Annotated in this window: 224 protein-coding genes and 1 riboswitch (1 of these 225 only partly in view); of the genes, 118 read left to right on the top strand and 106 right to left on the bottom strand. The window is 65.2% G+C overall.

Translation table 11 applies throughout. From position 1 onward, the window contains the following. From OEW28_RS01125 to rpsO, 5 genes are all read left to right on the top strand, one after another. Nucleotides 1-791 carry the 3' portion of a homocysteine S-methyltransferase family protein gene (locus tag OEW28_RS01125; protein WP_263732894.1) on the top strand. It extends 106 nt beyond the left edge of the window, so only the last 791 of its 897 coding nucleotides appear in the window; its start codon lies off the left edge, out of view; the stop codon is at nucleotides 789-791. A gap of 44 nt (nucleotides 792-835) precedes the next feature. Further along, a complete protein-coding gene (locus tag OEW28_RS01120; RefSeq protein ID WP_263732893.1) occupies nucleotides 836-1,492 on the top strand; it encodes a pseudouridine synthase in 657 nt (218 codons plus the stop codon). After that, nucleotides 1,489-1,992 carry a DUF1643 domain-containing protein gene (locus OEW28_RS01115; RefSeq protein WP_263732892.1) on the top strand — a complete coding sequence of 168 codons (504 nt, stop codon included), beginning with the start codon at nucleotides 1,489-1,491 and terminating at the stop codon, nucleotides 1,990-1,992. Before OEW28_RS01120 ends, OEW28_RS01115 begins: the two co-directional genes overlap by 4 nt. A 131-nt stretch (nucleotides 1,993-2,123) precedes the next feature. Continuing rightward, nucleotides 2,124-3,080 carry a calcium-binding protein gene (locus tag OEW28_RS01110; protein ID WP_263732891.1) on the top strand — a complete coding sequence of 319 codons (957 nt, stop codon included), beginning with the start codon at nucleotides 2,124-2,126 and terminating at the stop codon, nucleotides 3,078-3,080. Between the two features lie 126 nt (nucleotides 3,081-3,206). Further along, nucleotides 3,207-3,476, top strand: coding sequence for a 30S ribosomal protein S15 (gene rpsO / locus OEW28_RS01105; protein WP_263732890.1), 270 nt, complete (start codon nucleotides 3,207-3,209; stop codon nucleotides 3,474-3,476). Nucleotides 3,477-3,580: 104 nt separating this feature from the next. Here rpsO and OEW28_RS01100 read toward each other — a convergent pair whose 3' ends face one another. Next, complete coding sequence (locus OEW28_RS01100) at nucleotides 3,581-4,051, bottom strand: nucleoside deaminase (protein ID WP_263732889.1); 471 nt, start codon at nucleotides 4,049-4,051, stop codon at nucleotides 3,581-3,583. 340 nt (nucleotides 4,052-4,391) lie between these two features. Between OEW28_RS01100 and pnp the strand changes: the two genes are divergently transcribed. The 3 genes from pnp (at nucleotide 4,392) to OEW28_RS01085 (ending at nucleotide 8,092) form a co-directional block, all read left to right on the top strand. Beyond that, entirely contained in the window at nucleotides 4,392-6,542 is a 2,151-nt protein-coding gene (gene pnp, locus OEW28_RS01095; protein ID WP_263732888.1) for a polyribonucleotide nucleotidyltransferase, read from the top strand. A gap of 75 nt (nucleotides 6,543-6,617) precedes the next feature. Further along, entirely contained in the window at nucleotides 6,618-7,394 is a 777-nt protein-coding gene (locus OEW28_RS01090) for a glycosyltransferase family 25 protein (RefSeq protein ID WP_263732887.1), read from the top strand. Continuing rightward, nucleotides 7,391-8,092 carry a hypothetical protein gene (locus OEW28_RS01085; protein ID WP_263732886.1) on the top strand — a complete coding sequence of 234 codons (702 nt, stop codon included), beginning with the start codon at nucleotides 7,391-7,393 and terminating at the stop codon, nucleotides 8,090-8,092. Before OEW28_RS01090 ends, OEW28_RS01085 begins: the two co-directional genes overlap by 4 nt. Before the next feature lie 37 nt (nucleotides 8,093-8,129). Here the strand turns inward: OEW28_RS01085 and OEW28_RS01080 are convergent, their stop codons facing one another. Continuing rightward, entirely contained in the window at nucleotides 8,130-9,479 is a 1,350-nt protein-coding gene (locus OEW28_RS01080; RefSeq protein ID WP_263732884.1) for a TldD/PmbA family protein, read from the bottom strand. 104 nt (nucleotides 9,480-9,583) lie between these two features. After that, the gene (locus tag OEW28_RS01075) at nucleotides 9,584-11,068 is read right to left on the bottom strand and encodes a DUF2125 domain-containing protein (RefSeq protein WP_263732883.1); all 1,485 of its coding nucleotides are present in this window, start codon (nucleotides 11,066-11,068) and stop codon (nucleotides 9,584-9,586) included. 138 nt (nucleotides 11,069-11,206) lie between these two features. On the opposite strand from OEW28_RS01075, the gene OEW28_RS01070 reads away from it, so the two are divergent. Beyond that, nucleotides 11,207-11,821 (top strand): enoyl-CoA hydratase/isomerase family protein, encoded by a 615-nt coding sequence (locus OEW28_RS01070; RefSeq protein WP_263732882.1) that lies wholly within the window; start codon nucleotides 11,207-11,209, stop codon nucleotides 11,819-11,821. An 8-nt stretch (nucleotides 11,822-11,829) separates the two neighbouring features. Here the strand turns inward: OEW28_RS01070 and OEW28_RS01065 are convergent, their stop codons facing one another. Then, nucleotides 11,830-12,132, bottom strand: coding sequence for an HNH endonuclease (locus OEW28_RS01065; protein ID WP_263732881.1), 303 nt, complete (start codon nucleotides 12,130-12,132; stop codon nucleotides 11,830-11,832). Between the two features lie 92 nt (nucleotides 12,133-12,224). Between OEW28_RS01065 and OEW28_RS01060 the strand changes: the two genes are divergently transcribed. Further along, on the top strand, nucleotides 12,225-13,385 hold the full coding sequence (locus tag OEW28_RS01060) for an FAD-dependent monooxygenase (RefSeq protein WP_263734337.1): 1,161 nt from the start codon (nucleotides 12,225-12,227) through the stop codon (nucleotides 13,383-13,385). Here the strand turns inward: OEW28_RS01060 and OEW28_RS01055 are convergent. After that, the gene (locus OEW28_RS01055) at nucleotides 13,382-13,831 is read right to left on the bottom strand and encodes a GAF domain-containing protein (protein ID WP_263732880.1); all 450 of its coding nucleotides are present in this window, start codon (nucleotides 13,829-13,831) and stop codon (nucleotides 13,382-13,384) included. The two genes, OEW28_RS01060 and OEW28_RS01055, sit on opposite strands and share 4 nt — an antisense overlap. Nucleotides 13,832-13,936: 105 nt before the next feature. Here OEW28_RS01055 and OEW28_RS01050 point away from each other — a divergent pair, with 105 nt between their 5' ends. Then, nucleotides 13,937-15,400, top strand: a complete 1,464-nt coding sequence (locus tag OEW28_RS01050; RefSeq protein ID WP_263732879.1) for an amidase — start codon at nucleotides 13,937-13,939, stop codon at nucleotides 15,398-15,400. Nucleotide 15,401: 1 nt separating this feature from the next. Here the strand turns inward: OEW28_RS01050 and OEW28_RS01045 are convergent, their stop codons facing one another. The 5 genes from OEW28_RS01045 to OEW28_RS01025 form a co-directional block, all read right to left on the bottom strand. Next, a complete protein-coding gene (locus OEW28_RS01045) occupies nucleotides 15,402-15,989 on the bottom strand; it encodes a glutathione S-transferase family protein (protein ID WP_263732878.1) in 588 nt (195 codons plus the stop codon). An 88-nt stretch (nucleotides 15,990-16,077) separates the two neighbouring features. Next, entirely contained in the window at nucleotides 16,078-17,103 is a 1,026-nt protein-coding gene (locus OEW28_RS01040; protein WP_263732877.1) for a DNA polymerase III subunit delta, read from the bottom strand. Next, nucleotides 17,100-17,597, bottom strand: coding sequence for an LPS assembly lipoprotein LptE (lptE, locus tag OEW28_RS01035; protein WP_263732876.1), 498 nt, complete (start codon nucleotides 17,595-17,597; stop codon nucleotides 17,100-17,102). Before lptE ends, OEW28_RS01040 begins: the two co-directional genes overlap by 4 nt. Continuing rightward, entirely contained in the window at nucleotides 17,584-20,139 is a 2,556-nt protein-coding gene (leuS, locus tag OEW28_RS01030; protein WP_263732875.1) for a leucine--tRNA ligase, read from the bottom strand. Before leuS ends, lptE begins: the two co-directional genes overlap by 14 nt. A 100-nt stretch (nucleotides 20,140-20,239) precedes the next feature. After that, entirely contained in the window at nucleotides 20,240-20,785 is a 546-nt protein-coding gene (locus OEW28_RS01025; protein WP_263732874.1) for a DUF3576 domain-containing protein, read from the bottom strand. A 255-nt stretch (nucleotides 20,786-21,040) separates the two neighbouring features. On the opposite strand from OEW28_RS01025, the gene OEW28_RS01020 reads away from it, so the two are divergent. The 3 genes from OEW28_RS01020 (at nucleotide 21,041) to OEW28_RS01010 (ending at nucleotide 24,895) form a co-directional block, all read left to right on the top strand. After that, the gene (locus OEW28_RS01020; RefSeq protein ID WP_263732873.1) at nucleotides 21,041-21,949 is read left to right on the top strand and encodes a porin; all 909 of its coding nucleotides are present in this window, start codon (nucleotides 21,041-21,043) and stop codon (nucleotides 21,947-21,949) included. Between the two features lie 140 nt (nucleotides 21,950-22,089). Next, nucleotides 22,090-24,255, top strand: a complete 2,166-nt coding sequence (locus OEW28_RS01015; RefSeq protein ID WP_263732872.1) for a tetratricopeptide repeat-containing sulfotransferase family protein — start codon at nucleotides 22,090-22,092, stop codon at nucleotides 24,253-24,255. Next, nucleotides 24,242-24,895 (top strand): YggS family pyridoxal phosphate-dependent enzyme, encoded by a 654-nt coding sequence (locus OEW28_RS01010; RefSeq protein WP_263732871.1) that lies wholly within the window; start codon nucleotides 24,242-24,244, stop codon nucleotides 24,893-24,895. The genes OEW28_RS01015 and OEW28_RS01010 overlap by 14 nt, the downstream gene beginning before the upstream one ends. Here the strand turns inward: OEW28_RS01010 and OEW28_RS01005 are convergent. Both OEW28_RS01005 and ribA read right to left on the bottom strand, forming a co-directional pair. Beyond that, entirely contained in the window at nucleotides 24,886-25,401 is a 516-nt protein-coding gene (locus tag OEW28_RS01005) for a L,D-transpeptidase family protein (RefSeq protein ID WP_263732870.1), read from the bottom strand. The two genes, OEW28_RS01010 and OEW28_RS01005, sit on opposite strands and share 10 nt — an antisense overlap. Then, the gene (gene ribA / locus OEW28_RS01000) at nucleotides 25,398-26,486 is read right to left on the bottom strand and encodes a GTP cyclohydrolase II (protein WP_263732869.1); all 1,089 of its coding nucleotides are present in this window, start codon (nucleotides 26,484-26,486) and stop codon (nucleotides 25,398-25,400) included. Before ribA ends, OEW28_RS01005 begins: the two co-directional genes overlap by 4 nt. A gap of 154 nt (nucleotides 26,487-26,640) precedes the next feature. Between ribA and OEW28_RS00995 the strand changes: the two genes are divergently transcribed. Continuing rightward, nucleotides 26,641-27,327 carry a response regulator transcription factor gene (locus tag OEW28_RS00995; RefSeq protein ID WP_263732868.1) on the top strand — a complete coding sequence of 229 codons (687 nt, stop codon included), beginning with the start codon at nucleotides 26,641-26,643 and terminating at the stop codon, nucleotides 27,325-27,327. Nucleotides 27,328-27,429: 102 nt separating this feature from the next. On the opposite strand, the gene OEW28_RS00990 is transcribed toward OEW28_RS00995, so the two are convergent. After that, entirely contained in the window at nucleotides 27,430-27,969 is a 540-nt protein-coding gene (locus OEW28_RS00990; protein ID WP_263732867.1) for a hypothetical protein, read from the bottom strand. 133 nt (nucleotides 27,970-28,102) lie between these two features. On the opposite strand from OEW28_RS00990, the gene OEW28_RS00985 reads away from it, so the two are divergent. Beyond that, nucleotides 28,103-28,891: an exodeoxyribonuclease III gene (locus OEW28_RS00985; protein ID WP_263732866.1), complete on the top strand. Its 789-nt coding sequence runs from the start codon at nucleotides 28,103-28,105 to the stop codon at nucleotides 28,889-28,891. A 60-nt stretch (nucleotides 28,892-28,951) separates the two neighbouring features. On the opposite strand, the gene OEW28_RS00980 is transcribed toward OEW28_RS00985, so the two are convergent. Beyond that, nucleotides 28,952-30,229 (bottom strand): 4-aminobutyrate--2-oxoglutarate transaminase, encoded by a 1,278-nt coding sequence (locus tag OEW28_RS00980; RefSeq protein ID WP_263732865.1) that lies wholly within the window; start codon nucleotides 30,227-30,229, stop codon nucleotides 28,952-28,954. A 133-nt stretch (nucleotides 30,230-30,362) separates the two neighbouring features. Here OEW28_RS00980 and OEW28_RS00975 point away from each other — a divergent pair, with 133 nt between their 5' ends. The 4 genes from OEW28_RS00975 to OEW28_RS00960 all read left to right on the top strand — a co-directional run bounded on the left by OEW28_RS00975 (nucleotide 30,363) and on the right by OEW28_RS00960 (nucleotide 32,366). Continuing rightward, nucleotides 30,363-30,932: a cupin domain-containing protein gene (locus OEW28_RS00975; protein WP_263732864.1), complete on the top strand. Its 570-nt coding sequence runs from the start codon at nucleotides 30,363-30,365 to the stop codon at nucleotides 30,930-30,932. Between the two features lie 84 nt (nucleotides 30,933-31,016). Beyond that, complete coding sequence (gene pgsA, locus OEW28_RS00970; protein WP_263732863.1) at nucleotides 31,017-31,682, top strand: CDP-diacylglycerol--glycerol-3-phosphate 3-phosphatidyltransferase; 666 nt, start codon at nucleotides 31,017-31,019, stop codon at nucleotides 31,680-31,682. Beyond that, a complete protein-coding gene (gene moaD / locus OEW28_RS00965; RefSeq protein ID WP_263732862.1) occupies nucleotides 31,679-31,927 on the top strand; it encodes a molybdopterin converting factor subunit 1 in 249 nt (82 codons plus the stop codon). The genes pgsA and moaD overlap by 4 nt, the downstream gene beginning before the upstream one ends. A gap of 1 nt (nucleotide 31,928) precedes the next feature. Next, entirely contained in the window at nucleotides 31,929-32,366 is a 438-nt protein-coding gene (locus OEW28_RS00960) for a molybdenum cofactor biosynthesis protein MoaE (protein ID WP_263732861.1), read from the top strand. Between the two features lie 9 nt (nucleotides 32,367-32,375). On the opposite strand, the gene OEW28_RS00955 is transcribed toward OEW28_RS00960, so the two are convergent. From OEW28_RS00955 to ubiA, 3 genes are all read right to left on the bottom strand, one after another. Further along, complete coding sequence (locus OEW28_RS00955) at nucleotides 32,376-32,705, bottom strand: hypothetical protein (RefSeq protein WP_263732860.1); 330 nt, start codon at nucleotides 32,703-32,705, stop codon at nucleotides 32,376-32,378. A gap of 19 nt (nucleotides 32,706-32,724) precedes the next feature. Beyond that, the gene (locus OEW28_RS00950; RefSeq protein ID WP_263732859.1) at nucleotides 32,725-34,647 is read right to left on the bottom strand and encodes an OmpA family protein; all 1,923 of its coding nucleotides are present in this window, start codon (nucleotides 34,645-34,647) and stop codon (nucleotides 32,725-32,727) included. A gap of 64 nt (nucleotides 34,648-34,711) precedes the next feature. Beyond that, complete coding sequence (ubiA, locus tag OEW28_RS00945) at nucleotides 34,712-35,680, bottom strand: 4-hydroxybenzoate octaprenyltransferase (RefSeq protein ID WP_263732858.1); 969 nt, start codon at nucleotides 35,678-35,680, stop codon at nucleotides 34,712-34,714. Nucleotides 35,681-35,692: 12 nt separating this feature from the next. Here ubiA and OEW28_RS00940 point away from each other — a divergent pair, with 12 nt between their 5' ends. From OEW28_RS00940 to OEW28_RS00925, 4 genes are read left to right on the top strand one after another with little or no spacing between them, the layout of a single operon-like run. Continuing rightward, nucleotides 35,693-36,433, top strand: a complete 741-nt coding sequence (locus OEW28_RS00940; protein ID WP_263732857.1) for a 16S rRNA (uracil(1498)-N(3))-methyltransferase — start codon at nucleotides 35,693-35,695, stop codon at nucleotides 36,431-36,433. Nucleotides 36,434-36,447: 14 nt separating this feature from the next. Beyond that, entirely contained in the window at nucleotides 36,448-37,227 is a 780-nt protein-coding gene (locus OEW28_RS00935; RefSeq protein WP_263732856.1) for a hypothetical protein, read from the top strand. Further along, a complete protein-coding gene (locus OEW28_RS00930; protein ID WP_263732855.1) occupies nucleotides 37,224-37,736 on the top strand; it encodes a hypothetical protein in 513 nt (170 codons plus the stop codon). Before OEW28_RS00935 ends, OEW28_RS00930 begins: the two co-directional genes overlap by 4 nt. Before the next feature lie 57 nt (nucleotides 37,737-37,793). Further along, nucleotides 37,794-39,164 carry a glutamate--cysteine ligase gene (locus tag OEW28_RS00925; protein ID WP_263732854.1) on the top strand — a complete coding sequence of 457 codons (1,371 nt, stop codon included), beginning with the start codon at nucleotides 37,794-37,796 and terminating at the stop codon, nucleotides 39,162-39,164. Here the strand turns inward: OEW28_RS00925 and OEW28_RS00920 are convergent. The 4 genes from OEW28_RS00920 to OEW28_RS00905 form a co-directional block, all read right to left on the bottom strand. Then, nucleotides 39,158-39,565 (bottom strand): DUF805 domain-containing protein, encoded by a 408-nt coding sequence (locus tag OEW28_RS00920; RefSeq protein ID WP_263732853.1) that lies wholly within the window; start codon nucleotides 39,563-39,565, stop codon nucleotides 39,158-39,160. The two genes, OEW28_RS00925 and OEW28_RS00920, sit on opposite strands and share 7 nt — an antisense overlap. A 141-nt stretch (nucleotides 39,566-39,706) precedes the next feature. Continuing rightward, complete coding sequence (gene plsY / locus OEW28_RS00915) at nucleotides 39,707-40,312, bottom strand: glycerol-3-phosphate 1-O-acyltransferase PlsY (protein ID WP_263732852.1); 606 nt, start codon at nucleotides 40,310-40,312, stop codon at nucleotides 39,707-39,709. A 1-nt stretch (nucleotide 40,313) separates the two neighbouring features. After that, complete coding sequence (gene pyrC / locus OEW28_RS00910) at nucleotides 40,314-41,588, bottom strand: dihydroorotase (RefSeq protein ID WP_263732851.1); 1,275 nt, start codon at nucleotides 41,586-41,588, stop codon at nucleotides 40,314-40,316. Further along, a complete protein-coding gene (locus tag OEW28_RS00905) occupies nucleotides 41,585-42,547 on the bottom strand; it encodes an aspartate carbamoyltransferase catalytic subunit (protein WP_263732850.1) in 963 nt (320 codons plus the stop codon). Before OEW28_RS00905 ends, pyrC begins: the two co-directional genes overlap by 4 nt. Nucleotides 42,548-42,652: 105 nt before the next feature. Between OEW28_RS00905 and OEW28_RS00900 the strand changes: the two genes are divergently transcribed. The 4 genes from OEW28_RS00900 to OEW28_RS00885 all read left to right on the top strand — a co-directional run bounded on the left by OEW28_RS00900 (nucleotide 42,653) and on the right by OEW28_RS00885 (nucleotide 48,855). Then, nucleotides 42,653-43,447, top strand: coding sequence for a uracil-DNA glycosylase (locus OEW28_RS00900; protein ID WP_263732849.1), 795 nt, complete (start codon nucleotides 42,653-42,655; stop codon nucleotides 43,445-43,447). After that, a complete protein-coding gene (gene moaB, locus OEW28_RS00895; RefSeq protein WP_263732848.1) occupies nucleotides 43,444-43,986 on the top strand; it encodes a molybdenum cofactor biosynthesis protein B in 543 nt (180 codons plus the stop codon). Before OEW28_RS00900 ends, moaB begins: the two co-directional genes overlap by 4 nt. Nucleotides 43,987-44,081: 95 nt before the next feature. Then, nucleotides 44,082-45,518, top strand: coding sequence for an efflux RND transporter periplasmic adaptor subunit (locus OEW28_RS00890; RefSeq protein ID WP_263732847.1), 1,437 nt, complete (start codon nucleotides 44,082-44,084; stop codon nucleotides 45,516-45,518). A 1-nt stretch (nucleotide 45,519) separates the two neighbouring features. After that, nucleotides 45,520-48,855, top strand: coding sequence for an efflux RND transporter permease subunit (locus OEW28_RS00885; RefSeq protein ID WP_263732846.1), 3,336 nt, complete (start codon nucleotides 45,520-45,522; stop codon nucleotides 48,853-48,855). On the opposite strand, the gene OEW28_RS00880 is transcribed toward OEW28_RS00885, so the two are convergent. Beyond that, nucleotides 48,852-49,676 carry a protein-disulfide reductase DsbD domain-containing protein gene (locus OEW28_RS00880; protein WP_263732845.1) on the bottom strand — a complete coding sequence of 275 codons (825 nt, stop codon included), beginning with the start codon at nucleotides 49,674-49,676 and terminating at the stop codon, nucleotides 48,852-48,854. The two genes, OEW28_RS00885 and OEW28_RS00880, sit on opposite strands and share 4 nt — an antisense overlap. Nucleotides 49,677-49,782: 106 nt before the next feature. Between OEW28_RS00880 and OEW28_RS00875 the strand changes: the two genes are divergently transcribed. Then, complete coding sequence (locus OEW28_RS00875) at nucleotides 49,783-50,337, top strand: YqgE/AlgH family protein (protein WP_263732844.1); 555 nt, start codon at nucleotides 49,783-49,785, stop codon at nucleotides 50,335-50,337. On the opposite strand, the gene OEW28_RS00870 is transcribed toward OEW28_RS00875, so the two are convergent. Beyond that, nucleotides 50,328-50,735, bottom strand: coding sequence for an ACT domain-containing protein (locus OEW28_RS00870; RefSeq protein WP_263732843.1), 408 nt, complete (start codon nucleotides 50,733-50,735; stop codon nucleotides 50,328-50,330). The genes OEW28_RS00875 and OEW28_RS00870 overlap by 10 nt on opposite strands. Beyond that, complete coding sequence (locus OEW28_RS00865) at nucleotides 50,732-51,679, bottom strand: L-threonylcarbamoyladenylate synthase (protein ID WP_263732842.1); 948 nt, start codon at nucleotides 51,677-51,679, stop codon at nucleotides 50,732-50,734. Before OEW28_RS00865 ends, OEW28_RS00870 begins: the two co-directional genes overlap by 4 nt. A 128-nt stretch (nucleotides 51,680-51,807) precedes the next feature. Between OEW28_RS00865 and OEW28_RS00860 the strand changes: the two genes are divergently transcribed. From OEW28_RS00860 to OEW28_RS00840, 5 genes are all read left to right on the top strand, one after another. Beyond that, the gene (locus OEW28_RS00860; protein ID WP_263732841.1) at nucleotides 51,808-53,493 is read left to right on the top strand and encodes an acyl-CoA dehydrogenase; all 1,686 of its coding nucleotides are present in this window, start codon (nucleotides 51,808-51,810) and stop codon (nucleotides 53,491-53,493) included. Then, entirely contained in the window at nucleotides 53,490-54,539 is a 1,050-nt protein-coding gene (locus OEW28_RS00855; RefSeq protein ID WP_263732840.1) for an MBL fold metallo-hydrolase, read from the top strand. The genes OEW28_RS00860 and OEW28_RS00855 overlap by 4 nt, the downstream gene beginning before the upstream one ends. After that, the gene (locus tag OEW28_RS00850) at nucleotides 54,536-54,997 is read left to right on the top strand and encodes a DUF6173 family protein (RefSeq protein ID WP_263734336.1); all 462 of its coding nucleotides are present in this window, start codon (nucleotides 54,536-54,538) and stop codon (nucleotides 54,995-54,997) included. Before OEW28_RS00855 ends, OEW28_RS00850 begins: the two co-directional genes overlap by 4 nt. Nucleotides 54,998-55,080: 83 nt before the next feature. After that, on the top strand, nucleotides 55,081-55,215 hold the full coding sequence (locus OEW28_RS00845; RefSeq protein WP_263732839.1) for an aa3-type cytochrome c oxidase subunit IV: 135 nt from the start codon (nucleotides 55,081-55,083) through the stop codon (nucleotides 55,213-55,215). 18 nt (nucleotides 55,216-55,233) lie between these two features. Further along, on the top strand, nucleotides 55,234-55,854 hold the full coding sequence (locus OEW28_RS00840; RefSeq protein WP_263732838.1) for a hypothetical protein: 621 nt from the start codon (nucleotides 55,234-55,236) through the stop codon (nucleotides 55,852-55,854). 30 nt (nucleotides 55,855-55,884) lie between these two features. On the opposite strand, the gene OEW28_RS00835 is transcribed toward OEW28_RS00840, so the two are convergent. Further along, nucleotides 55,885-56,904 carry a hypothetical protein gene (locus OEW28_RS00835; RefSeq protein ID WP_263732837.1) on the bottom strand — a complete coding sequence of 340 codons (1,020 nt, stop codon included), beginning with the start codon at nucleotides 56,902-56,904 and terminating at the stop codon, nucleotides 55,885-55,887. Nucleotides 56,905-56,924: 20 nt separating this feature from the next. Beyond that, nucleotides 56,925-57,395 carry a transcription elongation factor GreA gene (gene greA / locus OEW28_RS00830; protein ID WP_263732836.1) on the bottom strand — a complete coding sequence of 157 codons (471 nt, stop codon included), beginning with the start codon at nucleotides 57,393-57,395 and terminating at the stop codon, nucleotides 56,925-56,927. Between the two features lie 139 nt (nucleotides 57,396-57,534). Between greA and OEW28_RS00825 the strand changes: the two genes are divergently transcribed. The 4 genes from OEW28_RS00825 (at nucleotide 57,535) to OEW28_RS00810 (ending at nucleotide 62,930) form a co-directional block, all read left to right on the top strand. Further along, a complete protein-coding gene (locus OEW28_RS00825) occupies nucleotides 57,535-58,515 on the top strand; it encodes a phosphatase PAP2 family protein (protein WP_263732835.1) in 981 nt (326 codons plus the stop codon). A gap of 124 nt (nucleotides 58,516-58,639) precedes the next feature. Then, nucleotides 58,640-60,289, top strand: a complete 1,650-nt coding sequence (locus OEW28_RS00820; RefSeq protein ID WP_263732834.1) for an electron transfer flavoprotein-ubiquinone oxidoreductase — start codon at nucleotides 58,640-58,642, stop codon at nucleotides 60,287-60,289. 114 nt (nucleotides 60,290-60,403) lie between these two features. Beyond that, complete coding sequence (locus OEW28_RS00815) at nucleotides 60,404-62,107, top strand: tetratricopeptide repeat protein (RefSeq protein WP_263732833.1); 1,704 nt, start codon at nucleotides 60,404-60,406, stop codon at nucleotides 62,105-62,107. Next, a complete protein-coding gene (locus OEW28_RS00810) occupies nucleotides 62,097-62,930 on the top strand; it encodes a 4-(cytidine 5'-diphospho)-2-C-methyl-D-erythritol kinase (protein ID WP_263732832.1) in 834 nt (277 codons plus the stop codon). Before OEW28_RS00815 ends, OEW28_RS00810 begins: the two co-directional genes overlap by 11 nt. Here the strand turns inward: OEW28_RS00810 and OEW28_RS00805 are convergent. Then, nucleotides 62,923-63,924: a polyprenyl synthetase family protein gene (locus OEW28_RS00805; RefSeq protein WP_263732831.1), complete on the bottom strand. Its 1,002-nt coding sequence runs from the start codon at nucleotides 63,922-63,924 to the stop codon at nucleotides 62,923-62,925. The genes OEW28_RS00810 and OEW28_RS00805 overlap by 8 nt on opposite strands. A gap of 54 nt (nucleotides 63,925-63,978) precedes the next feature. On the opposite strand from OEW28_RS00805, the gene OEW28_RS00800 reads away from it, so the two are divergent. The 3 genes from OEW28_RS00800 (at nucleotide 63,979) to OEW28_RS00790 (ending at nucleotide 65,239) form a co-directional block, all read left to right on the top strand. Then, nucleotides 63,979-64,194 carry a putative signal transducing protein gene (locus OEW28_RS00800; protein ID WP_263732830.1) on the top strand — a complete coding sequence of 72 codons (216 nt, stop codon included), beginning with the start codon at nucleotides 63,979-63,981 and terminating at the stop codon, nucleotides 64,192-64,194. Next, on the top strand, nucleotides 64,194-64,943 hold the full coding sequence (locus tag OEW28_RS00795) for a tRNA1(Val) (adenine(37)-N6)-methyltransferase (RefSeq protein ID WP_263732829.1): 750 nt from the start codon (nucleotides 64,194-64,196) through the stop codon (nucleotides 64,941-64,943). The genes OEW28_RS00800 and OEW28_RS00795 overlap by 1 nt, the downstream gene beginning before the upstream one ends. Before the next feature lie 128 nt (nucleotides 64,944-65,071). After that, complete coding sequence (locus OEW28_RS00790; RefSeq protein ID WP_263734335.1) at nucleotides 65,072-65,239, top strand: YdcH family protein; 168 nt, start codon at nucleotides 65,072-65,074, stop codon at nucleotides 65,237-65,239. On the opposite strand, the gene yddG is transcribed toward OEW28_RS00790, so the two are convergent. The 4 genes from yddG to OEW28_RS00770 all read right to left on the bottom strand — a co-directional run bounded on the left by yddG (nucleotide 65,230) and on the right by OEW28_RS00770 (nucleotide 69,163). Next, entirely contained in the window at nucleotides 65,230-66,111 is an 882-nt protein-coding gene (gene yddG, locus OEW28_RS00785) for an aromatic amino acid exporter YddG (protein WP_263732828.1), read from the bottom strand. The genes OEW28_RS00790 and yddG overlap by 10 nt on opposite strands. A gap of 64 nt (nucleotides 66,112-66,175) precedes the next feature. Then, nucleotides 66,176-66,901: a beta-ketoacyl-ACP reductase gene (phbB, locus tag OEW28_RS00780; RefSeq protein WP_263732827.1), complete on the bottom strand. Its 726-nt coding sequence runs from the start codon at nucleotides 66,899-66,901 to the stop codon at nucleotides 66,176-66,178. Between the two features lie 117 nt (nucleotides 66,902-67,018). Next, nucleotides 67,019-68,194 carry an acetyl-CoA C-acetyltransferase gene (locus OEW28_RS00775; protein ID WP_263732826.1) on the bottom strand — a complete coding sequence of 392 codons (1,176 nt, stop codon included), beginning with the start codon at nucleotides 68,192-68,194 and terminating at the stop codon, nucleotides 67,019-67,021. Nucleotides 68,195-68,323: 129 nt separating this feature from the next. After that, nucleotides 68,324-69,163, bottom strand: coding sequence for an EAL domain-containing protein (locus OEW28_RS00770; protein ID WP_263732825.1), 840 nt, complete (start codon nucleotides 69,161-69,163; stop codon nucleotides 68,324-68,326). An 81-nt stretch (nucleotides 69,164-69,244) separates the two neighbouring features. Between OEW28_RS00770 and OEW28_RS00765 the strand changes: the two genes are divergently transcribed. Continuing rightward, entirely contained in the window at nucleotides 69,245-69,808 is a 564-nt protein-coding gene (locus OEW28_RS00765; protein ID WP_263732824.1) for a DNA-3-methyladenine glycosylase I, read from the top strand. Between the two features lie 3 nt (nucleotides 69,809-69,811). Here OEW28_RS00765 and OEW28_RS00760 read toward each other — a convergent pair whose 3' ends face one another. Beyond that, nucleotides 69,812-70,381 carry a TlpA disulfide reductase family protein gene (locus tag OEW28_RS00760; protein ID WP_263734334.1) on the bottom strand — a complete coding sequence of 190 codons (570 nt, stop codon included), beginning with the start codon at nucleotides 70,379-70,381 and terminating at the stop codon, nucleotides 69,812-69,814. Nucleotides 70,382-70,406: 25 nt separating this feature from the next. On the opposite strand from OEW28_RS00760, the gene argH reads away from it, so the two are divergent. Together argH and OEW28_RS00750 are read left to right on the top strand one after the other, a co-directional pair. After that, entirely contained in the window at nucleotides 70,407-71,804 is a 1,398-nt protein-coding gene (gene argH / locus OEW28_RS00755; RefSeq protein WP_263732823.1) for an argininosuccinate lyase, read from the top strand. Then, on the top strand, nucleotides 71,801-71,932 hold the full coding sequence (locus OEW28_RS00750) for a hypothetical protein (RefSeq protein WP_263732822.1): 132 nt from the start codon (nucleotides 71,801-71,803) through the stop codon (nucleotides 71,930-71,932). The genes argH and OEW28_RS00750 overlap by 4 nt, the downstream gene beginning before the upstream one ends. Before the next feature lie 20 nt (nucleotides 71,933-71,952). On the opposite strand, the gene OEW28_RS00745 is transcribed toward OEW28_RS00750, so the two are convergent. The 4 genes from OEW28_RS00745 to OEW28_RS00730 are packed head-to-tail and all read right to left on the bottom strand — an operon-like array spanning nucleotide 71,953 to nucleotide 75,588. Beyond that, entirely contained in the window at nucleotides 71,953-73,089 is a 1,137-nt protein-coding gene (locus OEW28_RS00745; RefSeq protein ID WP_263732821.1) for an ABC transporter permease, read from the bottom strand. Further along, entirely contained in the window at nucleotides 73,086-74,012 is a 927-nt protein-coding gene (locus tag OEW28_RS00740; protein ID WP_263732820.1) for an ABC transporter ATP-binding protein, read from the bottom strand. The genes OEW28_RS00745 and OEW28_RS00740 overlap by 4 nt, the downstream gene beginning before the upstream one ends. Continuing rightward, nucleotides 74,009-74,956 carry an HlyD family secretion protein gene (locus OEW28_RS00735; protein WP_263732819.1) on the bottom strand — a complete coding sequence of 316 codons (948 nt, stop codon included), beginning with the start codon at nucleotides 74,954-74,956 and terminating at the stop codon, nucleotides 74,009-74,011. Before OEW28_RS00735 ends, OEW28_RS00740 begins: the two co-directional genes overlap by 4 nt. Then, nucleotides 74,953-75,588, bottom strand: coding sequence for a CerR family C-terminal domain-containing protein (locus tag OEW28_RS00730; protein WP_263732818.1), 636 nt, complete (start codon nucleotides 75,586-75,588; stop codon nucleotides 74,953-74,955). The genes OEW28_RS00735 and OEW28_RS00730 overlap by 4 nt, the downstream gene beginning before the upstream one ends. A gap of 123 nt (nucleotides 75,589-75,711) precedes the next feature. Between OEW28_RS00730 and lysA the strand changes: the two genes are divergently transcribed. Both lysA and OEW28_RS00720 read left to right on the top strand, forming a co-directional pair. Beyond that, nucleotides 75,712-76,977 (top strand): diaminopimelate decarboxylase, encoded by a 1,266-nt coding sequence (lysA, locus tag OEW28_RS00725; protein WP_263732817.1) that lies wholly within the window; start codon nucleotides 75,712-75,714, stop codon nucleotides 76,975-76,977. Between the two features lie 37 nt (nucleotides 76,978-77,014). Further along, on the top strand, nucleotides 77,015-79,609 hold the full coding sequence (locus OEW28_RS00720) for a TIGR02302 family protein (protein ID WP_263732816.1): 2,595 nt from the start codon (nucleotides 77,015-77,017) through the stop codon (nucleotides 79,607-79,609). 18 nt (nucleotides 79,610-79,627) lie between these two features. Here OEW28_RS00720 and OEW28_RS00715 read toward each other — a convergent pair whose 3' ends face one another. Then, entirely contained in the window at nucleotides 79,628-80,566 is a 939-nt protein-coding gene (locus OEW28_RS00715; protein WP_263732815.1) for a zinc-ribbon domain-containing protein, read from the bottom strand. A gap of 140 nt (nucleotides 80,567-80,706) precedes the next feature. Between OEW28_RS00715 and OEW28_RS00710 the strand changes: the two genes are divergently transcribed. The 3 genes from OEW28_RS00710 to OEW28_RS00700 are packed head-to-tail and all read left to right on the top strand — an operon-like array spanning nucleotide 80,707 to nucleotide 83,052. Continuing rightward, nucleotides 80,707-81,405: a cell division ATP-binding protein FtsE gene (locus OEW28_RS00710; RefSeq protein WP_263732814.1), complete on the top strand. Its 699-nt coding sequence runs from the start codon at nucleotides 80,707-80,709 to the stop codon at nucleotides 81,403-81,405. Then, nucleotides 81,402-82,304: a cell division protein FtsX gene (locus tag OEW28_RS00705; RefSeq protein ID WP_263732813.1), complete on the top strand. Its 903-nt coding sequence runs from the start codon at nucleotides 81,402-81,404 to the stop codon at nucleotides 82,302-82,304. The genes OEW28_RS00710 and OEW28_RS00705 overlap by 4 nt, the downstream gene beginning before the upstream one ends. A 10-nt stretch (nucleotides 82,305-82,314) precedes the next feature. Then, nucleotides 82,315-83,052 carry a lysophospholipid acyltransferase family protein gene (locus OEW28_RS00700; RefSeq protein ID WP_263732812.1) on the top strand — a complete coding sequence of 246 codons (738 nt, stop codon included), beginning with the start codon at nucleotides 82,315-82,317 and terminating at the stop codon, nucleotides 83,050-83,052. Nucleotides 83,053-83,069: 17 nt separating this feature from the next. On the opposite strand, the gene OEW28_RS00695 is transcribed toward OEW28_RS00700, so the two are convergent. The 4 genes from OEW28_RS00695 to OEW28_RS00680 all read right to left on the bottom strand — a co-directional run bounded on the left by OEW28_RS00695 (nucleotide 83,070) and on the right by OEW28_RS00680 (nucleotide 88,147). Continuing rightward, nucleotides 83,070-84,029: an acetyl-CoA carboxylase carboxyltransferase subunit alpha gene (locus OEW28_RS00695; RefSeq protein WP_263732811.1), complete on the bottom strand. Its 960-nt coding sequence runs from the start codon at nucleotides 84,027-84,029 to the stop codon at nucleotides 83,070-83,072. A gap of 74 nt (nucleotides 84,030-84,103) precedes the next feature. Then, nucleotides 84,104-85,060 carry an L-malyl-CoA/beta-methylmalyl-CoA lyase gene (locus tag OEW28_RS00690; protein WP_263732810.1) on the bottom strand — a complete coding sequence of 319 codons (957 nt, stop codon included), beginning with the start codon at nucleotides 85,058-85,060 and terminating at the stop codon, nucleotides 84,104-84,106. 133 nt (nucleotides 85,061-85,193) lie between these two features. Then, complete coding sequence (locus OEW28_RS00685) at nucleotides 85,194-86,693, bottom strand: phosphomannomutase/phosphoglucomutase (RefSeq protein WP_263732809.1); 1,500 nt, start codon at nucleotides 86,691-86,693, stop codon at nucleotides 85,194-85,196. A gap of 23 nt (nucleotides 86,694-86,716) precedes the next feature. After that, nucleotides 86,717-88,147, bottom strand: coding sequence for a mannose-1-phosphate guanylyltransferase/mannose-6-phosphate isomerase (locus OEW28_RS00680; RefSeq protein ID WP_263732808.1), 1,431 nt, complete (start codon nucleotides 88,145-88,147; stop codon nucleotides 86,717-86,719). A gap of 244 nt (nucleotides 88,148-88,391) precedes the next feature. On the opposite strand from OEW28_RS00680, the gene OEW28_RS00675 reads away from it, so the two are divergent. Beyond that, nucleotides 88,392-89,255, top strand: a complete 864-nt coding sequence (locus tag OEW28_RS00675; RefSeq protein WP_263732807.1) for a D-amino-acid transaminase — start codon at nucleotides 88,392-88,394, stop codon at nucleotides 89,253-89,255. 33 nt (nucleotides 89,256-89,288) lie between these two features. Here the strand turns inward: OEW28_RS00675 and OEW28_RS00670 are convergent, their stop codons facing one another. From OEW28_RS00670 to OEW28_RS00660, 3 genes are all read right to left on the bottom strand, one after another. Further along, nucleotides 89,289-89,609, bottom strand: a complete 321-nt coding sequence (locus OEW28_RS00670; RefSeq protein WP_263732806.1) for a hypothetical protein — start codon at nucleotides 89,607-89,609, stop codon at nucleotides 89,289-89,291. A gap of 76 nt (nucleotides 89,610-89,685) precedes the next feature. Continuing rightward, nucleotides 89,686-90,003, bottom strand: coding sequence for a DUF1244 domain-containing protein (locus OEW28_RS00665; protein WP_263732805.1), 318 nt, complete (start codon nucleotides 90,001-90,003; stop codon nucleotides 89,686-89,688). Between the two features lie 9 nt (nucleotides 90,004-90,012). Continuing rightward, the gene (locus OEW28_RS00660) at nucleotides 90,013-90,753 is read right to left on the bottom strand and encodes an N-formylglutamate amidohydrolase (RefSeq protein WP_263732804.1); all 741 of its coding nucleotides are present in this window, start codon (nucleotides 90,751-90,753) and stop codon (nucleotides 90,013-90,015) included. 123 nt (nucleotides 90,754-90,876) lie between these two features. Here OEW28_RS00660 and pyk point away from each other — a divergent pair, with 123 nt between their 5' ends. Continuing rightward, nucleotides 90,877-92,325 carry a pyruvate kinase gene (gene pyk / locus OEW28_RS00655; protein ID WP_263732803.1) on the top strand — a complete coding sequence of 483 codons (1,449 nt, stop codon included), beginning with the start codon at nucleotides 90,877-90,879 and terminating at the stop codon, nucleotides 92,323-92,325. A 70-nt stretch (nucleotides 92,326-92,395) separates the two neighbouring features. Here the strand turns inward: pyk and OEW28_RS00650 are convergent, their stop codons facing one another. Further along, entirely contained in the window at nucleotides 92,396-92,632 is a 237-nt protein-coding gene (locus OEW28_RS00650) for a hypothetical protein (protein ID WP_263732802.1), read from the bottom strand. Between the two features lie 301 nt (nucleotides 92,633-92,933). Between OEW28_RS00650 and rpmI the strand changes: the two genes are divergently transcribed. From rpmI to OEW28_RS00605, 9 genes are all read left to right on the top strand, one after another. After that, complete coding sequence (gene rpmI, locus OEW28_RS00645) at nucleotides 92,934-93,134, top strand: 50S ribosomal protein L35 (protein WP_263732801.1); 201 nt, start codon at nucleotides 92,934-92,936, stop codon at nucleotides 93,132-93,134. 14 nt (nucleotides 93,135-93,148) lie between these two features. Further along, nucleotides 93,149-93,511 (top strand): 50S ribosomal protein L20, encoded by a 363-nt coding sequence (gene rplT / locus OEW28_RS00640; protein WP_263732800.1) that lies wholly within the window; start codon nucleotides 93,149-93,151, stop codon nucleotides 93,509-93,511. 284 nt (nucleotides 93,512-93,795) lie between these two features. Next, entirely contained in the window at nucleotides 93,796-94,869 is a 1,074-nt protein-coding gene (pheS, locus tag OEW28_RS00635; RefSeq protein ID WP_263732799.1) for a phenylalanine--tRNA ligase subunit alpha, read from the top strand. Further along, on the top strand, nucleotides 94,866-95,306 hold the full coding sequence (locus tag OEW28_RS00630; RefSeq protein WP_263732798.1) for an SMI1/KNR4 family protein: 441 nt from the start codon (nucleotides 94,866-94,868) through the stop codon (nucleotides 95,304-95,306). Before pheS ends, OEW28_RS00630 begins: the two co-directional genes overlap by 4 nt. Nucleotides 95,307-95,411: 105 nt before the next feature. Beyond that, nucleotides 95,412-96,173 carry a type 1 glutamine amidotransferase gene (locus OEW28_RS00625; RefSeq protein ID WP_263732797.1) on the top strand — a complete coding sequence of 254 codons (762 nt, stop codon included), beginning with the start codon at nucleotides 95,412-95,414 and terminating at the stop codon, nucleotides 96,171-96,173. After that, entirely contained in the window at nucleotides 96,170-98,578 is a 2,409-nt protein-coding gene (gene pheT, locus OEW28_RS00620) for a phenylalanine--tRNA ligase subunit beta (protein WP_263732796.1), read from the top strand. Before OEW28_RS00625 ends, pheT begins: the two co-directional genes overlap by 4 nt. A 124-nt stretch (nucleotides 98,579-98,702) precedes the next feature. Beyond that, the gene (locus OEW28_RS00615) at nucleotides 98,703-99,353 is read left to right on the top strand and encodes a phosphoribosyltransferase (protein WP_263732795.1); all 651 of its coding nucleotides are present in this window, start codon (nucleotides 98,703-98,705) and stop codon (nucleotides 99,351-99,353) included. 120 nt (nucleotides 99,354-99,473) lie between these two features. After that, on the top strand, nucleotides 99,474-99,899 hold the full coding sequence (mscL, locus tag OEW28_RS00610) for a large conductance mechanosensitive channel protein MscL (RefSeq protein ID WP_263732794.1): 426 nt from the start codon (nucleotides 99,474-99,476) through the stop codon (nucleotides 99,897-99,899). Nucleotides 99,900-99,909: 10 nt separating this feature from the next. Next, nucleotides 99,910-100,491 (top strand): sulfotransferase family protein, encoded by a 582-nt coding sequence (locus OEW28_RS00605; RefSeq protein ID WP_263732793.1) that lies wholly within the window; start codon nucleotides 99,910-99,912, stop codon nucleotides 100,489-100,491. Between the two features lie 69 nt (nucleotides 100,492-100,560). On the opposite strand, the gene ald is transcribed toward OEW28_RS00605, so the two are convergent. Next, nucleotides 100,561-101,679, bottom strand: a complete 1,119-nt coding sequence (gene ald / locus OEW28_RS00600; protein ID WP_263732792.1) for an alanine dehydrogenase — start codon at nucleotides 101,677-101,679, stop codon at nucleotides 100,561-100,563. 136 nt (nucleotides 101,680-101,815) lie between these two features. Here ald and OEW28_RS00595 point away from each other — a divergent pair, with 136 nt between their 5' ends. After that, on the top strand, nucleotides 101,816-102,274 hold the full coding sequence (locus tag OEW28_RS00595) for an Lrp/AsnC family transcriptional regulator (RefSeq protein WP_263732791.1): 459 nt from the start codon (nucleotides 101,816-101,818) through the stop codon (nucleotides 102,272-102,274). A 21-nt stretch (nucleotides 102,275-102,295) separates the two neighbouring features. Here the strand turns inward: OEW28_RS00595 and OEW28_RS00590 are convergent, their stop codons facing one another. Further along, the gene (locus tag OEW28_RS00590) at nucleotides 102,296-102,742 is read right to left on the bottom strand and encodes a lytic transglycosylase domain-containing protein (protein ID WP_263732790.1); all 447 of its coding nucleotides are present in this window, start codon (nucleotides 102,740-102,742) and stop codon (nucleotides 102,296-102,298) included. A gap of 186 nt (nucleotides 102,743-102,928) precedes the next feature. Continuing rightward, nucleotides 102,929-103,135 carry a 30S ribosomal protein S21 gene (gene rpsU, locus OEW28_RS00585; RefSeq protein ID WP_011748553.1) on the bottom strand — a complete coding sequence of 69 codons (207 nt, stop codon included), beginning with the start codon at nucleotides 103,133-103,135 and terminating at the stop codon, nucleotides 102,929-102,931. A gap of 107 nt (nucleotides 103,136-103,242) precedes the next feature. Here rpsU and OEW28_RS00580 point away from each other — a divergent pair, with 107 nt between their 5' ends. The 4 genes from OEW28_RS00580 to OEW28_RS00565 all read left to right on the top strand — a co-directional run bounded on the left by OEW28_RS00580 (nucleotide 103,243) and on the right by OEW28_RS00565 (nucleotide 107,029). After that, a complete protein-coding gene (locus OEW28_RS00580) occupies nucleotides 103,243-103,929 on the top strand; it encodes a COQ9 family protein (protein ID WP_263732789.1) in 687 nt (228 codons plus the stop codon). A gap of 17 nt (nucleotides 103,930-103,946) precedes the next feature. After that, the gene (locus OEW28_RS00575; RefSeq protein ID WP_263734333.1) at nucleotides 103,947-104,930 is read left to right on the top strand and encodes an NAD(P)H-quinone oxidoreductase; all 984 of its coding nucleotides are present in this window, start codon (nucleotides 103,947-103,949) and stop codon (nucleotides 104,928-104,930) included. A 137-nt stretch (nucleotides 104,931-105,067) separates the two neighbouring features. Next, nucleotides 105,068-106,195, top strand: coding sequence for an S-(hydroxymethyl)glutathione dehydrogenase/class III alcohol dehydrogenase (locus tag OEW28_RS00570; RefSeq protein WP_263732788.1), 1,128 nt, complete (start codon nucleotides 105,068-105,070; stop codon nucleotides 106,193-106,195). A gap of 60 nt (nucleotides 106,196-106,255) precedes the next feature. Further along, nucleotides 106,256-107,029 (top strand): potassium channel family protein, encoded by a 774-nt coding sequence (locus OEW28_RS00565; protein WP_263732787.1) that lies wholly within the window; start codon nucleotides 106,256-106,258, stop codon nucleotides 107,027-107,029. A gap of 21 nt (nucleotides 107,030-107,050) precedes the next feature. On the opposite strand, the gene OEW28_RS00560 is transcribed toward OEW28_RS00565, so the two are convergent. Beyond that, the gene (locus OEW28_RS00560; RefSeq protein ID WP_263732786.1) at nucleotides 107,051-107,506 is read right to left on the bottom strand and encodes a hypothetical protein; all 456 of its coding nucleotides are present in this window, start codon (nucleotides 107,504-107,506) and stop codon (nucleotides 107,051-107,053) included. Nucleotides 107,507-107,659: 153 nt separating this feature from the next. Between OEW28_RS00560 and OEW28_RS00555 the strand changes: the two genes are divergently transcribed. From OEW28_RS00555 to OEW28_RS00525, 7 genes are all read left to right on the top strand, one after another. Next, complete coding sequence (locus tag OEW28_RS00555; RefSeq protein WP_263732785.1) at nucleotides 107,660-108,274, top strand: FMN-binding negative transcriptional regulator; 615 nt, start codon at nucleotides 107,660-107,662, stop codon at nucleotides 108,272-108,274. A gap of 64 nt (nucleotides 108,275-108,338) precedes the next feature. Beyond that, nucleotides 108,339-109,136 carry an NYN domain-containing protein gene (locus tag OEW28_RS00550; protein WP_263732784.1) on the top strand — a complete coding sequence of 266 codons (798 nt, stop codon included), beginning with the start codon at nucleotides 108,339-108,341 and terminating at the stop codon, nucleotides 109,134-109,136. A gap of 116 nt (nucleotides 109,137-109,252) precedes the next feature. Then, nucleotides 109,253-109,864: a glutathione S-transferase gene (locus OEW28_RS00545; RefSeq protein WP_263732783.1), complete on the top strand. Its 612-nt coding sequence runs from the start codon at nucleotides 109,253-109,255 to the stop codon at nucleotides 109,862-109,864. Then, entirely contained in the window at nucleotides 109,861-110,499 is a 639-nt protein-coding gene (locus OEW28_RS00540; protein WP_263732782.1) for a LysE family translocator, read from the top strand. The genes OEW28_RS00545 and OEW28_RS00540 overlap by 4 nt, the downstream gene beginning before the upstream one ends. Nucleotides 110,500-110,729: 230 nt before the next feature. After that, complete coding sequence (petA, locus tag OEW28_RS00535; RefSeq protein WP_263732781.1) at nucleotides 110,730-111,293, top strand: ubiquinol-cytochrome c reductase iron-sulfur subunit; 564 nt, start codon at nucleotides 110,730-110,732, stop codon at nucleotides 111,291-111,293. Nucleotides 111,294-111,304: 11 nt separating this feature from the next. Beyond that, the gene (gene petB / locus OEW28_RS00530; RefSeq protein WP_263732780.1) at nucleotides 111,305-112,621 is read left to right on the top strand and encodes a cytochrome b; all 1,317 of its coding nucleotides are present in this window, start codon (nucleotides 111,305-111,307) and stop codon (nucleotides 112,619-112,621) included. Between the two features lie 19 nt (nucleotides 112,622-112,640). Beyond that, nucleotides 112,641-113,432 (top strand): cytochrome c1, encoded by a 792-nt coding sequence (locus OEW28_RS00525; RefSeq protein ID WP_263732779.1) that lies wholly within the window; start codon nucleotides 112,641-112,643, stop codon nucleotides 113,430-113,432. A gap of 53 nt (nucleotides 113,433-113,485) precedes the next feature. On the opposite strand, the gene thiQ is transcribed toward OEW28_RS00525, so the two are convergent. The 3 genes from thiQ to thiB are packed head-to-tail and all read right to left on the bottom strand — an operon-like array spanning nucleotide 113,486 to nucleotide 116,713. After that, a complete protein-coding gene (gene thiQ / locus OEW28_RS00520) occupies nucleotides 113,486-114,184 on the bottom strand; it encodes a thiamine ABC transporter ATP-binding protein (protein ID WP_263732778.1) in 699 nt (232 codons plus the stop codon). Further along, nucleotides 114,171-115,742, bottom strand: a complete 1,572-nt coding sequence (locus tag OEW28_RS00515; RefSeq protein ID WP_412174766.1) for a thiamine/thiamine pyrophosphate ABC transporter permease ThiP — start codon at nucleotides 115,740-115,742, stop codon at nucleotides 114,171-114,173. The genes thiQ and OEW28_RS00515 overlap by 14 nt, the downstream gene beginning before the upstream one ends. After that, nucleotides 115,718-116,713 carry a thiamine ABC transporter substrate binding subunit gene (gene thiB, locus OEW28_RS00510; protein WP_412174765.1) on the bottom strand — a complete coding sequence of 332 codons (996 nt, stop codon included), beginning with the start codon at nucleotides 116,711-116,713 and terminating at the stop codon, nucleotides 115,718-115,720. Before thiB ends, OEW28_RS00515 begins: the two co-directional genes overlap by 25 nt. Before the next feature lie 35 nt (nucleotides 116,714-116,748). After that, nucleotides 116,749-116,851, bottom strand: a riboswitch (TPP riboswitch). A 165-nt stretch (nucleotides 116,852-117,016) separates the two neighbouring features. Between thiB and aroC the strand changes: the two genes are divergently transcribed. Continuing rightward, on the top strand, nucleotides 117,017-118,126 hold the full coding sequence (gene aroC / locus OEW28_RS00505) for a chorismate synthase (protein ID WP_263732776.1): 1,110 nt from the start codon (nucleotides 117,017-117,019) through the stop codon (nucleotides 118,124-118,126). A 10-nt stretch (nucleotides 118,127-118,136) separates the two neighbouring features. Here aroC and OEW28_RS00500 read toward each other — a convergent pair whose 3' ends face one another. From OEW28_RS00500 to OEW28_RS00485, 4 genes are all read right to left on the bottom strand, one after another. Continuing rightward, nucleotides 118,137-119,030: a DMT family transporter gene (locus OEW28_RS00500; protein ID WP_263732775.1), complete on the bottom strand. Its 894-nt coding sequence runs from the start codon at nucleotides 119,028-119,030 to the stop codon at nucleotides 118,137-118,139. 166 nt (nucleotides 119,031-119,196) lie between these two features. Next, entirely contained in the window at nucleotides 119,197-119,484 is a 288-nt protein-coding gene (locus OEW28_RS00495) for an HU family DNA-binding protein (RefSeq protein WP_263732774.1), read from the bottom strand. 129 nt (nucleotides 119,485-119,613) lie between these two features. Beyond that, nucleotides 119,614-121,089, bottom strand: a complete 1,476-nt coding sequence (locus OEW28_RS00490) for an AMP nucleosidase (protein ID WP_263732773.1) — start codon at nucleotides 121,087-121,089, stop codon at nucleotides 119,614-119,616. Beyond that, nucleotides 121,086-122,891, bottom strand: a complete 1,806-nt coding sequence (locus OEW28_RS00485; RefSeq protein WP_263732772.1) for an adenine deaminase — start codon at nucleotides 122,889-122,891, stop codon at nucleotides 121,086-121,088. Before OEW28_RS00485 ends, OEW28_RS00490 begins: the two co-directional genes overlap by 4 nt. A 136-nt stretch (nucleotides 122,892-123,027) precedes the next feature. On the opposite strand from OEW28_RS00485, the gene OEW28_RS00480 reads away from it, so the two are divergent. Together OEW28_RS00480 and OEW28_RS00475 are read left to right on the top strand one after the other, a co-directional pair. Then, entirely contained in the window at nucleotides 123,028-123,318 is a 291-nt protein-coding gene (locus OEW28_RS00480; protein WP_263732771.1) for an Rdx family protein, read from the top strand. Continuing rightward, nucleotides 123,315-124,145: an SDH family Clp fold serine proteinase gene (locus tag OEW28_RS00475; protein WP_263732770.1), complete on the top strand. Its 831-nt coding sequence runs from the start codon at nucleotides 123,315-123,317 to the stop codon at nucleotides 124,143-124,145. The genes OEW28_RS00480 and OEW28_RS00475 overlap by 4 nt, the downstream gene beginning before the upstream one ends. 6 nt (nucleotides 124,146-124,151) lie before the next feature. Here OEW28_RS00475 and OEW28_RS00470 read toward each other — a convergent pair whose 3' ends face one another. The 5 genes from OEW28_RS00470 to fliF all read right to left on the bottom strand — a co-directional run bounded on the left by OEW28_RS00470 (nucleotide 124,152) and on the right by fliF (nucleotide 128,974). Beyond that, nucleotides 124,152-125,609, bottom strand: coding sequence for a sialate O-acetylesterase (locus OEW28_RS00470; RefSeq protein WP_263732769.1), 1,458 nt, complete (start codon nucleotides 125,607-125,609; stop codon nucleotides 124,152-124,154). A 175-nt stretch (nucleotides 125,610-125,784) separates the two neighbouring features. Next, nucleotides 125,785-126,507, bottom strand: a complete 723-nt coding sequence (fliP, locus tag OEW28_RS00465) for a flagellar type III secretion system pore protein FliP (protein ID WP_263732768.1) — start codon at nucleotides 126,505-126,507, stop codon at nucleotides 125,785-125,787. 1 nt (nucleotide 126,508) lies between these two features. Continuing rightward, nucleotides 126,509-126,781, bottom strand: coding sequence for a FliM/FliN family flagellar motor switch protein (locus OEW28_RS00460; RefSeq protein ID WP_263732767.1), 273 nt, complete (start codon nucleotides 126,779-126,781; stop codon nucleotides 126,509-126,511). Then, nucleotides 126,774-127,370, bottom strand: a complete 597-nt coding sequence (locus tag OEW28_RS00455) for a FliH/SctL family protein (RefSeq protein ID WP_263732766.1) — start codon at nucleotides 127,368-127,370, stop codon at nucleotides 126,774-126,776. The genes OEW28_RS00460 and OEW28_RS00455 overlap by 8 nt, the downstream gene beginning before the upstream one ends. Further along, nucleotides 127,367-128,974, bottom strand: a complete 1,608-nt coding sequence (gene fliF / locus OEW28_RS00450; protein ID WP_263732765.1) for a flagellar basal-body MS-ring/collar protein FliF — start codon at nucleotides 128,972-128,974, stop codon at nucleotides 127,367-127,369. Before fliF ends, OEW28_RS00455 begins: the two co-directional genes overlap by 4 nt. 115 nt (nucleotides 128,975-129,089) lie before the next feature. Here fliF and OEW28_RS00445 point away from each other — a divergent pair, with 115 nt between their 5' ends. The 10 genes from OEW28_RS00445 to OEW28_RS00400 all read left to right on the top strand — a co-directional run bounded on the left by OEW28_RS00445 (nucleotide 129,090) and on the right by OEW28_RS00400 (nucleotide 138,809). Then, nucleotides 129,090-129,575, top strand: coding sequence for a flagellar basal body-associated FliL family protein (locus tag OEW28_RS00445; RefSeq protein WP_263732764.1), 486 nt, complete (start codon nucleotides 129,090-129,092; stop codon nucleotides 129,573-129,575). Nucleotides 129,576-129,582: 7 nt separating this feature from the next. Next, complete coding sequence (locus OEW28_RS00440; RefSeq protein WP_263732763.1) at nucleotides 129,583-129,945, top strand: hypothetical protein; 363 nt, start codon at nucleotides 129,583-129,585, stop codon at nucleotides 129,943-129,945. Next, nucleotides 129,942-130,520 carry a MotE family protein gene (locus OEW28_RS00435; protein WP_263732762.1) on the top strand — a complete coding sequence of 193 codons (579 nt, stop codon included), beginning with the start codon at nucleotides 129,942-129,944 and terminating at the stop codon, nucleotides 130,518-130,520. Before OEW28_RS00440 ends, OEW28_RS00435 begins: the two co-directional genes overlap by 4 nt. An 85-nt stretch (nucleotides 130,521-130,605) precedes the next feature. Further along, nucleotides 130,606-131,475, top strand: a complete 870-nt coding sequence (motA, locus tag OEW28_RS00430) for a flagellar motor stator protein MotA (RefSeq protein ID WP_263732761.1) — start codon at nucleotides 130,606-130,608, stop codon at nucleotides 131,473-131,475. After that, on the top strand, nucleotides 131,472-133,766 hold the full coding sequence (locus OEW28_RS00425) for a hypothetical protein (RefSeq protein ID WP_263732760.1): 2,295 nt from the start codon (nucleotides 131,472-131,474) through the stop codon (nucleotides 133,764-133,766). Before motA ends, OEW28_RS00425 begins: the two co-directional genes overlap by 4 nt. 169 nt (nucleotides 133,767-133,935) lie before the next feature. After that, entirely contained in the window at nucleotides 133,936-134,574 is a 639-nt protein-coding gene (locus OEW28_RS00420; RefSeq protein ID WP_263732759.1) for a transglycosylase SLT domain-containing protein, read from the top strand. Between the two features lie 11 nt (nucleotides 134,575-134,585). Then, entirely contained in the window at nucleotides 134,586-136,661 is a 2,076-nt protein-coding gene (locus tag OEW28_RS00415) for a flagellar biosynthesis protein FlhA (RefSeq protein ID WP_412174786.1), read from the top strand. Continuing rightward, nucleotides 136,658-137,434: a flagellar biosynthetic protein FliR gene (locus OEW28_RS00410; RefSeq protein ID WP_263732757.1), complete on the top strand. Its 777-nt coding sequence runs from the start codon at nucleotides 136,658-136,660 to the stop codon at nucleotides 137,432-137,434. The genes OEW28_RS00415 and OEW28_RS00410 overlap by 4 nt, the downstream gene beginning before the upstream one ends. After that, nucleotides 137,431-138,477: an EscU/YscU/HrcU family type III secretion system export apparatus switch protein gene (locus OEW28_RS00405; protein WP_263732756.1), complete on the top strand. Its 1,047-nt coding sequence runs from the start codon at nucleotides 137,431-137,433 to the stop codon at nucleotides 138,475-138,477. The genes OEW28_RS00410 and OEW28_RS00405 overlap by 4 nt, the downstream gene beginning before the upstream one ends. Continuing rightward, the gene (locus tag OEW28_RS00400) at nucleotides 138,474-138,809 is read left to right on the top strand and encodes a hypothetical protein (protein ID WP_263732755.1); all 336 of its coding nucleotides are present in this window, start codon (nucleotides 138,474-138,476) and stop codon (nucleotides 138,807-138,809) included. The genes OEW28_RS00405 and OEW28_RS00400 overlap by 4 nt, the downstream gene beginning before the upstream one ends. 86 nt (nucleotides 138,810-138,895) lie before the next feature. Here OEW28_RS00400 and OEW28_RS00395 read toward each other — a convergent pair whose 3' ends face one another. The 12 genes from OEW28_RS00395 to OEW28_RS00340 all read right to left on the bottom strand — a co-directional run bounded on the left by OEW28_RS00395 (nucleotide 138,896) and on the right by OEW28_RS00340 (nucleotide 157,128). After that, complete coding sequence (locus OEW28_RS00395; RefSeq protein WP_263732754.1) at nucleotides 138,896-139,510, bottom strand: nucleoside/nucleotide kinase family protein; 615 nt, start codon at nucleotides 139,508-139,510, stop codon at nucleotides 138,896-138,898. 345 nt (nucleotides 139,511-139,855) lie between these two features. Next, nucleotides 139,856-142,015 carry an esterase-like activity of phytase family protein gene (locus tag OEW28_RS00390; protein WP_263732753.1) on the bottom strand — a complete coding sequence of 720 codons (2,160 nt, stop codon included), beginning with the start codon at nucleotides 142,013-142,015 and terminating at the stop codon, nucleotides 139,856-139,858. Nucleotides 142,016-142,175: 160 nt separating this feature from the next. Continuing rightward, entirely contained in the window at nucleotides 142,176-142,478 is a 303-nt protein-coding gene (locus OEW28_RS00385) for a hypothetical protein (protein ID WP_263732752.1), read from the bottom strand. Nucleotides 142,479-142,676: 198 nt separating this feature from the next. Continuing rightward, entirely contained in the window at nucleotides 142,677-143,879 is a 1,203-nt protein-coding gene (pcaF, locus tag OEW28_RS00380) for a 3-oxoadipyl-CoA thiolase (RefSeq protein ID WP_263732751.1), read from the bottom strand. A gap of 21 nt (nucleotides 143,880-143,900) precedes the next feature. After that, nucleotides 143,901-145,808 (bottom strand): 3-hydroxyacyl-CoA dehydrogenase NAD-binding domain-containing protein, encoded by a 1,908-nt coding sequence (locus OEW28_RS00375; protein WP_263732750.1) that lies wholly within the window; start codon nucleotides 145,806-145,808, stop codon nucleotides 143,901-143,903. Between the two features lie 78 nt (nucleotides 145,809-145,886). Next, nucleotides 145,887-146,492 (bottom strand): TetR/AcrR family transcriptional regulator, encoded by a 606-nt coding sequence (locus tag OEW28_RS00370; RefSeq protein ID WP_263732749.1) that lies wholly within the window; start codon nucleotides 146,490-146,492, stop codon nucleotides 145,887-145,889. A gap of 152 nt (nucleotides 146,493-146,644) precedes the next feature. Beyond that, nucleotides 146,645-148,663, bottom strand: a complete 2,019-nt coding sequence (locus OEW28_RS00365) for a CocE/NonD family hydrolase (RefSeq protein ID WP_263732748.1) — start codon at nucleotides 148,661-148,663, stop codon at nucleotides 146,645-146,647. 10 nt (nucleotides 148,664-148,673) lie between these two features. Then, nucleotides 148,674-150,188, bottom strand: a complete 1,515-nt coding sequence (locus tag OEW28_RS00360) for a trimethylamine methyltransferase family protein (RefSeq protein WP_263732747.1) — start codon at nucleotides 150,186-150,188, stop codon at nucleotides 148,674-148,676. Nucleotides 150,189-150,405: 217 nt separating this feature from the next. Then, nucleotides 150,406-151,491, bottom strand: coding sequence for a PQQ-dependent sugar dehydrogenase (locus OEW28_RS00355; RefSeq protein ID WP_263732746.1), 1,086 nt, complete (start codon nucleotides 151,489-151,491; stop codon nucleotides 150,406-150,408). A 158-nt stretch (nucleotides 151,492-151,649) separates the two neighbouring features. Next, nucleotides 151,650-154,472 (bottom strand): DNA translocase FtsK, encoded by a 2,823-nt coding sequence (locus OEW28_RS00350; RefSeq protein ID WP_263732745.1) that lies wholly within the window; start codon nucleotides 154,470-154,472, stop codon nucleotides 151,650-151,652. 12 nt (nucleotides 154,473-154,484) lie between these two features. After that, the gene (locus tag OEW28_RS00345; protein WP_263732744.1) at nucleotides 154,485-155,663 is read right to left on the bottom strand and encodes an aminotransferase class I/II-fold pyridoxal phosphate-dependent enzyme; all 1,179 of its coding nucleotides are present in this window, start codon (nucleotides 155,661-155,663) and stop codon (nucleotides 154,485-154,487) included. Between the two features lie 136 nt (nucleotides 155,664-155,799). Further along, nucleotides 155,800-157,128, bottom strand: a complete 1,329-nt coding sequence (locus OEW28_RS00340; protein ID WP_263732743.1) for an amidase — start codon at nucleotides 157,126-157,128, stop codon at nucleotides 155,800-155,802. A gap of 48 nt (nucleotides 157,129-157,176) precedes the next feature. Here OEW28_RS00340 and OEW28_RS00335 point away from each other — a divergent pair, with 48 nt between their 5' ends. After that, nucleotides 157,177-158,439, top strand: coding sequence for an FAD-dependent monooxygenase (locus OEW28_RS00335; RefSeq protein WP_412174764.1), 1,263 nt, complete (start codon nucleotides 157,177-157,179; stop codon nucleotides 158,437-158,439). 98 nt (nucleotides 158,440-158,537) lie between these two features. Next, complete coding sequence (locus OEW28_RS00330; protein WP_263732741.1) at nucleotides 158,538-159,305, top strand: TIGR01458 family HAD-type hydrolase; 768 nt, start codon at nucleotides 158,538-158,540, stop codon at nucleotides 159,303-159,305. Nucleotides 159,306-159,341: 36 nt separating this feature from the next. Here OEW28_RS00330 and OEW28_RS00325 read toward each other — a convergent pair whose 3' ends face one another. The 6 genes from OEW28_RS00325 to dapE form a co-directional block, all read right to left on the bottom strand. Continuing rightward, on the bottom strand, nucleotides 159,342-159,524 hold the full coding sequence (locus tag OEW28_RS00325) for a Trm112 family protein (protein ID WP_263732740.1): 183 nt from the start codon (nucleotides 159,522-159,524) through the stop codon (nucleotides 159,342-159,344). Then, entirely contained in the window at nucleotides 159,521-160,159 is a 639-nt protein-coding gene (locus OEW28_RS00320) for an LON peptidase substrate-binding domain-containing protein (protein ID WP_263732739.1), read from the bottom strand. The genes OEW28_RS00325 and OEW28_RS00320 overlap by 4 nt, the downstream gene beginning before the upstream one ends. Before the next feature lie 26 nt (nucleotides 160,160-160,185). After that, nucleotides 160,186-161,091 carry a thioredoxin gene (trxA, locus tag OEW28_RS00315; protein WP_263732738.1) on the bottom strand — a complete coding sequence of 302 codons (906 nt, stop codon included), beginning with the start codon at nucleotides 161,089-161,091 and terminating at the stop codon, nucleotides 160,186-160,188. Between the two features lie 69 nt (nucleotides 161,092-161,160). Further along, on the bottom strand, nucleotides 161,161-162,414 hold the full coding sequence (locus OEW28_RS00310; RefSeq protein ID WP_263732737.1) for a lytic murein transglycosylase: 1,254 nt from the start codon (nucleotides 162,412-162,414) through the stop codon (nucleotides 161,161-161,163). Nucleotides 162,415-162,505: 91 nt separating this feature from the next. After that, nucleotides 162,506-164,761, bottom strand: coding sequence for a ribonuclease R (gene rnr, locus OEW28_RS00305; RefSeq protein ID WP_263732736.1), 2,256 nt, complete (start codon nucleotides 164,759-164,761; stop codon nucleotides 162,506-162,508). A gap of 63 nt (nucleotides 164,762-164,824) precedes the next feature. Next, entirely contained in the window at nucleotides 164,825-165,985 is a 1,161-nt protein-coding gene (gene dapE, locus OEW28_RS00300) for a succinyl-diaminopimelate desuccinylase (protein ID WP_263732735.1), read from the bottom strand. A 235-nt stretch (nucleotides 165,986-166,220) separates the two neighbouring features. Between dapE and OEW28_RS00295 the strand changes: the two genes are divergently transcribed. Further along, on the top strand, nucleotides 166,221-167,291 hold the full coding sequence (locus OEW28_RS00295) for a Hint domain-containing protein (RefSeq protein WP_263732734.1): 1,071 nt from the start codon (nucleotides 166,221-166,223) through the stop codon (nucleotides 167,289-167,291). Here the strand turns inward: OEW28_RS00295 and OEW28_RS00290 are convergent. From OEW28_RS00290 to OEW28_RS00245, 10 genes are all read right to left on the bottom strand, one after another. Then, nucleotides 167,288-167,629 (bottom strand): hypothetical protein, encoded by a 342-nt coding sequence (locus tag OEW28_RS00290; RefSeq protein WP_263732733.1) that lies wholly within the window; start codon nucleotides 167,627-167,629, stop codon nucleotides 167,288-167,290. The genes OEW28_RS00295 and OEW28_RS00290 overlap by 4 nt on opposite strands. Nucleotides 167,630-167,761: 132 nt before the next feature. Further along, a complete protein-coding gene (locus OEW28_RS00285; RefSeq protein ID WP_263732732.1) occupies nucleotides 167,762-168,274 on the bottom strand; it encodes a flagellar basal body-associated FliL family protein in 513 nt (170 codons plus the stop codon). 8 nt (nucleotides 168,275-168,282) lie between these two features. Beyond that, nucleotides 168,283-168,993, bottom strand: coding sequence for a flagellar basal body L-ring protein FlgH (flgH, locus tag OEW28_RS00280; RefSeq protein WP_263732731.1), 711 nt, complete (start codon nucleotides 168,991-168,993; stop codon nucleotides 168,283-168,285). A 9-nt stretch (nucleotides 168,994-169,002) separates the two neighbouring features. After that, on the bottom strand, nucleotides 169,003-169,419 hold the full coding sequence (gene flgA, locus OEW28_RS00275; RefSeq protein WP_263732730.1) for a flagellar basal body P-ring formation chaperone FlgA: 417 nt from the start codon (nucleotides 169,417-169,419) through the stop codon (nucleotides 169,003-169,005). Next, the gene (flgG, locus tag OEW28_RS00270; RefSeq protein ID WP_263732729.1) at nucleotides 169,419-170,204 is read right to left on the bottom strand and encodes a flagellar basal-body rod protein FlgG; all 786 of its coding nucleotides are present in this window, start codon (nucleotides 170,202-170,204) and stop codon (nucleotides 169,419-169,421) included. Before flgG ends, flgA begins: the two co-directional genes overlap by 1 nt. A 10-nt stretch (nucleotides 170,205-170,214) precedes the next feature. Then, nucleotides 170,215-170,931: a flagellar hook-basal body complex protein gene (locus OEW28_RS00265; RefSeq protein WP_263732728.1), complete on the bottom strand. Its 717-nt coding sequence runs from the start codon at nucleotides 170,929-170,931 to the stop codon at nucleotides 170,215-170,217. 1 nt (nucleotide 170,932) lies between these two features. After that, a complete protein-coding gene (locus OEW28_RS00260; protein WP_263732727.1) occupies nucleotides 170,933-171,199 on the bottom strand; it encodes a flagellar biosynthetic protein FliQ in 267 nt (88 codons plus the stop codon). Nucleotide 171,200: 1 nt separating this feature from the next. Next, the gene (gene fliE, locus OEW28_RS00255; protein WP_263732726.1) at nucleotides 171,201-171,494 is read right to left on the bottom strand and encodes a flagellar hook-basal body complex protein FliE; all 294 of its coding nucleotides are present in this window, start codon (nucleotides 171,492-171,494) and stop codon (nucleotides 171,201-171,203) included. Nucleotides 171,495-171,502: 8 nt separating this feature from the next. Continuing rightward, on the bottom strand, nucleotides 171,503-171,889 hold the full coding sequence (gene flgC, locus OEW28_RS00250) for a flagellar basal body rod protein FlgC (RefSeq protein ID WP_263732725.1): 387 nt from the start codon (nucleotides 171,887-171,889) through the stop codon (nucleotides 171,503-171,505). Nucleotides 171,890-171,899: 10 nt separating this feature from the next. Further along, the gene (locus OEW28_RS00245; RefSeq protein WP_263732724.1) at nucleotides 171,900-172,289 is read right to left on the bottom strand and encodes a FlgB family protein; all 390 of its coding nucleotides are present in this window, start codon (nucleotides 172,287-172,289) and stop codon (nucleotides 171,900-171,902) included. Between the two features lie 118 nt (nucleotides 172,290-172,407). Here OEW28_RS00245 and OEW28_RS00240 point away from each other — a divergent pair, with 118 nt between their 5' ends. Further along, nucleotides 172,408-173,715: a FliI/YscN family ATPase gene (locus OEW28_RS00240; protein WP_263732723.1), complete on the top strand. Its 1,308-nt coding sequence runs from the start codon at nucleotides 172,408-172,410 to the stop codon at nucleotides 173,713-173,715. 61 nt (nucleotides 173,716-173,776) lie between these two features. Here the strand turns inward: OEW28_RS00240 and OEW28_RS00235 are convergent, their stop codons facing one another. From OEW28_RS00235 to OEW28_RS00205, 6 genes are all read right to left on the bottom strand, one after another. Next, on the bottom strand, nucleotides 173,777-174,382 hold the full coding sequence (locus tag OEW28_RS00235) for a DUF1217 domain-containing protein (protein ID WP_263732722.1): 606 nt from the start codon (nucleotides 174,380-174,382) through the stop codon (nucleotides 173,777-173,779). Between the two features lie 206 nt (nucleotides 174,383-174,588). Beyond that, entirely contained in the window at nucleotides 174,589-174,993 is a 405-nt protein-coding gene (gene flbT, locus OEW28_RS00230; protein WP_263732721.1) for a flagellar biosynthesis repressor FlbT, read from the bottom strand. Continuing rightward, on the bottom strand, nucleotides 174,990-175,349 hold the full coding sequence (flaF, locus tag OEW28_RS00225) for a flagellar biosynthesis regulator FlaF (RefSeq protein WP_263732720.1): 360 nt from the start codon (nucleotides 175,347-175,349) through the stop codon (nucleotides 174,990-174,992). Before flaF ends, flbT begins: the two co-directional genes overlap by 4 nt. A gap of 69 nt (nucleotides 175,350-175,418) precedes the next feature. Further along, nucleotides 175,419-176,633, bottom strand: a complete 1,215-nt coding sequence (locus tag OEW28_RS18845; protein ID WP_318527478.1) for a flagellin — start codon at nucleotides 176,631-176,633, stop codon at nucleotides 175,419-175,421. 195 nt (nucleotides 176,634-176,828) lie between these two features. Next, nucleotides 176,829-177,182, bottom strand: a complete 354-nt coding sequence (locus OEW28_RS00210; RefSeq protein WP_263732719.1) for a hypothetical protein — start codon at nucleotides 177,180-177,182, stop codon at nucleotides 176,829-176,831. Continuing rightward, nucleotides 177,172-177,447 (bottom strand): rod-binding protein, encoded by a 276-nt coding sequence (locus OEW28_RS00205; RefSeq protein WP_263732718.1) that lies wholly within the window; start codon nucleotides 177,445-177,447, stop codon nucleotides 177,172-177,174. Before OEW28_RS00205 ends, OEW28_RS00210 begins: the two co-directional genes overlap by 11 nt. A 128-nt stretch (nucleotides 177,448-177,575) precedes the next feature. Here OEW28_RS00205 and fliK point away from each other — a divergent pair, with 128 nt between their 5' ends. Together fliK and OEW28_RS00195 are read left to right on the top strand one after the other, a co-directional pair. Then, nucleotides 177,576-179,051 carry a flagellar hook-length control protein FliK gene (gene fliK / locus OEW28_RS00200; protein ID WP_263732717.1) on the top strand — a complete coding sequence of 492 codons (1,476 nt, stop codon included), beginning with the start codon at nucleotides 177,576-177,578 and terminating at the stop codon, nucleotides 179,049-179,051. A 10-nt stretch (nucleotides 179,052-179,061) separates the two neighbouring features. Next, nucleotides 179,062-179,724, top strand: coding sequence for a flagellar hook capping FlgD N-terminal domain-containing protein (locus OEW28_RS00195; RefSeq protein ID WP_263732716.1), 663 nt, complete (start codon nucleotides 179,062-179,064; stop codon nucleotides 179,722-179,724). 3 nt (nucleotides 179,725-179,727) lie between these two features. Here OEW28_RS00195 and ubiB read toward each other — a convergent pair whose 3' ends face one another. After that, complete coding sequence (ubiB, locus tag OEW28_RS00190) at nucleotides 179,728-181,257, bottom strand: 2-polyprenylphenol 6-hydroxylase (RefSeq protein WP_263732715.1); 1,530 nt, start codon at nucleotides 181,255-181,257, stop codon at nucleotides 179,728-179,730. Between the two features lies 1 nt (nucleotide 181,258). Beyond that, on the bottom strand, nucleotides 181,259-182,011 hold the full coding sequence (ubiE, locus tag OEW28_RS00185; RefSeq protein WP_263732714.1) for a bifunctional demethylmenaquinone methyltransferase/2-methoxy-6-polyprenyl-1,4-benzoquinol methylase UbiE: 753 nt from the start codon (nucleotides 182,009-182,011) through the stop codon (nucleotides 181,259-181,261). Nucleotides 182,012-182,095: 84 nt separating this feature from the next. On the opposite strand from ubiE, the gene mutM reads away from it, so the two are divergent. The 14 genes from mutM to OEW28_RS00115 all read left to right on the top strand — a co-directional run bounded on the left by mutM (nucleotide 182,096) and on the right by OEW28_RS00115 (nucleotide 198,142). Continuing rightward, nucleotides 182,096-182,947, top strand: coding sequence for a bifunctional DNA-formamidopyrimidine glycosylase/DNA-(apurinic or apyrimidinic site) lyase (gene mutM, locus OEW28_RS00180; protein WP_263732713.1), 852 nt, complete (start codon nucleotides 182,096-182,098; stop codon nucleotides 182,945-182,947). Between the two features lie 56 nt (nucleotides 182,948-183,003). Continuing rightward, entirely contained in the window at nucleotides 183,004-183,780 is a 777-nt protein-coding gene (locus OEW28_RS00175) for an enoyl-CoA hydratase (RefSeq protein ID WP_263732712.1), read from the top strand. Nucleotides 183,781-183,940: 160 nt separating this feature from the next. Next, a complete protein-coding gene (gene rpsT / locus OEW28_RS00170) occupies nucleotides 183,941-184,207 on the top strand; it encodes a 30S ribosomal protein S20 (RefSeq protein WP_263732711.1) in 267 nt (88 codons plus the stop codon). A 551-nt stretch (nucleotides 184,208-184,758) separates the two neighbouring features. Continuing rightward, a complete protein-coding gene (gene dnaA, locus OEW28_RS00165; protein WP_263732710.1) occupies nucleotides 184,759-186,129 on the top strand; it encodes a chromosomal replication initiator protein DnaA in 1,371 nt (456 codons plus the stop codon). Nucleotides 186,130-186,242: 113 nt separating this feature from the next. Continuing rightward, nucleotides 186,243-187,361 carry a DNA polymerase III subunit beta gene (gene dnaN, locus OEW28_RS00160; protein WP_263732709.1) on the top strand — a complete coding sequence of 373 codons (1,119 nt, stop codon included), beginning with the start codon at nucleotides 186,243-186,245 and terminating at the stop codon, nucleotides 187,359-187,361. 34 nt (nucleotides 187,362-187,395) lie between these two features. Continuing rightward, a complete protein-coding gene (gene recF / locus OEW28_RS00155) occupies nucleotides 187,396-188,511 on the top strand; it encodes a DNA replication/repair protein RecF (protein ID WP_263732708.1) in 1,116 nt (371 codons plus the stop codon). Continuing rightward, nucleotides 188,508-188,942, top strand: coding sequence for a VOC family protein (locus OEW28_RS00150; RefSeq protein WP_263732707.1), 435 nt, complete (start codon nucleotides 188,508-188,510; stop codon nucleotides 188,940-188,942). The genes recF and OEW28_RS00150 overlap by 4 nt, the downstream gene beginning before the upstream one ends. A gap of 98 nt (nucleotides 188,943-189,040) precedes the next feature. After that, nucleotides 189,041-189,664 carry a LysE family translocator gene (locus tag OEW28_RS00145; protein WP_263732706.1) on the top strand — a complete coding sequence of 208 codons (624 nt, stop codon included), beginning with the start codon at nucleotides 189,041-189,043 and terminating at the stop codon, nucleotides 189,662-189,664. A 79-nt stretch (nucleotides 189,665-189,743) separates the two neighbouring features. Next, nucleotides 189,744-192,182 (top strand): DNA topoisomerase (ATP-hydrolyzing) subunit B, encoded by a 2,439-nt coding sequence (gene gyrB / locus OEW28_RS00140; protein ID WP_263732705.1) that lies wholly within the window; start codon nucleotides 189,744-189,746, stop codon nucleotides 192,180-192,182. 50 nt (nucleotides 192,183-192,232) lie between these two features. Beyond that, complete coding sequence (locus OEW28_RS00135) at nucleotides 192,233-192,868, top strand: MORN repeat-containing protein (RefSeq protein WP_263732704.1); 636 nt, start codon at nucleotides 192,233-192,235, stop codon at nucleotides 192,866-192,868. Nucleotides 192,869-193,295: 427 nt separating this feature from the next. Continuing rightward, nucleotides 193,296-194,396 carry an ABC transporter ATP-binding protein gene (locus tag OEW28_RS00130; protein ID WP_263732703.1) on the top strand — a complete coding sequence of 367 codons (1,101 nt, stop codon included), beginning with the start codon at nucleotides 193,296-193,298 and terminating at the stop codon, nucleotides 194,394-194,396. Between the two features lie 71 nt (nucleotides 194,397-194,467). Then, nucleotides 194,468-195,562, top strand: coding sequence for an extracellular solute-binding protein (locus OEW28_RS00125; protein WP_263732702.1), 1,095 nt, complete (start codon nucleotides 194,468-194,470; stop codon nucleotides 195,560-195,562). A gap of 85 nt (nucleotides 195,563-195,647) precedes the next feature. Next, nucleotides 195,648-196,919 carry an ABC transporter permease gene (locus OEW28_RS00120; RefSeq protein ID WP_263732701.1) on the top strand — a complete coding sequence of 424 codons (1,272 nt, stop codon included), beginning with the start codon at nucleotides 195,648-195,650 and terminating at the stop codon, nucleotides 196,917-196,919. A 5-nt stretch (nucleotides 196,920-196,924) separates the two neighbouring features. After that, nucleotides 196,925-198,142 carry an ABC transporter permease gene (locus OEW28_RS00115; RefSeq protein ID WP_263732700.1) on the top strand — a complete coding sequence of 406 codons (1,218 nt, stop codon included), beginning with the start codon at nucleotides 196,925-196,927 and terminating at the stop codon, nucleotides 198,140-198,142. 46 nt (nucleotides 198,143-198,188) lie between these two features. Here the strand turns inward: OEW28_RS00115 and OEW28_RS00110 are convergent, their stop codons facing one another. The 6 genes from OEW28_RS00110 to OEW28_RS00085 form a co-directional block, all read right to left on the bottom strand. After that, nucleotides 198,189-199,046 carry an urea carboxylase-associated family protein gene (locus tag OEW28_RS00110; protein ID WP_263732699.1) on the bottom strand — a complete coding sequence of 286 codons (858 nt, stop codon included), beginning with the start codon at nucleotides 199,044-199,046 and terminating at the stop codon, nucleotides 198,189-198,191. A 97-nt stretch (nucleotides 199,047-199,143) separates the two neighbouring features. Continuing rightward, the gene (locus OEW28_RS00105) at nucleotides 199,144-200,241 is read right to left on the bottom strand and encodes a flagellar basal body P-ring protein FlgI (RefSeq protein ID WP_263732698.1); all 1,098 of its coding nucleotides are present in this window, start codon (nucleotides 200,239-200,241) and stop codon (nucleotides 199,144-199,146) included. Further along, nucleotides 200,238-201,254 carry a flagellin gene (locus tag OEW28_RS00100; RefSeq protein ID WP_263732697.1) on the bottom strand — a complete coding sequence of 339 codons (1,017 nt, stop codon included), beginning with the start codon at nucleotides 201,252-201,254 and terminating at the stop codon, nucleotides 200,238-200,240. Before OEW28_RS00100 ends, OEW28_RS00105 begins: the two co-directional genes overlap by 4 nt. A gap of 2 nt (nucleotides 201,255-201,256) precedes the next feature. Next, nucleotides 201,257-202,711, bottom strand: a complete 1,455-nt coding sequence (gene flgK / locus OEW28_RS00095; protein ID WP_263732696.1) for a flagellar hook-associated protein FlgK — start codon at nucleotides 202,709-202,711, stop codon at nucleotides 201,257-201,259. Between the two features lie 5 nt (nucleotides 202,712-202,716). Then, complete coding sequence (locus OEW28_RS00090; protein ID WP_263732695.1) at nucleotides 202,717-204,024, bottom strand: flagellar hook protein FlgE; 1,308 nt, start codon at nucleotides 204,022-204,024, stop codon at nucleotides 202,717-202,719. A gap of 89 nt (nucleotides 204,025-204,113) precedes the next feature. Further along, on the bottom strand, nucleotides 204,114-204,959 hold the full coding sequence (locus tag OEW28_RS00085) for a flagellar motor protein MotB (protein ID WP_263732694.1): 846 nt from the start codon (nucleotides 204,957-204,959) through the stop codon (nucleotides 204,114-204,116). A gap of 126 nt (nucleotides 204,960-205,085) precedes the next feature. Between OEW28_RS00085 and OEW28_RS00080 the strand changes: the two genes are divergently transcribed. From OEW28_RS00080 to OEW28_RS00040, 9 genes are all read left to right on the top strand, one after another. Then, a complete protein-coding gene (locus OEW28_RS00080) occupies nucleotides 205,086-205,835 on the top strand; it encodes a 5-oxoprolinase subunit B family protein (protein ID WP_263732693.1) in 750 nt (249 codons plus the stop codon). Beyond that, on the top strand, nucleotides 205,832-206,839 hold the full coding sequence (locus OEW28_RS00075) for a 5-oxoprolinase subunit C family protein (RefSeq protein WP_263732692.1): 1,008 nt from the start codon (nucleotides 205,832-205,834) through the stop codon (nucleotides 206,837-206,839). Before OEW28_RS00080 ends, OEW28_RS00075 begins: the two co-directional genes overlap by 4 nt. Before the next feature lie 12 nt (nucleotides 206,840-206,851). Beyond that, a complete protein-coding gene (locus tag OEW28_RS00070; RefSeq protein WP_263732691.1) occupies nucleotides 206,852-207,622 on the top strand; it encodes a LamB/YcsF family protein in 771 nt (256 codons plus the stop codon). Between the two features lie 150 nt (nucleotides 207,623-207,772). Continuing rightward, complete coding sequence (locus OEW28_RS00065) at nucleotides 207,773-208,636, top strand: FAD binding domain-containing protein (protein WP_263732690.1); 864 nt, start codon at nucleotides 207,773-207,775, stop codon at nucleotides 208,634-208,636. After that, on the top strand, nucleotides 208,633-209,109 hold the full coding sequence (locus OEW28_RS00060) for a (2Fe-2S)-binding protein (RefSeq protein WP_263732689.1): 477 nt from the start codon (nucleotides 208,633-208,635) through the stop codon (nucleotides 209,107-209,109). Before OEW28_RS00065 ends, OEW28_RS00060 begins: the two co-directional genes overlap by 4 nt. A gap of 1 nt (nucleotide 209,110) precedes the next feature. Beyond that, nucleotides 209,111-211,354, top strand: coding sequence for a xanthine dehydrogenase family protein molybdopterin-binding subunit (locus OEW28_RS00055; protein WP_263732688.1), 2,244 nt, complete (start codon nucleotides 209,111-209,113; stop codon nucleotides 211,352-211,354). Nucleotides 211,355-211,357: 3 nt separating this feature from the next. Beyond that, on the top strand, nucleotides 211,358-211,603 hold the full coding sequence (locus tag OEW28_RS00050) for a MoaD/ThiS family protein (RefSeq protein WP_263732687.1): 246 nt from the start codon (nucleotides 211,358-211,360) through the stop codon (nucleotides 211,601-211,603). A 79-nt stretch (nucleotides 211,604-211,682) separates the two neighbouring features. Then, the gene (gene rlmN / locus OEW28_RS00045; protein ID WP_263732686.1) at nucleotides 211,683-212,879 is read left to right on the top strand and encodes a dual-specificity RNA methyltransferase RlmN; all 1,197 of its coding nucleotides are present in this window, start codon (nucleotides 211,683-211,685) and stop codon (nucleotides 212,877-212,879) included. A 107-nt stretch (nucleotides 212,880-212,986) separates the two neighbouring features. After that, the gene (locus OEW28_RS00040; RefSeq protein WP_263732685.1) at nucleotides 212,987-214,201 is read left to right on the top strand and encodes a winged helix-turn-helix domain-containing protein; all 1,215 of its coding nucleotides are present in this window, start codon (nucleotides 212,987-212,989) and stop codon (nucleotides 214,199-214,201) included. 16 nt (nucleotides 214,202-214,217) lie between these two features. On the opposite strand, the gene OEW28_RS00035 is transcribed toward OEW28_RS00040, so the two are convergent. Next, nucleotides 214,218-215,021, bottom strand: a complete 804-nt coding sequence (locus OEW28_RS00035) for an LOG family protein (RefSeq protein ID WP_263732684.1) — start codon at nucleotides 215,019-215,021, stop codon at nucleotides 214,218-214,220. A gap of 75 nt (nucleotides 215,022-215,096) precedes the next feature. Here OEW28_RS00035 and OEW28_RS00030 point away from each other — a divergent pair, with 75 nt between their 5' ends. From OEW28_RS00030 to OEW28_RS00015, 4 genes are all read left to right on the top strand, one after another. Further along, on the top strand, nucleotides 215,097-216,017 hold the full coding sequence (locus tag OEW28_RS00030; protein ID WP_263732683.1) for a threonine/serine dehydratase: 921 nt from the start codon (nucleotides 215,097-215,099) through the stop codon (nucleotides 216,015-216,017). Nucleotides 216,018-216,092: 75 nt separating this feature from the next. After that, a complete protein-coding gene (dapD, locus tag OEW28_RS00025) occupies nucleotides 216,093-216,920 on the top strand; it encodes a 2,3,4,5-tetrahydropyridine-2,6-dicarboxylate N-succinyltransferase (protein WP_263732682.1) in 828 nt (275 codons plus the stop codon). A 192-nt stretch (nucleotides 216,921-217,112) separates the two neighbouring features. Next, nucleotides 217,113-217,748, top strand: a complete 636-nt coding sequence (locus OEW28_RS00020) for a sulfotransferase family protein (RefSeq protein ID WP_263732681.1) — start codon at nucleotides 217,113-217,115, stop codon at nucleotides 217,746-217,748. A gap of 180 nt (nucleotides 217,749-217,928) precedes the next feature. Next, complete coding sequence (locus tag OEW28_RS00015; RefSeq protein WP_263732680.1) at nucleotides 217,929-218,789, top strand: asparaginase; 861 nt, start codon at nucleotides 217,929-217,931, stop codon at nucleotides 218,787-218,789. Between the two features lie 13 nt (nucleotides 218,790-218,802). Here the strand turns inward: OEW28_RS00015 and OEW28_RS00010 are convergent, their stop codons facing one another. Together OEW28_RS00010 and OEW28_RS00005 are read right to left on the bottom strand one after the other, a co-directional pair. Then, a complete protein-coding gene (locus OEW28_RS00010) occupies nucleotides 218,803-220,134 on the bottom strand; it encodes an aspartate aminotransferase family protein (protein WP_263734330.1) in 1,332 nt (443 codons plus the stop codon). Nucleotides 220,135-220,288: 154 nt separating this feature from the next. Further along, on the bottom strand, nucleotides 220,289-221,094 hold an 806-nt coding region (locus OEW28_RS00005; protein ID WP_263732679.1), incomplete at its 5' end, for an electron transfer flavoprotein subunit alpha/FixB family protein.

The following is a 221,094-nucleotide window of genomic DNA, read 5'->3' as shown; positions in this document are numbered from 1 at the left end:
CCGGCCTGGTGCGGCAGGTGCATGAGGATTACTTCCGCGCCGGCGCATCCGTTGCCACCACGAACACCTATGCGATCCATCGCGACCGCCTGGTGAAGGCCGGGATCGAGGACCGCTTTGCCGCGCTTCACACCCAGGCGCTGGCCGAGGCCGCAGCTGCCCGCGCAGCGCACGGATCCGGCCGAATCGCGGCGTCGCTTGGGCCGCTTGTCGCCTCTTACCGGCCCGACACGCATCCTCCGCATGCCGAAGCGGTCGCGAAGTACGACGAGATCGCCATGCTTCTTGCGCCTGCGGTGGACATTCTTCTGGCCGAAACCGTGGCGTCGCTGGACCATGCGCGGGCAATCCTTGAAGGGGCCGCAGGACATGGCCGCCCGGTCTGGCTGTCGGTGACGGTGGATGACGAGGATGGCAGCCGCTTGCGGTCGGGCGAGCAACTGGCCGAGCTTGGCCCATTTCTGAAGGCCGGCGGCGCGGCTGCCGTGCTTGCCAACTGCTCCGCGCCAGAGGCGATGGCGGCCGCGCTAGAGGTTCTTGGGACCTTCGGCCTGCCCTTCGGCGCCTATGCCAACGGGTTCCAGCAGATTACCAAGGAATTCCTGAAGGACAGCCCGACCGTCGACGCGCTGCAAGCCCGGCCAGAGATGACGCCGGCGCTTTACGCGGATTTCGCGATGCGATGGGTGGGCATGGGCGCGACGATCATCGGCGGTTGCTGCGAAACGACGCCCGCCCACATCGCCGAGATCGCCGAACGCCTTCGCGCGGGCGGCCACGCGATCGTCTGACCGGGGCTGGCCAGCGCTTTGCCAACCGTGCTAACGCGCGGGGCATGACCGACAATTCCTATACCCCGCCCGACGATCCCCTCAGCGTGATCCATGCCGATCACGCCATCGTCGTCGTGGACAAGCCTGCGGGGTTGTTGAGCGTGCCGGGGCGCGGCGAACATCTGGCCGATTGCCTGATCACACGGGTGCAGCAGCTTTTCCCCGAGGCGCTTCTGGTGCACAGGCTGGATCGCGACACCTCGGGTGTAATCGTGTTTGCGCTTACCCGGCATGCGCAGCGTGAAATCTGCGCGCAATTCGAAGGGCGCAAGACGAAGAAGGCCTACAGAGCCAGGCTGTGGGGGCATCTCGAGCCGAAGGAAGGCCGGGTCGATCTGCCGCTGATCGTGGACTGGCCGAACCGCCCCCTGCAGCACGTGGACCATGTGAACGGCAAGCCTGCCCAAACGGATTGGAAGGTTCTGGGCCACGACCCCGATGGAACCACGCGGGTGCGTCTGTTTCCCCTGACCGGCCGCAGCCACCAGTTGCGCGTCCACATGAAGGAGCTGGGCCACGCGATCCTGGGCGATCCGTTCTATGCCGAGGGCCCTGCGCGCGATTTTCCCCGCCTGATGCTCCATGCAGAAAGCCTGCGCTTCAATCACCCCGAGACCGGCAAGGGCATGACGTTCACCGCTCCCTGCCCGTTCCGATGATCCTTCGGCGGCACCAAGCGGGCGACGTCCGGTCGAAGGCGCACTATTCCGACTGCGGCAACTACCGGTATCTGCTGTCACGGCGTTGGGCGGACGGCGGGAAGCTTGTCTACGTGCTTCTGAACCCTTCGACCGCGACAGAGGAGCGCAACGATCCGACGGTCGAGCGGTGCGAACGCCGGGCGCGGATCCTGGGGTATGGCGGCTTCGCGGTCGCCAACCTTTTCGCCTGGCGCGCGACTCGGCCCGAGGACCTGAAACGGGCATCGGACCCGGTCGGTCCGGGCAACGACGCGGCCGTGCTGCAGGCAGCTGCAAGCGCCGGGCGGGTCCTGTGCGGCTGGGGCGTGCACGGCAGCTTCATGGATCGTGGCGCCGAGGTGGCGGATCTGTTGCGCGCGGCTGGGTACGAACTGTGGCACCTGGGTCTGACAAAGGCCGGCGCGCCGCGCCATCCCCTGTACGTTCCCTACGCCTGCGCGCCCAGGTCCTGGCTCTGAATCGTGCCCTGGTTCTGAAACTGCCGACAATTCGATCGACCGTCGCGATCTTCGCCAAGCCTTAACACCCCCGGCTGCCCAATGGCGTCGGGTGAAGCGGGCGGCGCCCGCGCTGATGGATGGTGACGGGGATGATGCTGCTGGCAGGCATTATGGGTCTGTTCGCGCTTGGCGCGGTTCTGGACATTTTCGACAATGCGGATTCCCGGGAAGACGGGGCGGGGCCGCCCGAGCCGCGGCTGAATGACGGCGGCACCGAGGACGATGACATCCTGTCCGGAGAGGCGTCGGACGACCTTCTGGCCGGTCTATCGGGTGACGACCAGATCAATGGCTATGCGGGTGATGACACCGTCCGTGGCGGAGAGGGGCGCGACGACCTTCTGGGCGGTGACGGTGCGGATCTGCTGTCGGGCGGTGACGGGGACGATTGGCTGACAGGTGGATACGGCGACGACACTCTTTCAGGCGATCAGGGCGATGACTCTCTTTCGGGTGAGTTCGGCGCGGACCTGCTTCGGGGCGGCGCGGGAATGGATTCGCTGATCGGCGGCGACGGTGACGACACGCTTGAGGGTGGCGACGGGGATGATGCGCTGCATGGGGCAGATGACGATGACAGCCTTGTGGGGGGGATGGGGCACGACTACCTGCAGGGCGGACGCGGCAACGACACGCTTGAGGGGCGCGTCGTTGGGGACGAAGGCGATGACCACGATGACCGCGATTTTCTCAACGGTGGTGCAGGCGACGACTGGATCGTCATCGGCCGCTCGGACTGGGCGAATGGCGGCGCGGGCGCGGATGGCTTCGTCCTGGGCGACTGGCTGACCGGCAACGGCGATGCCGCACGGATCGACGACTACGACCCGGAAGTGGATTCGCTGTACCTGGTTCATGATCCCGTCGCGAATTCCGATCCCTGCATCTCGATCGAATATGTGGGCGGACCCGGCGAACCGGGTGCGGTGACCCGGATCCTTGTGGACGGGCTGCCCGTGGCCGAACTGCTTGGCCAGCCGCTGCTCGAGCGCGACCAGATCCGGCTTGTCGCACCCGATTGGCTTGATGCGGGATGTACGGGCTGATTCCCGCTTTCATTCCCGCGCCGTTTCAACTATATGCGCGCATCCGCTGGAAACGGCGGACCTCCACGGGCCCTGCTGGACGACATCCCGGCTTGCGCCATAACCCCTTGCTGAAAGGAGACCCCGATGTCGATCACCGCTGAAGACAAAGCCCGCCTGATGAAGGAATACGCGACCAAGGAAGGCGACACCGGTTCGCCCGAGGTTCAGGTCGCGATCCTGTCGTCGCGCATCGCCACGCTGACCGAACACTTCAAGACCCACGCGAAGGACAACCATTCGCGTCGCGGTCTTCTGATGATGGTCGCCCAGCGCCGCAAGCTTCTCGACTACCTCAAGAAGAACGACGAAGGCCGCTACCAGACGCTGATCCAGCGCCTTGGCATCCGCCGCTAAGTCATTCCGCTTGCCGGGAATGAAACGCCCGTGCCGAAAGGCGCGGGCGTTTTTCTTTGGAGTGGCCGCTTCGACCTCCCGGGCGAAGGATGCCCGACCGCAAGCTATTGCCGCCAGAAGTCACGGTGCGGAGCGAGAAGCTCATCTTCAATTTCGGGGAAGGGGCCGTGCACCTCGATTGTCTTCTGCCCGGAGCCGAATACGGTGCGCGCAGGCAGGTTCATTGTCGGGTTCTCGGTATGGTCATCGGTCAGCGCGAGGAGCTGCGTTTCCTCGTAACCATAGACCAGACATCCGATATTGGCCCAATACAACGTGCCAGCGCACATGGCACATGGCTCGCCAGTCGTGACCAGTGTGCAAGACCAGAGGAACTCCGGCGCGTATGCAGCTGCGGCTCGGCGCGCGAGTTCCGTTTCGGCGTGATGAACCGTGTCGATATTGCCCTGGCGCATTAGGACCGCGTCGTCGGGGCCGACCAGTACCGCACCGAACGGGTGATGACCGTGTTCGGCCGCGCTGCGGGCAACGGCGTTGGCTTCGAGAAGGTGGGCGATCATCTGGTCGCGGGTCATGTCGGGCCGCCTAACTTGCATGGAATGAGGCAAATCATTCGCCAGGAGGGAATTCATCCCAATCCTGCGCTTGGAGAACATACCATGGAATGTGCAGCTAGAAACTCCAAAGGGTCGGGCCAGCAGGAGGTCCACTCCATTCCGCGGTACTGAGTTGCCAAAGCCTGCCTCCTCCAACCCGCCCCTTCCCAACCCGCCCGTTTTCCTGTATGGCCCCGCTCCATCTGTGACGTGAGCCCATGCCCCCGGGCGCATGCGATAGGATTGGGGGCGGCGGCAATGGGGCCGCCATATGAACGGGGCACCCGGAGGGCCGGGCCGCCCCTTGAGGAACGGATATATGTTCAACGTGACCAAGAAATCGATCCAGTGGGGCCAGGAAACGCTCTCTCTGGAAACGGGGAAAGTCGCCCGCCAGGCCGACGGTTCGGTCATCGCCACTCTGGGCGAGACCTCTGTCATGGCCAACGTGACCTTCGCGAAGGAAGCGAAGCCGGGCCAGGACTTCTTCCCGCTGACCGTACACTACCAGGAAAAGACCTATGCCGCCGGCAAGATCCCGGGCGGCTTCTTCAAGCGTGAAGGGCGTCCTTCGGAAAAGGAAACGCTGACCTCGCGCCTGATCGACCGTCCGATCCGCCCGCTGTTCGTGGATGGCTTCAAGAACGAAGTGCTGATCATCTGCACCGTGCTGAGCCACGACCTTGTCAACGACCCCGACATCGTCGCGATGATCGCGGCCTCGGCGGCGCTGACGATTTCCGGCGTGCCCTTCATGGGTCCGATCGGGGCTGCGCGCGTGGGCTTTGCCAACGGCGAATACGTGCTGAACCCCGAGGTTGCCGACATGGACAACCTGCGCGCCAACCCCGAGCAGCGGCTTGACCTGGTCGTCGCCGGCACCAAGGACGCGGTGATGATGGTGGAATCCGAAGCCTATGAGCTTTCGGAAGCCGAGATGCTGGGCGCGGTCAAGTTCGGCCACGAACAAATGCAGCCGGTCATCGACCTGATCATCGACTTCGCCGAGGACTGCGCGAAAGAGCCCTTCCACTTCACGTCGCCCGACTATTCGGAGCTTTATGCCAAGGTGAAGGCCGCAGGCGAGGCGCAGATGCGCGACGCCTTCGCGATCCTCGACAAGCAGGCGCGCACCAACGCGATCGCCGCCGCCGTCAGCGCCATCAAGGCGTCGCTTTCGGAAGAGGACCTGGCGGACGCGAACCTGGGTTCGGCGATCAAGAAGCTGGAATCCTCGATCCTGCGCGGCGATGTCGTGAAGAACGGCAAGCGCATCGACGGCCGCGACACCAAGACCGTGCGCGCGATCGACTGCGAAGTGGGCCTGTTGCCGCGCACGCATGGCTCGGCGCTGTTCACCCGCGGTGAAACGCAAGGCCTGGTCGTGACCACTCTCGGCACCGGCGAGGATGAACAGATCATCGACTCGCTGCATGGCAACTTCCGTTCGAACTTCCTGCTGCACTACAACTTCCCGCCCTATTCGGTCGGTGAGGTTGGCCGCTTCGGTCCTCCGGGCCGCCGCGAGATCGGCCACGGCAAGCTCGCGTGGCGCGCGCTTCAGGCGGTGCTTCCGGCGCCGACCGACTTCCCCTACACGATCCGTCTCGTGTCCGAGATCACGGAGTCGAACGGTTCGTCCTCGATGGCCACGGTCTGTGGCTCGTCGCTCTCGATGATGGATGCGGGCGTTCCGCTGAAGGCGCCGGTTGCCGGTGTCGCCATGGGCCTGATCCTTGAAGAGGATGGCAACTGGGCCGTCCTGACCGACATCCTGGGTGACGAGGATCATCTGGGCGACATGGACTTCAAGGTCGCGGGCACCTCGAACGGGATCACCTCGCTCCAGATGGACATCAAGGTCGCGGGCATCACGCCGGCGATCATGGAGCAGGCTCTGGCACAGGCCAAGGACGGCCGCATGCACATCCTGGCCGAGATGTCGAAGTCGCTGACCGAGGGCCGGTCGGAGTTTTCCGCCCACGCCCCGCGCATCGAAACGATGACGATCCCCACCGACAAGATCCGCGAAGTGATCGGCTCGGGCGGCAAGGTCATCCGCGAGATCGTTGAAACCTCTGGCGCCAAGGTCGACATCAACGACGACGGCGTGATCAAGATCGCCTCGGCCAACGCCGATTCGATCAAGAAGGCCTACGACATGATCTATTCGATCGTGGCTGAGCCGGAAGAGGGCAAGATCTACACCGGCAAGGTGGTCAAGTTGGTCGACTTCGGCGCCTTCGTGAACTTCTTCGGCAAGCGCGACGGTCTGGTGCACGTGTCCCAGATTGCCAACAAGCGCCTGAACCACCCGAATGAGATCCTGAAGGAAGGCCAGGAGGTCAAGGTCAAGCTTCTGGGCTTCGACGACCGTGGCAAGGTCCGCCTTGGCATGAAGATGGTCGACCAGGAGACCGGCGCCGAGATCGCGCCCGAGAAGAAGGAAAAGGAAGACGCCGCCGAGTGATCTTGGCGCTTCCTAAACAGGTATGCCCGGGGTAAGCTCCGGGCATATTTCTTTTGACACAGCCGGATGGAAGCGATGCGCCACCGGACTTATGTCATCAACCTGGACGGATCAGACGCGCGGATGCAGGCAACGCGTGTCCAGTTGGAGTCCGCCGGCATTTCGTTTGAGCGCGTTTCGGCCTTTGATGGCCGTCATGTCAATCCGGATGAATTTCCCGAGTGCGACCCAGAGGCAGCAAAGTCCTACATGGGGCGCCCGTTGCGCGGTGGCGAGGTGGGTTGCTACCTGAGCCATCTGGACTGCGTGCGGCGATTTCTGCAGTCCGATGCTCAAACCGCGATGGTTCTGGAGGATGACATCACGATTGTACCCGGCGCGAAAGTCGTTCTGGATCAGGCGCTGGCGTGGCTTGAAACCTCCGGGGAGCCGTGGTGGCTGATCAACGTCGGTGCCGCGAAGCGCAAGATCTACACCCCCCTCGCGCAGTTTGCCGCCGGGGGTCGCAGCCATGAACTCGCCAAGGCGCACTACTTTCCGATGACGACCAACGGGCTTGTCTGGTCTCGTGCCGGGGCAGAGGCGTTTCTGCGCGCTCATTCCCGAATCTTTGCGCCGATCGACAACTATTTTCGCCACTGGCTGACGCGCAAGGGCCATGGTCTGAGCCTTTATCCGCCCATCGTTCCACCCTCCGGTACACAGAGCGAGATCGACGAAGGCGGCCGGGCGCGCAAACTCGACGACAGGGTGCCATTCTATGGTTTGCGAAAGCAGCGGAGGCTTTGGCAGGACAAGATGATCGCGATCGCCGACAAGTTCGGCTTGATCGGAGAAAAGGGCGTGAAATGACGGACCTTCAACCACCCGTTCACAGCTTCTATCGCTCGAACATCTCAGACAGGATGTTGCGTGCGCAAAGCGCGGTGTTCGATCATCTGGGCATTTCGCTGAACCAATGCCTGGATGACACGATCTCGCACTCCGATTGGCTGAACGGCGTATTTGAGGGCGCGGCGGCCGATGACATCGTGGTGGTGGCCGATATCGACGCCTTTCCGTTGCGCCGCGATGCGTTCGATCAGCTTGTGGATGCAGCCCGCGACGGCGCGGTTGCCGGGCTGGCCCAGGTGGCTAATCACAAGGATCCCGACAAGATCTACGCGGGTCCCATGTTCATGGCCGTTCGGGCGTCGGTCTGGCGTAACTTGGGCCGACCATCCATGCACCGCAGCGAAACGGCAGATGTGGCACAAGGCCTGACGGACGCCGCTCTGGCCGCCGGCCACCCCATCCACCTGGTTTATCCGCGGTTCGCGATCCAGCCCAAGTGGCCGCTTGCCGGGCGCGGCGTCTTCGGGATCGGCACCTTTTACGGCGAGCTTGAATTCTTCCACCTGTTCCAGTCACGGCTGGACGCCTCTCTTCGGTTGTTCGAGGCGGTCGCGCGGGACACGGTCGCCGGGCGCTTCGACTTTGCCGAGTATATCGAGATCATGAGTTCGCAAGCCGCGCCGCAAAAACGCAAGCGCCGCTTCGGACTGTTCTGACGTTTCGGCGGGCGAAGGATCGCCGGCACCCTCGGCCTCACTCCCCCGCCAGCATCAGCCCTTCGACCAGCAGGCTTGGTACGACGTAGGACAGGTGCCCGCGCGCGTCGTTTGCCGGCGTGATCCGCCGCATCATGTCGCGCAGGTTGCCGGCCAGCGTGCATTCGTTGACCGGGTAGGCGATCTGCCCGCCCTCGATCCAGAACCCCGATGCGCCGCGCGAATAGTCGCCCGTCGTGGGATTGATGGAGGCTCCGATCAGGGAAGTCACCAGCAGCCCGGTTCCCATTTCGGCCAATAGCTCATCCAGGGATCTTTCTCCCTGCGTCAGGGCGATGTTGCTGACGCCTGGCGCGGGCGCGGATCCCGGGCCGCGGACGGCGGATGCGGTCGAACTCTGACCCAGCTTTCGCGCTGTCCCAAGGTCGAGCGTCCAGCCCGTCAGCACACCCTTGTCGACAATGGCGCGGCGGCGCGGAGCCAGCCCTTCCCCGTCAAAAGGGCGGGAGGCGGAAATGCGCGGACGCGCCGGATCCTCGATGATCGAAAGCCCGCTTGGCAGGATTTCATCCCCCATCGCGTCCCTGAGCCATGACGCCCCGCGAACGATCGCGCTGCCGTTGATCGCCGCCAGGACATGGCCTACCAGCCCCGAGGCGACGCGTTCGTCGTAGATCACGGGATAGGCGCCGGTCTTCGGCTTGCGGGCGCCCGACCGGGCGACAGCCCGTTCCCCCGCCAGGCGTCCGATCCCCGCGGCGTCTGGCAGATCAGCCTGGAAGGTTCTGCTTTCGGCCGCCCAGTCGCGTTCCATCTTCAGGCCCGTGCCCGAGATCGCGACCGCCGAAATCGCGCGCGACGTGCGCGCGTAGCCGCCCGAAAAGCCATTGGTGGCGGCAAGATGGATGCGCCGCCGGCTATAGCTGGCCGAGGCGGAATCGGCCTGTGTCACGCCTGCGACGGCAAGTGCGGCGGCTTCGGCGCGGCGGGCGTCGTCTTGCAGGGCCTCGGGGCTTGGATCCGGCGTTTCGTCGCAAAGCTCAAGCGCGCCCAGGTCCCAGTCGCGCGCAAGATCCGCGGGATCGGCAAGACCAAGCGTCGCGTCCTCGGGCGCCTCGCGCGCCATCGCGACCGCGCGCTCGGCCATGTCGGCAATGGTGCGCGGCGAAAGGTCAGAGGCAGACACGACCGCCTGGCGCTTGCCGATCAGCACGCGCAGCCCGATCTCGACCCCTTCCGCGCGCTCTGCCTGTTCAAGCTTGCCGCCGCGGACGTCGACGGACACCGCCGTTCCGTCCACCGCCATGGCGTCGGCGGCGTCTGCGCCCGATTTCTTGGCCGCTTCCAGAAGACGATGGGTCAGGGTTTCAAGGCTTGGTGCAGTCATGGATCTTCCGCCGTGGTTTTCAGCGCAGGTAAGGCTTCGCGGGGTCGCGCGCAAGGAAAGGCCGCCCGGAAGATTTCGGGCGGCCAAGATCGCGCGTCAGGCCATCACTGGATCTGCTGGCCGTTGGCAAAGATGCGCCCGTCTTCCTTGAACTCGATCTTCGAGGCCAGCGCATCCTCGCCATCCGGGACCGCGAAAAGACCAAGCATCATCTGGGCGCCCATCATCTGGTCCTGGGGCATGAGGCCCATGGCTACCAGCTTCTGCATGAGCGCGTTGGCGCCCACCAGCCGCAGGTCGACCGACCCATCGGGTACTGGCACCGGGCCGGTGTTGTCGATCGTGGCGGAACCCGAACCGGTCAGCTCGGCGCCGACAGCGCTGAGCCTGAGTTCGTTGATGGTGACGGCGCTGACTTCGCCCGGCGGTTGGTCCGCGATACTCTGGGCCTGGGCAGGATCGAAGACGTCGATGCCCAGCTTGCCGTTGCCTGCGACGTCGATGATCAACGTGGCCGGGTCGCGCGGCAATTGCTGCGTGGGGTCGAACATGCCCCACAGAGCGTCCGACACTTCCAGGTCGATGAGTTTCAGGACAAGGCCGAAGGGCTGTGGCTCATCGCTTTTCTCGACCGGCATGGCCAGGTCGAACGCGGACTGACCGACGCTGAAGTCCATCGGCACCGGGAATTCGGCCAACTGCATCTGCATCGACATCGGGCCGCTGTCCCCGCCGTAGTTCAGCCCGTCGCTCGACATGGCGAAGCGAAGGGTGCCTGCGCCGCCGCTGAAGCTGACGTTGCCGGCCTCGGGGCCTTCGATCACGGATTGCCCCTCGCCGCTGGTGTAGCCGTAGGAACCGGCCAGCCGCAGCCCGGCCTTCAGCGCCTCTGCGAGGTTCTGCATGTCGACGCCTTCGGGCAAGAAGAACTCACCCGTGCCGCTCAGGCCCTGCGTCGAACCGGTGAAGGTGAACGCGCTGCTGTTCGCAGCGTCCTTGCCGGAAACCTGGTAGCTGACGGACGCGGCGTCGAAGCTGGAGGTTCCGGACTGACCGCCGTCCGTCAGGACGTGATAGGAGCCGCTTGCGTCCGCCATGTCGACCGACAGGTTCAGTGGCGTGTTTTGGGTGCCGTCCTGCGCCTCCATGTTCAACGAGAACATGGGCGCGGAATAGTCATAGGTCACGTCGTCCGCGCTTCCAGATGCGATCAGGGACATGCCGGTTTGCGAGATCGTGCCGTTCATCTGCACGGCGTCGCCGCCCTCGGGGGCGCCCGAGGCGCCGAAGGGGATCGACGGCGACATCGTGACCTCGACCCGGCCGTCGCCCATGTCGCGCAACCGCACCTCGTCGATGGTGACATTGGCGGACATGCCGGCGTTTTCCTGCGCGATGGACACGCCCGACACGACCAGGGTATCGCCCTGCCGCTCGCTCGCCGCGGTCGTGACCGTCTGCCCGAACCCCTGGCCAAGGTCGATCCAGCCCTGCCAGACCTCCTCCGGTGTGATGTCAGCCCAGGCCGCTGTTGTGCACCAAAGGGCGGCAAGCAGGGTTGAGGACCCAAGTCCCGTTGAACGTCTCATCCGAATGTCCTTTTGGTATGAACTCGTTTCCGTCAGCATCCCGCCAGGACGCAGAGAGTCAATAGTACGCGCCATATCTGGACAGTTTTAGGCTCGGGCGGTTACGAAGTCTGGGAATGAAGCGAAAAAGGCGGACGCATGATCGGGCTGGATGTGACGGACGGGCTTTGGACGATCACGATCGACCGGCCCGACAAGGCCAATTCGCTAACCGGCGCCATGCTGGAAGACCTGGCCGGGATCGCGGCGCGCGCTGGCGACGAAGGCGCCCGCGCCCTGGTCCTGACGGGCCGCGGCAGGGTCTTTTCCGCGGGTGCCGACCTGGACGAAGCGCGGGCCGGCCTTGCGACGAACGCGGTGTGGGAACGCCTGTCCGCGACGATCGCGGCGCTTCCCTGCCTGACCATCGCGGCCTTGAACGGAACGCTTGCCGGCGGTGCCTTCGGCATGGTGCTTGCCTGCGACCTGCGCGTGGCGGTGCCCGAGGCCAGATTCTTCTATCCCGTGATGAAGCTTGGCTTTCTGCCGCAGCCTTCCGATCCGGGGCGGCTTGCGCGCCTTGTCGGGCCGGCGCGGGCGAAGATGATCCTGATGTCGGGCGTCAAGGCAACGGCGGCCGAGGCGCTGGCCTGGGGACTTGTCGACCGGATCGTTGCGGCCGACGAACTGGCCGCCGCGTCAAGGGACCTGGCCGCCGATGCCCTCGGTGCGAGCGCGGCACATGTCGCCGCGATCAAGGCCATGATCGCCTGACGATCCGGCTAGCGCCTGCGCGGGCCGGGCGTGCGCGAGCGGAAGGACGGCGGACGGCGCGCGACCCAGTCGATGAACTTCGCAAGCCGCGGGTGGGATCGCAGGGACTCGATCGTTGCGAAGTTGCGGGCCAATTGGGTTTCGCTGAGCGTCGCGTGAATTTCCCGATGGCAGATGTGGTGCAAAAGCACGACCGGCCCGCCCTTGCCGCCGCGCATTTTCGGCACGAGGTGGTGCTGGCTCTGCGGTACATCCGGGGGGATGGGCCGTCCGCAAAGCGGGCAGATCGGGTCTTGCTGCGTTTCGGGCACCTCTCCTCCCTTGCCCTCGGGCGCGGTCCTTGCGACAGGATGAGCGGGTGTTTGGGCCAGGACAAGGGGCGGCGGTGTCGAAAAGCGAACGGATCGACGCGCTGGTGATCGGCGCGGGCCCCGCGGGGCTGATGGCGGCCGAGGCACTGGCGCGTGCCGGCCGTCGCGTGGTGGTGGCCGAGGCCAAGCCCAGCCCCGCGCGCAAGTTCCTGATGGCGGGCAAGTCCGGGCTGAACCTGACCAAGGATGAGTCCGCCGCGGATTTCGTCCGGCATTTCAGCGCGCCTTGGCTGGCGCCGATGCTTGCCGATTTCGGCCCTGAACAGGTGATGGACTGGGCGCGGGGGCTTGGACAGGAGGTCTTTGCCGGATCCTCGGGGCGGGTGTTTCCCGTTTCCATGAAAGGGTCTCCGCTGTTGCGGGACTGGCTGGCGCGGCTCTCGTCGCTGGGGGTGGAGCTTCGCAGAAACTGGCGCTGGCAGGGGTTTCAGGGCGATGCGTTCGACTTCCGGACGCCCGCGGGCCCGGTGCTTGCCACGGCCCAGAACGTCGTGCTGGCACTTGGCGGCGCAAGCTGGCCAAGGCTGGGATCCGATGCGGCCTGGGTGCCGTGGCTCGCGGAAAAGGGCGTCGGCATTGCACCGTTCCGTCCCGCGAACATGGGCCTTTCGGTCCTGTGGTCGGCCCATATGGCGCAGCACTTCGGATCGCCGGTCAAGGGTGTCTGTCTGCAGGCGGGCGGCCTGCGTGAACGGGGGGAATTCGTGATATCCGCCCGCGGGCTTGAGGGTGGCGGAGTTTATGCGGTCTCGGCCGCGGTGCGCGACGGCGCGGACCTGACGATCAACCTGCTGCCCGATCTTGATCCGGACAATGTCGTTTTCCGGCTGGCCCGCGCCAAGGGCAAGGACAGCGTGGCCAACCGGCTGCGAAAATCTCTGGGACTGGATGCGGCCAAGATCGCCCTTGTCATGGAGTGGGGGCGGCCGCTGCCCGAGGGCGCGGCGCTGGCGGCACTGGTGAAGGCCCTGCCGGTGCGCCACGCCGGTCCGCGCCCGATCGACGAGGCGATATCCTCGGCCGGCGGCATCCGGCATGACAGCCTGACCGACGGTCTTGGGCTGAAGGCCATGCCGGGCGTTTTCGCCTGCGGCGAGATGCTGGATTGGGAGGCGCCGACAGGGGGCTACCTGCTGACCGGCTGCCTTGCGACGGGTCTTTGGGCCGGACGCCATGCCGCGCGCCGGCGCTAAGGCGCGCCCAGGTCGATCGCGGCGATCCGTGCCAGAAGCGCCGGCTGGTGCCGGGCCACAAGCGCCTCGTAGGCCCTGACCCGATCGGGGGTGAAGTGGCCCTCCACCTCAAAGATGTTGACGGTTCCGATCACATCCCCGTTGCCGTCGAGGACCGGTATGTTCAGCGCCGAATGGCAGCCCAACGCGTTGATCTGCGCATGATCGGGAAACAGGGGCGCGAATTCGGCCGTCGTATTGGCCACGAAGCTTTGCCTGCCGTCGACCACATGGCGCGTCCAGGCGTCGTCGCCCATCGGCTTGGTGCCGGTCACGGGATAGTCTCTGGGATGAGAGCTATAGGCCCGGCGAAAAAGCCGCGCGGTTGGATCGTGCACCGTCAGTGTGAATAGCCGCGCGCCAAGGGGCGCACATTCCGCGTGAAGCCTGGCGAAGGCGTCGGTCATGCCGCTTCCCCCTGATCAGATCGATACGAGCGTAGACGAGCAGCCGCACGTTGATCTAGCGTCATGTGCATTCAACCGCGGACTGATGCGATCAGGGGGGCGATCATGCGCGATGAGGACCAGGGCCACAGACCGGCGAACCTGCCGGATGACGCTCTTTGCTACATGCCCGCGACCGAGGCGCTGTCGCGCTTCCGCGACCGATCGCTTTCGCCTGTCGAGTTGATGCACGCCGTCATCGCCAGAGCCGAGGCGACCGAGCCGCGGATCAACGCGATCACCTACCGCCACTTCGACGAAGCGATGGATCAGGCCCGCAAGGCCGAAGCGCGATATGCCAGGGGTGGGCGCGTCAGGCCCCTTGAAGGGCTGCCCGTCGCGATCAAGGACGAAAGCTATATCAAGGGCAGGCCCACGTCGAACGGATCGCTGATCCTGAAGGACCATGTGGCGGATCATACGTCTCCGGTAAACGAACGCATCCTGCGGGCGGGCGCGATCGTCCATGCACGGACGGCGACGCCCGAGTTTTCCTGCGCGGGTTATTGCTGGTCACGGCTCTGGGGTGTGACACGCAACCCCTGGAACCCCGATTTTACCCCCGGCGGGTCGTCCGGAGGGTCGGGCGCCGTGCTGGCGGCGGGGTCGGCCATGCTCGCGACCGGGTCCGACATCGGCGGCTCGATCCGCATACCGGCCTCGATCACCGGGACCGTCGGATACAAGCCGCCCTATGGCCGCAACCCGGAAGAGCCGCCGTTCAACCTTGACTTCTACTGCCACAACGGCCCGATGGCCCGAACGGTGCGCGATGCGATCCTGTTGCAGAACGTCATGGCCGGTCCCCACCCGCAGGACATCGCAAGTCTTCGTCCGCGCCTGCGTCTGCCGATGGAGATGAGACCGATCAAGGGCTGGAAGATCGCCTTTTCAATGGACCTGGGCCTGTTCGAGGTCGACCAAGAGGTCCGGCGGAACACCCTTGCCGCGCTCGATGTCTTCCGCAGCCTTGGCGCGATTGTGGAAGAGGTCGACCTGAACTGGCCGCCCGACGCGCTTGAAGCGGGGCTGACCTACTTGCGCCATATCTTCGGCGCCTTCCTGGGGCAGCTTCTGGATGACCATGCCGCGGACCTGACCGATTATGCCCGCGCGTTCGCGGAAGCCGGGGTGAAGTCCAAGGCCACCGACTTCGTGCGCAGCCTTGAGACCGCGGGGCGGATGTACGCCACGCTTGGGCCGATCCTTGAGCGCTACGACCTGTTGATCTGTCCGACGACGGCACTGCCCGCGGTTCCCGCCAGCTACAACCAGTGCGGCGGCGGCGTGACGATCAACGGCAAGGATGTGGACCCGATGCTGGGCTGGGTCATGACGACGCCATTTAACACCCTAAGCCGGTGTCCGGTCCTCTCGGTTCCCTCGGGCCGGGCTTCCAGCGGGGTTCCGACGGGGATCCAGCTTGTGGGCCGGACCTATTGCGACGCGGATGTTTTCCGCGCGGGTCTTGCTTACGAGGCGGCGGTGGGCGGCTGGTTCGGCGGGGCGGCCGCGCGTCCCGCGCTTTAGGTCAGCGCGCCATGGCCCTTTTGAAGGCGGGTCTTTGGCGCATACGCTCAAGGTAGGCCGACAGCTTGTGGTCGACGATCGGGAACCGGGCGGACAACGCCCAGTTTCCACAGTGGGTCAGGATGATGTCGGGCACCGTCATCCCTGCCCCCATCAGGAACGGGCCTTCGCCCATGCGGTGCATCAGCGTCTTCTGGCTGCGCTCGAACTCCCATTTCAGCGAATCCTTGATCGCGCTCTGGCGCAATTCCTCGGGCAGGACGAAGCTGTGGCGCGCAGCCATCCAGAGGGCCGCATCGAATTCATCCAGCAGGAACTGCGTCAGGCTGTCCTGTCGCGCGCGGTCGAGCGTTCCGGCGGCATAGGTGAAGCGACCGTGCTTGTCGGCCAGATACTGGATGATTGCCGTGGAATCGGTGATCGGAGTGCCGTCCTCGATCAGGACCGGGATCTTGCCCGCAGGATTGAACTCGACCACGCCGTCGGATCTGGGTGTCGCGGCGACGTGTTCGAAAGGCACTTCCAGTTCTTCCAGCATCCAAAGAACCCGCGCGGCGCGGCTCTTTGAGGTTCCGATGACGGTATACATGGCATCCCCATTTTTCGGCATATGGAGCCACGCATGGATACGGCGCGCAAGGGCGTTCGCAAGCAAGGCCGTTCGAAAAGATCAGGGCCTACCTGGCGCGCCCAAGCATGGCCAGCCGCAGCAGCGCCCGCTCCATCACCGCCATCGCGGGCGCGCGCGACGAAGAGCGGAGCGTCAGGTCGGTGTCGGTCAGGATTGCCAGCGCCTGTTCCAGCCTGCGCAGGCCCCACGCCTGCGCCTGCCGCTGCATCGCGTCACGATGCTTGTAGATGACGGGCGGGCGCGCTCTTGCGATCCCCGCGGCCGCGCCGCCGGGATCGGCCGCGGCCATGTGCAATACCCGGAAGTGGCGCGTGGCGGCGATGCAAAGCGAGACGGGCGTGACGCCCTGCCCCGAAAGCCGCTGCACCAGGCTTCCGATACGATCCGGACGGGCATCTGCTGTCGCGTGCAGAAGGTCGTCCAGCCCGGCCTCGATCGTGGCGGGTGCGCACAGCTCCACCTCTGCCGGGGTCAGGGGCGAGGGATCGCCATGCTTGTAAAGCGCAACCTTTTCAACGGTCTGGCGGAAATCGCCGGGATCCAGATCGCGGGCCAGACCGACCAGTTCCACCATCGCATCCCGGCTGACGTCGGCAAGACCAGCCCGCGCCAGCGTCGCCTCGATCTCTTCCCGGCTTGGCGGGTCGTCGTAGATGCCGATCGCGTAGGCGTTCTGATGCTTTTCGAACAGCGCGCGCAGCGCGGACTTCGCTGTCAGCGACCCCGCCGTCACGACGACCGCGGCGTCGCCCTCGCGCCAGTCCGACAGCGCCGCGGTGATCACCGGTGCAAGCCCGTCGGCCGCGTCTTCGACCAATGCCACGCGTGGACCCGGAAAGAACCCCTGCGCCTTGATCGCGTCCGACAGAAGCGCGTGGTCCTTGCGAAGGTCGGCCGCGGCGATGCGGGTCAGGCGCATTTCCGCTTCGCCTGCGGGTCCGATAAGCGCGGCCACGACCTCTTGTCGCCTGAGCGCCACGCGCATCGCGTCCGATCCGAAGACAAGGAGCCCGGCTCGATCGGGTTCGGGTCGCGCGAAATACCGCGCCGCCGCCGCCCCGGTCAGCTTCACGCAGCCCCCCATTCGGCCGAGGTGGCCAGAAGCCGGGTCACGATCTGGTCGGCCAGAAGCCGCATCAGCCGCTGATACGCATCGGCCCGCGCCGATTCGGTCGAAACCGCCGTCCCGGTCGCCGAAAAGGCGGTGAAGGTGGAAACCTTGCCGGCCGTCAGTTCGCCGCCGGTGGCCTTGTCGCGCAGCACGAAGGTGACCGTGCCGTTGATGTTGTAGCGCGTCGTCGTGTCGTCCGGCGTGATCCCGAGCCCGGTCTCCGAGGTCTCGATCCGGTAGCCAAGGCTGTAGGTGGGCGTCTTGGTGCGGCCAAGCCGTTCCTCCAGCCGCTCGACCAGGTCAAACCCGTTTCGGTCCAGCGGCGCCTCGACAGTCACGCTGTCAAGAAGCCCTGCTGCGGCACCGCCCGGAGCATAGGCAGGGCGGAATCCGCAGGCCCCGAGCGGAAGCGCGGCAAGAAGACACAGGAACTGGCGGCGGTCAGACGACGACATTGACGATGCGCCCCGGGACGACGATCAGCTTCTTCACCGGCTGGCCGGCAAGGAACTTGATCACAGATTCGTCCGCCAGCGCAATCTTTTCAACCTCTGCCGGCGGCATGTCCTTGGGAACGGTGATTTCCGCGCGGCGCTTGCCGTTGATCTGGATCGGCAGCGTCACCGAATCCTCGACCAGCATCGCGGGATCGGCCTTGGGCCAGGGCGCGCCGGCGACAAGACCCGACCCGCCCAGCATCGACCAGATGTCCTCGGACAGGTGGGGTACCATAGGTGACATGAGTTGCGCCATGGTCAACATCGCAGTTCTTTTTGCCGCTGCCGACGCGTCCGATTTCGCAAAGGTGTTTGTGAATTCGTAAAGTTTCGCAACGGCCTTGTTGAAGGCGAAGCCTTCGATTCCGGTCGTGACCTCGGCAATTGTCTTATGCATGGCGCGCAACAGATCGGTATCGTGGGCAGGATTCCCCTCGCCGCGCGTCGTGACTTCGTGGGCCAGCCGCCAGACCCGCGACAGGTGCTTGTGCGTCGCCTCGGCGCCGGACGCGGTCCACTCGACATCGCGTTCGGGCGGGCTGTCGGACATCACGAACCAGCGCGCGGTGTCCGCGCCGTAGCGCGTTATGATGTCCATCGGGTCGACGACGTTCTTCTTCGACTTCGACATCTTGATCGAGGGGCCGACCTCGACCGGCGTTCCATCCTTCAGGCGCGCGCCGGTTTCGTCCCGGATCACGTCTTCGGGCAATTGCCAGACGGGGCGGCCGTCCGCGCCCCGGGTCGCGTAGGTTTCGTGCGTGACCATCCCTTGGGTGAAAAGCGCGTTGAACGGCTCGATCGCCTTGGCGGGCAGATGGCCGCAGATGTGCATCGCGCGGGCGAAGAACCGGGAATAGAGCAGGTGCAGGATCGCATGCTCGATCCCGCCGATATACTGGTCGACATTCATCCAGTAGTCGACATCAGCCGCATCCGTCGGCGTCGCGGCACGAGGGGATGTGAAGCGCGCGTAGTACCAGGAGGAATCGACGAAGGTGTCCATCGTGTCGGTTTCGCGCCGCGCGGCCTTGCCGCAGGACGGGCAGGCACAATCGCGCCATGTGGGGTGGCGGTCCAGCGGATTTCCCGGAACGTCGAAGCTGACGTCATCGGGCAGGCGGACGGGCAGGTTTTCCTTCTTTTCCGCCACCACGCCGCAGTCGGCACAGTGGACAACCGGGATCGGACAGCCCCAGTAGCGCTGGCGCGAGATGCCCCAGTCGCGCAGGCGGTAGTTGGTGACGCCCTTGCCGTAGCCGTTCGCCTCGGCGTGGTCGATGGCGGCGTTCACCGCCTCGTCCCCGGTCTGCACGCCCTCTCCGGCGAAGCCGCGGACATAGCGGACGCGTTCCGACTTCATCGGTACGAAGGCCTCGGCAAGCGCTGCCTCCTGCGCATCCTCGGCAACGAAGACCGGAGGAATCGGAAGCCCGTATTTCGTGGCGAAGTCGAAGTCGCGCTGATCGTGCGCGGGGCAGCCGAAGATCGCGCCGGTGCCGTAGTCCATCAGGATGAAGTTGGCGATGTAGACCGGCAGTTCCCACGACGAATCCAGTGGATGGCGAACCCGGATGCCGGTGTCCCAGCCCTTCTTCTCGGCCTTTTCAAGGGCCTCTTCCGAGGTGCCGATGCGGCGGCATTCGGCCACGAACTCCGCCACCTTCGGGTCTGTCGCCTCAAGCGCCTTTGCCAGCGGATGATCCGGGCTGATCGCCGCGAAGGACGCGCCCATCAGAGTGTCGGGGCGGGTCGTGTAGACCTCAAGCCGGTCGAATCCCTCGGGCGCGCCGACGGTGTCGAAGGCGAACTGAAGCCCGCGCGACTTGCCGATCCAGTTTGCCTGCATCAGCCGCACCTTTTCAGGCCAGTCCTTCAGCCCGTCCAGGGCCTCAAGCAGCTCGCCCGCGAAGTCCGAGATGCGGAAGAACCACTGCGTCAGCTCGCGCCGTTCGACCACCGCGCCGGACCGCCAGCCCTTGCCGTCGATCACCTGTTCGTTGGCAAGGACCGTCATGTCGACCGGGTCCCAGTTCACCACCGCGTTCTTGCGGTAGACCAGCCCTTTGTCCATGAAGTCGATGAACATCGACTGTTGCTGGCCATAGTATTCCGGGTCGCAGGTCGCGAACTCGCGGCTCCAGTCGATCGACAGGCCAAGCGGCTTCATCTGGTCGCGCATGACCGCGATGTTGCCGTAGGTCCATTCCTTGGGATGACCGCCCTTTTCCATGGCGGCGTTTTCGGCCGGCATTCCGAAAGCGTCCCAGCCCATCGGATGCAGGACCGAAAACCCGCACGACGACTTGTAGCGCGCGACCACGTCGCCCATCGTGTAGTTGCGCACGTGGCCCATGTGGATGCGTCCCGACGGATAGGGGAACATCTCAAGCACGTAGTACTTCGGCTTCGCCTCGTCGCGCCGTGCGGTAAAGACGCCGGCCTCGTCCCAGGCCTGCCGCCAACGGGCTTCGGTGGTTGCGGGATCGTAGCGCGACATGGGACCTTCCTTATGCGACTGCCGCGCGTGGTTATACCCGGCGCGAGGCGAAGGTCCAGTGATTACCGGGGATCGGGCGTCTGTCGGCGCCCGGAACCGCTTAAAGATCGAGGTCGCGGATTCGCAGCTGCCGGGCGCGGGTCATGATCGCGTCCTCGACCGCGCGGGCGACTTCGGGCGACACCGGAGCGCCGCCGCGCGTGACAAGCGCGATCTTGAGCGAGCGGGCGTCAAGCGCGGGATCCTGCACATAGATCGTCGCGCGATAGGCGCGGCCGCCGCCCGGAGGCGTGCCGTAACCCGTGACGATCACGCCGGTGAAGGGGTCGACGGATTCGACGGGCAGGAAGTTCAGAACCTCAAGCGAGGCGCGCCACAGGTACTTGTTCACCCGCACGGTCACGTTCGGGTCGTCTTTCTGGCCGAAAAGGTCCCAGATCCTGCTGCGGTTCGTTTCGGGCTCAAGCGCCGCAAGCGCTGCGCGCTGTTCATCCGCGCGCGCACGCTGATCCAGGACTTCCTGGTCGGTGGTCGGTCCGCGCCGGCTGAACCAGCCGCTGTCGCCGCTACCGATTCCCCCGCATGCCGCCAGGGATACAAGGCAGCCGCCCAGAATCGATTTGCGCACCATGCTCCGGATCGTCATTCCGCCGCCCTCGTCTGCCGTTCACCGCTGTCTATCCGAGCGACCGCGCGCGAACAAGGCTTTTCGGCCAAGGGTGTTAGGGGTGGCGCGGGCTCCGCGCCACGGCACTGTGGCAACTCTGCACCATGACGCCCGATCTTCCCGGACAGCGGGCCGTTTCCGTTGCAATACGAACGGCATGAGGGGAAATAGACGCATACCCAATTCGGATTCCCCTGAGTTGGGCCTACCTTTGACACAACGAGGGAAAACGAAATGAAAAAGGTTCTTCTCGCTTCCACCGCGCTTTTCGCCTTTGCTGGCGCCGCGGCTGCGGAAGTCTCGCTCTCGGGCTACGCCGAAATCGGTGTGTTCGGTGGCGACGACGTGGACACCCAGTTCCACAATGACATCGTCATCAACGTGAACATGTCCGGCTCGACCGACAACGGTCTGGAATTCGGCGCCAAGGTGCAGTTCGACGACACCAACGGCAGCTCGAACATCAACGGCTGGCCGCGCTACGACGACGAAGCCGTCTGGGTTTCGGGTTCGTTCGGCAAAGTGACCCTGGGTGAAACCGACGGCGCCTACGACTGGGCCCTCTCGGAAATCTACATGGGCACCTCGCTGTTCGACGACCACTCGACCCACGCTGGCGCCTACTGGTTCACCGGCGCTGACGGCTGGTACGACAACCAAGTCATGCGCTACGAGTACTCCTTCGGCGACTTCGCGGCCGGCATCTCGGCTGAGATGGACGACACCGGCACCGGCGACACCATCATGGCGATCGGTGTGAAGTGGTCGGGCAACATGGGCGGCGTGGACCTGGGCGTCGGCCTCGGCTACCAGTCGGCCAACAGCATGGACGCGGTCGGTCTGAGCCTTTCGGCAGCGATGGCGAACGGCGTGAACGTGACCGCCGGCTACGCTGACGACGAATTCTGGGGCGGCGAATGGTGGGGCCTCGGCGTTGGCTACACCGCTGGCGCTCTGCTCGTCCAGGCGAACTACGGCGAGTGGGACTACGGCGACAGCGGCTGGGGCCTCGTTGCCAACTACGACCTCGGCGGCGGCGCGGTGGCCATGTTCGGCTACGGCTCGTCCAGCAGCGGTTCGGGCGGCTCGTTCAACGGCAACGGCGACGACACCTGGTCGGCCGGTCTGGGTCTCTCGTTCTAATCGGAACGAAAGCTCTACAAGGGAAGCGGGCCTTCGGGCCCGCTTTTCTTTTTGCCCTGCCGGCTTCGGTCTGGCTGAATCTCGACAATCCCCGTGGGCGCCGATATGGTCCCGCCGGATCAAGAAAACCGGGACGGACGATGGCACCGCTGACAGGCGCACAGATCAAGACGGCTTACGCCGAGGCGATGAAGCTTTATGCGAAGAAGGACGTCGACGCGGCGCTGTCACGGTTGAAGTGGCTTGAAAAGGCCCGCCCAGACCTGCCGGAACCGCCCTACCAGATCGGGCGCATCCTGACAGAGCGGTTTCACACCAACCTGGCGATGCCCTATCTGGAAAAAGCGGCCCAGCTGAAGCCCGCAGAGCCCGCCATCTGGATGGCCTGGGCCGAAGCCGTGGCCGTGGGCGCCGGACCGGACGAGGAACGAAGCTTCCTTGCCGCGCTGAAGAAGGCCCCGGTCCCGGTCAACGCGAAACTGCTGATCCAGAACCGTTTCGGGCCGCTCAGAAAGGCGTCCCATCCCGCGACCGGAGGCGCGGCAAAAACCGACCTGCAGCGCGCAATCGTAGTGCTGGGACGGGGCGATCCCAAGGGCGCGGAAATGATGGCGGGCCGGATCGTGGCGCGGCATCCCAATTCGGCCGCCGGGTTCAGTATCCTTGCGACGGCGCAGGCCACGCTGGGCAATCAATCCGCCGCGCAGCGCAATTACCTGCACGCGATCCGGATCGACCCGAACTATGCCGAGGCGCATGACCACCTGGGACGGCTGTTCATGGGCATGAACCGACAGGACGAGGCACTGCGCCATTTCGCCCGCGCGCTTGCCATCGCGCCTGGGCTGCAATCGGCGCTTATGAACCTGTCCAACGCGCTCATTCAGACCGGAAACCCCGCAGCGGCGCTGCCGCTTCTGACGCGGGTCCTTGCAGAGCAGCCGGACGACGCATTTGCGCTGAGGACCTTGGGCAACGCGCACACCCGCCTTCGCAACTATGCCCAGGCCGAAACCGTCCTGCTGCGGGCGCTGGAGCTGACCGAGGACCCCGAAGCGCGCACGATCGCACTTCTTGCGCAGGCGCAGACACGCCAGGGCAAGGACGATGAGGCGGCTGAAAACTTTGAGCGCGCCCTTGCCATCGATTCCGATGAGCCCGTGGCCGTCGTCGGCAAGGCCGTGCTGCTGCAGACGCTTGGCCGGTTCGACGAGGCACAGGAACTGTTCCGCAAGGGGTTCGAACTGGACCCCCTGAACGGCGACACCTACCGGCAGTTCATGGCGTCCCACAAGGCCCAGCCCGGCGATCCGCTCATCGACAAGATCAAGCAGCATTACCAGGACGACCGTCTGGACGATCTGAACCGCATGAACATGGGCTACGCCCTGGCCAAGGCGATGGAGGATACGAAAGAGGACGAAAGCGTCTTCCGCTATCTCGACGAAGCCAACGCGCTGATGAAAAAGGCCTTCGCCTACGACATCTCCATGCGCCTGCGCGAGGTGGAAAGCACGAAGATCGCCATGAACGACGTCGACTGGCGCGCGCGCAGGATCGAAGGCGCAAGCGCATGTGCGCCGATATTCGTGACGGGTCTGCCGCGGTCGGGCACGACGCTGGTCGAACAGATCATCTCAAGCCATTCGCAAGTCGAAGGCGGGGGCGAGTTGGGCGAGCTGACAAAGCGGGCGCAGCAACTGATCATCCGCAAGGAAGGAATCGAGCATGTCAAGGACATGACCGATGCCACGATCGCGGCCTTGGGCAAGAACTTCGAAGAGTTTCTGGCCCCGCGCTTCCCCGGTGCGCCACATGTCACCGACAAGTCGATCCAAAGCTACATGTACATCGGCCTGTTCAAGCTGGCGCTTCCGAATTCGCGGATGATCGTTGTACGCCGCGATCCGCGCGACAACCTTTACTCGATGTACAAGAACCGCTTCCCGGAGGGTACGCACCTTTATACCTACGACCAGCGCGACCTGGTCACGTTCTACGGAACGTTCCTCGAGATGCTGGACTTCTGGCGTGAACGGGTCCCGGAATGGTTCTACGAAGTCCATTACGAGGATCTCGTTTCCAACCCCGAGGAAGAGACGCGCAAGCTGATCGCTGCCTGTGGACTGGAGTGGGAGGACGCTTGCCTGAATTTCCACGAAAACAAGCGCAAGGTGGAGACCCTTTCGGTTTTCCAGGTCCGGCAGCCGATCACCAAGGCCTCGGTCCAGGGGTGGAAGCGCTACGAAAAGGATCTCAAACCCATGCTCGATGCGCTGCGCGAGGGCGGGTATGTCACTGACTGAGATCACCGCGCGCATCGCCGCGGCTGAAAGGGCGGCGGGGCGTCAGGCAGGGTCGGTGACCCTGATCGCCGTGTCCAAGGTTCAGCCCATCGAGCGTGTGGAAGCGGTGCTTGAGGCCGGACACCGCGTGTTCGGCGAAAACTACGTGCAGGAAGCCGCCGGCAAGTGGCCTGATCTGCGTGACCGCTTCGGGCCGGTCGCGCTTCACATGATCGGCCCTCTGCAGACGAACAAGGCGAAGGTCGCGGTCGATCTTTTCGACGCGATCCACACCCTGGATCGGCCGTCGCTGGCTGAAAAGCTTGCTCGGTTGGCCGAGGCGCGCGGAAGCTGTCCGGAGCTTTTCGTTCAGGTCAACACAGGCGAAGAGCCGCAGAAGGCAGGCGTCCTTCCCCATGATGCCGACGGGTTCATCCGCGACTGCCGTGCCCTTGGCCTGCCGCTTTCGGGGCTCATGTGCATCCCGCCAGAGGGCGAGGACAGTCGACCGCATTTCGCCAAGCTGGCGGATTTGGCAAAGCGAAACGGCCTGACGGGCCTGTCCATGGGCATGAGCGGCGATTTCGAAGCCGCGATCGCTGCGGGCGCGACGCATGTGCGCGTGGGATCTGCCATATTCGGTGCCCGCGACTACGGCTGACGCCGGACCACCACCCGAGTTCCCGGCGCAGCGTTCCGGGCCACGAACAGAAGATCGCGGCGGGAAAGCGCCAGGCAGCCCGCTGTCGGGAAGCCCGGCCTGCGCCATTGGTGGATGAAGATCGCCGAACCCCGGCCCGGCTGCGCATCCGGCCAGTTCCAGTCCAACGGCAGGATCAGGTCATAAAGCGGATCCGCCCGCCTGAGCCTTTCCTGGCTCTTGCCAAAGGGCTTGCGCACCAGATGGTTGTAGTCGGGATGTTCCGGCGCGTCGCACCAGCGATCCTCAAGCCGGATCGGGATGGCCCACGGCGGAAGTCTGTCCACGGGGATCCTGTCGGGCCGGTACAAAAGCCCAAGCGTCCGGTGAACTCCGACCGGCGTTGCGCCGTCACCCTCGCGCTTGTCGCTGCGGATGCCGCCTCGCCCCCAGGTCACTGGAAGAATGCGCCCCAAGAACCGCAGCCCGGTCGGCGTCAAGACAAGTTCGCTCGTCGTGGCGATCACAGCAGATGCCCGGATTTCTTTGCCTTGGTCGCAAGGTAGGCGTCGTTGTGCTGCGTCCGACCCACGTTCAGGGGCACGCGTTCGGTGACCTTGATCCCCATCGCCTCCATCATCCGGATCTTCGCCGGATTGTTGGTCAGGAGCCGGACCGACGAAAAGCCCATGGCCTTCAGCAGCCCCGCGCCCAGCCGGAAGTCGCGCTCGTCATCCTCGAAGCCCAGGCGGTGGTTGGCCTCGACCGTGTCGAAGCCCTGATCCTGAAGCGAATAGGCCCGCATCTTGTTGGCCAGCCCGATCCCGCGCCCCTCCTGGTTGAGGTAAAGCAGAACGCCCGCGCCTTCCTGCCCCATTTGCTGAAGGGCGGCGTTCAGCTGCGGGCCGCAATCGCACTTCAGGCTGCCCAGCAGGTCGCCCGTAAAGCAGGCGGAATGAAGCCGCGCCAGGACCGGCTTGTCGCGGGACGGTTGCCCGATCTCGATGACATAGTGTTCTTCACCGCCGTCCTCGGGGCGGAACACGTGCAGGCGGCCCGCCTCGGCCGCGCGCATCGGCACACGCGCCGCGATCACCGGATGCAGCATGGCGGCGCGCGATACCTCGGGCGCGACGATGTCGAGATCCAGAAAGGTCAGCCCTTCGCGGTCGCCGATATCGCGCCCGTTCGCGACGGTCACGACAACGGCCGCGGGCAGAAGATGCGCGGATTTGGCAAGCTGGATCGCGAACCTGTGCAGGGCCGCATCTCCGCTGCGTTCGCTGTGCAGCGGTCCCTTCATCGGCGCACGAAGATCGTCTGCGGGATCGGCCACGCCGCGGATCCACTCGAGCCCTACATCATCGGGAACCGTGACGCGGGCGATATCGCCGTCGTAGGCCCGCGCCTTGAGCGTTTCGGCCCGCCGCACCGTGATCGCCAGTGTCACATCTCCGAGCGCGCGCAAGGCCTGAAGCCTCGGGGCGCCAAGCGCCTCGGCCGCGACGACAACGGCGAACCGGCCCGCCGCGCCCAGCACGACGGGAACGCCCATCCGCAGGTCGGCGCGGGCGCGGTTCAGCTGTTCAAGGGGTGTCAGGCCAAGTGGCATGTGTCGTCCGATATCACGCCCCCTAGATAATGGCGAGCGAAGCAAATTGAAACATTTCCCCGACTACCCACAACTCCGTGTGAAAACCTGTTGCAAACCTTGCCGATGTTCAGGTCTGGCCGCATCTGAAGGGAAATGAAATGGAGGGCACGCCTTGGTCAACCTCAAGAAAATTCTTCTGGTCGATGATGACGACGACCTGCGGGAAGCTTTGGCAGAACAACTGGTGATGACCGAAGACTTCGATGTCTTCGAAGCCGCCACGGGCGCCGAGGCGATCGACAAGGTCAAGGAGGGAATCTACGACCTGGCGATCCTGGATGTGGGCCTTCCCGACACCGACGGGCGTGAGCTTTGCAAGCGGATGCGCAAGCAGGGGGTGAAGTGCCCGATCGTCATGCTGACGGGGCATGACAGTGACGCCGACACGATCCTGGGACTGGACGCGGGCGCAAACGACTATGTCGCCAAGCCCTTCAAGTTCCCGGTGCTTCTGGCCCGTCTGAGGGCGCAGCTTCGTACCCATGAACAGTCCGAGGACGCCGTGTTTCAGTTGGGGCCCTACACCTTCAAGCCGGCGATGAAGATGCTGATCGACGAAAAGGACCGCAAGATCCGCCTGACCGAGAAGGAAACCAATATCCTGAAGTTTCTTTACCGCGCGTCCGAAGGCGTGGTGCCACGGGATGTGCTTCTGCATGAGGTCTGGGGATACAACGCCGGTGTGACTACACACACTTTGGAAACACACATTTATCGTTTGAGACAAAAAATAGAACCAGATCCGTCAAACGCTCGCCTTCTTGTTACGGAAAGTGGTGGATATAGGCTGGTGGCGTAAACAATCGAATCCCCTCGCCGCTTCGGGGTCATGAGGCGGCATCCTCCCTGTTGGACTGACCCGGGCACTGCCCGGGTCTTTTTTTGACTTTGGGGAATGTCCTCAGGGCGCGGGCCGCACGGTCGACTCCGGCATCGTGACGCCGGCAAGGAACGGATAGGCGATGGCGGCAAGCTGCTGCCGCTCGGGTCCGTCGACGCGCAGGAAGTACCAGGTGCCGTCTTCCTGAACCGCCAGCAGCGGCTGTTCGTTGATCGTGGACGTGCCGTTCGCGGTGGCGGTGAACCGCGTGGGGATCAGCACCCAGGTCACGGTGCTGCCGTCGGGCATCACACCGTCCTCGGCTTTCAGGGTCGATTTCCCGGCGGCCAGGTTGCTGAACCGGGTGCCCTTCATCAGGGACTCGGTCTGTTCGGTCAGAACCTGCGTCAGCTTTGATGTCTCGACCCCTGTCGATCCCGCGAAGACATTCAGGATCCGCGGCGGCATCGAGGCCACGATCTTTTCGGCACTTCCCGCTCCGATCGCCTCGAGGTAGGCGTCGACGGACACGGACAGGGTCTCGGCCTCGGACCCGGTCAGGGGCCGGGCCTGGGCGGGAAGGGCAAGGACAAGCGACAGAAGGATTGCGGCCAGACGCATGAGGCACTCCATTGATTGCCCGTCAGGTCTCGCACGCGATGCCGGGCTCCTTCAAGGCCCGGCGGAAAGGACCGGCGCATTGCCGCCCGCGGGTGGGGCAGCTATGGTCGCGCCGCAAGAACAGGAGATCAAGATGCCCTTCACGCTCGCCACCTGGAACATCAACTCGGTCCGCCTGCGCGAAGGGCTTGTGGCCAAGCTCCTGTCCGAGGAGTTGCCGGACGTGCTTTGCCTTCAGGAATGCAAGAGCCCTGTCGACAAGATCCCGACCGAGGCGTTCGGCGCGTTGGGCTACACCCACATGGTGGCGCGGGGGCAGAAGGGCTACAACGGGGTCGCGATCCTGTCCAAACTGCCGTTGAAAGAGGTCGCGGCCTTTGACTTCGCCGACCTGGGCCATGCCCGCCACGTCGCTGCGCAACTGGAGAACGGAGTCACCATCCACAACTTCTACGTTCCCGCCGGCGGCGACATTCCTGACCGTGCGGCGAACGAGAAGTTCGGGCAGAAGCTCGACTACGTCGCGGCGATGCGGGATTGGGCGCACCGGGACAGGCCCGAGAAATCCATCCTGGTCGGAGACCTGAACATCGCCCCGCGCGAGGATGACGTCTGGAACCACAAGCAGCTTCTCAAGATCGTCAGCCACACACCGGTGGAAACCGCGCTTCTGAACGAGGCGATCGACGCGGGCAAATGGGTGGACGTGACCCGGCAGGACATCCCGGAGGGGTTGCTATACAGCTGGTGGTCCTACCGGTCCCCGGACTGGGACGCCGCCGACAAGGGCCGTCGGCTGGATCATGTCTGGGCCACGCCGGACATATCGAACGCCGCCCACGGCAGCCGCGTCCTGCGTGCCGCGCGGGGGTGGGAACAGCCCTCGGATCACGCGCCGGTCTTCGCGTCCTTCGATCTTTGAGGGCGCTCAAAAGGAAAACGGCCGCCCCTGGGGCGGCCGGTTTGTCTTGAAGGTGCCTCATCAGGCCGCGCGCGCCGCGCGCATCGCCTCTTCCAGCTTGCCAAGCGCTTCCGTGAAGACGTCGTCCTGGATTGTCAGCGGCGACAGAAAGCGGATGACGTTGCCGTGCACGCCGCAGGTCAGCAGCAGAAGCCCGCGCTTCAGCGCCTCGGTCCGTACCTTGTTGGCGAAATCCGCCGAAGGCTTGCCGGTCGTCGCATCGTTGAACTCGACCGCGTTCATGAAACCGGGTCCGCGGATGTCGACGATTTCGGGAATGTCGCCGCGCAGCGATTCAAGGTGCTGCTTCAGGCGCGAGCCCAACTGGTTGGCGCGGTCGCACAGGCCCTCTTCCTCGATCACGTCGAGGACCGCGTTGGCCGCGGCGATCCCCATCGGGCTCCCGCCGTAGGTGCCGCCCAGTCCGCCCGGCGCGGGGGCGTCCATGACCTCGGCGCGGCCGGTGACGGCGGCCAGCGGGAAGCCGCCCGCCAGCGCCTTGGCCATGGTCATCAGGTCGGGTTCCACATCGTGATGTTCCATCGCGAACATCTTGCCGGTGCGGGCAAAGCCGGTCTGCACCTCGTCGGCGATCAGGAGGATGCCGTGTTCGTCGCAGATCGCGCGCAGCGCCTTGAAGAAGTCGCGTGGCGCTTCATAGAAGCCGCCCTCGCCCTGCACGGGCTCGACGATGATCGCGGCCACGCGCTTGGGGTCGACATCGGCCTTGAAGAGGTAGTTCAGCGTGTCAAGCGACTGCTGCACCGAAACACCGTGCAGGCCGACCGGGAACGGGACGTGGAACACATCGTTCGGCATCGCGCCGAAGCCCACCTTGTAGGGCACCACCTTGCCGGTCAGCGCCATCCCCATGAAGGTCCGGCCATGGAAGGCGCCGGTGAAAGCGACGACGGCCTGGCGGCCGGTCGCGGCGCGGGCGATCTTGACGGCGTTTTCAACCGCCTCGGCGCCGGTGGTGACGAAGATCGACTTTTTCTCGCCCGAGATCGGGACGATGGTGTTCAGCCGCTCGGCCAGCCGGACATAGTTTTCATAGGGCACGACCTGGTGACAGGTATGGGTGAAGTGGTCCAGCTGATCCTTCACCGCCTCGATCACCTTGGGATGGCGGTGACCGGTGTTGACCACCGCGATACCAGCGGCGAAGTCGATGTAGCGGTTGCCTTCCTTGTCCCAGATCTCGGCGTTTTCCGCCTTGTCCACGAAAATCTGGGTCATGACGCCGACGCCGCGCGACATGGCGGACTTGCGGCGGGCTTCGATCTCGGCGTTCTGCATTGCAGCCTCCTTGGCGAACTTTGGCGGCATCCTTACAGCGGAGGGCGGCGTTGATCAATATTGCGAATTGATGCCTAATAAATTTATCATTATGAGAAGCGGCCAGCAGGTCGCTGTGTCGCGGAGAAGCGAAATGGACTTTGATACCGGGGCACGGCTGAAGGAAGAGCGCGAGCGCCGCCGGATGTCGCAGCGCCAGCTTGCCGCCGTGACCGGCGTGACAAGCGGCATGATATCGCTGATCGAGCAGAACCGGACCAGCCCGTCGATCGCGACGCTCAAGAAGATACTCGTGGGGCTCGACATCACGCTGAGCGACTTCTTCGCGACGCCCGAGGAAAGCGGACCCAAATGGTACTTCCGCAAGCACGAGCTGCGCGAAATCACGCCCTCGGCCAAGCGCGGGGAAGCCGAAGGCGGCGTGAACTTCCGGCAGATCGGGCGCCCCGGGGCAAGCCCGATCCAGATGCTTCACGAAACCTACGCGCCGGGCGCGGACACGGGCCCCGAGCTTTACAGTCACGATGCCGAAGAGGCGGGGATCGTGTTGTCGGGCCGCATCAGCGTGACCGTCGGATCGGAAACCCAGTTGCTTGAGGCGGGCGATGGCTATCTGTTCAACAGCCGCACCCCGCACCGTTTCCACAATCCGGGTCCCGAGGAATGCGTGGTTGTGTCGGCCTGCACGCCGCCCACGTTCTGAGCCCATCTTGCGTTTCCGCAAATCCGCGAGGCGGTGATCTGATCCCCCTTCCCCCCGCGTTCCGCTGCGGTTAGGTTGCCAGCCATGAAGTGGACGATCCCGAACATATTGACGGTCTTGCGCCTTCTCGCCGCGCCGGGCGTGGCGATCATGTTCCTGTACTTCCACCGGCCGTGGGCCGACTGGTTCGCGCTCGCGCTTTTCGTGACCGCGGCGGTCACCGACTATTTCGACGGCTATCTTGCGCGGCAGTGGAAGCAGGAATCCAAGTTCGGGGCGATGCTGGATCCCATCGCGGACAAGGCGATGGTCGTGATCGCGATCATGGTCATCACCGGCTATTCCGGGATGAACCCCTGGCTCATCCTGCCCGCGACCGTGATCCTGTTCCGCGAGGTCTTCGTGTCTGGTCTGCGAGAGTTCCTGGGCAACCAGGCCGCGCTGCTGAAGGTCACCAAGCTGGCCAAGTGGAAGACGACCGCGCAGATGATCGCGATAGCCATCCTGTTCCTTGGCACGGGTCTGGAGCATCTTGAGGGCATCGCGCGGCGCGGTCTGACCCCCGACCAGTACGCCGAACTTGTCACGCAGGGGCTGGCCGATCCGATCCGCAGTTGCGGGGCGCGTGGCTGTTCCTCGGTCGCGACGATGATCGGGCTTGCGGTGATCTGGGTCGCCGCGCTTCTGACGTTCCTGACCGGCTGGGAATATTTCCGGAAAGCCCTGCCGTTCCTGAAGGACGAGAAATGATCGACGTTCTTTACTTTGCATGGGTGCGCGAACGCATCGGGCTGCCGCGCGAGAGGGTTGAAACGGACGCGGCCACCGTGGCCGAGCTGATCGAAGAGCTGAAGGCGCGCGAAGACCGCTATGCGCTGGCCTTTTCCGACCTGCGCGCCCTTCGCGTGGCGCTGGACCAGGAGCTGTCGGATTTCTCGGCGCCGCTCAAAGGGGTGAGGGAGGTCGCGTTCTTCCCGCCGATGACGGGGGGCTAGAGTGGATATACGCGTTCAGGCTGCACCCTTCGATTTCGGCGCGGAATGCGGGCGCTTTGGCCAGGGCGACGGCCGTGCGGGCGCGGTGGTGACGTTCCTGGGCCTGGTTCGCGGCGCGGACGGGATGTCGCGGATGGAGATCGAGCATTATCCCGGCATGACAGAAAAGGCGCTTGCCAAGATCGCCGAAGATGCACGCGCGCGCTGGTCGCTGTCCGATCTTCTGATCATTCACCGCTACGGACCGTTGGCGCCGGGCGATGCGATCATGATGGTCGCGACGGCCGCGCGGCACCGCAAGGCCGCGTTCGAGGCGGCGGAGTTCCTGATGGACTACCTGAAATCCCGCGCGCCTTTCTGGAAGAAGGAATTCGGCCCGGATGGGGCCGAATGGGTCCAGGCAAAGGATGATGACGAGGCGGCGCTTGATCGCTGGTAGGCTGGCGATTCAGCCTGCGGCGTTGCTCCGTTCGATGTAGTCGCGCAGTTCTTCCGCCTCGGCGCGCGCCATGCGAAGTCCCTCCATCGCGGCGCGCAGTTCGGCCTCGCACTGCGAAAGCTTGCGCGTCAGTTCCAGTTCGCGCTCTTCCATGTAGGCCAGGGATCTGTCCCTGGCTTCCTCTGCCTCGTGAAGTTCGTGCGCCATCTGTTCCAGCTCGCCCATGCCGGCGTGCGTGACCCGCGTCAGGCGATGCAGCAGCCAGGATGCGAACCATCCCAGCAGAAAGGCCAGGAATAGAACAATCGCCGTGGCGATGATGAAGTCTGTCCTGTTCACGTCCCGGGCCTCCCCGCCCTCACTCGCTGGTCTTAGGCGCCGCGTTTCCGGCGCGTTCGGGGCGTTTCCTCGGTCGCGGCGTGTCGGGGCCGGGAACGATCGCCATGGGCACCACCGTACCGTCTTCGGCGACGGTGAGAAGACGGAATTCGATCCGACGGTTCTGTTCGCGCCCTTCTTCGGTGTCGTTCGTCGCGATGGGGATGGTTTCGCCGTACCCCACGGCACTCAGGTTGCCGGTCAGAACCCTGCGCGCCATCAGCGCCTGAACGACCGACTGCGCCCGCGACCGGGACAGGTTCATGTTCATCTCGTCGCTGCCCTGGCTGTCGGTGTGGCCGGCGACCTCTATCTGCGCGTCTGCGCAGTCCCTGAGATGGTCGGCGATCGTGTCGAGCGTGTCGTTCGCCGACGCCGCGATCCGGGCCGAACCCGGTTCGAAGTCGATCTTCTGTTCGCTCAGGGCCGAATTGATGGCCGCCACGCATTCCTCGGGTGAAGGCAGGGTGACCTCGGGCACCACGACGGGCACGTAGGAGATGTCGATCTGGAACTTCTGCGCCTCGCCCAGCTTGTCCGAGAGGATGCGCGCGACGTCGTCGCGGGCATCGGGCTGGTCCGTCGTGCCGGAAATGAAGACCCGATCGGCGCGCACCCGGACCTGACCGGACTGCAGATGGCCAAGCGCCTCAAGCGCGGCAAGGACGCGGATCGACCACCCTTTGGGCAAGCCCGGGTCAAGCCGGGTCGCAGCATAGACCTCGGCAGCGCCGAACCTTGAACGCGCGTAGCTTTCCACAGCTTCGCGTGCCAGCTGGTCGGTGACGCGCCCGCGCAGTTCGACGCCGCCGTCTTCGCTCAGGATCGCAGAGAATTCCTGCACCCCCTCGCTCTGAGAGCTGGCGGCGTCACCCTCGGCCAGCACGGCGTGAAGTGAAAACACTTCGGGAAGGTTGGATTCCAGTTCACCAACGACGCGATCGAACAGCTCCTGCGCGACCGCAGCGTCCGCGACCAGCGAAACGTCGGCGTCCGAAAAGGTGATGACGGCCTTGCCAAGCTTTGCCGTCGCGTCGATCCCCATCGCCACCGCCTGCGCCCAGTCGGGGCTGGGTACCCCCAGACCGATGGTGCAGGTGACCTTGTCGTTGATCCCGGCCCTGGTCGCCGCGGCGATGATGCGATCGCGCGCCCTTTCGCTGTTGGCCGAACAGGCATCGAAGCGCGCCCCGGCCTCGTCTGCGACGAAGCGCAGCGTGAAGGGCGCGATCACCGGCCGCGGCGCCGAGATATCAAGGCTCAGTTGCAGCGCTGCCGGCTTGGCGCGGCGCAGTTCGGCTTCGATCCGCGCCTTTTCCACCGCGCTGGTCGAGATCGCCATCACCGACACGTTGTCGGCCGTGACCGAGATCTTTGAGCGCGAAAGCGACTCCATCGCGCGCAGCCCGAAATCGACGGCGGCCTGCCAGCCCTCGGGTTCCGGATGTTCCGAGGTTTCAAGCATGTCGGTCACCTGGCCATCGCCCGCCATGTCCGACAGCCGCTCGACGATGGCGCCGTGCGCCGCTTCGGAGGGCACAAGGCCGATCAGCGAAATCCCGTCGCCGTTGCGCAGGATCTCGAGCGTAAACTCCGGAAGCCCGAGCGCCGAGGGGTCGACTACGTCCATCCTGTCCACGATGCTGCGGCCGTCGACCACGGTTCCCGCCGCTGACAGGGCGCGGAAGCGCAGGGCCTCGCTTGGCGCCATTCCGGACAGGGTCACCTGCAGACCGTCCACGGACACCTCGGCCCAGTCGTAGCCGCCGTCGTCCAGCGCCGTGCGCACGGCCCGCGCCGCACGGTGCTCGATCGCGAAGGCCGCCCAGACCGCGGCAAGAATCGACAGGGCCGCCGCCGCTGCGAATACGCCCGCGCCGATCGTTTTGGGGGACAACTTCATCCGGCGGAAAACCTCGCTGGGTAATTGAACGCTCTCTCTTACGGCCCGTCGGGGGGCGGATCAATCAGAGGAACCCGGCACAGGCAAGAAACAGCGCAGGCAGCAGTCCGGCATTCCGGTTCGTTCGAAACAGCCTGAGACAGTTTTCGGGATCATCGATGTCAAGGCGCGAAATCTGCCAGAACAGGTGCCATCCAAGCGCCCAGGGCGCCGCCAGGGCGACGATCAGCGCCAGCACGCCCGATCCCGGACCAAGCGCCAGCAGCACCGCAAGGCCCATCAGCGTCACCGCGGCGACCAGGAATCGCGCCAGCCACTTGCCGGTGTCCGCGCCGAAAAGCCGGGCCGTGGACTTCACGCCGATCAGCACGTCGTCCTCCTTGTCCTGATGTGCGTAGATCGTATCGTAGAAAAGCGTCCACGCGATCCCCGAGGCATAGAGCAGCCAGGCGGGAAGGCCGGGCCAGTCGCCCGAATGCGCGGCCCAGGCAACCGGAACGCCCCAGTTGAAGGCCAGCCCCAGGACCGCCTGCGGCCACCAGGTGAAGCGCTTGGCAAAGGGATAAAGCGCCACGATGCCCAGCGACGATACCCCCAGCAGAACCGCGGTCCAGTCGAAGGTCAGAAGGATCAGCCCGGCCAGCGCCATCTGCGCGAACATCCAGGCCACGGCCTGTTTCACCGTGACCTGACCCGATGGAATCGGGCGCGACCGCGTGCGCGCCACGGCCGCGTCGAAGTCGCGGTCGGTGATGTCGTTCCAGGTGCAGCCCGCCCCGCGCATGAGCCAGGCGCCAAGCCCGCAGCCGATCGCGATCCACAGGTCGAAAAGCCGCCAGCCGTCCACCGCGGCAGCAAGTGCCAGCCCCCAAAGACAGGGAAGCAGCAGCAGCCATGTCCCGATCGGGCGGTCGGCCCGGCTGAGCCTCAGGTAGGGCCGGCTGAACTCCGGGGCGAACCGGTCGACCCAGTTTCCCCGAACCGCATCAGAGACCTGCCCGCCGGGCTCTGGCTTTTGCTCGGTCGGGGTCATAAGTTCGGCCTCATGTCGTCAGCTAAGATCAGACTTTGTGTAGACCATCCGCTTGGCCCGGGGCAATCGGTTCCCCTGGACGAGGCGCAGGCGCATTACCTTTTCGGTGTGATGCGGCAGGGCGTTGGCGGTCAGGTCCTGGTCTTCAACGGCCGCGACGGCGAATGGCTGGCCGAAGTCGCAGAGGCGGGAAAGCGCAAGGGTGCGCTGTCCTGCATGGCGCAGACGGCGGCACAGACGCAGGCGCCTGACCTTTGGCTTCTGTTCGCGCCGGTCAAGAAGGCCCGGACCGACTTCATCGTGGAAAAGGCGGTGGAGCTTGGCGCTGCGCGGATCGTGCCGGTTGCGACGGATTTCACAAACGCGGAACGCCTGCGGCGCGACAAGGCCGAAGCCCATGTGCGTGAGGCGGCCGAACAGTGCGGCGCGCTTCACCTGCCCGAGGTCGACGACATCGCACCTTTGGCCAAGGTGCTTGCGCGTTGGGACCCCGCGCGCCGGATCCTCTGGGCTGACGAGGACGCGGCGGGCCGGTCGTCGGCGCTTCAGGCCCTGCTGAACGAAATGCCGGGACCTTGGGCAATCCTGATCGGGCCCGAGGGCGGGTTTTCCGGCGCCGAGCGCACTCGGCTTCGCGCCTTGCCCTTCGTGCGGCCGGTGCCGCTTGGTCCCAGGATACTGCGCGCGGAAACGGCAGCGCTTGCCGCGCTGGTGCTCTGGCAGGCGGCGCTTGGCGACTGGCGGCAGGAATGAGCGGCCCGGCGCAGATGACCCCGCCGCGTCTTCACGTCATCACTGCGCGCGACTGCGCCGCCGCGATTGTCCTCAGGCGCGGGCCAAGCCGCTGGGTCGCCAGCATCGGCTGGAACCGCGACGACGATAGCTTCGAGCTTGGTCAATGGTTTCACGGTCGCATCTACGAACACCGCTGTGACCTGTCGCCGGACGGGCGGCACCTGGTCTGCTTCGCGGGCAAGGGCGGGACGCGTTGGTGGACCGCTGTTTCGCGGGCGCCCTGGCTCACCTCGATCGCGCACATGCCGCAGGACAGCACCTGGGGCGGCGGCGGCGGCTTTCCTGAATCCGGGCAGCTCTGGCTGAACGGAGTTGGACCGGCCGAGTCCCTGCCGACCCGTGAACTGCACCAAGCGCCCGCAAACGCCTTTCCCCATTCGACGGACGGCTTTCACATGGGGGACACCTATGCGGCGCTGATGCAGGCCCGCGGCTGGCGCCGGCTGGACGGCGCGGGCTACGCCGCAATACTGGCCCGCGATGTCCCGGGAGGCGGGCGGTTAGAGCTGTCCTTCGCCCTGGGCGAACCGCGGCGCGCGATCGTTTCCAACCGCTACGCCCTGATCGGCTCTGATGGCGCGCGGGTGGAAACCCGCTGGGAATGGGCCGACATCTGGCAAGACCGCCTGCACTACGCCCAAGGCGGTGCCCTGTGGGAGAGGGGACCGGACGGGGCGGCCCGGCTCATCCGGGCGTTCGATGACATGGCCCCGGCGCGCCGGCAGGCACCCTATCAGGGAGTGTCGCGATGAGCTTCATACGGCCCGAACTGCAAAAGGGCCTGTGGCGCTGGCGCGAGGTCCTGTTTGCCGCGGGCCTGGTGGCCGTCGCGCTCTGGATCACCCGGCTGGGTGGCTATGTCTTTATCCCGCTCGGGCTTGTGCTGGGTGCGCTTGGCCTTGGCTGGGGCGCGGTCGCCGTGCGCCGGCTGCGTTTCGCGCGAACCGTCGATGCGCCCGGCATGGTCGAGATCGACGAAGGCCAGATCGGCTATCTGGGACCGACCTTCGGCGGCTATGTCGCGCTGCGCGAACTGACCGAGATCCGGCTGATCGACATCCACGGCAAGCGCCACTGGCGGCTCAGGCAGGCGGATGGACAGGTTCTGTTGATCCCGATTGCCGCCGCCGGGGCGGATCGGCTGCACGATGCCTTTGCCGCGCTTCCCGGCATTGATCTGGGTGCGCTTTCGCGCGCACTCGATGCGCGCGAGGGCACAGAGATTCTCTGGCAGAGATCCGCGCATGCGGCCTTGACTTGACCCTGCCAACTCGCCCCTCTATGCGCCTTGAGTGCGCAATCAGGCGGAGCCCACCAGATGTCCATTCCTCAGTCCGGCGGCGGTCCGATCGAACGCTTCGAGCAACTGGCCGAATACATGGCCTCGGGCGAAAAGCCCAAGGATGACTGGCGCATCGGGACCGAGCACGAGAAGTTCGGCTACTGCAAGGACACGCTGGCGCCCTTGCCCTACGACGGGCCGCGCTCGATCAAGGCCATGCTGGAAGGGCTGCGCGACCGTTTCGGTTGGGATCCCGTCTACGAACAGGACAACATCATCGGCCTGACCAAGGACGGCGCCAATGTCTCGCTTGAACCCGGCGGGCAGCTTGAGCTTTCGGGCGCGCCGCTCGAAACGATTCACCAGACCTGCGACGAGGTGAACGAACACCTGCGCGAGGTGCACGAGATCGCCGACCGCATCGGCGCCCGGTTCATCGGGCTGGGCGCGGCGCCGGAATGGACGCATGACCAGATGCCGATGATGCCGAAGGGGCGCTACCGGCTGATGACCGACTACATGGGCCGGGTCGGTACCCATGGCACGCAGATGATGTACCGGACCTGCACGGTGCAGGTGAACCTCGACTTCGCGTCCGAGGCAGACATGGTCAAGAAACTTCGCGTGGCGCTGAGCCTTCAGCCCGTCGCGACCGCGCTGTTCGCGAATTCCCCGTTCTTCGAGGGCAAGCCCAACGGCCACAAGTCCTGGCGCAGCCGGATCTGGCGCGACCTGGACGGGGCGCGCACGGGCATGCTGCCCTTCGTGTTCGAGGACGGCATGGGCTATCAGCGCTATGTGGACTACGTTCTCGACGTGCCGATGTATTTCGTCTACCGCGACGGCAAGTACATCAATGCGCTTGGCCAGTCGTTCCGCGACTTCCTGAAGGGCGAACTGCCCGCGCTGCCGGGTGAAAAGCCCACCCTGTCGGACTGGGCAGACCACATGACGACAGTCTTCCCGGAGGCGCGCGTCAAGAAGTATATCGAGATGCGCGGCGCGGACGGCGGCCCCTGGCGCCGCCTTTGCGCGCTGCCCGCGCTGTGGGTCGGCCTGCTTTACGACCAGTCTGCTCTGGATGCCGCCTGGGACCTCTGCAAGAACTGGAACGATGAGACGAGAGAGGCGCTGCGCGTCGCGGCCTCCGTCGACGCGCTTCAGGCGGAAGCGGGCGGCGTTCGGATGCTGGATCTTGCACGGGACGTCGTCGCGATCGCCGAAGCCGGACTCAAGGCGCGGGCGAAGCCCGGCGCAGGCGGCATGGTACCGAATGAGACGCACTTCCTGAACGCGCTTCAGGAAAGCGTCGAAACGGGCAAGGTGCCCGCCGATGAACTTCTGGAAAAGTATCACGGCGAATGGGCGGGCGACCTGTCCCGCGTCTACGCCGAATACAGCTACTGACGGTTCACCCTTGGGATAGACGTTCCCGCGCCGGCTTCGCCCGGGGCGGGGCCAAAGTCGTTTTCCCCTTCCTCGCTGGGCTGGGCAAGGAACCAGATCAGGACAAGGAAGCCCAGGATGGGGATGAAGATCAGCAGCAGCCACCAGCCGCTGCGGCCCGTGTCATGCAGGCGCCGGACGGCGGCGGCCAGGCTGGGCAGGATCGTCACCAGAGAGAAGATCGTCGAAATCGGCTGCATGGACTGCGCATGCATGCCGAAAAGCGCGAAGTCCAGCACGCTCAGAACGATGTTCGCAATGAACAGGAACAGGACGAACCACCAGTACTCGGGCCGCGTGGCGCGCCCCCTGAAGGTTGCGTATTTGTTGAAGCAGGTCTTGACCGCAGTCCAGAAATCCATCGCGCCCTCCTCGTTTCCGCTGCGCCGAGTGTCTGGCAGACGCATTGGCAGCGCAAGGGTGTCGGCGCACCCTTCCAGCCGCTTTCGGCGCCGCGCCCGTTGCCCCGCGCCGGCGAGATTTCCCCGATCACTTGCCCCCGATCACTTGCCCCCGATCCGGGGCTCCTCTCCGGCGATGATCCGGGCGATGTTGGACCGGTGCCGCCAGAAGACAAGCGCGGCAAGGATCACGATCAGCACCACCATGTCGCCATGCCCCAGGACCACCGCCCAGGCCGCCGACAGCGCCGCCGACACCAGCGCGCCCAGGGATGAGCGCCGCGTCAGCAACGCCGCGACCAGCCAGGTGCCACAGGCTGCAAGTCCCACGGGCCAGGCAAGGGCAAGCACCGTGCCCAGAAAGGTCGCAACACCCTTGCCGCCCTTGAATCTCAGCCAGACCGGGTAGAGGTGGCCCAGAAAGGCGGCAAGCCCGGCGATCTGGGCCGCGTCCCCGCCCGCCAGCGCGCGCGCGATCAGCACCGCGACCGCGCCCTTGCCGCCGTCGAGGATCAGCGTGGCAAACGCGGCTGGCTTGCTGCCGGTGCGCAGCACGTTCGTCGCACCGATGTTGCCGGACCCGATCTTGCGCACGTCGCCCAGGCCCAACGCCCTGGTGATCACAAGGCCGAAGGGAACGGAGCCAAGCAGATAGCCCAGAAGCGCCGTCAGGATCAGGACCGTCGCCCCGCTTGTCAGTTCCGGCATCTTACGCCTCCGCGCCGAAGACCTGTCTTCCGGCGACCCATGTCGCCAGCACACGGCCTTCCATCCTCTGCCCGTCAAAGGGCGTGTTCTTCGACTTTGACCTGAGCTTGAAGCGATCCAGCACGAAGGGCGTGTCGGGATCGAAAAGCACGAGGTCCGCTGGCGCGCCCTGGGCCAGCCGCCCCTGCGGCAGGCCCAGACGGCCCGCGGGGTTCAGCGCCATCGCCCGGAACAGCTGCGGCAGCGTCAGATGCCCGGCATGGTAAAGCCGCAGCGCCGCCGGCAGGAAGGTTTCCAGCGCCACCGCGCCGGCCGCCGCGTCCTCATAGGGCAGGCGTTTCGATTCCTCGTCCTGCGGCGTGTGCATCGACGATATGATGTCGATCACGCCCGAGGCCACCGCCTCGACGGTGGCCAGCCTGTCATCCTCGCTTCTCAGCGGCGGCTTGACCTTGAAGAAGGTGCGGTAGTCGCCGACGTCGAATTCGTTCAGCGTCAGGTGGTGGATCGAGGTGCCGGCGGTCACGTCGAAGCCGTTTCTCTTCGCCCGCTCCAGCGGCGGCAGCGCCCTTGCCGTGGTGATCTGGTCAAAGTGGTACCTGACCCCGGTCATCTCGACCAGGCCCATGTCGCGGTCGAAACCGATGCGCTCGGCCATCGGCGACACGCCGGGAAGGCCGCGCAGGCTGGCGAACTTGCCCGAAGTCGTGGCCGCGCCCTTCGAAAGGCCCGGCTCCTGCGGGTGCCCCATCACCAGCGCGCCCAGCGACTTGGCGTAGGTCAGCGCGCGGGACAGGACCTTGGTGTCGGTCACGACATGATCGCAGTCGGTAAAAGCGATGGCGCCCGCGTCCAGAAGAAACCCGATCTCGGTCATCTCGCGCCCTTCGCGGCCCTTGGTCAGGGCGGCCATGTGGCGGATACGGACGGGCGAGGCTTCGGCCGCGCGGCGGGTGACGAACTCCAGCGTTTCTGGGTTGTCGATGGCCGGGTGCGTGTCGGGGCGGGCGATGATCGTCGTGACGCCGCCCGCGGCGGCTGCAAGGCCGGCGGAGCGGAACGACTCCTTGTGCCGCTCGCCCGGCTCGCCGATCTTGACGCCCAGGTCGACGATGCCGGGCGCCAGGCAGCGACCCTCGCAGTCGAAGACGTTCGCGCCCTTCGGGGCATCGCCGTTCAGCGCGGAAATCACGCCGTCTTCGATAGTGACCGAGCCTTCGGACTGGGTCAGCCCTTCGGGGTCGATCAGGCGGGCATTGATCAGGTGCAGGGTCATACCATCACCCCCGCAGCCCTGGCCCCGCGCTCGGCCCTCAGGTTGCGCGCCAGCAGGTCCATGCAGGCCATCCGGACGGCGACGCCCATCTCGACCTGGTGCTGGATGACACTGCGGTTGATGTCATCGGCCAGTTCGCCGTCGATCTCGACCCCTCGGTTCATGGGGCCCGGATGCATGACGATCGCGTCTTCCTTCGCGAAGGCCAGCTTTTCCGCGTCCAGTCCGAAACGGTGGTAGTATTCGCGTTCCGACGGGATGAAGCCGCCGTCCATCCGTTCGCGTTGCAGGCGAAGCATCATCACCACGTCGCAGTCCTTCAGCCCTTCGCGCATGTCCTGGTAGACCTCGCAGCCCAGGTCACCCACGCCCGAGGGCATCAGCGTCGGCGGGCCGATCAGGCGCACCCGGTTTTCCATCTTGCCCAGCAGAATCAGGTTCGACCGGGCGACCCGGCTGTGGGCGATGTCGCCGCAGATGGCGACGGTCAGGCGCTGGATCCGGCCCTTGGCGCGCCGAATCGTCAGCGCGTCCAGAAGCGCCTGTGTCGGGTGTTCGTGCCGCCCGTCGCCCGCGTTCAGCACCGCGCAATTGACCTTCTGCGCCAGAAGGTCCACCGCGCCCGAGGCCGGGTGGCGCACGACCAGGAGGTCGGGGTGCATGGCGTTCAAGGTCATCGCCGTGTCGATAAGGGTTTCCCCCTTCTTCACGCTGGAATGGGCGACCGACATGTTCATCACGTCCGCCCCCAGCCGCTTGCCCGCGAGCTCGAACGACGCCTGGGTGCGCGTCGACGCTTCGAAGAACATGTTGATCTGCGTCATGCCTGCAAGCGCGTCGGAATGCTTCACCGTGCGCCGGTTCAGGTCGACATAGGTCTCTGCCAGGTCAAGGACGGTGCGAATCTCTTCCGGGGCAAGGTGCTCGATCCCCAGAAGATGCCGCGCGCGGAATGTCATCAGGGCCTCCGGTCCATTTCAGGGGCTTATGGCAAAAGGACGCGGTTCGGGCAACGGCGAATACGCGCCTTGTGGTCGCCTTGGCGCCAGCCTAGCTTGGCGGGCATGGACATGACCCTTGCCCAGATGGATTTCGCAACCGCCCGCGCGCTCTATGAGTGGCAGGTGGAGCTTGGCGCTGACGAGGCGGTGGGCGACCTGCCGGTGAACCGCTACGAGCAGGAGCAGCCCGCGGTGAAAGCCTCCAGATCCGCGCCCGGCGCCCCGAATCCCGCGCCGCAGCCTGCGGCGGCCGATCCGGTTGAGGCCGCTGCTGCTGCGGCGGCGCGTGCCGCATCCCTGGAACAGCTCGCCACGGCGCAGTCGGCCTACGACCTGTGCGACCTGAAGAAGGGCGCGCGCAATTTCGTCTTCGCCGACGGCAACCCCGAAGCGCGGGTGATGATCATCGGCGAGGCTCCGGGCCGGGACGAGGATATCGAGGGTCGGCCTTTCGTCGGGCGGGCGGGGCAGCTTCTGGACCGGATGTTCGCGGCGATCGGTCTTGCCCGGACCGCGCACCATCCCGTGGAGGCGATCTACATCACCAATGTCATGCCATGGCGCCCGCCGCAGAACCGGGACCCCGAGCCTGCCGAGATCGCGATGATGCTGCCTTTCCTGAAACGGCATGTGGAGCTTGTGAATCCGAAGCTGGTCATTCTGATGGGCAACACGCCCTGCGCCGCCGCCTTGGGCCAGCGCGGGATCCTGCGCCTGCGGGGGAACTGGACCGCCGCCTTCGGCAAGCCCGCGCTTCCGATGACCCACCCCGCCTATCTCCTGCGCAATCCCGCCGCCAAGCGCGAGGCCTGGGCGGATCTGCTTGAGATCAAGGCAAGGCTTGAGGATCCCGCATGAGCCGCATCGACGAAACCAAGGACTTCATCCCGGTCCGGATCGCCATCCTGACCGTGTCCGACAGCCGCGGACTTGCAGAGGACAGATCGGGCGAGGCGTTGGTCGCGCGGATCGCCGAAGCCGGACACGTGCTGGCGGCGCGCGACATCGTGCGCGACGAACGCGCCGACATCGCGGCACGGCTGCGTGACTGGTGCGCGGATCCCGGGATCGACGTGATCATATCGACCGGCGGCACGGGCCTGACGGGCCGCGACGTGACGGTCGAGGCGCATCGCGACGTCTACGAGAAGGAGATCGAGGCCTTCGCCACGGTCTTCACCATCGTGTCCATGCAGAAGATCGGCACCTCTGCCGTGCAAAGCCGGGCGACGGGCGGGGTGGCGAACGGCACCTACCTGTTCGCGCTGCCGGGCAGCCCCGGCGCCTGCAAGGATGCCTGGGACGAAATCCTCAAGTGGCAACTCGACTACCGTCACCGGCCCTGCAACTTCGTCGAGATCATGCCGCGCCTGGATGAGCACCTGCGTCGCAAGTAGCGCCGCAGGTCACGCCCGCGTGCGCTGAACGCTTTGAGCTTGGAGGCGCGCGGGCGCGGCTATAGGCTTTGTCCGTTCTGCACGGAAGAAAGACCATGCGTTTCCTATTTCGCAGCCTTCTGGGACTGGTGCATCTTGCCGCAGCCGTCGCGCTGCTGGCGCTTGCCGGTCTGTGGCTGCGCGACTCGATCGAAACGCGGCAGGCTGGTCCCGCGCCGTCCGAGGGCGCGCGCGAACGGGTCTTCGCCGCGAATGTCATCCGGCTTGAACCAGATACGATCGCGCCGGTTCTGACCGCCTATGGCACGGTGCGCAGCAGCCGCACCCTGGAATTGCGTGCCGCAGCCGAAGGAACGATCGTCGAGATCCATCCGAACTTCCTGGAAGGCGGCGCGGTCGGGGCGGGCGAGGTGCTTCTGCGGCTCGACCCGCGCGATGCAGAGGCGGCGCGCGACCTGGCGGCGGCGGACCTGACCTCCGCCCGGCTTGAGCGGCAAGAGGCAGAGAACGCGCTGGGTCTTGCCCGCGACGATCTGGCCGCCGCGGACGTCCAGGCGGAACTGCGCGACAAGGCACTGGGGCGGCTTGAGGATCTTGCGACCAGGGGACTGGGGACAGCCGCCGACCGCGAAGCGGCGGCGCTGGCCGCCTCGGCGGCGGTGCAGGGCGTCCTCACCCGCAGGCAGGCGCTGGCCGAGGCCGAGGCGCGGCTTGACCGTGCGATATCGGCCGTTTCGCGTGCCGAAATCGCGCTGGCCGAGGCCGAGCGGCGCGTGGCCGACACGGTGCTTGAGGCCGGGTTTTCCGGTGTCCTGTCCGAAGTCGCCGCGGTCCGGGGCGGGCTTGTCAGCCGCAACGAAAAGCTGGGGGTGCTGATCGATCCCGCCGCACTTGAAGTGGCGTTCCGCCTTTCCACGGCCGAATTTTCGCGGCTTCTTGACGGGAACGGCGCGCTTCTGCCGCTTCCCGTCGCGGCGACCTCGGGCCTTGCGGAGGCGTCAGGCCAGCTGACCCGCGCGGGAGCGGCCGTGGCCGCAGGCGAAAGCGGGCGGCTGCTGTTCGCCGCGCTGGATCGGGCCGATGGTCTCAGACCCGGCGATTTCGTCAGCGTCGAAGTGACCGAACCGGAACTTCACGCGGTCGCGGAAATTCCCGCCGCCGCGCTTGGGCCGGACGGCTCTGTGCTTCTGGTTGCGGCAGGGGACAGGCTCGAGGCGGCTCAGGTGACGCTGCTGCGCCGTCAGGGCGACAAGGCGATCGTCGCGCCGGGCGACCTTGCCGGGCGCGAAATCGTTGCGGGCCGGTCGCCGCTTCTGGGGCCGGGGATCCGCATCCGCCCCGTCCGCGAGGGCGAGCCTGACGAAGCTGCTCTGATCCCGCTGGCGCCGGAACGCCGCGCGGCGCTTGTCGCGCTGGTCGAGGCCAACGAGGGACTGTCCGCCGGGGCCAAGGCGCGGGTGCTGGCCGAACTGGGCAGGGACTTCGTGCCGGCCGATACGGTGCGGCGCATCGAAGCCCGCAGCGGAGGTTAGGATGGCGCGGCGCGGCGACGGGCTGGTGGCGGGCATCCTGTCCTATTTCACGCGCCACGCGACGGCCGCGAACCTGGTTCTGGTCGTGGTGATGATGGCCGGCCTGGCCGCCATCCCGAACATGCGAACACAATATTTTCCCGACGTTGTGGTGCCCGAGGTCGATGTCACCGTCGTCTGGCCCGGCGCCGGGGCCGCCGATGTGGACCGCGGTATCATCGAGGTGATGGAACCCGCTCTGCGCGCGGTCGAAGGTGTCGAGCGCGCAAGCTCGGTGGCCAGCGAAGGCAGGGCCAGCATCGAGCTTGAGTTCGAGCCGGGCTGGGACCTTTCGCGCGGGCTGGCGGATGTGGAAACAGCGCTGGCAGGCATCACGACGCTTCCGGACGATACCGAAACACCCGAGGTGCGGCGAAGCTCGTGGCGCGACCGCGTGACCGACGTCGTCATCTCGGGTCCCGTCACGGTCGATCAGCTGGGGCGCTTTGCCGATGACTTCGTGACCGAACTGTTCGCCCAGGGTGTCACGCGGGCGACGATCCAGGGCCTTGCCGATCCCGAGATCACGGTCGAGGTCTCGATGGCGTCGCTCCTGCGGCACGATCTGACCCTTGCCGAGATCGCGGATGCGATCGGCGCGGAAACCGGGACGAACCCGGCGGGCGAGGTCGAGGGCGCCAACACGCGGCTGCGGACCGGAACCGAGCGTCGCGCGCCCGACGCGCTGGCGCGGATCGTGCTGCGGAGTGACGCGGACGGCACGACGCTGCGGCTGGGCGACGCCGCCCGCATATCCCAGCAGCCGGCCGACCGGTCCCGCGCCTATTTCGCCGGCACCAATCCGGCGGTCGTGGTCCGCGTCGACCGCTCGGCTGCCGGCGACGCCATCGGCATTCAGGCCAAGGTCGAGCAGGTCGCCGCCGAGATGCGCCCGACCCTGCCGCAAGGCGTTTCGATCGACCTTGTCAGGACCCGGTCCGCCGACATTTCCGCGCGCCTGTCGATCCTTGTCGAAAACGGGGCGCTGGGGCTGGGGCTGGTGCTGATCTTCCTGTTCCTGTTCCTGAACGCCCGCACCGCGTTCTGGGTCGCGGCGGGCATTCCCGCCGCGATGCTGGCAGCCGTCGCCTTCATGTACGCGGCGGGCCTGACGCTGAACATGATATCGCTCTTCGCGCTGATCCTGACCCTTGGCATTGTCGTCGACGATGCCATCGTCGTCGGCGAACACGCCGATTTCCGCGCGCGCAGGCTGGCGGAGCCGCCCCTGGTCGCGGCGGAAACGGCGGTGACCCGCATGGCCGCGCCCGTGTTTTCGTCGACCGTCACGACGATCATAGCCTTCTTGGGCCTGACCGCGATCAGCGGCACCTTCGGACGACTGATCTCGGACATCCCTCTGACCGTGACGGCGGTGCTTGCGGCCTCGCTGCTCGAGGCGTTCCTGATCCTTCCCAACCACATGGCCAAGGCGCTGGCGCATGTGGGCGCCGGGCGCTGGTATGACTGGCCCAGCCGCCAGGTCAACCGCGGCTTCGCCTGGCTGCGTGACCGGGTGGTGCGCCCCCTGACGCGGGCCGCCCTGGCGATGCGCTATGCCGTGCTGGCGGGCGCCATCGCGCTTCTGGCGTTCGAGGTTGGGCTGTTTCTCAGAGGCGACATCACCTGGCGCTTCTTCAACTCGCCGGAACAGGGCGCGGTGACGGGCAATTTCTCGATGCTGTCGGGGGCGCGGCGCGACGATACGCTGGCCTTCGCCTACGCGCTGCAGGAGGCGACCGAAAAGGTCGCGCGCGATTACGAGGAAAGGTATGGCACCTACCCGCTCCGCCATGTCCTGGCCGAGGTGGGGGGCAGCACGGGCCGCTACTTCGGCGCCAGCGACACCCGCGATCCCGACCTGGTCGGTGGCATCTCGATCGAGCTGATCGACGCCGACCTGCGGACATGGTCCAGTTTCCAGTTCCTGGCGGACCTGCAGGAGGCCGCGCCGGCACATCCGCTGCTGGAGGAGCTGTCGTTCCGGGGCGCGCGATTCGGTCCGGCCGCCGACGCGCTGACGGTCCAGCTATCGGGCGCATCCGCACAGGCACTGAAATCGGCCGCCGAAACCCTCAAGACGCGACTTTCGCGCTACCCCGAGGTTTCGGCGCTGGAAGACAGCCTGCCCTATGACAAGGACGAACTGGTTCTGGACCTGACGCCGCAGGGGCAGGCACTGGGCTTCCGGACCGAAGATGTCGGCCGCGAGCTGCGCGCCCGCCTGTCCGGGATCGAGGCGGCGACATTCCCTGCGGGCGCCAGATCGGCCTCGATCCGGGTGGAAATGCCGCCCGAAGACGTTCGCGCCGATTTCCTGGACCATACCCTGCTTCGCACCCCAGCCGGCGCCTATGTCCCGCTGGCCGACATCGTCACTGCCTCGGTCCGGGGGGGCTTTTCCGCGATCCGGCGCGAGGATGGCCGCGCCGTGGTCGAAGTGACCGGCGATCTGGCCGACGACGATCCCGCGCGGGCCGCCGCGATCCTGGACGAGGTCCGGACGATCCTGCTGCCCGAACTCGCCCAGGAATTCGACCTGAGCTACAAACTTTCCGGTCTGAGCGAGGACGAGGGCCGCTTTCTGTCCGACGCGCTCGTGGGGCTGGCCGCCGCGCTTGCGGGCATATTCGCCGTGCTGGCCTGGATCTTCGCAAGCTGGTGGCGACCCGTCGTGGTCATGGCGGTCATTCCCTTCGGCCTGATCGGCGCGTTGCACGGCCACTGGGTCTGGGATGTGCCGCTGTCCATGTTCTCGGTCGTGGGGATGATCGGCATGGCCGGCATCATCGTCAACGATGCGATCGTGCTTGTCGTTGCGGTGGGCGAAGAGGCGCGAAAACGCGCGCTGATCCCGGCCATCGTCGACGCCGTCGCGGGTCGCCTGCGTGCGGTGTTTCTGACCACCGCGACAACCGTCGCGGGCCTTGCCCCGCTGCTTTATGAATCGTCCAAGCAGGCGCAGTTTCTCAAGCCCACGGTCATAACCCTGTGCTACGGCTTGGGCTTCGGGATGGTGCTGGTCCTGATCGTGGTGCCGGTCTTTCTGGTAATCCAGGCCGATGTGGCGCAACAGATCCGCGCGCTGCGCCGCGCCTTTGCCGGGCGCGCCGGGCGACTGCGCGTTCTGGTGTCTTCCCTGGCCATTGCCGTGGCTGCGGGTGTGGCCGCGCTGATCGCGTTCGCGCCGACGGGCGGGGATCTCGGAGAGATTGCGCTTGGCATCGCGGCCGCCGCCCTGATCGTGGCGGCGGGGCTTGCAGTTGCGCTGGCGTTTGCGGGGCGCCGCCGGAGCTAGCCGGTGCAGCCGATCTCTTGCACGGCGCGTCCTGGGGCGAGAACCGTCACCACCACGGATGAGCGGTCAAGCGCGAAGGGGCGGGCCGTCGGTGGCACCAGGTCGGCGACGGAGACGAGCGTTCCGCCCTCGCGCCGCGTTTCGGCAGGCGAGACCCAGATGTCGCCCGCGCCCGCCTCAAGCACCGCCACCTCTTCCCGGCCCAGCGGCGGCATGGTCAGCGTTGCGGTCAGCCGCAATCCGTCGCGAATCGGTTCGACCGTGCAGCGAAAGCCGGTCAGGCCCGCATCCCGGGCGTCTTCAGGCATGCTTGCCAGCGCCTGACGGATTCTCGTATCCGCTTCGCTGCCCGACAGTTCTGCGGATATCGTGAAGGCCACCGGAACGCAGATATCCTCGCAGATGCCGAGTTCCACTTCGGCCGAGGCCGTGATCGGCTGGCTGGCGTCCTGCGGCCGGATCTCGATCGGCAGCACCAACTCGTCGTGAAACCCGAAGGTCGTGTAGCCGCTAAGCTCGAACACCTCCGGCGCCGGCCAGTGATAGGTGACCGAGGCGACGTTCTTCGAGCCGGACCAATCGAATACGGGGGGGATCCCGGCCTCGCCCGGCGCGCGCCAGTATGTCTTCCAGCCCTTGGCCATCGAAAGGCGAAGTGCGGCCATCCGCGTGCCCTCGGGCGTCTGCCATCCGGGCAGAAGCTCGGCCCGGTACAGGTCATCGGGCAAGGACTGGGCGCAGGCCGGGCTCGCCAGAATGGCCAACGCGGCCGAGGCCGCAAGATATCTGCGAATGCTGTTCATCATGACCAATCTAGGCATCCTCGCGCGGAAGGAGAAGTCAACTTTCCGCCAATCGGGCGCCAGATTCCCGATGCAGCCTTGTCACCGGGCGGTTCGAGCGCAATCTTTAGCACAGGAGGCCAAGATGAACCTGAGCGGCAAGATGCTAATCGCGATGCCCGGCATGGGCGATCCCCGCTTTGATCGCAGCGTCGTCTTCATGTGCGCCCATTCGGGCGAAGGCGCGATGGGACTGATCGTGAACAAGCCCGCACGCGACCTGCGCTTCGCGGACCTGCTTCAACAACTGGACATCCCCATGTCGTCGCAGTCGCGCGACATACGCGTGCATTTCGGCGGGCCGGTGGAAAACAGCCGGGGTTTCGTCCTGCATTCCGACGATTATCGCAGCGACACAGCGACGCTGAACGTCGACGACCGGTTCGGGATGACTGCGACCCTCGACATACTTGAGGCCTTTGCCAAGGGCGAAGGGCCGCGCCAGTCGATCCTGGCCTTCGGCTATTCCGGCTGGGGTCCCGGTCAGCTTGAGGACGAGATCCTTCAGAACGGCTGGCTGACCTGCGAGGCGACGCCGGAGCTTCTGTTTTCCGACGACAATTCCACCAAGTGGGAAACCGCGCTGCGGTCGCTGGGGATCGACCCGCTGCTGCTGTCAGCGGCGGCCGGTCACGCCTGATCACGGCGCGCGAGCGCAAGCAGGCGATCAACCGCCTCTGAGCGGCGATCCCAGTTGGTCAGGATGTGGTCGTGATGCAGGCCCGCGATCACGTTGGCGCCCAGGCCGGCTTCGGCCAGTGCCCGCGCGAATGCGGCGGTAAGGCCCACGGCCTCAAGATCGGAATGAACCGTCAGCGTGATGCATGCAAAGCCCGCCCGGTGCGCGATTCCGTGCCGGATCAGCGCGGATCTTGGTGCGACGATGGTCAGCCCCTCGGCTTCAAGGACGGTGGCGAAGGGCACCAGTCCTGGCGGGATCCCGCCGCGTCCGGGGATCAGGCCATAGCCGAACTCGTCGGGATGAAGCCTTGGCTCCATCCCGGCGAGCATCCGCGCAAGATCGGTTTCGCCCCTCATTGTCGCGGTGCCGCGGCCCGGCGCAGGCGGTCGTTGATCGCGCGTCCCAGGCCGGTTTCCGGGATTGGGGACACCGCGATGGGCCGGCCGCCAGCCGCGTCGTCGGCTTGCCTGAGGTAGTGAAACAGGTTCGCCGCGGCCTCGATCAGGTCGCCCGAGGCAGACAGGTTCAGGTCGGACCGCGCCGCCTCGGGGCCGAAGCCCAGCCAGAAATCCCCTGACAAGGGCGCGGTTTGGTTCAGGCGTACTGCCGAGCTTGGGGCATAATGCGACAGAAGCTGTCCGGGCGCATTGGGCCGCTCGGCGTCGCCGCCGCTGGAAAGCGAGTGGCCCAGACAGGCTTCCAGCACTTCGGCCGGAACGCCGCCTGGCCGCAGAAGCTTTGCGCCATCGATCAGCCCGAGGATCGTGGATTCGACGCCGACGGCGCAGGCCCCGCCGTCGACGACGGCAGCGATGCGACCCGACAATCCGTCGATGACATGCCGGGCGCGGGTCGGGCTGACCTTGCCGGACGGGTTGGCCGAAGGCGCCGCGACGGGTCCGCCAAAGGCCGCCAGGAGCGCGCGCGCCACGGGATGCGCGGGCACCCTGATGGCAACGCTGTCGAGCCCGGCGGTGACCAGCGGCGACAGGCCTGCTTCTGCCTTCAGCGGAAGAACCAGGGTCAGGGGGCCGGGCCAGAAGGCCGATGCCACCCGTTCCGCGCGGTCGTCGAAATCCGCGAACAGGCGGGCGGTTTCGAGGTCGGGGACATGCACGATCAGAGGGTTGAACCGGGGCCTGCCTTTCGCCTCGAATATCCGCGCGACGGCCTGATCCGACCGGGCGTCGCCGCCAAGGCCGTAGACCGTTTCGGTCGGAAAGGCGACAAGCCCGCCACCCCGCAGCAGTTCGGCCGCCGTGGTCAGTCCCTGGGCATCGGGGGTCAGAACTTGCGTCACCGGACACTCCGCCTTGCGCCGTGACGCAGCGTTCAGGTTGCCCGCAACCTGACGTGACGTCACCATGTCTCAAGCCCAACACACATACGCGCGGCGGCACGCCTTGCCAAGCCGCGCCGGAGGACCTGATGCCCTATCGCGCGCCCGCGGACGAGATCCGCTTTATTCTGGACCAGATCGTGCCGATCGCGCCCGTTGCCGCGACCGAGCGGTTTGCCGAGGCAACACCCGATCTGATCGACGCCATGTTGGGCGAAGCGGCGCGGCTGTGCGACGAGGTCATCGCACCGCTGCAGCGTCCTGGCGACCTGACCCCGGCGCGCCTTGAAAACGGTGTGGTCCGCAGCACGCCGGGCTTCGCGGATGCCTACGCCAAGATCGCCGAGGGCGGATGGATCGGCACCTCTGCCGCGGTCGACTACGGCGGAATGGGCTTGCCGCAGACGCTGAACATGGGTGTGCAGGAGATGATGTCGGGCGCCTGCATCTCGCTTCAGCTGTGTCCGCTGCTGACACAAGGCCAGATCGAGGCGCTTGAGCATCACGCCAGCGACGCGATCCGCGACCTTTATCTGCCCAGACTCATTTCGGGCGAATGGTCGGGCACGATGAACCTGACCGAGCCGCAGGCCGGGTCGGAAGTGGGCGCCGTGCGAACCAAGGCCGAGCCGCTGGACGACGGAACCTATGCGATCACGGGGCAGAAGATCTTCATCACCTGGGGCGATTGCGATTTCGTCGGGAACGTCTGCCATCTTGTGCTGGCGCGCCTGCCGGACGCGCCGTCGGGCACGCGCGGCATCAGCCTGTTCATGGTGCCCAAGTTCCTGCCTGACGCGCAGGGCGACCCCGGCGCGGCCAACGCGCTGCGTGTCGTCAGCCTGGAACACAAGCTGGGCATTCACGGCTCGCCCACCTGCGTGATGGCCTTCGAAGGGGCCACCGGATGGATGGTCGGAGAGCCTAACAAGGGAATGGCGGCGATGTTCACGATGATGAACAACGCACGCCTCGGCGTCGGCATGCAGGGGATCGGGATCGCCGAGGCCGCGTACCAGAAGGCCGCCGAATACGCCCGCGACCGGTCCCAGATGGGGCCGATCCTGGGTCACGCCGACGTGCGGCGGATGCTGGTCACCATGCGGGCCGAAATCTTTGCCGCGCGCGCGATCGCGCTGGCCTGCGCGGTGTCGCTGGACATGGCGGCCGCGACCGGCGCGAAGGAATGGGCCGACCGCGCGGCCTTCCTGACCCCGATCGCCAAGTCCTTCGGGACCGATACCGGGATCCGCACGGCCGAAACCGGCGTGCAGATCCACGGCGGCATGGGCTTCATCGAGGAAACCGGGGCGGCGCAATATTACCGCGACGTGCGTATCACGGCGATCTACGAAGGCACCAACGGGATCCAGGCGATGGACCTGGTCGGCCGCAAGCTGGCCGATGGCGGCGAAGCGGCCTTCCGCATTCTCGAGGAAATCGAGAAGGGCGCGGAAGAAACGCGGGCCGCCTGCCCCGAACTGACCGAAGCCGTCTGGTCTGCCGCCGAAACCCTGCGCGAAGCGACCGAGTGGATGCTGTCGCATGAGCCGCGCGACCGCTTCGCCGGCGCCGTTCCCTACCTGCGCGCCTTCGCGCTGGTTCTGGGGGCGCACTACCACCTGAAGGCCGCGCTTTCCGGCGGAGCGCGTGCCGCCCTGGCCGAGGTCTTCATCCGCCGCATCCTGCCGCAGCACGCCGCCCTTCTGGCCGAGGCGCGCGAAGGCGCCGCGCAGCTTTACGCGCTGACCGACACGGACCTCGTGGCGGAATGACCGTCGCCAGCACCGCCGCCGGAGGAATTCGTTACCCGATCGAGGCACCCCCCGCCGAGGGTGGCGCACATGAGATCGCACCGGGGATCCTGTGGCTGCGCCTGCCGCTTCCGATGGCGCTTGACCACGTGAACGTCTACGCGCTGGACGACGGAGATGGCTGGACGCTCGTCGACACCGGGCTGAACACCCGCCGCGCCCGCGCCATCTGGGAGCGGCTGATCGAGGGGCCCCTGGCGGGCCGGCCCGTCCGCCGAGTCGTCGTGACCCACTACCATCCGGATCACGTGGGCCTTGCCGGCTGGTTCCAGGCACGGGGCGCAGAGCTGGTGACGACACGGACATCGTGGCTTTTCGCGCGGATGCTGACGCTGGACGAGCAGTCTCTGCCGGTCCCCGAAACGCTCGCCTTCTGGAAGGCTGCGGGCATGGCGCCGGATCTTCTGGCGCGGCGGGCGACCGAGCGGCCCTTCAACTTCTGCGATGTCGTGGCGCCGCTGCCTTTGGGCTACACCCGGTTGCGCGATGGCGACCGGATCACGATGGGTGGGCGGGACTGGATCGTGCGCACCGGCGACGGCCACGCGCCGGAGCACGCGACATTTTGGAGCCTGTCCGACCCGCTCGTCCTTGGCGGCGATCAGCTGCTGCCCTCGATCTCGGCAAATCTCGGGGTTTACGCATCCGAACCCGAGGCCGATCCCGTGGCCGAGTGGATTGCCAGCGCCCGGCGTTTCATGCCCTTCGCAAGGCCCGATCACCTGGTGCTGCCCGGTCACAAGCTGCCGTTCACGGGGCTGCCGCTGCGCCTGACCCAGATGATCGACAACCACATCGGCGCGCTTGCGCGACTTGAGGCGCATCTTGCGACGCCCCGCACCGCCGCCGAATGTTTTCCGCCGCTGTTCAAGCGCGATATCGGAGAAGGCGAATACGGCCTTGCGCTGGTTGAAGCCGTCGCGCATCTGAACCATCTTCTGAAGGCGGGCCGCGCCACGCGGTCGCTGGACCAGGAAGGCATCTGGCGATGGAACCGAATCGGATAAGCGACGAAATCCAGACCGCCGCCGAGGCGCACGAAGCCTCGGCCCTGCCGTGCGCGCGCGTCGTCCACACCGCGCCCGACGCGCCCATGACGGCAGAGCTTCAGCCGCTTCCGGACGCGCTGGCCGGAGAACCGGTCGAGGAAAAGAGCCCCGCGCAATGGGCCTATGAGCGCCTGATCCTCTACATCAAGAACTTCGAGGAGCAGTTGGACGACGAACACGAGGTCGCGATGGGCTTTGCCGGCAGCGACGTCGGCGTCATGCGGATCGAGGGGATCGGGTTCTTTGCCCCCGACATCGTGACATTCTACGGACGCGACGACGACGAGGCGCGCACCCAGCTCATCCAGCACGTCAGCCAGTTGAACGTCATGCTGCGCGCGCTTCCCAAGGCGCGTGAGGTCGAGCAACCGCGCCGGATCGGGTTCCGCCTTGCCGCGGATCTGGACCGCAAGTAACACCTGCGCGAAATTAGCCGCGCAGGCGTGACAGAGGCTTTTGAATCGGCTATTCGGGCCGAAATGCTAGGAGGAATACGAACATGGCCGAACACAAGCACGGCAGCATGGACATTAAGGAACACGAGAAGACCTTCGAGGGCTTCATCCGCTTTTCGATATGGGTTGGCGGTATCTCTATCGGCATCCTCATCTTCATGGCTCTTGCCAACGCCTGATCCCGGCCTGGACGCAAGATGCGCCGTCATATCATCGCACTGATCCTGCCGATTTTCCTGGCGGCCTGCGGCGCGGAAAGCGTGTGGGCCCCCGACGAAGCGGTCGCGCGTGCGCGTTACGTGTCGGACGAAGAACCTTCGATCACCCTCTTTACCGTGATACGGAAGAAGGGGGGCGAGGGTGAACACTCTGGCCTGATGATCAATGGCAGCCAACGCGTCCTGTTCGACCCGGCGGGAACCTGGCACCATGCGCTGGTGCCGGAGCGCAATGACCTTTTCTACGGCATCACGCCGCGGATGAAGGCGTTCTACATCGACTACCACGCGCGCGAAACCTATGACGTGGTCGAACAGCGCGTTCCCGTCAGCGCCGAAGTTGCCGAGCTTGCGATCCGCAAGGCCCAGGCTTACGGCGCAGTCAACAAGGCGTTCTGCGGCAACTCCGTCAGTGACATCCTCAAGGGGCTTCCGGGCTTCGACTCGATCCCGAGAAGCTTCTTCCCGACGAAGATCATGAAGCGCTTCGGCGCGCTTCCCGGCGTGACGGAGAAGATCCATCACGACGGCGACCCCGACAACAATCACGGCATCCTTCTGATCCAGAAGGACGCCCAGATTCCCGAAGCGGAAAATTGACCCGGCGGGCGGCGCGACATGCCGCCCGGATCAGTCGAAGACGCCCGCGACCCTGCCAAGCAGCATGAAGGCCCGTGCACTGCGCGTGCACGACAGTTCGGCAAGCTCGGCGTCGGTCGCCGACTTCTCGAAATCGGCCAGTGTCCTGTCGAACTGACGCAGGAAATGGTGCGCGGTATCGCGAAAGATCGTGTCCTGCCGCATCCGGTCGGCGCTGAGCGCAAGGCTTGACCTGTCATGTATCCCACCCAATCCGGACAGGGTCCTGCCGCGCTCTCCCTGTGCGAAACGCCGCCACAGCTCTGGCCGCGCCCGATCCGGGGTCAGATCGTCCATGTAGATGCCGTCCTGGCTGAGCAGGGTCAGGATATCCTGAGCGGCGCGCACGCTTTTTGACAGCCGGTGGTCCTGCAGCGCATGGCGCAGGGCGCGGAACCCTTCACGGTCATCGGGACCATCGGGGAAGTTCAGCGCCCTGATGACCTCGGCGTTGGAAAGGAATTGGGTGGCCGCGTCAGGCGGCGCGCCCAGGGCGAGACCGGGCTGATCGGCCGACTCCGTCGCTGCCGGCGCGGCCGGATCCTGGGCGGCAACCGGCGCAGCGGCGCCGTCCCGGCGCGAAGCGATCGACGCCACCGCTTGCTCGGCCCTGCGCGCCGTGGCGGCGATTTCGTCCAGGCGCTTCTCGAAGGCGGTACCGGCATTGCTCATCTGCGCGTGGGACAGATAGGCTTGACGCATGGTGTCCAGCATCTCATGCAGGTGCTCGGCCTCGCTCCGCATTGACCGGAGCGACCGGAACATCAGAGCCGCAAGCAGGATCAGCGCCACTGGCAGGAAAAGCGCGACAAGAACCATGACGACCTGCGCCACGCCGCCGCCGCCGGCACCCGAATGCCAGAACAGCCAGCCGAAGACCGCCAGCCAGACCGCGCCAAGCCCCAGCGAGATCATCTCGGACGCGCCAAACCCGCCCTTTGGCCGGGATCGCCGAGGCAGAACGGGAAAGGAGCCGGCCTCTTGGGGATGCTGCGGCGTCTTGTTCGGCATGGCCCTGCCCTGCCTTTTCTTCAGATGAACCTGACCGCGACGACTTCGTAGCTTTTCTCGCCGCCGGGCGTGCGAACCTCGACGCTGTCGCCCTCGTCCTTGCCGATCAGGGCACGCGCCAGCGGCGACTTGATGTTGAGCAGCCCGCGTTCGATGTCGGCCTCGGCCTCGCCCACGATCTGGTAGGTGCGTTCCTCGTCGGTGTCCTCGTCGACCAGCGTCACGGTGGCGCCGAACTTGACGCTGCCGGAAAGCCGGGTCGGGTCGATGACCTCGGCAAGCGAAAGGATCGCTTCCAGTTCCTTGATGCGGCCTTCGACAAAGCTCTGGCGCTCACGCGCGGCGTGATATTCGGCGTTTTCCGAAAGGTCGCCATGTTCGCGCGCCTCGGCGATCGCCTTGATGACGGCGGGTCGCTCCACCGTCTTGAGCGCCCTCAATTCCTGGTCAAGCGCGGTATGGCCCGCGCGGGTCATCGGTATCTTTTCCATTCGCGTCTGTTTCCCGGCCTGCCTCTGTCCGATCATTTCCAACCGACAGACGGCTGTAAAGCTGGTATGCGTTGTGAGGTCAAGACGCGACGGGCAAGCTTACGATCAGTCCGATCAATGGCCGGGGTACTGCGATAGTATGGCGATCTTTTTTCGAGCTACGCTGGTCTACGCAATCGTCGCGCTCCTCATAGTCGCCCATTTGCAGTCGATCGACCGGGACTTCGTAGTCCGAAGCCTTGCTTTGATCATGCTGTTTCTAAAATGGCTGGCAGGCAGCTTTCAATGGGGTGTCGCACTGCCATTGGCGGCAGTGCTGACTTTCGGGCTCAGTCGTGCGCCTGCTAGGCTACCACTTCTGTTTATCGCGCTTGTTTCCTGCGTGCTTTTTCAGACGGCTTTCTACATCGTCAAATCGAGTATTCCGCTGGTAGTGCCTTTCTACGCTGACCCTTGGCTGGCAGACTTCGATCGCTGGCTTCATGGAGGTCAAGATCCTTGGGTGCTCGCGCACCGGATCCTCGACTGGATGCCCGCAAGTCTTATCGCCACGCTCTACACGACGATCTGGGCATTTCCCGCATTAGCTTTCGTATTCATCCTCGTCTTGATTGAAGCCGACGATTTGAGGTTTCGCAGATACGTCATCTTGTATCTTTTCTGTTGGCTGGGTCTTGGCAACGTGTTGGCAGCGCTCGGTGCTTCGGTCGGTCCAGTTTTCTACTATGCATTGCTTGGGGACGATCGATTTGCAGACCTTCACCGCGCTCTTGCGGTATCTGGTGTCGCGCAGACAACAGTCGGCGCCCTTCAGGAAAATCTTTGGAAAAACTACATCGAAGGCGGCTTGGTCGTGGGTTCGGGCATTTCAGCCTTTCCAAGTGTGCACGTCGGCTCCACGACACTTGTGGCGCTTTATGTCATCGAGCGTGTCCCGATCGCTGCACCGCCGGCGATCGCGTTCGTGGCGCTGATCCAGATTCTCTCAGTCTATACAGGATATCACTATGCTGTAGATGGGTACGTATCTATCGCGGCTATGGTGGGTGCGTGGGCGCTTGTTTCCCCTGGGAAGCGGCGGCAGATATGGCCGCTGTCACGAAGCGTTCATAAAAGCTGAACACAAACTGTCTCGTGCTGCCGCGATTGGGCCCTATCATGTCGTGTCGTGATTGCTTCGGCCCATCCGGTAAGCTAGGAACTGCGGGACTTTGGGCCCGTGTGCCAGCCGAAGGGATAAGGGAATGACCGACGTGACGCGCGAAGCGATGGAATATGACGTTGTGATCGTGGGCGCCGGGCCTGCAGGCCTTTCGGCTGCGATCCGCCTGAAGCAGCTTGATGCCGACCTGAACGTGGTCGTGCTGGAAAAGGGCTCCGAGGTTGGCGCGCATATCCTGTCGGGCGCGGTGCTGGACACCGCCGGCCTTGACGCGCTGATTCCGGACTGGAAGGCGAAGGGCGCACCGATCAAGACCGAGGTGACGAAGGACAACTTCTATGTGCTGGGCGAGGCCGGGCACATGCGCATCCCGAACTGGCCGATGCCGCCCTTCATGAACAACCACGGCAAGTACATCGTGTCGATGGGCAACGTCTGCCGCTGGATGGCCGAACAGGCCGAAGCGCTTGGCGTCGAGATCTTTCCGGGGATGGCCTGTTCGCAGGTCGTCTACGGCGACAACGGCGAGGTAAAGGGTGTCGTCGCGGGCGAGATGGGCCTGCAGGCGGACGGCACGCCCGGCCCGCAGTACGAGCCGGGGATGGAACTGCACGGCAAGTATGTCTTCCTGTCGGAAGGCGTGCGCGGATCGCTGTCGAAGGAAGTGATGGCGAAGTACGAGCTGTCCAAGGGACATTGCCCGCAGAAGTTCGGCCTTGGCATGAAGGAAATCTGGGAAATCGACCCCGCCAAGCACCGCGAGGGCACCGTGACCCACACCATGGGCTGGCCCCTGGGCTCGAACGCGGGCGGCGGGTCCTTCATCTATCACCTGGAAAACAAACAGGTCTACGTCGGCTTCGTCGTCCACCTGAACTACCAGAACCCGCACCTTTACCCCTACATGGAGTTCCAGCGCTTCAAGCATCACCCGATGGTCGCCGAGCTTCTGAAGGGCGGAAAGCGCGTGGCCTATGGGGCGCGCGCGATTTCCGAAGGCGGATGGCAGTCGATCCCCAAGGTCGTGGCGCCGGGCGTCGCGCTCTTGGGTTGTTCGGCGGGCCTCGTGAACGTGCCGCGCATCAAGGGCAACCACAACGCGATGTGGTCGGGCATCCACGCCGCCGAAGCCGCATACGCGGCGATCCAGGAAGGTCGCGCCAGCGACGAACTGTCCGCGTACGAGACCGCCCTGCGCTCGGGCCCGATTGCCAAGGATCTCAAGCGCGTGCGCAACGTCAAGCCGATGTGGTCGCGCTGGGGCATGCTTGCATCGCTCGCCTTCGGCGGGTTCGACATGTGGACCAACCACCTGTTCGGCCTGTCGCTGTTTGGCACCCTGCGCCATGGCAAGTCCGACGCCGCCGCGACCGGAGAGGCGTCGAAGTTTCCCAAGATCGACTACCCCAAGCCCGATGGCGTGCTGTCTTTCGACCGGCTGACCAACGTCGCCTTCTCGGCCACGAATCACGAGGAAAGCCAGCCCTGCCACCTGAAGCTGAAGGACCCGTCGGTGCCGGTTTCGGTCAACCTGCCGAAATTCGATGAGCCCGCGCAGCGTTATTGTCCGGCCGGCGTCTACGAAGTGATCGAGGGCGAGGAGGGTCCGCGGTTCCAGATCAACTTCCAGAACTGCGTCCACTGCAAGACCTGCGACATCAAGGATCCGAGCCAGAATATCAACTGGACGACACCCCAGGGTGGCGACGGGCCGAACTACCCGAACATGTGATCGCCAAAATCGGCCTGTTCTTGGCTGCGGGGCCGCTCGGCAAGCGGCCCCGCATTGCGTTGGGGGGCAGGGCGCACTAGGCTGGCCGCGAACCTTTCGAGAGGGAGCCCGAAGTTGACCGCCGCCCGCCTTTCACTCGCTCTTGCCCTTGGTCTGCTTGTCCACGGGACGGTGGCCGAAGCGGCCGAAGGGCTGGCCGGGCCGTATCTGGCCGGCCGGCAGGCATTCTCGATGGCCGACTACGACCAGGCGGCGATCTATCTTGCATTGGCCCTGCAACAGGATCCTGAAAACCAGGCGGTGGCCGAAACCGCGATGCTCGCCCAGATCGCGCGCGGCCAGCCGGCAAAGGCAGTGGCGATCGCCCAGAAGCAGCGGGACGGGGGCGCGGACAGCCAGATCGTGACATTGGTGACGCTGGCCGACCTCGCGCAGCGCGGGGACTACGCCGGGGCAATCGCAGACCTGGACGCGGGACACAGTGCGGGTCCGCTTGTCGACGATCTGTTCCGGGCCTGGGCGCTGGTGGGGCAGGGCCAGATGTCCGACGCCCTGACGGTTTTCGACAAGGTTGCGGATCAGTCCGGTCTGAAAAGCTTCGGCCTATACCACAAGGCGCTTGCGCTGGCCTCGGTCGGTGACTTCGAGGGCGCGGACGAAATCTTTTCGGGCGATGCGGGGGGGCCGCTCAGGGCCACGCGTCGGGGCATCATCGCCCACGCCCAGGTTCTCAGCCAGCTCGAACGTAACCCGGCGGCTGTCGAGTTGATCACGCTGGTCGCAGGCAATGCGTCCGACCCCGAGCTTGAGGCCCTTCGCGACCGTCTGGTTGCCGGTGAAAGCGTGCCATTCGACCTGATCGCCACGCCCGCCGACGGAATAGCCGAGGTCTTTGCAACGGTCGCTGGCGTTCTGAACGCCGAGACCGGCGCGCTGGACGCCCTGACGTTCACGCGTCTCGCGGAATTCATGAAGCCGGACTACGTCGACGCGATCCTGATGAGCGCGGGCATCCTTGAACGCCAAAAGCAATACGAGCTTGCCACTGCCGCCTACAACCGGATCGGGCACGACGATCCCTCCTACCTGACCGCCGAATTGGGGCGTGTGGACGCCCTCGTCGCCTCTGACCGCGTCGATGCAGCGATCGAGGCGCTGGAGCAGTTGGCGAAGTCCATGCCAGAGGTTCCCGTCGTCTGGTCCACGCTGGGGGATATCCTGCGTCGCCAGGAACGTTACGCAGAGGCCGCGTCGGCCTACGACAAGGCGATCGCCGTGCTTCCGGCAGAGCAGCCTGGCCAGTGGGTCGTGTATTATACCCGTGGCATCTGCCTTGAGCGCGAGAAGGACTGGGAGGCGGCAGAGCCCGATTTCCGCAAGGCGCTGGAGCTTAGCCCGGATCAGCCGCAGGTGCTGAACTACATGGGCTATTCCTTCCTCGAGATGAAGACGAACCTGGACGAGGCGCTGGCGATGATCGAAAAGGCCGTGGCGGCGAAGCCAGACGACGGTTACATCGTGGACAGCCTTGGTTGGGCGCTCTACCGGCTTGGCCGCTACGAGGACGCAGTCGCGCACATGGAAAAGGCGGTCGGCCTCATGCCGGTCGACAGCATCGTCAACGATCATCTGGGCGACGTCTACTGGGCCGTCGGCCGCAAGCGCGAGGCGGAATTCCAGTGGAAGCGCGCGCTTTCATTCGAACCCGAAACCGAGGAAGAAGCCGCCCGCATCCGCCGCAAGCTCGAGGTCGGGCTGGACGTGGTCTTGGCCGAGGAAGGCGCAGAGCCGTTGGCCGTCAGCAAGAATGACGACTGAGGAATTCGCGCCGGCGAAGGTCAACCTCGCGCTGCATGTGACGGGTCGGCGCCCGGACGGCTATCACCTTCTGGACAGCCTGGTCATCTTTGCCGGGGTCGGTGACACCGTGCGTGTCGCGCAGGGCCGTGGCCTTACGCTTGCGATCGACGGGCCGATGGGGGCCGGGCTTGATCCCTCCGACGACAACCTCGTGATGCGCGCGGCCCGCTTCGTCGGGGCGGCGGAGTCCGCCATCACCCTGACCAAGCGCCTGCCCGTCGCCTCGGGGATCGGAGGCGGGTCGGCCGATGCCGCCGCCACCTTGCGCGCGATCTGCCGGATGACCGGCCGCTCGGTTCCCGATGCGACGACCACCGCCGTTCTGGGGGCGGACGTGCCGGTCTGCTTGATCGGAAGGCCGGCGCGGATGCGCGGCACGGGCGAGATCCTGGACCCGGTTCCGGACCTGCCGCCCTTTCACATGGTCCTTGCCAATCCCGGCGTCTCGGTTTCCACACCCGAGGTGTTCCGCGCGCTCGATCAGCGCGACAATGCTCCGCTTCCGGCGCTGTCCGGGTTGGCTTCGGTCGGCGATCTGTCCGGCTACCTGTCTGTTTGCCGGAACGATCTGGAGAAGGCGGCCCGCGAACTGGTTCCCGCGATCGGCGATGTCATCGATGCGCTTGCCGCACGGCCCGGCTGTCTACTGGCGCGGATGTCAGGCTCTGGCGCCACGTGTTTCGGCATCTTCCCCGACCGGGCTTCTGCCGACGCTGCCGCTGCACAGCTCAGCGCGGCGCGGCCCGGTTGGTGGGTGGTTGCGGCGCCTGCCCTCAGCTGACGCGCGCGACCACGAAATCGGCCAGGTCCGAAAGCATCGTGCGCAGCGGATGGTCTGGCAGCGCCGAAAGCGCGTCCTTCGCATGCGCCGACCAGCGCAGGGCATCGGCGCGCGCGCCCTCCATGGCCCCGTGCCGCGCCAGCAATTCCATCGCGTGTTCCAGGTCGCCCTCGCGCTGGTCGCCTTTTTCGATCACGCGGCGCCAGAACGCGCGTTCTTCGTCCGATGCCTTGGCGACCGCCTTGATCACGGGCAGGGTCAGCTTCCGTTCGCGGAAGTCGTCGCCCACGTTCTTGCCGATGGTTTCGGTCGCGCCGCCATAGTCCAGAAGATCGTCCACGATTTGGAACGCGATGCCCAGGGCGTCGCCATAGGTGAACAACGCGCGGACCTGATCCTCGGGCGCGCCGGCGATCACACCGCCGACCTCGGTCGCGGCCGAGAACAACGCCGCAGTCTTGCCGCGAACGACCTTGAGATAGATGTCCTCGTCCGTCCGCAGGTCCTGCGCCGCCGTCAGCTGCAGCACCTCGCCCTCGGCGATCGTCGCAGAGGCGTTGGCAAGGATGTCGAGCACGCGCAAAGACCCGGTTTCGACCATCAGCTGGAAGGACCGGGAAAACAGGTAGTCGCCGACCAGGACCGATGACTTGTTGTCCCACAGGAGATTCGCCGTCGGACGGCCGCGCCGCTGCTTGCTTTCGTCCACCACGTCATCATGCAGAAGCGTGGCGGTATGAATGAACTCGACCGTCGCCGCCAGATGCACGTGATAGGGGCCGTCGTAGCCGCACATGCGCGCAGCCGCCAGTGTCAGGAGCGGCCGCAGGCGCTTGCCCCCGGCCTCGACCAGATGAGCGGTCACCTCGGGGATGCGCGGCGCGTGCTCTGACGCCATCCGTTCCCGGATAAGGACGTTGACACGCTCCATATCGCCCGCCAGATGCGCGCTGAGCCGGTCATGCGGTTTCATCACGGTTTCGTCCAAACTCATCCCGGTCCTGTCTGCACTCGACAAACCCCTGGGCTTGTCCTTAAGTCTCGGATCATGAAAGAGCTTGTGCGCACCAACGACCCGACTGTGATCGCGCTCGCAACCGCCCTGCTTGAGGCGGAGGATATAGCGGTGTTTCAACTGGACGTCCACATGAGCGTGCTGGAAGGTTCCATCGGCATGCTGCCGAAACGTCTTATGGTGCGCGAGAAGGATCACTTCATGGCGAATGCGATCCTGCGCGACCATGGAATCGGACCGGAAGGCTGATGTTCGCCGACCCTGACCTGACGTGCGACGGCTTCCTGGGTGGCCGGCTGCGCATCTGGCAACCGAAATCTGGCTACCGCGCGGCGATGGACCCGGTTCTTCTGGCGGCGGCTTGCCCGGCGACTGAAGGTGCAAACGTGCTTGAGCTTGGCTGCGGGGCGGGCACCGCGTCCCTGTGTCTGGCCGCGCGGTTGCCCGGTGTGTCCGTCACGGGGCTGGAGCTTCAGCCGGGCTACGCGGACCTTGCCCGGCGGAATGCGGCGGAAAACCGCGTCGCGTTCAAGGTGATCGAAGGCGATCTGGCCCGTCTGCCTGCAGACCTTCGCGGCAGCGCCTTCGATCATGTCATCGCAAATCCGCCCTACTACCCCGCAAGCGGCGGCACGCCCGCGCGTGACGGTGGCCGCGAACGCGCGATGCGCGAAGAAACGCCGCTTGCGCTATGGCTGGAGGTTGCCCTCCGGCGTCTGCGCCCCGGCGGCTGGCTGACCATGATCCAGTCCGCCGACCGGCTGGCCGACATGCTGGCGGTGAAGGGCGCGGGCAGCTTCGCGATCCTTCCCATAGCGCCGCGAGCCGGGCGCGATGCGAGTCGCGTTATCCTGAGAGCCCGCAAGGGCGGCCGCGCGCCTTTGCGGATTCTGGCGCCGTTCATCCTGCACGAGGGTGGGCATCACGCGCGTGACGGCGACAGCTTTACCCCCGCGGCACAGTCGATCCTGCGCCACGGATCGAGGCTGGAGTTCTAAGCCTCTTAAGCGATCAGCAAACTTTGGCGCGTCATCCTGTCTCATCGTGGCTCCGGCTCTGGTTCCGCGTGACACGACTCACCATATGTGATGGAATCATGACAGAGTTCACAGGAGAGGAGACGCCGATGTCGATGGGTTCGCACCTGCAGGAACTTCGCAAGAAGCACCAGCATCTGTCTGAAGCGGTAGAAGAGGCGCTACGCCATCCCGCTTATGACGATCTGGAAATTGCGGAGATGAAGAAGCAGAAATTGCGACTCAAGGAAGAGATCGCCCGTCTCAGTCAGGTCTGAACGGGGCTTTTCCGGGCGCCAGCCCTGGCAGCCAGGGCGGCGCCCAACGTAATCAGCACGGCAGAGATCGCGATCCGCGGGGTCGCTTCGGCTTTGTTGGCCGCAATCAGAACCAGCGTTGAAAGAAGTGGCGCCGCATAAGATGCGACACCCAGCAGCTGGATGTTTCCGCGCTTGACGCCCACGTCCCAGACGTAGAACGCCAAACCGACCGGCCCGATGCCAAGCGCCGCGCAACTGACCCAGCCCCACAGGCCCACGGGCCAGACGGTGTCCTCTGTCAAAACGTGTGCAAAGGATGAAAGCACCGCGGTCGCAGCGCAGAACACCGCCACGGAAGCCGTGGGCGCGTGTCCGACCAGTCGCGATCCGACCGAATAGGTTGACCAGGTCAGCGCGCAAAGGAATGCCAGGCCAAGACCCGCCATCGCGCCAGCGGGCAGGTCGCCGCCGGCCCCGCGCGCTAGGATCAGCGCGGCGCCGCCAAAGGCCATGATCGCGCCTCCGACATGGCCGCCGGTCAGTCGTTCACCCGGAAGAAGCCCGGACAGCAGCACGATGAACAGAGGCCAGAGATAGGCGATCAGGCTCGCCTCGGCCGGGGGCGCCAGCCGCAGCGCCGAAAAGTAAAGGAAATGGTAGCCGAAAAGTCCGGCGGTCCCGAACAGGTAGACGCGCGCCGGAACACGCCGCAGGTCGGCCCAGCTGCCCGTCACCGCGATCCAGGCAAAGCCCATGGCCCCACCGATCGCAAAAGTGATCGCGGTCAGCAGAAGCGGCGGCGTCGGCACGGTGCCGACCGTCAGCACGGCAAGCAGCGCCCAAAGAAGAACCGCGACGAACCCGGTCGCAGTCGCCTGTCCGCGCGTCATCGACTTCTCCCACGAAAAAGGGGCCGGCCCCCTGAGACCGGCCCCTTATATCGGCTTGCCGCGATCAGGAGAAGAACTGACCGCCGTTTGCGGAAATCGTCGAGCCGGTGATGAAGCCCGCGTTGTCCGAGGCCAGGAAGACCACGCAGCGCGCGATCTCTTCCGGTTCGCCCAGGCGGCCGACAGGGATCTGCGGGATGATGCGCTCGGCCAGCACCTTTTCGTCGATGGCCTTGACCATGTCGGTGCCGATGTAGCCCGGGCAGATCGCGTTCACGGTGATCCCGGCGCGCGCGCCTTCCTGCGCCAGCGCGCGGGTGATGCCGATGTCGCCCGCCTTGGCCGCGGAGTAGTTCGCCTGCCCCGCCTGCCCCTTTTGGCCATTGACCGAGGAAATGTTGATGACGCGCCCGAACTTGCGGTCGCGCATCCCGGACCATACCGGGTGGGTCATGTTGAAGACGCCCGACAGGTTGGTGTCGATGACTTCCTTCCACTGCGCGGGTGTCATCTTGTGGAACATCGCGTCGCGGGTGATGCCGGCGTTGTTGACCAGCACGTCCACGGGGCCGAGGTCGGCCTCGACCTTGGCGATGCCCTCCTTGCAGGCCTCGTAGTCGGCGACCGACCACTTGTAGGTCGGGATGCCGGTTTCCTTGGTGAAGGCGGCTGCGGCCTCGTCATTGCCCGCGTAGTTGGCGGCAACCGAGTAGCCCGCGGCTTTCAGCGCCACCGAAATGGCGGCCCCGATCCCGCGGGACCCACCGGTAACCAGTGCAACTCTAGCCATGATTCCTCCTGCAAAATGCGTTACGTTGAAATCCTGTTAGCCAAATGAACAAACGGGCGCAACATTATTGCGCCCGTTTTTTCGCTTTTGCAGAAAGATTTCGCTGCGGCGTGGCGATCAGGCCCGCTCAAGGCACATCGCGACGCCCATGCCGCCGCCGATGCACAGCGTGGCAAGACCCTTGGCCGCCCCCGACCGCTGCATTTCGAAGAGCAGCGTGTTCAGGATGCGTGCGCCAGAGGCGCCGATCGGGTGCCCGATCGCGATGGCGCCGCCGTTCACGTTGACCCGGGCCGGATCCCAGCCCATGTCCTTGTTCACCGCGCAGGCCTGCGCGGCAAAAGCCTCGTTCGCTTCGACCAGGTCCAGGTCGGCGGCCTTCCAGCCGGCCTTCTCAAGCGCCCTGCGGCTGGCATGGATCGGTCCCACGCCCATGATGGCTGGGTCAAGGCCTGCGGTCGCGTAGGATGCGATGCGGGCGATCGGCTTCAGACCGCGCCTGGCGGCCTCTTCCTCGCTCATCACAAGGACCGCCGCCGCGCCGTCGTTCAGACCCGAGGCGTTGCCCGCCGTCACCGTCCCGTCCTTAGAAAACGCCGGGCGCAGCTTTTGCATCGCCTCGATCGTCGCGCCGTGGCGGATGTATTCGTCCTGGTCGACCGCGATGTCGCCCTTGCGGGTCTTCACGATGAAGGGGATGATCTCGTCCTTGAACTTGCCGGCCTTCTGCGCCGCCTCGGCCTTGTTCTGGCTGGCCAGCGCGAATTCGTCCTGCGTCTCGCGGCTGATCTGCCAGCGGGTTGCGACGTTTTCCGCCGTGGTTCCCATGTGGTAGCCGTTGAAGGCATCCCACAAGCCGTCCTTGATCATCGAGTCGACGAAGTTCAGGTCGCCCATCTTCTGGCCCGCCCGCAGATGCGCGACATGGGGCGACAGCGACATGCTTTCCTGCCCACCGGCCGCGACAATCGCCGCATCGCCAAGCTGAACGTGCTGCGCGGCAAGTGCGACGGAACGCAGGCCCGATCCGCAGACCTGATTGATCGACCAGGCCGCGCTTTCCTGCGGCAGACCGGCCTTGATGTGGGCCTGGCGCGCCGGGTTCTGGCCCTGCCCTGCGGTCAGTACCTGGCCCAGAATGGTTTCGGACACTTCCGCCTTGTCGATTCCGGCGCGCGCCACGACCGCGTCAAGCACGGCGGCGCCCAGGTCGTGGGCAGGTGTGTTGGCGAAAGAGCCGTTGAAACTACCGACGGCTGTGCGCGCAGCCGAAACGATGACGACGTTGGTCATGATGGGTCCCCTCTCATGGCGTGATCCGCATGCGGTCGGCCCGGATGGGTCTCCGCGTCGCAGTGCAGCATGACCAATGCTGCGCCAGCGTCAAGCAAAAGGCGCTAACACCCGGCCATCCGCGGATCGTCAGGCCCGCCGGCGGTCGGTCGATGCCTTGCGCCATGGGGGATGCACGACCGGCGCGCCGAAGTGGAAGCCCTGAAGGCAGTCCATTCCGATCTGCGCCAGGTAGGCCGCGTCATGCGCGCTTTCCACGCATTCCGCGACCGCGAACATGTCGAAATGATGCGCGATCGACAGCAGGGCCTTGGCCAGACACTGGTTGTCGGCGTTGTCGGCGATGCCACTGACGAACTGGCCATCGATCTTCACGATGTCGAAGTAGAAGTTCTTGAGGTAGCGGAATGAGGTGAAACCCGCGCCGAAGTCGTCAAGCGCGAAGGCCAGCCCGCGGTTTTGCAGTTCGCGCATGAACACCATGACCGTGTCGGGCATGACCATAGCGGAGGCTTCGGTGATCTCGAGGATCAGTCGTTCCCCGACCGTCGGGTCGGCCGCCAGGCCCCGCATGAGGGTCTGCATCCATTGCGGGTAGCCGATGGAGCGCGCCGACATGTTCACGGAAAGCCGAAGTTCAGGCACGGATCGCAGCTCTGCCAGGCCCAGTTCCAGCGCCAGGCAGTCTATCCTGCGGCCCAACTCGGTGGTTTCGATCGCATCGATGAAGTCGCGCGCGGGTATGATCCGGCCGGTATCGTCAAGGACGCGGATCAGCGCCTCATGGAAGGCGGGTCGCGCGGGGGCCGCGGCCGGGACGATCGGCTGAAACGCCAGCATCACCTCCCTCCGGTCGACCGCTGCCTGAACCATCAGAACCGCGTCCCGGTCCCGCGCCGCGACCGCGGCGTTCAGCGGGCTTTCGTCCGAGGGGTCCATGCCCAAACGAGTCTTCCTGCCTTTTGTCATGCCAGCCCTCCGCTTCTGGGCCAGCATCGACACAAGCGGCTAAGAAGCGGTAAAAGGATCATCGGATAATAGGAGCGCGAAATGACCGACCGTTGCGCCTGGTGCGGCACCGACCCGATCTACGTGGAGTACCACGACACCGAATGGGGCGTGCCCGAGTGGGACCCGCGCGCGTTGTGGGAAAAACTGATCCTTGACGGTTTTCAGGCAGGGCTGGCCTGGATCACGATCCTGAGGAAGCGCGACGCCTTTCGCGCCGCTTTTCAGGGGTTCGAGCCCGAGGTCATCGCGCATTGGGGGGCGGCGGATGTCGCACGCCTGCTGGCCGACCCCGGAATCGTGCGGTCGCGCGCCAAGATCGAGGCGACGATCGGCAACGCCCGCGCCTACCTGAAGATCTCCGAAATCGAAGGCTTCGACCAGTGGCTCTGGCGTTACGTCGATGGCGCGCCGCTTCAGAACAACTTCCGCTCGATGGCCGATGTCCCCGCCGCCACACCGCTGTCAGAGCGGTTGTCGAAGGATCTGAAGAAAGCGGGCTTCCGTTTCGCCGGCCCGACCATCGTCTATGCCTTCATGCAGGCGGTGGGCATGGTCAACGACCACGTCGTGACCTGCCATCGCCATGCGGACCTGTGCCGCTGATCCCTAGCCCCCGATCAGCGCCGCGATGATCGCCTGCGCCTCGGGGGAATCCCAGACCGCGTCCCCGATCAGCCGCCCGATCTCCCGACCCTCGGGGTCGAGGATGACCGAGATCGGCAACCCGAGAACGCCCATCGAGCGGGCGAACTGCTGACGGGTATCGCGCAGGATCGGCAGGCGCGTGATCCCCTCTTCCTCGAAGAGCTTTCGAATCGCGGGAACGGGGTTGGGACCGGTCGCGACGGTCACGACCGCGAAGCGATCGCCGCCATGTGCCGCCTCCAGCCGGTCGAGCGAGCCGAGTTCAGCCCGGCAGGGCGCGCACCATGTCGCCCAGAAGTTCAAAAGCACATAGCGTCCGGCATATTCGGATAGGTCGTGCTCCGCACCCTCGGCATCCAGCAGGATGGCCTTGGGGACGGGTTGGGGCTCTTCCGAGAACACGAGCTTCTGCATGTCGCCCGACCGCAGCGCCTCAAGCGCGGCCCGGTCCGGCGACGGCATGTCAGCCGTCTGGGCATTTGCACCGAAGGCCAGCGCCGTGTAGAGGACGGCGGAGAAAAGCTTGCGCATGTTGCCTCCGAAAGGCCCGTTGACGATGACCGACAGCACGAAATCCTCAAACGCCATGTGGGGCGGGCGCTTCGCCGCCGGACCGGACGCGATCATGGAGGCGATCAACGCCTCGATCGGCTTCGACCAGCGGCTTTACGCCCAGGATATCCGGGGCAGCCGGGCCCACGCGGCGATGCTTGCGGCGCAGGGTATCATTACCTCTAAGGATGCCGAGGCGATTGGGGAAGGGCTGCTCACGGTCTTGTCAGAGATCGAGGGTGGAAGCTTTGCTTTTTCCACCGCGCTCGAGGACATCCATATGAATGTCGAGGCGCGGTTGAAAGAGGTGATCGGGGAACCCGCTGGCCGCGTGCATACCGCACGGTCGCGCAATGACCAGGTGGCCACCGACTTCCGGCTTTGGGTGCGCGATCAGGCGGATGCGGCCATTGCCGGGCTGGGGGCGCTGGTGCGCGCGCTGCTGGCGCAGGCGGAGGCTGGGGCGGATTGGGTGATGCCAGGCTTCACCCACCTGCAAACCGCGCAGCCGGTCACCTGGGGCCACCACATGATGGCCTATGTCGAGATGTTCGCCCGCGACATCGGCCGCTTTACCGACGCCCGCGCGCGCATGAACGAATGCCCTCTGGGCGCGGCCGCGCTGGCCGGCACGTCTTTCCCCATCGACCGTCACGCGACGGCGGCGGCGCTAGGCTTCGACCGGCCGATGGCAAACTCGCTTGACGCCGTGTCCGACCGCGACTTCGCGCTGGAATTCCTGGCCGCGGCTTCGATCTGCGCGATGCACCTGTCGCGCTTCGCCGAGGAGTTGGTGATCTGGTCCTCGGCGCAGTTCCGCTTCGTGGCGCTGTCGGACCGCTTTTCCACCGGCTCTTCGATCATGCCGCAGAAGAAGAACCCCGACGCGGCAGAACTGATCCGGGCCAAGATCGGGCGGATCATGGGCGCCAATGTCGCGTTGATGATGGTGATGAAGGGGCTGCCGCTGGCCTATTCCAAGGACATGCAGGAAGACAAGGAACAGGTCTTCGACGCCGCCGACAACCTGATGCTGGCGCTGGCCGCGATGGAGGGCATGGTGCGCGACATGAGCGCGAACCGCGCCAACCTGGAACGCGCGGCGGCCTCGGGCTTTTCGACCGCAACGGACCTGGCGGACTGGCTGGTGCGCGAGCTGGGCCTGCCCTTCCGCGAGGCGCACCACGTTACAGGCGCGCTGGTGGCGCTGGCCGAAAAGAAAGGCTGCGACCTGCCGGAGCTGACGCTCGAGGACATGCAGTCCGCCCATGAAGGCATCACCCAGGCGGTCTATTCCGTGTTGGGCGTCCACAACTCGGTCGCCAGCCGGCAAAGCTACGGCGGCACCGCGCCGGACCAGGTCCGCGCGCAGGTCGCCCGCTGGAAGGAGGCGCTGAAATGAAGATCGTTTTCGCCCTTGCGGCTCTTGCGGCCCTTGCCTCCTGCGGTGCTGACGGTCCCCCGCGCGCGCCTGCGTCGACGTTTGATCCGGATCTGACGGTTTCGGGCCAGGTCCAGATCGGGATATAGGCGTCGCCCTTCCGCCCATCTCAGTCCAGGGTGCGGCGGAACCGAAGCAGCGCGAAGGCCGCGAACCCGATCGCGAAAAGCGTGAGCGCCGCCATCGGCTGCGCCACCGCGGCCGTATCGGCCCCCTTCAGCATCACGGCGCGAACGATCCGCAGGAAATGGGTCAGCGGAAACAGCTCGCCCAGGGCCTGTGCCCAACCCGGCATTCCCCGGAACGGGAACATGAACCCCGAAAGAAGCAGCGACGGCAGGAAGTAGAAGAACGTCAGTTGCATGGCCTGCATCTGCGTGCGCGCGACGGTCGAGAAGAGGTATCCGAGGATCACGAGCGACGACACGAAGACGAAGACACCAAGCAGCAGAAGCGGCAGCGGACCAAGGAACGGCACGCCGAAGATCGCCCGGGCCGCGACCAGCACCACGACGACCTGAACCGCGCCCACGCCCAGAAACGGCAGCACCTTGCCCAGCATGATCTCCAGCGGCGTGGCAGGCATCGACAGCAGGTTTTCCATCGTCCCCCGCTCAAGTTCTCGCGTCAGCGCCATGGCGGTCATCATCACCATCGTCATCTGCAGGATCACGCCAAGAAGGCCGGGAACGATGTTGTATTGCGTGACGCCTTCGGGGTTGTAGCGCCGATGCACCACGACCTCGAGCGATTGGGCCGCGCTTTCCCGCGCCTGCGCCTCGATTCCCTTTTCCCGCAATAGCGCCTCTGCCGCGACGGTCGAGAGGGTGGAAACCGCGCCCGAGGCGACGGATGGATCCGTCGCGTCCGCTTCGATCAGCAGGGCCGGGTGGTCGCCCCGGTCAACCCTGCGCCCGAAGTCGGAAGGCAGGGTCACGACAAATGACACGTCGCCCCGCGCGATCAGCGCCTCGGCCTCCGCTGCGGATGCGTGCGGATGGGTGAAGCGGTAGTAGCCCGTCAGCTCCAGCGCGGTGACGATCGCGCGGCTGTAGCGGTCCTGCGTGGGCGCGACCAATGCCGCCGGTAGCCCCTTGGGGTCATTGTTGATCGCGAAGCCGAAAAGCATCAGCTGCATCAGCGGAACGCCCAGCATCATCGCGAAGGTGATCCTGTCGCGCCGCATCTGGATCAGCTCCTTCGACAGAAGCGCGCGCAGTCGGGTGAACGAGAAGAAACGGCTCATTGCATGTTGTCCCGCGCCTTGCCCATGAGCTGGATGAAGACATCCTCTAGGCTGGTTTCGCTTGGGCTGAGATCGCAGCCGGTCTCCTTCGCGACGCGTTCCGCCGCGGCGCGCAGCAAGTCCGCATTCTTGCCGACGACATGCAGCGTGTTGCCGAAGGGCGCAACCTGGTCGACGCCGTCCATGCCTTCCAGACGCTCGGCGGCCCGGGTGACGTTCCTGCCCGACAGGACGAAGGTCGTCAGCCCCGCATCGCGCACCACCTCGGACACCGTGCCCTTCGCCACCAGCTTTCCGTAAGAGATGTAGTTGATGCGGTGGCAGCGCTCCGCCTCGTCCATGTAGTGGGTCGAGACCAGGACGGTCAGCCCCCCCGACGCCAGCTGGTGGATCTCGTTCCAGAAGTCGCGCCGCGCCTTGGGATCGACGCCGGCGGTCGGTTCGTCTAGAAGCAGCAGTTGCGGGCGGTGCATGATGCACGCTGCCAACGCCAGCCTTTGTTTCCAGCCGCCCGACAGCGATCCGGCAAGCTGTCCGCGGCGGGACGTCAGCCCGAGGTCTGCCAGCGTGCCGGACACGGCCCGGCGCGCGTCGTCAAGCCCGTAAAGGCCGGCGACGAAGCGCAGGTTTTCCTCGATCGTGAGGTCTTCGTAGAATGAAAACCGCTGGGTCATGTAGCCGACTTCGCGTTTGATGGCACGGCCTTCGGTCAGGATGTCGTGGCCAAGGACGCGTCCCTCGCCCGCGTCGGGTGTGAGCAGCCCGCACATCAGCCGGATCGTCGTGGTCTTGCCCGATCCGTTCGGCCCCAGGAAACCCGCAATCTCACCCTTGGCCACCGTCAGCGACACGTCGTCGACCACCGCACGTCCGCCAAAGCGCTTGACCAGGCCCCGGACCTCGATTGCAGGTTCGTCGGTCACTGCCGCACTCCGGGCAGGCGGACGTCGACGATCTGGCCGGGCTTCAGTCCCGAACCTACGTCCGGCGCGGCCTCGATCAGATAGACAAGCTTCTGGCGGTTTTCGCGGGAATAGATCACCGGCGGGGTGAACTCCGCCTCGTCCGAGACATAGGTGATCGTTGCCGAGGACGTATCGGGGCACCCGTCGCAGCGAATCTCAAGCCGGTCGCCGGGATGGATCCGCGATACGTCCGTCTCGGGCACGTAAAGGCGCAGCTTCACAGCCCCGTCTGGCAAGAGCGACAGGATCGGGGCGGCGGGGCCGGCGATCTCGCCCGGAGTGCGGATGACATCGGCGACAAGACCCGCCGCCGGTGCGGTCAGCCTGCGTTTCGCAAGCGTCCACTCGGCGCGCGACAGGGCGGCGCGCGCGCCCTCGACGGTCGCCTCCGCGGCCGCGATCACCTGTGGGCGGGCGGGCAAGCGGGCGACGGCCAGGTCGGCCTCGGCCTGGGCCACGCGGGCGCGCGCGACCTCGGCGGCGGTCGCGGCGTCGTCGCGCTGCGCCTCGGTCGCGGCTCCGCGCTCGGCAAGGCTCGCCAGCCGCTCGGCCGCGCGATCGCGCTCGGCCGATTCCGCGAGGGCCGAAGCAAGCGCGGCCTCAAGCACGCGAATTTCCTCTGGCCGGCGGCCTTGCTTCAGGTTCGCAAGTTCACTTTCGGCGCGCGCCAGTGCCGCGCGGGCCTCGGTCAGCGCGATTGCGGCATCCTCGCGCTCCATCTCGGCCAGCAGGGCGCCTGCCTGCACCCGATCGCCGCGCTGGACCGGGATCGCCGCGATCTCGGCTGTGGCGACCGGCGCGACCAGCACGTAGTCGCCTTCGACATAACCGGTCGCAAAGGGTGGCGCAGGCGTGCAGGCGGTGAACAGGGATGCGATCAGGGGGATGGAGCACAGGATCATGGCGCGTGTCTTTCGGCAAGGATGGCCCGCAGGTGCTGGGTCAGTCGGTCCACGATCTTCTGCGCCTCGGCCGGGCCAATGGCGGCCCAGCCCATGCGGCGCTCGACGATCGGGCGTCCGATCCGGAAATAGATCGCCTGGCCGATGAAGGCGAAGACGGAAATGCGAACCTCTTCGCTGTCCGGGTCCTGGCCGGTCGCCCTGGCCCAGAGCGTGCAGACGGCGCGATGACGGGGTTCGATCAGGGTCTGGTAGATCTCGTCCAGCGCGGGCCCGTCCTCGCCGATCTCGCGCAACATGAAGCCCACGAGATCGGCTGCTTCCCGGGCTGTCGTCAGGAAGAAGACGAGCGCGCGCAGCATGGTCTCCAGCTGGCGCGCCGCAGCCTCGGGCGTGTCCGGAACCCTGTCGGCGCCGGATAGCACGCTCTGCATCCGCCGCGCGACCTCGCGCAGGCAGGCGCGGCGCAGCCCTTCCTTGCCGCCGAAGTGATAGGCGATCGAGGCGACGTTGGTTCCGGCGCGTGCCGCAAGGTCTCGGGTCGATGTGGCGGCAAAACCGTGCTGGCCGAAAAGATGCAGGCCGGCGGCGATCAGTGCGGCCTGGGTTCCCTGTGGGGCGTCGTTTTCCATGCGGACCTCCGACTCGGATTTTAATCAATCGTTTGATTGAAATCAAGCTGCGGCAGGGCGCTTTTCTTCGCAACGCGGATCGACTAAGCGTCGCCCCTGAACGGGAGAGAAGGGCGCGCATCCATGGATCATTTCCTTTACCGCGACGGAACGCTTCACGCCGAGGATGTGGCGATCAGCGATATCGCCGCCGCGGTTGGCACGCCGTTCTATGTCTACTCCACCGCCACGCTCGAAAGACACTATCGCCTGTTCGAAGAGGCGCTGTCGCCGCTGCCGCACCTTGTCTGTTTCGCGGTGAAATCGAACGGCAACGTCGCCGTGCTCAAGACACTGGCCAAGCTGGGCGCGGGCATGGACGTGGTATCGGGGGGCGAATACCTGCGCGCCAAGGCCGCAGGCGTGCCGGGTGAGCGCATCGTCTTTTCCGGTGTCGGCAAGACCCGGGCCGAGATGCGCCAGGCGCTGGAAGGCGGCATCCGCCAGTTCAACGTGGAAAGCGAACCCGAGCTTCTGGCCCTGTCCGAGGTCGCTGCGGGCCTTGGCCTGCGCGCGCCCATCGCCATCCGCGTCAACCCGGACGTGGACGCCAAGACCCACGAGAAGATCGCGACCGGAAAGAAGGAAAACAAGTTCGGCATCCCGATCGCGCGTGCCCGCGAAGTCTATGCCGAGGCCGCCCGCCTGCCTGGGATCGAGGTCGTGGGCATCGACGTGCACATCGGCAGCCAGCTGACGGACCTGGAGCCGTTCGAGCTGGCCTATGCCAAGGTGGCCGAACTGACACGTGCGCTGCGTGCCGACGGGCACACGATCACCCGCTTGGACCTGGGCGGCGGGCTGGGCATCCCCTATGAGCGTTCAAACAGCGCCCCGCCGCTGCCGGTGGAATACGGCGCGCTGATCAAGCGCACCGTCGGCGATCTGGGTTGTGAGGTCGAGATCGAGCCCGGGCGGCTGATCTCGGGCAACGCAGGCTTGCTGGTCGCGTCGGTCATCTACCTCAAGCATGGCGAAGGGCGGGACTTTCTGATCCTGGATGCGGCGATGAACGATCTCGTGCGCCCTTCGATGTACGGGGCGCATCATGACATCATCCCGGTGCAGGAACCCACGCCGGGGCTGGAGCCTCAGCCCTACGACATCGTGGGCCCCGTCTGCGAAACCGGCGACACCTTCGCAAAGGCCCGGCCGCTGCCTCCGCTTGGACCCGAAGACCTGGTCGCGTTCCGCTCGGCCGGCGCCTATGGCGCGGTCATGGCATCGGAATACAACACCCGGCCGCTGGTGCCCGAGGTTCTTGTGAGCGGGGATCAATTCGCTGTCATCCGCGCCCGTCCGACCTTTGACGAGATCATAAACCGCGATACCATCCCGTCGTGGCTCTGACGCGCATGCCCGCGCGATCGGGCCGCGGGCAGGGAGCATGACGCAGAAGACACCGACCACAGCCCCGGCGCTACGGGACATCCGCTGGCCACTCCGCATAACGTGGGCGGGCATGGTGGCTGAGCGTGTCACACGGGGCTTCTGGCCGGTTTGGACCATGCTGTCGGCACTGATCGCCGCGCTGTCGTTTGGCCTGCAGGAAAGCCTCTCGGTCGAGGTTTTCTGGATCGGGTTGGTCCTGTCGCTGTCCGTGCTTGTGGGCGGTCTTGCGATCGGCATCCGCCGCTTCCGCGTGCCAAGCCGGCAAGATGCGATGGCGCGGCTGGACGCCTCGCTTCCGGGCCGCCCCATCGCCACGCTGACAGACCAGCAGGCCGTGGGCGGCAAAGATCCGGCAAGCGCCCTTGTCTGGCGCGCCCATCTTGAGCGCATGGCCACACGCCTGGCCGGCGCACAGCCCGTCGCCCCCGACCTTCGGCTTGCCACGCGCGATCCCTACGCCCTGCGCTATGCCGCGCTGACGGCGCTGGTCATGGCGCTGCTGTTCGGATCGGTCTGGAAGGTCGGGACGGTCGCGACCGACATGCCGGGCGCCGGAGCCTCGGCCGCACCCGTCGGTCCGTCGTGGGAGGCCTGGCTTGAGCCGCCCCGTTACACCGGCAAGCCAAGCCTCTATCTGAACACGCTCGAAGACGACGCGGTCACGGTGCCCGAGGGCACCCGAGTGACCATCCGTCTTTACGCGCCGGCATCGGAGCTGTCGTTCTATGAAAGCGTGTCCGGCGATCAGCTTGCAGAAAGCCCCGCCGCATCCGGGGACGCGCCGGTGCGGGCAATGGACTTCGAGGCGGCGCGGTCGGGCACCCTGACGATCGAGGGGGCGGGCGGGCGCGAATGGCTGATTACCGTGCAACCCGATGCCGCTCCAGCAGTGGAATTCGCGGGCACGATCAGCAGACAGGCGGACGGCGTGATGTCACAGCCGTTCACGGCGCGCGATGACTACGCCGTGCTGCGGGGCCGCGCGGAGGTGAGGCTGGATGCCAGTCGGCTGCAAAGACGCCACGGGCTGGCGGCCGAGCCCGAGCCGCAGGAAACGCTGGTCTACGATCTGCCTCTGCCCTTCGCCGGCAGCCGCGCCGACTTCACCGAGACCCTGGTCGAGGACGCGTCGAAGCACGTCTGGTCCAACCTTCCGGTGAAGATAAGGCTTTTCGTCGAGGACGCGCGGGGCCAGTTCGGCCAGAGCGAGCAGCGCGACATCATCCTGCCGGGCCGCCGTTTCTTCGACCCGCTTGCCGCCGCCGTCGCCGAGATGCGCCGCGATCTTCTGTGGTCGCGCGACAACGGCAAGCGCACGGCGCAGATCCTGCGCGCCATCACGCACCGGCCCGAGGGCTTCATTCGCAACGAACGCGCCTATCTCATGCTGCGCGTGGCGATGCGGCGTCTGGACGGAGGGCTGGAGTCCGGATCGCTGGACCCCGATTTGCGCGACGAGGTCGCCGAGGCGCTGTGGGAGGTCGCGATCCTGATCGAGGATGGCGGTCTGGCCGATGCGCTGGAAAAGATGCGCCAGGCGCAGGAACGGCTGGCCGAGGCGATCCGCAACGGCGCAAGCCCCGAGGAAATCCAGAAGCTGATGGACGACCTCAAGCAGGCGACCAACGACTATATCCGGGAACTTGCAGAGAACGCGCAACGCGAGGGCGGGACGGATGAGCCCGATCGCCGCGCCGAGAACGGCCAGACGATGACGGGCGATCAGCTTCAGCAGATGATGGATGAAATCCAGCGCCTGATGGAAGAAGGCCGCATGGCCGAGGCGCAGGAGCTTCTGGACCAGCTCAGCCGGATGATGGAAAACCTTCGTGTGACCCAAGGCGAGGGCGGTAGCGGCGAACAGTCGCCCGGCGGCCAGGCGATGCGAGATCTTCAGCAGACGCTGCGCGGCCAGCAGCAGCTTTCGGATGAGGCATTCCGCAGGCTTCAGCAGGGCGGCCGAGGCGGAAGCGAACAGCAGGAAGGCGAGCCGGGACAGCCGGGCGGAAGCGGCGATGGCAGCGGACTCAGCCAGAACCAACCCGGAGAGGGCGAAGCCCAGGACGGCATCGGGCAGGGCAATGGCGATCAGCCCAGCCTTGCGGAGCGCCAGCAGGCGTTGCGCGACCAGCTTGCCCAGCAGGAAGGCCGCCTGCCCGACACGGGCGGTGGCGACCTGGATGAAGCGGCGCGGCAGGCACTGCGCGACGCGGGCCGCGCCATGCAGGATGCCGAAGGCGCGCTGCGTGACGGTGACATGGCCACCGCTCTTGACCGGCAGGCCGAAGCGATCCGCAACCTGCGCGAAGGACTGCGCAACCTGGGCGAGGCGCTGGCGCAGAACCGGCAGGATCAACCCGGCAACCAGGGCCAGGCGCAGGCCGACGGAACACGCGAGGTCCCGCGCGATCCGTTGGGCCGCACGGCCGGAAATCTCGGCGGCATAGATTCTGACCGGAACATGCTGCAGGGAAGGGATGTCTACCGCCGTGCCATCGACCTTCTGGACGAACTTCGGCGCCGGTCCAATGATCGGACCCGCCCGCAGCTTGAGCTGGACTACCTGAGACGGCTTCTGGACCGCTTCTAGGCCAAGGCCGGCGTGATCCTAATGGTTGGGACCGCCCAGACCTTCGGCCGCTGCCAGGACCATGGTCTCAAGCCATGTGCGCAGTCCGTCGGTGGCTTGCAAATACGAGGACATCGCGGCCTCGCTCCCGGGGAAAAGCGTGACGATTTCCGGCGCGAAAGCATAAAGCAGCACAAGCGTCCCGATCGCCGCGATCGCCGTGATGAAGCCGAAGCGGAAGGACGCACGGTAGCGACGAAGATTCTGCGGCGCGTCGCGCGAAACCGCCTCATCCCCGCGGCTGGACGTCGGGCGCAGGGTCGAATTGATCTGCTCGATATCCGGCAAAAGTTCCTTGCGGGAAGAACGGTCATCGTCCTGCGTCACCGCTTCTGGCGCGGATGCGGGCTCATCGGAGCTGCGCACCTGGAGGCTGCGCTCGGGCGCCTGTTCTTCCTGCGGCTGGATCTGTTCGGTCGCGGTGCCCTCGGCGATCCGCGCTTGTGTTTCGCGTTCCGCTTCCTCTCTGAGGACGGACAGCGTCGTCTCGTCGATGACGCGGCGCTTGAAGGTCAGTTGCGTCTCGGGCTCCGGTTCCGGCTCAGCTTCTTCAGCCGTGCGGGACTCTGGCGTCGGCGGAACCTGAGATACGGCGGGTTCGGGTTCGGGTTCGGGTTCGGGCTCGGGCTCGGGCTGGATGTCCGTAATCTGCTCCGGCTCAGGGGGCGCCGCAGGTGCTTGCGCGGCTTCCTCACGTTCGGTTTCGCCGGCAAGCTGGGACGTCTCGGCCCAACTCATCTCCTGCGCGCGGCTCGCGGTTTCGGCGCGTCGCGCCTCTTCCTCTGCCGCAATCTGGGCTGCGCCCTTCTGGAACCAGGCTGTGCCGCAGTCCGAACACTGAACATCTCGGCCCGCCGCGGGTATGAGGTTATCGTCAATCTCGTACTGCGCGCCGCAATTGGGGCATATCAGCCGCATCTTGTCACCCGATCACCTGCCGAAACCTGAACTCAAAATGCCATTCTGGCCTTTGTTGTTGGCCTGTTGTAGCAAGCATGGCGCCGCGTTCCAAGCATTTGCGACGCGCGGCGGCCAAACGGGCGGGCACCGGGACTGGAATGCCACGCCGCGACAGGGGGAACACGGTGATCGAATTGCGCGACGCAAGCTATGGTTATGCCGGCAGAATGCTGCTTTCCGGCATGACCTTGACGTTGCCGCCCGGTTCGTTCCACTTCCTGACCGGCCCGTCCGGCGCCGGGAAGACGACTTTCCTCAAGCTCTGCTACGGAGAGCTTCGTCCTGTTTCGGGTCACCTTTCCGCCTTCGGCGAGGACCTGGCCAGGCTTTCGCGTGACGGGCTGGCGCGGATGCGCCGCCGGATCGGGATCGTCCACCAGGACTGCGAGTTCCTGGACCATCTTCCGCTTTCGGAAAACCTCGCGCTTCCACTGGTTGTCGCGGGCCGGCCGGTGGTCGACGACGAACTGCGCGAGCTTCTGGCATGGGTCGGGCTGCGGTCGCGCGCCGACGCCATGCCGCCCGAGCTTTCCGGCGGCGAACGGCAGCGCGGCGCCCTGGCCCGAGCGATCGTGACATCCCCCGAAATCATCCTTGCCGACGAGCCGACCGGAAATCTTGACTGGGAGATGTCTCAGCGGCTCCTGTCCCTGCTGATCGAGCTGAACCGAATGGGAAAGACGATCCTGATCGCAACCCACGACCTGAACCTGATTCGCACCGCCAAGGCCCAGGTCGCGGCGCGCGTCCTTAGGATCAAGGACAGGCAGCTTCAGCTTGCGGGGGCGGACCTGTGAAGCAGTTTCTAGTCCAGCTGGCGCAGCGCCCCGTGCTTTCGCTCTGGATCGACCGCATCGTGCCCCCTGCGGGGCAAAGCGCGCAGTTGACGCTCATGACGGCGGCGGCGATGGCCTTCTTGGCGGTCTTTGCGCTTGCGCTGGCCTTTTCGGCCAACCGGCTTGCCGACAGTTGGTCGGCCGCTTTCCTGGACACAGCCACCGTGCGAGTTTCGGCTGCGCCCGAGCAGGCGGAGACGCAGGTAAAGCGCGTGCTTGAGGTGCTGGCGACGACGCCGGGCGTCACGCAGGCGCGCGCGATCCCGGCGGAAGAGACGCAGGCGCTTCTCGCTCCCTGGTTCGGCCCCGATCTGCCGGTTGCATCCCTGCCGATCCCGCGGCTGATCGAGGTTTCGACTACCCGCGACGGCTTCGACGCCGAGGGGCTGGCCCTGCGCCTGCAGGCGGAAGCGCCCGGTGCGAAGCTTGACGACCACCTGCGCTGGCGCAGGCCGCTGGTCGAAACCGCGATCGGCCTGAGACGCCTTGCCATCGTGTCGCTGGCGCTGATCGGGGGGGCGACCGCGGCGATGGTGACGCTCGCGGCTCAGGCGGCGTTGGCGGCGAATGGCCAGGTGATCCGCGTGCTGCACCTGATTGGCGCGCGGGACGTGACGATCGCGCGTGCGTTCGTTCGGCGCTTCACGCTGCGCACGCTGGCTGGCGCGCTGGCCGGAACCGCCCTGGCAGCCCTGGCCGTCGCCTTTCTGCCGGTCGTGGCGGACGGCGAGGTGTTGGCCCATCTCGGATTTTCCGGCCGCGAATGGCTCTGGCCGCTGTGCGTTCCCGCGGTCGCGGCCGTGACGGCGCTGCTTGCGACCCGCGCCGCCGCGCTCAGCCGGTTGAAAAGCGAAGCATGAGGCGCCGACCATGAGACTTGCCCTGCAATACCTGCTTTCCCTGATCTTCATCCTTCAGATGTACCTGGCGATGGCCGTCTACGCGCTGGCCTGGCTGCCGGCGGTCATCTGGCGCAAGGAAAATGCGGTCCGCGCGGTTCATGGCTACACGAAATGGGTCCGATGGTCGGCGGCGGCGATCGTGGGCCTGCGTTCGGAAATCCGCGGTGAGGTCCCCCGGGACGAAGTCGTGATCGCGGCAAAGCATCAGAGCTTTTTCGACATCATCCTGATCATTTCGGTGGTGCCGCGGCCGAAGTTCATCATGAAGAAGGAACTTCTCTGGGCGCCGATCGTGGGCTGGTACGCCAAACGTCTGGGTTGCATCCCCGTCGATCGCGGTCGTGGAGGCGAAGCGATGCGCAAGATGGTGGCCGAGGTCAAGGCCGCGCGCACCGACGTTCCGGGCCAGCTGATCATCTACCCGCAGGGCACACGCGTCGCGGCCGGTGCGCACAAGCCCTACAAGGTCGGGGTCGGCGTGCTCTACGCGCAGCTGAAACGTGATTGCGTGCCGGCGGCCACCAATGTCGGCGTGTTCTGGCCGCGGCATGGCCTGCTGCGCAAGCCGGGACTGGCGGTCGTGGAATTCCTGCCGCGCATCCCGGCAGGCAAGCGTGTCGAAGCCTTCATGAACGAAATCGAACCGGTGGTCGAGGACGCGTCAAACCGCCTGATGGAGGAAGCCGGCTTCAGCTTGCCCGGCTGACCGTTCAGCCCGACGGGCTAGGCCGCCAGGCTTTTCATGCCCATTTCCAGGAACTTCTGCCGCCGGTCCTTGATCAGTTCGGCGGGTTTCTTGCCGGACAGCTCTTTCAGCATCGAGTCAATGGCCTTGCCGACCGCCGCGATCGCCTCCTGCCGGCCGCGCTGCGCACCGCCAAGCGGTTCGGGAACGATCCGGTCGATGACGCCGAGCTTCAGAAGGTCCTGTGCCGTCAGGCGCAGCGCCTCGGCGGCTTCGCGCATCTTCTCGGCGTCCTTCCACAGGATCGAGGCGCAGCCCTCGGGCGAGATCACGGAATAAATGGAATGTTCCAGCATCGCCAGGCGGTTGGCGGTCGCGAAGGCGACGGCGCCACCCGATCCGCCCTCGCCGATGATGATCGAGATCAGCGGCACGCCGATTTCAAGGCATTTCTGCGTGGCGCGGGCGATTGCCTCGGACTGGCCGCGTTCCTCGGCGCCCTTTCCGGGATAGGCGCCCGGCGTGTCGACCAGCGTCACCACCGGCAGGCCGAAGCGATGTGCGATGTCCATCAGCCGGATCGCCTTGCGATACCCCTCGGGTCGCGCCATGCCAAAGTTGCGCTCGATGCGCGTCTTGGTGTCGTGGCCCTTTTCGTGGCCGATCACGACCACGGGCTGGTCGTTGAACCGCGCGATGCCGCCCATGACCGCGTGGTCGTCGGCAAAGTTGCGGTCGCCCGCAAGGGTCGTGAACTCGGTGAAGAGCGCCTCGATGTAGTCCTTGCAATGCGGGCGGTCGGGATGGCGCGCGACCTGACATTTCCGCCAGGGGTCAAGGTTCTTGTACAGGTCCTTCAGGATCTCTGCCGCCTTCTTGTCAAGGGCGGCGGCCTCCTTGTCGACATTCATCTCCTCGTTCTTGCGGGCAAGCGCACGCAATTCCTCGGCCTTGCCTTCGATCTCGGCCAGGGGTTTTTCGAACTCGAGATAGTTCATGTCACACTCCGTTCAGGACCCCGGATATATGAAGCGAGGTCCCGGAAAATGCAACTCGTGAGGCGTGGGGGCCTTCAGCCGGCTATGATTTCGGCCTGCCGCACGATCACCTCGGCCTGCCGCATCGAAGCGATGTCGATCAGACGGCCCTTGTAGGTCGCGGCGCCCTGCCCCGCGGACTTGGCGGCCTCCATCGCCGCCAGGATCTCGCGCGCCTCGCTCACCTGCGCCTCGGAGGGGGTAAAGACCTCATTGGCAAGCGCGATCTGCTTGGGGTGGATCGCCCACTTGCCGACCATGCCCAGCGTGGCCGATCGGCGCGCCTGCGCGAGAAAGCCCTCATCGTCCGAAAAGTCGCCGAAGGGGCCATCCACGGGCAGGACGCCATGCGTGCGGCAGGCGGCGACGATCGCGGCCTGCGCCCAGTGCCAGGGATCGGACCAGTGTTTCACGCCCTCGCGCACCATGTAGTAGTTTTCCTGCGTTCCGCCGATTCCGGTGGTCTGCATCCCCATCGATGCCGCGAAGTCCGCCGCACCCAGGCTCATGGCCTGCAGGCGGGGGGAAGAGGCGGCGATCTCCTCGACATGGGCGATGCCGGCGGCGGTTTCGATGATGACTTCAAGCGCGATGCGCTTCTTGCGCCCCTTCGCGGCCTCGACGGCCGTGACCAGCGCGTCGACGGCATAGACATCCGCCGCGCAGCCGACCTTGGGGATCATGATCTGGTCCAGACGGTCCGAGGATTGTTCCAGCAGGTCCACGACATCGCGATACCAGTATGGCGTGTCGAGCCCGTTGATGCGGACCGAAAGGTGCTTGTTGCCCCAGTCCACGTCGCCGATGGCCTGGATGATGTTGCGGCGCGCCTCGGCCTTGTCGCCGGGGGCAACCGAATCCTCGAGGTCAAGGTTGATCACGTCCGCAGCAGAAGCCGCCATCTTCTCGAACAGCGCGGGGCGGGAACCGGGGCCGAATAGCTGGCAACGGTTCGGGCGGGCGGGTGCTGCGGGCTGAAGACGGAAGCTCATGCTGGTTCCCCTCGCAAGGATGTTTCGCAATTGGTTGAAAGGGGGATATTATATTGCGCTGCAGCATGCAAGAAGGCTTTCGCAGGTGCAGAAAAACCTGCGCAAGCCAAGTTCATGGCAGCGCCAGCCGGTTTCAGAGAGACTGGTCGTATTCCCCGATCTCCGGCTGCTCGCGGATGATCGCGTCAAGGGCCGCAAAGATCGCCTTCATGTCATCACGGCTGTCAGGGCTTTCGCAAACGACCACGAGGTTCGGGGTGTTGGACGACGCCCGCACCAGCGCGAAGCCGCCATGTTCCAGCATGACCCGCGCGCCGTTCACGGTGATGATGCCGGTCATCCTGTGCCCGGCCAGATCGCCGCCCTGCGCGTGCAGCGACTGAAGGCGTTCGATGATCCGGTCCAGCACCCGGTACTTTTCCTCGTCCGGGCAGAACGGCGACATGGTCGGCGTGATGAAACTGGTCGGAAGCGCCTTCTTCAGGTCCGAAAACCGGGCGTCGTGGTTGGCCTCCATCAGCTTGCAGATCTCGACCGCGACGCGCAGGCCGCAGTCGAACCCCCGGCCGACGGGCGGTGCGATGAAGTAGTGGCCCGACTTCTCGAACCCCGCCAGCGCGCCCGTTTCGCGAACACGCCGCTTCATGTAGCTGTGGCCGGTCTTCCAGTATTCGGTCGTGGCCCCCAGTTCCTTCAGCACCGGATCGGCGCTGAACAGACCCGTGGACTTCACGTCGACGACGAACTTCGCGCCGGGATATTCGGCGGCATACTTGCGGGCGAGGATCAGGCCCACCTTGTCCGCAAAGATTTCGTCGCCTTCGTCATCGACGACGCCGCAGCGGTCCCCGTCGCCATCGAAGCCAAGCGCAAGGTCGGCGCCGCTTTCCTTCACGACGAGCGACATGTCGTGCAGCATGTGCATGTCCTCGGGGTTCGGGTTGTAGTTGGGAAACGCGTAATCAAGATCGGTGTGAAGCGGGATGACCTCTGCGCCGATCCGTTTCAGCAGATCGGGTGCGAAGCGTCCCGCCGTCCCGTTCCCGCAGGCGCACACGACCCTCAGGCGGCGGGTCAGCCGGAAGTCGCCCACGAGGTCGTCCATGTAGGCCTGCTCGACGCCCTGCACGAATTCGTAGGAGCCGCCCGGCGCCTCGTCCCATGTGCCGCCCAACACCATGTTGCGCAGCTCCGACATCTCGTCGGGGCCGTGCGTGACCGGATAGTCCAGCCCCATCTTCACACCAGTCCAGCCGTTCGGATTGTGGCTGGCGGTGACCATGGCGACGGCCGAGGTCCCGAGGTGCCCTTGCGCGAAGTAGGTCATCGGGGACAGCGCCGGGCCGATGTCCATGACCCGGATGCCCGCCCGCATCAGGCCCAGCATCAGCGCCTGCTTGATGGCAAGGGAATAGTCGCGATAGTCGTTACCGACCGCGATTGTGGGTTCCAGCCCGCGGCGCTTGATCTGGGTTCCCAGCCCCAGGCCAAGCGCGGTCACGCCCGGAAGGTTGATCTGGTCGGGGTATTTCCAGCGCGCGTCGTATTCCCTAAAGCCCGCGGGATAGACCATCGCGTCGCGCAGGAATTCCCAGGTATTCGGCCGAACGGTCGACATCGGTCGACGAGTCATGTCAGTCCCCCAAACTCAAATCATCACTTTCGGGCATAAATGTCTTCGTAGCGAACGATGTCGTCCTCGCCCAGGTAGGTGCCTGTCTGAACCTCGATCAGCACCATATCTTCCTTTCCGGGATTTTGCATACGGTGAACAGTGTTGGCCGGAATATAGACCGACTGGTTTTCGGGAATCAGCCTGACTTCGTCCCCGACCGTGACGCGCGCGGTGCCTTCGACCACGATCCAGTGTTCGGACCTGTGGGCGTGGCTTTGAAGGCTGAGCGCGCCACCCGGCTTGACGACGATGCGCTTGACCTGAAAGCGTGCGCCCGTCGCCAGGCTTTCATACCAGCCCCATGGGCGGTGGGCGCGTGGATAGTCTTGAGCCTGGGCCTTGCCGCGATCCTTCAGGGCCTCCACGGCTTCTCTCACGCGCTGGTGGTCTGCCATGTTCGCGACCAGAACGGCGTCCGGCATCGTCACGGCGATGATGTTGTCAAGGCCGATGCCCACCAGTTCCTGCCCTTCGCTTTCAGAGCGCAGAAGCGATCCCCTGCAGTCGATCGCGATCGCGTTGCCGGACACCGCATTGCCGTCGTTATCGGGTTGCGATTCCTGCCAGACGGTCTTCCAGTCGCCAAGATCCGACCAGCCCGCGCCGAATGGCATGACCACCAGGTTTTCTTCGCGCTCCATGATCGCGTAGTCGATCGACTCCGGCTGCACCCTGCTCCAAGGCGCTTGCGCAAGCCGAAGGAAGCCCAGATCGCGCTCTGCCCCTGCAACCGCGGCCTCGACACAGGCGACCATCTCGGGCACCTGGCGCCGATAGGCATTCAGGATCGCCGTGACCGAGAACAGGAAGATCCCGGCATTCCAGAGAAACCTGCCGCTTGAAAGCATCTGTTCGGCGAGCGGGCGCGCGGGTTTTTCGACGAAGCGGACCAGGGGCCGGGGGCAACGCGCGGCCTTGTCATCGGGCGAGCGGAGTTCAAGCCAACCGTAGCCCGTCTCGGCGCGCGTCGGCTCGATCCCGAACGTGACCAGCGCGCCGCCGGCGGCCGCGTCTGCGGCGGCTGCCAAGGCCGCGCGGAATGCCGCGTCATCTGCAATCACGTGGTCGGACGGCGCCACCAGGATCAAGGCGTCGGGATCCGTCTTGGCCACCCAGAGCGCGGCGGCAAGAACCGCGGGTGCCGTATTGCGGCTGTCAGGTTCGATCAGGATCGCGCCCGCAGCCTGACTGGCCTCGGCCAGTTGCTCGGTCACGATGAAGCGCAGGTCTTCCCCGGTAACCACGACCGGTTCGGCGAAACCCGGGCCGCGCAGGCGTTCGACCGTCCGGTGGAACAGGCTGGTCCCGCCCAGGATGTCGGCGAACTGCTTGGGATAGCCCCTGCGTGAAATCGGCCAGAGCCGCGTTCCGGAACCTCCGCAAAGCAGGACCGGATGAATTGTCAGGGGCATCATGCGCTTCCTCGTTTTCTTGCACTTGATCACTTCGCCGCCGCGGACGCAAAACCAGTTTCGTTAACAGCGCCGCCGGCGCGGGACATGTGGCCGGCAGACCCCTGCGATCCGTTGCCGAGGGAGTCGAGGGCCGCCAGCGGCCCCTGCTATACCGAAGAAGATCGCAGCAAGACGACCTGTGGGCTTGACCTTGCACCGCCTTGGGCGGATGACACGGCAAACACGCCAATGGAGTCGCGACATGAGCCGCATCGTCTATGTGAACGGGGACTACGTGCCGGAGGAAGAGGCGAAGGTGTCCGTCTTCGACCGCGGGTTCCTGATGGCGGACGCGGTCTACGAGGTGACAAGCGTTCTGGGCGGCAAGCTTCTGGATTTTCCGGGCCACACGGCGCGGCTGCACCGTTCGCTCTCGGAACTGGACATGGGATGTCCGGTGACGGACGCAGAACTCCTGACGATCCACCGCGAGCTGGTGGCGCGGAACGGGATCGAGGACGGGCTGGTCTATCTTCAGGTCACGCGCGGCAACCCGGGCGACCGGGATTTCGTTTTTCCCGATCCGACCGTGGTCAAACCGGGGATCGTGCTGTTCACCCAGTCCAAGCCGGGACTGGCGGACAGCCCGGCCGCGAAGACCGGGTGGCGCGTGATCTCGATCCCCGACATCCGCTGGGGGCGGCGGGACATCAAGACGGTGCAACTGCTGTACCCCTCGATGGGCAAGATGATGGCCAAGAAGGCAGGCGTCGACGATGCCTGGCTGGTGGAAGACGGCGTCGTGACCGAAGGCACATCGAACAATGCCTACATCGTCAAGGACGGACGCATCATCACCCGCGACCTGTCGAGCGACATCCTGCACGGCATCACCCGCGCCGCCGTGCTGCGCTTCGCGCGCGAGGCACAGATGACGGTCGAGGAACGCGCCTTCACGCTGGAAGAGGCGAAGGCGGCGGATGAAGCCTTCATCACCTCCGCCTCGGCCTTCGTCATGCCGGTGGTGGAAATCGATGGAGCGAAGCTCGGGTCCGGTACGCCGGGTTCGGTCGCGACCCGTCTGCGCGAGATCTATCTGGAAGAAAGCCGCAAGGCCGCTGTCTGAAGCGGCGGGCCACCTGATCACGTCTGGCCCGACTCAGAAGCCGAAGCCAGTCCCGAAGAAGCTTGAAATGTCGAAGTAGATCGCTTCGGTCTTTCCACCCTTTTCGATCGTGATCAGATCAAAGGGCTCGTCGGCGTCATTGATCAGCAAACCCTGGGAGACAGGCTTCCAGCCGGGCCTGTGCCTTGCGATCCATTGGTATTCGAACGCGATGCTTTCGGCCTTGATCGCTGTCTGCTCGGAAGACCCGGCGGTCTGGCCCGGCGCAGGAGCCGTGCCGATCTGGCTGGTTTCCGCCGTGCATGCGGCAAGGCCAAGGGTCAATGCGAGGCCGAAGCGGCGAATGAAAGCCAAGGTCGATGATCCCGGGTATGAAGCCAAGGGCAGACTATCTGGTAGCTTCCATCCGCCCAACCTGCTGGTGAGCGCCCTAGCCGTCCTTCGGACCAACGTTTTCGCGGAAAGCTATCTCGAACGCAGCCTTCTTGGCCTCGTCCGCCTCGGTCTGCGACTGCGCCTTCCAGTCGTCGTAGGGCATGCCGTAGTAGATTTCGCGCGCCTCGTCCTTCGACATCTCGATGCCGCGCTCGTTGGCGGCCTCCTGATACCAGCGCGCCAGGCAGTTGCGGCAGAACCCGGCCAGGTTCATCAGGTCGATATTCTGCACGTCCGCGCGCTTTTCCATCAGGTGATGGCGGAGCGTGCGGAACGCGGCGGCCTCGATCTCGATGCGTGTCTGTTCGTCCATTGGCAATCCTCACAGGCCGGATGCGGCCAGTACCTCTTCAAGAATGGGGGCAAGGCGGGCGGCCCACAAGGTTTGGCCCGCCGCATCGCGGATCAGGTCGTTCCTGACCTCGATCAGCACGTTCGGCCTGCCGTGGCGCAGCGCATGGCGGTCGATGGCGTCCCCGTCAAGATGCCCGCTGTAGGGTTCATTGTCGCCGGTCACGTATCCTTCGGCCCTGAGGCGGTCGATCAGTGGCAGCGCGAGCCGGTCGTCCAGGTGGGAATACAGCACCCCGACCTCCCACGGACGGGATGCGCGGCCGTTGAGGCGCGGGGTGAAGCTGTGGACCGCGCAGATCACGGTGTCGGGTCGGCGCGCGGCCAGGTCGGCATAGGCCGCATGGTAGGGGCGGTAGCAGGCTTCAAGCCGCCGCCCCAGCTCATCGGGCCCGGCGTGGCGGTTCGCGGGGATGATCGTGCCGTCGTAAAGCTTCATCAGAAGGGTCGGGTCATCCTCGCCCCGGTTGGGGTCGATCACCAGGCGCGAAAAGGTCGACAGGATCGCGGGGGCGCCCAGGCTTTCGGCAAGGGCCCGCGTCAGGCCGGCCGCGCCCACATCATAGGCGATGTGACGCTCCATGTCGGCTGCGCAGATGCCAAGCGATCCGCCGCCCACCCATTCGGGCACGGCGTTGGTTGCATGATCACAGGTGACCAGCCAGCGTGACGGACGGTCGCGTCCCAGGATGTCGAACGGCTGAAATGTCATGTTCCTGTCACTGAACCTTCGTTTTTGCCGGTTTAGACCCTCTTGCAGCAAAGCACCAGTTGCCCTGAAATGGGGAATAGGTCATAGAAGCCCGCGATGTTACCGCAAACAGGGAGCCAGTGGATGAGACGTCTGCGCAATGTCAAGATCGTGGCAACGCTCGGCCCCGCGTCCAGCGATTACGAGACGATCCGTGCCCTGTTCGAAGCCGGCGCCGACGTGTTCCGATTGAACATGAGCCATGGCAGCCACGAGGAACAGAAGGCCCGTCACGACATCATCCGGCAGATCGAGGCCGATACCGGCCGCCCGATCGCCATCCTGGCGGACCTTCAGGGGCCAAAGCTTCGTGTGGGTGTTTTCGCCAATGGTTCCGAGGAGCTTGAAGAGGGCGCCAGGTTCCGCTTCGACCTTGACCCGGCCGAGGGCGACGCAATCCGAGTCTGCCTGCCGCACAAGGAAATCTTCGACGCGCTCGAGCCTGGAACAACGCTTCTGGTCAACGATGGCAAGATAAGGCTGCGCGTGGAGGACTGCGGTGCGGACTTCGCGGATTGCACGGTGACGACGGGTGGAACGATCTCGAACCGCAAGGGCGTGAACGTTCCCGACGTGGTGCTGCCGGTGGCGGCCCTGTCGGACAAGGACAAGGCCGACCTTGAGTTCGCCTGCGGTCTGGGCGTGGATTGGCTGGCGCTGTCCTTCGTCCAGCGGCCGGAGGACGTGGAAGAGGCGCGCCGTCTTGCAAAGGGCCGCGCCGCGATCCTGTCGAAGATCGAGAAACCGGCGGCGGTCAAGGCCTATGCCGCGATCCTGTCCGCCTCGGACGGGATCATGGTGGCGCGTGGCGACCTGGGCGTGGAGCTGCCCGTGCACTCGGTGCCGCCGATCCAGAAGCGGCTGGTGCGCGGCGCGCGCGCTGCGGCCAAGCCCGTGATCGTCGCCACCCAGATGCTGGAAAGCATGATCGAAAGCCCAATGCCGACGCGGGCCGAAGTGTCCGACGTCGCGACGGCGATCTACGAGGGTGCCGACGCGGTGATGTTGTCGGCGGAATCGGCCGCGGGCCAGTACCCGGTCGAGGCCGTCGCCACCATGGACAGCGTCGCGAAATCGGTCGAGGCAGACCCCACTTACCGCGAGGTGATCGAGGCCAGCCGCAGGGTGGATCGCAAGACCATCGCCGACGGCATCGTCGCCGCCGCGCGCGAGATCGCCGAGGCGACCGACATCCACGCAATCTGCTGCTTCACCCAGTCCGGCACCACCGCAAGCCTTGTCGCGCGGGAACGCCCGAACGTACCGATCATCGCCTTGACGCCGATCCAGGCCACGGCGCGCAGGCTGTGCCTGACCTGGGGCGTTCATTGCGCACTGACGAATGACCCGATCGACCGCTTCAAGATGGCGGTTGTGAACGCGGCCAAGGCCGCGCGCGAATATGGCTTCGCGACCGAGCGTGACCAGATCGTCGTCACCGCCGGCGTCCCCTTCAACGTCAAGGGCACCACCAACATCCTGCGCGTGGCGCCCTGCGACGAACGGCTGATCTACCGCACCGACCCGGAATAGGGCCTGGAAAGGAAAAACTCCGCCCCCAAGGGCGGAGTTTCTGGATCAAGGTTGATGGATCACGCGACTGTCAATCGGGGTTGCCGCCGGGACCGTTCTCCGCGTTATTGTTCGGAAGGGATCCCCCCGGCGCCGGCTGGTCGCCGTTGCCCCAGCCGTTGTTGCCCTTCTTCCTCGGGCAGCCGCCACCGCCTCCGTTGCAAACCACGTCACCTTCGGCAAAGGCAGGACCGGCCGACGTCGCCACAAGGCCGGTCGTCGCAAGCGCGGCCACCGTGAAGGCAGAAAGAAGAATTGTCTTGAACATAAACACCTCCCATTTACAGGTGCCACAATAATGCCACACGGATGCCGACGTTTCGCCGTATTTCCGCCGCGCCCTCTATAACAAGAGTGTTTCCTCTGCGGAAAAAGTAGATCGCGATCCCGCGTTTTCGCGCATAGGTTGTGCGACGGCCACCTTGCGGCCCCCCCTGTAGTTCCCGGCGTTGGCCGCCCCCCTTGCCATATCTGGCCCACCCGGCTATAGGGCGCCTCTCGAATACCCCGTGCGGCCGGCCAAGTGGCATTGCCGAGTCGCACGTTCACGTCTGAGATGGAGATGAAACATGCCCAAGATGAAGACCAAATCGGCCGCGAAGAAGCGGTTCAAGATGACGGCCACGGGCCGTGTGAAAGCAGGTGTCGCCGGCAAGCGTCACGGCATGATCAAGCGTTCGACGGACTTTATCCGCAAGGCCACGGGCACGATGCTCCTGTCCGACTCGGATGCGAAGATCGTCAAGAAATACATGCCGTACAATCGCTGATAGGAGACTGACACATGTCCCGCGTTAAATCCGGCGTCGTCACCCACGCCCGTCACCGCAAGGTCATCAAGAAGGCGAAAGGCTACTACTCGGCCCGTTCGCGCAACTTCCGCACCGCTACCCAGGCCGTCGACAAGGCGCAGCAGTACGCGACCCGCGACCGCAAGGCGCGCAAGCGCAACTTCCGCGCCCTGTGGATCCAGCGCATCAACGCCGCTGTTCGCGCGATCGACGAATCGCTGACCTATTCGCGCTTCATCAACGCGCTGTCCAAGGCCGGCATCGAGGTCGACCGCAAGGTTCTGGCCGATCTGGCCGTGCATGAGCCGGCGGCGTTTGGGGCCATCGTCGAAAAGGCGAAGGCCGCGCTCGCGTAACACCCTTTCAGGGTCAAGTTTTCGGAAGCCGCGGAGCCTTTGGGTTTCGCGGCTTCTTTGCTTACGGATGGCGAAGGATGGCGGAAGCTTTCGATCTGGCGCGCACGACCGCGCCCTGCGCAAGCGACGGGCAAATTCGATCCCGCGCCATGCAGGGAACCGTCCCGAACCGCTTCCGGCGCGCGCGCCGACCGGACGGCGGGGGACTGCACGCCGAATTGGATGCGGACGCTTGCGTCACTGGCCGTTGACCGGTAGCTGACAGCGGGCATGGGAGCTTGGACATGGACGATCTGAGAAACAACTATCTGACCGCTATTGCCGGCGCCGGCGACGAAGCCGCGCTGGAAGAGATTCGGGTCGCCGCGCTTGGCAAGAAGGGCGAAATCAGCCTGAAGATGCGCGAACTGGGGCAAATGGACCCGGCCACCCGCCAGGCGGCGGGCGCGGCGCTGAACCGGCTGAAGGATGAAATCGACGCGGCGTTGCGCGCCAAGAAGTCGGCGCTTGCCGATGCTGCGCTTGACGCCAGGCTCAAGGGCGAATGGCTGGACGTCACGCTGCCGGGCCGCCCGCGCCGGCAGGGCACGATCCATCCCGTCAGCCAGGTGACCGAGGAGGTTACCGCGATCTTCGCCGACATGGGCTTCGCCGTCGCCGAGGGGCCGCAGATCGAGGATGACTGGCACAACTTCGACGCGCTGAACATCCCGCCGGAACACCCCGCGCGCCAGGAACACGACACCTTCTTCATGGCGCGTGCGGAGGGCGACGACCGCCCGCCGCACGTGCTGCGCACCCACACCTCGCCGGTGCAGATCCGCGCCATGGCCGCGCAAGGCGCGCCGATCCGCGTCATCGCGCCGGGACGCGTCTACCGCATGGACATGGACCAGACCCACACGCCCATGTTCCACCAGGTCGAGGGGCTGGCGATCGACCGCGACATCTCCATGGCGAACCTGAAATGGGTGCTGGAGGAGTTCTGCCGGTCGTTCTTCGAGGTCGACAGCGTCGAGCTGCGCTTCCGCGCCAGCCACTTCCCCTTCACCGAACCCTCGGCCGAGGTCGACATCCGCTGTTCCTGGGAAGGCGGCCAGCTGAAGATCGGCGAGGGCGACAAGTGGATGGAGATCCTCGGGAGCGGCATGGTCCACCCCAAGGTCCTTTCCGCGGCGGGCGTCGACCCGAACGAATGGCAGGGCTTCGCCTTCGGCATGGGCATCGACCGTCTGGCGATGCTGAAATACGGCATCCCCGACCTGCGGGCGTTCTTTGAGAGCGACCTGCGCTGGCTGCGCCACTACGGCTTCGCGGCGCTGGACATGCCGACGGTGGCGGGGGGGTTGAGCAGGTGAGCGAGGTCATCGCGAGGGTTCTTGCGAATAGTAGTGTTGAGGCTGCACCCGCATCGCAAAAAGAGATCGCGGAATGGGAGGTATTTTGGAGCATTGAGTGCCCACAGGACCTTCGCGAGTTCTGGACTTTGTACGGTCGTTTCAAAGGCTTTGCCGGTGCGGATCTGAACGGGGAGTACTTTGAACTCTTTACTCCACGAGAGTCATGGGACCTTGCAAGCCTAGAGGCCGTGAGACAGTCGATTCCAACTGAACTCACAATCATCGGTACAAACGGGTCGTCTGAGCATATTGCCTACCAACCAGGTATCGGTTTCGGCCTAATCCAATACGTCAACACGGGCATAGATGACTTCATGCCCGTGGATTCAACGCTAGCCGGTTTTTTCGAAAAGTCCGAGCAGATGGCGTGGTTTCCCGAGGAGCAACAAGCATGAAATTCACCCTCTCCTGGCTGAAAGACCACCTCGACACCACCGCCCCGGTGGAGGCGTGCCAGCCAACCCCCCACTCCTGACGCCTCCCCATCCCCCCGGACTCCCATGACCAAGATCACCATCGTCGAAAGCAACACGCCCGATCTGCCCGCGCAGTCCGAAGGGTTCGCGGCGGCGCTGCTCGCCATCGACCCCGCGCTTCAGATCCGCGTGGTCGAACCCTATGCGGGCGCCGCGGCGGCCGAAACCTTTGGCGATGCCGACGGGATCGTCTTTACCGGGTCGAGCGTCGAGTGGAGCACCGCCGCACCCGAGGCCGAGCCGCTCCGGGTCGCGATGCGCGCGGCCTTCGCGGCGGGGCGTCCGGTCTACGGATCGTGCAACGGGCTCCAGCTTGCCGCCGTCGTGCTGGGCGGCCGGGTCGAAGCCTCGCCCAACGGGCGCGAGGAGGGCACCGCGCGGGCAATCGCGCTGACGAAGGCCGGGCGCACGCATCCGATGATGGCGGGCCGGCAGGACGGCTATGCCGCGCTGTGCATCCACCGCGACGAGGTTTCGGATCTCCCGCCGGGCGCGGTCCTGATCTCCGGCAACGCGCATTCGCCGGTGCAGGCGATGGTCTACGAACAGGATGGCGTCACCTTCTGGGGTTGCCAGTATCACCCCGAATACACGGTGGAGCATCTGTCCGACGTGCTTGAAAGACTGGGGCGCGCGTCCGGCGATTGCGCCGCGCTGCGCGCCTCGACCACCGACGCAGAGGCCGCGGCCCGGTTCGGCACCACGCCGGCCGGATTGTCGCACGAAGTTCACAGGACCGAGCTGAGAAACTGGCTCGCGCTCGTCAGAGATAGGAAAGCGAAATGAAATTCACCCTCTCCTGGCTGAAAGACCACCTGGAAACCGACGCCTCGGTCGAGGCGATCGCCGAGGCGCTGACCGACCTGGGGCTGGAGGTCGAGGAAATCGTCAACCCGGCCGCGAAGCTTGCGACCTTTACCCTGGCCAAGGTGCTGCACGCCGAACAGCATCCCGATGCCGACCGGCTGCGGGTCTGCCGTGTGCTGACGGACGAAGGCGAAAAGCAGATCGTCTGCGGCGCGCCCAACGCGCGCGAAGGGATCACCGTCGTCCTGTGCAAGCCCGGCGACTACGTGCCCGGCATCGACGTGACCTTGGGCGTGGGCAAGATCCGGGGCGTCGAAAGCCACGGCATGATGGCCTCGGAGCGCGAACTTGAGCTGTCGGACGAACATAACGGCATCATCGAATTGCCTTCGGGCGATGTGGGTCAGAAGTTCGTGGACTGGCTGGCGGCGAACCGCCCCGGCGCGGTGGATCCGATGATCCACATCAAGATCACGCCGAACCGCCCCGATGCGCTTGGTGTGCGCGGCATTGCCCGCGATCTGGCCGCGCGGGGACTTGGCACGTTGAAGCCGCTGCCGGTCGAGCCGGTCGCGGGCGCCTTCGACAGCCCCGTGGGCGTCGTCATCGACGACGCGCTGAAGGCCAGGGGCTGCCCCCTGTTTGCGGGCCGCACGATCCGCGGCGTCAGGAACGGCCCCTCGCCCGCCTGGCTGCAGGCGCGGCTCAAGGCCATCGGCTTGCGCCCGATCTCGGCCCTTGTCGACATCACCAACTTCTTCACCTTCGGGCTGAACCGCCCGTTGCACGTCTTTGACGTCGCCAAGGTCAAGGGCGATCTGCGCATCCATCCCGCCAAGGGCGGCGAGGAACTTCTGGCGCTGGACGGCAGGACCTACACGCTGCGCGAAGGCATGATGGTGATCTCGGACGACCAGGGGCCGGAAAGCCTGGCCGGGATCATGGGCGGCGAGCTGTCGGGCTGCACCGAGGATACGGTCGACGTCTTCCTGGAAAGCGCCTACTGGGACCCGATCACCATCGCGGCGACGGGCCGTGCGCTGCGCATCAATTCCGATGCCCGCTACCGCTTCGAACGCGGCGTGGATCCGGAGTTCACCCTGCCGGGCCTGGAACTTGCGACGCGCATGGTTCTGGACATTTGCGGTGGCGAGGCTTCGCAAGTGGTCATGGACGGCGCGGTGCCCGATACCGCCCGGGCCTACCGCCTGGATCCGGCGCGCGTGATCAGCCTTGTCGGCATGGACATCCCCGAGGCGACGCAACGCGCGACGCTTGAGGCGCTTGGTTTCACGCTGAAGGGTGACATGGCCACCCCGCCGTCCTGGCGCCCGGACATCCTGGGCGAGGCCGACCTGATCGAGGAGGTGGCGCGGATCGCGTCGCTGACGAAGCTTGAAGGCAAGCCGATGCGCCGCGCACGGCCCGGCGTGCCGAAGCCGATCCTGACCCCCATGCAGGTCCGCGAAAAGGCCGCGCGCCGCACCCTGGCCGCGCTTGGCTACAACGAATGCGTGACCTATTCCTTCATCGACGGTCCCTCGGCCGCGCTGTTCGGCGGCGGATCCGAGACGACGCGGCTGGAAAACCCGATCTCGTCCGAGATGACGCACATGCGGCCCGACCTCCTGCCCGGGCTGCTGCAGGCCGCCGCCCGAAACCAGGCGCGGGGCTTCATGGACCTTGCGCTGTTCGAGGTGGGTCCGGCCTTTGCCGGCGGTGAGCCGGGCGAGCAGGAAATACAGGCGGCGGGCCTGCTGATCGGCGCCTCGGCGCCGCGCGACCCCTACGGGTCCCGCCGACCGGTCGACCTCTACGATGCCAAGGCCGACGCCGAGGCGGTCCTGGCCGCATTGGGCGCGCCGGTAAAGGTCCAGATCACCCGCAAGGCAGCGGGGTGGTGGCATCCGGGCCGGTCGGGCGTGATCGGCCTGGGGCCGAACGCGCTGTGCACCTTCGGCGAGCTGCATCCCCGGATTCTTCGCCAGATGGACGTCAAGGGGCCTGCGGTCGCCTTCACAATCCACGTCGCGCGCGTGCCCTTCCCCAAGGCCAAGACCGCGACGCGGGCCGCGCTGGCGATTTCCGATCTTCAGGCGGTCGAGCGGGATTTTGCCTTCGTCGTGGACAGCAAGGTCGAGGCCCTGACGCTGGTCAACGCCGCGCAGGGCGCCGACAAGGCCCTGATCGAAGAGGTCCGCGTCTTCGACCAGTTTGCCGGCGACAAGGCCGAGGCGCAGATGGGGGCGGGCAAGAAATCGCTGGCCATCACTGTCCGGCTCCAGCCCCGCGACAGGACGTTGACCGACGAGGAAATCGAAGCGGTCAGCGCCAAGATCGTGGAAAAGGTCGCCAAGGCCACGGGCGGCAGCCTACGGGGCTAGGCCTGAAGGCGGGGCTTCCCCCCCCGCTTTCCTCGACCCTTTGCATGCGGGGACGTAACCCTTGGCGGTGCCGTCCCCGTCTGTCAAACTGTGCCAACGGAGTCGGCCAGACGGGGAGGGCAAGATGTTTGCCGACCGTGCCGAGGCAGGCCGCAGGCTTGCAGAGACCTTGCAGGGAATGACCTTCAAGCGTCCGGTTGTGCTGGCGCTTCCCCGGGGCGGAGTGCCGGTTGCGGCCAAGGTGGCCGAAGCTCTGGATGCGCCCCTGGGGCTGATCCTGGTGCGCAAGATCGGCGTTCCGGGCCATGAGGAACTGGCCGCGGGTGCGGTCGCTGAAGGCGCGGACCCTGTCTTCAATCCCGAGGTCCTGAACCAGATCGGGATGAAGGCCGAAGATTTCGAGGGCAAGGTGACCGAAAAGCGGCGCGAGATCGCCGAGCGGCGGCAGCGCTACCTTGGCGGTGCCAAGGACCCCGATCTGCGGGGTGCGACGGCCATCGTCGTGGATGACGGCATCGCGACCGGTGCGACGGTTCGTGCGGCGCTTTCCGCGCTGCGCGACAGGGGCGCGGACCGGGTCGTCCTGGCCGTGCCAGTTGCACCGCGCGAGGCACGGCAAGACTTCGGCGCGGCCGCAGACAAGATCGTCATCCTGCAGGAGCCGATCGATTTCTACGCCGTTGGCGCGCACTATCAGGTCTTCCCTCAAACTGCGGACAGCGAGGTGAAGGACCTGATCGCCGCCGCCCGCGCCCGCAGCGGCGACAGCGGTTGACGCGAAACCCCGCCATCTACCCAGACGGGAAAAGGGCTCCTCAAATCCCGCATGCGTGATAGTGTCCGTGACATGCGCCGGCCCGCTCTTGCGGCGGCATCAACGTCAGTGGGGACACATATGATCAAGGAATTCAGGGATTTCATAGCACGCGGCAATGTCATGGACATGGCTGTCGGCATCATCATCGGCGCCGCGTTCACGGCGATCGTCACATCGCTCGTATCCGATCTGATAAATCCGGTCATCGGCCTGATCACCGGCGGGATGGATTTCTCGGACCTCTTCGTGAACCTGGGCGAGGGTGACTATGCCAGCCTGGACGCGGCCCGGGAAGCCGGCGCGCCGGTCTTTGCCTATGGGGCGTTCATTTCCGCCGTCATCAACTTCCTGATCATCGCCTTCGTGGTCTTCCTGCTGGTCAAGGGCGTCAACAAGATCAAGGACGCCGCGGAAAGGAAGCAAGAGGAAGCGCCCGCCGCCCCGGCCGGACCCAGCGAACTGGATGTGCTTCTGGAAATCCGCGACGCGCTGAAGAAGGGCTAAGGAGGGGCGCATGGGCCTGCAGGTCATCGGGACGGGCTTCGGACGTACGGGCACGGAATCGATGCGCCTGGCGCTCAACCGGCTTGGCTTCGGGCCCACCCACCACATGCACGAGGTGAATGCGGACCCGAAGCAGAAGGCGATGTGGCGGGCGCTGATGAAGGGCGCCAAACCCGATTGGGACCTGATCTTCAACGGCTATGGCGCCTGCGTGGACTGGCCGTCGGCCCATTGGTGGCGCGACCTGGTCGCGTATTACCCCGAGGCGAAGGTCATCCTGACGCACCGCAGCGCGGAAAGCTGGTGGAAGAGCTTCGAGCGGACCATCCTTCAGGTCTACCGCACGGCAAGGGACCCGGACTCCTTCGCGGCGTTCCTGCCGACGGTCCTGGGCGGCGATCCGGCGGATCGCGATACCGCCATCGCCGCCTATCGCCGCAATGTGGAAGACGTGCTTTCGGCGGTCCCGAACGGGCGTCTGCTGGTCCACGAACTGGGAAGCGGATGGGAACCGCTGTGCGATTTCCTGGGTGTCGGCGTGCCGGATGAGCCCTACCCGGTCAGCAACAACGCCGAACAGTTTCACAGCTGACAGCGATGCCCGCCGCGAAACGGGAAGGGCCCGCGCAGCCGCGGGCCCTTCGCGCAGGTCATTCGCCGATCACATGTTCAGGGCGTCCGATGCCGAGATGACGGGCAGATTCAGCGCCTCGCCCACGGCGGCGTAGGTCAGCTTGCCCGCGTGGACGTTCAGGCCGTTCAGCAAGTGCACATCTTCGGCGCAGGCCTGTCTCCAGCCCTTGTTGGCAAGCGCCAGCATGAAAGGCATCGTGGCGTTGCCAAGCGCGATGGTCGAGGTGCGGGCCACGGCGCCCGGCATGTTGGCGACGCAATAATGCATGATGCCGTCGACCTCGTAGATCGGGTCCTGGTGGGTCGTCGCGCGCGAGGTTTCGAAGCATCCCCCCTGGTCGATGGCAACGTCGACAAGCGCGGCGCCCGGCTTCAGCTCGGCCAGCTGCGCCCTTGAGATCAGCTTGGGCGCGGCGGCGCCGGGTATCAGAACGGCACCGATGATCATGTCCGCCTGACGCGCCAGTTCGATCGTGTTCCCGGCCGAGGCGAAGGCGTTCTTGAAGGTGCCCCCGAAGACGTCGTCAAGGTACCGCAGGCGCGGGATCGAACGGTCAAGAACGGTCACGTCGGCGCCCATGCCCGCCGCGATCTTGGCTGCGTGGGTGCCGACGACACCCCCGCCGATGACCAGAACCTTTGCCGGGCCGACGCCCGGGACACCGCCCAGCAGCACGCCGCGCCCGCCGTTGGCCTTCTGCAGCGTCCAGGCGCCGACCTGCGGCGCCAGACGGCCCGCGACCTCGGACATCGGAGCCAGAAGGGGAAGGCCGCCGTTGCGGTCGGTCACGGTTTCGTAGGCGATGCAGGTCGCACCCGATGCAAGCAGGTCATGCGTCTGCTCCGGGTCCGGCGCGAGATGAAGGTAGGTGAACAGGATCTGGCCTTCGCGCAGCATCTTGCGTTCGCCGGCTTGGGGTTCCTTGACCTTGACGATCATGTCGGCGGTGTCGAACACCTCTTTCGCGGTTGGCAGGATGCTTACGCCGACCGCGGTGTAGTCGTCGTCGGTGAAGCCCGCGCCCATACCGGCGTTGGTCTCGATGTAGACCGTGTGGCCACTGCGAATGGCCTCCTGCGCGGCGTTCGGCGTCATGCCGACGCGGAATTCCTGGGGTTTGATTTCCTTGGGGCAGCCGATTTTCATGAGGTCCTCCAGAATGAGCTGCCACAAGAATGCATGCAGTGGTGTGCAATTGCTTTGAATTTCCGGCTGGAGACAGGCGCGGTTTTCGAAGATAATTCGAATAAATGCGACAAAGACAAAAGAAGGTAGTGCTGCAATGCAGCTAGACGCAACGGATCGGCGAATCCTGGGGATATTGCAGAAGGAGGGCCGGCTGTCGAACGCCGAGCTTTCGGAACGGGTGAACCTGTCGCCCTCGGCTTGCCACCGCCGGGTGGGACGGCTGGAGGCAGAGGGCTACATCCTGGGTTACGTGGCGCTACTGGATGCGCGGCGGATGAACCGGCCGACGACCGTATTCGTCGAGATCACGCTTTCCGGCCAGGCCGACGAGGTGCTTGAGGCGTTCGAGCGCGCGGTCAAGCTGGTGCCCGACGTTCTGGAATGTCACCTTATGGCTGGATCGGCGGATTACCTGCTGAAGGTCGTGGCGCAGGACACCGACGATTTCGCCCGGATCCACCGCCAATACCTGGCGCGGCTTCCGGGCGTGGCGCAGATGCATTCGTCCTTCGCGCTCAGAACCGTGCGGCAGACGACGGCGATTCCGGTGTGAAGGTGGGGACCGGACGGCCGATCAGGCGCGCAGCCCGGTTTCCCTGAGCAGGCCCATGCGCTTGGCCTCGTAATAGTAGCCGCGCGCATACCACATCACGGCGGCATCGCGGTCGCCGCGCGCCACCAGCCATGCGCCGCGCAGGTATTTGACCCCGAAGCGCAGGTTTGTGTCGGCATCCAGCAAGCCCTCGGGCGCGCCGCGATAGCCCATGGTTGACGCCGTCTGCGGCAAGATCTGCATCAGGCCGTAGTAGGGGCCATTGCGCGCCGCCGGATTGTAGTTGCTTTCCCGGCGCACGACGCGATGCACCAGGTCTTCGGGAACGTCGTAGTCACGCGCATAATGCGCGATCAACCGGTTGACCTCGGCAGGGCCGCTTGGGCCGCGCGACCGTTCGCGGCGCCCGCAGGCGGCAAGCGCCAGGGCTGCCAGACCAAAGCCAAGCGTGGTGCGACGTGTGATCATCTGCCTGTTCCTCTCTGCCCCTCGCCATCCCGTATCATCCGAAGCGCGGCATGAGAATAGCCCGCACCACGGCTGGTGCGCGGTGATGCGCCGCTGGAGCGCGGCCGCTGGCAAAGCAAAACCCCCGGGCCGGGCCGCGGGGGTTCCACTTTTGCGGGTTGCCCCGCCAAACGTTCCAGTCGCTTCTTAAAGCGCGCCTTCACGCTGGGCCTTCTTGCGCGCCAGTTTACGGGCACGGCGGACGGCCTCGGCCTTCTCGCGGGCTTTCTTCACGGACGGCTTCTCGAAATGCTGCTTGAGCTTCATTTCACGAAACACACCCTCGCGCTGAAGTTTCTTCTTGAGCGCGCGAAGCGCCTGTTCGACGTTGTTGTCGCGAACGCTGACCTGCATGTGGTTGTCACCACCTTCCTAAGTTAGAGTTGCAAGAGTTTGCAGGAAGCGGTCGTATAGCAGAGGCGCAGGATTTTGTCCACAGTTGCGCCGAAAGGGGTTTTTTTATGGAAAACAAGGGCCTGGACATGGAGGCGCTCAGGGAATCGCTTCTGGATGCGGCGCTCTTGCATGTCGTTTTCGACGGGTGGGGCGAACGGACCTTCGCGGCGGCCTGCCAGGATGCGGGCGTCGATGCAGCACTTGCGCGGGTGATCTGCCCGGGCGCTGCGGCAGAGCTTGCGGCCGATTACCATAGGCGCGGCGACCGGCTGATGCTGGCGCAGCTTGCGGCAGAGGACCTGTCGGCCCTGCGCTTGCGCGACAGGATCGCGCTGGCGGTCCGCTTCCGGCTTGAGGTTGCGGACCGCGAAATCGTCCGGCGCGGGGCCGCCCTTTTCGCGCTGCCGCAACACGCGGCGACCGGGGCCGCCTTGATCTGGGGAACGGCGGACGCGATCTGGAACGCGCTTGGCGACACCTCCCGCGACATCAACTGGTATTCCAAGCGCGCGACGCTGTCGGCGGTCTATTCCGCGACGGTTCTCTACTGGCTTGGCGATGAAAGCGAAGACTGCGCTGCGACGCGGGACTTCCTGGATCGCCGGATCGAAGACGTCATGCGGTTCGAGAAATTCAAGGCCCAGATCCGCGACAATCCGGTTCTGGGCAAGGCGCTGGCGGGACCGCTGCGTCTGTTGGGTGAGGTCCGGGCGCCGGGCGCGCGCCAGGACCTGCCGGGAAAGATCGGCTGATAGGAGAGAGCATGACCCTGCCAAAGACGATGCGCGCGGTGGAAATCACGAAGCCGGGCGGGCCGGAGGTTCTGGCAATGTCGGAACAGCCCGTGCCGCAACCGGCCGCCGGGCAGATCCTGATCGAGATCGCCTATGCCGGCGTGAACCGGCCTGACGCGCTTCAGCGTGCAGGCGCCTATGCGCCGCCGCCCTCGGCCTCGCCCTTGCCGGGGCTGGAGGCTGCGGGGCGCGTCGCGGCCGTCGGGCCGGACGTGTCGGACTGGAAGGTGGGCGACGAGGTCTGCGCGCTTTTGCCGGGCGGCGGCTATGCCGAATACGCCGTCACGCCCGCCGCGCACGCGCTGCCCGTTCCAAGGGGAATGGGGCTGAAAGAGGCCGCCTGCCTGCCTGAAACCTTCTTCACGGTCTGGACCAACGTGTTCGAGCGCGGCGGCCTGAAAGCCGGCGAGCTGTTCCTGGTGCATGGCGGGTCGTCGGGGATCGGAACGACCGCGATCCAGCTGGCCAGCACGCTTGGTGCGCGCGTCTTCACCACCGCCGGCTCGGACGAGAAATGCGCTGTCTGCAAGGACCTTGGCGCGGAGCGGGCGATCAACTACCGCGACGAGGATTTCGTCGAGATCGTCAGGGATGCCGGTGGGGCCGATCTGATCCTGGACATGGTCGGCGGCGATTACCTCCCGCGGAACGTGCGGGCGCTGGCGGACGACGGCCGGCTGGTTCAGATCGCCTTCCTGTCGGGCCCCAAGGTCGAGCTGAACTTTGCGCAGGTCATGGCGCGGCGGCTGACGATCACCGGATCGACCCTGCGGCCGCAGTCAGACCTTGCCAAGGCCCGCATCGCATCGGCCTTGCGCGAACATGTCTGGCCGCTGATTGAGGCCGGACGGATCGCGCCCGTGATGGATTCGGCGTTCCCGTTGGCCGATGCCGCCGCGGCGCACGCGCGGATCGAAAGCTCGGGTCACGTCGGCAAGATCGTTCTGAAGGTGCGCTAGGCAGCCGGCTGAAACGGCCATCGACGGGAACCACGACGGCAGAACTGAGGTCTTTAATGTCGTTTCCCGAATTGCAAATCCGGCGCGCATGGCACAGGGTCGCGCCGGAACACTGACAAGGAAACGGGAGGATAGTCATGCGAACCCGCGCAGCGGTTGCCGTTCAGGCCGGAAAGCCGCTTGAAATCATGGAAGTCAATCTCGCCGGCCCCAAGGCGGGCGAGGTTCTGGTGGAAATCAAGGCCACCGGCATCTGCCACACCGACGAATTCACCCTTTCGGGCGCCGACCCCGAGGGGCTGTTCCCCGCAATCCTGGGTCACGAGGGCGCGGGCGTGGTGGTCGAGGTCGGCCCCGGCGTGACATCGGTCAAGCCCGGCGATCACGTCATCCCGCTCTACACGCCGGAATGCCGCGCCTGCCCGTCGTGCCTGAGCCAGAAAACCAACCTCTGCACCGCGATCCGCGGCACGCAGGGCCAGGGCCTCATGCCGGATGGAACCTCGCGCTTCTCGACGCTCGATGGCGACCCTATCCTGCACTACATGGGCTGCTCGACCTTCTCGAACTACACGGTTCTGCCGGAAATCGCGGTCGCGAAGGTGCGTGAGGACGCGCCCTTCGACAAGATCTGCTACATCGGCTGCGGCGTGACGACGGGCATCGGCGCCGTGATCAACACCGCCAAGGTGGAAATCGGGGCGAAGGCGGTGGTCTTCGGCCTGGGCGGCATCGGCCTGAACGTGATCCAGGGCCTGCGCCTTGCGGGCGCCGACATGATCATCGGCGTGGACCTGAACCCGGGCAAGAAAGAGATGGCCGAGAAGTTCGGGATGACGCACTTCGTCAACCCGAAGGAATGCGAGAACGTCGTCCAGGAAATCGTCAACCTGACGAAGACGCCCTTCGACAAGATCGGCGGCGCCGACTATTCGTTCGACTGCACCGGCAACGTCAAGGTGATGCGGGACGCGCTGGAATGCACGCACCGCGGCTGGGGCCAGTCGATCATCATCGGCGTGGCGCCGGCGGGCGCCGAAATCTCGACCCGGCCGTTCCAGCTTGTCACCGGGCGGGTCTGGAAAGGCACGGCCTTCGGCGGTGCCCGCGGCCGGACCGACGTTCCGAAGATCGTCGACTGGTACATGGAGGGCAAGATCGAGATCGACTCGATGATCACCCACAAGCTGTCCCTGGACGAAATCAACAAGGGTTTCGACCTGATGCACGCCGGCGAATCGATCCGCTCGGTCGTCGTCTATTGACGCAACCGCCCGCGCCCCCGCACAAATGCGACAGGGCGCGGGCGACACGAAAGGCGGTCGATGGCGGAACGAAGGTTCGAACGGCTGCGGGAACTTTATGAAGGCAATAGCGCGGGCGCGCACCGGTTCCGCTATTGGCTGCTTGTCTTCGACCTTGTCACGATCACCTTCGTGATCGCGACATCCTTCAGCAGTCACGGGAAATGGATAGAGGCGGTGGACGCGCTGTTCGGCGTCGTCATTTTTGCCGATTTCGCGGCTCGCCTTCTTCTGGCCAACCGCCGGCTCAGGTTCCTGATCCTGCCGGCGACGCTGGCGGACATCGTTGCGATCGTTTCGTTCCTGGCGCCGCTGGCGGGCGAGGGCCTTGGCTTCCTGCGCGTGGTGCGGACGCTCAGACTGCTTCACACCTACCAGCTTCTGCACCGGCTCAGGATGGACTTTCCCTTCTTCCGCAAGAACGAGGACGTGATCATCGCTGCGATCAACCTGATCGTGTTCCTGTTCGTGATGACCGGGCTTGTCTACGCGACGCAGTACCAAAGCAATCCGCAGATCGCGAACTACGCCGACGCGCTCTATTTCACCGTGACCGCGCTGACGACGACTGGATTTGGCGACATCACGCTGGCGGGAACCTCGGGGCGGATGATCTCGGTCCTGGTGATGATCTTCGGCGTGACGCTGTTCCTGAGGCTGGCGCAGGTGATGTTCCGGCCGCTGAAGGTCCGCCAGGTCTGCCAGACCTGCGGGCTGAGCCTTCACGATCAGGATGCAATTCATTGCAAGCATTGCGGCGCGCCGATCCGGATCGAGACCGAGGGCCTGAGCTGAATTTCATGGCGTGCGGCGCGGTTATCCGGCCTCGGGAAACTTCTGTCCGATCGCTTCGCGGAATGACCGGGGATAAGCGGGCTTGAGCGTCCCCCAGCTTTCCGCAAAACCGGGAAATGCGATGTAGCGCCCGACTGCGTTCAGATAGGCATCCCAGATCTTATCGCCCATCAGGCCCTCTCCGTGTTGAACGAAGGCGCTGTAGATCAGCGACATCTGCGCGCCGACGATCCTGTCGAAGCGGAACCTTTCTTCGCGCGTCAGGGCCTCGATGGCTTCGCAGCCGCGCAGAAAGAGCTCCGCGTTATCGGCCAAGAGCGCAAAGACATCGCGTTCGAGGCTCATCAGGGATTGGACCGTGGCGCCTTCGATGGCATGGGTATTGTGGCGAACCTCGAAGACCAGAAACCCGACCGAGACAATGCCGCCGATGACACCGACGATGGACGCGATCGCTGTGATCAGATTCCAGTCCATAAAGGGCCCCGCTCGTAGACGCAGCGGGTTCCATAGTCGTGCGACTCGGGTCCGCGGCAAAACGGAATTTGAGGGGTCCCGCGATTGCCCCCGTTTCATTTCATCGCGCGTCAGGCGCTCCCGGTCCGGGTAGTAAGACGCAGGAGGTGACCAATGCATCCCAATCCCGTCTATCGTCAGGAAACAGCTGTTCGGAATCTGGCCTTCGCGAAGGATCGCGGCTTCGGCGTGTTAAGCGTCAACGGCCCCGAAGGCCCCCTGGCCTCTAATGTGCCGTTTGTGCTTCGCGACGGCTTTGCCGAGATGCACCTTGTACGATCGAATCCGATCGCGCGGGCGATCGAGGCGCCAGCTCCGGCGCTGATCGCCGTCTCCGGGCCGGATGGCTATGTCTCTCCGGACTGGTACGGAATGGAGGACCAGGTGCCGACATGGAACTATGTCGCGGTCCATCTCAGGGGAACGCTCCGGCGCCTGTCCGGCGCCGAGCTGCGCGGCCAGCTTGACCGGCTTTCGGCCGAGTTCGAAAACCGGATCGGGGGAAAGAAACCCTGGCGTGTGGACAAGGTGAAACCCGACGTGGTGGAGCGGCTGATGCGCATGATCGTGCCGTGTCGCTTCGACATCGCTTCCGTCGATGGCACCTGGAAGCTGGGACAGAACAAGCCCGTATCGGCGCGCAACGGAGCGGCGTCCGGGATCGAGGCCGCGGGGATCGGGGCAGAGATCGCGGGCCTTGCCGCGCTGATGCGGGCGGTCCAGGTCTGACAGCGCGGCGTTGCGTTCCCGATGGCTGTGGCGCAGGATTGCGACGATTGCATCAGGAGTTTTCATGCAGGTACCGCGACAGACCCCGTTTCTTGCCGTCCTGATCGACGCCGACAACATCCCGGCGAAAAATGCTTCGGCGATCCTCGACGAGATTGCGTCCTTCGGCGAGCCGTCGCTGCGGCGCGTCTACGGCGACTGGTCGAGCCCGGCGCTTTCCCAGTGGAAGCAGGAGGCGCGCGACCTGGGCCTGGTGATGCACCAGCAGTCGGCCAACACTAAGGGCAAGAATGCCTCCGACATCGGGCTGGTGATCGATGCCATGGACATTCTGCACGCGGGCAAGGTGAACGGCTTCGTCCTGGTCAGTTCGGACAGCGACTTCACCCGGCTTGCCAGCCGCATCCGCGAGGACGGGCTGCAGGTCATCGGCATCGGCGAGGCGAAGACGCCGGATTCCCTGCGCAAGGTCTGCAATCGGTTCATCTTCATCGAGAACATCACGAGCGGGGCGGGCGCCGCCTCTGCGCCGTCGGCCAAACCCGAGGCCCCGAAGCCGGCTGAAAGCGCCATCGCCGCGAAAGAAGCGACGCCCAAGCCCGAGAAACCGGCGGAGTCCACCCCGGACAAGAAGCCGCCGCTCGACGCCATCCCTCTCATCCTGGACGCGATGAAGCGGATCGATCCCGATCAGGACTGGTATTCGCTGGGCCAGCTGGGGCAGTTCATGACGCAGCTTGCGCCCGACTTCGACAGCCGCAGCTACGGCAAGCCCAAGCTTTCCGACCTGTTGCGCGCGATTCCGAGATTCGAGGTGAAGCATGGTGCCGGCAATCACCTCAAGGTTCGTGACAAGGCCTGAGAAGCAGGCTCCGCGGCCGGGGCAGGGCCGCGCCAAGAAAGGTCCGCCACAGGCCGCCTTGACACCCGGCATCGTCGGGCGTCTGGTGGCTCGAACATCCAGAGCCGGAGATCGCGATGCAGCTTTTTTGTTCCCCCACAACACCTTTCGGCCGCAAGGTCATGGTGCTGCTGCATGAGACCGGCCAGACGGCCGATTTCGAGATATTCAGCGTCTCGGGCACGCCGCTTGATCCGGGCACGATGCCGCTTGGCGACAACCCGCTGGGCAAGATCCCGGCGCTGGTTACCGGCGACGGTCCGGCGATCTTCGACAGCCGGGTGATCTGCCGCTACCTGGATGCGCGCGCGGGCGGCCGGCTTTATCCCGAGGCGCCGCGCCTTTGGCGCACCCTGACGCTTGAGGCGATGGCCGACGGAATCCTGGAGGCCGCGCTGCTGATGGTCTACGAAGCCCGCCTGCGGCCGGAGGAAAAGCGGTTTGCCGACTGGGTCGAAGGCCAGTGGGGCAAGATCGCACGCGCGCTGGATGCGTTGGAGGCACGCTGGACCGACCATCTGGCCGGTCCGCTGGACATGGGACAGGTCGCTGCGGCCTGCGCGTTGTCCTACCTCGATTTCCGGCATGGCGCGCGCAACTGGCGCGAAGGCCGTCCGAACCTTGCCGCCTGGCATGAGCGTTTTGCCGCGCGCGACAGCATGAAGGCCACGGAGCCGCCCGCCGCATGACGCTTGATCCCGGAGCGTTCTGGGCGGTCTGGGCGTTCCTCGCGATGAATGTCCTGTCGCCGGGGCCGAACGTGGTGAACACGATCTCCACCGCCATGGGCTCGGGGCGGAGCGCCGGGCTGGCGTCGGCCCTGGGCGTCGGATTGGGAATCGGAGGGTGGTGTCTGGCGATGACACTGGGCATGGCCGGGCTTTTCCGCCTGTTCCCATACCTTCAGACGGTGCTGACCCTGGTCGGGATCCTGCTGCTGCTGTGGTTCGCGGTTCGCCACGCCACACGCGCCCGGCAGGATTGGCAATCCGGCGCAAGGCAACTGGCGCAACGGTCGGGGCTGGGCGAGCGTGCCGCATTCCTGCGATCGCTGGGCGTGAACGCGACGAACCCCAAGGCGCTTACGACCTGGGTGGCCGTGCTGTCGCTTTTCCCCGTTGCGATCGCGCGTCCGGGCGACATTGCGGTGCTGAGCGCGGGCGCTGCGATCACCGCAGGGTCGATCCACGCGGTCTACGCCATGCTGTTTTCCAGCGCGCCGGCCGCGCGCTTCTACCTGAAGGCCGCGCCGGCCGTGAACGCTGCCGTCTCCGTCTTCTTTGCAGGATTCGCGGCGAAGCTGGCGATCGGTCTTTCCGCATAGGCGCTTTCAGTGATTGCTGTTGCGGGCGCTGCAAGGCGGCGCCTGGCCCTGGCGGCCCCCGCCGCCGACCCGCTACGGGCTTGCAACGCGTGAAAAGAACGACAGATGCGCTCGATTGTCCGCTGGACGGGCTTGAAATTGACCGCTAATAACCGCCCGGGAAGGTAGCGGGAAACCGCCGCCCTATCGTCGTATGGCCGGGCACCTGGCCGAGGAAGGGAGAATAACTCGTGTCTCACGCAGAAGAACACGCAGGCACCCGGAGGGATTTCCTCTACTATGCCACCGCCGGAGCCGGCGCTGTCGCGGGCGGCGCTGCCGTCTGGACGCTTGTCGATCAGATGAACCCCTCGGCCGACGTCAAGGCGCTGTCGTCGATCTTCGTCGACGTGAGCGGCGTCGCTGTCGGCACCCAGCTGACCGTCAAGTGGCGCGGCAAGCCGGTCTTCATCCGCCGCCGCACGGCCGAAGAGATCGAGGCCGCCCGGTCCGTCAGCATGGCGGACCTGATCGACACCAAGGCCGAGAACGCCAACATCGCGGGCGAGGCTGACGCATCGGACGAGAATCGCGCGCTGGACGAAGCCGGCGAGTGGCTGGTCATGATGGGCGTCTGCACCCACCTCGGGTGCGTTCCGCTCGGCAATGCCGCAGGCGATTTCGGCGGCTGGTTCTGCCCCTGCCACGGCTCGCACTACGACACCGCCGGCCGCATCCGCAAAGGCCCCGCGCCGCGCAACCTCGACGTGCCGATCGCGGCGTTCGTCGACGCCACCACCATCAAACTCGGCTGAGGGGGACGACCATGGCTGGTATTCCGCACGACCATTACGAACCCAAGTCGGGTTTTGAGCAGTGGCTGCACCGGCGTCTGCCGGTCGTCAGCCTGATGTACGACACGCTGATGATCCCGACGCCGAAGAACCTGAACTGGTGGTGGATCTGGGGCATCGTCCTTGCATTCTGCCTTGCGCTTCAGATCGCGACCGGGATCGTGCTGGCGATGCACTACACGCCGCATGTCGACAAGGCCTTCGCTTCGGTCGAACACATCATGCGCGACGTGAACGGCGGCCACATGCTGCGCTACCTGCACGCCAACGGCGCGTCGCTGTTCTTCTTCGCGGTCTACATCCACATCTTCCGCGGCCTGTTCTACGGCAGCTACAAGGCGCCGCGCGAAGTAACCTGGATCGTCGGCATGATCATCTACCTGCTGATGATGGGCACCGCGTTCATGGGCTACGTGCTTCCCTGGGGCCAGATGTCGTTCTGGGGCGCGACCGTGATCACCGGCCTGTTCGGTGCGATCCCGGGCATCGGCGAACCGATCCAGACCTGGCTTCTGGGCGGACCGGCAGTCGACAACGCGACGCTGAACCGCTTCTTCTCGCTGCACTACCTGCTGCCGTTCGTGATTGCGGCGCTTGTTGCGGTCCACATCTGGGCCTTCCACACCACCGGCAACAACAACCCGACGGGTGTCGAAGTGCGGCGCGGTTCGAAGGCCGAGGCCGAGAAGGACACCCTGCCGTTCTGGCCCTACTTCGTGATAAAGGACCTGTTCGCGCTGGCGCTGGTGCTGACCGTCTTCTTCGCGATCGTCGGCTTCATGCCCAACTACCTGGGTCACCCGGACAACTACATCGAGGCGAACCCGCTGGCGACGCCCGCGCACATCGTGCCCGAATGGTACTTCCTGCCCTTCTACGCGATCCTGCGCGCCTTCACCGCGGACGTCTGGCTGGTGCAGCTGGTGAACTTCATCACCTTCGGCATCGTCGATGCGAAGTTCTTCGGCGTGCTCGCCATGTTCGGGGCGATCGCTGTCATGGCGCTTGCTCCGTGGCTGGACACCTCGAGTGTTCGCTCGGGCAAGTACCGGCCGATGTTCCGCTGGTGGTACTACCTGCTGATCGTCGACTTCGTCGTCCTGATGTGGGTCGGGGCCCAGCCGGCGGAAGGGATCTACACCTGGATCTCGCTGATCGCGGCGGCCTACTGGTTTGCCTACTTCCTGGTCCTGCTGCCGCTTCTGGGCATCATCGAGAAGCCCAAGGCTGTGCCGGCGACCATCGAGGAAGATTTCAAGGCGCACTACGGCGCGCATCCGGCCGAGTGAGCGGAAAGGAAAGATTGAGATGCTGAAGAAATTCGCAATCACGGCCGCTTCCGTTCTGGCCCTGTCCACCGGGGCGGCTTTTGCCGCCGAAAGCGGCGCACATATCGAGGACTTCGCCTTTTCGTTCGAAGGGCCGTTCGGCACCTACGACGAGCATCAGCTTCAGCGCGGGCTTCAGGTCTTCACCGAAGTCTGCTCGGCCTGCCACGGCATGAAGCAGGTGCGCATCGGCGAGCTTTCGGAAGAAGGCGGTCCGAACCTGCCGGAAGACCAGGTGCGTGCCTACGCGTCGAACCTTTCGGTGATTGACAGGGAAACCGGCGAAGAGCGTCCGGCGACGCCGGCCGACAAGTTCCCGGCCAACACGGGTGCCGGCGCACCGGACCTGAGCGTGATCGCCAAGGCCCGCGCCGCGTTCCACGGGCCCTACGGACTGGGCATCAACCAGTTCTTCAAGGGCATCGGCGGACCGGAATACATCCACGCGCTCCTGACCGGCTACACCGGCGAGGAGAAGGAAGAGGCTGGCACGACCTTCTACGAGAACCATGCGTTCCCGACCGGCTGGATCGCGATGCCGGCGCCGTTGTCTGACGACCTGGTGACCTACCAGGACGGCACCCCGGCGACGGTCGAGCAGATGTCCGAAGACGTCTCCGCCTTCCTGATGTGGGCGGCGGAACCGAAGATGATGGCGCGCAAGCAGGCGGGCTTCGTGGGCGTCCTGTTCCTGGGACTGCTGACCGTCCTGTTGTACCTGACCAACAAGCGCCTCTGGGCTGGGGTCAAGGGCCGGAAGACCACGGCCTGATCGCCCGGGGAAACCTGACAAACAACAAAACGCGCCCCTTTCGGGGCGCGTCTTCATTTGGTGCCAAGGTAGGCGGAAAGGGCGGGCGGAGGGTTCTCCAGAAGCCCCGGTGTGTCCGCGGGCGGATGCGCCGTGCCCTCGGCCACGAGGATCGTGCGACGCGCAATCCGGCGCGCGTCCTCGGGGTCGTGGCTGACCATCAGCACCGTGGTCCCGTTCTGATCCGCGATTTCGGCGACCAGGTCCAGCATCTCTGCCTTGAGCGCTGGTCCCAGGGCCGAAAACGGTTCGTCCAGAAGCAGAAGCGGCCTTTCGCGCAAAAGCGCACGGGCAAGTGCGACGCGGCTTTGCTGACCGCCTGACAGGGTGCCGGGGCGGCGGCCGCCCATACCGTGCAGGCCCGTACGGTCCAGCGCGGTGGCGATCCGCGCGTGATCCTCTTGGATCAGTCGCAGATCCTTTCTCAGCCCAAGGCCCACGTTTTCAGCCACGGTCAGATGCGGGAACAGGTTCTGATCCTGAAAGAGGATCGAAACCGGCCGGGTGCCGGGGGGCAATGCCGTGATGTCCTGGTCATCCCAAAGGATCCGGCCTCTGGCGGGTGCCAGGAAGCCCGCGATCAGCGCCAGAAGCGTCGACTTTCCGGCACCAGACGGACCAAGGATCGCGACCCTTTCGCCCGCGGCGACGGTCAGGTTGGCGCGCAGGCTGAAATCGGTCTGAAGGATGGTGATGTCATCAAGCACGAGCATCGGGCCGGGCCCCCTTGTCGATGATCCAGAACAGAGCGAAGGACAACCCCAGCAGCAGGACAGCAGCCCCCGCTGCATCCTCCATGCGGTATGCCGCCATAAGTCGGTAGAGCTGAAGCGGCAATGTGGCCGTCTGAGGATCCGCGAACAGGGTGATGACTCCCAGGTCGCCCATCGACAGTGCCGCGGCAAGACCGGCGGAGAAGCGCAGCGGGCCCACCAGGCGCGGAAACGTCAGAAGGCGCAAGCGGCCGATGCCGGTCATGTCCAGACTGTCGGCAAGGCGGCCGTAATCGGCCTCGACCGCGCGTGCGGAAGGCAGCAGGATACGGGTCGCGAAGGGTAGCGCAAGGGTGGCGTTTGCGGCTGCGGTCACGGGCAGGGCAAGTGTTGCGGGATCGGCGTAGTGCCGCAGGACAAGGAACAGCCCGGTCCCCAGAACCAGTGACGATGTCGCAAGCGGGATCATCGCCAGTGTTTCAAGCGCACTGGCGGCCCCGGCGCTGGCCCTTGAGATGGCCATCGCTAGCGGGAGCGCCAGGGAAATCGTCACGGCCGCCGACCCCAGGGCGACCAGCAGCGACCGAAGCGCGGCGGCCCAGACGGCCTCGGGAAGCCCCGGCAGGGCGGCAAGGCCCCGCAAGGTGATGAGCGCTAGCGGAAGCAGCAGGAATACGGCGGTCAGCGCCAGGGCCATGACGTCTTGCGCCTTCAACCACGGGCCCGCGGCATCCCAACGCGCCACCTGGCGATCGAGCCCCGCGCCAAAGGCCGAAGGGTTGGTGATGGCGAGGGCAAGAACGGATGCGGCAAGGCAAAGGCAAACCTGCACAAGCCCCAAGAGCGCGGCGCGGCCAAGGTCGAAGTCGAAGCGGAACGCCTGATAGATCGCAAGTTCGACCGTCGTCGCGCGCGGACCGCCGCCAAGCGTCAGCGCCACGGCAAAACTGGTCAGGCAAATCAGGAAGATCGCAAGGAAGATCCCCGGGAGCGCGGCCCGGAGCATCGGGCGTTCAAGATAGCGCGCGATCTCGGCCGGTCCCATGCCAAGCGAGGCGGCCAGCCTGAACCTTTCCGCCGGAATCTCGACCCAGGACTGAAGCAGTAGCCTCACGGCCAGCGGCAGATTGAAGAAGACATGCGCCAGTACGACGCCCTGCAGGCCGTAGATCGACACGGGTGGCAAGCCAAGCCAGACCAATCCCGCATTCAGCATGCCCGCGCGGCCGAAGACGGCCAACAGGCCCATCACGGCCACGATCACCGGCAGGATGAACGGTGCCCCGAGCAGGGCGATCAAAAGGGCCCGCCCCGGAAAGCTGCGCCGCGAAAGCGCGCGTGCGACCGGGATGGCGAGCACGCAGGAAAACAGGGCCGAAAGGAACGCCTGCCAGATCGTGAAGCGGATCGCGGCCCATTCCGCAGGTCCAAGCGCGCCCACGCCGTCGGCACGCAGGAAGACCGCGACCAGCGTTCCCAAGGTCAGCATGAGAAGGAGCGCCGCCGGCGCTCCTCCCACCGCGAGGGTGCGGATTATCGGCTGAGTGCGGCCTGCCATTCGGCAAGCGCCTCGTCGCGGATCGAGCGGGCTTCATCGGCTGGGTACAAAAGCGATTTGCCAGGAACGACAAGCGTGCCGAAGCCTTCGGGCAGACCTGCCTCCGGCGTCTTGGCGGGATACATCCAGTTGGTCTCGGGGATGACCGACTGGAATGCATCGGTGGTCATGAAGGCAAGAAATCTGTCGGTAAGGTCCGGCTGATCGCTTGCGGCAAGCTTGCCCGCCACCTCGATCTGCATGTAGTGGCCTTCGTCGAATGGCATGGCGGCCTTGGTGTCGTCGCCCTCTGCAATCAGGTGATACGCGGGCGACGTCGTGTAGGACAGCACCGCGTCCGCCTCGCCATTCAGGAACAGGCCATAGGCCTCGGACCATCCCGGCGTGACCGTGACGATGTTGTCGGCAAGTTCGGACCAGATCCCGCCCGCCTTCTCGCCATAGGCCTGCTTCACCCAAAGCAGCAGGCCAAGACCCGGCGTGGAAGAACGCGGATCCTGGATCACGATCTTGAGGTCCGACGCCGCAAGCGCTTCGAAATCGGAGGGAACAGTATCAACTTTCGTCTTGTCGTAGACAAAGGCGAAGTATCCCCAGTCATAGGGCAGGAACAGCGGATCGCTCCATCCGACCGGCAAGTCCAGAGCGGGAGCCTGTCCGTGGGGCGCAAACAGACCGCTTGCGGCCGCCTCGGCGGTCAGGTTCGTGTCCAGGCCCAGCACGATGTCCGCCGGGCTGTCCGCGCCCTCGATCAGCAGGCGTGCCAAAAGCGCCGCGCCGTCGCCGGAGCCCACGAACTGAAGGTCGCAGCCGCAGTCCGCCTCGAAGGCCGCCTTGACGGCCGGGCCCGGGCCCCATTCGGACACGAAGCTGTCGTAGGTGTATATCGTCAGCACGGGCTTGTCCTGCGCCACGGCCGAAAACGGCGTCGTGGTAGCCAGGAGACCCGCGATCATCAGGGATTTTCTCATCTCTCATCCTCCAATGGTCAGGCGGGCGGAGATGGGGGATCTTGTCCGACCTTCCCTCCGCCGGTTCTAACCGGTTCAGGTTCAACGGGTCCGCTTGCGCATCTCAGCCCTGTCGCCAGGGCACCCCGAGGTGGGCAGCACCGTAGCGCCGCGCCCGCGGAACCACAAGGGACCATCGCACAGGGGCGGAAGACCAGGCCGCATCGGCACATGTGCGGCGCATTTCGACAAGATTGAAGGCCAAGGCGCTTGAGTGGCGACGCGCGCTTCGATATGCCCGCCCCAAAGCCGAGGAAGCGCCCCATGAGCCTGAACACGTTCGGACATCTATTCCGTGTCACCACCTGGGGTGAAAGCCATGGGCCCGCTTTGGGCGCGACGGTTGACGGCTGCCCGTCCGGGGTCGCGGTGGACGAGGCCATGCTTCAGAACTGGCTTGACCGCCGCAAGCCGGGGCAGAACAAGTACACGACGCAGCGCCGCGAACCCGACCAGGTCCGCATCCTGTCCGGCGTCTTCGAGGGCCGGACGACGGGCACGCCGGTGCAACTGGTGATCGAGAATACCGATCAGCGCTCGAAAGACTACGGCGACATCGCCGAGAGGTTCAGGCCTGGCCATGCCGATATCACCTATTGGCAGAAGTACGGCATCCGCGACTATCGCGGCGGCGGCCGGTCCTCGGCGCGCGAAACGGCGGCACGGGTTGCGGCGGGCGGCCTTGCGCGGGCCGCACTGGACGCGCTGGCGCCCGAGATCAGGATCACCGGCTACATGGTCCAGATGGGTAGGCTCAAGGCGGATCGCGACCGGTTCGACCTGGATCAGGTGGGGCAGAACCCGTTCTGGTGTCCCGATGCCACCGCGGCGGCGATCTGGGCGGAACATCTGGATGAATTGCGCAAATCCGGCAACTCGGTCGGCGCGGTGGTCGAGGTCGTGGCCTCTGGCGTGCCCGCTGGACTTGGCGCGCCGATCTACGGCAAACTCGACACCGATCTGGCAGCGGCGATGATGTCCATCAACGCCGTCAAGGGCGTCGAGATCGGCGAAGGGATGGCCGCGGCGGAATTGACCGGGGTCGAGAACGCCGACGAGATCTACATGGGCAACGACGGACGGCCGCGGTTTTCCTCGAACCATGCGGGCGGCATTCTGGGCGGGATATCGACCGGTCAGGACGTCGTCGTGCGTTTCGCGGTCAAGCCCACCTCCTCGATCCTGGCGCCGCGCCGGACGATCGGCATTTCCGGCGCCGAGAGCGAGATCATCACGAAGGGCCGCCATGACCCCTGCGTCGGCATCCGCGCCGTGCCCGTGGGCGAGGCGATGATGGCATGCGTGATCCTGGATCACCTGCTTCTGGACCGGGGGCAGACAGGCGGCGTCCGGGGCAAGATCGGCCCGGCCTGAAGCCCGCGCCTCAGCGTGCGGGCGCTTGCGTCAGCGGGCTGGGGGCCTGCTTGGACAGCTGAACCGCAAGGATGCCAGCGGCCACGATCACCACACCCACGATGTCGGCAAGGCCAAGCTGTTCGCCCAGCAGGATCGCCGCAACGGCGACCCCGAAGAACGGATTGAGGAAGTGATAGGTCGCGGCGCGCACCGCGCCGATGCGGTAGACCAGCCGGAACCAGACCCAGGTGGCCAGCAGGCCGGGGACCAGAGTAGTATAGGTGAAGGCCATGACCAGCCTGGGGGTCCAGTTCACGTGCCACGTTTCGGTCAGCATGGCTGCGACGGCAAGGACGGCCGAGCCGACGAACATCTGAAGCCCCACGATCATCAGGACGTTGCCCTGCGACGACGCGCTTCTGACCGTCAGCGTCGCGATGGCCAGCGCCAAGGCGCCCAGAACGCAGAAAATCAGCCCTTCGACGCTGACGCCGCCGGAAAAGCGCGACCCCATGATGATCGTCACGCCGACGACGCCTGCGAACAGTCCGGCAATGCCCAGTGGCCGGACCTTTTGACCCATGAAAAGCCACCCAAGCAGCGCGACCAGCAACGGCATGGTGGACGCGATGATCGCGGCAAGCGAGGCTTCGACCCACTGCATCGCGACGAAGTTCAGCCCAAGATAGAGCGCGTTCTGGCAAAGGCCGAAGATCATGACGGACCGCCACTGGCCGCGGCCCAGCCGCCAGCTTTGCCCGACCGCCGCCGCGATAGATACGCCGATAAGCCCTGAGATGAGAAACCGCAGCGCGAGCGCGCTCAACGGGGGCGCGTCGGCGACGATCATGCGGGCAGAGGTGAAGGCCGATGACCACATGAAGGCAAAGGCCAGCCCCATCAGAATTGCGCGCAGGTCCATCGTTCATCCTTCCCGTACGGGCCAGGGCCCCCGGGGCTGATTGCCATGTTCCACCGGCGAAGGAAAGCACTTCGACCGTCTTCGAAACGCCGCACCGCCCTGCAAGGAAAAGGGCCGCCCCAAGGGCGGCCCCGCAAACCTACCGATTGCCCCACGGGGCGGCCGGTCAGCCGTTGACGCTGTCTTTCAGAGCCTTGGCGACGGAGATCTTCACGATCTTGTCCGCCGGCTTGGTAATGCTTTCGCCGGTGGCGGGGTTGCGCACCTGACGCTCCGGACGGGTGCGGCAAACGACTTTGCCGATGCCCGGCAGGGTCACGGCACCGCCGCCGACGACTTCCGACGTCACCACCGAGGCGATCGCATCAAGAGCGGCCGAAGCGGTCTTCTTGTCAGAGCCCATCGCTTCCGCCACCGCGGCCACGAGCTGGGTCTTGGTCATGGGTTTGGACATGTCTGTCTCCTCTTTGGCCCCGTTCTGTTGGGGGTCATTTGCTTTCGTTCACAGCCTGTTGTGGTCAATCACATCACTTCGCGCGTCAAAGCAAGCGATTTTCGCCCATTTAGGGCGATTTTCGCAGCGTTAAAGAAAGGCTGTTTCCTCGAAACTACGCAGCTTGCGGCTGTGGATGCGCTCGACCGGCATGTCGCGCAGCTTCTCCATCGCGCGCACCCCGATCTGCAGATGGCGGCTGACCTGGGTGCGGTAGAAATCCGTCGCCATGCCGGGCAGCTTCAGTTCGCCGTGCAGCGGCTTGTCCGAAACGCACAGAAGCGTGCCGTACGGAACCCGGAAGCGGAACCCGTTCGCCGCGATCGTTGCGCTTTCCATGTCCAGCGCGATCGCCCGTGACTGCGACAGGCGCTGCACCGGGCCGGACTGGTCGCGCAGTTCCCAGTTGCGGTTGTCGATCGTCGCGACGGTACCGGTTCGCATGATCTTCTTCAGGTCGAACCCGTCCATGTGGGCGACGTCGGCGACCGCCTCCTGCAGGGCGATCTGGATCTCGGCAAGGGCGGGTATCGGCACCCAGACGGGCAGGTCGGCATCAAGGACATGATCTTCGCGCAGATAGGCGTGCGCCAGCACGAAATCGCCCAGCGACTGGGAATTGCGCAGCCCGGCGCAATGGCCGACCATCAGCCAGGCGTGCGGCCGCAAGACCGCGATGTGGTCCGTCGCCGTCTTGGCGTTCGACGGGCCGATGCCGATGTTGACCAGCGTGATGCCCTGGCCGCCGCGGCGCTTCAGGTGGTAGGTCGGCATCTGGGGCATCTTCGCCGGTTCACGCAAATCGCCGTCGGGTGCGGTGATCGCGACATTTCCGGGGCCGACAAGTGCTGTGTAGCCCGACGTCGGGTCGCCCAGGGCCTTGCGGGCGTAGGCCTCGAACTCCTGAACATAGAACTGGTAATTCGTGAACAGGACGAAATTCTGGAAATGCTCCGCATCCGTCGCGGTGTAGTGGCTGAGCCGGGCAAGCGAGTAATCAACCCGCTGCGCGCTGAAGGGCGCCAGGTGGTCGGAGCCGTCGGGATTGCGATTGGCCGTGCCGTTGACGACATCGTCGTTCGTGGTGGCAAGGTCCGGCACGTCAAAGACATCGCGCAGCGAAAAATCCAGCACGCCTTCCTGGGGCACATTGACGTGCGGGTTCGACGCGACCGCGAAATGCACCGGGATCGGCGTGGAACTGGGCCCGACCCGGACCGGTACGCCGTGGTTGCGGATCAGGTGGCCGATCTGCTCGATCAGGTAGTTGCGGAAAAGATCGGGCCGCGTGATGGTCGCCACATAGGTGCCAGGGACGGCGACATGACCGAACGACAGTCGGCTGTCGGCCTTGGCATGGCTGGTCGTCGTGATCCGCACCTCGGGATAGAAGGCGCGGACCCGCGACGGCGGGCGGTGGCCGCCGAGCGCGCGGGTGAACTGGTCGTACAGAAATGCCGTCGACTGTGCATAAAGCGCCTCGAGCCTGGAAACTGCAGCGGTGGCGTCGGTGAACAGTTCGGCCACGGGGGCGTCGGGGGTGAGAACCGGGGCGGTGTTGGTCATGCGAAAAGCTCGGTGAACTCGAACCTGGTGACGTCGACAAGGCCCAGGTCGGAAATCCTGAGTTCGGGGATCACGACGAGGGCGAGGAAGGAATGCTGGATCGAGGCGTTGTTCAGGTCGCAGCCGCAATCGCGCATCCGCGCGACAAGGTTCGAGGCCTTGGTGGCCATCTCGGCGGCGGGCGCGTCGGACATGAGCCCGGCGACCGGAAGCGGGATCTGGGCGATCTCTTCCCCGTCCTTCCACAGCGAAAAGCCGCCGCCCATCTTCGCAATCGCGTTGGCGGACTCTGCCATCATCTCACGATCGGTGCCGACGACGATGATCTGATGACTGTCATGCGCGACGGTCGAGGCCATCGCCATGCGGCCCTTGTAGCGGAACCCGTTGACGAAGCCGTTCACCATCCGGCCCGAACTCTTGTGCCGCTCGATCACCGCGCACTGCGCGACATCCTGGGCCGCGTCGGGCTCGACCGTGCCGTTCCTGACGTTCAGTTCTGCGGTCAGTGCGCGGGTCGGGGCCTGGTTCTCGACGATGCCGATGACCTTGACGCGCACCTTCGACGCGCCCTTCGGCGCCGGGATCGCGAAATCCTCTGCCGTCTTGTCCGCGCCCATCCGGACCGTGTCCCTTGCCTTCGCGGGCCAGTCGTAGTGCGGGCATGTAACGGTCAGGCGACCGTTTTCCGCGACGGTCCGGCCCCGGGCGATGACAAGTTCGCAGGGCAAGGTCCGAAGGTCAGGGGTCAGGATCAGGTCGGCGCGCCGACCGGGGGTGATCGAACCCAGTTCTCGCTCCAGGCCGAAGTGCGTCGCAGTGTTGATCGTCGCCATCTGCAACGCGATCAGGGGATCGCAGCCCTTTTCCACCGCGCGGCGATAGGCGCGGTCCATGTGCCCCTCCTCGACCAGCGTGCCGGGGTGGCAGTCGTCGGTGCACAGGATGAAGTTGCGCGGGTCCAGCCCCTTTTCGGTCACCGCCGTGATCTGGCGGTCCACGTCGAACCAGGCCGAGCCGTGGCGCATCATCGCCCGCATCCCCTGACGCGCGCGCACCACAGGGTCCAACTCGGTCGTGCCCTCATGGTCGTCGGCGGGACCACCCGCGACATAGGCGAGGAAGTTGGGGCCAAGGTCGGGGCTGGCGTAATGCCCGCCCACCGTCTTGCCCGCCCGCTGGGTCGCGGCGATTTCGGCCAGCATCTGCTGGCTGCCCGCGATCACGCCGGGGAAGTTCATCATCTCGCCCAGCCCCACGATGCCGGGCCATCTCATGGCCTCGGTCACCTCGTCCGGGCCGATCTCGTACGGCGTCGTCTCCAGTCCAGGCGCGGATGGTGCGCAGGAGGGCATCTGCATGAACATGTTGACCGGCTGCATCAGCGCCTCGTCATGCATCATTCGGACGCCCTCGATGCCCAGCACGTTCGCGATCTCATGCGGGTCGGCGAACATCGTCGTGGTGCCGTGGGGAATGACCGCGGCAGCGAACTCGGCTGGGGTCAGCATCCCCGATTCCACGTGCATGTGGCCGTCACACAGGCCCGGAACCATGAAACGACCCTGCGCCTCGATCACCTCGGTTTCAGGGCCGATCGCGTAGGTCAGGTCCGGCGCGATCGCGGCAAAGCGCCCCTCGGCGATCGCGATGTCGTGGCCGGGCAGGATTTCGCGGGTATGGACGTTGACCCACTGTCCGCCGCGAATGACAAGTTCGGCAGGCGCACGGCCCGCGGCGACTGCGACAAGGCGGGGGGCGACGTCGGACCAGGGCGAGGGGGTAAGGTTCTGAGTTTTCATGCCAAAACGTGCCAGATCGCCCGCATGCCCGCAAGGGGCTGCACGACCTGCCATTCGCTTCTCCTGCATATGCGAATTTTCGCAGAGATTTCGCGAGGAACCGGCTAGGATCGCCCGGAAGCCGAGGAGAAATAGCTTGCCCCTGCCTGTCGTCACGATCACCTACTGCACCGGATGCAACTGGCTCTTGCGCTCAGCCTGGATGGCGCAGGAACTTCTCTCCACATTTCAGAACGACCTGGGCAGCGTCGCGTTGCAGCCCGGTTCGGGGGGCGCGTTCCAGATCGTGTTGGACGGAGAGGTCATCTGGGAAAGAAAGCGCGACGGCGGCTTTCCCGACATCAAGGCGCTGAAGCAGATGGTACGCGACCGGATCGATCCGGAAAGGTCGCTTGGCCATGTCGACCGCGCCGGAGGAAACCCATGAGCTTTTCGGACGCGCTTTGGCTCTTCATCATTCTTTCGATGCTGCAGCCGGTGATATCGCGCAAGTTCCTGGACATGCGGCGGCTTCAAATGATCGACCGCTTCCAGAAACAGCGCGGCAGCCGCGTGATCCTCATGGTTCACCGGCAAGAGACGATGCGCATCCTGGGCTTTCCGCTCATGCGGTATATCGACATCCAGGACAGCGAGGATGTCCTGCGGGCGATTCGCATGACCGACAAGGACACGCCGCTGGATATCGTTCTGCACACGCCGGGCGGGCTGGTGCTGGCCGCGTTGCAGATCGCCCGCGCGGTCGAGGCGCATCGCGGCAAGGTCACGGTCTTCGTGCCGCATCATGCGATGTCGGGGGGGACGCTGGTTGCGCTGGCGGCCGATGAGATCGTGATGTGCCCGCATTCGGTGCTGGGCCCGATCGACCCGCAGATCGGACAGTTTCCAGCCGCCTCGATCCTGACGGTCGTCAAGGACAAGCCGGTCGCGGAAATCGATGACGAAACGCTGATCCTTGCCGACGTGGGCCGCAAGGCCCTTGATCAGGTGCGCAAGGCCGCGACCGAGATCCTTTCGGCGCGAATGCCGAAGGACAAGGCGGCCGGGATCGCCAAGCTTCTGTCGTCGGGAACCTGGACCCACGACTACCCGATTCCTGCGCACGAGGCGCAGGAGATCGGGCTGAACGTCGTCACGGAAATGCCCGAGGATGTGCTGACGATGATGACGCTTTATCCGCAGCCGGTCCGGCAGTCGGGCGGGGTCGAATTCCTGCCCGGACCGCACCAGCCTGCGCCGCGAAGGGCACGCTGAGCCACGTCAGGCGGGCCGAAGCACCAGCGTGCTCAGAGCGACGCGCGCGACGGTGCGGTCGAACGCGTAGGCGACCGTCAAGTCGCCCGAAGATGTCCTGATGCCCGCGGCCGAGTGGACGCCGTAGTTGCTGTTGCCGGCCGAGGTCGTCAGGGTCTGGCCAAGGTTCACGCTGGACACGGCCGTGCCGCTTGAGGTTCCCGCGGCACAGGCGAAGACGAGGTCACCCTGATCGGCGGCGACCGTAGCCGAAATCGCAGTCGTGTTGCCGACCACCCGAATTGTTGCAAGGCCCCTTGCCGACGCCGGATGCATGCGCGCACCATAGACCGGCAGGACGCAGGCGGCCGCCTGGGCGTTGTAGGGCAATGTGTCGAAGGTGACGTCAAGCGTCGCGCTGGACCCCGTCGGCACCCGCCCGTAGAATAGCGTGACCCCGCAGAGATAGGCGTCGACCTCTGGTGTCCCGGCACGGGTCAGCGGCGTGCCGCCGACACGGACGCCAATCGGCCGGACCGCGGTATCGGCGCGTGCGGTGACCGCGACGATCAGCATTCGTTCGGCCGCGGGGGCGCCGAGTGCGACGCCCTGGACGCTGGAAACAAGAGCACGCGGCAGGGCGTAGTGACCGAGCGCGCCTGTGGTGATCGCGGATGCCGACCCGATCGTGGTGTTCGCTGCCGCCTCGGATAGCCCGTCGAGATAACGCAGCCCAAGAGCGTGAAGCGAAGGTGCGTCGGCATGAAGCCCGTCGAACAGCGAAACCTCGACCGGGTTCGACGGATCGGCATAGCCCGCAAAGGCCACGCTGTTAGGCAGGGACTGGCAGCTGCTCTGGATCGTGGGATGATACAGGCCGGACAGCGGGAAGTGCCCGCCGACGACGAAGGGGGTTGTTGCGCTGGCGGCGTCGATATCCTCACGCAGGTTTCCAACCAGTGCCGCCAGGGCGGTTGCGTGACCATTGCGCGCGGCTTGTGTCTGGCTGTCGGCCTCGCCCTGGTGCCACAGGATCCCTGCCAGGACGGCGTTGTCAGGCAGGGCCGACATCGCAGAATTCACGCGCGCGACTGCGGTCTGATATTCCGCACTGCCTCGGGTCCATTGTGAATTGACAAGACCGGCGCCGTCGCGGGCAATGCCGATGAGATGCACGGGATTGTCCGGGTTCGCAATCTGGTAAGCGGTGGCGAAGGACCGCGCCCAGCCGAAGTTGGCGGATGCGTCTGGGCGCGCGATGGCCCCGGTTTCCCAGGGGCCGTGATACAGCCTGCTTCCGATCGCCGCCCAGCTGTCCCCGGCGGACCAGTGGCGTGCCGTCGTGGGAAACTGCTCTGCGTCGGTTTCCGGCGCGCGGCCCGAGGCATTGCCCGAGCCGGCGATCACGAAGACATGCGGCGCGGGTTGTTTCACGAAACGCGCCACGCGCGGGTTCGCCCGAATGTCGATGCCGATCTGAAACATGCTTTCATCCTTGCCCTGGCGGATGCCGGGCGGCCTGCATCGGCCCGCCCCCGCAAACGCTCTGCCCGATTGCCGAATGGGCCGGACATTAAGCGTGCCCCATGGCCCGTTGCCAACCGGGGTAAACCTGCGGGCTCAGCGTTCACCCTCCGGGGCGATCATCTGGGGGTGTGGATCAGAAGTAGCTGCGCACCAGCGCACCGCTCAGCAGCGCCCATCCGTTCGCGACCACGAAGAATGCCAGCTTGAAGGGAAGTGCCACGACGGCGGGCGGCACCATCATCATGCCCATCGACATCAGCACCGCCGAAACGACCAGGTCGATTATGAGAAAGGGCAGGTAGATCAGAAAGCCGATCTCGAATGCGCGGGACATTTCCGACAACATGAAGGACGGAACAAGCAGGGACAGCGGGGCGTCCTCGGCATTTGAGAAAGCCGTCATCTGAGGGCGCAACGCGCCGAGCTGCGCCAATGTCTCCGGGTCGAGCCTGTGCGCCATGAAGATGCGGAACGGCGCTATCCCGGCGTCAAAGGCGGTCGCCGCGTCGATCCTGCCTTCCATCAGGGGCGAAACCGCGTCGGTCCATGCCTGCAGGAACACCGGCTCCATCACAAACCAGGTCAGGAAAAGCGCAAGCGTCACAATCAGCATGTTCGGCGGGGACTGCTGCAGGCCGATCGCCTGGCGCAGGATCGACAGGACCGTGACGATGAAGGGAAAGCAGGTGATCATCACCGCGAGCCCCGGCGCAAGCCCAAGCAGCGTAACCGCCGCGATCAGGAACAGCGACTGTCCGGTCAACGTGGATCCGTCCAGCGAAAGCGTGACTTGCTGTGCCAGGGCCTGACCCGGCAAGGTTGCGATCATCACTGCAAGGATCAGGCGGCGGCGCATGTCATTCCTCGGTCTGGCGCTCTGCGATCTCGGTCAGTCTGACCGCAAGGCGCCCGGTCCCATCTCCGTCAAGTTCCACCAGCTCGCCACGCGCGATCAGCCGTTCTCCGACGTAAAGTTCCACGGGATCCTCGACCCTGCGATCCAGTGGAAGGACCGCGTCACGCTTGAGCCTGAGAAGATCACGAAGCTGGGTTCTGGCCCGGCCGACCGAGATCGTGACCTCGATCGGGATCGCGGTGAACGGGCTGGCGCCGGGATCCCTGTTATCCATGGGACTGCTCCTGCGATACGCCGGGATGAAAGAACGCCGTCACAGCCTCACCGATCTGCCTGATCACTCGGTCAAGATCGACGCCGATTTCGCTCGGGCCTACAGCCAGATGGACCTGTCCCAGTGAAAGCGAAGGCTCTGGATCGAAGATCACGGGGAAGCCAGCCTGTCGGACGGCGATCTCTTCGATCATCTTCCTGTTGTCCGGATGCGCGCGCAGCCGAACGGGCGCGTCCAACAACTTGTCGGCTTCGGGCCTCAGCAGATCCAGAACCACCTGTCCAAGCGCATCGTGTGCCATCCGAGGCAGAACCTTCGCGACCATTTCGGCCAGGAGGGGTTCAATCGTGCGCAGGACGTGGTCGCGCGCATCGGCGTAGGTCAACGACATTTCGCGCAGGCTTTTGCCGAGGTCGGCGCGCAGGCGCGCAATTTCGCTTTCCTGCGCGTTCACGGCGTCTTCCCAACCCGCCGTGAACCCGGTCTCGTAGGCCAGAAGCCGGGCCTCTTCCAGTTCCCGGACCGAAACATCGCGCGCGTCCGCTTCGTGGGTGTCGTCGAAGGAGTCCAGCTGTAAGGGACGTGTCATTGCGCTTCCTCCTTCTCTGGCTCTTCCAGCCAGCTGCGCAGGATTTCTGCCGTCTCTTCGCGTTTTTCCGCCATCAGCGCCCGCAGTCTTGCGACCGGGTCGGTCGCAGTGTCAGCGGGACTGTGCCTTGGCGCGCCAAGCGTGAGGCTTCGGGATGTGGCGGACCCGGCCGGGTCGACGGAGGGCGATCCATCCTCGATCTCTCCGGTCAGGGCGTCAGGGTCCGGTCTGGCGGATAGCCGCGCCGCGGGCGGCCAGGATGCGGGCGCAACAGCCGGCCTTGCGTTGCCAAGGATGGGACGGAGAACGAAAATCCCCAGCAACAAGGCAATCAGCGCGGCCGCGCCGGCCTGTGCAATCCGCGTCACGTCGATCGACGTGGGTCCGATCCAGTTCGCGCCAGCCGCTTCGGTTCCAGTGACCGCGGGCTCGAACGGAAGGGATCTGATGGATATGACGTCGCCCCTGCCTTCGTCGAAGCCCACTGCGGCGGCCACCAGTTCGCGTAGCGCGGCCAGTTCCTCTTCCGGTCTTGGCGCCGGGGGTTGCCCTTCCTCTGCAGCGGCGGCGTTTACCAGGACGGCGACCGTCTGGCGACGCACGGCCCCGGGTGCGCGCAGCAATTCCCGCGTGGTTTCCGATACCTCGAAATTGACCCTTTCGCGCGACTCGCTGGACTGGTTCGAAGACCCGGCGCCGCGGCCGGTGTCGCCGGAGGGCAGGTTGGATGCGACCGTGACCGGCCCGGCGCCGCCCTCGGATCCTGCCTTGGAACGCTCCTCGCTGTCCGTCGAGATCGCGATCCTGCTGTCCGGGTCGAGCTTGCGTTCGCTGATGGTTTCGCTTTCGGTGACGATTTCTACAGAAACTTCGACGACGACGTTGCCTGGGCCGACGCGGGCTTCCAAAAGGCGCTGTACGGCGCGGCGCAAGTCATCTGATCGTGCGCCGGCGGAGGCGCCAATCGCCGAGTCGTCGGCCACCAGGTTGCCCTTTCCGTCCAGCACTGAAACGTCCGCGGGCTGCATGCCTGCGACCGCAGAGGCGACCAGAAAACGCAGCGCCTTGGCGTGCTCCGCGGTGACGATGCCCTGTGACGTCGCGACCATCACCGACGCCGTCGGCGGTGCCGAGCGCCGGAAGCCGGCCGGCTCGGCACTGGCGATATGGACGCGCGCGAAGCGTACGTCGGGCAGCGCGGCGATCGTTCGCGCGATCTCCCCCTCCTTCGCGCGCAGATAGGCCGCGTCGAACATCTGGGATGTGGTTCCAAAGCCCGAAAGGCCGTCAAGCAGCTCATAGCCCGCACCGCTGTTCGCCGGCAGCCCCTCCGAGGCAAGCACCATCCGCATCTCGTCGCGGCGAACGCTGTCGACATAGATCGCATCGCCACGAATGTCGTAGGGAACCCCATGGCGCTCAAGCGCCGCCAGCACTTCGCCCGCCCGGGCCTGGTCAAGCCCGGAATAAAGCAGGGCCTTCGACGGGTTGCCCGAGGCCCCGGCCAGAAGAAGCACGGCGGCGAACATGGAAACCGCGGCCGCGACGACGATGATCCGATGCTTCGGGCGAAGGGCCTGCCAGAGTGCCAGGAACTGCTGCAAGGGATCTCTCCGTCTTTCGGGCGTTCAGCCCCGCAGCCCGATCAATCCGCAATTCCGCTTAAGAATTGGTTAGCCGTATTCGTCCTACAGATCCCCTGACATCGGGAGAAAGATCATGGCTGACTCGCAGTCGGAGAACGCTGCAGGCAAGGGCGGTAAAACGGGTAGGGGCCTGATCTTTGGCCTGATCCTGGCCCTTGCCGGGGGGGGCGCCGCCTTCTACTCCGTCTACTCCGGCTTGATCCTCGGGCACCACGGGCCTGCAGAGGCCGAGACCGGGGCAAAACCTTCGCAGATGCCGGAAGTCGCCTTCGTGCCGGTTGAGCGGATCGTGCTTCCGCTGGGTTCAGGCGACACCGGGCGCTATCTGCACTTTGCCGCCCAGATCGAGGTGCCCTTGGCCCATGAGCAGGAGACGCTGCACTTCTTGCCGCGCGTGACCGATGTTCTGAACACCTACCTGCGGGCGGTCGAGCCCGAGGATCTCTCCGAAAAGACCGCCCTGATCCGCCTGAGGGCCCAGATGCTGCGGCGGGTTCAGGTCGTACTGGGCGAAGGCCGCGCGCGGGACCTGCTGATCACCGAATTCGTCATCAATTGAGGCAGCCATGGACTTCCTGTCAGATCTGCTGTTGTTCGCCGCGGCTCTTGGCGCGGGGTTCTATTGCCTGATCCTGTCGCGCCGACTCAATCGCTTCAGCCGGCTTGAGACAGGAATGGGCGGGGCGATAGCCGTGCTGTCCGCGCAGGTCGATGATCTGACGCGCCTGCTGGAGGGTGCGCGTGAAGCTGCGCAGGACTCGGCGGACCGGCTTGAGGACCGGACGCGGCGGGCGGAAGCGGCCGCCAGGCAACTGGAACTGATGCTTGCATCTTTGCACGACCTTCCGGCCAAGACCGCAAACGCATCGAACGAACGCCCGCGATTGGTCCGTCGCCGGGCAGCTGCAAAGCCGCAGGCGGACAGATGAGCGTGCAACGCCGATCCGCCCCACGCCGCGCCGGACGACGTGCGCTTGGCCTGATCGCGGGGCTGTTTCTGGGTTCCGCCTTGCTGCGGCTCGTCGGGGCGGTGCCCGCCGCAATGGCCGACGCGCAAGGCGAGCCGGGGGGTCAAACCGCCGCATGCGTGACCGAAGATGGGGTCATGGAGCTTTTTCAGGCAGTGCGCGACCGAGAGGCGGCTGTCGTGGACAAGGAAAGGCGCCTGTCGGAAAGGGAAAGTACTGTCGAGCTCGCCCTGGCGGCCATGAACCAGCAGAAAGAGGCTTTGATCGCCGCGGAGGAACGGCTTTCGGCGACACTGGCGATGGCGGATCAGGCCGCGGAGAAGGATGTGTCGCGCCTTGTGACCGTCTACGAAAGCATGAAGCCGAAGGAGGCAGCGCCGCTTTTCGAGGAGATGGACACGGATTTTGCCGCGGGCTTCATCGCGCGAATGAAGCCTGATGCCGCCGCTGCGGTCCTTTCGGGAATGGATGCGCAGAAGGCCTATCTGGTCAGCCTTGTCCTTGCGGGTCGCAACGCCCGCGCGCCGACCGAATGAGGCGCCTGTCGTGATGACCAAGACGAAATCTTAACCCGCGGGACGCTAGCTTGCCCGGGCAAGCGGACGATTTCGGAATTCGACCATGATCGGCATCATCGGCATCGCCATCATCTTCATCATGGTGTTCGGCGGCTACACGCTGCACGGCGGCAGCATGGGTATCATCCTTGAGGCCCTGCCCTGGGAAATGATCATGATCGGGGGCGCTGCGGCGGGCGCCTTCGTCGTCGCGAACGACACGGCCGCGATCAAACGGACGCTGAAGGATGTCGGCAAGGTCTTCAAGGGCTCGAAATGGAAGGCCGCGGACTATCGCAACCTGCTGTGCCTCTTGTTCGAACTGACTCGACTGGCGCGATCCAATCCCGTCGCCATCGAAGAGCACATCGAAAACCACGGAGCGTCCACGATCTTCGCGAAGTATCCCCGGATACAGGCCGACCACGAGGTTTGCGACCTGATCTGCGACACGATGCGCGCGGCCTTGATGAATTACGACGATCCCCACCAGGTCGAGGAGGTTCTGGAGAAGCAGCTGGAAGCCAACCTGCACCACGCGCTGCATTCCAGCCATGCCCTGCAATCCGTCGCCGACGGGATGCCGGCACTTGGAATTGTCGCCGCGGTCCTGGGTGTCATCAAGACCATGGGGTCGATCGACCAGCCGCCCGAGATTCTGGGCGCGATGATCGGCTCTGCCCTCGTGGGAACCTTCATGGGCGTCTTCATGGCCTACGGCCTGATTGGTCCGTTCGCCGCCAAGGTGAAGGCCGTGGTCGAGGAGGACGCGCATTTCAGCAAGCTCATCCGCGAGGTTCTGGTCGCGGACCTTCACCGTCACCCCCCCAATATCTGCATCGAAGTCGGTCGCCAGAACACTCCGCACCAGTTCCGCCCCAGCTTTGCCGAGCTGGAGCAATCGCTGAAGCAGCTGAAGGCAGAGGCGGCATGATACGCCTTTTAGCGGCCTTGTGGGTGATGACCGCCTCGATCGCCGGTGCCGAGACGGTTGGGGTTCGTTCCGGTGATCACGGTGACTTCACGCGCATCGTGGTCGACCTGCCCGAAGGAGTCGGGTGGGCCCTGGGGCGCGAAACGGACGCCTATGAACTGCGCCTGGACCGCCGGGGTGTGGAGTTCGACATCTCGCGCGTGTACCGGACGATTTCGCGCGAACGGGTCTCGGACGTCACGGCGCTTCCGGGTGGCGGCCGATTGTTGCTGGCGCTGAACTGCGAATGCAGGCCACGGGCTTTCCTGACCGATTCAGGGGCGGTGGTGATCGACATCCGGAATGGTGCGCCTGATTCGACGTCCGAGTTCGAGAAACCCTTGCCGGTCTTCGAACGGTCGGCATCGGGTGTGTCCCGCAACGATATGCCCGTGCAGCCAAAGCCAGATCCGGATCGGGCCGCAAGTCAGGCACCTGCTGGCGACGGGGCAGGCGTTTGGGTTGCGGGGCATTCCGCGCCGGCATCGCAGGTCTTGCCCTTGGGGCCGGACATTCCGCTGGCGCGCCCGCCGCGGCTGGCGACGGTCGATGCAGCATCCGCCGACGAACCCGACAGCAGGCAGGAACAGGCAAGGCAGCTCCTGCTTGAGCAGTTTGCCAAGGCGGCGGCGCAGGGGTTGATCCGGGTCGAAGGCGATCTGCCGTCCGCACCCTTGACTGACCCTGAGCCGGGGCCTGAACGGAGCGCGCCACAGCAATCTGTGGTCGAGCAGGCGCCCAGTTTTCCCGTGCGCGCCAGCACCAGCGTTCAGTCCGCGCAGCCCCTTCCTGCCGAGGACCGTTCGTTTACCGCAGCGGGCGACGACTGCCCGGCGGAACAACGGTTCGCTCTACGGGACTGGACGTCGGATGCACCGGCGGCTGATCAGATTGCAGAGCGTCGCGCGGCGCTTGTGGGAGAGATCGACATACCTGATCCGGATGCCGTCAAGGATCTGGCCAGGCTCTATATTGCGCTGGCGATGGGACCCGAAGCAGAGCTTGTCCAGCGCGCCTTCCGGCAAGAACCGGACGCGGATCTGCTTGCGATCGCACGGATCCTGGATGACCGGCCGCTAGAGCGCCCAGAAGATCTGGTGCGATACGCCGATTGCGCCACATCGGTCGCCCTTTGGGCCGTGCTTGCAGCGCGCGATCCGGCGTCGACGCCGGCCTTTGACGCCGCTGCCATCCTCCGCGGTTTCAAGGCGCTGCCTGATCCGGTGCGCCGTGCGGTCACGCCCCGGTTGGTCGCGTTCTTCATGGCGCACGGGGACCAGGAAAGTGTGCGCATCCTTCGCAACTCGCTGAGTGCATCCCACCCGGAAGATGCGGCGCCGTTGAACCTGGCCGATGCGGAGCTTGCCATGCAGTCGTCTACAGGTGTGATCAATGCCAGGATCGACGCATTGGCGCTGTCGAATGATCCGCTTTCGCCGCAAGCGACACGCGCCGCGATCGAGGCGCGGCTTGCCGCGGGGCAGCCCGTGGCCGAAGCACTTGCCACGCATGCCGAAGCACTGGCCTTCGCCTCGGGCGACGAGGACATCGGCGCGGGTCTTGCGGGCTCAGCGGCGCTCGCCTGGGCGTCGGCCAGTGTTTTCGACCGCGCCAAGGACATACTGGACCGTGTCGAATACGATCTTGACCCGGACTCGCGGTCGCGCGTTGTTGCGCGCTTCGTGCAGATGCTGACGTCAGGTGCCGACGATGCGATGTTCCTTCGCATCGCCTTTGCGCGTTCGCGCTGGCTTTCCGCCGAAGTGATCGGAGACGATGCCAATCTGGGTGCCGCGCTCCGTCTGTCCGAGTTGGGCTTTCACGGACTGGCATCAGATCTGCTTGGTCCGGCTTCCAAGGCCGGCGAAGCGGCCGGGCTGGTCCTTGCCAGCAACGACCTTGAAAACGGAGACATCGACGCCGCAGTGGAACGTCTCTCAGTCCTGGGCGATCCGGCCGAGGCGCTTCTGGCGCAGGCAAGGGAACTGTCCGGCGATCCGCAGGGGGCGGTTGCCGGTCTCTTGCGCGCCGGAGACTCCGAAGGCGCGCTGCAGACCGCCTGGAGCAACGGTCTTTGGCCGGATGCTCAAAGGCTGGCGACCGGTGCAAGGCTGCGCGCAATCGAGCTTTCCCGCCCCGCGATAATGGGCGAAGACCCGCTGCCCTCGCTCGCATCAGCGCGCGGCCTTGTGGATCGCGCGCGAGAAACCCGCGCCGTGTTCGAAGACCTTCTCGCGGTCCCGGATTCCTGATTGCGGTTACGAAATCTCAAGCACCTCTGACTAGCCTTCGCCAAGGCGGCAAGAACTGCGGCGGTAGGCGATGCGGAATAGCAGATTCGTGACATCCGGGATGCGTCCGGGACTCGGGCGACTTCTGTCCCTGGTTTGCGTGATGCTCTGGTCATCGTCCTTGGCGGCAATGCCAGATCCTTCGAACCTGTGCGACCGCGCGGCAGAGGACGCCGCTCGCAGCACAGGGGTACCCGTGACCGTGCTTTACGCGATCACGCGCGCAGAAACCGGGCGCGGGGGGAAGGGCGGGCTTGCGCCTTGGCCCTGGACCGTGAACATGGAAGGTACGGGACGGTGGTTCGACTCGGCATCAGAGGCCCGGGCCTATGTCGAACAAGGCCGGGCAAGGGGCGCACGCAGCTTCGACATCGGCTGCTTTCAGATCAATCACCTGTGGCACGGCCAAGCTTTCGAGTCGGTCGAGGACATGTTCGACCCCGCCCGCAACGCCCGCTACGCCGCCGAGTTCCTGAAGTCGCTTTTCGCCGACACCGGATCCTGGACGGCGGCGGCGGGCGCCTACCATTCCCGCACGCCCGATCTTTCGAAGCGATACGCGGACCGTTTCACGCGTATCCACGATGCCCTGATCGCGAACGGCGCACCCAGCGTGCCCGACACGCCGCCTCGGGTCGCTCGTCAGGGCAGGGACAATCCCCTGCCCCTGCTCGTCGCCGGACAAAAGGCTGGCAACGGGTCGCTCGTGCCTCTGGCGCAAGATGCACCGTCACCGCTGTTTTCCTCGGAACCAAGGGTCTTGTACTGATGTCTTCCGGCGTGCGGCTTCAGCGGGTGCAGACGACCATACTGCTTGCGGCGGCGCTCATGGCGGTCATCGTGATGATGGTCCTGCCGGTGCCTGCCTGGATCGTGGACGTCGGCCTGGCTGCCTCGTTCGCGCTTGCCATCCTGATTTTCACCGTGACCCTGTTCATCGAGACGCCGCTGGATTTCTCCTCCTTTCCCATGGTCCTGCTGGGATCGCTGATGCTTCGCCTCGCGCTCAATGTCTCGTCGACGAAACTGATCATCGGGCAGGGCCACACCGGAACGGCCGCTGCGGGCGAGGTCATCGAAGGATTCGCGATGTTCGTCATGTCGGGCTCGGTCCTGATCGGGCTGGTCGTGTTCGGCGTGCTGATGATCGTCAACTTCATCGTCATCACCAAGGGCGCCGGGCGCATGGCCGAAGTCGGCGCGCGCTTTGCTCTGGACGGCATGCCAGGAAAGCAGATGGCAATCGACGCGGACATGAACGCAGGGGCCATCGGCCATGAGGAAGCCCGCCATCGGCGGGAGCGTGAGCAGGCCGAAACGACGTTCTTCGGTTCGCTCGACGGCGCCTCGAAATTCGTCAAGGGTGACGCGGTTGCGGGTCTGATGATCACGCTTCTCAACCTCGTGATGGGAATGTCGATCGGCATTGGATTTCACGGAATGCCCTTCGCGCGGGCGCTTGAGACCTACGCGATCCTGACCGTGGGCGACGGGCTTGTCAGCCAGATCCCGGCCGTGATCATCTCGATCGCCGCGGCGCTGCTGTTGGCGCGCGGCGGATCCAAGGGCGCGGCTGACCGCGCGCTTATCGACCAGCTTGGCAAGCATCCGGCAGCGCTGGGAACCGTCGCGGGGCTGATGGCGCTTTTCGCGCTTGTTCCGGGCCTGCCCGTCGTTCCCTTCCTGTGTGGGGCCGGCATGCTTGGGCTTGCGGCGTATGGCATCCTCAGGTCTCAGGCCCGCACGCGCACGCTGGATGCCGCACGCCTGCCCGTGCCGGCATCCGGGCCACCCGCCGCCTCTCTGGGTGACATTCTGGACGTGGACGAGATCCATCTGGAGTTTGCGCCCGATCTTGTCGGCATGGTCCTTGATCCGGCGACCGGTCTCGAGGCTCGGATCGGGAACATGCGCAACCATGTGGCGCGCGGATTCGGCCTGATCCTGCCGGAAATTCGGCTCACCGACGACCCGTCGCTGCGCTCGGGCTGCTACCGGATCCGCATCCAGGGGGTGGAAACCGCCCAGGACCGGCTTTTCCCTTCGCAGGCTCTTGTCCTGAAGGGCGACAGCCCCGGCGATCTGCCAGAAGGTATCGACGTGCGCGAACCCGTCTATGGCGCCGCGGCGCGGTGGATCGCCGCAGACCGCAGGGAAGAGGCGGCGCTGGCGGGGCTGACCGTCGTCGGCCCGACAGAGGTTCTTGCCACGCATCTTCTTGAGGTGATCAAGCGAAACTTTGCACGCCTTCTTACGCTCAAGACCCTTCGGCGGCTCCTGGATGAAGGCGTCAACCTGTCCAACCCGCAGCGCGCGGAAGCGAACCGCCGTCTGTACGACGACCTCATCCCCGAACGTGTCCCCCAGGATTTTCTGCTGTCCGTCTTGCGCCTTTTACTGGAGGAACGCGTCTCGATCCGGAATCTGCCGATGATCCTTGAGGCGATCGCGGAACTGCGGGGAACCGCGAACCCGGAAACCGCCTGCGAATACGTGCGGCGAAGGATCGGCTTCCAGCTTGTCGCGGACCTGCGCCGACCGGACGGCACCGCGCCGCTTGTTCAGCTTGCACCTGAATGGGAAAAGATCTTTGCCTCGCACGAAGTTTCCGAGGGTCCGGGGCAGGCGGATGTCGCGCTGCCGCCGGATGTCTTCTCAAGGCTCGCCGCCAATATCACCGAAACCATGGCGCGGGTTTCGGAAAGCGGCACGCATGCCGGGCTGGTCACAACGGGGCGCAGGCGCCGCTTTCTTCGCACGCTCGTGGCGGCAAGGGCTATTCCCGCGCCAGTGCTTTCATACGAAGAAGTTGCATCCGAAGCGCGGCCATCCGTCGTGGGCGTTGTCCCTGCATGACCGAGACCCTGTCCCAACTTCAGGGTATCGGCACCTCGGCGGCGCTGGCCGCTGTCCTGGTCTTTGCAAGGATCGGCGCGGCGATGGTCGCGATGCCGGCCTATGGCCAGGGGTTCGTTCCGATGCGCGTCCGGCTGGCGGCCGCGCTGGCCTTCACCGCGGTTGTACTTCCCGCCGTCTTGCCAACGATCCCGGTGCCCAGGGGCACGATCGCTGCCTTGGGAACCCTGGTCGGAGAGGTGGTGATAGGCGCCGCCCTGGGTGCCTTCCTTCGCCTTATTGTCCAGGCGCTTGAAATCGCCGGGGCGATGATTGCCCAGTCCACATCGCTTGCACAGATGTTTGGCGGGGACGGCGCCGAGCCCATGCCCGCGATCTCGCATCTGCTGCTGATGGCGGGAATCGCCTTGGCCGCGATGTTGGATCTGCACCTGCGCCTGGCCGAAGCGCTGATCCTGTCGTACCAGGCCCTGCCCGTCGGGGTTCTGCCCGATCCTGGCGTATTGAAGGGCTGGGGGCTGCAGGGCGTCATCCAGGCCTTCGCTTTGGCGTTCGGATTGGCGGCTCCGTTCCTGATCGTCGCCACATTGTACAATTTCGCACTGGGCGCGATCAACCGAGCCATGCCGCAGCTCATGGTGATGATGGTGGGCGCCCCGGCGGTGACAGCGGGTACATTGCTCCTTCTGCTGGCTGCAGTTCCGGCGCTGTTGGTGATCTGGCACGATGCTTTCGGCGCGCTCGTGGCTGATCCCTTTGCGGTGCGGCCATGAGCACAGAGGACGAAGACGACAAGCAATACCAACCCACGCCGCAAAAGCTGCGCGAGGCGCGTCGAAGGGGGGATGTTCCACATTCTTCGGAGCTTGTCAGCGCGGCGGTTCTTGCGGCATTCCTGATCGGCGCGAGCGTCCTTGGACCTGCTGCCCTTGATGAGTTCGGAACCCGGGCAGTTTCGATGCTCGCACTTGGGCCTGATCACGCTTTATCAGCGGCGCTTTCGGCCTCTGCCGCGTTTCTTCCCGTGTTCGCGCTTGCCGCGGTGGCCGCTCTTGCCGCCTATGGCGCGCAGGGCGCGATCGTCCTTGCGCCCGACCGCATCGCCCCGAAGCTGTCGCGGATCGACCCCCTTTCGAATGGCCGCCGACGCTTCGGAACGCAGGGCGCTTTCGAGTTCGTCAAGACCCTGGTCAAGTTGCTGCTGTTCTCTGGCGCCCTTGGATTCTTCGTCTGGTTGCGCCTTCCCGATACTCTCGCCCTGATCGGCGCGGATCCCGGGATTGCCGCTGCCGCGCTGGCGGCGGATCTGCGCGACTTCCTTGTGATCGCCGCCCTTGTGCTGGTCTTGACGGGGGCGGCGGATTTTCTGTGGCAACAACTGGATCACGTTCGTCGGAACCGGATGACACGCCAAGAACTGATGGACGAATTCCGGCAGTCCGAGGGCGATCCACATCTCAAGCAGGCCAGGCGCGCCATGGCCCAGGCGATCGCGAACAACCGAATGATGTCGGATGTTTCGAAGGCCGATGTGGTGATCGTGAACCCGACGCATTTTGCTGTCGCACTTCGGTGGAAGCGGGGAAGCCGGGGTGCGCCCGTCTGCGTCGCCAAGGGTGTCGACCACGTCGCGGCCCGCATCCGGGAAGCGGCCGCAATCGCGGGTGTGCCCATGCGATCGGACCCGCCAGTCGCCCGCGCGCTTTACGCAAGCCTGAAGGTCGGCCAAGAGATCAGGCCCGAACACTATGCACCCGTGGCGGCCGCGATCCGTTTTGCAGACGCCATGCGCAGGCGCGCGCGGGGCAGGCGATGAGACGCGGGCAGTCGCTGCAAAGGCTAATCGAGGTCGCCCAGATGTTGCGCGTCCGAGACTTCGGCCACCTTGCGCGGGACGAACAAGCTCTGCTTGCGGCATGGGCGCGTCGCGAGGCAGCGTTTGAAGCGATCGAACGAGCCTCCGAGATGTTTCAGGAGGGAGGCTTCCCGCCGGCGGCGGCCGCCGCCACAATGAAGGCCGCGCAGGGGCGACAGGCAAGCCTTGCGGCAGATCTCGGCGCCCTGGGCCGGCAGGCGGACCAGTCCAGGAAGACCGCCGCGAGATCTCTGGCCCGGCTGCAGATATTGCAGGCGCTTGCACGCCGCTAGACGACCGGCTGTCAGGAACACTTCTGCGCGGTGTCCGCTGAAGCGTCGGGGGCTGGGTTGCCTGGCGGCACGACAGGCCATCCCGGTCACTCCGAAGGTCTACCTACATGAACCAGGAGGTCGACCCTACCCACGGCACGGCAGATGCGCTCCGCGTTCGGCAGGTCATTGCCCGCGGCGCGCGCATGGGCAACTTCAGGTTCGAAGCCGAAGGAAAGCCAGCGCGCCACTAGGCGACGCTCCAGTTCAGCCATCGGCACGTCAAGAAAGATGCAAAGGTCCCAAAGCGGCGCAAGCTGGCGCCAAGGATCTTCGTCTAAAGCCAGATAATTGCCCTCGACCACGACAAGACGCGTGTCAGGCTGGATTTCGGCAGCGCCCGCGATGGCGATCTCGCGGTTGCGGTCAAAGACCGGAAGCACAACCGATGGTTCGTCCCGCACCCGTCGAAGGGCGGAGGCAAAGCCCGGAAAATCAAAGGTTTCGGGGGCGCCCTTGCGGCGCAGAAGCCCGCGCGGCTCAAGCAGGCGGTCATCCAGATGAAAGCCGTCCATCGGCATGAGCGCGGCAGCGACACCAGCCGCGAGCAGATCGTCCACCACCCGCGAGGCAAGTGTCGATTTCCCCGACCCCGGCGGCCCGGCGATGGCGATGATCCTGCGATGGGCGCCGGGTTGGCCGATCAGTTCCGCAATGCGCATGGCAAGAGCAGACGAGACATCCGCAACCGATGCGCCTTCCAAGGCCGCAACCGTGGGGATCACCCCGGAAAGGGTTGGCCTGGCTGTTTGTCCTCGAGCGGGATGCGACATGTCCCAGTTTTGATCATAAGCGCTCGCTCCGCAATAGGCTTGGACGGCGCAGCCTGCCGAAGGCCCGGAACCCAATTCGGAAGTTACTTCACAAGCAACTCAAATTCTGATCCGGTTCGCCGCCATCATCCGACGATGAAGGCGCAACAAGAGCCATCGGCCGCAATTGCGGCCGATGGCTATCTTGTCAAGCGGCATGCGAGGTGATTACGTCGCCATCCCTTCGTCCGGATCTCAGAAGCGGCCGGGCGACCAGAAAAACGTTTCGCCGGAACTGTCATCGACGCCATCGTTGTCGGAGACGACCCAAGCCGTGCCATCGGTCTGAATGGCAAGCCCTTCGATCTTGTCGACGGTGTAGCCGTGCCAGGCCGCCAGGTCCGGGATCATGTCCCGCACAAGTTCCTTTTGCACTACAGGCAACGTCTCACCCAGAGGCGCCGGTGCCAGACCTTCAAGTGCGACGCGGGTGATCTGCTTGACGCGCGCCGCATTACCGATCTGGTTGTCGCGCTCGATCAGGTAAAGATAGCCGCCATGCGCGGTGATCTCGGAAAGCCCGACCCAGCCGTTTTCCGGATCCTCGGTCGGATAGGTCACCGCCCCCCATTCGCCCGTTTCGGGGGCGTAGTTCAGCAGCTTGACGTCATTGCCCGCGTCGTCCCCCCAGTTTCTCTGGATCGCGACCCACAGCGTTCCGTCCTCGGTGCGCGTGATGCCCTCGGCGCCAAAGCGGGTTTCGTGGGCCAGAAGTTCGGCCGGGAAGGCGACCTCCTGCTTGATCTCGCCTTTTGCGTTCACGTGGTACAGCGCGTGCGGGATCAGCCGGTCGATGCGCCCTTCCGAGGCCAGCCAGAATCCGCCGTCGCCATCGGTCGTGATGCCTTCTATGTCCAGTTTCTGGGCTGGGTGGCCGCCGCGCGTGACGTCGATCGCGCGCAGGATGCGGGCGGGGGTCTGGGCCGGATCGATGACGAAGATCCGCGGCTGGAAGCCGTAGAAGCTGTCGTTGACGGCATAGATCAAGCCGTCCTCGCCCGCGACGAGGCCGGAAATCGCGCCCCAGCCGATCAGTTCGTCCCCGCCTTCCGAGGTCAGCGTCGGATAGGCCGCCGGCGCCTCCTGGTATTCGTACAGCATGACATGCGACCGGGCGCCTCCGTCCTCGATCAGGTCAACCTCGTTCGCGGTGGCGAACAGGTTGCGGCCGGGAATCGCGATCACGCCTTCGGGCGAGATGCCCGAGGGCAGAACCTGCTTGAACGCGGGGTTGGCCGGATCGGTGACGTCGTAGACGCTGACCGTTGAAGACCGCTCGGACAGGACAAAGGCGTAGGTCCGATCGCCGAACCGCGCAATCTCCATCCCCTCCGGCTCGACCCCCTTGGCGTCGGAGCGCTTGTCGGGATAGTGGCCCGCCTGGATGATCGGGGTTTCGAAGGCATTCCCGGATTCCCAGACCAGCGTGCCGTCCTTGGCAAAGACGGTGATGCTGCGCGAACCGCCGTCCATGTCGCCCTCGTTCGCGATCATGAAGTGATCGTTGTCGATCCACTGAAGTCCGTCGGGTTCGCGCAGGCGACCCGGCTGCCTTTCGGTGAAGGTCAGCGCGGCACGCTCGTCGGTGGCGTCGATTCCCTCAAGGTCGACGGCGCCGGCCGGGAAATGCGACAGGACCTGCCCGTCGGCGCCGATCACGACGATGTGGTTGTTCTCTTGCAGGGTGCCGGCGATCTCACCCAGGCCATTCACATCGACGAATTCGGGCTCCGGGTCCTCGGGGGCGATTGCGGCCAGGCCGGTCACCTCGATGCGCTCCATCACGGCGCAATCCAGCGAGCCATCCTTCAGCATCGCCTTGATCATGTAGCCCGCGGGCATCTGGCCCAGGCGTCCGTCGCCCGCGTCCTCGTCACGTTCGTTCTCGATCGCGACGGCCACGAAACTGCCTGCATCGTCATGGGCCGTGCTGTCGGGCTGGCCGCCCAGATCGCATTCTGCGATGATGCTGGCCGCACCCAGGTCGATCGCCACGAGTTTGCCCGAGGGTTCGACATAGCTTTTCGAGGTGTTGACCGCGACATAGGCCGTATTGCCGATCACGGTGACCGAGGTCGGCTCTCCGCCCACGTCGATGTTGCCGCGCGGCTGCGGGGTTGTCGCATCGGCGATGTCGATCAGGCCGACGACGCCCAGCGGGCTGTCGGTGTAGATCAGCGTCATCCCGTCGTCCGATGCGGCGATGATCTCGGCCGAGCTGGTCTCGGCGGCACGGTCGCCGTTGTTCAGCGCGGTCGCGAAGCTGGCGATGCGGTTGAAGTTCATCTCGGCATGGGCGGCGGAGCCCACGCTCATCGCAAGCAAGGATGCAAGCGGCAGAAGGCGTCTGGACATTACAAGGCCTCTCTCGTCGTGAAACGGTCAATGGACGAGGTGTTGACCGCTCTGTGTAACAAGACGGCCTTGGTTTGATGAATGTTTGGTGTCACCAGCCTACGTGTACGCCGGCCCACACGTTGGGGCCGGCAAAACGCGGCAGCGACGCCGCATCAGGCTAGAACAGGCCTTGCTTCTTGGCCGTGTCCATCGAGCTCTTGGCCGTGACGTGGCAAAGCTTCACCACCTTGTCGAGCGTGTCCTGACCGTGGCTTTTGTCCGGGAACTTGGCAAGATAGGTCGCAAGCTCCTTGTAGCACGCGCTGGCGGCGTCCGCGTTTTTCTGGAAGTTGCGCCCATAGGCCTTGTGGAACGTATCAAGCGCCTTGCCGACATTCACGGAGCTTACCGCGTTGGACTCGACGCCATGGGTCTTCTTGAACCTCTTCCACTGATCGTGGGTAGGAATGCTGACGACCACTGCTGATCTCCTGTAGCGAACGACTCTCCATCTGCAAAACCGCAGAGAATCTGCGCGCGGTCGCGCCTTCTGTCACGCGATTACTTGCGGCCGTGCCCAGTAAGATCGCCCGGAGAAGTTTCGCCACACGATCGGGTGGGCGGTCTCGCGGACGTTAGTCCGCAAGCCAGGGATCCAGGGTGCGGCCTGGTCCGATTCTCAGACCCGCTCGAGGACAAGAGCCACCCCCTGCCCGACCCCGACGCACATGGTGCACAGGGCGTAGCGCCCTCCGGTTCGGCGAAGCTGCAGTGCGGCGGTCAGCGCAAGGCGCGCACCCGACATTCCCAGCGGATGACCCAACGCGATTGCCCCGCCGTTGGGGTTCACATGCGCTGCGTCATCGGGCAGACCAAGGGCGCGCAGCGTTGCCAGCGCCTGGCTCGCGAAGGCTTCGTTCAGTTCGATCACATCCATCTGGCCGATCGAAAGACCCGTGCGGGCCAGAAGCTTCTGCGTCGCGGGAATCGGGCCGATCCCCATGACGCGCGGCGCCACCCCAGCCGAGGCGATGCCGACGATCCGCGCGATGGGCGTCAATCCCTGCGCCCGCGCAGCCGGCTCGCTGGCAATCAGCAGCGCGGCAGCGCCGTCGTTCACGCCGGACGCATTGCCCGGCGTGACGGTCAGGTCGGGGCCGTTCACGCCCTGAAGTCTTGCCAGCGCCTGCATGGTCGTGCCGGGACGGGGGTGTTCGTCGGTGTCCACGATGATCGGGTCACCCTTGCTCCGAGGTATCGTGACGGGAACGATTTCTTCCGCGAAGACGCCAGCGGCGTGCGCGGCCTGCCAGCGCGACTGGGATCGGGCGGCGAAGGCATCCTGATCGGCCCGGCTGATGTCGTGCTCTGCCGCCACGATATCGGCGGTTTCCGGCATGGCGTGGGTGCCATGGGCCTGCTCCATCCGGGGATTGACGAAGCGCCAGCCGATGGTCGTGTCGTGAATGATGCTGGCGCGGGAGAAGGCCGCTGTCGCCTTTGGCATGACGAAGGGGGCGCGGCTCATGCTTTCGACGCCACCGGCAATCAGAAGGTCCTGGTCGCCGGCGCGGATCGCCCGCGCCGCCATGCCCACCGCATCCAGCCCGCTGGCGCAAAGCCGGTTCACGGTGGTGCCGGGAACCTCGACCGGAAGCCCGGCCAGAAGCGCCGCCATGCGCGCGACGTTTCGGTTGTCCTCGCCCGCCTGGTTGGTCGCTCCCAGGATCACGTCATCGACGGCGGACCAGTCGACCTCGGGGTGGCGCACCATCAGGGCGGCAATCGGGATCGAAGCCAGATCATCCGTCCGCACGCCCGAAAGCGCCCCGCCGTAGCGACCGATCGGCGTCCTGACCCCGTCACAGATGAAAGCGTGCAAAGGATCCTCCCTTGGAAGCGGTCACCGCGTACCGGCGAACGGCTCCGGCGGGGACTCTGGCCCGCGCCAGCTGGCGATTGCAATTCCCCTTTTAGCACAGTTCACGATCAGGGAGTCGGGCGACCACGCTGCCGGGTCCTTCGCCGACAGAGCAGTGAGCTGATCCACAAGGCTTCGGGCGCCGATGCGGTCCGCATGATGCAGAAGCCCGCCGCGCCAACGCGGAAATCCGCAGCCATGCACGCTGATCAGGTCTATGTCGGCTGCCTTGTGCGCGATGCCTTGATGCAGCATCGCCGCCGCCTCGTTGATCATGGCAAGGACAAGGAGGCGGGCGACGTCTTCGTCCGGGTGGACCCGCGGTTGGCGTTGCGCCTGCCGCACGGGATCTTCGGCCTTTGGCGATGTGATCGGATCACCCATCGCGCATCCGAACGCCTTCATGGCAGATTCGACCTGCGATGGCGTGACGCCGTCCGGCAAAAGCGCAGCGGCGGCGGCGTGGCAGCGCTTGAGGATGCGCCCGCTGATCGAGCCGTCGCACGGGCCCTCAAGTACCGGGATCTTGCGCAACTGCCTGGCAAGCGAAAATCCTGCCGCAAGCGCTTCGTCCGATGTTGCCGCGCCGCGCACGATTTCCAGAAGCTTCGTGGCATGGGGCGGTGCCGGGAGGTGAAGCCCGACCAGGCGCGACGGATCATCCAGGCCGCGTGCCAGCTCGTCCAGATCAAGGCGTGCGGTGCTCGTGGCCAGGATCGCCTGCGCGGGCATCACGGCCTGAAGCCGCGCCAGCACCTTCTTCGTGGCCCCCATGTCCGCATCTGCCACCTCGATCGCCAGATCCGCGGCAGCCGCCGCGGAGTAGTCGGTGCTGATGACAAGATCTTCCTGTCCGTCCGCCAGTTCGGGCGTGGCGCGACTGCGGTCCGGGTCTGGCGCGAACAGACGGTCAAGGTTGCGGCCTGCGCGTCCCGCGGCCCTGCGGTCCGTCTCGATGATCGTCACGGCAAGACCCGCGGACAGCACCGCATGGGCGAGTCTCGCCCTCATTGCGCCCCCCCCGACAACGGCGACATGCCTTGCCGGCAAGGGCTCTGCGGTCAGCCAGCCAGGCTTGCGCGCGCCCCGTTCGGCGAAGAACAGGTGCCGCAGGGCCCTGGCCTGATCGGATTGCCTGAGTTGCAGGAAGGCCGCGCGTTCTGCCTGAAGCCCCTGTTCAAGCGGGACCCTCTGGGCCAGTTCGAGAAGATCGATTGCGACCGCAGGGGCGTTCTGGCCCCCCATCTTGCGCTCAGCCGTGGCCCGCGCAGCGGCAAAGCTCTTTGGCGGTGCGGACCCGACAGGTCGTTGCCCGACTGGGATGGCCGCCGCCAACGCGCGGTTCCCGACCTCCAGCGCACGCGCGACGGGGTCTTCGTCCAGAAGATCGACAAGCCCGATCGCGGCAGCCTCCTGTCCCGAAACGCTTCTGCCGCCGGGGATCAGGGCCAGGGCACCCTCCGCGCCGATCAGGCGGGGCAGGCGCTGCGTCCCACCCGCACCCGGTACAACCCCCAGCGTCACCTCTGGAAGGCCGATGGTCGCATCGGGATGCGCGATCCGCCAGCGGCAGGCCAACATGATCTCGGCCCCTCCGCCAAGCGCTGGCCCATGAACGGCGGCGATCCAGGGAACCGGGCTGTTTTCGATACGGTTCAGGACATCGGGCAGATGCGGGGGCTCCGGATCCCGGTCGAATTCACGGGCGTCAGCGCCCGCGGCGAAAGCCCTGCGCGCGCCCGACAGGACCACGCGCTCAAGCCCCTCGGACTCGGCCCAGAACACCGCGTCCAGCAGGCCCTGCCGGATGTCGCGATTGATCGCGTTGACGGGAGGGTTCGCCAACTCGACAAGGCCGCAAGCGCCCTCCCTTCGGCGTCTGACGGTCATTCCCGCCGCCCCTCAGCTTGCGCGCGGCCTTGCGTCTCGCAAGAGAAGGCGGAGTACCCCGCCCTGGGGGATGCTGATCTAGAACGGGCCAAGGTGGGGTTCAAGCAAGGTGCGACACGCGGACCTGGCGTTTAGCAGCGGCATAGAGTCAGGATCGATGGCGTGTTGAATACCCAGACCGTCCAGCAGCGGAATGAGTGTTCGTGCCAGCATTCTCGCATCCACGATCCTGCCGTTCCTTGATGCGACGTCGTCGATCGCGGCCGCCACGTCGCTTACATACACGGCATATTGGGCGCGATGCTCTGCCCTCATCTCCTCATTGATGCAGATCTGTCCCCATAGCGTCAGCCATATGCTGTACGACTCTCGGTTGAACACCTCGGGCGAAAGAAGCGCGTCCAGCAGCGCCGAAAGCTGCGATTCCCCCGGAGCCGGGGCACGCCGCAGGCTTGTCGCGTCGTCATATTTCTTTGCGTAGACCGCTGTCAGAAGCGCGCTCATCGATCCGAAGTGATGTGTGATCAGACCGCGGGAAACCCCGGCCTCGGCACAGATCCGGTCGACGGTGAATTCCTGGATGCCGCCGCGCGCCATGCAAGTGAGCCCCGCCTCGATCAGGTCTGCGCGCCGCTCCGTGCTTGTAAGCCGATTGAATCTCGGCGCCCGAGCATTCGTGTTCATGACGTCTCCACACGCGAAGCAGAGAGCCCGACAAAGGCCTCCGCCAACAATCGTTAATCTTGAATGTAATGTAACGTCCGGGCAGCAGCATGCGCAAGCGCTCCGCGCGAAGGTGCCATGGTTCTCGACCGGAGTCGCCTGATCCGCGGCGTTCAAAGGTGATCCCTCGGGATGCGCTCATCCCAGTTGCGCTCAAACACCGTCGCGCCGTTTTCGGTGACGCGCAGGCGCACCTCGACGCGAAAACTCTGCTCATCGCAAGTCAGGCGCCCGGTGGAATGGTGGCCAAAGCGCCCATCGTCGCGCGCGATCTCGACGTTGCATTCCGTTTCGCATGTCGCCGACAGCGGATCACCGTCGATGATGCGAAAGCGGGTGATCGCGTCTGATGTGACGGTCTGCCCGATGTCGGGCATCCGCTGTGCGTAGGTCCAGCGCGGAAAGTCCACGATCATTTCGCCGCTCAGCAGGTCACGGCGTATGCTGCGGCGTGCCGCAGGCTTCACCGCAAGGTCGACCGCGGGTGTCGGGGCGGCCATCTCTGGCGCATCAAACCTGCGCAGGTTTTCGTCGTCCGCATCGGGCGGGCGCACGGGAAGCGCCAGCCGGCTTTCGCCGGTCGTGACCGTCAGGGTCGCGAGTTCCGGCGAAGGCCAGCAGACCGGCCAGTAGGTCGTGGAAACCGCCAAGGCAATCCTGTGCCCGGCGGGGAAGGAATGGGCGATGTCGTCAAGTTCCACCACCGCCCGATAGGTCTTGCCGGGCTCCAGCAGCGCGGGCCTTTCGTGGCTGTCGCGATGGGTCAGGTTCAGGCAGCCCAGCGACACCCGTGTCGAGCGGCCGTCGGGCATTACGTCGTTCAGGCGCACCGCGACCAGCGCCATCGGCTTGTCGCAACTGAACGTCAGGTGCAGGCTCGGCGCGCCCACAATCTCGGTCCGTTCCTCGAGAGGCTCGGTCATGAAGACCAGCGAGCCGCCGTCGTCCTCCCTCTGATCCGGGGGCCATTCCGCGTCCTTGCCGTAGCGGCCGACCTCACCGGAGGCCTGACCTACCCAAAGGGGCGAGCAGATCGAAACGGATGACGCCGCGTCGGCGGCCTGGTCAAGCCGCCCGCCCGCGTTCAGGCAAAGGTGCCGCCATCCGATGCGGGGCGAGGGCCAAGAGCGTTCGCCAATCCAGCGGCCCGGCCGTTCCAGGTGGCAGGTCGAGGGCGGTACGCTGTCCTGCATCCAGACCCGGTACATCGGTTCGTCCATGATCCCCGAGTCCCGGCCCTTCATCCAATGATCGCACCAGCGCTTCACCTCTTGCAGCCAGCCGATGGCTGGCTCGACGGCCACATCATGTGGAAAGGAATGCGCCCAGGGGCCGACCAGTCCCAGCCGGGGACCGGAAAGCCCGGCAAGCAGCCTGGGCACGCTTTCGGAATAATTGTCGGACCAGCCCGACACCGCATAGACCGGTAAGGCGATGGCGCCGAAATCTTCGCAGACCGAGCCGTGCTTCCAGTAGTCATCCCGCCGTTGGTGGGAAAGCCAATCCAGGATCCAGGGCCGGTTGTGCCTTGTCCGGGCTTGCCACATGTCACGCCAGGATGGCCCCACGATCCGGGGATCGGGCGGCAGGTCGTTTTGGGCGAACATCGTCGCGGACCAGTCGAAATTGTCCTTGGACAGGCATCCGCCGATATAGTGGACATCGGTCGCGTAGCGGTCGTCGGTGAAGCCGACGGTGATGATGGTCTTCAGCGAAGGCGGCCTGCGCGCTGCGATCTGAAGACCGTTGAAACCGCCCCAGGAGATTCCGTACATGGCGACCTGCCCGTCGCACCAGTCCTGCGCGGCGATCCAGGCGATGGCGTCGCAGCCGTCGCGGATCTCCTGCTCGGTGTATTCGCCGTCGATCAGGCCCTCGCTGTCGCCGGTCCCCCGGATGTCGATCCGGACGCAGGCGTAGCCGTGGCCGGCAAGCCAGGCGTGCGCCTTCTGATCCCGACCGCGCGTGCCCTCGCGCTTGCGATAGGGCAGGTATTCGAGGATCGCGGGCACCGGCCCCGTATCCTTCGGCAGCCAGAGCTTGGCCGCAAGGCGCGTGCCGTCCGGCATGGGCACGAATATGTTCTCCACGATCTCGACGGCATTCGGGAAGTCATCTCGGATCGTCGTCATCGCGGGCTCCTCAGTTCATCGGCGCGCCGCCTTCGGCCTTTCGCCGCGCGACATAGTCGTCCAGTTCCTCGGACACGGCGGGGTCCAGCACCGGTTCCTCGTATTGCTCCAGCAACGCCTTCCAGACCGTGTTCGCCCGCGTGCGCGCGTCGATTCCGCCCTTTTCGAGCCAGGTTGGATAGTTGTCCCAGTTGGACAGCAACGGCGCATGAAAGGCGGTTTCATACCGCGCCATTGTGTGGGCGGTACCAAAGAAGTGACCGCCCGGCCCCGCCTCAAGGATCGCATCCAGCGCCATCGCGCCGGGGCCCGTGTCGATCGGCGTGAAATAGGCGTCCATCATCATCAGCAGTTCGGCATCCAGGATCAGCTTCTCGAAGCTCGCGGTCAGCCCGCCATGAAGCCATCCCGCCCCGTGTTCCAGAAGATGCGCGCCGCCCATCAGCGCCCCCCAAAGCGCCATCTGGCTTTCGTAGGCCGCCTGTGCGTCGACCTCGTTCGCCGCCGTGACGTTCGATGACCGGAACGGCACGCCGATATGGCGCGCAAGCTGTCCAGAGGCCTGCGCGGCCTTCGCATATTCCGGGGTGCCGAAGGCGGGGCTGCCAGAGCGCATGTCGACGTTCGAGGTGAAGCCGCCGTAGAGGACCGGAGCACCCGGACGTACGATTTGCGTCAGAACGATGCCGGCCAGGGCCTCGGCGTGCTGCTGTGCAAGCGCGCCGGCCAGCGTCACCGGCGCCATCGCGCCGGCCAGGGTGAAGGGTGTGATCGCCAGCGCCTGACCGTGCTCCGCCATGGCGATCAGCCCTTCGGCCATCGGAATGTCGAGCTGCAGGGGGGAGTTCGTATTGATCACGCCGACCAGAGCCGGACGATCGGCCAGGCCCTCAGGCGTGGTGCCCAATGCCATCGCGGCCATCGCGATGCCGTCCAGCGTCCGCGCCCGGCCCAGGGTCTGTCCCTGCCAGGTCTTCTCAAGCAGTCCGATCTGCGCGCGGTAGATGTCCAGATGCCGGGTGTTCGCCGGAAGGTCCATCGGTTCGAACGGCCCGCCGCCTTCCTGGTGTATCACGTTCAGGATCTGAACCAGCCGAAGGTAGTCGCACATTTCGGCATAGTTGCCGTCGCGGCGGCCGCGATCATTGTCCATCACATAGGCCGGTCCGCCGACCGAGGTGTAGACACAGCGGTTGCCGCCGACGGTCACGTCATAAGCGGGGTTGCGTGCGTGCAGCGTGAAGCTTGGCGGAACCGTTTTCAGCAGTTCGCCCACCTGCGCGGGATCAAGTCGGACGGTGCCGTCCGAAACCTTGGCCCCTGCGGACCGGAACAGGGCCCGGGCACGGTCGTCGAGCACACGCAGGCCGATCCGTGACAGAATCTCAAGCCCGGCCGAATGGATTGCCGCAACCTGATCGGTGCTCAGCACATCCACGGGCGCGTAGGGGCGGGGGCGCTGGCCGAAGGCGGGCTGCGCGAAAGACGCGCCACGGCTTGTGCGCGGACGCCGACGGGTGCTCATCGCGTCACCCTGCGGTCATGGATGATGTTTCCGGGACCTTCGCCCGCCAGAACCCGCAGCAGCGCCAATTCTTCCCCCCGGCCGAACTCCCAGACACCTTGGCGCAGCCGAGGCTGCCGCGGGCACGCATGCCCGGCGCCGCGTGGCTGTCGTCACGCCATGCTAACCCAGAGTTGCGCGACTGGGGAACAGCTATCGCGATCCTGTTCCGGATTGTTCAGTCCTGGCGCACAAGGCGCAGCAGCCTGCCCCCGTCGCCGTCCTCAAGAAGGTATACCTCACCTTGCTCATCGGCGACGACGTCGCGAATACGGTTGCCCATGTCCCAGCGTTCCGCCTCGCGCGCGGACGTGCCGTCAAGCTCGACGCGGACAAGGGCCTGTGACCGGAGCCCGCCGATCAGGAATGACCCCTGCCATTCGGGAAAGACCGCGCCGTCGTAGTAGATCATGCCCGCCGGCGCGATAACTGGGCTCCATTTGATCACCGGCGCCGCGAGATCTGGCCGCGTGTCGTGGTCGGGAATGGCGAAGCCGCTGTACTGGCGCCCCTCCGAAACAAGCGGCCAGCCGTAGTTCCTGCCGGGTTCGATCAGGTTCAGCTCGTCTCCCCCTCGCGGTCCCATTTCATGCGACCAGAGCCTGCCCTGGCCATCGAAGGCAATTCCGTAGGGATTTCTATGACCCAGCGTCCAGACCTCGGGTGCCTCCGCAAAGGGGTTGCCCGGCGCGGCCTGGCCGTCAGAGGCAAGGCGCAGGATCTTGCCGCGGCTGTCGGTCAGATCCTGCGCGGGATCGCCCAGTTGCCGGTCACCGCTGGTCAGGAAAAGCTGTCCGTCATCGGAAAAGGTCATCATCGCGCCCGGATGACCGTTGCCCCCGGACGGCGTCGCCTGCCAGAGCACGCCGAAATCGGACAGTTCCGCTCTGGCCAGGTCAATCCGTCCGCGTCCCAGGTGCAAGGCTCCGCCCGCGGAACCGTCAACCCATGTCAGGTAGATCAGGCCCGAGCTTTCGAAATCCGGCGCCAGGGCGATGTCGTGAAGGCCGACCTGGCCGGAAGCCGTCACACCTGGAACGCCGGATATCGGCTGCTTGTTGCCCGTCCGCGTGACGTGGACCAGCCGTCCGGGCTTCTCCGTCACCAGGAATCCGCCTTGCGGCAGGGTGGCGACTGCCCAGGGCCGGTCGAAGCTTGCCAGCGGTTCGATCGTCAGTACGGGCTGCGCGAAGGCTGCGGCATTGGTTCCAAGGATGATCGCGCAAAGCGCGGCGGCACTGGTCAGGGCATGCATGGGTTTCATGCGGTTAGATGTAAGGCGCCTTCCCGCGGTTTGAAGGCGCGCGGGCTGATGACCTGCATCACGATCTGCCGAGCTGCGCCCGGCCAAGCGGGTCCGAAGCGCCCGCACCGCGGGACGCTGGTCGCCCCCCCCGCGCGCGTTGCGGGACGTCGAACCCTCTACTGCTCGGGCACCAGGATTTCGCGCTTGCCCACGTGGTTCGCGGTGGACACCAGCCCCTGCTCTTCCATTTGCTCCACCAGCCTCGCGGCCTTGTTGTAGCCGATGCCAAGCTTCCGCTGGATGTAGGACGTGGAGACCTTGCGATCGCGCAGCACCACCTGCACCGCCTGATCGTAAAGCGCGTCTTCGCCGTCGGTGTTGCCGCCCAGCCCGAGGACGAGGTCGATGTCGGCCTCTTTCTCCTCGTCCGGGCCCTCGACCACACCGGACATGTATTCGGGCGGGCCGAAGGATTTCAGGTGGGTGACGATTTCCTCGACCTCTTCATCGGAAACGAAGGGGCCGTGGATGCGGGTGATGCGGCTGCCGCCCGCCATGTAGAGCATGTCGCCCATGCCCAGAAGCTGCTCCGCCCCCATCTCGCCAAGGATCGTGCGGCTGTCGATCTTGGAGGTGACCTGGAAGGAGATCCGGGTCGGGAAGTTGGCCTTGATCGTGCCGGTAATGACGTCGACCGAGGGGCGCTGCGTCGCCATGATCAGGTGAATGCCCGACGCGCGGGCCATCTGGGCCAGGCGCTGGATGCAGGCCTCGATCTCTTTCCCCGCCACCATCATCAGGTCGGCCATCTCGTCGACGATGACGACGATGTAGGGGATGGGCTTGGGCTCGATCTCTTCGGTCTCGAAGACCGGATCGCCGGTTTCCTCGTCGAAGCCGGTCTGGATCGTGCGCTTGAACATTTCGCCGTTGGCCAGCGCCTCGCGGACGCGGCCGTTGTAGCCGTCGATGTTGCGCACGCCCATCTTGGACATCTTGCGGTAGCGTTCCTCCATCTCGCCCACGACCCATTTCAGGGCGACGACGGCCTTCTTCGGGTCCGTGACGACGGGGGAAAGAAGGTGGGGGATGCCGTCGTAGACGGACAGTTCCAGCATCTTGGGGTCGATCATGATCAGCCGGCATTCGTCCGGCGTCAGCCGGTAGAGAAGCGACAGGATCATGGTGTTGATCGCCACCGACTTGCCCGAGCCTGTGGTGCCAGCGATCAGCAGGTGGGGCATCTTGGCAAGGTTCGCAACCACCGGTTCGCCGGCGATATCCTTGCCAAGCGCGAGCGGCAGGCGGTGGTTGCCATCGCCGAAATCGCGTGAGGCGAGGATCTCGCGCAGCACCACCTTTTCGCGGTGGGCGTTGGGAAGCTCGATCCCGATGACCGAGCGGCCGGGAACGGTCGACACGCGGGCCGACAGCGCCGACATCGACCGCGCGATGTCATCGGCCAGGCCGATGACGCGGCTGGCCTTCAGCCCCGGCGCGGGCTCAAGCTCGTACATGGTGACGACCGGACCGGGGCGGACGCTGACGATGTCGCCCTTGACCCCGTAGTCATCAAGCACGCTTTCCAGCATCCGCGCGTTTTCTTCCAGCGCCTCATCGGACAGCTGGTGGCGCTGGATGGTGACGGGGTTGGTCAAGAGCGACAGCGGCGGCAGTTCGTAGATCGAGCCGGCGGCGGGCTCGTCGAACCTGAGGCGCGGCTGCGCTTCCGCAATGGCTTGCCTGGACGGCGCTGGCGCCTTGCGCTCGGCGTGCTGAACGACGCGGCGCGGCTCGGCGCGCGGCAGGCCGGGCGCCATGCCCGGTTCGGTCAGATCGAGGTCGCCGAAGATGTTCGCGTCTTCGTCGGCCTCCGCGTCCGCCTCGGCCGCCAGCATCTCGGCCGCTGTCAGCGGCGATTCCCCGAACGCACCATGGTCGGCGCGGGAGAAGCCTGGCTCGATCCGTTCCGGCATTTGCGGCGCGGTGCGCGCGGCGATCTGGCCCGTGCGGGACTTGACCGCGTCTGCGATGCGTTCGCGAATGCGATCCGCGCTGGGCGCCTCGCCGTTCCAGCTCGCGTGCGACGGGCTGCGCTCGACCAGTTCCGGCTCGATCCGCACGTCGGGCGCGGGCGCGCCGCGCAAAAGCGCGCCGACCTTGCCAAAAAGCCCGGGCCGCGCCGGTTCGAGCTCGTCCCGGGGTGCGGCGTATCGCGGCTCGGCGCGAAGCACGCCCGCACGGCGCGGCTCCGGCGCTGGTTCAACCGGTTCCCAAGCCTCTTCCGCTTCGTCCTGGCGCATACGGCGGCGTTCACTGATCGCCTGGGCGCCCTTGAACGAGGCGACGGCACCACGGCCCAGCATCCGCAGCATCCAGTCATAACCGACGATGGTTCCGACCAGCAGGAAGCGTGCGATCTGCGCCAGTTCGCGCCGATCGAAGCCCAGGACGAAGGCAAGCATCGCCAGGGATCCGAAGCCGATCAGCGCCGACACGATCTTTAGCGCAAGGCCCGCGTCAAGCGGGGCGATGCCAAGCACCGCGCCAAGTACGGTATCGCCGAACAGCCCGCCCAGACCGAAGCTGTGCAGCCAGCCCGCCCCCGGCGCATGGGTCGATGCATAGACCGACAGCATCGCGATGCCGATGGGCGCGAAGATGACCCGCGACAGAGCGCGGTCTTCGCCGACATGGGCGATGAAGCGAACGCCCCAGCCCGCAAGAACAAGCGCCAGCCCCCAGGCCCCGTAGCCTGCGATGACATACAGCGGCGAGGCAATGGCCGCGCCGAAGCGCCCCAGAAGATTCTGCGCCGGCTCGTCCGTGGCGGCCAGCCAGCTGGGATCGTCCGGGCTGTAGCTGCCGATCAGAAGCGCCGTGGCGATCCCCATCGCAAACAGGGCGATACCCAGCAGTTCTTTCCCGCGCCGCTCGATCGCGGCCTGGGTGTGCTGATCCAGAAGCGGATCGCGCTGCCGTGCCTGATAGGATGCCATGTTTGCCCGTCCTCAACCGTAGAGGCAGTCGCGAAGCCGGATCAGCCCGCGCTGCATTTCTTCACTGGGGGCCACCATCGCGACACGGATGTAGCCCTTGCCCGGATTTTCGCCCTCGACCTCGCGCGCGAGATAGGCGCCAGGCAGGACCCGCACGCCGGTTTCGCGCCACAGCTTCAGGGCAGCCGCCTCTCCGTCCTCGACCGGGAGCCAGAGGAAGAAGCCGCCGTCCGGGGTGCGGTAGCCCTGCAGGCCCGAAAACACCTGGTCGGCGATGCGGAATTTCTCGTGATAAAGCGCGCGGTTTTCCTCGACATGCGCCTCGTCCGCCCAGACGCGTTCGGACACGCGCTGGATCGGCAGGGGTAGGGGCGCGCCGCCGTAGTTGCGCAGCTGGCGAAAGCGCGCGATCGACTGCGGCCCGCCCGCGACAAAGCCCGAGCGCAGGCCGGGCAGGTTCGACCGTTTCGACAGCGAATGAAAAATGGCGACGCGTTCGGGATCAGCGCCGGTTTCCGCCGCAACCTCAAGCGCGCCGGTGGGCGGGGCGTCCCGCCAGATCTCGGAATAGCATTCGTCCGCCAGCAGCGTGAAACCGTGGCGCTCGGCCAGGCCCAGCAGATCCGCAAGGTAGGCGCGCGGGGCGATGGCGCCCTGCGGGTTCGCAGGCGAACAAAGGTAGGCGACGGCGACGCGGTCCAGCAGATCGGGTGCGAGGCCCGCATAATCGGGCAGGAAGCCCGTCGCGGCCGTCGCGGGCACATAGACGGGCTCTGCCCCCACGCTTAGCGCTGCGGCCGCGTAGACCTGGTAGAACGGATTTGGCATCAGGACGACGGGCGGCTTGCCCCCCTTGGTCTCTGGGCACAGCGCCATGCAGGCATCGAACAACCCCTCCCGCGTTCCGTTCAGCGGCATGATCCGTTCCGGGCCAAGCCTCGGGCCGTAGCGGCGGGCGATCCAGTCCGAAATCGCGGCCAGCAGTTCGGGCGTGCCCTCGTTGGGGGGGTATTGCGCGAAACCGTGCAGGCTCTCGGCCAGAACCTCGCCGACGAATGGTGGCATCGGATGTCGAGGCTCGCCTATGGTCATGGCGATGGGTTCGCCGCCCGGAGCGTGGACGTCGAGAAGCTTCCGCAGACGCGGAAACGCGTAATCAGGCAGGTTCAAGAACCGCTTGGGAAACGCCATTCATGCCTCAGTTTCCGGGGTCATTTCGCCCCGTTTTGCCTGAAGTTTAGCCAATGCCGAGCGCACGGTCCAGAAAAAGCAATGGATTCCCGCCGGTTGTTCCGGTTGATTGTGGCATTTCCGCCGGGGTCGCGGCCTAGGCCAGCGCGGCCTCGGCGGCCGCACCAAGACGCAGAAGGCGGTCTTCCGACAACGGCGCACCCAGAAGCGTGATACCGCTGGCGGGCACTCCGGTGGGCAGCGTCAGGGCGCATAGTCCCATCAGGTTTGCGATGCGCGTGTTGCGCAGCGCCAGCAGGTTTTCGGTCGTGAAGTAGGCGTCATCGGACAGAAGCCGCTCCGTATCCGGTGGCAGGATCGGCGACGTCGGGGTCAGGACCGCGTCGTAGCCCGCGGTTCGGGCGTGCCAATGGCGCCGCAGATCGCGCAGCCGGCGCCAGGCGGCAACATAGTCGGATCCGGTGAAGCGGCCGCCCAGGCGGAATCGTTCGCGCACTGGCCCGAACATGAGCTCGGGCCGCGCCTCGATCCGGTCGGCCCAGGTCCCGTAGGCTTCGGTCGTGAATAGCACTCCCGAAAGCCCGTGAGCCTCGGCAAGCTCATCCGACGTACCGCGCTCAACGGTGGCACCCGCAGCCTGAAGCCGGGCGACCGCATTGTCGAATGCCGCAAGCGGCGCTTCGCGGCAATCCGGCAGAGCCAGCGTCTCCATCACCAGTAGTCGCGTTGCGCGCAGGCTTGCCCCGCGCAGGTCGGCCGGCTTGGACCCTTCCATCGCCGCCAGAAGCAGCGCCGAGTCCTCGACCGTGCGGGTCAGGGGGCCAACCGTGTCGAAACTTTCGCACAGCGGCACCACACCTGTCAGCGGCAGTCGGCCGTGCGTCGTCTTCAAGCCCACCAGGTTGTTCCACGCGGCGGGCAGGCGGACCGAACCGCCGGTGTCCGATCCGATCCCCGCGGCGGCAAGGCCAAGGGCGACGGAAACCGCCGCGCCGGAGGACGATCCGCCCGGCGCTAGCGCAGGATCGTTCACGTTGGGCGGTGTCGCCGTCGATGGGTTCACCCCCAGGCCCGAAAAGGCAAGCTCGGTCATGTGGGTCTTGCCTAGGCAGACAAGGCCCAGAAGCGTGGCCCGTCGCAGCACCTCTGCGTCCGCCTTGGGCGTCCGCCCCTGTAGCAGACGGGATCCCGCCTCGGTCGCCGTGCCTGCCGTGTCAAAAAGATCCTTCCAGGAAACCGGCACCCCGTCGAGAGGCGACAACCGGTTGCCCGAGCGCGCGCGTGCGAAGGCGGCCTTGGCCTCTGCCAGCGCACGGGTCTCGGTGGTTCTGGCGTAGATGCGCCGATCGGGATCGGTTTCCCGGATCGCTTCAAGGAAGCTGGCGGTCAGCTCGACCGGGTCGATCTTTCCCGCGCCGATGGCGCGGCCCAAATCGCCAGCACTCATCATCCGCCAGTCGCCCATGCCGTCCTCCCCAGCTGTCCTGCGCGAACGGTAGCGGCAAGGCAACGCATGGACAATCCCGGCCCGCAAGGGATACTTGGCAGCATGAAGATTGATGCCGAAGTGATCGTTGTGGGTGGCGGGCTGAACGGGCCTGCCCTGGCGCTTGCCTTGGCGCGGGCTGGACTTTCGGTGATCGTCGTCGATGCCCAGCCTGCGCGCGCGCGAGCCGAGGCACAGTTCGACGGCCGCGCCTACGCGCTGGCAATCGCGTCGAAGCGCCTGCTTGAGGCGATTGGTGTATGGGAACGGGTCGTGGACAAGGTTCAGCCCATCCTCGAGATCAAGGCCAGCGATGGCCGGCCGGGCCAGGGCGCCGCGCCCTTCTTCCTGCATTTCGACAGTGCCGAGATCGAGGAGGGGCCGATGGGCTTCATGCTCGAGGATCGGCATCTTTATTCGGCGTTTCTTCAGGCGATGGGCGAAACCGACGGGATCACCCACATCCCGGCGACGACGGTCACGGGGCAAGGGGCGGATGCGGCCGGCATCACCGTGACGCTTTCCGATGGCCGGACCTTGCGCACGCGGATGATCGCGGGTTGCGACGGGCGCAGGTCTGGCACCGCTGAGCGGGCGCGGATCGGCCGGACGGGGTGGAGCTATGGCCAGACGGCGATTGTCTGCGCGGTGGATCATGACCGCCCGCATGGCGGCATCGCCCAGCAGTTCTTCATGCCGACCGGGCCGCTCGCGATCCTGCCCCTGCAGGGCAACCGCTCTTCCATCGTCTGGAGCGAGAGCGACGAGAACGCCGGCGTGATCGCCGCGCTCGAGGACGACGCCTTCATGCAGGTGCTGCGGCCGCGGTTTGGTGATTACCTGGGCGATCTTCGGCTGGCGGGCGCGCGCTTCACCTATCCGCTGAACCTGACTCTGGCGGATCGCTACTTCGCCCCGCGCGTGGCGCTGGTCGGGGATGCGGCCCATGGCGTCCACCCGATCGCGGGGCAGGGCCTGAACCTGGGTTTCCGCGACGTGGCCGCCCTTGCCGAAGTTCTGGTCGGCGCCAGGCGGCGGGGCGAGGATATCGGGGCCGAAGATGTCCTCGAGCGGTACGAAAGCTGGCGCCGCTTCGATTCCACCGCTCTGGCCCTGGGAATGGACACAGTCAACAGGCTGTTTTCAAACAACAATCCAGCCTTGCGAGCGGCCCGCGATCTGGGCATGGGCGCGGTCAACGCGGTGCCGGCCCTGCGCCGCAGTTTCATCCGTCAGGCGGCGGGATTGTCGGGGACTCTGCCGAAATTGCTGGCAGGGCAACGCTTGTAGGCCCTTCCCTGTGCCTCACGGCAAGGCCATGGGCGCGGGACGAGGACCCCGAATCGCGAAGTCTTGACGCCGTCGCAGTGGCCTTGCAGGCTTGTGGCATGGCAAAGGGCGTCCTGATCGACCTTTCCGGCGTGCTATACGTCGACAGAAAGCTTCTGCCCGGTGCGGCTCAGGCGCTGGAGCGGCTGAACGCGGCGGGAATACCCTACCGGTTCCTGACCAACACGACACGCAAGCCAAAGCGCGCAATCCTGGCGCTTCTCGCGGATCTTGGCGTGAAGGTTCAGGACGACCAGCTTTTCACGCCCGCGCGGGCGGCCTGCGACTGGCTTGCCGACCATGCGCGGGCGCCACATCTGCTGGTGCATCCGGATCTTGAGGAGGATTTCGCGGGTTGCGCCGACCAGAGGCCCAAGGCCGTGGTGTTGGGTGACATGGGACCGTTCTTCACCTACGACGTCCTGAACGCGGCGTTTCGCGCGCTGGACAAAGGCGCGCCGTTCCTGGCGCTGGCGGCCAACCGCGTGTTTCGGGACGACGATGGCGAACTCAGCATGGATGCGGGCGCCTTCGTGCGGGCGCTCGAATTTGCCAGCGGGAAGAAGGCGGATCTGATCGGCAAGCCAGCGCCCGCGTTCTTTGCAGCGGCGGCCGCGAGCATGGGCAGCGATCTGGGCGAAGTCGCGATGATCGGCGACGATGCCGAAGCCGATGTCGCCGGGGCATTGGCCGCCGGGGCGGAACGCGCCATCCTGGTGCGGTCGGGGAAGTATCGTCCAGGTGACGAAGACCGGGTCAAGCCAAGGCCGTCTGCAGTCGTGGAGGGGGTCGCACAGGCCGTTGACGCCGTCCTGGCCGATTCCTGACCCCGAACAAGCCCCGAACCCGATCCGACGCTGCGCCTATTCCAGTTCGCGCGCCTCGTCGACAAGCATGATCGGGATGCCGCCGCGGATCGGAAAGGCCAGCCGGGCCGCCTTGGAAATCAGTTCGTGCGACTCCGCGTCGTAAGTCAGCGTGGCCTGCGTCAAGGGGCAGACGAGCGCCTCCAGCATCCTGCGGTCGACCTTGGTTTCTTCGCTCATTGCATCCGATCCTCTCCACCGCCAAGAAGCGCGTATTCCATCAGCGTCACCAGGGTTTCGCGCCGGGTCTGAAGCGTCGGCGCCTCAAGCAGCGCCTGCTTGTCCTCGGGCTCGAACGGGCAAAGGATGGAAAGCGCGTTGATCAGCATCTCGTCATCGGCCTCCTTCAGGCTGCTCCAGTCCGTCGAAAGACCCTCGGCGGTGAAGTAGCGCGACAGCAGCGAAAGGAAGGTCGAACGGTCGAAGCCGCGGTCGTCTTCGGCAGGGCCCAGATCGCGTTCGAAGGCCGACCAGTCCACCTCGGCACGGCGATAGGGGGTGAAGCCGCCCAGTTCGCTGACGATGCGAAATCGCGAAACGCCCGTCAGCGTAATCATGTAGCGTCCGTCCTCGGTTTCCTGGAAGCCGGTGACGCGACCCGCGCAACCGATGGCGGACAGGGTCTCGCCTCCAGCCGGCGTCGGACGGGGCTGGATCATGCCGATCAGGCGTTCGCGTGTCTTCAGCGCATCGTCCAGCATGGCCAGGTAGCGTGGCTCGAAGATGTGAAGCGGCAGCCGCGCACGGGGCAGAAGCAGCGCCCCCGGCAGGGGGAAGATCGGGATCGTCGTGGGCAGGTCCGCAAGCGCTGGCATCGGTCCCTTCATCCCCCTCGGGCGCGTCAGGCGAAGATCATGGACGACAGCTTGCGCCGCCCTTTCTGAGCGATCGGATCGTTCGGTTTCAGCGAGTCGAAGATCGTGAAAAGCTGGGCCTTGGCGGCGCCGTCGTTCCAGTCCCGGTCGCGCCGGAACAGTTCCAGAAGCTCCTCGACGGCGCCCTCGACCTTGCCGGACGCATGAAGGGCAAGTGCAAGGTCGAAGCGGGCCTGATGATTATCGGGATGAGCAAGAACCTCGTTCAGAAGCTCTGTCACCGGCCCGGCGCTGACGGCCTGACGGGCAAGGTCCAGTTGCGCGCGCGCGGCCTCGACCTCGGCCGAGTGCGCGATCGAGGCGGGCGCGGAAGACAGGAGCGCCTGCGCCTGGTCCTGTTGATCCAGCGCCAGGTGAGCGCGGACAAGGCCACCATAGGCGGCGGCGTTTTCGGGCTCTTCCTCAAGGATCGCGGCAAAGGTCTCTGCGGCGCCTGCCACATCGCCCTCGGCCAGCATCGCCTCGGCCGCTTCGATCGCCTCGCCCAGGCCGCCATCGCCGGCAAGGCCGGACAGCTTGTCGACGAATGCCTTGATCTCTGACCCCTGGATGGCGCCCTGGAACCCGTCAACGGGCCGCCCCTGCCAGAAGGCATAGACGGTCGGGATCGACTGGATGCGCAGCTGCGCCGCTATCATCTGGTTTTCGTCGACGTTGACCTTGACCATCCGGACCTTGCCGCGGGCGGCTGTCACCGCAGCCTCAAGCGCGGGGCCAAGCGTCTTGCAAGGGCCGCACCAGGGTGCCCAGAAGTCGACGATGACCGGCACATCCTTGCTGGCCTCGATCACGTCCTGCATGAAGGTGGCTTCGGTGGTGTCGCGGATCAGATCCGCCTGGTCCGCAGCCGGTTTCTGGCCGAATTCGAGCATGGTTGCCCCCCGTGAAATGCGTGTCGCCCCTTATATGAGGCCACGGGGCCAAAAGGCCAAGGGGTTGCGTCAGCGCAGTCTTCGCAGGATGTCCAGGCTGGCGTAGCCATCGGGGATCATCCCGACCGAACGCTGATAGGCGCGGACGGCGGCAATCGTCATCGGCCCGATCTTTCCGTCCACGCCACCGGTGTCGAAGCCCGCCCTGCTCAGCCGTTGCTGCAGTTCCACCCGTTCGTCGAAGACAAGCGCCCGATCTTCCCGCGGCCAGTTGGCCTGGATGGGTATGCCGCCCTTGAGCCGGTCCGACAGATGGCCGACCGCGATGACGTAGGCGTCGGCGGCGTTGTAGCGTTCGATCGCGTGGAAGTTCGAAAAGATCATGAAGGCCGCGCCGCGCGCACCCGCGGGCATCAGGATCGAGGCCGGGCCATGGTTCGATACCCGCCTGCCTTGAACGTCGCGCACCCCAAGCTTCGCCCAGTCGGCGGCGGACTTCGTGACCCTCTCTCCGGTCAGCCCGAAATCGAAGTCGGCGGGCAGGCGCACTTCGACGCCCCATGGCTGGCCCTGCTTCCAGCCCGAACGCGCGAGGTAGGCCGCGGTCGAGGCCAGCGCGTCGGCGGGATCGTCCGACCAGATGTCGCGCTTGCCGTCGCCGGTGAAGTCCACGGCGAAAGACAGGTAGGAGGTCGGGATGAACTGCGTGTGGCCCATCGCCCCCGCCCAGCTGCCGGTCATGTTGCGCGGCGCGACATCGCCCGACTGCACGATCTTGAGCGCTGCGATGAGCTGGCTTTCAAAGAAGGATCCCCGCCGCCCGTCATAGGCCAGGGTGGCAAGCGCCTCGATCAACGGAATGTCGCCGCGGTTGTCGCCATAGGAACTTTCCAGGCCCCAGATCGCGACGACGACTTCCTTTTCGACGCCGTAGGTCTTTTCGATGCGGTCCAGAAGCTTGCGGTGGCGCTTCAGCGCGCGCTCACCGTTCTCGACGCGCAGGTCCGAAACGGCCCTGTCCAGGTAGTCCCAGATGGCCTTCGTGAACTCGGCCTGGTTGCGGTCCTTCTGGATCACATGCGTGTTGTAGGAAATGCCGCTGAAGGCGCGGTCAAGCGTGGCCTGGGATATGCCGCTGGCCATGGCGCGGGCGCGGAAGCCCGTGATCCAGCGGTCGAAGCCAAGGTTGGCCGAAGCGGGGATGACTTGATCCGGTTCGCCCACGCTGCCCCCTTTCGCATCGCCAGATGACGTCCCGGACGCACCGGCACAGGCCCCTGTCGCACAGAGAGAAGCCGCCAGAACCAGGTTTGTTATTTTCATGGTACCGCTCGCTCTTTGTTTTGGGAAAGCGTAGCGGCATTTGCGGCTTCGGAAAAGGGTCGGGTTCGACTGTGGCGGACCCTTGCCGGGGTCAGCGACGCCGACGCTCGGTCTTGCGCTTCAGCTTTGCATCCTTCGCTCGCGCAGCTCCGGGTCGGCGCATGACGCGCTTGCCGCGCTTGGCCGAGGCGCCGCCGGGGCGGCCCTGTCCTTCGATCTCGAGCAGTTCCAGCATCAGCCCTCCGGTGACGGGCACCGCCTCGGCCAGTCGCACCGTCACGCGCTGGCCTATGCCGATGACCAAGCCGCTGTCCGCGCCGGTCAGCGTCTGCGCACTGGCATCGTAATGAAAGAACTCGCGTCCGATCGTGCGGATCGGGATCAGCCCGTCTGCGCCGGTTTCATCCAGCCGCACGAAGCAGCCGAAGCGGGTGACGCCGCTGATCCGCCCGGCAAATTCGTTGCCGACCCGGTCGGAGAGATATGCGGCCAGGTATCGGTCGGTCGTGTCGCGCTCGGCCGCCATCGAGCGCCGCTCGGTTTCCGAGATATGGGTGGCGGTTTCTTCCAGGTCCTCGATATCCTGCGGTGACAACCCGTCCCTGCCCCAGCCGTGCCCCAGGATCAGCGCCCGGTGCACGATCAGGTCGGAATAGCGTCTGATGGGCGAGGTGAAATGCGCGTAGGACTTCAGCGCCAGGCCAAAGTGCCCGAAGTTTTCCGGGTGGTAATAGGCCTGCGTCATCGACCTGAGCGTTGAGATGTTCAGTAGTTCGTCGAACTCGGTCCCCTCGGCCTGCGACAGCAGTCGGTTCAGATGCGAGGTCTGCAGAACCTGGCCCTTGGCCAGTGTGAAGCCCGATGCCTCGGCCACCTCGCGCAGCGCGTCCAATTTTTCCGGGCTCGGCTCTTCGTGCACGCGGAACAGGAGCGGGCGGCGCAGGCGGATCAGTTCCTCGGCGGCGGCCACATTGGCGAGGATCATGAACTCCTCGATCAGCCGGTGGGCATCGAAGCGGTCGCGGAAGGCCACGGATTTCACATGCCCGTCCTCTCCGATCTCGATCCTGCGCTCCGGCAGGTCAAGGTCCAGCGGTTGACGCATGGCGCGCGCGGTCTTCGTCGCCTCGTAGGCGGAATAGAGCGGCGCGATGACCTCGTCCATCATTTCGACGCAACGCGTGTTCGGGCGGCCATCCCGCGCCTCCTGGACCTCGGCGTAGTTCAGGCTTGCGACCGACTTGATCATGGCGCGGGCGAAGCGGTGGCTGACCTTGCGACCCTTGCCGTCAAGCTTCATCCAGACGGCGATGACCGGGCGCGCGATCCCCTCGTGCAACGAACACAGATCGCCCGACAGCCGTTCGGGCAGCATTGGCACGACGCGGTCGGGAAAATAGGTTGAGTTGCCGCGACGGCGCGCTTCGCGGTCGAGCGCGGACTGGGGCGTCACGTAATGGGCGACATCGGCAATGGCGACCCAGACGATGTGCCCACCCTCATTCTTGGGGTCGTCGTCGGCATGGGCATAGCAGGCGTCGTCGTGGTCGCGCGCATCCGCCGGGTCGATGGTGACGAAGGGCAGGTGCCGAAGGTCCTCGCGGTCGCCCAGCGGTGCAAGCTTGGCGGCGTCGGCCTCGGCGATCGCGGCGTCGGGGAAATCATCGGGAATGCCGTGCTGATGGATCGCGATCAGCGACACGGCGCGCGGCGCGGTCGGGTCGCCCAGCCGGTCGACGATGCGCGCGCGCGGCAGGCCCATGCGCACCTTGGGCCCCGATTGCTCTGCCTCGACCAGTTCGCCGTCCTTGGCGTCCAGAGTCGCGCCGGCGGCGATCATCCATTCCAGGTCGGCGCCCTTGTCGATGGGCACGATGCGCCCGCCCTCGGTTCCCTTGCGGAAGATACCGAGGATGCGGTGCGGGTTGGCACCCAGCTTGCGGATCAGGCGCGCCTCGTAGTCATGATCTTCGCCTGTGACCTCGGTGATCTTTGCCAGGACCCGGTCGCCCTCGCCCACGGCGGCCTCACCCTTTTTCGGAATGAACAGGACACGGGGCGCGGGGCCTTCGCCCTGCCATTCGACCGGGCGGGCAAAGATGTCTCCGTCGCGGTCCGGGGCGAGGATCGTCAGCATCGCGACCGGCGGCAGCTTGGTCGGGTCGCGGAAGCTGCGGCGGCGGCGTTCGATGGCGCCTTCCTCTTCCAGTTCCTTCAGGACCCGCTTCAGATCGATCCGCGCCGCGCCCTTGATGCCAAAGGCCTTGGCGATGTCGCGCTTTGCCGCGGCACCGGGATGTTCGGCGATCCAGGCAAGAATTTCGGCTTTGGTGGGGATCCGGTTCATGTCCGGGCCCTACCACGACGCGCGCGCCGCGTCATGCGGAAAGCGAAGGCGGCGTTGCGGCGTTCAGGCGAAATAGTCGGCAAGAATCCTGGAATAGATCGACTTGAGCTGTCGGATCTGATCCACGCTCACACGTTCGTCGACCTGATGCATGGTGCGCCCGACCAATCCGAACTCCACCACCGGGCAGTGATCCTTGACGAAGCGCGCGTCCGAGGTTCCGCCGGAAGTGGACAGAACCGGCTCGACGCCCGTTTCGGCGGTCACGGCCCCGGTGACCAGCCTGACGAAGTCGCCTGGCGGCGTCAGGAAGCTTTCGCCCGACACATCGACCTGCAATTCGAAGGTCACGCCGGTTTCGGCGGTGACACGATCCGCCTCGTCCCGGAGGCTCTGGGCGATGCTGGCAGAACTGTGGGCGTCGTTGAAACGAATGTTGACCCGCGCCATCGCCCGCGCCGGGATCACGTTGGTGGCGCTGTTTCCGGTGTCGATGGTGGTGATGGCAAGGGTTGAGGCGTCGAAATGGTCCGTTCCATGGTCAAGCGGCTCCGATGCCAGCCGGTCCAGAAGCCGCACCAGCGCGTGAAGCGGGTTCCTGGCGCGGTGGGGATAGGCCGAATGACCCTGGACACCCTGCGCCTGGAAGGTCACGGACATCGACCCGCGCCGCCCGATCTTCATCATCTCGCCCATGCGGTCGGGGCAGGTGGGTTCGCCGACAAGACAGACCGACATCGCTTCGCCCTTGGTGCGCATCCAGTCCAGAAGCGCGATGGTGCCATCCTTGGACGGACCCTCCTCATCCCCCGTGATTGTCAGTACCACGGCGCCGTCGGGCGGAGTTGCGCGCACGAAATCCACGGCAGCGGCGGCAAAGGCCGCGACGCCGGATTTCATGTCCGTCGCGCCCCTTCCCCACAGATAGCCCTCGGCGATCTCGCCTCCGAACGGATCGTGGGTCCAGGCCGCGGCGTCACCCACCGGCACCACGTCGGTGTGGCCATTGAAGCCGAAGGTCCGGTTCGCGCCCTTGCGCCCCCAGCGGGCGAACAGGTTGGGCGTGCCGTTGCGGTCCACGCGCGTGCATTCGAACCCAGCCGGTTCCAGAAGCTCTGTCAGCAGCGTCAGGGCGCCGCCCTCTACGGGGGTGACGGAGGGGCAGCGAACAAGCCGCGCGGTCAGGTCCACGGGATCGACGGGGGTGAAACGACTGTCGTTCAAGGGCGCACTCCTTCGGTTCGCGCCAACGGTTACCGCCTTGGCGCGGGCGGGGCAATCGGTCTGGCCTGTTGCAGAGCGGTCACCATCGGCGTCGGCGGGGTTCGCATGGATTCCCACAGGCGAAATCAAGGGGCATATTTGCAGCAGTCCTATTGGGCAGAAAAGACCCCGAATGGGGGCGCACGCGGAAGGCCGCGCCTAGGCCGCAGCCGCGCAACAGGCGGATGGAACCGATATGAGCTGGCTGGTCGTCGCAGATCATGCGCAGGGCCGAACGGGCGTTCAACCCGTATCCGGTACGCACAAGGCAGGGGTGGGCAGCCTTGTCTGGGAATTCGATTTCGCATCCCTGCCCGCGGCGCCACAGCTTCTTTATCAGGCGCGATCCCGAAATTCCTTGCTGACTCTCAGCCTGATCGGCGGTGACAAGGTCCACCTGATGCTGCGCGCGGGCGACCGCTACTGCCAGATCGCGACGGGGTACGACCGGCCAGCGGCACGCGGCGCCTTGCGTATGACGCTGCGCTGGGATTGCCGCGCCGGGGAAGCCACCCTGACCGCCGAAAACCTTGCGCAGGGCACACTGCGCCAAAGTTCGGCCGAAGCCGTGCCCGCCCTTTCCGGGGATGAAATTGTTGCGCTGTCCAGGCACTGGGGGCATCGCCATCCTGCGCTGCGCTGGCACGCGGCTTCGGATCACCTGCATCCGATCGGTCCGGGGATATGCATGGCGGGCCAGACCCCCATCCCGACGGCGCACGGTGCGGTCCCGCTTTCGAGCCTGCGGGCGGGCGACCGCGTTGCCACGCGGGAAGGCGGTTTCGCGACGGTGTTGTGGTGCGGCGCGGTCGAAGTTCCCGCGCTTGGCTCCTATGCGCCGATCCGGCTGAAGGCGCCTCCCTTCGGCCATGGCGGCGATCTTGTCGTTCAGCCGGGTCACCGTGTGGTTCTGTCGGGTGCGGATATCGAGTATCTGTTCGGAGAAACCGAGATCCTGGTCGAGGCCGGCACCCTGATCGATGGCGAAACGGTCTTGCCGGAACCTGCCGGCCCGCTGTTCACCTATCATGGCCTCTTGCTGGATGACCACCACATCATCGCGCCAGGCGGATGCGCCATTGAAAGCCTGTGCATCGGCCGCCTTGCGCGGGACCGGGACCTGGCGATGACCACTGCGCTTGCCGATCTGGTCACGGAAGGAATGCTGCCCGTCCAGCGCAGAACCGCTCTCCGTGACGCGCAGGGCTACGAAGCGGACGCGCTTGCGATGACGCGCCGGGCAACCCGGTCACTTTTCGCAGCCTAGGGCTTGTCAAAGAACGGCGTCATCTGCGCCACGATGACCGAGTTTTCCGCCAGCGCCCGATCCATCAGTTCGCGCTCGTCGGCTTCGATCTCGTGCCCCTGGGCTATACGTTCCTCCAGTGTGCCATACCCGGTCACATCCAGAGGATTGAGGTCGGCCTGTTTCAGGATCGCCACGGTTTCTCGAACGGCCTCGTCCTCGTCAACGCCGGAGGCGTAGACCATAAGGGCCGCTCCGGTCGCGGCCTTGGGCAAGCCGTCGCCGGTCTTGCGCCCGATCTGGACAAGCAGGGTGTAGACCTGCTGCGGCCGCTTGGGCTTCTGTGGCTTGTCGGACATCGGCGCCTCCCGTCACTGGCGATGGGGTCGCGCGTTGCGGTCGCCATGTCAAGGTGCGCGAACCGCCGCAAGCCCGATTGCGCGGGCCAAATCGTTACCGAAGTCTGGCCGCGGGCGCCAGCGGCCGAGGGATCAGGCCTTCTGGCGGATGATGTCGAGGATGAGCACATCGTGCGCCGAAGGCCCGATGATGTCCTGTGCGGCATCCCTCATCTCTCGCCGCAGTGTTTCGAGCGTGCCGCTTTCGGTGAATGGTCCGTCGAAGCCGCCGCTGTTGGCGTGATCGAAAAGGACGCGCAGCAACGCGTCGCGCAGCCGGGGTTCCCGCGCGTAGACCTGGCTTGCGCCGCCTGCTTCGGTCTCGACGCTCAGGCTCAGTATGACCAGCGACCGGATGTCGCCGCTGTCAATGACCGGCACCACGAACTGGTTGTTCAGCTTGACGTATTCAACCTCATTCGGGGCATGCGCAGGCGTATGCCCGCCCAGCTCCGCCTCCGCATGCGAGGGCGTCGGGCAGGCGGGCTCGCCGGGTTCGGCTAGTTGATCAAAGCCGTGATCGGCGGCGGGGCGCATCAGATAGCCGGCGCCTGCTCCGACGCCAATCCCCAGAACGGCCAGAAACAGCGGGAGGATCCTGCGCATCGTGGTTCTCAGAACGGCAGGATGATATCGGCGACCTGCTGGCCGATGCGGGGCTGCTGGACATCCGTTATCTGGCCGCGCCCGCCGTATGATATGCGGGCACCGGCGATCTTGTCGTAGGTGATGGCGTTCTGGCGCGAAATGTCTTCTGGGCGGACGAAGCCGCTTACCAGCAGTTCGCGAAGTTCGAAGTTCACGCGCACTTCCTGAGTCCCTTCTATTCGGAGAACCCCGTTTGGCATGACCTCGACCACGGTCGCGGCGACTCGCAGCGTCAGCTTTTCCTTTCGCGCAACGGATCCATTTCCCTGATAGGATGAGCGAGAGTTGGTCGAGACGGCATCGGACATGCTCGCCCCTACTGGAAGCGCGCGGTCCACGATTTGCGGAATCCCGAACAGGGACGGGACCCCAAGGCTGTCGGAGCCGGCGCGCGACCGGCCGGAGCTGTTCGTAATCTCGGCGCGGTCGTCGATCTCGATCACCACGGTCAGGATGTCGCCGCGCTGTACGGCGCGCTGGTCGCCCAGAAGTGATCCCCGCTCTCGGGACCACAGCGATGCCTCGGCCTGCCGTCCGTAGGGTAACGGCGAACCTGTCATCGCTTTGAACTCCTCTCCGCGGTCGGACGCGTTGAAGGCCGGCGCGCGGCCGACGTTTTCCATGCGTCCGCAAGCTGACATCGCAATCATGAAAAAAAGGCAGACCTTGCCGCGCATTCTTTGCCCCTAGTCGTTTGCTGAAATCTGTACGCTTCCGTCGCGCAGAACCTGTCCGGTCACGATCGACCTGGAACTGGTCAGGGCGCGCACGGTCTCTCCAAGTGCCGCCCGGTCGAGCGAGCGCCCTTCGGCGGAAATGGTCAGCCCCCCGCTTCGGTAATGCAGCCTGACCGGCTGATTGCGCTGCACGAGGGCGGGGGTGACCAGGTTGGCGATAAGTACTGGCTGACCCCGGAACATCGTCACGCGCGCTTCCTGGCCGATCGCATCATCCGTCTTTGCGCCACCAGGGACGCTGTCCGGGGTTGAAATGACGTCGTCGGCCGAGATCATCGCCCGCGCCGGGATGGTGCGCGCGGCGATGGCGGTTTCGGCAAGCCCCGGCTGCGCCGCAAACATGATGGCAAGCAAGACCCTTCGCATCAGCGCACCTGCGTGGTTGCGCCAAGCATCTGGTCGGCAGCCGAAATGACCTTCGCGTTCAGTTCATAGCCGCGCTGCGCCTTGATCAGCTCGGTGATCTCGCGCACGGGATCGACCGAGCTTTCCTCAAGATAGCCCTGCCGAAGCCTGCCCAGACCGCTTTCCCCGGGGGCCGCGATGGTCGCGGGGCCAGAAGCGCCCGTTTCCAGGAACAGGTTCGAACCTGCCGCCTCCAGGCCCTTCTCGTTCGCGAAGCCCGCGAGGGTCAGCTGGCCCAGCAGTTCTGCTTCGACCTGATCGTTGAAATAGGCATAGACCTCTCCCGCCGGATTGACGGAGATCGTGCGCGCATCGTCGGGGATGGTGAGGCCAGGTGCCACGGGATAGCCGTCGGAGGTCACGACAAGGCCGTCGGCGGAGCGCTTCAGCGCCCCATCGCGCGTGTAGCCAGAAAGGCCGGACGGCAGGGTCACCTCAAGGTATCCAAGGCCGTCGATGGCAAGGTCCAGATCGCCGCCCGTGTTCGCGAGCGCGCCCTGCGCCACATCCACCGTGATGGCCGCCGGGCGCACGCCCAGCCCGATCTGGACCCCGGTCGGGACGATGGTTCCGTCCGAGGCGCTCACCGTGCCGGGACGTGTCATTTGTTGGTAGTGGAGATCGGCGAACTCCGCGCGCCGGGCGTTGTAGGCCGTCGTCGACATGTTGGCGAGGTTGTTTGAAATTACCTCGACGCGAAGTTGCTGTGCACTCATTCCGGTCGCGGCTATGTCAAGTGCGCGCATGATTCACCTCCTATCGTCCGAGAGCTTCGATCACCGCGCGGATGCGGCTGTCTTCACGGTCCAGGAACCCCTGTCCCATTTCGTAAGCTCTCTGAACCTCGATCATCCGGGCGATTTCCTGCACCGGCTCGACATTCGAGCCTTCCAGAAACCCCTGGAACATCCGTGGATCCGAAACCGCTTCCAGCGGCCCTTCGACGGAAAAGCGCGTACCGCCCGCGTGGATCAATGAGGACGGGTCCGTCGGTGCGTAGATGCCGATCTGGGCAACGGGAACTCCGTTCAGTGAAACCGTGCCATCGCGGGCGATGGACGGCCGGCCCCCGTCCGAGGGGATCACGATGGTGGCGGCTCCGGCATCAAGAACCGCGGCGCCGTCTGCGGTAACCAGTTCTCCCTCAGGGGAAAGCGTGAAGCTGCCCGCCCGTGTCAGCCTGTCCCCCTCCGGCGTCGCGAGACGGAAGAAACCTTCGCCTTCGATCGCGATGTCGAGCGCGCCGCCGGTTGGCGCAAGTGTGCCGTTTCGCAGGTCGACCATGCGCGCCACGCCATCGGCCATCGCAAGCGCCGGCTCGTCTTCGCCCAGGCTGGCGACGTATTCCGCAAAGATGACGCCCTCTTTCCGAAAGCCGGTCGTGGAAGCGTTCGCTATATTGTTGGCGATGGCGCGCATTTCCTGCATCAGCCCAGCCTGCCGATTCAGCGTCGCGTAGACCGCGTTGTCCATCTCATGACCTTTCGATCAGTGGCAGGATGCCGGTGACAAAGAATGTGACGATGGCGTTGGACATGAATGTCATGGCGGCCCAGAACATCGCCAGCATCGCGCCCAGTTTGGGCACGAATGTCAGCGTGGTTTCCTGCACCGCCGTAAGAGCCTGCAAGAGGCCTATGGCCACGCCCACGACAAGCGCGACTGCCAGAAGCGGTGCCGAAGTGGTCGTGGCAACCCACAGGCATTCGCGCAGGATGTCGAAAAACTGGGACTCTTGCATTTCACACCGGCATCCTGAGGATTTCCTGATATGCTTCGACGACCTTGTTCCGAAGGGTCACCGCGGTTTCGACGGCCAGTTCGGTCTGGGCGAGCGCCTCGACCAGCGCGTGTGGATCGGCGCCGCCGGTCATTGCCTGCATCGCAACGGATTCATTGGAGGACAGCGCCTCCGCAAAGCTGCCGATCGACCGCGCCATCGGCGAAGGAGAGCCCGCTGCGGAGCTGGCTTCGGGCCGCGTCGCGACATGGGATTGCGAATATCCTCGAAGGGCCGCAAGACTTTGGTTGATCATGTTCAGTCCTAGCGCTTCAGCAGTTCGATAAGGTTTCGTGCCATCTGTCTGGATTGGTCGAACATCCGCAGGTTGGCCTCATAGCTGCGCTGCGCTTCGCGCGCGTCGGCCAGTTCGACGATCAGGTTCACGTTCGATCCGTCGTAATAACCCTGGTCATCCGCCATCGGATGTCCGGGGGAAAATATCCTGGGCAGTTCCGAAGGATCGAGCCTTTCCGGTCCCAGTTGAACACTTGGACCACCATCCGAAGAAGCCGGTTCGAACGTTGTCAACTTGCGCCGGAAGCCCGGAGTATCGATATTTGCCACGTTCTCAGAGACGTGTCGCAATCTCATGGCCTGTGCACGCAGGCCGCTTGCAGCTATGGAAAAGCCCAGCGAAAGGTCCGACATGGCCGCCCCGTCAGTTGCGGCCCAGGCTTGCGCGCAGCACGCCAAGGGACGCGCGGTACACCGAAAGCGCAAGATCCTGGTCCTGCCGTACAGCTGCGGCCCGTATCATTTCCTCTTCCAGAGAGACGTCGTTCCCGTTCGGGGACAGGCTGCCGCCTGCGGCGATGACTTCTGCATCGTGCGCGCCGGCGGCCGCTTGCTGCATGATGTGACCGGGGCGCGCCGCCCGCATGCCAGTGCGCATCCCCGTTTCGAACAGCCGCGAAAACGCCTCCAGATCGCGGCTGCGGTAGCCGGGCGTATCCGCGTTCGCAACGTTTTGCGCGACCAGCGTCTGCCGGGCAGCCGCGTGCCGGGCAAGCGCGAATGCGGTTGAAAGGATATCGGGTTGTTGGAACATCGGGGCTTCTCCTCCGAACTTTCAATCATGCCTTAACCCCGATTCCTTTAGAAACGGTAAGGGCGAACCAAGGGAGAACGGATTGTCTCTTGCAGGGATTGAGGCTCTGCGCGCGGGAATGGCGACCATCATTCCGGCGCGCACGATCGGCCGTATCGTCGCGATTGAACAGGGAACGATCCGGCTGCGCGCCGGTGACGGTCGGCTGGGCATCGGAGACCGGGTCCGCTTTCTGTGCGGGCCAGGTTCCTGCGGCGAGGTCATCGGTTTGAATGATCACGGCGCCTGCGTGCTTGCAGAAGGTCCGATCGAGGGCGCACGCATAGGGGATGCCGCCGAGTGCCTTGGCCCCGCGACCATTTCACCCACAGAAGAGTGGCTGGGTCGTATCGTGGACCCATTGGGACGCCCCATGGACGGGCGCCCGATCTTTCCCGGCCCGTGTCAGCGCGCGCTTTGCGCAGCCCCCCCGGACCCGGTTCGCAGGCGGCGTCTGGGCGCACGTCTTGCGACGGGATCCGCGGCTTTCGATACGCTGCTGCCGCTGGTGCGCGGGCAGCGGATCGGGCTCTTTGCCGGGTCCGGCGTCGGCAAGTCCTCTCTGCTCGGGATGCTCGCGAAGGGAATCGAGGCGGATGTCGTCGTGCTCGCGCTTGTGGGAGAGCGTGGACGGGAGGTGCGCGATTTCGCGGAAGAGGTGATCGGCGCAAACGCTATGGAACGCACCGTCATCGTCGCCGCAACCTCCGATCAATCGCCGCTGATGCGCCGGCGCTGCGCCTGGTCGGCCATGGCGGTTGCCGAGCATTTTCGCGACCGCGGGCTGCAGGTTCTGCTTTTGACCGACTCGGTCACAAGGTTTGCCGATGCGCATCGGGAAATCGCCCTTTCGGCGGGCGAGCCGCCCAGTTTTCGCGGATATCCCCCTTCTCTTGCCCAGACCGTGATGGCGCTGGCGGAACGCGCGGGGCCGGGCGGGCCAGGGCAGGGGGACATAACCGCGATATTCACCGTGCTTGTGGCAGGCGCGGACATGGATGAACCGGTGGCCGATCTCTTGCGCGGCGTGCTGGACGGGCATGTGGTGCTGGATCGCGCGATTGCGGAAAGGGGCCGTTTCCCGGCCATCGATCTTCTTCGTTCGGTCTCGCGTTCGCTGCCCGGGGCGGCTTCGGCGGACGAGAATGCGTTGATCGGGAAAGCGCGGCGCTTGCTGGGCGCCTACGCTCGGGCCGAGCTCATGATCCAGTCCGGGCTCTATGTCTCCGGATCCGACGCCGAGGTCGACGCGGCGATCAGGGCTTGGCCCGCACTTGATGCATTTCTGGGGGAAGCCGCGCCTGAAGGCGTCGTGGCAAGCTTCGATCACCTTGCGAAGATTCTGTCATCCGCCGATCCGGGTCCGGTGTCGGCGCAAGTTGCTTGACCCCTGTTCGGGGTGTCGGAGGTGAGGCCCGTGTCCGTCTCCGACCGATTCTGCCGCTTTGTCAGAACCGCCTTGAAAGCGCGGTGGCCGATGCGGCTTGGCTCAACAAGCTCAATGCACTTGCTTGGAAACCGGCGCGGGGTTCATTTTCGCTGCGGAGAAAGAAGTTGCGCATAAGCTTTTCGACATTTGCGCCGTCGCGAAGATCCGAAACCTCGCCGACGCCGGCAAGGGACCTTAGGCGCGCGCGCAGAGTGTCCACCTGCTTGTCGATATCTACGGCCGAGAACGCTGGTGGCAGACCCAAGGCGGTCAAGAAGAACTGACGCAGTGGCGCCGCACCAAGAACGGCAAACCAGCGGCCGTTGTCGGTCCCCGCTTCGCCGGCGATCCGGGTGATTTCGGATCGTGCATGCAGCGCAAGGCGCATGTTGGCGTCCACCGTGCCCAAGGCTTGCCCAAAGCGCTGTTCCTTCCACTTGCTTACGATCATTTCGACCCGCGGCGGCAATGTGGTCCTCGGACCGCCGGGATCGGCAAAACCGAAGGTGCGGGCGAACTCGCGGTAGCGTTGATCGGCAAGTTTGTTTGCCAGCGCTCCGGGCTCCCCGGAGGGGCTTTCCAGGATCCTGCGGATGAAGGCCCGGTTTTTCAGGTCGTCGCCCAAACCGAAGGCGTCAAGAGCGAAGGACAGCAGCCTACGATCGCCAAGCAGTTGTTCGGCAGACCTGACCTTGGAGATATTCTCACGAAAGTACGACGCCTCACGCTCGAGCACCTTGTCTCCTGCGAAGGCGGCCTGTTGCCGCTCAAGCGTTCGGTTCAGGAAGCGCCAGCCCTGAAGCCCTCCGTAGGGTATGACGGGACGAAAGCTCATGGAGAGTGCACCGCCAAAAGGCGCGCCTCGCGTGGCAGAAGCGTTCGGAGTGTCTTCAGTGCCGCATAGAACTGGCCGGATAGTATGGCCTCGGTCGCAATGGAAAGCTGTGTGCGACTGTCTTCATCCCGAAGCGCCTGGCTCAACTGCTCGATGCCACGCAGAATCTGCTGGCGACCCTTTGCAGGATCTGCATCCCCCGAAAGGACTAGCTGCGCGATATAGCACACGCGGCGCACCGGCGTGTTGGCCTGGTCCGGGTGGATCGCATCGCGCAGTCGAAGGATGTTCGCATTCGGCGAAAGAATGGTGAACCGGGATCGCCGATCCCCGTTCTCGATCACCGCGCCGTTGACAAGAAGACGCTCGTGCGGTGCGAGCTTCAGGACAAGTCCGCTCATTCGTCACCCCTTGCGGCAAGTCCGCGCATCACTGCCGTGTTGATTTCGACCAGCGCACTCGCATCTGCCTGGCCCGCCAGCACGCGTCGCGAATGATGCGCGGTGAACTCGAACAGATAGAAGAGTCTTGCGCGCAACTCGGCGGGGAGGCCGTTCGTCGGCTCGGCGACATCGGCCGCCAAGGCGGTCCAGAGCCGCCGGTTTTCATGCAGCGCGTCGGCGAGCGCGGCGAACCCGTCCGCGCACTTCAGAGCGCGCGTGGTACGGGCAAGCAGATCGTATTCGATTATACGAGGTGTTCGAACGGATGAGGCCGAATCTGCGTATGATCCCTGGGCGAGAATTTGTGCGTTCACTTTGCCACCGACAAGTTTCGCGTTCCGGTTTCAAGGCGCGTGGCGGCATTGGGCCGCCACGCGGCATCATCAGCGGAAGAGTGACAGGATGTTCTGCGGTGCCTGGTTCGCGATCGATAGCGACTGGATGCCCAGTTGCTGCTGCACCTGTAGTGCCTGAAGCCGCGCCGACGCCTCTTCCATGTCCGCGTCCACCATCGATCCGATTCCCGCCCTGAGCGCGTCGGAAAGCTTGCCGACAAAGGTGTTCTGGATCGCGATCCGGCTTTCGGCGGAGCCGAATTCGGACGCGGCGTCGATGCCGGACTGGATCAGGCCCTCGATGTTGGACAATGCCTGCGCAGCCCCCGAGGCCGACGATACGTCAATTGTCGACAGCAGGCCCAGGCCGCCCGAGCCCGCATTCTTGAACTGGCCCGTGACGGCCAGGTCCGCGGCCCCATCATTGGTGAAGACAAGCTGGCCCGGTGTCGCGCTGTCATAGTCGACACTGAATCCTGCGATGCCGAGACCGTCGATGGCGTTCTTCAGCCCGATCGCGACCAGATCGTCCGTAGAGGAGCCGGAAAGCACGTCATTTGCCGTGACCGTGTAGGTGGCGGTCCGCTCGCCGATCGCGACAGACACCTGGTCCCCCGCCGCCCACGTCCCGCCGTTGGAGATCGTCAGGTCATCAGAGCCACCGCTCTTGTCCAGAGCGGTCACGAAGCTGTCGCCGTCCGTGGATATCGTGCCGCCGGTCGATGCGCTGAAGACGTTCGAGGCGGTGTAGCCACCGATCGACAGATCCTGGGCGGTGATCCCGATGGACGAGGTGGTGACCGTTCCGTTCGACTGACGGTCCAGCGAGGCAAGCACATCGACCGTCGACTGGGAGCCGTCGACCAGATTCAGGCCATTGAATTGCGCTGCACCGACAACCGTGGCGATCTGATCGCGCAACGCGACGATGTCGGTCTGTATCTTCGCGCGGTCGACGTTATCTTCCTGAGCTGCGACGATCTTGCCTTTGATCTCGGTCAGAAGGTCGGTGATCGTCTCGGACGCCTGGCGCGCGACCGCGACGGTGGATTCACCCAGGGACAGGCTGTCCGAAATCCCCTTGAAGCCCTTCACGTCCGCTTCCATCACCTTGGAAATGGCCCAGACTGCCGCGTTGTCCTTGGCCGAGGCGACGGACTTGCCGGTGGAAATCTCGTCCTGTGTCTTCATCAGGTTCGCGTTGATGCCCTTCAATGTCTGGAGGGCAACCATTGAGCTGGTGTTCGTCAGAATGCTCGACATTTTCAGTCCTTCGCTGGAACGGCGCTTTGCGCCGAAGTGATTGCCGCAGCAAGCGGCGAGGCTAGGCGTTCTGACCGATGCGGACGCTTGGCGCCGCGCCATTCCCACTCGGGATGCAGGCCCAACTTCTGGCGGAACTGCTAAGACATCGCTAAACCAGACAATTGAATGCGAAGCCTTTTAGGCAAAGTGTCCCTAGCCCCGTCGCTCGATGGAACAAGCGCCACCGGCATGACGTGCGACGTTCCCGCCAGCGTCGTAGATCATCAGGGTGTCTTGCGGATTTCGCAACGATTCCAGGCGGTTTCGCGCTGCTGTCAGGCCCGAGAGCGAAGCCAGAGCCAGTCTGCGAACCTCTTCCAGAGACCGGCGCAGCTTGTCCAGCGTCGGCGTATCGAGCGAACTGGCGCCGGCTGCCAGCTGCGACGAAAGCCGCTCGACTGCGGGCGCGAGGGTTTGCAGCGACGCGTAATCCGCCTTGCGCAAGGCGGCTTTCTGCTTGGCGATCAGCTCGTGCAGCTCTTCGATGGCGGATCGGTCATGTGCCACAGCCGGCCCTTTCGGCAAGGTGTTCGAAGATGCTCTGGGCCAGCCCGATACCGCCGGATTCAACCAGCGCAAGAGCCTGCTCCCGCCGCAGGAACGAGGCGAACTGGGCCTCTCCGACGCCGCCTGTGAAACTGCCGGCTTGTTCACCCAGTCCGGAGTGCTGCAACATTTCCTCGAGAAACGAGGCTTCAAGCTCCCTTGCCGCGCTGCGTAGCGCGGTACAGTTCGGCGCTGTTCGCAGACTTGCGGGGCCTTCGACAGTCATGGCCTACTCCCGATCCGATAAACTGGCGCCATTTTCCGGAGAGGCGGTAAACATGCGGTAAGGACCATCGGGAACAATGCGCGCAACTTAACAGTGATCCGCGCATGGAACCAAGACTTGCCGAAGCGATGCCCGGCGGCACCTCCGCGGTGCCGCAATGCCCCAGGAACCCTTCGGGGGATGAAGCGACCGAGGACTTCGTGCGGGTTTATGCCCGCACCGAAGGCCGATCGACCGAGCGGGGGGCGTCGCCAGAGGAGGCCCGACAAGATGGCGCTTCAGATTCCTCATTCGGCATGCTGATGCCCGATCCTGCGACTTTCAGCGCGGTCCAGCAGTCCGACGGGCGACCGAGGGAGGTGCCGCGCACGCAGAGCGACGAATGCCAACCGGAAGAGGGTGACGAACTCGTCGCCGGCATGGCGGCAGCGCAGTTGTTGATCACCCGTGCTGTCGCCGGCATCGCAGTGACAAGACCGATTGCCGCACCGGAATACCATGACCCTGGTGCGCGATGGCCGTTCTTCGCCGCGGGCGAATCCGTTCCGTCCTCACATTCGCCGACGCCCGGTTGCGGCCTATCCACTGAAGGTTCGCCATCCGATCTGCGCATCGGAGCGATTGAACGTATGCCGGTTGAGCGCCAGCCCGCAGGATTCCTGCCTGAATCAGGGAACCTGTTCGGTGAAGAAACAGAGGCCCAAGGGCTCCCAGAAAACAGGAAGATGCCGGACGGCGCCCGTGCGAGCGGCGCGGCAGACGAATCGGAAGCCGTCACCAGCCCGTTGTCCGGCACGTTCCCCTGGCAAGCGGACAAGCCCATTCGGGACGCCGGTAACGCGGCCGCGCGGGATTGGACGCAGCTTTCAGATCCGGTCGCCATGCGTGGGACCAAGACGCCCGCGCCCAGGCCGTTGCAGGATGGATCCGAGACGACGCCTGATCTTCGTCACCCTCCCGGAACAACGGGCGAAAAAGGTGATGCTGACGCGGCCCCGGCCCAAGCGGCGGGGCAGATGCAGTGGCGCACGTCGGCCGCGCATGGCGGCGGTCAAGGCGGCTTGCGGCCAGATCCTCACCTTGATGGCCGCTCGTCCACATCGAATGCGGATTTGGTGCCTTCGCAGGACGCCGCAGTGCCACAGGTCCCCAATCCCGTCCCCATCGCCGCCCACGTTCCCGCGGCTCACAAACCGACAGTCGACGTCGCTCCTGGCCCTTCGCGGGTAGCCGAACAGCTTGCCGCCGCAGTGAGCTTGCGGGCCGACGGCGCGGATGTTGCCTTGCGGCCAGAGGAGCTTGGTCATGTCCGCATCAGCATTGAGCGGCACGGGGCCGAGGTTAGTGTCACCCTTGTCGCCGAACGTGCCGAAACGGTCGAGCTCATGCGGCGGCATGTCGATCTTCTTGCGTCCGAGTTTCGCGCGGCCGGTTTCGATACCTGCAGTTTCCAATTCGGGCACGGACAGCGAGACGGTCAAACCAGGGCTCTGCCGGCTGATTCCCCTGTTGAAACCGATCAGGTCGAGCCGCCTGCCACAACGTCGGCGGCACCCCCGACGCTTGGTGCTTCGGCCCGCCAAGGCCTGGATATGAGACTGTGAAGGAGTACTCATGCAAATAGCCCCTGTTTCAGGACAGCCATCCACGGGCAACGCGTCGCCACAAGGCAACGGGGGGACGCTGATCGAAAGCGATTTCAACACGTTCCTCGTGATGCTCACCACGCAGCTGCAAAATCAGGATCCCCTCAACCCGATCGAATCCTCGGACTATGCCGCGCAACTGGCGACGTTTTCGGGCGTCGAACAGCAGGTCAGGACCAATCAGCTTCTACAGGCGCTTGCCGATCGGCTGGCTCTGTCGGGATTGGGTGAATATTCTTCCTGGATCGGCCGGCAGGCGTTGACCGACGCGCCGGTCGCCTACGAAGGCCTGCCGGTCGATCTTCACTTCACGACCGCCACGGGGGCCGATGCCGCCCAGCTTGCGATCTTGGATGAATCAGGACGCGAGGTCGGCCGCATGGATCTTGTGCCGGGGCAGACTTCCGTCACCTGGTCTGGGTCGGGATACGGAGGAGCGGTCCTGGGTCGGGGAAACTATACCTTCAAGGTCGAAAGCTTTTCCGCCGGCGCAACGCTGGGTCTGTCACCTGCGGTTGCGTACGCGACGGTGACCGAGGTCAGGGCTGTCGGCCCTGAGCCGGTGCTTGTCCTGCGGGGCGGGGCAGAGGTCGCCCCTGCCAATGTCAGGGCGCTGCGGATTGCAGGCTGACCCTCAGAAAAACGAGACGGCCGTGACAATCGCCAGCGCCACGCCCGCGCCCATCGAGAACAGCCCCACAGCCGTCGTGGCGCCCAGGCGCGCGGGCGGCTGCTGGGGGGTCGTGCGCTCGGTCAACATGGATTCCACAAGACCAGGCAGCTTCGGGCCGAAGCGCCCCAGAACACGTGCCGTCAGCATCATGTCGCGCAAAAGCGCCTGCGGACCGACATTCTCGCGGATGTAGGATTCCACCACGGGACGCGCGACCTGCCAGATGTTGATATGAGGATCGAGCGACCGCGCCACGCCCTCGACGACGACCATCGTGCGTTGCAGCAGGATCAGTTCGGTCCGCGTCTGCATCCCGAACCGCTCTGTCACCTCGAACAGATAGCTCAGAAGCCGCGCCATCGAGATATGGCTTGCCTCCATGCCGAAGATCGGCTCGCCCACCGCGCGCAGCGCCCTGGCGAAGTCGTCGATATTCCGGTCTGACGGAACATAGCCCGCCTCGAAATGCACCTCGGCCACGCGGCGGTAATCCTTGCGTATGAAGCCGATCAGGATCTCGGCATAGACCCGGCGCGTGTACTCGTCGATCTGCCCCATGATCCCGAAGTCAAAGGCTATGATGTCTCCGTTCGGTGCGACCTTCATGTTGCCCTGATGCATATCCGCGTGGAAGAACCCATCGCGCAGCGCATGACTGAGGAACAGTTGCAGCACGCGCTCGGCCAAAGCCACGCAGTCGTGCCCAGCGGCCTTGATGGAATCGACCTCGCCAAGCGGGATGCCCTCGGCCCAGCCCAGCGTCATCACGCGGCGTGAAGACAGCTGCCAATGGGGCTTGGGAACCTGGAAGCCCTTGTCCTTCGCCGTCTTGTCGGCGAACTCCGAGGCCGAGGAGCATTCGAGACGCAGGTCCAGTTCACCGGCAACGACGCTTTCGAAATGCGCGATGACGTCCGACGGGCGCAGGCGGCGCGACGCCGGGGACAGAAGCTCGATCAGTCCGGCCGCGAAGTGAAAGGCGTCGATGTCGCGCCGAAACGCCCGTTCGATGCCGGGCCGCAGCACCTTGACCGCGACCTCCTCACCGGTCGCGACAGTCCGTGCGCGGTGGACCTGCGCGATCGATGCGGCTGCAACGGGTTCCGAGATCTCAGTCAGAAGTTCGGTCCAAGGGCGACCCAGCTCCGTCTCGATCACCCGAATGGCGACGTCGCGCGGAAACGGCGGCAGCTTGTCCTGAAGCACGCGCAACTGGTTCGACAGCTCTACCCCGACCACGTCGGGGCGCGTGGAAAGGACCTGGCCGAACTTGATGTAGGCGGGCCCCAGAGCGGTGATGGCCCGCGTGATGGGCGGCAGCGTGGGGTCGCCCGCATAGCCCAACCACTTGAAAGGCCAGCCAAGGATGCGCGCAAGCGCCCGAAGCCGCGGCGGCGCCTCCATCGCTTCCAGCGCCACCTTCATGGCGCCTGTGCGTTCGAATGTCGCGCCGGTGCGGATCAGCCGCCAAAGGTTGTGGGGACCGCGCACGTCAGATCTTCCAGCCAGAGTGAAGCGCCGCTACGCCCATCGTCAGATTGCGGTACTTGACCTGTTGAAAGCCGGCATCGCGGATCATGCCAGCGAAGGTGTCCTGATCCGGGAAGCGGCGGATGGATTCCACAAGGTACTGATAGCTGTCGCGGTCATTCGCGACGATCTGTCCCATGACCGGGATCACGTTGAAGGAATAGCGGTCGTAGGCCCATTGCATCGCCGGGTTCGGCAGATGGCTGAACTCCAGCACCATGAGCCGGCCACCCGGTTTCAGCACCCGGTAGGCCTCTGACAGCGCGTCGGGAATGCGTGTGACGTTCCGGATTCCGAAGCTGATGGTGTAGACATCGAAGCTGTTGGCCTCGAACGGCAGGGCCATCGCATCGCCGACGATCCAGGACAGGCGGTCGGCCATGTTTTCCGCGTCGGCGCGCTTCTGCCCCTCGACAAGCATCGATTCGGTCATGTCGAGCACCGTTGCCGTCGCCCCGGGCGCGCGCTTCAGGAAACGGAAGGCGATGTCACCGGTGCCGCCCGCCACGTCCAGCAGCCGCTGACCCGGCCGCGGCGCCAGCCAGTCCATCATGGCATCCTTCCAAAGCCGGTGAATCCCTGCACTCATGACATCGTTCATGATGTCATAGCGGTTGGCCACGCGGGTGAAGACCCCATGGACCATCCCGGCCTTCTGGTCTTCCTCGACGGTCTGGAACCCGAAGTGGGTCGTGCGGGTGTCGCTCTCGGTCATGGGCTCTTGCCGTTTGTGCCAACTCGTCCTTCTTATAGAAGCCTTGGCCGCAGAGACAATGCGGCGGAAAGGTTCAAGAACGGAATGCCCGAACTCCCCGAGGTTGAAACCGTGCGGCGCGGCCTGCAGCCGGTGATGGAAGGTCACATGATCGTGCGCGCCGAGGTGAACCGGCCCGACCTGCGGTTCGCGCTGCCCCAACGCATGACCGAAAGGCTGACCGGGGCGCGCGTGCTTGCCCTCAGGCGGCGCTCGAAATACATCCTTGCCGATCTGTCCACGGGCGAGACCCTGCTGATCCATCTGGGAATGTCAGGGCGGATGCTGATCTCGGGCGCGGCGCTTGGCGCGTTCCACCACGAACATCCAGCGCCCGCCAAACACGATCATGTGGTCCTGGACATGGAGGACGGTACGCGGGTCACCTTCAACGATGCGCGCCGGTTCGGGGCGATGGACCTGATGGAGACCGCGCAGGCAGAGCACCACTGGCTACTGCGCGATATCGGGCCGGAGCCGCTGGGCAACATGTTTGACGAAGACTACCTTGTCGCGCGTCTCAGGGGGCGCAATACGCCGATCAAGTCCGCCCTTCTGGACCAGAAGATCGTCGCAGGGCTTGGCAACATTTATGTATGCGAGGCTCTGCATCGCGCCGGGATCGACCCGCGCCGCGCCGCCGGCCGCCTTTCGGCCACGCGGGTGCGGGGGCTGGTGCCGATCATCCGCGCAGTCCTGCAAGAGGCGATCGAGGCGGGCGGATCCTCGCTGCGCGACTACCGCCAGGCCGATGGTGAACTGGGTTACTTCCAGCACACCTTCCGCGTCTACGACCGCGAAGGCGCCACCTGCGTGCGGGACGCCTGTGGCGGCACGGTTGCCCGCGTTGTCCAGTCGGGGCGGTCGACCTACTTCTGTCCGCGATGCCAAAGATGACTTGAACGCGCCGTCCCTGCTGGTAGGGTCCGGCAGCAGGTATCGGGAGGGTTGGGATGGCCTACGAAACGATCGTCGTAGAAGTCGAGGACTCTGTGGCGCTGATCCGGCTCAACAGGCCAGAGGCGCTGAACGCGCTCAACTCCCGCCTTCTCGAAGAACTTGCAGCTGCGGTATCCGCCGCAGATTCGAATGACAAGGTTCGCTGCATCATCCTGACCGGATCGGACAAGGCCTTTGCCGCCGGCGCCGACATCCGCGAGATGGCGGACAAGAGCTTCGTCGATGTCTTTACCGAAGACCTGTTCACGATCAGCACGGAAGCGATCCTTCGTTGCCGAAAGCCGATCGTCGCTGCGGTATCGGGCTATGCGCTGGGCGGCGGCTGCGAGCTTGCGATGATGTGCGATTTCATCATCGCGTCCGACACCGCCAAGTTCGGACAGCCGGAGATCAACCTGGGCACCATGGCCGGAATTGGCGGCAGTCAGCGGCTGACGCGCTTCGTCGGCAAGTCGAAATCGATGGACATGCACCTCACCGGCCGGTTCATGGACGCGTCCGAGGCCGAGCGGTCCGGCCTTGTCAGCCGTGTCGTGCCAAGCGCCAAGCTTCTGCCGGAAGCGATGGCGGCGGCACGCAAGATCGCCGAGAAGTCGGCCATTTCGGTCATGGCGGTCAAGGAAGCGGTGAACCGCAGCTACGAAACGACGCTGCGCGAAGGGCTCCTGTTCGAGCGCAGGCTGTTTCACGCGCTGTTTGCGACCGAAGATCAGAAGGAAGGCATGGGTGCTTTCCTTGAAAAGCGTGAGCCGCAGTTCCGCGACCGCTGAACGCTCTGCGAAAATAGACTTCCCTTCCAGATCGTTTTCCCGTAAGGGGGCGCCCTACATGCGCGTGGAGCCCGCTCAGGCTAGAATCATCCGGTTCTCTGGGAAGACCGGGCTTTGTTGCGCTCAGGAATCGAAACAGACCCGGAAGTTGGAAAAATAAATGGCTAACACGCCCCAGTCCAAAAAGCGCGCCCGCCAGTCCGAGCGCCGCAACGACATCAACAAAGCCCGCCGTTCGCGCATCCGCACCTTCCTTCGCAAGGTCGAAGAGGCGATCGCCTCCGGCAACCAGGAAGCCGCGGTTTCGGCACTTCGCGCCGCGCAGCCCGAATTGGCCCGTGGCGTTACCAAAGGCGTCCTTCACAAGAACACCGTGGCGCGCAAGATGTCGCGGCTGGCTTCCCGCGTGAAGTCGATCGCCCAGTAAATTCCGAGCCGGTTCTTCCGACTTGCAAAGGCGCAGCGCTTCGCTGCGCCTTGTTGTTTTTACGTGCCGGGCAGAATATTTCCTGGCCAGCAACAACTTTTCCATGCCGATTTCTGCACATGTGCCTTCTTTGCACTCAGCCCGGGATTCGGTGCGGCAAAGAGTGAGTCAAGCTAGAAGATAAGTTGCGGGCGCTTCCTCGGCCTTGCTAGCTTGGCCCTGCGATTCACGTCGTCTTGGGGGACATGAAGCGCACCACCGCATTGCTTCGAATTGACCGTTCGAAAAGACGGAAGAAACGTTGGCACACAACGTCTGGTGCGCTTGTTTTGATGCTGGCAACTGCCTGCCGCATCATGCGCCAATAGTTTGAGATAGCTGGATTTTTCCGGCTACGCTTTCTATTGCCATGTCCTGTCGTGCGCTGAGGGGCGCCCGACAAGGATTGACCCGAAACCGTTCGGGGCTTCTGCCGGGATGACAACGGTCGCCGAGTTGGAAACGTCCGCGCCGGGGGGCGGTGTGGGCGATAAATTTTGGGCAAGGCGAGAATGACGAACGATTCCTGGGGGCAAGCACGAAATGATCTCATCAAAGCAGTTGGCAAGAACAACTTCGTCACCTGGATCGAACCCCTTCGCCTGATCGGGCTTGAAGGCGGCATCGCACGTTTCGAGGCCCCGACGAAGTTCATGCGCGACTGGGTGTCGCGCAACTTCGCCGAGCAGATTCGCACGCATCTTTCGCTTGCCGGCAAAGCGGTGGACCGAATCGAGTTCCTTGTCGCCTCGACGCGTCCTGTCCCGATTGCCCAGATTGCCGACCGCCCGACGCGCACCCGTACGGCACTGGCCGCTGCCCGCGTCGCCGACGAGCCAGAGCTTCCCGGCGCGCCGCTGGATTCGCGCTTCACCTTCGATACCTTCGTCGTCGGCAAGCCCAACGAACTGGCCCACGCGGCCGCGCGCCGCGTCGCCGAGGGCGGCCCGACCACCTTCAACCCGCTTTTCCTGTATGGTGGCGTCGGGCTGGGCAAAACCCACCTGATGCACGCGATCGCACATGAGCTTCGGACACGCCGGCCTGAACTGCGCGTTCTGTACCTGTCGGCGGAACAGTTCATGTACCGCTTCATCCAGGCGCTGCGCGAAAAGCAGGTGATGGACTTCAAGGAGATGTTCCGAGCCGTCGACGTGCTGATGGTGGACGACGTTCAGTTCATCGCCGGAAAGGACTCCACCCAGGAAGAGTTCTTTCACACGTTCAACGCACTTGTGGACCAGAACAAGCAGATCGTCATTTCCGCCGACCGCGCGCCCGGCGAGATCAAGGATCTGGAGGAGCGGATCAAGAGCCGCCTTCAGTGCGGCCTGGTCGTTGATTTGCACCCCACGGACTACGAATTGCGGCTGGGGATCCTTCAGCAGAAGGCCGAGGCGTATCGGGCCCAGCACGGAAATCTCAAGATGGCCGATGGGATCCTTGAATTCCTGGCGCATCGGATCACGACGAACGTGCGCGTGCTGGAAGGCGCGCTGACGCGGCTTTTCGCCTTTGCCTCGCTGGTCGGTCGGGAAATCACTCTGGATCTGGCGCAAGATTGCCTTGCCGACATCCTGCGCGCCTCGGAGCGCAAGATCACGATCGAAGAGATCCAGCGGAAGGTGGCCGAACACTACAATATCCGCCTGTCGGACATGATCGGCCCGAAGCGCGTCCGTACGATCGCGCGTCCCCGCCAGATCGCCATGTACCTGGCCAAGAACATGACGACGCGATCCCTGCCTGAAATCGGCCGCAGGTTCGGCGGGCGCGATCACACGACCATCATGCATGGCGTGCGCAAGATCGAAGAGCTCAAGGCCAGCGACAACCAGCTGGATGAGGATCTGAAGCTGCTGCGCCGCCTTCTGGAAGCCTGAGCCGGCACGGGGGTGTCTTGACGCCCCCGACGATCCATCGGACATTCCCGATAAATCTTGAGCCCGGGGCAAAATTTGTTAATTCTGCCCTCCCGGCAAATCAGGGGACGGAAATGAAGATCAGCATCGAACGCGCGACGCTTCTCAAGGCGGTCGGGCAGGCCCAGTCGGTGGTCGAACGTCGGAACACCATTCCGATTCTGGCCAACGTGCTGATCGAGGCCGAGGGCAACACGGTCAGCTTCCGCGCGACGGACCTGGACATCGAGGTCGTCGACAAGGCCAACGCACAGGTCGAGCGCGCGGGGGCGACAACGGTATCCGCCGTGATGCTGCATGAAATCGTGCGCAAGCTGCCAGACGGAGCCTTGGTGCAGCTGACGTCGGATGCAGCCACAGGCCGCCTCACGGTCGAGGCCGGTCGCTCGACATTTTCGCTTGCGACCCTGCCGAAGGAAGATTTCCCGGTCATGGCGTCTTCGGAATACACCGCGAACTTTTCCGCCCCGGCCCCGGTCCTGCGTCGGCTGTTCGACAAGTCAAAGTTCGCCATTTCGACCGAGGAGACGCGCTACTACCTGAACGGCGTCTACATGCATGTGGCGACCGCAGAGGATGGGCAGGTCCTGCGCTGCGTCGCGACCGACGGCCACAGGCTGGCACGAATCGACGCGCCGCTGCCCGATGGCGCGCAGGGCATGCCCGGCGTGATCGTGCCGCGCAAGACCGTGGGCGAACTGCGCAAGCTTCTGGATGACGACGACGCGCAGATCGCGGTTTCGGTTTCCGAGACGAAGGTCCGCTTCGCGACCCCGGCGATCACGCTGACGTCCAAGGTGATCGACGGGACTTTCCCGGACTACACGCGCGTAATACCCGTCGCGAACTCCCGTCGGCTTGAGGTGGACGCGGCCGAGTTCGCCAAGGCGGTGGATCGGGTGGCCACGGTGTCGTCAGAACGCTCGCGGGCGGTGAAGCTGCAACTGGACGAGGACCGCTTGATCCTGTCGGTCAACGCACCCGATGCGGGCGCCGCCGAAGAGGAACTGGCCGTCGCCTACGGAGATGACCGGCTGGAGATCGGCTTCAACGCGAAGTACCTGCTGGAAATCGCGAGCCAGGTCGACCGTGAAAACGCCGTGTTCCTTTTCAATTCCTCGGGCGATCCGACCTTGATGCGCGAAGGAAACGACACCTCGGCCGTCTATGTCGTGATGCCGATGCGCGTCTGACCGACGTCGGAGCAACGATCGAAAGGCACAGCCCGTGCCGCGCCTTGCCGTAACCTCGCTGTTGCTGTCGCATTTCCGTTCGCATCGGCGCACGGAGATGACCTTCGATGGCCGTCCTGTCGCCATTTTCGGTCCGAACGGGGCGGGTAAGACGAACGTCATCGAAGCGGTTTCACTTCTCTCGCCAGGGCGTGGGCTGCGCAGAGCCGCTCCGGACGAGATTGCGCGCCGCCCCGAGGCACTTGGCTGGAAGATCAGGGCCGATGTCGAAAGCGTCCACCAGTTGCACGAGGTCGAAACCCGCGCCGAAGCGGGCGCAAGCCGGTCGGTGATCATAGACGGCAAGTCCGCACCGCAAGCTGCCCTTGGACGCATCGCGCGCATGCTGTGGCTGGTGCCGGCGATGGACCGCCTTTGGATCGAGGGGGCGGAAGGGCGGCGCCGGTTTCTGGATCGCATGACCCTATCGTTCGAACCTGCGCATGCGGAAGCCGTTCTGACTTATGAAAAGGCAATGCGAGAGCGCAATCGCCTGCTGCGCGACGATGTGCACGAACCCCGCTGGTATGAGGCTCTCGAAGCGCAGATGGCAGAGGCTGGCGCGGTGATCCAGCGCAACCGGTCCGAGGCAGTTGCGCGCGTCGCGGCGGCGCAGACCGGGGCCGAAACCGCTTTCCCGGCGGCCGATCTGGTCATCCTCGACACCGAGGGGCCGGAGCGCGCGACCGACGCCGCCGCATTGGCGGGCATGTTGGCCGCTGGACGTGCGCGCGACAGGGCGGCGGGACGCACGCTGAGCGGCCCCCATCGCGCCGATCTGGGCGCCATCTACCAGGCCAAGGGCGTGCCTGCGGCCCAGGCATCGACGGGCGAGCAGAAGGCCCTTCTGATCTCCCTGATCCTTGCGAACGCACGCGCGCTGGCGGATGATTTCGGGGCGCCCCCGATCCTGCTCTTGGATGAAGTCGCGGCCCATCTGGATGCGGGGCGGAGGGCGTCGCTCTATGATGAAATTTGCGCCTTGGGCGCGCAGGCCTTCCTGACCGGAACCGGTGCCGAACTGTTCGACACGCTGGGTTCGCGGGCGCAGGCGTTCGAGGTCGCGGATGCCGGCGGGTTGTCCGTCGTAAGCGAAAGGATCTTGCCATGACACCGCAACGGGTGACGCTGGTAACATTGGGTGTGACCGATCTGGCGCGGTCCCGCGCCTTCTATGAGGCTTTGGGTTGGCGTGCAGCACAGGCGCCGGATGGCGTCGTGTTCTTTCAGATGCACGGCGCGGTCCTGGGCCTGTTCGGGCTTGAAGCTTTGGCGAAGGATCAAGGTAGGCCTGGTGCCGCACTTGGCACCGGCGCGCTGACGCTGGCCCAGAACTTCACGACCGAGGCCGAGGTGGACGCCGCATGGAACGCGGCTGTCAAGGCAGGCGCGGCCCCATTGAAGAAACCCGAAAAGGTCTTCTGGGGCGGCTATTCGGGCTACTATGCCGACCCGGATGGCCATGTGTGGGAAGTCGCCATGAATCCGTTCTGGCCACTTGCGCCTGACGGAAGCCTGACCCTGCCGGACCAGACCGGCTGACGCCTGTGCAATTGAACCGGGTGCTGGAAACCCGTTGAAAGTTTCGGGGCGCCATGTCAGCGTCGCGCCGCGCGTCGGAACGGGCAGGCGGTTTTTCCATGACGATCACGTTCAGCGAACTTTGGCTCTATGCGGGGGCCCTGGCCCTTTTGTGGGTCACGCCGGGGCCGGTGTTCGTAGCTCTCACGGCACGAGCGCTGTCCGGCGGGTTTCGATCTGCTTGGCCCTTGGCCGTCGGCGTGACGCTGGGGGATATCCTGTGGCCCCTCATCGCGATCTTTGGGCTGACCTGGGTCGTCGCTCGTGTCGAGAACCTCCTGCTGATCCTGCACTGGGTCGCGGCGGCCATCTTCCTGATAATGGGTGCGGCGCTGATCCGGACCGCGCACCGGTCGATCCTTGTTTCCGAGGGGCGTCTGACTCGACCCGGGATATGGCCCGCGTTTTCGGCTGGCGTGGCCGCAGTGATCGGCAATCCCAAGGCCGTGCTGTTCTACATGGGCGTGCTTCCCGGCTTTTTCGACCTTTCGCGCGTGACCGGCCATGACATCGCCGCGATCCTGGCGATGTCGGCGCTCATCCCGTTTTCGGGCAACCTGATTGCTGCCTTTGCGGTGGGGCAGGCCCGGCGGCTTTTGCGCTCGCCGCGCGCGCTTTGGTGGATCAATGTGACCGCAGGCGCGCTGCTGGTTTCGGTCGGTGTGTTGATCGCCCTGCTTTGACGCAAAATATTGTGTCTGTGGCGTGACAATGGGTGCCCCCGGCACTATAAGATGCGCAGATAATGAAGGACGGGCGGGCATGACCGACGACGCGCAGAACACGGCCGAATACGGCGCCGAATCCATCAAGGTTCTCAAGGGTTTGGAAGCTGTGCGCAAGCGGCCGGGCATGTATATCGGCGACACCGACGACGGCTCGGGCCTGCACCACATGGTGTACGAGGTCGTGGACAACGGCATCGACGAGGCGCTGGCTGGCCACGCGAACTTCGTGCGCGTGCGCATCCATGCCGACAACTCGGTTTCCGTGCGCGACAACGGTCGCGGGATACCGACCGACATGCACCCGACCGAAGGCGTGTCGGCGGCCGAGGTCATCATGACCCAGCTTCACGCCGGCGGGAAGTTCGACCAGAACAGCTACAAGGTGTCCGGCGGTCTGCACGGGGTCGGCGTTTCGGTCGTGAACGCGCTGTCGGATTGGCTGGAGTTGCGCGTCTGGCGCAACGGCAAGGAACATTTCGCCAAGTTCGAAAAGGGCGAGACGGTGGAACCCCTGCGTGTGGTCGGAGACGCGGCCCCCGGCGAAAAGGGCACCGAGGTTCGCTTCCTTGCCTCTGCCAAGGTCAACCATCCGGACGGCACCTTCTCGAACCTGGAGTATTCGTTCAAGACGCTTGAAACCCGGTTGCGCGAACTGGCCTTCCTGAACTCCGGCGTGAAGATCATCCTTGAGGACAATCGCGGCGCGGAACTGCAGCGCACCGAGCTTTTCTACGAAGGCGGCGTGCGGGAATTCGTGCGGTATCTGGACCGGCACAAGACCTCGGTGATGTCCGATCCGATCTTCATCACAGGCGAACGCGGCGGCATCGGGGTCGAGGTCGCGATGTGGTGGAACGACAGCTATCACGAAACGGTTCTGCCCTTCACCAACAACATTCCCCAGCGTGACGGGGGCACCCACATGGCGGGCTTCCGCGGCGCGTTGACCCGCACGCTGACGAAATACGCGCAGGACAGCGGCATCGCGAAACGCGAAAAGGTGGACTTCACCGGCGACGACGCGCGCGAGGGGCTGACATGCGTGCTTTCGGTCAAGGTGCCCGACCCGAAGTTTTCGTCCCAGACCAAGGACAAGCTGGTCAGCTCCGAGGTCAGGCCTGCGGTCGAAAACCTGGTGAACGAAAAGCTCTCCGAATGGTTTGAGGAGCATCCCGCCGAGGCCAAGGTTATCGTCGGCAAGATCATCGAGGCAGCGCTGGCGCGAGAAGCCGCGCGGAAGGCCCGCGAGCTGACCCGCCGCAAGACGGCCATGGACGTCGCCTCCCTTCCGGGCAAGCTTGCGGATTGCCAGGAAAAGGATCCCGCGCTGTCGGAACTGTTCCTGGTCGAGGGTGACTCGGCCGGCGGCTCGGCCAAGCAGGGCCGAGAGCGCAAGAACCAGGCGGTGCTGCCGCTTCGGGGCAAGATCCTGAACGTCGAACGGGCGCGCTTCGACCGGATGCTGTCGTCGGACCAGATCGGGACACTGATCACCGCGCTTGGCACCGGGATCGGGCGCGATGAGTTCAATCTTGGCAAGCTGCGCTATCACAAGATCATCATCATGACGGACGCCGACGTGGACGGCGCACACATCCGCACGCTGTTGCTGACCTTCTTCTTCCGCCAGATGCCGGAGTTGATCGAAGCCGGTCACCTGTTCATCGCCGAGCCGCCGCTCTACAAGGTCGCGCGCGGCAAGTCCGAAGTGTACCTGAAGGATCAGGCGGCGCTTGAGGATTACCTGATCCAGCAGGGGATCGACGGCGCGCTGCTGCGTCTGGGCTCGGGCGAAGAAATCTCTGGCGCGGACCTCGCGCGCGTGGTCGAAGAGGCGCGCGTCGTCCGCAAGAGCCTGCTGGCCTTTCCGACGCATTATCCGACCCACATACTTGAACAGTCGGCGATCGCGGGCGCGCTTTTGCCCGGTCGCGTCGACGCGGACGCGCAGGGTGTCGCGAACGAGGTCGCCCGCCGGCTGGACGCGGTGGCGGTGGAGTACGAACGCGGCTGGCAGGGCCGCCCCACCCAGGACCACGGCCTGCGCTTCACCCGCTCGCTGCGCGGGGTCGAGGAGATACGGACGCTGGACGGCCCGATCCTCCGCTCTGGCGAGGCGAGGCGGTTTGCCACGCACACCAAGACGCTGCAAGAGGTGTATGGGTCCCTCGCCAAACTTGTTCGCAAGGACCGCGAACAGCTGATTCACGGCCCGTCCGAATTGCTTGCCGCGATCCTGGCCGAAGGCGAGAAGGGCCTGACGCTTCAGCGCTACAAGGGTCTGGGCGAGATGAACCCCGATCAGCTATGGGAAACCACGCTCGACCCGTCGGCGCGCGTTCTGAACCAGGTGCGGATCGAGGATCTGGCGGATGCCGATGACATCTTCACCAAGTTGATGGGAGATGTCGTGGAACCGCGCCGCGAGTTCATTCAGCAGAACGCGCTTAGCGTGGAGAACCTGGATTTCTGATCGCAGCGAAGCGTGGATTTTGATTTGTTCCGCGCTGAAAGGCATATCCAGTGAAATCCACCGTTCCGTCTTTGATCATGGCAGCGCTTTTGGCTTTGCCTGCCGGCATCGCCATTTCCCAATCGAACCTGCCGTCGTGTCCGATGGCCACGTCTTATGAAACGTCCTACGCCTTCTGGGATAGCTGTATAGGATCGGTGAATACGCTGAACGGAGTTTATACAGGCGAATGGAAAAACGGGCGATTCTCCGGTCATGGCACAATGGTTCTACTGAGCGGCGAAAAGTACGTCGGTCAATGGGTTGACGACAAATACCATGGAAAGGGCGTTTTGACCCATCCTGACGGGTGGCGATATGAGGGCGATTTTCGCGACGGCAACTTCAACGGGCAGGGCAAATACATCTCGGAGGACGGTCGTACTTACGAAGGCCAATGGAAGGACGACCGAAGGGAGGGCTTCGGGAAGGCAACCTGGCCGGACGGAAGGATGCACGTCGGAAACTACAAGAACGGTATGCGCGAAGGCCAAGGGACTTATTCCTGGCCGGACGGTTGGAAATACGTCGGCGACTTTAGGGACGGCACATTTCACGGGGAGGGAGCCATGTATCGCCCCGACGGCACGATTGAACAGCAGGGGCAGTGGGAAAGCGGCGCCTTGGTTGAGGCTGCGGCAAACTAGGTGCTTGGAACAAGGCGTTTAAAACGCCGGATGCTGCGTGGGATTTCGCGCTTTCATGCCACTTCAGACAAGGCTTTCAAGGCCGTAGCCCTAAGGTGCGGCTCTTCGCCCTCGCATTGGGTTCCCATGCGCTTCAAAGCGATCTGTTGCACACAGCGCAACGAATTAACCCCTCCGGCGCCAAAGCCGCGCAATTGCGCAGCCGGTCTTCCGGCGGCACATCGCGATGCCGTGCATTTCCTGCGATTTGCGGGCTGATCACCCTGCGCCTAGCCCTCTCCCAACGCGCTGCGATGTCGTGTTGAGCGGCATATATGTCGTAATAGCGGCACCCTGATGGCGGTGTAGTTGCATGATGCGCCGACACTGCCTAAGGTAAGGACAACTTCGGCGAAGACCGGGGTAGAATGACAGCGGGGAGCATGAATTGACCGACCAGGGTGCTGCGGACGCTTTCGTCCTGTTTGATAGGGTCCAGAAAAGCTACGACGGTGAAACGCTCGTGGTTAAGGACTTGAACCTGTCCATTGCCAAGGGCGAGTTTCTGACGATGTTGGGGCCGTCGGGGTCGGGCAAGACGACTTGCCTCATGATGCTCGCCGGATTCGAGACCGCGACGCACGGTGACATCAAGCTTGCCGGACGTCCGATCAACAACATCCCCCCGCACAAGCGCGGCATCGGGATGGTGTTCCAGAACTACGCACTTTTCCCGCACATGACGATTGCCGAGAACCTCGCCTTCCCGCTTGAGGTTCGCAAGATGGGCAAGTCCGAGCGCGAGGAAAAGGTCAAGCGCGCGCTGGACATGGTGCAGATGGGCACCTTCGGCGGACGCCGTCCCGCCCAGCTTTCGGGTGGCCAGCAGCAGCGTGTCGCCTTGGCGCGCGCGCTGGTGTTCGAGCCCGAGCTTGTCCTGATGGACGAACCGCTGGGCGCTCTGGACAAGCAGCTGCGCGAGCACATGCAATTCGAGATCAAGCGCATCGCCGACGGCCTTGGCATCACCGTGGTCTACGTGACCCACGACCAGACCGAGGCGCTGACCATGTCGGATCGCGTCGCGGTGTTCAACGACGGCGTCATCCAGCAGTTGGCGCCGCCCGATGTGCTGTACGAAGAGCCGGAAAACAGCTTCGTCGCCCAGTTCATCGGCGAAAACAACACCCTTGAAGGCGTGGTCAAGGAAATCAACAACGGCGTTGCGCTGGTTCAGCTCGACGATGGCGAGTTGATCGACTGCAAGCCCGTGAACGTGTCCAAGCCCGGAGAGCGCACACGCGTGTCGATCCGGCCCGAGCGGGTTGAGGTCAACAAGGCCCGCCTTCAGGCAGGGGCCCACACGCTCAAGGCCGAAGTGATGGAGTTCATCTATATGGGCGACATCTTCCGCACGCGGCTTCGTGTCGCCGGAAACGACGAATTCATCGTCAAGACCCGCAACGCGCCCGATCAGCGGCGCATGCAGCCGGGCGAGCAGATCGAGATCGGCTGGTTGCCGACGGACTGCCGCGCGCTTGACGCATGACCCATTGGGCGGGGCTTTTCCCGGGGCCCCGGCTCGGCATCTATATTTCGGGAACCGATAGGGAGAAACCAATGAGAACAACTCACCTTTTGCTCGCCACCAGTGCGCTCGCGATGTCGGCAGGTGCGGCTTCCGCACTCGACCTCACGTTCGTGTCCTGGGGCGGCGCATACCAGGAATCGCAGCTCAAGGCCTATGCAGAGCCCTACATGGCCATGCACCCGGAAGTGAACATCATCTGGGACGAAAGCTCGGCTGAAGCCGTTGCGAAACTGCGCGCCATGAACGAAGCGGGCAACCTGACCTGGGACCTGGTCGACGTGACCGTGTCCGACTCGATGCGCCTGTGCGATGAAGGTTTGGCCCGTCCGATCGATGGCGCGACCGAGCTTGCCGCCGCGCCGGATGGCACCGATGCCGACACCGACTTTGGCGCGACCCGCGTGAACGAATGCTTCGTGCCGCAGATCGTCTACTCGACCACCTGGGGCTATCGCACCGACATGGTCGGCGACACGCCGCCCAGCTCGATCTGCGACATCTTCGATCTTGCCAAGTATCCGGGCAAGCGCTCGATGCAGAAGCGCCCGATCGACAACGTTGAATGGGCTCTTTACTGCGACGGCGTCGCCAAGGAAGAGATCTATGACGTTCTGTCGACCGACGAGGGCGTCGCACGTGCCTTCGCCAAGCTCGACACGATCAAGGATCAGGTTGTGTGGTGGACCGCTGGCGCCGAAACGCCCCAGCTTCTGGCCGACGGCGAAGTTGTTATGGGTTCGACCTTCAACGGCCGTCTGTTCTCGGCGATCGCCGAACAGAACCAGCCCATCGGCATGCTCTGGGACATGCAGTCCTACGACATCGACGGCTGGATCGTTCCGACGGGCCTGTCGCCCGAGCGTGAGGCTGTCGTGATGGACTTCCTCAAGTTCGCGACCGACACCCAGCGTCTTGCCGACCAGGCCAAGTACATCTCGTACGGCCCGGCCCGTGCATCTTCGGCCCCGCTGGTTGGCAAGCATGAAGTGCTTGGCATCGACATGGCGCCGCACATGCCGACCGACCCGGCCAACGCCTCCAACGTGCACATCTACGATTACACCTGGTGGGCGGACAACCGCGACGATCTCGACGCGAAGTTCCAGGCTTGGCTCGCTCAGTGATCTGACTATCGGGACGGGGCCCGCGGGGCCCCGTCCACCTATTCGTTTGTCGCTTTTCAACCAAGAAGAATGAAACGGGGAGAAGATGAGCGAGACCACCCACTCAGGCCCGATGCTCGCTGCGGATGGAACGCCACTGAAGCGGTCCCTGGCGCGTGCTTTGCGGCGGCAGAAACTCCGGGCGCTCGCGCTGATCGCGCCGCTCCTGATCTTCGTCCTCCTGACGTTCGTCATGCCGATCGCCGACATGCTGTCGCGCTCGGTCGAAAACGATATCGTTCCTGATACGCTGCCGAACACGGTTGTCGCCCTGGAAAACTGGGACCCGACGACAGGTGAACTTCCCGGCGAAGACGTATACGCGGCCTTTGCCGTCGATCTGGTTGCCGCAGTCGACGCCAAGGTGCACACGAGGCTGGGAACCCGACTTAACTACGAGAATCCGGGCATTTCGTCATTGTTCCGCTCGACCGGGCGCGACGTGAACAAATGGAACCTGGAAACCGATGGACCCTTCAAGGAAAAGTTCATTGAAGCTGACAAGGACTGGGGCGACATAGAGGTCTGGAAGACCCTCAAGCGCTACAGCGGCCACTACACAAGCGGCTACTTCCTGAACGCGGCGGACCTTGAGAACACGGCGACCGGCATTCAGCTACGCCCCGAAGAGCAGCGCATCTATGCGACCCTGTTCATTCGGACCATGTGGATGTCGCTGCTGATCACTGGTTCCTGCCTTCTGCTGGGCTATCCGGTCGCATGGCTGCTGGCCAACCTGCGCGCCTCGACGTCTAACGTCCTGATGATACTTGTCCTTCTGCCGTTCTGGACATCGTTGCTCGTGCGGACCTCCGCCTGGAAGGTGTTGCTGCAGCAGCAGGGTGTCATCAATGACCTTCTCGTCTGGGTGGGTCTGGTCGACGATGCCAACCGGCTGGTGATGATCAACAACCAGTTCGGCACGATCATCGCCATGACGCACATCCTGCTGCCGTTCATGATCCTGCCGCTATACTCTGTGATGAAGACGGTTCCGCCCAGCTATCTGCGCGCCGCGAAATCGCTTGGCGCGACGAACTGGACGGCGTTCTGGCGCGTCTACTTCCCGCAGTCGGTGCCGGGAATCGGCGCGGGGTCGATCCTCGTCTTCATTCTGGCGATCGGCTACTACATCACGCCGGAACTGGTTGGCGGCACGCAGGGCGTGTTCATTTCGAATCGGATCGCTTTCCATATCTCCTCGTCGTTGAACTGGGGGCTAGCTGCGGCGCTTGGAACGATCCTGCTCGCTGCCGTGCTCCTGCTCTACTACGTCTACGACAAGATCGTGGGCATCGATAACGTGAAACTGGGGTAATCGGCATGAGCATCAAGACCGTCAACATACCGACGCCAAGCCTGACCGGTTTCACCTTGCCGCTCAACGCGGTTGCCGGCGCCCTTCTTGGTTACCTTGTCGGCACTGCGAAGCACAATCCGATGCTGGGCGTCGTGCTGGGGGCGCTGTTCGCTGTCGTCCTTGCCTACCTGCTGATCCGCTTCGCGCCATCGCGTCGTGCCGGACGCGTCACCGGGGCCATCATCACCGGGCTTCTGGGCGCGGCGCTGTCAGGGATCGCGGGTATCGTCTTCGGGGCCATCGTCGGACTGGTGCTCAGCTGGTTTGCCTATTGGCTGCATTCTGGCGACTACCGCGCCAGCGTGCCTGTCTACGCGACCAAAGGCGACGTTCTGTGGCACAACAGCTTTCGGCTGATCTGCGGTCTTATTTTCTTCTTCCTGATCGCGCCGATCGTGGTTGTCATCCCGCTGAGCTTCAACGCAGAGAACTTCTTCACCTTCACGCCGGCGATGCTTTCGCTTGATCCGGCAGGCTACTCTTTGCAGCACTACGAGGATTTCCTCACGAACCCGGACTGGCTGAGGCCGCTGAAGAACTCGTTCATCATCGCACCCTTCGCCACCATCATTTCCGTGTCGCTTGGAACGCTTGCAGCGATCGGCCTGTCGCAAAGCCATGTACCCGGTCGTCGGGCGATCATGGCGGTGCTGATCTCTCCGATGATCGTCCCGCTCATCATCTCGGCTACCGGCATGTTCTTCTTCTACTCCCGTCTGGGCGTTTTTCTTGAAGACACGCTGCACTTCTCCAAGGATCTTTCGGGCTACATCAAGGTGATCCTGGCGCATGCCGTGCTTGGCATTCCCTTTGTGATCATCACCGTGACCGCCACGCTCGTCGGCTTCGACAGGTCGCTCACGCGCGCTGCCGCCAACATGGGCGCGGGTCCGGTACGCACCTTTTTCAAGGTGCAGATGCCGCTGATCCTTCCGGGCGTGATCTCTGGCGGTCTGTTCGCCTTCATCACTTCTTTCGATGAGGTGGTGGTCGTGCTGTTCGTCGGCTCGGCGGTGCAGAAGACGCTGCCCTGGCAGATGTTCATCGGCCTTCGCGAACAGATTTCGCCCACGATCCTCGCGGTCGCGACGATCCTGGTGGCGATCTCGATCGCGCTCCTGGCGACACTGGAATTCCTGCGTCGGCGGTCCGAGCGTCTTCGCGGCATGTCACCGACCTGACGCAACAGGACACCCTGTCTCGATAGGCGGCGCCTTCGTGTGCCGCCTATTTCGTTCCGTGGGTCCGATCGTAGCTGTTGACCGCGGGGGACGACCAATCTTGCAGCGAGCCTGCCTTCGGGCGGAAGACTTCGACCTTCAAAGGAAAGCAGGGCGCGGTATCGCTGGAATGTTCAGACGAACAATCGCCTCCTGGGCATGCCGACAAGGCACCCAAGAGATCGATCTCGGCGAAGAACTCCAAGTAGTCGCCTGGGCGAACCGGGCTTGCCTTCATGAAGTACTGCCCCGTGTCCGCAGTGAACCCGGTGCACATGAAGACATTGAGCACGTCGTGCACGTGCAACTCTGCCTGATCCAAAGGTAGGCCGGTTTCCGCTGCCAGCGCCCGCGTCAGGTTCGAATGGCAGCAATGGTGGTAGGTGCCACCCGACAGAAGCCGATGCGTGTAGGGGTCGCAGCGCGTGCCGATCACATCGTGCACACGTCCGCCATAGGGGTCCGTCCCATACCAGGCCAGGGTATCTGCGACCACCGTTGCGATTGGCCTGAGATAGGGTAGGCAGGACCAAAGACGGTCCCCAACGCCGACATGCGTCCCATGCAGCGCGCGGGTCTTGCCGGAAAAGAAGCGCTCGGCAAGGTTTGCGGCGTTCCACAGGTTAAGATCGCCCACCTGAGGACCCTCTACCGAGGTAATCCGAAAGAAATGGCCTGCCGGCACATGGAATGCGCGCGCATCACGGGCCGGTACGATAACCTCGGACATCTTCGACGCGCTCGCGCGTACGGACCGATACGCTTCGATGTCGACCGGCGGCAGGCCGTCATCCGGGTAGCAGATCACCGGGCGAACGGCCCGACGTGCCGCGGCATCCTCGGGTGTCCGATTGCTTTCTGACATGGCGTGCCCCCTTGTTCCGCCGATTGCGCGCCAACCTAGACCCGCGTCGGGCAAAGGGTCAATCGTCTGCACCCTGGCTTGCCATTGGACCATCTTGCTAATGCACTATGAAGTCCGCATGAAGCGCGCCTGCTGCGTGAATGCTTTTCAGGATGTCGATCATGTCCCTGGTCGACACCCCCAAGGCATTTAACCCCGCCACGACCTGCGACAGGGATGAGCCGGCCGAGACCTCGGCCAACCCTGTTCCGCTTTCTTCCTCGATCGTCGCGCGGGTCCGTGGCACCAGGATTGTCTGACCGTCCGAGAAGGGGTTGGGTTGAACGGCAAGGGGCGATTCTTCGACCCGGAGCGTCAGGCCGCCTTGGCTGACGGCAACCCGGCTGATCCGCACGTCTTCGCCCATGACGATCGTTCCTGAACGCTGATCGACGACAACCCTTGCGCGCTGCTCCGGTTCGACAAGCAGACCTTCGATCCTGCCAAGCGCGTGCGCGGTCGAGTTCAAGCCGGTGGCGGCGACGTCCACGGCAACGGTGCCTGGATCCAGCATTTGCGCGACCCGACGGCCAAAGTTGCCGTTGATCGCGGCTTCGATCCGCTCGGCCGTGGCAAAGTCGGGCGTCCTCAGCGCGATCCGTACGGTGCTGAGCGACCCAAGCTCGAAATCCACCTCGCGCTCCACCCTTGCGCCCATCGGGACCACGCCGGCGGTCGGCACGCCCTGCACGATCTTGGCGCCTTCGCCCTCGGCCGCGGCACCGCCGGCGACGATCGCGCCCTGGGCAACGGCATAGATCTGGCCGTCCGCGGCGTTGAGTGGCGTCATGACCAGTGTCCCGCCCAGCAGACTTTTCGCATCGCCGATGGCCGATACCGAAACGTCGATGCGACTGCCCGCGCGCGCGAAGGGCGGCAAGGCCGCGGTCACGAAGACAGCTGCGACGTTCTTGGGCCGGAACTGTTCGCCCGTCACGTTGACGCCGAGCCGCTCAAGCAGGTTTGACATGATCTCCTCAGTGAAGGGCGCGTTGCGGATCCCGTCGCCGCTGCCATTCAGGCCGACAACAAGGCCATAACCAACCAGATCGTTGCCCCGCACGCCGTCGAACTCGGCCAAGTCCTTGATCCTGACAGGCGCGGCCGCCGCAGCGAGTGGGAAAAGCAGCACAAACAGCAGAGCAAGACGCCTCATCTCAGGAACTCCAGAAGCGAGAGGTTCGACAAACGCGCCGTCAGGGCATAGATCGCTTCCAACTGGTTGCGCGCCTCCTCCAAGGCCGAGGCTGTATCGTAGGGATCCGCAGAAACGATCCTGCCGCGGGCCATCTCCAGAGCCGAAACCTCGGCGTCGTTTCGGATCAAGGCGGAATCGATCGCCGCCTCGACCGTGCCGATCCGACCACGAAGTTCGGCAATGCCTTGGCCCGCCGACATCAAGGTCTCGCTCGCCGCAGCCAGCACCTGCGAGCGTGCCGCGTCGTCCTGATCCAGGATGCCCCGATCGAGCAGAACGGCCATGGCCAACCCCTCAAGCGAGCGGCGCAGACAGGGGTCTGCCCCGGTGACGGCGAAGGTGGCGCCCACTCCGGGCGAAATCGGGAAGCCGCCGCCGGCGTCCGGGCTGCCGCCATAGACGACATCCAGAAAGCCGCCGCCGCCCGGCGGGGCGTCGAACCAGTCCCGAACGGCGCTTTGCAGGCCGCTTGCCGTGCTTGTTCCAGTGGTTGCAGCGATCAGCGATGACAGCATCTCTTCGGCGCCGCCAACTGCCCGCTGATCCGTCGCGATGCCTGAGAACAGATAGCGCTCTCCGACGTTGACGTTCAGCGCAGCCACGACCGCCGCAAGCTGCTGGTCGGCCCCGGATGCAGTGATTCTGACCGCCTGTGCGGCGCCGTTGGTGCCGGCGATCGCGAAATTGTTGGCGGCAGTCTCGACAACGCTCTGGACCTGCTCCAGCGAGACCTGGATGGCGCCCCCTGCCAAGGCGGCTTCCCGTGCTGTCGCGGTATGGCTTTTCAGAAGGCCGAGGGATCGTTCTATTCCTGCCAGAAGCTTGAAATCGCCCCCCGTGGCGGTGGCAAGATCGCTTCTTTTCCCGCTTGCCAGTTCGGCGGCAAGGCGCGCGAGACGCGTTTCCGCTGCGCTGCTGCTGCGCCGAAGAAGTTGCGACTGAGCCAGATCACCAAAGGAAACGCGCGTCATGCTCATAGCCCGATCAGTTGCTGGATCAAGTCGTCAAGGGTCTGAATCACGCGCGCATTGGCGGCAAATGCCTGCTCTACCAGAAGCAAGGTCTGCATCTCTGCATCCGTGTCCACGCCGTCCGCAAGTTCAAGATCGACAAGAGCCGACTGCCGCGCCGCGGCGTGGGCGCCCGAGGACTCGGCCGCGAGCCGTGCACCTGAGATCCGCGAAAGCACATCGGATGCGAGGTCCGAGGCCGAGCGGGCCACACCCGTTGCGCTTCCGCCGGCAGGGATACGCGCCTGGCCCATCACCTCGGTCAACGCCTGAAGACGTGTTGAATCGCCCGAGGGGCCCGGCGCCGTGGAGCCAATACCGTCCCGAATACGCCAAAGCGCGCCGCCCCTCGCGGGATCCACAGCGCCGTTCAGGCTGATCCGTCCGGCAAGCCCTGCCTGGTTCGCAATGACGACGGGCCCGCCGTGATCCGTGAACAGTCCGACCGATCCGGGCGTCAATGTGGGATCGGTGCCCGGATCGGAAAAACGGTCGATAAGGTCGCGGGCAAGCGAGTCAATCTGCGCCTGCGCGTCCGTCGTGATCTGGTCGCGTACGCTAAAGAAGGCAGCGAGACTGCCGCCCCGCAACGGCCCCGTCTCGTCCGATGCGATTGCCATGCCATTGATCGTGAGGCCGGATAGCGCCCCGGACTGAAGCCTCATGTCCGGGGTTATGACGCCCACGGAAGAAAAGCCGATCTCGGCAGGGTTGCCATCCAGAAGCATCGCGCCGCCCGTCGTGAATAGCGCGATCTGGTCGTGGTCCCGCGCGACTTCGCGAAGGGGAACGATCGCGGCGAGGCGATCCACAAGGACCTGACGCTGATCCATCAGCGCGGCCGAATCCCTGCCGGCGCCGCGTTGCGCAAGGATGTTCGCATTGAGCGTGTCGATCTGTCGAAGCGTCGTGTTCAGCAGGTCGACTTGCCGGGCGATCTCCTGATCGGCGTCCATCCGGATGTCCTGCATCTCGCGCGTCAGATCCTGCAGCGTCGAGGCAAGCGCGCCCGCGCTACCTGCGACGGACTGCAGCCGGGCCTCGCTGTCCGGTCGACCTGCGGCAAGCACCAGCGCCCGTTCAAGGTCATCGATTCGCGCGGAAAGGGAATGGGGTTCCGTGGGGTCGCCGATTGCATCCTCGATCCTTTTCAAGGTCTGCGCGCGAACCTCCGCGCTGGATGCGTCGGCGTCGGCCAACCTGCGATCACCAATTAACGTCGTGTTGACGGTGCGCGTAATGCCCTCTACGCGCACCCCCGCACCGTTTCCGCCCAGAGAAAGTGCCGAAAGTCGAACTTCGCGGCGGCCGTAGCCCGGTGTCAGCGCGTTCGCGACATTGGCTGACAGCACGTCCGCCCGGCGCGAGGCCGCCGTCAAGCCACTCAGGGCGTTCGACAGAGCTGATGAGATGCTCATGGTCGTCAGCGCTTGATGTTCGTGGTTTCCTGCAGCATGTCATCGACGGTCTGGATCACCTTCGCGTTCGAAGAATAGGCGCGTTGTGTCTGGATCAGCGCGGTAAGTTCCGCGGCAACGTCGGTGGTCGATCCTTCGCGCGCGTAGCCAACGATCGCACCCGTCGGGCCATCACCCGCGTTCCACAGGAAGAAAGACCCAGACTTGGGAGAGATCTGGTAGGTCTGGTTGTTAAGCGCGATCAGCCCATTGGGGTTGGGCACGCCGACAACGGGAATCTGGTAGATGCGGCGGGTGAAGCCGGTGTCATAGGTCGCGGTGATGTACCCGTTTTCATCAACCTCGACGGCGGTCAGGTTGCCGACGGGCGAGCCGTCCTTGGTGATCGACGTCGGAGCGAAGCTGTCCGATAGCTGCGTCAGACCATTCGGGTCGCCCAGTTTGCCGATGGTCACCGTCATCGGTCCGCCTGCAACCGTCAGGTCAAGCGTACCGGTCGCACCGTCGTAGGCGCCGCCTGCCAAAGTCGTGACCGAGGCCAGCGTGCCGCCGTTGCCGCGCGTATCGTCGAAGACCAGCGTGTATTGACCGATCATCGCCCCTCCCTGGGCGGAATCTCGGATCTCCATTGTCCAGGTGTTCGACATGCCTGAACCGGAAACATCAGGCGTGAAGGTGATGTCGAGCGTCTCTGATGTGCCGAGATTGCCGAAGTATTCGACCGACAGGGGAAGCGGAGCGCCGCCCGCCCCGGCCTCGGTTTCGGTCGTGGGCAGGTTGACGCCAAGATTCATCTGTGTCGTGGGGTCGCCCGCGGTCTGGTTCGCATTGATCACCACGGGTTGAAGACCGGCCATGGTGTCGCGCGGAAGGACCGGAATCGTCCCGTCCGCATTCGCCGGCCATCCCAGAAGGACAAGTCCGGATTCGGTGCGCAGGATTCCGTCCGCGTCGGCGCGGAAGGCGCCGGTCGTGGTCATCATCAGCGGCTGGTCCCCCATGACCGAGCCCAGCGTGACCGAGGCCGTCACGGGCAGCATCCCGCGCCCCGCCACCGCAAGGTCCAGTGCATTCGAGGTGGACACCAGCGCCCCCTGCTCCTCGACCAGCCGGGCGGTCGTCGCGCGGACCCCCCCGGCCGAATAGGTGCCTGACCCAGGCGCCTGCTGGATCACGAAACTTTCAAAGTCGGCGGTCGCGCGCTTGTAGCCGTAGGTGCCCGAATTTGCGATGTTGTCGGAAATCGTCGCAAGCCGGGTGGCGTTTGCGCTAAGCCCGGCCACCCCGGCGTTGAGCGAGGACGAAATGGACATGATGCCGCCTTTCTGCTGCTGCGTCCTGATCGCGGTCAGACTGGCGCGCGATGCTTAAATTCCGCCTAACGGCCGATATTCCCCTGTTTTCACACGTCCGAGCGAATGAGAATCAGCTCGATCCGGTTGTTGCGGATCGCCATGGGGTTGCGATAGGCCCGCTTGCGGTCGGCATGGCCCGTCACCCTCAGAACGCGGTTTCCGGCCAATCCGGCCGCTTCCAGCGAAAGCCGGGCCCGCATGGCCCGGCTCGCGGAAAGCTCCCACGAGGGGTCCTCGATCAGCACTTCGGGCTGGGCCGCGACGTGCCCGTTGACCGCGACCGGATTGTCCACAAGGCCGAACACCTCTGCCACCACGGCGACCAAGGCCGTTGCGGTTGGCGTCGGTTGGTCCGTGCGACCCTCGAAAAGCGGCTCGCCCTCAAGGTCCGACAACTCCACGACAAGCCCTTCGTCCGTCAGGCGCGTCTGGATGTGCCTTAGAAGGTTGTCCATGACAGCGCTTTCACTGCCATGGCCCATCAGCGCCTCTTCGATCATCTGCGCGCGTTCGGCGAACGATCCCGCATCGTCCTCATTCGCCTCGGTGCCGGTCTGGCCTAGCGCTTGCCGCTCATCCGAAGGCTTGAGGCTGGACGCGCCGGTTCCGTTCTGGGCGATCTGATCCTCGGAAAAGACGCTTTCGCCGCCAAAGGATCCGTCGCCGCCGCCGGATATCCGGCTTAGCGGAATCGTCGGGCTGAAATAATCCGCAATTCCCTTGCGCTGCTTTTCCGTCGTCGCGTTCAATAGCCACATCAGCATGAAGAAGGCCATCATGGCAGTAACGAAGTCGGCGTAGGCGACCTTCCACGCCCCGCCATGGTGCCCCTCGCCTCCGACGATCTTCTTGCGCTTGATGATGACCGGCGCGGCATCGTTCCGCCCTGCCATACCACCATTTCCTTTCCTTCACCCGGCATCGACGCTAGCGGCAAAGCCCTAACGGCCCACTAATCGCGCCGGGTTTACTCTGACCCGCCGGCTGCTATGTCTTGTGCAGGGCTTACGGAGAGGGCAATGACGGCGGCACAAGGCGGATTTCCGGCGATCCGGACGCTTGGCCTGACCGGGCTTCTGGTCAGTTTCGCCGATCAGCTGTCCGAACCGGCGAACCGCGCTGCGCTTGCGTTTCGCGCCGCTGTGGAACGCGAAGGCTTGCCGGGGGTCGAGGAAACCTCGACCTCGCTGGCGTCCGTGTTCCTGCGGTTCGACCCGCTCGCCGTCGCCCCCGGCGATCTACGCGAACGGATCGCGGCGCTTCTGGGGACGCGCGACTGGTACTCTGCCCCGCTTCCCGCGAACCGGCGGCGGTGGCGCATTCCAACCGTGTATGGCACCGATCTGGCGCCCCAGCTCGAGGAGGCGGCGGAAGCGGCTGGCATGACCGCCGACGCGGCGGTGGCCGAGCTGTCGCGGACGACCGTCCGGGTGCTGACCATCGGCTTCGCGCCGGGCCAGCCCTACCTGGGCGAGCTTCCCCCGGCCTGGGACCTTCCGCGGCAGGTCGCGCTGACCCGGCGCGTGCCCGAAGGGGCGCTGGTCGTCGCGATTCGTCAGTTCGTGCTGTTTTCCGCGCCCACGCCGACAGGCTGGCGGCACATTGGCCAGACCGCGTTTCGCGCCTTTCGCCCGCAAAGCGAGACCCCCTTCCCGCTTCGGCCCGGGGACGAGCTGATCTTTCCCGCGATCGGGCGGGACGAGTTCGATCAAATCCGCGCCGCCGATACATCCGGCGACGGCGGGGCCACGGTGGAGACGATCGCATGAGGCATCTGGTCGTCACCCGCGCGGGGCCTGCGATGACGGTGCAGGACGGTGGCCGCCTGGGCATGTTGATGGAGGGCCTGTCCCGTGGCGGCGCGGCCGATTCCGTCGCCCTTGCCGAGGGGGCTGCGCTGCTGGGCCAGTCCGTCGATCTGGCGGCACTCGAGATGGCAGGTCATGGCGGCGCGTTCACGGTGTCGGACACCACGCGCATTGCCTTGACCGGTGCCCCGATGCGGGCCGACATCGACGGCAAGAGTTTGCCGTGGAACGCTTCTCATGTGATCGCGCCGGGCCAGACGCTGACCGTCGGCGGTTGTGAAAAGGGGACCTACGGTTATCTTCACCTGGGCGGAGGAATAGCGACCCAACCCATCCTGGGGTCTCGTGCGGCGCATCTCGTGGCGGGGATCGGCGGTCTCGTGCAGGCGGGCGATCGCCTGCCGCTTGGCCCGGATGCGCGGACGGAGCCGGGGCTGGTCCTGGGCGTCGACGACCGCTTTTCGGGGGGCGCCATCCGCATCGTCGAAAGCGCCCAATCGGCGCTTTTCACCGCCTCCGAACGCGCCCGATTCGAGGCGACGGACTTCACCCGCGATGTCCGAGCCAACCGGATGGGCGTGCGTCTGACCATGGAGGGCGAGGGCTTTGCGGCCGACCGCCAGCTTTCGATCCTGTCCGAGGTCATCGTGCCCGGCGACATCCAGGTAACCGGCGACGGCACGCCCTTCGTGCTTTTGCCGGAATGCCAGACCACGGGCGGCTACCCGCGGATCGGGACGGTGATCCCGGCCGACCTTCCCGCAGTCGCACAGGCTGGACCGGGGGCTCTGCTCCGCTTCCGCTTCGTCAGCTTCGAAGAGGCGCTGGAGGCCGAACGCCGCCATCGTACCATGCTGCGCGACCTGCCGCGCCGTCCGCGCCACGCGGTCCGCGATCCGCGCGACATGCCCGACCTTCTGTCCTATCGTCTGATCGACGGCATGATTTCAGCCCACGACACCTGAGGAGCCCTTTCGATGACACGATCCGTCGACCTGAATGCCGACATGGGCGAAAGCTTCGGCCCCTGGAAAATGGGCGAGGACGGGGCGCTTCTTGATATCGTCACCTCGGCCAATATCGCTTGCGGCTTTCATGCGGGTGATCCGGACGTAATGGCGGCGACCATGCGCCTTGCGGTCGACAAGGGCGTGGGGATCGGCGCACATCCGGGGTTTCCCGATCTTCAGGGTTTCGGACGACGGCGGATGCAATTGCCCAAGCAAACGCTTGGAAACCTGGTGCGCTACCAGCTTGGCGCGGCGATCGCGATGGCGCGGGCGGCAGGCGGGCAGGTCCGGCACCTCAAGCTGCACGGCGCCATGGCCAACATGGCGGCCGAGGACGTGGCGATGGCGCGTGCCTGCTACGAAGCTGCGCTCGACATCGCGCCGGACATCATCGTGATGGTGCTGGCCGCCACCGCGCAGCAGCAGGCCGTGCGCGAACTGGGCTGCAATTGGGCGGGTGAGATCTTTGCCGACCGTGCCTACAACGACGATGCGACGCTGGTTGACCGCAGCCTGCCGGGGGCGGTGATCCACGATCCCGATCTCGCCGGCCCGCGCATTGCGAAAATGGTCGCTGCCGGCGCGATCATCACCGAAAGCGGCAAGCATATTCCCACGCGCATCGACACGATCTGCCTGCACGGCGATGGCGCGACAGCGGTCCGGATCGCGCGCTCGGTTCGTGAAAACCTGGTCGCCGAAGGGATTGAGGTTCGCCAGTTCCCCGCCGCGCGATGAGACCTTTCGAGCGCGTTGACGCGATTTGCCGCCCGCTCTAACGTGGCCGGGCAGAGCTTCCCGGCTCTTGCCATTGTGCCCAGGAGCGACCCTTCGCGGCGCCCGCACTGTGCGACGGGACACCGGGACCAACAGGAAGAGAACGATCTGATGCAATACGTTGCGGCGAAAACGGCGGACGAAGCCGTAGCGCTTCTTGCCGGTCATTCCGGCATGGCGCGCGTTCTGGCCGGGGGCACCGACCTTCTGGTCCAGCTCAAGTCCGGCATGGTCGAACCCGACCTTGTCGTGGACATCAAGCGGATACCTGGCATGCGGGACATCACGCCAGAAGCCGGAGGCTTCCGGGTGGGTGCCGCAGTGTCCGGCGCGGAACTCGGGGAACATGCGGGCGTCTGCGCCATGTGGCCGGGCGTGGTCGAGGGCTTCAACCTGATCGGCTCCACGCAAGTCCAGGGCCGCGCCACCATGGCGGGGAACCTATGCAACGCATCGCCCGCGGGCGACGCCGTGCCGTCGCTGGTCGCAGCGGGTGCGACGGTGCGCGTCCAGGGCCCCAACGGGACCCGCGACGTGCCGATCCTGGAGATTCCCGCAGGCCCTGGCCGGACGACGCTGGCGAAGGGGGAGATCGTGACCTCGATCTTTCTGCCCGGCCGTCCGGACCGCGCGTCCGATGCCTACCTGCGTTTCATTCCCCGGACCGAAATGGACATCGCGGTCGCCTCTGCCGGTGTCAGCCTGGTCCTTGGCTCGGACGGCACCGTCGAAAGCGCGCGCGTGGCGCTTGGGGCCGTGGCCCCGACGATCCTTCTGGCCGAGGAAGCCGCGAAGGTGATCACCGGCACCCGGCTTGACGACGAAACGCTTGCTCGTATGGCCACCGCCTGCGAAGCGATCTGCAAACCCATCGATGACAAGCGCGGCACGGTCGAATTCCGCACGCGGACGGCTGGTGTGCTGGCCAAGCGCGCCGCCCGCATCGCCTATGACCGCGCGGGAGCGAAAGCATGAAGACGATTCAGGTTTCCACGACAATCAACGGCGATCCGGTCGAGTTCATCTGTACCCCGGATGAAACCCTTCTGGACGTGCTGCGCAACCGGCTGAGCCTGACCGGCGCCAAGGAAGGCTGCGGCACCGGCGACTGCGGCGCCTGCTCGGTCACCGTGAACGGTCGGCTTGTCTGTTCCTGCCTCGTCCTCGGGGCCGAGGCGCAGGACGCCGAGATATCAACGATCGAGGGCATGGCGGACGGCGATACGCTGCATCCGCTTCAGCGCGCCTTCATCGAACATGCGGCCCTTCAGTGCGGCATCTGCACACCGGGCATCCTGGTCGCGGCCAAGGCGCTGCTGGAAAAGAACCCCGATCCGACGGAAGAGGAATTGCGCTACTGGCTGGCCGGCAATCTTTGCCGCTGCACCGGCTATGACAAGATCATCCGCGCCGTTCAGGTGGCCGCGGCAGAAATGAGGGGGGCTTGAGATGGCGCTGGACGCATATCAGAAACGCGAGTTCAAGCAGGTCGGGACCCGGCCCAACCGTCCCGACGGGGTGGACAAGGTCACGGGCCGCGCCATGTATGGGGCGGACGTCACCGCGCCAGGGATGCTGCACGCCAAGGTGCTGCGCAGCCCCCACGCGCACGCCCGGATCCGGTCGATCGACACCTCAGCGGCCGAGGCGCTGCCGGGCGTCAAGGCGGTCGTGACCTCGGCCGACTTCGGTGTGCCCGAGGACGCCTTCCTGCTGGATGTGCAGGACCACTGCATGGCGCGGGAAAAGGCGCTTTATGACGGTCACGCCGTCGCCGCGGTTGCCGCCACGAGCATTGCCGCCGCCAAGGCAGCGCTGAAACTGATCAAGGTGGACTACGAGGTTCTGCCGCATGTGACCGATCTGGACGAGGCGATGAAGCCCGGCGCCCCGGTCGTCCAGGCGGGCCGGGCGTTCGAGAACGTTCCCGCGGGCATGTCCGAAAACGTGACTCACCACTGCGAGTTCGGCCACGGCGACCTTGAGGCCGGGTTCGCCAAGGCCGATCACGTGATTGAGCGCAGCTTCAAGACCGCCGCGACCCATCAGGGCTATATCGAGCCCAACGCCTGCCTGGCGTCGGTAACCGCGGACGGCAAGGCCGACCTCTGGGTCTGCACGCAGGGGCAGTTCTTCTACCGCACCCTTTGTTCCGCGATCCTGGGCATGGAGGCCAGCCAGCTGCGCGTCACCGCCTCCGAGATCGGCGGCGGGTTCGGCGGCAAGACCATGGTCTACATGGAGCCCGTCGCGCTTGCGCTTTCGAGGAAGGCCGGCCGTCCGGTCAAGCTTGTCCTGACGCGGGACGAGGTCTTCCGGGCCACGGGGCCGACCGTGTCCTCCTCGATGGATATCAAGATCGGGATGACGAAGGACGGGCGGATCACCGCCGCGCAGGCGCGTCTGCGCTATTCGGGCGGCGCCTTCCACTGCGGGACGGTCGACTTCGGCGCCCAGGCAGCCTTTGCAGCCTATGACCTTGATGCGGTCCGGTCGCTGGGCTGGAACGTCATGACCAACCGTCCCAAGGAAAGCGCCTACCGCGCGCCGGGAGCGCCGCTGTCGATCTATGCGGTCGAGAGCGTGGTCGACGAGCTTTGCCAGCATTTCGGTCTTGATCCGCTGGAAGTTCGGCTGAAGAACGCGGCCGACAAGGGCACGAAGTCCTCCTACGGCCCGACCTTCGACCAGATCGGCCTGAAGGCGACGCTGGAGGCCGCGAAGGCGCACCCGCACTACGCGGCGCCGCTGGGGCCGAACCAGGGACGTGGTCTGTCCTGCGGTTTCTGGTTCAACTTCGGCGGCAACACCTGCGTCAGCTTGTCGGTGAACACGGACGGCACCGTGGGCGTGACCGAGGGTAACCCCGACATCGGCGGATCCCGCGCCTCGATCAGCCTCATGGCGGCCGAGGAACTGGGCATCCCCTACGACAAGATCCGCACCATCGTGGCGGACACGTCCTCCCTGGGCTACAACGATGTAACCGACGGCAGCCGCGTGACCTTCGCGGTGGGTCTTGCCACCATCAAGGCCGCCCGTGACGCGATCAAGAAGATGTGTTCGCGCGCGGCAAAGATCTGGGGCATCGACGAGGACGCGGTGGAATGGGTCGACGGCGCCGCGGTACCTGCTGGGCCCAACGCCGGGAAGTTCCCGCCGATGACGCTGGCCGAGATTGCGGCCGTGTCCGCCGAAACCGGCGGCCCGATCTGCGGCCACCACGAGGTCAATGCCGATGGCGCGGGCGTCAGCTTTGGCGTCCACCTGTGCGACATCGAGGTCGACCCGGAGACGGGCGCCACGAAGGTGCTGCGCTACACCGTGTTCCAGGACGCGGGCAAGGCCGTGCATCCCTCTTACGTCGAGGGGCAGATGCAGGGCGGCGCCGTGCAGGGCATCGGCTGGGCGCTGAACGAGGAATACATCTACGGCGCCGACGGCAAGCTGCAGAACCCCGGCTTCCTCGACTATCGCATCCCGGTCGCATCGGACCTGCCGATGATTGACACGGTGATCCTGGAGATTCCCAATCCGGGTCACCCCTACGGCGTGCGCGGTGTCGGCGAGACCGGGATCGTGCCGCCGCTGGCCGCCATCGCGAACGCTGTGTCGCGTGCGGTGGGCGTGCGGATGACCGAACTGCCGATGTCGCCGCCCAAGCTTCAGAAGGCTCTGGCGGAAAAGGGCTGAGCGATGGTCAAGGTCCTGCTTTGGGGCACGCTACGTTCGGCGGCCGATGGGCAGGCAGAGGTGGAAGTGGAGGCGAGGACGTTCAAGGAGCTTCTGGACGAACTCGCCGCCCGCTATCCGGGCCTTGAGCCGCAGATCAAGCGCGGCGTGTCGCTTGCGCTGGACGGCAAGATCTACCGCGAGGCGTGGTTCACGAGGATCGAACCGGACAGCGAAGTCGTGCTGATGCCCTACATGACGGGGGGGTGAATGGCGGGTCAAGACGGGCACTGTTCCGTTTTGCCCGCGAATCCCATATAAGGGCGGACCTTGGATCCCGGGAACGCCCATGAACGAAGCCACAGCCCCCGTCACGCAGGACGTCGTGACCATCGCCCGCAAGCTGCCCGAAGGCGGCCGCGTCAACCTTGTCGGCCTGACGCGCGATCAGTTGCGCGACGCCCTGATCGCCGCCGGCACGCCGGAAAAGCAGGCGAAGATGCGGGTCGGTCAGATCTGGCAATGGATTTACCACTGGGGCGTGCGCGACTTCGCGGGGATGACCAACCTTGCCAAGGACTATCGCGCCATGCTGGCCGACAAGTTCGAGATCGCGCTGCCCGAGGTGGTGACGCGCCAGATCTCGGCGGACGGGACGCGCAAGTACCTGCTGCGCATCGCGGGCGGGCATGAGGTCGAGACCGTCTACATCCCCGAGGAAAACCGCGGCACGCTGTGCATTTCCAGCCAGGTCGGCTGCACGCTGACCTGTTCGTTCTGTCATACCGGCACGCAGAAACTGGTCCGCAACCTGACCGCCGGGGAAATCGTCGGCCAGGTGCTGGTGGCGCGCGACGATCTGGGCGAATGGCCCAAGCCGGGCGACCCCAAGAACGAGACGCGGCTGGTGTCCAACGTCGTGCTGATGGGCATGGGCGAGCCGCTCTACAATTTCGACAATGTCCGCGACGCGATGAAGATCGTGATGGACGGCGAGGGGCTGACGCTGTCGCGTCGGCGGATCACGCTGTCGACCAGCGGGGTCGTGCCCGAGATTGCCAAGACCGCCCAGGAAATCGGCTGCCTTCTGGCGGTCAGCTTCCATGCCACGACCGACGATGTCCGCGACAGGCTGGTCCCGATCAACAAGCGCTGGAACATCGAGACGCTTCTGGGCGCGCTGCGCGAATATCCGCGGCTGTCGAACTCCGAACGCATCACCTTCGAATACGTGATGCTGAAGGGCGTGAACGACAGTGACGAGGACGCCAAGCGGCTTGTGAAGCTGATCCGCGGAATCCCGGCCAAGATCAACCTCATTCCCTTCAACGAATGGCCCGGCAGCCCCTATCAGCGTTCCGACTGGGAACGGATCGAGGCCTTTGCCGACATCATCTACAAGGCCGGCTATGCCTCTCCGATCCGCACGCCCAGGGGCGAGGACATCATGGCGGCCTGCGGCCAGCTCAAGTCCGCGACCGAGCGCGCCCGCAAGAGCCGGGCGCAGATCGAGGCGGAAACCGGGATGCAGACGTCCAGCCAATAGGCTGCGCGTGAGATCGGCGTGAAGCCCCGTGATTAATCCGGGCATCAATCCGGGCGTCCGCGCGCGCGACGGTTGACCCGCGCGCCGCGGCTGCTAACGCTTGGGTCATGTCCCGGAACCTTCCGATCCTGACCAACCGGGCGGCGCGCCGCCTGTTCCTCGACCGCCACGCGCTGGCCGAGCGGCCGGTTGGCACGGCCAAGGGCGATGATCTGCTTGCGCTGATCGAACGGCTTGGCTTCGTCCAGGTCGACAGCATCAACACGGTCGAACGCGCCCATCACATGATCCTGTTCGCGCGGCGGCAGGCCTACCGGCCCGAACACCTATCCCGCCTGCACGATCAGGACCGCAAGCTGTTCGAACACTGGACGCACGACGCCTCGATCATACCCTCGTCGTTCTTCCCGCACTGGCGCCTGCGGTTCGGGCGGGACGAGACGCGCCTGCGCGAACGCTGGGCCAAGTGGCATGGCCAGGGATTCGACGCCAGGTTCGATGAAGTTCTGGCGCATGTCGCGGAAAACGGCCCCGTTTCGACCTCGGAAGTCGGAGAGTCAGAGGCGCGCAGTTCCGGCGGATGGTGGGACTGGAACCCATCCAAGATCGCGCTGGAATACCTTTGGCGGGTCGGCAGGCTTTCGGTGGTCCGGCGCGACGCGTTCCGCAAGATCTACGACCTGACCGAACGGGTCATACCGGACGAATACCTGTGCCACGCGCCCTCGCAGTCGCAGACCATCGACTGGGCCTGCAATGCCGCGCTTGACAGGTTGGGTTTTGCCACGTCGGGCGAAATCGCGGCCTTCTTCGCGAAGGTCACACCGGACGAGGCGAAGGATTGGTGCGCGGCTGCGGTCAAGCGTGGCAGTATCATCGAGGTGGGCATCGAATGCGCCGGGGGGCAGGTCCGCAGATCGTTCGCACGGTCCGACGTGGTCGACGGGGCGGAGGTGCCCGAACCGCCGGGGCGCATCCGCATCCTGAGCCCCTTTGACCCCGCGCTGCGGGACAGGAACCGGGCAGAGCGCCTGTTCGGCTTCCACTACCGGATCGAAGTTTTCGTGCCCGAGGCGAAGCGCAAGTATGGCTACTACGTCTTCCCCGTGCTTGAGGGTGACCGCATCATCGGGCGCATCGACATGAAGGCCGACCGGCAGGCGGACAGGCTGGCGGTCCGGGCCTTCTGGCCCGAACCGGGCGTTTCGATGGGCGCGGGCCGCCGCGCCCGGCTTGAAGCCGAACTTGACCGCATGGCGCGCTTCGCGCAGGTGTCGCGGGCGGACTACGCCGCCGGCTGGCTGCGCGAAACGCTGGGCTGAGGCCTGGGGCGCCGAGTCAGGGCCAGTTCCCGATGATGTCCATCGCCTCTTCCGCCGTTTCGACAAAGTTGAACAGCTCAAGATCCTCGGCCGAGATCGTGCCTGCCTCTGCCAGCGCCTGCCAGTTGATGATCTTTTCCCAGAAGGCCCTGCCGAACAGCAGGAAGGGCACCCGTTTCATCCGGCGTGTCTGGATCAGGGTCAGGGATTCGAACATCTCGTCCAGCGTTCCGAAGCCGCCGGGAAAGATGCAGATGGCCCGGGCGCGCATCAGGAAATGCATCTTGCGAACCGCGAAGTAGTGGAAGTTGAAGCACAGGTCCGGCGTGACATAGCTGTTTGGCGCCTGCTCATGCGGCAGAACGATGTTCAGCCCGATCGAATGTCCGCCAGCCTCGTGCGCGCCACGGTTTCCGGCCTCCATGATGCCGGGCCCGCCGCCGGTGACGATCACGTTTTCGCGCCCGTAGCTTTCCATGCTTTTCTGGGTGATCAGGCGGGCAAGTTCGCGGGCAACCTCGTACCACTCCGCAAGCGCATCGGTCGCGCCGCCCTTTTCCATGCCTTTCGCCGGAATGCGCGCGGACCCCATGAGCACGATGGTGGACTGGATGCCGCGTTCGTCCATGATCATCTGCGGCTTCAGAAGCTCCAACTGAAGACGCACTGGCCGCAGCTCCTCGCGGCACAAGAATTCATTGTCCGTGAAGGCAAGCCGATAGGCGGGCGCGCGCGTTTGCGGCGTGTCCGGAATGCGGTCGGCGGCCTCCACGTCCTGATGACTGTGGCGGAACGGATGTCTGCGCGGATCTTCGGTCATGGCTGGTTCCTTGTGCGGTCTTCTTCACAGCCCTATAGCTTTCACCCTGGTCTTGCCAGCAATGGAGCGTGCCGAATGGATTGGCGCAAGGAAATCGAGGCGGCGGCCGCCCGCATCCGGGACCATGTCCGGCGAACGCCCGTCCTGTCCGTGGACCTCGGACTTGATCGCGAGGTCGAGTTGAAGCTTGAGCAGTTGCAGCACACCGGAAGCTTCAAGGCGCGCGGCGCCTTCAACACGCTTTTGTCCCACGATGTCCCGGCGGCGGGCGTGGTTGCGGCATCGGGGGGCAACCACGGGGCGGCCGTGGCCCATGCCGCGCGCAGGCTTGGGTATCCGGCGCAGATCTTCGTTCCCGAAATCGCAGGTCCATCGAAGATCGCGCTGATCCGTGAGACCGGGGCCAATCTGACGGTGGTGCCCGGCGCCTATCAGAACGCGCTGGACGCGGCGCGCGCGCATCAGGACCTGACCGGGGCCATGCAGATCCATGCCTATGACGCCCCTGCGACGCTTGCCGGGCAGGGCACCCTGATACGGGAATGGGAAGAACAGGGGCTTGAGGCAGACACTATCCTGATCGCTGTCGGCGGCGGCGGGTTGATCGGCGGCGCACTTGGCTGGCTGCAAGGCAGGCGCAAGGTCGTGGCGGTCGAGCCCGAGCTGGCGCCGACGCTGCATCGCGCGCTGTACGATGGTCCGGAAACCGAGGTCGAAGTCGGCGGGGTCGCAGCGAACGCCCTTGGGGCGCGGCGGATCGGCACGCATTGCTACGGGCTTGCCGCCGGGGTCGGCGTGACCTCCGTTCTCGTGCCGGACGACGCGATTCTCGATGCGCGGCGGCTGCTGTGGCGCGGGCTCCGGCAGCTTGTCGAACCGGCCGGGGCGACCGCGCTGGCGGCCGTCCTTTCGGGCGCCTACCGGCCTCTGCCGGGCGAACGGGTCGCGGTTCTGGTCTGCGGCGCCAACACCGCGCCGGATCCGCTTGAAAGCTAGTCGCATTGCGCCCTACGGCGATGCGCCTTATGGACCATACGCAAGTCAACCGATACGCCAGAGGGGAGCCCGCCCATGTCCAACGCCCAGCTAGAAGCCGCCATTGAAGCCGCGTGGGATGCCCGCGACACGATCACGCCCGCGACCAAGGGCGAGACACGCAACGCCATCGAAGCGACGCTGGCCGCGCTCGACTCCGGCAGCCTGCGGGTGGCCGAGCGGGGCGAGGACGGAGCCTGGCACGTCAATCAATGGGCCAAGAAGGCCGTTCTCCTGGGCTTCCGCCTGAAGGACATGGCCCAGCAATCGGGCGGACCGCAAGGCGGTTCCTGGTGGGACAAGGTGGATTCCAAGTTTGCCGGCTGGGGTGACCAGGAATGGAAACAGGCCGGTTTTCGCGCCGTCCCGAACTGCATCGTGCGCCGCTCGGCCTATGTCGCGCCGGGTGTGGTTCTGATGCCGTCGTTCGTGAACCTTGGCGCCTATGTCGACAGCGGCACGATGGTCGACACCTGGGCCACCGTCGGGTCCTGTGCCCAGATCGGCAAGAACGTCCACCTGTCCGGTGGCGTCGGGATCGGCGGCGTGCTTGAACCGATGCAAGCGGGCCCCACGATCATCGAGGACAACTGCTTCATCGGGGCCCGCTCCGAAGTTGTCGAGGGCTGCATCGTGCGCGAAGGCTCCGTGCTTGGCATGGGCGTCTTCATCGGCAAGTCAACCAAGATTGTCGACCGCGAGACCGGTGAAGTGATGTATGGCGAGGTTCCGCCCTATTCAGTGGTGGTTGCCGGGTCGATGCCGTCGAAGGGCGGCGTAAACCTTTACTGCGCGGTGATCGTGAAGAAGGTCGACGCACAGACCCGTTCGAAGACCGGGATCAACGAACTGCTTCGGGACTGATCGCCCTGACTGCACCTTCGGCTTGCAAGCGCCCCCGCAGAGTTCTGCGGGGGCGTTTTCGTCCGAGGTGCGGGCTGATCGGGCAGGTTGAGCTGCACTTCAGAGCAAGACTTGCGCCGGCGATAGAGCGATCATTGTAGACATATGCTGAACGTGGGCTGATGCTTGTCCGATGGGCGAGGAGAATCTGACATGGCACTTGAAGTCATCGGTTCAGGGTTTGGACGGACAGGAACAAAATCCCTCAAGGCGGCACTGGAGCGTCTGGGTTACGGGCGCTGTCACCACATGCACGAAATCGTCGTAGACCCTGGGCAAGTGGTGCATTGGCAGAGGCTGGCAGCCGGAGATCCGGTCGATTGGGAAGCCGTATTCGACGGGTACAAGTCGCAGGTGGACTGGCCGGGCGCGCATGTCTGGCGCGAATTGGCCACCGCGTTTCCCAACGCAAAGGTGGTCCATACAGTGCGGCCCGAAGAAAAATGGTGGGTCAGTTTCGAAAAGACGATCGGCAAGCTGATGGCCAGGTATCAGGATCTGCCGCTGCCGCCCCACATTCGCGACATCCTGTCGGCGTGGAACGATCTGGCGGGAAAGGTCACTTTCGGGGGCGTTCTTGACGACAAGGAGATCGGACTGGCCGCCTATCGTCGCAGGACCAAGGAAGTGCAAGAGGCACTGCCCGCGGACCGCGTGCTCGTCTTCGATGTCGCGGAAGGTTGGGAACCGCTTTGTGATTTCCTTGAGGTCGATGTGCCGGACGAGCCATTTCCTCACCACAACCTGAGGGCCGACTTTTGGGAAGCCCTCGGCGGGGAACCCGCGTGAGCGCGCATCGACGGCTTCCCTGAGTGCAGCATCGGAATGATCCGAGGTTGACCCGGTGCAGATCGTAAGGATTGGCCTCTCTCTGACTGCCCGTCTTCAATGTTCCAATGCTCTGCGCAAGCATGTCGCTCCGCCTGGCCTTCTGCTAGAGCTTGAACGGGAACATTGGGGATAGGGGAGATGGCGAAGATTCTGGTTCTTCACACCGGCGGTACGATCGGTATGGTTTCCGGCCCCGACGGGCTGATGCCGGCGGCCGGGATCGTCGAAGGCGCGCTGGAACGGATCAAGCGGAACGGCACCGAGATCGAGGTGCGCACCTTTGAGCCCCTGGTGGACAGCGCCGAAATCGGACCTCGGCACTGGAACATCATCATAGACGCCGTTGCGGCGTTCGAGGGCGCGGGTGTGATCGTGACCCACGGCACCGATACCATGAGCTTCAGCGGCGCTGCACTGGCGCAAGCCTTGGCGGGCATTGGCGTCCCGATCGTTCTGTGCGGCGCGATGCATCCGCTGAACACCGGCGGCGATGCCGAGGGGAACCTAGCGCTTGCCCTGGACATAGCGCTTGGCGGCAGGCCGGGTGTGTGGCTCGCATTTGCGGGGCGCGTCCTTCCCGCGGGCGGTCTGGTCAAGCACCATTCGCAACAAGCCGACGCGTTCCGGTCCATCCAGCAGTCTCAGCCCGCGGTCCCCTTTCGGCCGCTGCGCTTTCAGGACCGGCAGCTTGCAATACTGACGCTGTCGCCTGGGTTGTCCGCCCCTGCCGTAGCGGCAATGCTGGCCGAACTGGACGGTGCCGTGCTGCGCGTCTTCGGTGCAGGGACGATCATGTCCGACCCCGTACTGGAGTCGGTGCTTCGCGCCGCGGTCGCGCGCGGTTGCCGAATCCGTGCGGTCAGCCAGTGCGAGTCGGGCGGTCTGCTGCCGGGAAGCTACGCTGCGGGTGCGGCCCTCTGGCGCGCGGGCTGCGAAAATGGTGGGGAAGAAACCCCCGAAGCGGCCTTGATCCGGCTTTGGCTGGATCTTTCCAGATAGGCTCTGCCGACTGTCAGCCATCTTGGCCGAGAGCGGCGGCGATCGCCCGCGCGAGCTTGTCGATGATCTCCTCGATCTGCCGATCCTCCAGGATGAACGGCGGCGCCAGAAGCACGTGATCGCCAAGCTTGCCGTCGCGCGTGCCCGACATCGGATAGCAGACAAGCCCCGCATCGAACGCGGCGGCCTTGAGCCGGGCCGCGATCCCCAAGGCAGGATCGAAGGGTGACTTGCGCTCTCTGTCCGCGACGAATTCCATGCCGATGAAAAGCCCGCGGCCCCGGATATCACCCACATGCGGGTGCTGACCGAACGTGTCGCGCAGGGCGAGCGACAGCCTTTCGCCCATCCGCGCCGAGCGCGCGGCCAGATCGGCGTCCAGCAGCTTGCGCAGCACGGCAAGCCCCGCGGCGGTGGCAACCGGGTGGCCCAAGTAGGTGTGTCCGTGCTGGAAGAAGCCGCTGCCCTCTTCGATCGCGCTGTAGATTTCCTTGCTGCAAAGCATTGCGCCGATGGGCTGGTAGCCGGCACCCAGGCCCTTGGCGATGCAAAGTATGTCGGGCGCGACGCCCTCTGCCTCACAGGCGAAGAGGTGGCCGGTGCGCCCCATGCCGCACATCACTTCGTCGAGGATCAGAAGGACCCCGTAGCGGTCGCAGATCTCTCGGATCCGACGAAAATAGCCGGGTACCGGTGGAACGGCGCCGATCGTGGCCCCTCCGACCGGCTCTGCGATGAAGGCCATGACGTTGCCGGGGCCAAGGCGCAGGATCTCATCCTCAAGTTCCTGTGCGGCGCGAAGGCCGTAGTCTTCGGCGCTTTCGCCCGCCTCGCGCAGTACGTATTCGTAGCAGGGCGCGATGTGGCTGACCTCGATCAGAAGCGGCTCGAATGGCTGCCGCCGCCATTGGTTGCCGCCTGCGGCCAGCGCGCCAAGCGTGTTACCGTGATAGCTTTGCCGCCGCGCGATCAGCCGCCGCCGGCCCGGATCGCCGCGTTCAAGATGATACTGGCGCGCAAGCTTGATCGCGGCCTCCACCGCCTCGGATCCGCCAGAGACGAAGTAGACGCGATCAAGCGAACCGGGCGCGTTCGCGATCAGAAGGTCGGCAAGATCCTCGGAGGGACCCGAAGTGAAGAACCCGGTGTGCGCGAAGGCCAGTTGCGCAACCTGGTTCTGCACGGCTGCGATGACGTCCGGGTCGCTGTGACCAAGGCAGGATACCGCCGCACCGCCCGAGGCATCCAGGTAGGCCTTCCCGGTTTCGTCGAAGATGTAGCAGCCCTGACCGCGCACCGCGCGGGGTGGCAGGCGGTGTGTGTGGCGGGGGAAGACATGAGACATGATGAACCCGGGCGTGACGGCCGCGCAGCTCTGGCGCGCCCTTGCCATCCTTCCCGCTTGGCTGGGCAACGGCAAGCCGCCTGACGGCGCGCTGCAAGAAAAAGGCCCGCCAATTGGCGGGCCTTTTGGTTTCATGTCCGGCTTCGCCGCCGGATCACAGCTTTTCGGTCAGTTCCGGGACGGCGGTGAAGAGGTCTGCGACGAGGCCGTAATCGGCGACCTGGAAGATCGGGGCCTCTTCGTCCTTGTTGATGGCGACGATGACCTTGCTGTCCTTCATGCCCGCCAGGTGCTGGATCGCGCCCGAGATGCCGACGGCCACGTACAGCTGCGGCGCCACGACCTTGCCGGTCTGGCCGACCTGCCAGTCGTTCGGCGCGAAGCCCGAGTCGACGGCGGCGCGCGACGCGCCCACGGCGGCGCCGAGCTTGTCGGCGAGCTTCTCGATCAGCGCGAAGTCGGACTGGGAGCCGACGCCGCGGCCACCGGAGACGACGATGCCGGCCGAGGTCAGTTCCGGACGGTCCGAGGTCGCGACCTTGTCCTCGACCCACTCGCTCAGCCCGGGGTTCGCGACGGCCGAGATCGTCTCGACCGAAGCCGAGCCGCCCTGGCCCGCCGGATCGAAGGTCGCGGTGCGGATCGAGACGACCTTCTTGCCGTCCGAGGATTTCACCGTCTGGATCGCGTTGCCGGCGTAGATCGGGCGCTCGAACGTGTCGGCATCGACGACGCCCGAGACATCCGAGATCACCATCACGTCCAGAAGCGCGGCGACGCGCGGCAGCACGTTCTTCGCGTCCGTCGTCGCGGGCGCGACGATGTGCGAATAGTCGCCCGCGAGCGACACGATCAGCGCCGCAGTGGGTTCCGCAAGGCGGTGACCGAGCGACGGATCCTCGGCGCAGAGCACCTTCTTCACGCCGTCAAGCTTGGCCGCTTCCGCCGCCGCCGCCGAGG

The sequence above is a fragment of the Albidovulum marisflavi genome (assembly GCF_025751435.1).
Classification (GTDB): domain Bacteria; phylum Pseudomonadota; class Alphaproteobacteria; order Rhodobacterales; family Rhodobacteraceae; genus Albidovulum; species Albidovulum marisflavi.
This window is presented reverse-complemented; position numbering and strand designations above follow the sequence as displayed.

Excerpts from the sequence above, each read along its gene's own strand:
- OEW28_RS01120 (WP_263732893.1), top strand. The coding sequence starts at position 836 with ATGACCGACAATTCCTATACCCCGCCCGACGATCCCCTCAGCGTGATC.
- OEW28_RS01115 (WP_263732892.1), top strand. The coding sequence starts at position 1,489 with ATGATCCTTCGGCGGCACCAAGCGGGCGACGTCCGGTCGAAGGCGCAC.
- OEW28_RS01110 (WP_263732891.1), top strand. The coding sequence starts at position 2,124 with ATGATGCTGCTGGCAGGCATTATGGGTCTGTTCGCGCTTGGCGCGGTT.
- rpsO (WP_263732890.1), top strand. The coding sequence starts at position 3,207 with ATGTCGATCACCGCTGAAGACAAAGCCCGCCTGATGAAGGAATACGCG.
- OEW28_RS01100 (WP_263732889.1), bottom strand. The coding sequence starts at position 4,051 with ATGACCCGCGACCAGATGATCGCCCACCTTCTCGAAGCCAACGCCGTT.
- pnp (WP_263732888.1), top strand. The coding sequence starts at position 4,392 with ATGTTCAACGTGACCAAGAAATCGATCCAGTGGGGCCAGGAAACGCTC.
- OEW28_RS01090 (WP_263732887.1), top strand. The coding sequence starts at position 6,618 with ATGCGCCACCGGACTTATGTCATCAACCTGGACGGATCAGACGCGCGG.
- OEW28_RS01085 (WP_263732886.1), top strand. The coding sequence starts at position 7,391 with ATGACGGACCTTCAACCACCCGTTCACAGCTTCTATCGCTCGAACATC.
- OEW28_RS01080 (WP_263732884.1), bottom strand. The coding sequence starts at position 9,479 with ATGACTGCACCAAGCCTTGAAACCCTGACCCATCGTCTTCTGGAAGCG.
- OEW28_RS01075 (WP_263732883.1), bottom strand. The coding sequence starts at position 11,068 with ATGAGACGTTCAACGGGACTTGGGTCCTCAACCCTGCTTGCCGCCCTT.
- OEW28_RS01070 (WP_263732882.1), top strand. The coding sequence starts at position 11,207 with ATGATCGGGCTGGATGTGACGGACGGGCTTTGGACGATCACGATCGAC.
- OEW28_RS01055 (WP_263732880.1), bottom strand. The coding sequence starts at position 13,831 with ATGACCGACGCCTTCGCCAGGCTTCACGCGGAATGTGCGCCCCTTGGC.
- OEW28_RS01050 (WP_263732879.1), top strand. The coding sequence starts at position 13,937 with ATGCGCGATGAGGACCAGGGCCACAGACCGGCGAACCTGCCGGATGAC.
- OEW28_RS01045 (WP_263732878.1), bottom strand. The coding sequence starts at position 15,989 with ATGTATACCGTCATCGGAACCTCAAAGAGCCGCGCCGCGCGGGTTCTT.
- lptE (WP_263732876.1), bottom strand. The coding sequence starts at position 17,597 with ATGTCGTCGTCTGACCGCCGCCAGTTCCTGTGTCTTCTTGCCGCGCTT.
- leuS (WP_263732875.1), bottom strand. The coding sequence starts at position 20,139 with ATGTCGCGCTACGATCCCGCAACCACCGAAGCCCGTTGGCGGCAGGCC.
- OEW28_RS01025 (WP_263732874.1), bottom strand. The coding sequence starts at position 20,785 with ATGACGATCCGGAGCATGGTGCGCAAATCGATTCTGGGCGGCTGCCTT.
- OEW28_RS01020 (WP_263732873.1), top strand. The coding sequence starts at position 21,041 with ATGAAAAAGGTTCTTCTCGCTTCCACCGCGCTTTTCGCCTTTGCTGGC.
- OEW28_RS01015 (WP_263732872.1), top strand. The coding sequence starts at position 22,090 with ATGGCACCGCTGACAGGCGCACAGATCAAGACGGCTTACGCCGAGGCG.
- OEW28_RS01010 (WP_263732871.1), top strand. The coding sequence starts at position 24,242 with ATGTCACTGACTGAGATCACCGCGCGCATCGCCGCGGCTGAAAGGGCG.
- ribA (WP_263732869.1), bottom strand. The coding sequence starts at position 26,486 with ATGCCACTTGGCCTGACACCCCTTGAACAGCTGAACCGCGCCCGCGCC.
- OEW28_RS00990 (WP_263732867.1), bottom strand. The coding sequence starts at position 27,969 with ATGCGTCTGGCCGCAATCCTTCTGTCGCTTGTCCTTGCCCTTCCCGCC.
- OEW28_RS00985 (WP_263732866.1), top strand. The coding sequence starts at position 28,103 with ATGCCCTTCACGCTCGCCACCTGGAACATCAACTCGGTCCGCCTGCGC.
- OEW28_RS00980 (WP_263732865.1), bottom strand. The coding sequence starts at position 30,229 with ATGCAGAACGCCGAGATCGAAGCCCGCCGCAAGTCCGCCATGTCGCGC.
- OEW28_RS00975 (WP_263732864.1), top strand. The coding sequence starts at position 30,363 with ATGGACTTTGATACCGGGGCACGGCTGAAGGAAGAGCGCGAGCGCCGC.
- pgsA (WP_263732863.1), top strand. The coding sequence starts at position 31,017 with ATGAAGTGGACGATCCCGAACATATTGACGGTCTTGCGCCTTCTCGCC.
- moaD (WP_263732862.1), top strand. The coding sequence starts at position 31,679 with ATGATCGACGTTCTTTACTTTGCATGGGTGCGCGAACGCATCGGGCTG.
- OEW28_RS00950 (WP_263732859.1), bottom strand. The coding sequence starts at position 34,647 with ATGAAGTTGTCCCCCAAAACGATCGGCGCGGGCGTATTCGCAGCGGCG.
- ubiA (WP_263732858.1), bottom strand. The coding sequence starts at position 35,680 with ATGACCCCGACCGAGCAAAAGCCAGAGCCCGGCGGGCAGGTCTCTGAT.
- OEW28_RS00940 (WP_263732857.1), top strand. The coding sequence starts at position 35,693 with ATGTCGTCAGCTAAGATCAGACTTTGTGTAGACCATCCGCTTGGCCCG.
- OEW28_RS00935 (WP_263732856.1), top strand. The coding sequence starts at position 36,448 with ATGACCCCGCCGCGTCTTCACGTCATCACTGCGCGCGACTGCGCCGCC.
- OEW28_RS00930 (WP_263732855.1), top strand. The coding sequence starts at position 37,224 with ATGAGCTTCATACGGCCCGAACTGCAAAAGGGCCTGTGGCGCTGGCGC.
- OEW28_RS00925 (WP_263732854.1), top strand. The coding sequence starts at position 37,794 with ATGTCCATTCCTCAGTCCGGCGGCGGTCCGATCGAACGCTTCGAGCAA.
- OEW28_RS00920 (WP_263732853.1), bottom strand. The coding sequence starts at position 39,565 with ATGGATTTCTGGACTGCGGTCAAGACCTGCTTCAACAAATACGCAACC.
- plsY (WP_263732852.1), bottom strand. The coding sequence starts at position 40,312 with ATGCCGGAACTGACAAGCGGGGCGACGGTCCTGATCCTGACGGCGCTT.
- pyrC (WP_263732851.1), bottom strand. The coding sequence starts at position 41,588 with ATGACCCTGCACCTGATCAATGCCCGCCTGATCGACCCCGAAGGGCTG.
- OEW28_RS00905 (WP_263732850.1), bottom strand. The coding sequence starts at position 42,547 with ATGACATTCCGCGCGCGGCATCTTCTGGGGATCGAGCACCTTGCCCCG.
- OEW28_RS00900 (WP_263732849.1), top strand. The coding sequence starts at position 42,653 with ATGGACATGACCCTTGCCCAGATGGATTTCGCAACCGCCCGCGCGCTC.
- moaB (WP_263732848.1), top strand. The coding sequence starts at position 43,444 with ATGAGCCGCATCGACGAAACCAAGGACTTCATCCCGGTCCGGATCGCC.
- OEW28_RS00890 (WP_263732847.1), top strand. The coding sequence starts at position 44,082 with ATGCGTTTCCTATTTCGCAGCCTTCTGGGACTGGTGCATCTTGCCGCA.
- OEW28_RS00885 (WP_263732846.1), top strand. The coding sequence starts at position 45,520 with ATGGCGCGGCGCGGCGACGGGCTGGTGGCGGGCATCCTGTCCTATTTC.
- OEW28_RS00880 (WP_263732845.1), bottom strand. The coding sequence starts at position 49,676 with ATGCCTAGATTGGTCATGATGAACAGCATTCGCAGATATCTTGCGGCC.
- OEW28_RS00875 (WP_263732844.1), top strand. The coding sequence starts at position 49,783 with ATGAACCTGAGCGGCAAGATGCTAATCGCGATGCCCGGCATGGGCGAT.
- OEW28_RS00870 (WP_263732843.1), bottom strand. The coding sequence starts at position 50,735 with ATGAGGGGCGAAACCGATCTTGCGCGGATGCTCGCCGGGATGGAGCCA.
- OEW28_RS00860 (WP_263732841.1), top strand. The coding sequence starts at position 51,808 with ATGCCCTATCGCGCGCCCGCGGACGAGATCCGCTTTATTCTGGACCAG.
- OEW28_RS00855 (WP_263732840.1), top strand. The coding sequence starts at position 53,490 with ATGACCGTCGCCAGCACCGCCGCCGGAGGAATTCGTTACCCGATCGAG.
- OEW28_RS00845 (WP_263732839.1), top strand. The coding sequence starts at position 55,081 with ATGGCCGAACACAAGCACGGCAGCATGGACATTAAGGAACACGAGAAG.
- OEW28_RS00840 (WP_263732838.1), top strand. The coding sequence starts at position 55,234 with ATGCGCCGTCATATCATCGCACTGATCCTGCCGATTTTCCTGGCGGCC.
- OEW28_RS00835 (WP_263732837.1), bottom strand. The coding sequence starts at position 56,904 with ATGCCGAACAAGACGCCGCAGCATCCCCAAGAGGCCGGCTCCTTTCCC.
- greA (WP_263732836.1), bottom strand. The coding sequence starts at position 57,395 with ATGGAAAAGATACCGATGACCCGCGCGGGCCATACCGCGCTTGACCAG.
- OEW28_RS00825 (WP_263732835.1), top strand. The coding sequence starts at position 57,535 with ATGGCGATCTTTTTTCGAGCTACGCTGGTCTACGCAATCGTCGCGCTC.
- OEW28_RS00820 (WP_263732834.1), top strand. The coding sequence starts at position 58,640 with ATGACCGACGTGACGCGCGAAGCGATGGAATATGACGTTGTGATCGTG.
- OEW28_RS00810 (WP_263732832.1), top strand. The coding sequence starts at position 62,097 with ATGACGACTGAGGAATTCGCGCCGGCGAAGGTCAACCTCGCGCTGCAT.
- OEW28_RS00805 (WP_263732831.1), bottom strand. The coding sequence starts at position 63,924 with ATGAGTTTGGACGAAACCGTGATGAAACCGCATGACCGGCTCAGCGCG.
- OEW28_RS00800 (WP_263732830.1), top strand. The coding sequence starts at position 63,979 with ATGAAAGAGCTTGTGCGCACCAACGACCCGACTGTGATCGCGCTCGCA.
- OEW28_RS00795 (WP_263732829.1), top strand. The coding sequence starts at position 64,194 with ATGTTCGCCGACCCTGACCTGACGTGCGACGGCTTCCTGGGTGGCCGG.
- OEW28_RS00790 (WP_263734335.1), top strand. The coding sequence starts at position 65,072 with ATGTCGATGGGTTCGCACCTGCAGGAACTTCGCAAGAAGCACCAGCAT.
- yddG (WP_263732828.1), bottom strand. The coding sequence starts at position 66,111 with ATGACGCGCGGACAGGCGACTGCGACCGGGTTCGTCGCGGTTCTTCTT.
- phbB (WP_263732827.1), bottom strand. The coding sequence starts at position 66,901 with ATGGCTAGAGTTGCACTGGTTACCGGTGGGTCCCGCGGGATCGGGGCC.
- OEW28_RS00775 (WP_263732826.1), bottom strand. The coding sequence starts at position 68,194 with ATGACCAACGTCGTCATCGTTTCGGCTGCGCGCACAGCCGTCGGTAGT.
- OEW28_RS00770 (WP_263732825.1), bottom strand. The coding sequence starts at position 69,163 with ATGACAAAAGGCAGGAAGACTCGTTTGGGCATGGACCCCTCGGACGAA.
- OEW28_RS00765 (WP_263732824.1), top strand. The coding sequence starts at position 69,245 with ATGACCGACCGTTGCGCCTGGTGCGGCACCGACCCGATCTACGTGGAG.
- OEW28_RS00760 (WP_263734334.1), bottom strand. The coding sequence starts at position 70,381 with ATGCGCAAGCTTTTCTCCGCCGTCCTCTACACGGCGCTGGCCTTCGGT.
- argH (WP_263732823.1), top strand. The coding sequence starts at position 70,407 with ATGACCGACAGCACGAAATCCTCAAACGCCATGTGGGGCGGGCGCTTC.
- OEW28_RS00750 (WP_263732822.1), top strand. The coding sequence starts at position 71,801 with ATGAAGATCGTTTTCGCCCTTGCGGCTCTTGCGGCCCTTGCCTCCTGC.
- OEW28_RS00745 (WP_263732821.1), bottom strand. The coding sequence starts at position 73,089 with ATGAGCCGTTTCTTCTCGTTCACCCGACTGCGCGCGCTTCTGTCGAAG.
- OEW28_RS00735 (WP_263732819.1), bottom strand. The coding sequence starts at position 74,956 with ATGATCCTGTGCTCCATCCCCCTGATCGCATCCCTGTTCACCGCCTGC.
- OEW28_RS00730 (WP_263732818.1), bottom strand. The coding sequence starts at position 75,588 with ATGGAAAACGACGCCCCACAGGGAACCCAGGCCGCACTGATCGCCGCC.
- lysA (WP_263732817.1), top strand. The coding sequence starts at position 75,712 with ATGGATCATTTCCTTTACCGCGACGGAACGCTTCACGCCGAGGATGTG.
- OEW28_RS00720 (WP_263732816.1), top strand. The coding sequence starts at position 77,015 with ATGACGCAGAAGACACCGACCACAGCCCCGGCGCTACGGGACATCCGC.
- OEW28_RS00715 (WP_263732815.1), bottom strand. The coding sequence starts at position 80,566 with ATGCGGCTGATATGCCCCAATTGCGGCGCGCAGTACGAGATTGACGAT.
- OEW28_RS00710 (WP_263732814.1), top strand. The coding sequence starts at position 80,707 with ATGCCACGCCGCGACAGGGGGAACACGGTGATCGAATTGCGCGACGCA.
- OEW28_RS00700 (WP_263732812.1), top strand. The coding sequence starts at position 82,315 with ATGAGACTTGCCCTGCAATACCTGCTTTCCCTGATCTTCATCCTTCAG.
- OEW28_RS00695 (WP_263732811.1), bottom strand. The coding sequence starts at position 84,029 with ATGAACTATCTCGAGTTCGAAAAACCCCTGGCCGAGATCGAAGGCAAG.
- OEW28_RS00690 (WP_263732810.1), bottom strand. The coding sequence starts at position 85,060 with ATGAGCTTCCGTCTTCAGCCCGCAGCACCCGCCCGCCCGAACCGTTGC.
- OEW28_RS00685 (WP_263732809.1), bottom strand. The coding sequence starts at position 86,693 with ATGACTCGTCGACCGATGTCGACCGTTCGGCCGAATACCTGGGAATTC.
- OEW28_RS00680 (WP_263732808.1), bottom strand. The coding sequence starts at position 88,147 with ATGCCCCTGACAATTCATCCGGTCCTGCTTTGCGGAGGTTCCGGAACG.
- OEW28_RS00675 (WP_263732807.1), top strand. The coding sequence starts at position 88,392 with ATGAGCCGCATCGTCTATGTGAACGGGGACTACGTGCCGGAGGAAGAG.
- OEW28_RS00665 (WP_263732805.1), bottom strand. The coding sequence starts at position 90,003 with ATGGACGAACAGACACGCATCGAGATCGAGGCCGCCGCGTTCCGCACG.
- OEW28_RS00660 (WP_263732804.1), bottom strand. The coding sequence starts at position 90,753 with ATGACATTTCAGCCGTTCGACATCCTGGGACGCGACCGTCCGTCACGC.
- pyk (WP_263732803.1), top strand. The coding sequence starts at position 90,877 with ATGAGACGTCTGCGCAATGTCAAGATCGTGGCAACGCTCGGCCCCGCG.
- OEW28_RS00650 (WP_263732802.1), bottom strand. The coding sequence starts at position 92,632 with ATGTTCAAGACAATTCTTCTTTCTGCCTTCACGGTGGCCGCGCTTGCG.
- rpmI (WP_263732801.1), top strand. The coding sequence starts at position 92,934 with ATGCCCAAGATGAAGACCAAATCGGCCGCGAAGAAGCGGTTCAAGATG.
- rplT (WP_263732800.1), top strand. The coding sequence starts at position 93,149 with ATGTCCCGCGTTAAATCCGGCGTCGTCACCCACGCCCGTCACCGCAAG.
- pheS (WP_263732799.1), top strand. The coding sequence starts at position 93,796 with ATGGACGATCTGAGAAACAACTATCTGACCGCTATTGCCGGCGCCGGC.
- OEW28_RS00625 (WP_263732797.1), top strand. The coding sequence starts at position 95,412 with ATGACCAAGATCACCATCGTCGAAAGCAACACGCCCGATCTGCCCGCG.
- pheT (WP_263732796.1), top strand. The coding sequence starts at position 96,170 with ATGAAATTCACCCTCTCCTGGCTGAAAGACCACCTGGAAACCGACGCC.
- OEW28_RS00615 (WP_263732795.1), top strand. The coding sequence starts at position 98,703 with ATGTTTGCCGACCGTGCCGAGGCAGGCCGCAGGCTTGCAGAGACCTTG.
- mscL (WP_263732794.1), top strand. The coding sequence starts at position 99,474 with ATGATCAAGGAATTCAGGGATTTCATAGCACGCGGCAATGTCATGGAC.
- OEW28_RS00605 (WP_263732793.1), top strand. The coding sequence starts at position 99,910 with ATGGGCCTGCAGGTCATCGGGACGGGCTTCGGACGTACGGGCACGGAA.
- ald (WP_263732792.1), bottom strand. The coding sequence starts at position 101,679 with ATGAAAATCGGCTGCCCCAAGGAAATCAAACCCCAGGAATTCCGCGTC.
- OEW28_RS00595 (WP_263732791.1), top strand. The coding sequence starts at position 101,816 with ATGCAGCTAGACGCAACGGATCGGCGAATCCTGGGGATATTGCAGAAG.
- OEW28_RS00590 (WP_263732790.1), bottom strand. The coding sequence starts at position 102,742 with ATGATCACACGTCGCACCACGCTTGGCTTTGGTCTGGCAGCCCTGGCG.
- rpsU (WP_011748553.1), bottom strand. The coding sequence starts at position 103,135 with ATGCAGGTCAGCGTTCGCGACAACAACGTCGAACAGGCGCTTCGCGCG.
- OEW28_RS00580 (WP_263732789.1), top strand. The coding sequence starts at position 103,243 with ATGGAAAACAAGGGCCTGGACATGGAGGCGCTCAGGGAATCGCTTCTG.
- OEW28_RS00570 (WP_263732788.1), top strand. The coding sequence starts at position 105,068 with ATGCGAACCCGCGCAGCGGTTGCCGTTCAGGCCGGAAAGCCGCTTGAA.
- OEW28_RS00565 (WP_263732787.1), top strand. The coding sequence starts at position 106,256 with ATGGCGGAACGAAGGTTCGAACGGCTGCGGGAACTTTATGAAGGCAAT.
- OEW28_RS00560 (WP_263732786.1), bottom strand. The coding sequence starts at position 107,506 with ATGGACTGGAATCTGATCACAGCGATCGCGTCCATCGTCGGTGTCATC.
- OEW28_RS00555 (WP_263732785.1), top strand. The coding sequence starts at position 107,660 with ATGCATCCCAATCCCGTCTATCGTCAGGAAACAGCTGTTCGGAATCTG.
- OEW28_RS00550 (WP_263732784.1), top strand. The coding sequence starts at position 108,339 with ATGCAGGTACCGCGACAGACCCCGTTTCTTGCCGTCCTGATCGACGCC.
- OEW28_RS00545 (WP_263732783.1), top strand. The coding sequence starts at position 109,253 with ATGCAGCTTTTTTGTTCCCCCACAACACCTTTCGGCCGCAAGGTCATG.
- OEW28_RS00540 (WP_263732782.1), top strand. The coding sequence starts at position 109,861 with ATGACGCTTGATCCCGGAGCGTTCTGGGCGGTCTGGGCGTTCCTCGCG.
- petB (WP_263732780.1), top strand. The coding sequence starts at position 111,305 with ATGGCTGGTATTCCGCACGACCATTACGAACCCAAGTCGGGTTTTGAG.
- OEW28_RS00525 (WP_263732779.1), top strand. The coding sequence starts at position 112,641 with ATGCTGAAGAAATTCGCAATCACGGCCGCTTCCGTTCTGGCCCTGTCC.
- thiQ (WP_263732778.1), bottom strand. The coding sequence starts at position 114,184 with ATGCTCGTGCTTGATGACATCACCATCCTTCAGACCGATTTCAGCCTG.
- OEW28_RS00515 (WP_412174766.1), bottom strand. The coding sequence starts at position 115,742 with ATGGCAGGCCGCACTCAGCCGATAATCCGCACCCTCGCGGTGGGAGGA.
- thiB (WP_412174765.1), bottom strand. The coding sequence starts at position 116,713 with ATGAGAAAATCCCTGATGATCGCGGGTCTCCTGGCTACCACGACGCCG.
- aroC (WP_263732776.1), top strand. The coding sequence starts at position 117,017 with ATGAGCCTGAACACGTTCGGACATCTATTCCGTGTCACCACCTGGGGT.
- OEW28_RS00500 (WP_263732775.1), bottom strand. The coding sequence starts at position 119,030 with ATGGACCTGCGCGCAATTCTGATGGGGCTGGCCTTTGCCTTCATGTGG.
- OEW28_RS00495 (WP_263732774.1), bottom strand. The coding sequence starts at position 119,484 with ATGTCCAAACCCATGACCAAGACCCAGCTCGTGGCCGCGGTGGCGGAA.
- OEW28_RS00490 (WP_263732773.1), bottom strand. The coding sequence starts at position 121,089 with ATGACCAACACCGCCCCGGTTCTCACCCCCGACGCCCCCGTGGCCGAA.
- OEW28_RS00485 (WP_263732772.1), bottom strand. The coding sequence starts at position 122,891 with ATGAAAACTCAGAACCTTACCCCCTCGCCCTGGTCCGACGTCGCCCCC.
- OEW28_RS00475 (WP_263732770.1), top strand. The coding sequence starts at position 123,315 with ATGAGCTTTTCGGACGCGCTTTGGCTCTTCATCATTCTTTCGATGCTG.
- OEW28_RS00470 (WP_263732769.1), bottom strand. The coding sequence starts at position 125,609 with ATGTTTCAGATCGGCATCGACATTCGGGCGAACCCGCGCGTGGCGCGT.
- fliP (WP_263732768.1), bottom strand. The coding sequence starts at position 126,507 with ATGCGCCGCCGCCTGATCCTTGCAGTGATGATCGCAACCTTGCCGGGT.
- OEW28_RS00460 (WP_263732767.1), bottom strand. The coding sequence starts at position 126,781 with ATGGATAACAGGGATCCCGGCGCCAGCCCGTTCACCGCGATCCCGATC.
- OEW28_RS00455 (WP_263732766.1), bottom strand. The coding sequence starts at position 127,370 with ATGACACGTCCCTTACAGCTGGACTCCTTCGACGACACCCACGAAGCG.
- OEW28_RS00445 (WP_263732764.1), top strand. The coding sequence starts at position 129,090 with ATGGCTGACTCGCAGTCGGAGAACGCTGCAGGCAAGGGCGGTAAAACG.
- OEW28_RS00440 (WP_263732763.1), top strand. The coding sequence starts at position 129,583 with ATGGACTTCCTGTCAGATCTGCTGTTGTTCGCCGCGGCTCTTGGCGCG.
- OEW28_RS00435 (WP_263732762.1), top strand. The coding sequence starts at position 129,942 with ATGAGCGTGCAACGCCGATCCGCCCCACGCCGCGCCGGACGACGTGCG.
- motA (WP_263732761.1), top strand. The coding sequence starts at position 130,606 with ATGATCGGCATCATCGGCATCGCCATCATCTTCATCATGGTGTTCGGC.
- OEW28_RS00425 (WP_263732760.1), top strand. The coding sequence starts at position 131,472 with ATGATACGCCTTTTAGCGGCCTTGTGGGTGATGACCGCCTCGATCGCC.
- OEW28_RS00420 (WP_263732759.1), top strand. The coding sequence starts at position 133,936 with ATGCCAGATCCTTCGAACCTGTGCGACCGCGCGGCAGAGGACGCCGCT.
- OEW28_RS00410 (WP_263732757.1), top strand. The coding sequence starts at position 136,658 with ATGACCGAGACCCTGTCCCAACTTCAGGGTATCGGCACCTCGGCGGCG.
- OEW28_RS00405 (WP_263732756.1), top strand. The coding sequence starts at position 137,431 with ATGAGCACAGAGGACGAAGACGACAAGCAATACCAACCCACGCCGCAA.
- OEW28_RS00400 (WP_263732755.1), top strand. The coding sequence starts at position 138,474 with ATGAGACGCGGGCAGTCGCTGCAAAGGCTAATCGAGGTCGCCCAGATG.
- OEW28_RS00395 (WP_263732754.1), bottom strand. The coding sequence starts at position 139,510 with ATGCGCATTGCGGAACTGATCGGCCAACCCGGCGCCCATCGCAGGATC.
- OEW28_RS00390 (WP_263732753.1), bottom strand. The coding sequence starts at position 142,015 with ATGTCCAGACGCCTTCTGCCGCTTGCATCCTTGCTTGCGATGAGCGTG.
- OEW28_RS00375 (WP_263732750.1), bottom strand. The coding sequence starts at position 145,808 with ATGACCGTCAGACGCCGAAGGGAGGGCGCTTGCGGCCTTGTCGAGTTG.
- OEW28_RS00370 (WP_263732749.1), bottom strand. The coding sequence starts at position 146,492 with ATGAACACGAATGCTCGGGCGCCGAGATTCAATCGGCTTACAAGCACG.
- OEW28_RS00365 (WP_263732748.1), bottom strand. The coding sequence starts at position 148,663 with ATGACGACGATCCGAGATGACTTCCCGAATGCCGTCGAGATCGTGGAG.
- OEW28_RS00360 (WP_263732747.1), bottom strand. The coding sequence starts at position 150,188 with ATGAGCACCCGTCGGCGTCCGCGCACAAGCCGTGGCGCGTCTTTCGCG.
- OEW28_RS00355 (WP_263732746.1), bottom strand. The coding sequence starts at position 151,491 with ATGAAACCCATGCATGCCCTGACCAGTGCCGCCGCGCTTTGCGCGATC.
- OEW28_RS00350 (WP_263732745.1), bottom strand. The coding sequence starts at position 154,472 with ATGGCATCCTATCAGGCACGGCAGCGCGATCCGCTTCTGGATCAGCAC.
- OEW28_RS00345 (WP_263732744.1), bottom strand. The coding sequence starts at position 155,663 with ATGGCGTTTCCCAAGCGGTTCTTGAACCTGCCTGATTACGCGTTTCCG.
- OEW28_RS00340 (WP_263732743.1), bottom strand. The coding sequence starts at position 157,128 with ATGGGCGACTGGCGGATGATGAGTGCTGGCGATTTGGGCCGCGCCATC.
- OEW28_RS00335 (WP_412174764.1), top strand. The coding sequence starts at position 157,177 with ATGGACAATCCCGGCCCGCAAGGGATACTTGGCAGCATGAAGATTGAT.
- OEW28_RS00330 (WP_263732741.1), top strand. The coding sequence starts at position 158,538 with ATGGCAAAGGGCGTCCTGATCGACCTTTCCGGCGTGCTATACGTCGAC.
- OEW28_RS00325 (WP_263732740.1), bottom strand. The coding sequence starts at position 159,524 with ATGAGCGAAGAAACCAAGGTCGACCGCAGGATGCTGGAGGCGCTCGTC.
- OEW28_RS00320 (WP_263732739.1), bottom strand. The coding sequence starts at position 160,159 with ATGCCAGCGCTTGCGGACCTGCCCACGACGATCCCGATCTTCCCCCTG.
- trxA (WP_263732738.1), bottom strand. The coding sequence starts at position 161,091 with ATGCTCGAATTCGGCCAGAAACCGGCTGCGGACCAGGCGGATCTGATC.
- OEW28_RS00310 (WP_263732737.1), bottom strand. The coding sequence starts at position 162,414 with ATGAAAATAACAAACCTGGTTCTGGCGGCTTCTCTCTGTGCGACAGGG.
- rnr (WP_263732736.1), bottom strand. The coding sequence starts at position 164,761 with ATGAACCGGATCCCCACCAAAGCCGAAATTCTTGCCTGGATCGCCGAA.
- OEW28_RS00295 (WP_263732734.1), top strand. The coding sequence starts at position 166,221 with ATGAGCTGGCTGGTCGTCGCAGATCATGCGCAGGGCCGAACGGGCGTT.
- OEW28_RS00290 (WP_263732733.1), bottom strand. The coding sequence starts at position 167,629 with ATGTCCGACAAGCCACAGAAGCCCAAGCGGCCGCAGCAGGTCTACACC.
- OEW28_RS00285 (WP_263732732.1), bottom strand. The coding sequence starts at position 168,274 with ATGCGCAGGATCCTCCCGCTGTTTCTGGCCGTTCTGGGGATTGGCGTC.
- flgH (WP_263732731.1), bottom strand. The coding sequence starts at position 168,993 with ATGCGCGGCAAGGTCTGCCTTTTTTTCATGATTGCGATGTCAGCTTGC.
- flgA (WP_263732730.1), bottom strand. The coding sequence starts at position 169,419 with ATGCGAAGGGTCTTGCTTGCCATCATGTTTGCGGCGCAGCCGGGGCTT.
- flgG (WP_263732729.1), bottom strand. The coding sequence starts at position 170,204 with ATGCGCGCACTTGACATAGCCGCGACCGGAATGAGTGCACAGCAACTT.
- OEW28_RS00265 (WP_263732728.1), bottom strand. The coding sequence starts at position 170,931 with ATGGACAACGCGGTCTACGCGACGCTGAATCGGCAGGCTGGGCTGATG.
- OEW28_RS00260 (WP_263732727.1), bottom strand. The coding sequence starts at position 171,199 with ATGCAAGAGTCCCAGTTTTTCGACATCCTGCGCGAATGCCTGTGGGTT.
- fliE (WP_263732726.1), bottom strand. The coding sequence starts at position 171,494 with ATGATCAACCAAAGTCTTGCGGCCCTTCGAGGATATTCGCAATCCCAT.
- flgC (WP_263732725.1), bottom strand. The coding sequence starts at position 171,889 with ATGTCGGACCTTTCGCTGGGCTTTTCCATAGCTGCAAGCGGCCTGCGT.
- OEW28_RS00245 (WP_263732724.1), bottom strand. The coding sequence starts at position 172,289 with ATGTTCCAACAACCCGATATCCTTTCAACCGCATTCGCGCTTGCCCGG.
- OEW28_RS00240 (WP_263732723.1), top strand. The coding sequence starts at position 172,408 with ATGGCGACCATCATTCCGGCGCGCACGATCGGCCGTATCGTCGCGATT.
- flbT (WP_263732721.1), bottom strand. The coding sequence starts at position 174,993 with ATGAGCGGACTTGTCCTGAAGCTCGCACCGCACGAGCGTCTTCTTGTC.
- OEW28_RS18845 (WP_318527478.1), bottom strand. The coding sequence starts at position 176,633 with ATGTCGAGCATTCTGACGAACACCAGCTCAATGGTTGCCCTCCAGACA.
- OEW28_RS00205 (WP_263732718.1), bottom strand. The coding sequence starts at position 177,447 with ATGACTGTCGAAGGCCCCGCAAGTCTGCGAACAGCGCCGAACTGTACC.
- fliK (WP_263732717.1), top strand. The coding sequence starts at position 177,576 with ATGCCCGGCGGCACCTCCGCGGTGCCGCAATGCCCCAGGAACCCTTCG.
- OEW28_RS00195 (WP_263732716.1), top strand. The coding sequence starts at position 179,062 with ATGCAAATAGCCCCTGTTTCAGGACAGCCATCCACGGGCAACGCGTCG.
- ubiE (WP_263732714.1), bottom strand. The coding sequence starts at position 182,011 with ATGACCGAGAGCGACACCCGCACGACCCACTTCGGGTTCCAGACCGTC.
- mutM (WP_263732713.1), top strand. The coding sequence starts at position 182,096 with ATGCCCGAACTCCCCGAGGTTGAAACCGTGCGGCGCGGCCTGCAGCCG.
- OEW28_RS00175 (WP_263732712.1), top strand. The coding sequence starts at position 183,004 with ATGGCCTACGAAACGATCGTCGTAGAAGTCGAGGACTCTGTGGCGCTG.
- rpsT (WP_263732711.1), top strand. The coding sequence starts at position 183,941 with ATGGCTAACACGCCCCAGTCCAAAAAGCGCGCCCGCCAGTCCGAGCGC.
- dnaA (WP_263732710.1), top strand. The coding sequence starts at position 184,759 with ATGACGAACGATTCCTGGGGGCAAGCACGAAATGATCTCATCAAAGCA.
- dnaN (WP_263732709.1), top strand. The coding sequence starts at position 186,243 with ATGAAGATCAGCATCGAACGCGCGACGCTTCTCAAGGCGGTCGGGCAG.
- OEW28_RS00150 (WP_263732707.1), top strand. The coding sequence starts at position 188,508 with ATGACACCGCAACGGGTGACGCTGGTAACATTGGGTGTGACCGATCTG.
- OEW28_RS00145 (WP_263732706.1), top strand. The coding sequence starts at position 189,041 with ATGACGATCACGTTCAGCGAACTTTGGCTCTATGCGGGGGCCCTGGCC.
- gyrB (WP_263732705.1), top strand. The coding sequence starts at position 189,744 with ATGACCGACGACGCGCAGAACACGGCCGAATACGGCGCCGAATCCATC.
- OEW28_RS00125 (WP_263732702.1), top strand. The coding sequence starts at position 194,468 with ATGAGAACAACTCACCTTTTGCTCGCCACCAGTGCGCTCGCGATGTCG.
- OEW28_RS00120 (WP_263732701.1), top strand. The coding sequence starts at position 195,648 with ATGAGCGAGACCACCCACTCAGGCCCGATGCTCGCTGCGGATGGAACG.
- OEW28_RS00115 (WP_263732700.1), top strand. The coding sequence starts at position 196,925 with ATGAGCATCAAGACCGTCAACATACCGACGCCAAGCCTGACCGGTTTC.
- OEW28_RS00110 (WP_263732699.1), bottom strand. The coding sequence starts at position 199,046 with ATGTCAGAAAGCAATCGGACACCCGAGGATGCCGCGGCACGTCGGGCC.
- OEW28_RS00105 (WP_263732698.1), bottom strand. The coding sequence starts at position 200,241 with ATGAGGCGTCTTGCTCTGCTGTTTGTGCTGCTTTTCCCACTCGCTGCG.
- OEW28_RS00100 (WP_263732697.1), bottom strand. The coding sequence starts at position 201,254 with ATGACGCGCGTTTCCTTTGGTGATCTGGCTCAGTCGCAACTTCTTCGG.
- flgK (WP_263732696.1), bottom strand. The coding sequence starts at position 202,711 with ATGAGCATCTCATCAGCTCTGTCGAACGCCCTGAGTGGCTTGACGGCG.
- OEW28_RS00090 (WP_263732695.1), bottom strand. The coding sequence starts at position 204,024 with ATGTCCATTTCGTCCTCGCTCAACGCCGGGGTGGCCGGGCTTAGCGCA.
- OEW28_RS00085 (WP_263732694.1), bottom strand. The coding sequence starts at position 204,959 with ATGGCAGGGCGGAACGATGCCGCGCCGGTCATCATCAAGCGCAAGAAG.
- OEW28_RS00080 (WP_263732693.1), top strand. The coding sequence starts at position 205,086 with ATGACGGCGGCACAAGGCGGATTTCCGGCGATCCGGACGCTTGGCCTG.
- OEW28_RS00075 (WP_263732692.1), top strand. The coding sequence starts at position 205,832 with ATGAGGCATCTGGTCGTCACCCGCGCGGGGCCTGCGATGACGGTGCAG.
- OEW28_RS00070 (WP_263732691.1), top strand. The coding sequence starts at position 206,852 with ATGACACGATCCGTCGACCTGAATGCCGACATGGGCGAAAGCTTCGGC.
- OEW28_RS00065 (WP_263732690.1), top strand. The coding sequence starts at position 207,773 with ATGCAATACGTTGCGGCGAAAACGGCGGACGAAGCCGTAGCGCTTCTT.
- OEW28_RS00060 (WP_263732689.1), top strand. The coding sequence starts at position 208,633 with ATGAAGACGATTCAGGTTTCCACGACAATCAACGGCGATCCGGTCGAG.
- OEW28_RS00055 (WP_263732688.1), top strand. The coding sequence starts at position 209,111 with ATGGCGCTGGACGCATATCAGAAACGCGAGTTCAAGCAGGTCGGGACC.
- OEW28_RS00050 (WP_263732687.1), top strand. The coding sequence starts at position 211,358 with ATGGTCAAGGTCCTGCTTTGGGGCACGCTACGTTCGGCGGCCGATGGG.
- rlmN (WP_263732686.1), top strand. The coding sequence starts at position 211,683 with ATGAACGAAGCCACAGCCCCCGTCACGCAGGACGTCGTGACCATCGCC.
- OEW28_RS00040 (WP_263732685.1), top strand. The coding sequence starts at position 212,987 with ATGTCCCGGAACCTTCCGATCCTGACCAACCGGGCGGCGCGCCGCCTG.
- OEW28_RS00035 (WP_263732684.1), bottom strand. The coding sequence starts at position 215,021 with ATGACCGAAGATCCGCGCAGACATCCGTTCCGCCACAGTCATCAGGAC.
- OEW28_RS00030 (WP_263732683.1), top strand. The coding sequence starts at position 215,097 with ATGGATTGGCGCAAGGAAATCGAGGCGGCGGCCGCCCGCATCCGGGAC.
- dapD (WP_263732682.1), top strand. The coding sequence starts at position 216,093 with ATGTCCAACGCCCAGCTAGAAGCCGCCATTGAAGCCGCGTGGGATGCC.
- OEW28_RS00020 (WP_263732681.1), top strand. The coding sequence starts at position 217,113 with ATGGCACTTGAAGTCATCGGTTCAGGGTTTGGACGGACAGGAACAAAA.
- OEW28_RS00015 (WP_263732680.1), top strand. The coding sequence starts at position 217,929 with ATGGCGAAGATTCTGGTTCTTCACACCGGCGGTACGATCGGTATGGTT.
- OEW28_RS00010 (WP_263734330.1), bottom strand. The coding sequence starts at position 220,134 with ATGTCTCATGTCTTCCCCCGCCACACACACCGCCTGCCACCCCGCGCG.